Source organism: Limnohabitans sp. T6-20, assembly GCF_003063505.1.
Lineage (GTDB): Bacteria > Pseudomonadota > Gammaproteobacteria > Burkholderiales > Burkholderiaceae_C > Limnohabitans_A.
Window position 1 is genome coordinate 756542 of record NZ_NERW01000001.1, and the last position, 222822, is coordinate 979363.

Annotated in this window: 219 protein-coding genes, 1 tRNA gene, 2 pseudogenes and 1 riboswitch (2 of these 223 only partly in view); of the genes and pseudogenes, 143 read left to right on the forward strand and 79 right to left on the reverse strand. The window is 59.5% G+C overall.

The annotated features are described in order from the left end of the window. The 4 genes in view from B9Z33_RS03580 to B9Z33_RS03595 are tightly spaced (at most 28 nt apart) and all read right to left on the reverse strand, a layout consistent with a single transcriptional unit that may run on beyond the window. Nucleotides 1–188 carry the 5' portion of an OmpA family protein gene (locus B9Z33_RS03580; protein ID WP_199220276.1) on the reverse strand. Its footprint begins 304 nt before the window's first position, so only the first 188 of its 492 coding nucleotides appear in the window; it begins with the start codon at nt 186–188; its stop codon lies beyond the left edge, outside the window. Continuing rightward, nucleotides 185–1999, reverse strand: a complete 1815-nt coding sequence (locus B9Z33_RS03585; protein ID WP_108285607.1) for a caspase family protein — start codon at nt 1997–1999, stop codon at nt 185–187. The genes B9Z33_RS03580 and B9Z33_RS03585 overlap by 4 nt, the downstream gene beginning before the upstream one ends. Before the next feature lie 28 nt (nt 2000–2027). Continuing rightward, on the reverse strand, nt 2028–2858 hold the full coding sequence (locus tag B9Z33_RS03590; RefSeq protein ID WP_108285608.1) for a hypothetical protein: 831 nt from the start codon (nt 2856–2858) through the stop codon (nt 2028–2030). After that, the gene (locus B9Z33_RS03595; RefSeq protein WP_146183818.1) at nt 2855–3262 is read right to left on the reverse strand and encodes a hypothetical protein; all 408 of its coding nucleotides are present in this window, start codon (nt 3260–3262) and stop codon (nt 2855–2857) included. Before B9Z33_RS03595 ends, B9Z33_RS03590 begins: the two co-directional genes overlap by 4 nt. On the opposite strand from B9Z33_RS03595, the gene B9Z33_RS03600 reads away from it, so the two are divergent. Next, complete coding sequence (locus B9Z33_RS03600) at nt 3218–5419, forward strand: caspase family protein (protein ID WP_146183819.1); 2202 nt, start codon at nt 3218–3220, stop codon at nt 5417–5419. The two genes, B9Z33_RS03595 and B9Z33_RS03600, sit on opposite strands and share 45 nt — an antisense overlap. A 95-nt stretch (nt 5420–5514) precedes the next feature. Here the strand turns inward: B9Z33_RS03600 and B9Z33_RS03605 are convergent, their stop codons facing one another. Beyond that, nucleotides 5515–7395, reverse strand: a complete 1881-nt coding sequence (locus tag B9Z33_RS03605) for a phosphoenolpyruvate carboxykinase (GTP) (protein WP_108285611.1) — start codon at nt 7393–7395, stop codon at nt 5515–5517. Between the two features lie 278 nt (nt 7396–7673). Here B9Z33_RS03605 and modA point away from each other — a divergent pair, with 278 nt between their 5' ends. Genes modA through B9Z33_RS03620 form a run of 3 tightly spaced genes read left to right on the forward strand, consistent with a single transcriptional unit; the run spans nt 7674 to nt 10310 of the window. Beyond that, nucleotides 7674–8405 (forward strand): molybdate ABC transporter substrate-binding protein, encoded by a 732-nt coding sequence (modA, locus tag B9Z33_RS03610; protein ID WP_233252719.1) that lies wholly within the window; start codon nt 7674–7676, stop codon nt 8403–8405. Between the two features lie 46 nt (nt 8406–8451). Further along, nucleotides 8452–9129, forward strand: a complete 678-nt coding sequence (gene modB, locus B9Z33_RS03615) for a molybdate ABC transporter permease subunit (RefSeq protein ID WP_108285613.1) — start codon at nt 8452–8454, stop codon at nt 9127–9129. Further along, nucleotides 9129–10310, forward strand: coding sequence for an ABC transporter ATP-binding protein (locus tag B9Z33_RS03620; protein WP_108285614.1), 1182 nt, complete (start codon nt 9129–9131; stop codon nt 10308–10310). Before modB ends, B9Z33_RS03620 begins: the two co-directional genes overlap by 1 nt. 103 nt (nt 10311–10413) lie before the next feature. Here B9Z33_RS03620 and B9Z33_RS15780 read toward each other — a convergent pair whose 3' ends face one another. After that, nucleotides 10414–10548 carry a hypothetical protein gene (locus tag B9Z33_RS15780; RefSeq protein WP_255417455.1) on the reverse strand — a complete coding sequence of 45 codons (135 nt, stop codon included), beginning with the start codon at nt 10546–10548 and terminating at the stop codon, nt 10414–10416. A gap of 56 nt (nt 10549–10604) precedes the next feature. Further along, the gene (locus B9Z33_RS03625) at nt 10605–11009 is read right to left on the reverse strand and encodes a PaaI family thioesterase (RefSeq protein WP_108285615.1); all 405 of its coding nucleotides are present in this window, start codon (nt 11007–11009) and stop codon (nt 10605–10607) included. A 167-nt stretch (nt 11010–11176) separates the two neighbouring features. Between B9Z33_RS03625 and B9Z33_RS03630 the strand changes: the two genes are divergently transcribed. The 7 genes from B9Z33_RS03630 (at nt 11177) to B9Z33_RS03660 (ending at nt 18822) form a co-directional block, all read left to right on the forward strand. Then, nucleotides 11177–11857: a flavin reductase family protein gene (locus tag B9Z33_RS03630; RefSeq protein ID WP_108285616.1), complete on the forward strand. Its 681-nt coding sequence runs from the start codon at nt 11177–11179 to the stop codon at nt 11855–11857. Between the two features lie 117 nt (nt 11858–11974). After that, nucleotides 11975–12574, forward strand: a complete 600-nt coding sequence (locus tag B9Z33_RS03635; protein WP_158270169.1) for a TetR/AcrR family transcriptional regulator — start codon at nt 11975–11977, stop codon at nt 12572–12574. Nucleotide 12575: 1 nt separating this feature from the next. After that, nucleotides 12576–13532 (forward strand): tripartite tricarboxylate transporter substrate binding protein, encoded by a 957-nt coding sequence (locus tag B9Z33_RS03640; protein ID WP_108285618.1) that lies wholly within the window; start codon nt 12576–12578, stop codon nt 13530–13532. 5 nt (nt 13533–13537) lie between these two features. Continuing rightward, complete coding sequence (locus tag B9Z33_RS03645; RefSeq protein WP_108286139.1) at nt 13538–15049, forward strand: amidase; 1512 nt, start codon at nt 13538–13540, stop codon at nt 15047–15049. Nucleotides 15050–15055: 6 nt separating this feature from the next. After that, on the forward strand, nt 15056–16294 hold the full coding sequence (locus B9Z33_RS03650) for an FAD-binding oxidoreductase (protein WP_108285619.1): 1239 nt from the start codon (nt 15056–15058) through the stop codon (nt 16292–16294). A gap of 133 nt (nt 16295–16427) precedes the next feature. After that, nucleotides 16428–17639: an alanine--glyoxylate aminotransferase family protein gene (locus tag B9Z33_RS03655; RefSeq protein ID WP_108285620.1), complete on the forward strand. Its 1212-nt coding sequence runs from the start codon at nt 16428–16430 to the stop codon at nt 17637–17639. A gap of 109 nt (nt 17640–17748) precedes the next feature. Further along, entirely contained in the window at nt 17749–18822 is a 1074-nt protein-coding gene (locus tag B9Z33_RS03660) for a 3-deoxy-7-phosphoheptulonate synthase (protein ID WP_146183820.1), read from the forward strand. Between the two features lie 292 nt (nt 18823–19114). Here the strand turns inward: B9Z33_RS03660 and B9Z33_RS03665 are convergent, their stop codons facing one another. The 8 genes from B9Z33_RS03665 to B9Z33_RS03700 all read right to left on the reverse strand — a co-directional run bounded on the left by B9Z33_RS03665 (nt 19115) and on the right by B9Z33_RS03700 (nt 25086). Further along, entirely contained in the window at nt 19115–19618 is a 504-nt protein-coding gene (locus tag B9Z33_RS03665) for a CBS domain-containing protein (RefSeq protein WP_108285622.1), read from the reverse strand. Between the two features lie 73 nt (nt 19619–19691). Then, on the reverse strand, nt 19692–20462 hold the full coding sequence (locus B9Z33_RS03670) for an alpha/beta fold hydrolase (RefSeq protein ID WP_108285623.1): 771 nt from the start codon (nt 20460–20462) through the stop codon (nt 19692–19694). Nucleotides 20463–20496: 34 nt separating this feature from the next. Further along, on the reverse strand, nt 20497–21249 hold the full coding sequence (locus tag B9Z33_RS03675; protein ID WP_108285624.1) for an amino acid ABC transporter ATP-binding protein: 753 nt from the start codon (nt 21247–21249) through the stop codon (nt 20497–20499). Then, on the reverse strand, nt 21236–21886 hold the full coding sequence (locus B9Z33_RS03680; protein ID WP_108285625.1) for an amino acid ABC transporter permease: 651 nt from the start codon (nt 21884–21886) through the stop codon (nt 21236–21238). Before B9Z33_RS03680 ends, B9Z33_RS03675 begins: the two co-directional genes overlap by 14 nt. Then, nucleotides 21879–22550, reverse strand: a complete 672-nt coding sequence (locus tag B9Z33_RS03685; RefSeq protein ID WP_108285626.1) for an amino acid ABC transporter permease — start codon at nt 22548–22550, stop codon at nt 21879–21881. Before B9Z33_RS03685 ends, B9Z33_RS03680 begins: the two co-directional genes overlap by 8 nt. Before the next feature lie 20 nt (nt 22551–22570). Continuing rightward, entirely contained in the window at nt 22571–23365 is a 795-nt protein-coding gene (locus tag B9Z33_RS03690; RefSeq protein WP_108285627.1) for a transporter substrate-binding domain-containing protein, read from the reverse strand. Next, a complete protein-coding gene (locus B9Z33_RS03695; protein WP_369916510.1) occupies nt 23362–24084 on the reverse strand; it encodes a GntR family transcriptional regulator in 723 nt (240 codons plus the stop codon). Before B9Z33_RS03695 ends, B9Z33_RS03690 begins: the two co-directional genes overlap by 4 nt. 288 nt (nt 24085–24372) lie before the next feature. Then, on the reverse strand, nt 24373–25086 hold the full coding sequence (locus tag B9Z33_RS03700; protein WP_108285628.1) for a YebC/PmpR family DNA-binding transcriptional regulator: 714 nt from the start codon (nt 25084–25086) through the stop codon (nt 24373–24375). Between the two features lie 292 nt (nt 25087–25378). Between B9Z33_RS03700 and B9Z33_RS03705 the strand changes: the two genes are divergently transcribed. Then, nucleotides 25379–27616, forward strand: coding sequence for an NADP-dependent isocitrate dehydrogenase (locus B9Z33_RS03705; protein ID WP_108285629.1), 2238 nt, complete (start codon nt 25379–25381; stop codon nt 27614–27616). A 192-nt stretch (nt 27617–27808) separates the two neighbouring features. Here B9Z33_RS03705 and B9Z33_RS03710 read toward each other — a convergent pair whose 3' ends face one another. Next, entirely contained in the window at nt 27809–29062 is a 1254-nt protein-coding gene (locus B9Z33_RS03710; RefSeq protein ID WP_108285630.1) for an Hsp70 family protein, read from the reverse strand. A gap of 275 nt (nt 29063–29337) precedes the next feature. Between B9Z33_RS03710 and B9Z33_RS03715 the strand changes: the two genes are divergently transcribed. Beyond that, complete coding sequence (locus tag B9Z33_RS03715) at nt 29338–31110, forward strand: DUF1302 domain-containing protein (protein WP_108285631.1); 1773 nt, start codon at nt 29338–29340, stop codon at nt 31108–31110. A gap of 55 nt (nt 31111–31165) precedes the next feature. On the opposite strand, the gene B9Z33_RS03720 is transcribed toward B9Z33_RS03715, so the two are convergent. Further along, nucleotides 31166–31444 (reverse strand): hypothetical protein, encoded by a 279-nt coding sequence (locus B9Z33_RS03720; RefSeq protein WP_108285632.1) that lies wholly within the window; start codon nt 31442–31444, stop codon nt 31166–31168. 231 nt (nt 31445–31675) lie between these two features. Here B9Z33_RS03720 and B9Z33_RS03725 point away from each other — a divergent pair, with 231 nt between their 5' ends. The 3 genes from B9Z33_RS03725 to B9Z33_RS03735 all read left to right on the forward strand — a co-directional run bounded on the left by B9Z33_RS03725 (nt 31676) and on the right by B9Z33_RS03735 (nt 34645). Beyond that, a complete protein-coding gene (locus B9Z33_RS03725; RefSeq protein WP_108285633.1) occupies nt 31676–33559 on the forward strand; it encodes an ATP-binding protein in 1884 nt (627 codons plus the stop codon). Next, nucleotides 33556–34299 carry a response regulator transcription factor gene (locus tag B9Z33_RS03730; protein ID WP_233252720.1) on the forward strand — a complete coding sequence of 248 codons (744 nt, stop codon included), beginning with the start codon at nt 33556–33558 and terminating at the stop codon, nt 34297–34299. The genes B9Z33_RS03725 and B9Z33_RS03730 overlap by 4 nt, the downstream gene beginning before the upstream one ends. An 85-nt stretch (nt 34300–34384) precedes the next feature. After that, nucleotides 34385–34645 (forward strand): DUF3297 family protein, encoded by a 261-nt coding sequence (locus B9Z33_RS03735; protein ID WP_108285634.1) that lies wholly within the window; start codon nt 34385–34387, stop codon nt 34643–34645. Nucleotides 34646–34660: 15 nt separating this feature from the next. Here the strand turns inward: B9Z33_RS03735 and B9Z33_RS03740 are convergent, their stop codons facing one another. Next, a complete protein-coding gene (locus B9Z33_RS03740) occupies nt 34661–36763 on the reverse strand; it encodes an aconitase family protein (protein WP_108285635.1) in 2103 nt (700 codons plus the stop codon). After that, a complete protein-coding gene (locus B9Z33_RS03745; protein ID WP_108285636.1) occupies nt 36760–37671 on the reverse strand; it encodes a LysR family transcriptional regulator in 912 nt (303 codons plus the stop codon). Before B9Z33_RS03745 ends, B9Z33_RS03740 begins: the two co-directional genes overlap by 4 nt. A 99-nt stretch (nt 37672–37770) precedes the next feature. On the opposite strand from B9Z33_RS03745, the gene B9Z33_RS03750 reads away from it, so the two are divergent. The 4 genes from B9Z33_RS03750 (at nt 37771) to hppD (ending at nt 42287) form a co-directional block, all read left to right on the forward strand. Then, a complete protein-coding gene (locus tag B9Z33_RS03750; RefSeq protein WP_108285637.1) occupies nt 37771–38715 on the forward strand; it encodes a hydroxymethylglutaryl-CoA lyase in 945 nt (314 codons plus the stop codon). Continuing rightward, complete coding sequence (locus B9Z33_RS03755; protein WP_108285638.1) at nt 38712–39911, forward strand: CaiB/BaiF CoA-transferase family protein; 1200 nt, start codon at nt 38712–38714, stop codon at nt 39909–39911. Before B9Z33_RS03750 ends, B9Z33_RS03755 begins: the two co-directional genes overlap by 4 nt. Nucleotides 39912–39968: 57 nt before the next feature. Further along, a complete protein-coding gene (locus B9Z33_RS03760; protein ID WP_108285639.1) occupies nt 39969–40949 on the forward strand; it encodes a tripartite tricarboxylate transporter substrate binding protein in 981 nt (326 codons plus the stop codon). A gap of 255 nt (nt 40950–41204) precedes the next feature. Next, nucleotides 41205–42287, forward strand: coding sequence for a 4-hydroxyphenylpyruvate dioxygenase (gene hppD, locus B9Z33_RS03765; RefSeq protein WP_108286142.1), 1083 nt, complete (start codon nt 41205–41207; stop codon nt 42285–42287). 106 nt (nt 42288–42393) lie between these two features. On the opposite strand, the gene recQ is transcribed toward hppD, so the two are convergent. Next, nucleotides 42394–44289, reverse strand: a complete 1896-nt coding sequence (gene recQ, locus B9Z33_RS03770; protein WP_108285640.1) for a DNA helicase RecQ — start codon at nt 44287–44289, stop codon at nt 42394–42396. Nucleotides 44290–44446: 157 nt separating this feature from the next. Here recQ and queC point away from each other — a divergent pair, with 157 nt between their 5' ends. Beyond that, nucleotides 44447–45166 carry a 7-cyano-7-deazaguanine synthase QueC gene (queC, locus tag B9Z33_RS03775; RefSeq protein WP_108285641.1) on the forward strand — a complete coding sequence of 240 codons (720 nt, stop codon included), beginning with the start codon at nt 44447–44449 and terminating at the stop codon, nt 45164–45166. A gap of 18 nt (nt 45167–45184) precedes the next feature. Here queC and B9Z33_RS03780 read toward each other — a convergent pair whose 3' ends face one another. Continuing rightward, nucleotides 45185–46126, reverse strand: a complete 942-nt coding sequence (locus tag B9Z33_RS03780; protein WP_108285642.1) for a LysR substrate-binding domain-containing protein — start codon at nt 46124–46126, stop codon at nt 45185–45187. 122 nt (nt 46127–46248) lie between these two features. Here B9Z33_RS03780 and B9Z33_RS03785 point away from each other — a divergent pair, with 122 nt between their 5' ends. From B9Z33_RS03785 to B9Z33_RS03805, 6 genes and pseudogenes are all read left to right on the forward strand, one after another. Then, nucleotides 46249–46620, forward strand: a complete 372-nt coding sequence (locus tag B9Z33_RS03785) for a nuclear transport factor 2 family protein (protein WP_108285643.1) — start codon at nt 46249–46251, stop codon at nt 46618–46620. Between the two features lie 64 nt (nt 46621–46684). Further along, nucleotides 46685–46843: pseudogene (locus B9Z33_RS15685) on the forward strand (SAP domain-containing protein); the annotation flags it as partial. A 408-nt stretch (nt 46844–47251) separates the two neighbouring features. After that, entirely contained in the window at nt 47252–48298 is a 1047-nt protein-coding gene (locus B9Z33_RS03790) for a homocysteine S-methyltransferase family protein (protein WP_108286143.1), read from the forward strand. 198 nt (nt 48299–48496) lie between these two features. Continuing rightward, nucleotides 48497–49582, forward strand: a complete 1086-nt coding sequence (locus tag B9Z33_RS03795; protein WP_108285644.1) for a CaiB/BaiF CoA-transferase family protein — start codon at nt 48497–48499, stop codon at nt 49580–49582. 11 nt (nt 49583–49593) lie between these two features. Further along, nucleotides 49594–50385 (forward strand): enoyl-CoA hydratase/isomerase family protein, encoded by a 792-nt coding sequence (locus tag B9Z33_RS03800; RefSeq protein WP_108285645.1) that lies wholly within the window; start codon nt 49594–49596, stop codon nt 50383–50385. Nucleotides 50386–50402: 17 nt separating this feature from the next. Next, nucleotides 50403–51293 carry an SDR family oxidoreductase gene (locus tag B9Z33_RS03805; RefSeq protein WP_108285646.1) on the forward strand — a complete coding sequence of 297 codons (891 nt, stop codon included), beginning with the start codon at nt 50403–50405 and terminating at the stop codon, nt 51291–51293. A gap of 14 nt (nt 51294–51307) precedes the next feature. Here the strand turns inward: B9Z33_RS03805 and B9Z33_RS03810 are convergent, their stop codons facing one another. After that, entirely contained in the window at nt 51308–53995 is a 2688-nt protein-coding gene (locus tag B9Z33_RS03810) for a LuxR C-terminal-related transcriptional regulator (protein WP_108285647.1), read from the reverse strand. Between the two features lie 207 nt (nt 53996–54202). Between B9Z33_RS03810 and fadB the strand changes: the two genes are divergently transcribed. The 10 genes from fadB (at nt 54203) to B9Z33_RS03860 (ending at nt 65832) form a co-directional block, all read left to right on the forward strand. Continuing rightward, complete coding sequence (gene fadB, locus B9Z33_RS03815) at nt 54203–56356, forward strand: fatty acid oxidation complex subunit alpha FadB (protein ID WP_108285648.1); 2154 nt, start codon at nt 54203–54205, stop codon at nt 56354–56356. An 18-nt stretch (nt 56357–56374) separates the two neighbouring features. Continuing rightward, nucleotides 56375–57157, forward strand: coding sequence for an SDR family NAD(P)-dependent oxidoreductase (locus B9Z33_RS03820; protein ID WP_108285649.1), 783 nt, complete (start codon nt 56375–56377; stop codon nt 57155–57157). 118 nt (nt 57158–57275) lie between these two features. Then, on the forward strand, nt 57276–58454 hold the full coding sequence (locus tag B9Z33_RS03825; protein ID WP_108285650.1) for an acetyl-CoA C-acetyltransferase: 1179 nt from the start codon (nt 57276–57278) through the stop codon (nt 58452–58454). Continuing rightward, nucleotides 58454–59254: an ABC transporter ATP-binding protein gene (locus B9Z33_RS03830; protein WP_108285651.1), complete on the forward strand. Its 801-nt coding sequence runs from the start codon at nt 58454–58456 to the stop codon at nt 59252–59254. The genes B9Z33_RS03825 and B9Z33_RS03830 overlap by 1 nt, the downstream gene beginning before the upstream one ends. Before the next feature lie 82 nt (nt 59255–59336). Then, a complete protein-coding gene (locus B9Z33_RS03835) occupies nt 59337–60053 on the forward strand; it encodes an ABC transporter ATP-binding protein (RefSeq protein ID WP_108285652.1) in 717 nt (238 codons plus the stop codon). A gap of 11 nt (nt 60054–60064) precedes the next feature. Further along, nucleotides 60065–60937: a branched-chain amino acid ABC transporter permease gene (locus B9Z33_RS03840; protein WP_108285653.1), complete on the forward strand. Its 873-nt coding sequence runs from the start codon at nt 60065–60067 to the stop codon at nt 60935–60937. Nucleotides 60938–60940: 3 nt separating this feature from the next. After that, nucleotides 60941–61948 (forward strand): branched-chain amino acid ABC transporter permease, encoded by a 1008-nt coding sequence (locus B9Z33_RS03845; RefSeq protein WP_108285654.1) that lies wholly within the window; start codon nt 60941–60943, stop codon nt 61946–61948. Between the two features lie 15 nt (nt 61949–61963). Further along, a complete protein-coding gene (locus B9Z33_RS03850) occupies nt 61964–62764 on the forward strand; it encodes an enoyl-CoA hydratase-related protein (RefSeq protein WP_108285655.1) in 801 nt (266 codons plus the stop codon). Nucleotides 62765–62904: 140 nt separating this feature from the next. Beyond that, complete coding sequence (locus tag B9Z33_RS03855; RefSeq protein ID WP_108285656.1) at nt 62905–64131, forward strand: ABC transporter substrate-binding protein; 1227 nt, start codon at nt 62905–62907, stop codon at nt 64129–64131. 60 nt (nt 64132–64191) lie between these two features. Then, nucleotides 64192–65832: a 3-(methylthio)propionyl-CoA ligase gene (locus tag B9Z33_RS03860; protein ID WP_108285657.1), complete on the forward strand. Its 1641-nt coding sequence runs from the start codon at nt 64192–64194 to the stop codon at nt 65830–65832. 146 nt (nt 65833–65978) lie between these two features. Here B9Z33_RS03860 and B9Z33_RS03865 read toward each other — a convergent pair whose 3' ends face one another. Beyond that, a complete protein-coding gene (locus B9Z33_RS03865) occupies nt 65979–66722 on the reverse strand; it encodes a tyrosine-protein phosphatase (protein WP_108285658.1) in 744 nt (247 codons plus the stop codon). Between the two features lie 112 nt (nt 66723–66834). Next, a riboswitch (S-adenosyl-L-homocysteine riboswitch) is annotated at nt 66835–66922 on the forward strand. 55 nt (nt 66923–66977) lie between these two features. On the opposite strand from B9Z33_RS03865, the gene metH reads away from it, so the two are divergent. Genes metH through B9Z33_RS03895 form a run of 6 tightly spaced genes read left to right on the forward strand, consistent with a single transcriptional unit; the run spans nt 66978 to nt 75070 of the window. Further along, a complete protein-coding gene (gene metH, locus B9Z33_RS03870) occupies nt 66978–69689 on the forward strand; it encodes a methionine synthase (RefSeq protein ID WP_108285659.1) in 2712 nt (903 codons plus the stop codon). Between the two features lie 5 nt (nt 69690–69694). Next, complete coding sequence (locus B9Z33_RS03875; protein ID WP_108285660.1) at nt 69695–70765, forward strand: DUF6352 family protein; 1071 nt, start codon at nt 69695–69697, stop codon at nt 70763–70765. 38 nt (nt 70766–70803) lie between these two features. Then, entirely contained in the window at nt 70804–72009 is a 1206-nt protein-coding gene (locus tag B9Z33_RS03880; RefSeq protein WP_108285661.1) for an ABC transporter substrate-binding protein, read from the forward strand. Between the two features lies 1 nt (nt 72010). Continuing rightward, complete coding sequence (locus B9Z33_RS03885; RefSeq protein WP_108285662.1) at nt 72011–73729, forward strand: ABC transporter permease; 1719 nt, start codon at nt 72011–72013, stop codon at nt 73727–73729. After that, nucleotides 73726–74472 carry an ATP-binding cassette domain-containing protein gene (locus B9Z33_RS03890; protein WP_233252721.1) on the forward strand — a complete coding sequence of 249 codons (747 nt, stop codon included), beginning with the start codon at nt 73726–73728 and terminating at the stop codon, nt 74470–74472. The genes B9Z33_RS03885 and B9Z33_RS03890 overlap by 4 nt, the downstream gene beginning before the upstream one ends. Beyond that, entirely contained in the window at nt 74465–75070 is a 606-nt protein-coding gene (locus tag B9Z33_RS03895; RefSeq protein WP_108285663.1) for a CDP-alcohol phosphatidyltransferase family protein, read from the forward strand. The genes B9Z33_RS03890 and B9Z33_RS03895 overlap by 8 nt, the downstream gene beginning before the upstream one ends. A gap of 111 nt (nt 75071–75181) precedes the next feature. On the opposite strand, the gene B9Z33_RS03900 is transcribed toward B9Z33_RS03895, so the two are convergent. Continuing rightward, complete coding sequence (locus B9Z33_RS03900) at nt 75182–76006, reverse strand: hypothetical protein (RefSeq protein WP_108285664.1); 825 nt, start codon at nt 76004–76006, stop codon at nt 75182–75184. Between the two features lie 131 nt (nt 76007–76137). Next, a complete protein-coding gene (locus B9Z33_RS03905) occupies nt 76138–76533 on the reverse strand; it encodes a hypothetical protein (protein ID WP_108285665.1) in 396 nt (131 codons plus the stop codon). Nucleotides 76534–76984: 451 nt separating this feature from the next. Here B9Z33_RS03905 and B9Z33_RS03910 point away from each other — a divergent pair, with 451 nt between their 5' ends. Next, complete coding sequence (locus B9Z33_RS03910) at nt 76985–77296, forward strand: type I restriction-modification system subunit M N-terminal domain-containing protein (RefSeq protein WP_108285666.1); 312 nt, start codon at nt 76985–76987, stop codon at nt 77294–77296. Between the two features lie 39 nt (nt 77297–77335). Here B9Z33_RS03910 and B9Z33_RS03915 read toward each other — a convergent pair whose 3' ends face one another. Both B9Z33_RS03915 and B9Z33_RS03920 read right to left on the reverse strand, forming a co-directional pair. Then, nucleotides 77336–78484 carry a DNA cytosine methyltransferase gene (locus B9Z33_RS03915; RefSeq protein WP_108286145.1) on the reverse strand — a complete coding sequence of 383 codons (1149 nt, stop codon included), beginning with the start codon at nt 78482–78484 and terminating at the stop codon, nt 77336–77338. Between the two features lie 71 nt (nt 78485–78555). Beyond that, nucleotides 78556–79134 carry a GIY-YIG nuclease family protein gene (locus tag B9Z33_RS03920; protein ID WP_108285667.1) on the reverse strand — a complete coding sequence of 193 codons (579 nt, stop codon included), beginning with the start codon at nt 79132–79134 and terminating at the stop codon, nt 78556–78558. A 205-nt stretch (nt 79135–79339) separates the two neighbouring features. Between B9Z33_RS03920 and B9Z33_RS03925 the strand changes: the two genes are divergently transcribed. The 3 genes from B9Z33_RS03925 to B9Z33_RS03935 are packed head-to-tail and all read left to right on the forward strand — an operon-like array spanning nt 79340 to nt 83472. Continuing rightward, the gene (locus B9Z33_RS03925) at nt 79340–80467 is read left to right on the forward strand and encodes a Fic family protein (protein ID WP_108285668.1); all 1128 of its coding nucleotides are present in this window, start codon (nt 79340–79342) and stop codon (nt 80465–80467) included. Nucleotides 80468–80518: 51 nt separating this feature from the next. Next, nucleotides 80519–82684, forward strand: coding sequence for an FAD-dependent oxidoreductase (locus tag B9Z33_RS03930; protein ID WP_108285669.1), 2166 nt, complete (start codon nt 80519–80521; stop codon nt 82682–82684). Nucleotides 82685–82686: 2 nt separating this feature from the next. After that, nucleotides 82687–83472, forward strand: a complete 786-nt coding sequence (locus tag B9Z33_RS03935; protein ID WP_108285670.1) for a DUF3047 domain-containing protein — start codon at nt 82687–82689, stop codon at nt 83470–83472. On the opposite strand, the gene B9Z33_RS03940 is transcribed toward B9Z33_RS03935, so the two are convergent. Continuing rightward, nucleotides 83386–83667, reverse strand: a complete 282-nt coding sequence (locus tag B9Z33_RS03940) for a cupin domain-containing protein (RefSeq protein ID WP_233252722.1) — start codon at nt 83665–83667, stop codon at nt 83386–83388. The genes B9Z33_RS03935 and B9Z33_RS03940 overlap by 87 nt on opposite strands. A gap of 169 nt (nt 83668–83836) precedes the next feature. On the opposite strand from B9Z33_RS03940, the gene katG reads away from it, so the two are divergent. After that, on the forward strand, nt 83837–85987 hold the full coding sequence (gene katG / locus B9Z33_RS03945; RefSeq protein ID WP_108285671.1) for a catalase/peroxidase HPI: 2151 nt from the start codon (nt 83837–83839) through the stop codon (nt 85985–85987). Between the two features lie 80 nt (nt 85988–86067). On the opposite strand, the gene selD is transcribed toward katG, so the two are convergent. The 8 genes from selD to B9Z33_RS03980 all read right to left on the reverse strand — a co-directional run bounded on the left by selD (nt 86068) and on the right by B9Z33_RS03980 (nt 95131). Continuing rightward, nucleotides 86068–88422 (reverse strand): selenide, water dikinase SelD, encoded by a 2355-nt coding sequence (gene selD, locus B9Z33_RS03950; protein ID WP_108285672.1) that lies wholly within the window; start codon nt 88420–88422, stop codon nt 86068–86070. Further along, on the reverse strand, nt 88422–89402 hold the full coding sequence (gene senB, locus B9Z33_RS03955) for a selenoneine biosynthesis selenosugar synthase SenB (RefSeq protein WP_108285673.1): 981 nt from the start codon (nt 89400–89402) through the stop codon (nt 88422–88424). Before senB ends, selD begins: the two co-directional genes overlap by 1 nt. A gap of 107 nt (nt 89403–89509) precedes the next feature. After that, nucleotides 89510–89677 carry a hypothetical protein gene (locus B9Z33_RS15590; protein WP_199220278.1) on the reverse strand — a complete coding sequence of 56 codons (168 nt, stop codon included), beginning with the start codon at nt 89675–89677 and terminating at the stop codon, nt 89510–89512. Nucleotides 89678–89687: 10 nt separating this feature from the next. Further along, a complete protein-coding gene (locus B9Z33_RS03960) occupies nt 89688–90761 on the reverse strand; it encodes a YeeE/YedE thiosulfate transporter family protein (RefSeq protein WP_108285674.1) in 1074 nt (357 codons plus the stop codon). 16 nt (nt 90762–90777) lie between these two features. Beyond that, a complete protein-coding gene (locus B9Z33_RS03965; protein ID WP_108285675.1) occupies nt 90778–91722 on the reverse strand; it encodes a sulfurtransferase in 945 nt (314 codons plus the stop codon). Nucleotides 91723–91862: 140 nt separating this feature from the next. After that, complete coding sequence (locus tag B9Z33_RS03970) at nt 91863–93086, reverse strand: MFS transporter (RefSeq protein WP_108285676.1); 1224 nt, start codon at nt 93084–93086, stop codon at nt 91863–91865. A 46-nt stretch (nt 93087–93132) separates the two neighbouring features. Next, nucleotides 93133–93489, reverse strand: coding sequence for a hypothetical protein (locus B9Z33_RS15690; RefSeq protein WP_108285677.1), 357 nt, complete (start codon nt 93487–93489; stop codon nt 93133–93135). Nucleotides 93490–93598: 109 nt separating this feature from the next. Beyond that, complete coding sequence (locus B9Z33_RS03980; RefSeq protein ID WP_108285678.1) at nt 93599–95131, reverse strand: YifB family Mg chelatase-like AAA ATPase; 1533 nt, start codon at nt 95129–95131, stop codon at nt 93599–93601. A 198-nt stretch (nt 95132–95329) separates the two neighbouring features. Here B9Z33_RS03980 and B9Z33_RS03985 point away from each other — a divergent pair, with 198 nt between their 5' ends. The 3 genes from B9Z33_RS03985 to amt are packed head-to-tail and all read left to right on the forward strand — an operon-like array spanning nt 95330 to nt 97988. Continuing rightward, the gene (locus B9Z33_RS03985) at nt 95330–96061 is read left to right on the forward strand and encodes a TorF family putative porin (protein ID WP_108285679.1); all 732 of its coding nucleotides are present in this window, start codon (nt 95330–95332) and stop codon (nt 96059–96061) included. Nucleotides 96062–96090: 29 nt separating this feature from the next. Further along, nucleotides 96091–96429: a P-II family nitrogen regulator gene (glnK, locus tag B9Z33_RS03990; RefSeq protein WP_108285680.1), complete on the forward strand. Its 339-nt coding sequence runs from the start codon at nt 96091–96093 to the stop codon at nt 96427–96429. A 23-nt stretch (nt 96430–96452) separates the two neighbouring features. Then, nucleotides 96453–97988: an ammonium transporter gene (gene amt / locus B9Z33_RS03995; RefSeq protein WP_108285681.1), complete on the forward strand. Its 1536-nt coding sequence runs from the start codon at nt 96453–96455 to the stop codon at nt 97986–97988. Nucleotides 97989–98156: 168 nt separating this feature from the next. Here the strand turns inward: amt and B9Z33_RS04000 are convergent, their stop codons facing one another. The 4 genes from B9Z33_RS04000 to B9Z33_RS04015 are packed head-to-tail and all read right to left on the reverse strand — an operon-like array spanning nt 98157 to nt 102383. Further along, nucleotides 98157–98747, reverse strand: a complete 591-nt coding sequence (locus B9Z33_RS04000; protein WP_369916362.1) for an NTP transferase domain-containing protein — start codon at nt 98745–98747, stop codon at nt 98157–98159. After that, the gene (locus B9Z33_RS04005) at nt 98720–99742 is read right to left on the reverse strand and encodes an XdhC family protein (protein WP_108285683.1); all 1023 of its coding nucleotides are present in this window, start codon (nt 99740–99742) and stop codon (nt 98720–98722) included. Before B9Z33_RS04005 ends, B9Z33_RS04000 begins: the two co-directional genes overlap by 28 nt. Nucleotides 99743–99759: 17 nt before the next feature. Next, nucleotides 99760–101901 (reverse strand): molybdopterin cofactor-binding domain-containing protein, encoded by a 2142-nt coding sequence (locus tag B9Z33_RS04010; protein ID WP_108285684.1) that lies wholly within the window; start codon nt 101899–101901, stop codon nt 99760–99762. Between the two features lie 17 nt (nt 101902–101918). After that, nucleotides 101919–102383, reverse strand: coding sequence for a (2Fe-2S)-binding protein (locus B9Z33_RS04015; protein WP_108285685.1), 465 nt, complete (start codon nt 102381–102383; stop codon nt 101919–101921). A gap of 298 nt (nt 102384–102681) precedes the next feature. Here B9Z33_RS04015 and B9Z33_RS04020 point away from each other — a divergent pair, with 298 nt between their 5' ends. The 5 genes from B9Z33_RS04020 to B9Z33_RS04040 all read left to right on the forward strand — a co-directional run bounded on the left by B9Z33_RS04020 (nt 102682) and on the right by B9Z33_RS04040 (nt 107780). After that, entirely contained in the window at nt 102682–103629 is a 948-nt protein-coding gene (locus B9Z33_RS04020) for an SMP-30/gluconolactonase/LRE family protein (protein ID WP_108285686.1), read from the forward strand. 121 nt (nt 103630–103750) lie between these two features. Next, complete coding sequence (gene glcE / locus B9Z33_RS04025) at nt 103751–104908, forward strand: glycolate oxidase subunit GlcE (RefSeq protein WP_108285687.1); 1158 nt, start codon at nt 103751–103753, stop codon at nt 104906–104908. 11 nt (nt 104909–104919) lie between these two features. Continuing rightward, a complete protein-coding gene (glcF, locus tag B9Z33_RS04030; protein ID WP_108285688.1) occupies nt 104920–106170 on the forward strand; it encodes a glycolate oxidase subunit GlcF in 1251 nt (416 codons plus the stop codon). 45 nt (nt 106171–106215) lie between these two features. Beyond that, nucleotides 106216–106560, forward strand: coding sequence for a hypothetical protein (locus B9Z33_RS04035; RefSeq protein ID WP_108285689.1), 345 nt, complete (start codon nt 106216–106218; stop codon nt 106558–106560). Next, nucleotides 106557–107780 (forward strand): type II toxin-antitoxin system HipA family toxin, encoded by a 1224-nt coding sequence (locus B9Z33_RS04040; RefSeq protein ID WP_108285690.1) that lies wholly within the window; start codon nt 106557–106559, stop codon nt 107778–107780. Before B9Z33_RS04035 ends, B9Z33_RS04040 begins: the two co-directional genes overlap by 4 nt. Here the strand turns inward: B9Z33_RS04040 and B9Z33_RS04045 are convergent. From B9Z33_RS04045 to B9Z33_RS04060, 4 genes are read right to left on the reverse strand one after another with little or no spacing between them, the layout of a single operon-like run. Beyond that, complete coding sequence (locus B9Z33_RS04045) at nt 107775–108728, reverse strand: GlxA family transcriptional regulator (protein ID WP_108285691.1); 954 nt, start codon at nt 108726–108728, stop codon at nt 107775–107777. The genes B9Z33_RS04040 and B9Z33_RS04045 overlap by 6 nt on opposite strands. Then, on the reverse strand, nt 108716–109648 hold the full coding sequence (locus B9Z33_RS04050) for an EamA family transporter (RefSeq protein ID WP_233252723.1): 933 nt from the start codon (nt 109646–109648) through the stop codon (nt 108716–108718). Before B9Z33_RS04050 ends, B9Z33_RS04045 begins: the two co-directional genes overlap by 13 nt. Continuing rightward, the gene (locus B9Z33_RS04055) at nt 109645–109908 is read right to left on the reverse strand and encodes a DUF1272 domain-containing protein (RefSeq protein ID WP_108285693.1); all 264 of its coding nucleotides are present in this window, start codon (nt 109906–109908) and stop codon (nt 109645–109647) included. Before B9Z33_RS04055 ends, B9Z33_RS04050 begins: the two co-directional genes overlap by 4 nt. 19 nt (nt 109909–109927) lie before the next feature. Further along, complete coding sequence (locus B9Z33_RS04060) at nt 109928–110488, reverse strand: isochorismatase family protein (protein ID WP_108286147.1); 561 nt, start codon at nt 110486–110488, stop codon at nt 109928–109930. 186 nt (nt 110489–110674) lie between these two features. Between B9Z33_RS04060 and B9Z33_RS04065 the strand changes: the two genes are divergently transcribed. From B9Z33_RS04065 to B9Z33_RS04080, 4 genes are read left to right on the forward strand one after another with little or no spacing between them, the layout of a single operon-like run. Continuing rightward, complete coding sequence (locus tag B9Z33_RS04065) at nt 110675–111052, forward strand: VOC family protein (RefSeq protein ID WP_108285694.1); 378 nt, start codon at nt 110675–110677, stop codon at nt 111050–111052. A gap of 45 nt (nt 111053–111097) precedes the next feature. Next, nucleotides 111098–111802: a YafY family protein gene (locus tag B9Z33_RS04070; RefSeq protein ID WP_108285695.1), complete on the forward strand. Its 705-nt coding sequence runs from the start codon at nt 111098–111100 to the stop codon at nt 111800–111802. Between the two features lie 12 nt (nt 111803–111814). Continuing rightward, the gene (locus B9Z33_RS04075; protein ID WP_108285696.1) at nt 111815–112276 is read left to right on the forward strand and encodes a GyrI-like domain-containing protein; all 462 of its coding nucleotides are present in this window, start codon (nt 111815–111817) and stop codon (nt 112274–112276) included. Beyond that, on the forward strand, nt 112273–112776 hold the full coding sequence (locus B9Z33_RS04080) for an EVE domain-containing protein (protein WP_108285697.1): 504 nt from the start codon (nt 112273–112275) through the stop codon (nt 112774–112776). The genes B9Z33_RS04075 and B9Z33_RS04080 overlap by 4 nt, the downstream gene beginning before the upstream one ends. A 6-nt stretch (nt 112777–112782) precedes the next feature. On the opposite strand, the gene B9Z33_RS04085 is transcribed toward B9Z33_RS04080, so the two are convergent. From B9Z33_RS04085 to B9Z33_RS04100, 4 genes are all read right to left on the reverse strand, one after another. Continuing rightward, complete coding sequence (locus B9Z33_RS04085) at nt 112783–113265, reverse strand: glutathione peroxidase (RefSeq protein ID WP_108285698.1); 483 nt, start codon at nt 113263–113265, stop codon at nt 112783–112785. A 69-nt stretch (nt 113266–113334) separates the two neighbouring features. After that, nucleotides 113335–114123: a hypothetical protein gene (locus B9Z33_RS04090; RefSeq protein WP_108285699.1), complete on the reverse strand. Its 789-nt coding sequence runs from the start codon at nt 114121–114123 to the stop codon at nt 113335–113337. Nucleotides 114124–114174: 51 nt separating this feature from the next. Further along, nucleotides 114175–115071, reverse strand: coding sequence for a DMT family transporter (locus B9Z33_RS04095; RefSeq protein ID WP_108285700.1), 897 nt, complete (start codon nt 115069–115071; stop codon nt 114175–114177). A gap of 14 nt (nt 115072–115085) precedes the next feature. Next, the gene (locus tag B9Z33_RS04100) at nt 115086–115721 is read right to left on the reverse strand and encodes a DedA family protein (RefSeq protein WP_108285701.1); all 636 of its coding nucleotides are present in this window, start codon (nt 115719–115721) and stop codon (nt 115086–115088) included. Nucleotides 115722–116028: 307 nt separating this feature from the next. Here B9Z33_RS04100 and B9Z33_RS04105 point away from each other — a divergent pair, with 307 nt between their 5' ends. From B9Z33_RS04105 to B9Z33_RS04140, 8 genes are all read left to right on the forward strand, one after another. Continuing rightward, on the forward strand, nt 116029–117354 hold the full coding sequence (locus B9Z33_RS04105) for an esterase-like activity of phytase family protein (protein WP_108286148.1): 1326 nt from the start codon (nt 116029–116031) through the stop codon (nt 117352–117354). Between the two features lie 94 nt (nt 117355–117448). Further along, nucleotides 117449–118543 (forward strand): alanine racemase, encoded by a 1095-nt coding sequence (gene alr, locus B9Z33_RS04110; protein ID WP_108285702.1) that lies wholly within the window; start codon nt 117449–117451, stop codon nt 118541–118543. A 288-nt stretch (nt 118544–118831) separates the two neighbouring features. Continuing rightward, nucleotides 118832–119803, forward strand: coding sequence for a thiamine pyrophosphate-dependent dehydrogenase E1 component subunit alpha (locus B9Z33_RS04115; protein ID WP_199220299.1), 972 nt, complete (start codon nt 118832–118834; stop codon nt 119801–119803). Then, nucleotides 119794–120768: an alpha-ketoacid dehydrogenase subunit beta gene (locus B9Z33_RS04120; protein WP_108285703.1), complete on the forward strand. Its 975-nt coding sequence runs from the start codon at nt 119794–119796 to the stop codon at nt 120766–120768. The genes B9Z33_RS04115 and B9Z33_RS04120 overlap by 10 nt, the downstream gene beginning before the upstream one ends. A gap of 158 nt (nt 120769–120926) precedes the next feature. Then, nucleotides 120927–121445 carry a TRAP transporter small permease gene (locus tag B9Z33_RS04125; protein ID WP_108285704.1) on the forward strand — a complete coding sequence of 173 codons (519 nt, stop codon included), beginning with the start codon at nt 120927–120929 and terminating at the stop codon, nt 121443–121445. After that, a complete protein-coding gene (locus tag B9Z33_RS04130) occupies nt 121442–122740 on the forward strand; it encodes a TRAP transporter large permease (protein WP_108285705.1) in 1299 nt (432 codons plus the stop codon). The genes B9Z33_RS04125 and B9Z33_RS04130 overlap by 4 nt, the downstream gene beginning before the upstream one ends. 27 nt (nt 122741–122767) lie before the next feature. Continuing rightward, entirely contained in the window at nt 122768–123802 is a 1035-nt protein-coding gene (locus B9Z33_RS04135; RefSeq protein WP_108285706.1) for a DctP family TRAP transporter solute-binding subunit, read from the forward strand. Nucleotides 123803–123998: 196 nt separating this feature from the next. After that, complete coding sequence (locus tag B9Z33_RS04140) at nt 123999–124922, forward strand: DMT family transporter (protein ID WP_108286150.1); 924 nt, start codon at nt 123999–124001, stop codon at nt 124920–124922. 10 nt (nt 124923–124932) lie between these two features. Here the strand turns inward: B9Z33_RS04140 and B9Z33_RS04145 are convergent, their stop codons facing one another. The 3 genes from B9Z33_RS04145 to B9Z33_RS04155 form a co-directional block, all read right to left on the reverse strand. Further along, on the reverse strand, nt 124933–125694 hold the full coding sequence (locus B9Z33_RS04145; protein ID WP_108285707.1) for a TSUP family transporter: 762 nt from the start codon (nt 125692–125694) through the stop codon (nt 124933–124935). Between the two features lie 307 nt (nt 125695–126001). Continuing rightward, a complete protein-coding gene (locus B9Z33_RS04150) occupies nt 126002–127726 on the reverse strand; it encodes a GMC family oxidoreductase (RefSeq protein ID WP_108285708.1) in 1725 nt (574 codons plus the stop codon). Nucleotides 127727–127914: 188 nt separating this feature from the next. Then, nucleotides 127915–129426 (reverse strand): CoA-acylating methylmalonate-semialdehyde dehydrogenase, encoded by a 1512-nt coding sequence (locus B9Z33_RS04155; RefSeq protein ID WP_108285709.1) that lies wholly within the window; start codon nt 129424–129426, stop codon nt 127915–127917. A gap of 134 nt (nt 129427–129560) precedes the next feature. Here B9Z33_RS04155 and B9Z33_RS04160 point away from each other — a divergent pair, with 134 nt between their 5' ends. From B9Z33_RS04160 to B9Z33_RS04200, 9 genes are all read left to right on the forward strand, one after another. Next, on the forward strand, nt 129561–130496 hold the full coding sequence (locus B9Z33_RS04160) for a LysR family transcriptional regulator (protein WP_108285710.1): 936 nt from the start codon (nt 129561–129563) through the stop codon (nt 130494–130496). Between the two features lie 86 nt (nt 130497–130582). After that, nucleotides 130583–131086 (forward strand): GNAT family N-acetyltransferase, encoded by a 504-nt coding sequence (locus tag B9Z33_RS04165; protein WP_108285711.1) that lies wholly within the window; start codon nt 130583–130585, stop codon nt 131084–131086. 9 nt (nt 131087–131095) lie between these two features. Beyond that, entirely contained in the window at nt 131096–131656 is a 561-nt protein-coding gene (locus B9Z33_RS04170) for a GNAT family N-acetyltransferase (protein WP_108285712.1), read from the forward strand. A 35-nt stretch (nt 131657–131691) separates the two neighbouring features. After that, on the forward strand, nt 131692–132360 hold the full coding sequence (gene lepB, locus B9Z33_RS04175; protein WP_108285713.1) for a signal peptidase I: 669 nt from the start codon (nt 131692–131694) through the stop codon (nt 132358–132360). Nucleotides 132361–132541: 181 nt separating this feature from the next. After that, complete coding sequence (locus tag B9Z33_RS04180; protein ID WP_108285714.1) at nt 132542–133867, forward strand: ABC transporter substrate-binding protein; 1326 nt, start codon at nt 132542–132544, stop codon at nt 133865–133867. Nucleotides 133868–133893: 26 nt separating this feature from the next. Continuing rightward, nucleotides 133894–134781, forward strand: a complete 888-nt coding sequence (locus tag B9Z33_RS04185) for a branched-chain amino acid ABC transporter permease (RefSeq protein WP_108285715.1) — start codon at nt 133894–133896, stop codon at nt 134779–134781. A gap of 3 nt (nt 134782–134784) precedes the next feature. Then, a complete protein-coding gene (locus B9Z33_RS04190) occupies nt 134785–135759 on the forward strand; it encodes a branched-chain amino acid ABC transporter permease (RefSeq protein ID WP_108285716.1) in 975 nt (324 codons plus the stop codon). After that, nucleotides 135756–136511, forward strand: a complete 756-nt coding sequence (locus tag B9Z33_RS04195) for an ABC transporter ATP-binding protein (protein WP_108285717.1) — start codon at nt 135756–135758, stop codon at nt 136509–136511. The genes B9Z33_RS04190 and B9Z33_RS04195 overlap by 4 nt, the downstream gene beginning before the upstream one ends. Before the next feature lie 24 nt (nt 136512–136535). Continuing rightward, nucleotides 136536–137186, forward strand: a complete 651-nt coding sequence (locus B9Z33_RS04200) for an ABC transporter ATP-binding protein (RefSeq protein WP_108285718.1) — start codon at nt 136536–136538, stop codon at nt 137184–137186. A 26-nt stretch (nt 137187–137212) separates the two neighbouring features. Here the strand turns inward: B9Z33_RS04200 and B9Z33_RS04205 are convergent, their stop codons facing one another. The 3 genes from B9Z33_RS04205 to B9Z33_RS04215 form a co-directional block, all read right to left on the reverse strand. Further along, a complete protein-coding gene (locus B9Z33_RS04205) occupies nt 137213–137851 on the reverse strand; it encodes a MarC family protein (protein WP_108285719.1) in 639 nt (212 codons plus the stop codon). A gap of 150 nt (nt 137852–138001) precedes the next feature. Continuing rightward, nucleotides 138002–138469 (reverse strand): MaoC family dehydratase, encoded by a 468-nt coding sequence (locus B9Z33_RS04210; RefSeq protein WP_108285720.1) that lies wholly within the window; start codon nt 138467–138469, stop codon nt 138002–138004. Continuing rightward, on the reverse strand, nt 138469–139215 hold the full coding sequence (locus tag B9Z33_RS04215) for an SDR family oxidoreductase (RefSeq protein ID WP_108285721.1): 747 nt from the start codon (nt 139213–139215) through the stop codon (nt 138469–138471). The genes B9Z33_RS04210 and B9Z33_RS04215 overlap by 1 nt, the downstream gene beginning before the upstream one ends. 81 nt (nt 139216–139296) lie before the next feature. On the opposite strand from B9Z33_RS04215, the gene B9Z33_RS04220 reads away from it, so the two are divergent. After that, complete coding sequence (locus B9Z33_RS04220) at nt 139297–139899, forward strand: 2-hydroxychromene-2-carboxylate isomerase (protein WP_108285722.1); 603 nt, start codon at nt 139297–139299, stop codon at nt 139897–139899. Nucleotides 139900–139926: 27 nt separating this feature from the next. Next, on the forward strand, nt 139927–140616 hold the full coding sequence (locus B9Z33_RS04225; protein WP_108286151.1) for a dienelactone hydrolase family protein: 690 nt from the start codon (nt 139927–139929) through the stop codon (nt 140614–140616). Between the two features lie 21 nt (nt 140617–140637). On the opposite strand, the gene B9Z33_RS04230 is transcribed toward B9Z33_RS04225, so the two are convergent. Further along, nucleotides 140638–141762 carry a magnesium transporter CorA family protein gene (locus B9Z33_RS04230; protein WP_108285723.1) on the reverse strand — a complete coding sequence of 375 codons (1125 nt, stop codon included), beginning with the start codon at nt 141760–141762 and terminating at the stop codon, nt 140638–140640. 8 nt (nt 141763–141770) lie between these two features. Further along, nucleotides 141771–142799, reverse strand: coding sequence for a porphobilinogen synthase (hemB, locus tag B9Z33_RS04235; RefSeq protein WP_108285724.1), 1029 nt, complete (start codon nt 142797–142799; stop codon nt 141771–141773). A gap of 276 nt (nt 142800–143075) precedes the next feature. Here hemB and B9Z33_RS04240 point away from each other — a divergent pair, with 276 nt between their 5' ends. The 21 genes from B9Z33_RS04240 to B9Z33_RS04340 all read left to right on the forward strand — a co-directional run bounded on the left by B9Z33_RS04240 (nt 143076) and on the right by B9Z33_RS04340 (nt 157621). Beyond that, nucleotides 143076–143504 carry a CopD family protein gene (locus B9Z33_RS04240; protein WP_108286152.1) on the forward strand — a complete coding sequence of 143 codons (429 nt, stop codon included), beginning with the start codon at nt 143076–143078 and terminating at the stop codon, nt 143502–143504. 9 nt (nt 143505–143513) lie between these two features. Continuing rightward, a complete protein-coding gene (locus B9Z33_RS04245) occupies nt 143514–144629 on the forward strand; it encodes a VanZ family protein (protein ID WP_108285725.1) in 1116 nt (371 codons plus the stop codon). Between the two features lie 25 nt (nt 144630–144654). Further along, the gene (locus tag B9Z33_RS04250; RefSeq protein ID WP_108285726.1) at nt 144655–144999 is read left to right on the forward strand and encodes a ferredoxin; all 345 of its coding nucleotides are present in this window, start codon (nt 144655–144657) and stop codon (nt 144997–144999) included. After that, nucleotides 144999–145625 carry an alpha/beta hydrolase gene (locus tag B9Z33_RS04255; protein WP_108285727.1) on the forward strand — a complete coding sequence of 209 codons (627 nt, stop codon included), beginning with the start codon at nt 144999–145001 and terminating at the stop codon, nt 145623–145625. The genes B9Z33_RS04250 and B9Z33_RS04255 overlap by 1 nt, the downstream gene beginning before the upstream one ends. Nucleotides 145626–145758: 133 nt before the next feature. Continuing rightward, nucleotides 145759–146847 carry a D-alanyl-D-alanine carboxypeptidase family protein gene (locus B9Z33_RS04260; RefSeq protein WP_233252749.1) on the forward strand — a complete coding sequence of 363 codons (1089 nt, stop codon included), beginning with the start codon at nt 145759–145761 and terminating at the stop codon, nt 146845–146847. 137 nt (nt 146848–146984) lie between these two features. Continuing rightward, nucleotides 146985–147362 (forward strand): 30S ribosomal protein S12, encoded by a 378-nt coding sequence (gene rpsL, locus B9Z33_RS04265; RefSeq protein WP_066708835.1) that lies wholly within the window; start codon nt 146985–146987, stop codon nt 147360–147362. A gap of 163 nt (nt 147363–147525) precedes the next feature. Then, nucleotides 147526–147996, forward strand: a complete 471-nt coding sequence (rpsG, locus tag B9Z33_RS04270; protein ID WP_019426275.1) for a 30S ribosomal protein S7 — start codon at nt 147526–147528, stop codon at nt 147994–147996. A 99-nt stretch (nt 147997–148095) separates the two neighbouring features. Continuing rightward, nucleotides 148096–150198: an elongation factor G gene (gene fusA, locus B9Z33_RS04275; RefSeq protein ID WP_108285728.1), complete on the forward strand. Its 2103-nt coding sequence runs from the start codon at nt 148096–148098 to the stop codon at nt 150196–150198. Nucleotides 150199–150385: 187 nt separating this feature from the next. Further along, nucleotides 150386–151576, forward strand: a complete 1191-nt coding sequence (gene tuf / locus B9Z33_RS04280) for an elongation factor Tu (protein WP_100174243.1) — start codon at nt 150386–150388, stop codon at nt 151574–151576. A 76-nt stretch (nt 151577–151652) separates the two neighbouring features. Next, nucleotides 151653–151967, forward strand: a complete 315-nt coding sequence (rpsJ, locus tag B9Z33_RS04285) for a 30S ribosomal protein S10 (RefSeq protein WP_019426908.1) — start codon at nt 151653–151655, stop codon at nt 151965–151967. 182 nt (nt 151968–152149) lie between these two features. Then, nucleotides 152150–152815, forward strand: coding sequence for a 50S ribosomal protein L3 (gene rplC, locus B9Z33_RS04290; RefSeq protein WP_108285729.1), 666 nt, complete (start codon nt 152150–152152; stop codon nt 152813–152815). Then, nucleotides 152815–153435, forward strand: coding sequence for a 50S ribosomal protein L4 (rplD, locus tag B9Z33_RS04295; protein WP_019426906.1), 621 nt, complete (start codon nt 152815–152817; stop codon nt 153433–153435). Before rplC ends, rplD begins: the two co-directional genes overlap by 1 nt. Next, nucleotides 153432–153746, forward strand: coding sequence for a 50S ribosomal protein L23 (rplW, locus tag B9Z33_RS04300; protein WP_053172819.1), 315 nt, complete (start codon nt 153432–153434; stop codon nt 153744–153746). The genes rplD and rplW overlap by 4 nt, the downstream gene beginning before the upstream one ends. Before the next feature lie 2 nt (nt 153747–153748). Beyond that, a complete protein-coding gene (rplB, locus tag B9Z33_RS04305) occupies nt 153749–154573 on the forward strand; it encodes a 50S ribosomal protein L2 (RefSeq protein ID WP_100120207.1) in 825 nt (274 codons plus the stop codon). Between the two features lie 10 nt (nt 154574–154583). Further along, complete coding sequence (gene rpsS / locus B9Z33_RS04310) at nt 154584–154862, forward strand: 30S ribosomal protein S19 (RefSeq protein ID WP_007847809.1); 279 nt, start codon at nt 154584–154586, stop codon at nt 154860–154862. A 9-nt stretch (nt 154863–154871) separates the two neighbouring features. Beyond that, entirely contained in the window at nt 154872–155201 is a 330-nt protein-coding gene (gene rplV / locus B9Z33_RS04315; RefSeq protein WP_019426902.1) for a 50S ribosomal protein L22, read from the forward strand. A 12-nt stretch (nt 155202–155213) separates the two neighbouring features. Next, nucleotides 155214–156092: a 30S ribosomal protein S3 gene (rpsC, locus tag B9Z33_RS04320; protein WP_108285730.1), complete on the forward strand. Its 879-nt coding sequence runs from the start codon at nt 155214–155216 to the stop codon at nt 156090–156092. An 11-nt stretch (nt 156093–156103) separates the two neighbouring features. Beyond that, the gene (gene rplP / locus B9Z33_RS04325) at nt 156104–156520 is read left to right on the forward strand and encodes a 50S ribosomal protein L16 (protein ID WP_019426900.1); all 417 of its coding nucleotides are present in this window, start codon (nt 156104–156106) and stop codon (nt 156518–156520) included. A gap of 17 nt (nt 156521–156537) precedes the next feature. Continuing rightward, on the forward strand, nt 156538–156732 hold the full coding sequence (rpmC, locus tag B9Z33_RS04330; RefSeq protein ID WP_019429303.1) for a 50S ribosomal protein L29: 195 nt from the start codon (nt 156538–156540) through the stop codon (nt 156730–156732). 9 nt (nt 156733–156741) lie between these two features. Continuing rightward, entirely contained in the window at nt 156742–157011 is a 270-nt protein-coding gene (gene rpsQ, locus B9Z33_RS04335; RefSeq protein WP_100120205.1) for a 30S ribosomal protein S17, read from the forward strand. 103 nt (nt 157012–157114) lie between these two features. Then, nucleotides 157115–157621 carry a peroxiredoxin gene (locus tag B9Z33_RS04340; RefSeq protein ID WP_108286154.1) on the forward strand — a complete coding sequence of 169 codons (507 nt, stop codon included), beginning with the start codon at nt 157115–157117 and terminating at the stop codon, nt 157619–157621. Nucleotides 157622–157681: 60 nt separating this feature from the next. Here B9Z33_RS04340 and B9Z33_RS04345 read toward each other — a convergent pair whose 3' ends face one another. Then, the gene (locus tag B9Z33_RS04345) at nt 157682–158173 is read right to left on the reverse strand and encodes a GNAT family N-acetyltransferase (RefSeq protein WP_108285731.1); all 492 of its coding nucleotides are present in this window, start codon (nt 158171–158173) and stop codon (nt 157682–157684) included. Nucleotides 158174–158246: 73 nt separating this feature from the next. Then, nucleotides 158247–158921 (reverse strand): cytochrome b/b6 domain-containing protein, encoded by a 675-nt coding sequence (locus B9Z33_RS04350; protein WP_233252724.1) that lies wholly within the window; start codon nt 158919–158921, stop codon nt 158247–158249. A gap of 86 nt (nt 158922–159007) precedes the next feature. Here B9Z33_RS04350 and B9Z33_RS04355 point away from each other — a divergent pair, with 86 nt between their 5' ends. Beyond that, a complete protein-coding gene (locus tag B9Z33_RS04355) occupies nt 159008–159460 on the forward strand; it encodes a cytochrome c (protein ID WP_108285733.1) in 453 nt (150 codons plus the stop codon). Between the two features lie 32 nt (nt 159461–159492). Here B9Z33_RS04355 and B9Z33_RS04360 read toward each other — a convergent pair whose 3' ends face one another. Then, nucleotides 159493–160014, reverse strand: coding sequence for a TlpA disulfide reductase family protein (locus tag B9Z33_RS04360; RefSeq protein ID WP_108286155.1), 522 nt, complete (start codon nt 160012–160014; stop codon nt 159493–159495). A gap of 30 nt (nt 160015–160044) precedes the next feature. Here B9Z33_RS04360 and B9Z33_RS04365 point away from each other — a divergent pair, with 30 nt between their 5' ends. Next, nucleotides 160045–160707, forward strand: a complete 663-nt coding sequence (locus B9Z33_RS04365) for a DUF4197 domain-containing protein (protein ID WP_108285734.1) — start codon at nt 160045–160047, stop codon at nt 160705–160707. 6 nt (nt 160708–160713) lie between these two features. Here B9Z33_RS04365 and B9Z33_RS04370 read toward each other — a convergent pair whose 3' ends face one another. Beyond that, nucleotides 160714–161442: an alpha/beta fold hydrolase gene (locus B9Z33_RS04370; protein ID WP_108285735.1), complete on the reverse strand. Its 729-nt coding sequence runs from the start codon at nt 161440–161442 to the stop codon at nt 160714–160716. Then, the gene (locus B9Z33_RS04375) at nt 161442–162686 is read right to left on the reverse strand and encodes a CaiB/BaiF CoA-transferase family protein (protein ID WP_108286156.1); all 1245 of its coding nucleotides are present in this window, start codon (nt 162684–162686) and stop codon (nt 161442–161444) included. The genes B9Z33_RS04370 and B9Z33_RS04375 overlap by 1 nt, the downstream gene beginning before the upstream one ends. A gap of 54 nt (nt 162687–162740) precedes the next feature. Between B9Z33_RS04375 and B9Z33_RS04380 the strand changes: the two genes are divergently transcribed. The 6 genes from B9Z33_RS04380 (at nt 162741) to B9Z33_RS04405 (ending at nt 169003) form a co-directional block, all read left to right on the forward strand. After that, on the forward strand, nt 162741–163289 hold the full coding sequence (locus B9Z33_RS04380; RefSeq protein WP_108285736.1) for a hypothetical protein: 549 nt from the start codon (nt 162741–162743) through the stop codon (nt 163287–163289). Continuing rightward, nucleotides 163286–164551, forward strand: coding sequence for an MFS transporter (locus B9Z33_RS04385; protein ID WP_108285737.1), 1266 nt, complete (start codon nt 163286–163288; stop codon nt 164549–164551). Before B9Z33_RS04380 ends, B9Z33_RS04385 begins: the two co-directional genes overlap by 4 nt. A gap of 13 nt (nt 164552–164564) precedes the next feature. Further along, on the forward strand, nt 164565–165008 hold the full coding sequence (locus B9Z33_RS04390; RefSeq protein WP_108285738.1) for a PTS sugar transporter subunit IIA: 444 nt from the start codon (nt 164565–164567) through the stop codon (nt 165006–165008). Further along, nucleotides 164977–165246 carry an HPr family phosphocarrier protein gene (locus B9Z33_RS04395; RefSeq protein ID WP_108285739.1) on the forward strand — a complete coding sequence of 90 codons (270 nt, stop codon included), beginning with the start codon at nt 164977–164979 and terminating at the stop codon, nt 165244–165246. The genes B9Z33_RS04390 and B9Z33_RS04395 overlap by 32 nt, the downstream gene beginning before the upstream one ends. 3 nt (nt 165247–165249) lie before the next feature. Continuing rightward, on the forward strand, nt 165250–167001 hold the full coding sequence (gene ptsP / locus B9Z33_RS04400) for a phosphoenolpyruvate--protein phosphotransferase (RefSeq protein WP_108285740.1): 1752 nt from the start codon (nt 165250–165252) through the stop codon (nt 166999–167001). A 115-nt stretch (nt 167002–167116) separates the two neighbouring features. Continuing rightward, complete coding sequence (locus B9Z33_RS04405; protein ID WP_108285741.1) at nt 167117–169003, forward strand: tetratricopeptide repeat protein; 1887 nt, start codon at nt 167117–167119, stop codon at nt 169001–169003. A gap of 27 nt (nt 169004–169030) precedes the next feature. Here the strand turns inward: B9Z33_RS04405 and yghU are convergent, their stop codons facing one another. The 5 genes from yghU to B9Z33_RS04430 are packed head-to-tail and all read right to left on the reverse strand — an operon-like array spanning nt 169031 to nt 172381. Next, complete coding sequence (yghU, locus tag B9Z33_RS04410; protein ID WP_108285742.1) at nt 169031–169909, reverse strand: glutathione-dependent disulfide-bond oxidoreductase; 879 nt, start codon at nt 169907–169909, stop codon at nt 169031–169033. A 32-nt stretch (nt 169910–169941) separates the two neighbouring features. Then, entirely contained in the window at nt 169942–170955 is a 1014-nt protein-coding gene (gene lipA / locus B9Z33_RS04415; protein ID WP_108285743.1) for a lipoyl synthase, read from the reverse strand. A 46-nt stretch (nt 170956–171001) separates the two neighbouring features. Continuing rightward, nucleotides 171002–171664, reverse strand: coding sequence for a lipoyl(octanoyl) transferase LipB (lipB, locus tag B9Z33_RS04420; RefSeq protein ID WP_199220280.1), 663 nt, complete (start codon nt 171662–171664; stop codon nt 171002–171004). A gap of 2 nt (nt 171665–171666) precedes the next feature. Next, nucleotides 171667–171966, reverse strand: a complete 300-nt coding sequence (locus B9Z33_RS04425) for a DUF493 family protein (protein ID WP_108285745.1) — start codon at nt 171964–171966, stop codon at nt 171667–171669. 25 nt (nt 171967–171991) lie between these two features. Beyond that, on the reverse strand, nt 171992–172381 hold the full coding sequence (locus tag B9Z33_RS04430) for a CopD family protein (RefSeq protein WP_233252725.1): 390 nt from the start codon (nt 172379–172381) through the stop codon (nt 171992–171994). Between the two features lie 249 nt (nt 172382–172630). Between B9Z33_RS04430 and B9Z33_RS04435 the strand changes: the two genes are divergently transcribed. From B9Z33_RS04435 to B9Z33_RS04490, 12 genes are all read left to right on the forward strand, one after another. Continuing rightward, nucleotides 172631–173149, forward strand: coding sequence for an ATP synthase subunit I (locus B9Z33_RS04435; protein WP_108285747.1), 519 nt, complete (start codon nt 172631–172633; stop codon nt 173147–173149). Between the two features lie 15 nt (nt 173150–173164). After that, complete coding sequence (gene atpB, locus B9Z33_RS04440; RefSeq protein ID WP_108285748.1) at nt 173165–174043, forward strand: F0F1 ATP synthase subunit A; 879 nt, start codon at nt 173165–173167, stop codon at nt 174041–174043. Between the two features lie 57 nt (nt 174044–174100). After that, on the forward strand, nt 174101–174349 hold the full coding sequence (gene atpE, locus B9Z33_RS04445) for a F0F1 ATP synthase subunit C (RefSeq protein ID WP_019429175.1): 249 nt from the start codon (nt 174101–174103) through the stop codon (nt 174347–174349). A 36-nt stretch (nt 174350–174385) separates the two neighbouring features. Then, nucleotides 174386–174856: a F0F1 ATP synthase subunit B gene (locus B9Z33_RS04450; RefSeq protein WP_108285749.1), complete on the forward strand. Its 471-nt coding sequence runs from the start codon at nt 174386–174388 to the stop codon at nt 174854–174856. A gap of 22 nt (nt 174857–174878) precedes the next feature. Then, nucleotides 174879–175409, forward strand: a complete 531-nt coding sequence (locus B9Z33_RS04455) for a F0F1 ATP synthase subunit delta (protein ID WP_108285750.1) — start codon at nt 174879–174881, stop codon at nt 175407–175409. A gap of 44 nt (nt 175410–175453) precedes the next feature. Next, complete coding sequence (gene atpA, locus B9Z33_RS04460) at nt 175454–177007, forward strand: F0F1 ATP synthase subunit alpha (protein WP_108285751.1); 1554 nt, start codon at nt 175454–175456, stop codon at nt 177005–177007. Between the two features lie 27 nt (nt 177008–177034). Continuing rightward, a complete protein-coding gene (gene atpG, locus B9Z33_RS04465; RefSeq protein ID WP_108285752.1) occupies nt 177035–177922 on the forward strand; it encodes a F0F1 ATP synthase subunit gamma in 888 nt (295 codons plus the stop codon). A gap of 38 nt (nt 177923–177960) precedes the next feature. Then, entirely contained in the window at nt 177961–179364 is a 1404-nt protein-coding gene (gene atpD, locus B9Z33_RS04470; RefSeq protein ID WP_108285753.1) for a F0F1 ATP synthase subunit beta, read from the forward strand. A 70-nt stretch (nt 179365–179434) separates the two neighbouring features. Further along, nucleotides 179435–179848: a F0F1 ATP synthase subunit epsilon gene (locus tag B9Z33_RS04475; protein ID WP_108285754.1), complete on the forward strand. Its 414-nt coding sequence runs from the start codon at nt 179435–179437 to the stop codon at nt 179846–179848. A 115-nt stretch (nt 179849–179963) separates the two neighbouring features. Next, a complete protein-coding gene (locus tag B9Z33_RS04480) occupies nt 179964–180413 on the forward strand; it encodes a nuclear transport factor 2 family protein (RefSeq protein ID WP_108285755.1) in 450 nt (149 codons plus the stop codon). 4 nt (nt 180414–180417) lie between these two features. Further along, complete coding sequence (locus B9Z33_RS04485; protein ID WP_108285756.1) at nt 180418–181431, forward strand: YheT family hydrolase; 1014 nt, start codon at nt 180418–180420, stop codon at nt 181429–181431. Then, on the forward strand, nt 181424–181981 hold the full coding sequence (locus tag B9Z33_RS04490) for a DUF2946 family protein (RefSeq protein ID WP_108286157.1): 558 nt from the start codon (nt 181424–181426) through the stop codon (nt 181979–181981). The genes B9Z33_RS04485 and B9Z33_RS04490 overlap by 8 nt, the downstream gene beginning before the upstream one ends. Before the next feature lie 45 nt (nt 181982–182026). Here the strand turns inward: B9Z33_RS04490 and B9Z33_RS04495 are convergent, their stop codons facing one another. Beyond that, nucleotides 182027–182551: a cytochrome c5 family protein gene (locus B9Z33_RS04495; protein WP_108285757.1), complete on the reverse strand. Its 525-nt coding sequence runs from the start codon at nt 182549–182551 to the stop codon at nt 182027–182029. A gap of 138 nt (nt 182552–182689) precedes the next feature. Between B9Z33_RS04495 and B9Z33_RS04500 the strand changes: the two genes are divergently transcribed. Then, nucleotides 182690–182765 (forward strand) — tRNA-Arg (locus B9Z33_RS04500). A gap of 48 nt (nt 182766–182813) precedes the next feature. Here the strand turns inward: B9Z33_RS04500 and B9Z33_RS04505 are convergent. Next, nucleotides 182814–183422 (reverse strand): C40 family peptidase, encoded by a 609-nt coding sequence (locus tag B9Z33_RS04505; protein WP_233252750.1) that lies wholly within the window; start codon nt 183420–183422, stop codon nt 182814–182816. 90 nt (nt 183423–183512) lie between these two features. Next, nucleotides 183513–184217, reverse strand: a complete 705-nt coding sequence (pyrE, locus tag B9Z33_RS04510; protein ID WP_108285759.1) for an orotate phosphoribosyltransferase — start codon at nt 184215–184217, stop codon at nt 183513–183515. Between the two features lie 10 nt (nt 184218–184227). Here pyrE and B9Z33_RS04515 point away from each other — a divergent pair, with 10 nt between their 5' ends. From B9Z33_RS04515 to B9Z33_RS04525, 3 genes are all read left to right on the forward strand, one after another. After that, a complete protein-coding gene (locus B9Z33_RS04515) occupies nt 184228–185019 on the forward strand; it encodes an exodeoxyribonuclease III (protein WP_108286158.1) in 792 nt (263 codons plus the stop codon). 20 nt (nt 185020–185039) lie between these two features. Then, nucleotides 185040–186278 (forward strand): NADH:flavin oxidoreductase/NADH oxidase family protein, encoded by a 1239-nt coding sequence (locus B9Z33_RS04520; protein WP_108285760.1) that lies wholly within the window; start codon nt 185040–185042, stop codon nt 186276–186278. A gap of 104 nt (nt 186279–186382) precedes the next feature. Continuing rightward, the gene (locus B9Z33_RS04525) at nt 186383–187492 is read left to right on the forward strand and encodes an SMP-30/gluconolactonase/LRE family protein (protein ID WP_108285761.1); all 1110 of its coding nucleotides are present in this window, start codon (nt 186383–186385) and stop codon (nt 187490–187492) included. A 22-nt stretch (nt 187493–187514) separates the two neighbouring features. Here the strand turns inward: B9Z33_RS04525 and B9Z33_RS04530 are convergent, their stop codons facing one another. After that, a complete protein-coding gene (locus tag B9Z33_RS04530; RefSeq protein WP_108285762.1) occupies nt 187515–188231 on the reverse strand; it encodes a methyltransferase in 717 nt (238 codons plus the stop codon). 387 nt (nt 188232–188618) lie between these two features. Here B9Z33_RS04530 and istA point away from each other — a divergent pair, with 387 nt between their 5' ends. Next, nucleotides 188619–190127, forward strand: coding sequence for an IS21 family transposase (gene istA / locus B9Z33_RS04540; protein ID WP_108286159.1), 1509 nt, complete (start codon nt 188619–188621; stop codon nt 190125–190127). Then, nucleotides 190120–190923 carry an IS21-like element helper ATPase IstB gene (istB, locus tag B9Z33_RS04545; protein WP_369916391.1) on the forward strand — a complete coding sequence of 268 codons (804 nt, stop codon included), beginning with the start codon at nt 190120–190122 and terminating at the stop codon, nt 190921–190923. Before istA ends, istB begins: the two co-directional genes overlap by 8 nt. 127 nt (nt 190924–191050) lie before the next feature. Here istB and B9Z33_RS04550 read toward each other — a convergent pair whose 3' ends face one another. The 4 genes from B9Z33_RS04550 to B9Z33_RS04565 form a co-directional block, all read right to left on the reverse strand. Then, complete coding sequence (locus B9Z33_RS04550; protein ID WP_108285765.1) at nt 191051–191917, reverse strand: phytanoyl-CoA dioxygenase family protein; 867 nt, start codon at nt 191915–191917, stop codon at nt 191051–191053. Next, the gene (locus B9Z33_RS04555; RefSeq protein WP_108286160.1) at nt 191914–192732 is read right to left on the reverse strand and encodes a phytanoyl-CoA dioxygenase family protein; all 819 of its coding nucleotides are present in this window, start codon (nt 192730–192732) and stop codon (nt 191914–191916) included. Before B9Z33_RS04555 ends, B9Z33_RS04550 begins: the two co-directional genes overlap by 4 nt. Before the next feature lie 51 nt (nt 192733–192783). Then, entirely contained in the window at nt 192784–193422 is a 639-nt protein-coding gene (locus B9Z33_RS04560; RefSeq protein WP_158270171.1) for a GntR family transcriptional regulator, read from the reverse strand. 939 nt (nt 193423–194361) lie between these two features. Further along, nucleotides 194362–196395 (reverse strand): hypothetical protein, encoded by a 2034-nt coding sequence (locus tag B9Z33_RS04565; protein ID WP_108285767.1) that lies wholly within the window; start codon nt 196393–196395, stop codon nt 194362–194364. 304 nt (nt 196396–196699) lie between these two features. On the opposite strand from B9Z33_RS04565, the gene B9Z33_RS04570 reads away from it, so the two are divergent. The 3 genes from B9Z33_RS04570 to B9Z33_RS04580 all read left to right on the forward strand — a co-directional run bounded on the left by B9Z33_RS04570 (nt 196700) and on the right by B9Z33_RS04580 (nt 199128). Further along, a complete protein-coding gene (locus B9Z33_RS04570; protein ID WP_108285768.1) occupies nt 196700–197335 on the forward strand; it encodes an SOS response-associated peptidase in 636 nt (211 codons plus the stop codon). 71 nt (nt 197336–197406) lie between these two features. Then, nucleotides 197407–197847 (forward strand): LexA family transcriptional regulator, encoded by a 441-nt coding sequence (locus B9Z33_RS04575; RefSeq protein WP_233252726.1) that lies wholly within the window; start codon nt 197407–197409, stop codon nt 197845–197847. A gap of 21 nt (nt 197848–197868) precedes the next feature. Next, nucleotides 197869–199128 (forward strand): Y-family DNA polymerase, encoded by a 1260-nt coding sequence (locus tag B9Z33_RS04580; protein WP_108285769.1) that lies wholly within the window; start codon nt 197869–197871, stop codon nt 199126–199128. A 26-nt stretch (nt 199129–199154) separates the two neighbouring features. Here the strand turns inward: B9Z33_RS04580 and B9Z33_RS04585 are convergent, their stop codons facing one another. Further along, nucleotides 199155–200177 carry a TniQ family protein gene (locus tag B9Z33_RS04585; protein WP_108285770.1) on the reverse strand — a complete coding sequence of 341 codons (1023 nt, stop codon included), beginning with the start codon at nt 200175–200177 and terminating at the stop codon, nt 199155–199157. A gap of 24 nt (nt 200178–200201) precedes the next feature. Then, nucleotides 200202–201170, reverse strand: coding sequence for a hypothetical protein (locus B9Z33_RS04590; RefSeq protein ID WP_108285771.1), 969 nt, complete (start codon nt 201168–201170; stop codon nt 200202–200204). Nucleotides 201171–201357: 187 nt separating this feature from the next. Here B9Z33_RS04590 and B9Z33_RS04595 point away from each other — a divergent pair, with 187 nt between their 5' ends. The 10 genes and pseudogenes from B9Z33_RS04595 to B9Z33_RS04635 all read left to right on the forward strand — a co-directional run bounded on the left by B9Z33_RS04595 (nt 201358) and on the right by B9Z33_RS04635 (nt 215891). Beyond that, entirely contained in the window at nt 201358–201795 is a 438-nt protein-coding gene (locus B9Z33_RS04595; protein WP_108285772.1) for a helix-turn-helix transcriptional regulator, read from the forward strand. A 299-nt stretch (nt 201796–202094) separates the two neighbouring features. Beyond that, complete coding sequence (locus B9Z33_RS04600) at nt 202095–203093, forward strand: hypothetical protein (RefSeq protein WP_108285773.1); 999 nt, start codon at nt 202095–202097, stop codon at nt 203091–203093. Then, nucleotides 203090–205387, forward strand: a complete 2298-nt coding sequence (locus tag B9Z33_RS04605; RefSeq protein ID WP_108285774.1) for a hypothetical protein — start codon at nt 203090–203092, stop codon at nt 205385–205387. The genes B9Z33_RS04600 and B9Z33_RS04605 overlap by 4 nt, the downstream gene beginning before the upstream one ends. Next, nucleotides 205380–206831 (forward strand): ATP-binding protein, encoded by a 1452-nt coding sequence (locus tag B9Z33_RS04610; RefSeq protein ID WP_158270172.1) that lies wholly within the window; start codon nt 205380–205382, stop codon nt 206829–206831. Before B9Z33_RS04605 ends, B9Z33_RS04610 begins: the two co-directional genes overlap by 8 nt. Further along, a pseudogene (locus B9Z33_RS15810) lies at nt 206821–207291 on the forward strand (TniQ family protein); the annotation flags it as partial. The gene B9Z33_RS04610 and the pseudogene B9Z33_RS15810, both read left to right, overlap by 11 nt. Nucleotides 207292–207336: 45 nt before the next feature. After that, entirely contained in the window at nt 207337–208167 is an 831-nt protein-coding gene (locus tag B9Z33_RS04615; RefSeq protein ID WP_233252727.1) for a hypothetical protein, read from the forward strand. Nucleotides 208168–208752: 585 nt separating this feature from the next. After that, the gene (locus B9Z33_RS04620; RefSeq protein WP_146183821.1) at nt 208753–210009 is read left to right on the forward strand and encodes a hypothetical protein; all 1257 of its coding nucleotides are present in this window, start codon (nt 208753–208755) and stop codon (nt 210007–210009) included. Between the two features lie 738 nt (nt 210010–210747). Beyond that, nucleotides 210748–213012, forward strand: coding sequence for an AAA family ATPase (locus B9Z33_RS04625; RefSeq protein ID WP_108285778.1), 2265 nt, complete (start codon nt 210748–210750; stop codon nt 213010–213012). 4 nt (nt 213013–213016) lie between these two features. Beyond that, complete coding sequence (locus B9Z33_RS04630) at nt 213017–215254, forward strand: restriction endonuclease (protein WP_108285779.1); 2238 nt, start codon at nt 213017–213019, stop codon at nt 215252–215254. Between the two features lie 61 nt (nt 215255–215315). Continuing rightward, nucleotides 215316–215891 (forward strand): GIY-YIG nuclease family protein, encoded by a 576-nt coding sequence (locus B9Z33_RS04635; protein ID WP_108285780.1) that lies wholly within the window; start codon nt 215316–215318, stop codon nt 215889–215891. A gap of 222 nt (nt 215892–216113) precedes the next feature. Here the strand turns inward: B9Z33_RS04635 and B9Z33_RS04640 are convergent, their stop codons facing one another. Beyond that, complete coding sequence (locus B9Z33_RS04640; protein WP_108285781.1) at nt 216114–217124, reverse strand: restriction endonuclease; 1011 nt, start codon at nt 217122–217124, stop codon at nt 216114–216116. Nucleotides 217125–217627: 503 nt separating this feature from the next. Between B9Z33_RS04640 and B9Z33_RS04645 the strand changes: the two genes are divergently transcribed. After that, nucleotides 217628–218269, forward strand: coding sequence for an MBL fold metallo-hydrolase (locus B9Z33_RS04645; protein ID WP_108285782.1), 642 nt, complete (start codon nt 217628–217630; stop codon nt 218267–218269). Between the two features lie 12 nt (nt 218270–218281). Here B9Z33_RS04645 and B9Z33_RS04650 read toward each other — a convergent pair whose 3' ends face one another. Beyond that, nucleotides 218282–219154, reverse strand: a complete 873-nt coding sequence (locus B9Z33_RS04650; RefSeq protein WP_108286162.1) for a M48 family metallopeptidase — start codon at nt 219152–219154, stop codon at nt 218282–218284. A 116-nt stretch (nt 219155–219270) separates the two neighbouring features. Here B9Z33_RS04650 and B9Z33_RS04655 point away from each other — a divergent pair, with 116 nt between their 5' ends. The 3 genes from B9Z33_RS04655 to B9Z33_RS04665 all read left to right on the forward strand — a co-directional run bounded on the left by B9Z33_RS04655 (nt 219271) and on the right by B9Z33_RS04665 (nt 222684). Next, nucleotides 219271–220611: an MFS transporter gene (locus B9Z33_RS04655; RefSeq protein ID WP_108285783.1), complete on the forward strand. Its 1341-nt coding sequence runs from the start codon at nt 219271–219273 to the stop codon at nt 220609–220611. Nucleotides 220612–220677: 66 nt separating this feature from the next. Further along, on the forward strand, nt 220678–221379 hold the full coding sequence (locus tag B9Z33_RS04660; RefSeq protein ID WP_108285784.1) for a response regulator: 702 nt from the start codon (nt 220678–220680) through the stop codon (nt 221377–221379). A 3-nt stretch (nt 221380–221382) separates the two neighbouring features. Beyond that, on the forward strand, nt 221383–222684 hold the full coding sequence (locus B9Z33_RS04665; protein ID WP_108285785.1) for a HAMP domain-containing sensor histidine kinase: 1302 nt from the start codon (nt 221383–221385) through the stop codon (nt 222682–222684). 51 nt (nt 222685–222735) lie between these two features. On the opposite strand, the gene B9Z33_RS04670 is transcribed toward B9Z33_RS04665, so the two are convergent. Beyond that, nucleotides 222736–222822: the final stretch of a zinc-finger domain-containing protein gene (locus B9Z33_RS04670; protein WP_108285786.1), read on the reverse strand. 117 nt of this gene lie beyond the right edge of the window; 87 of the gene's 204 nt are visible here — the last part of the coding sequence; the start codon falls outside the window, past its right edge; the stop codon is at nt 222736–222738.

The following is a 222822-nucleotide window of genomic DNA, read 5'->3' on the forward strand; positions in this document are numbered from 1 at the left end:
AAATCAAAGTTGATGGACAGGTCCACGTTGACGGGTTTAGGCACCAGGTTGCGCAGGCTGCGAGTTGTGGGTGGTGCAGGCGGTGTGAGCTTTTCGATCAGGTCTTCTTTGGAGGCTTGTTGCACCAATTGTGCCGATGCAGACACAACGTACAAGATGAACGCCAATGCGAGTGTCAGCTGTTTCATAGAACTTCTTTCAAGGTCAGCAGTTTGGCGCCAAAGCGCTCGGAACCTTCACCGTCTTTGTTGTGAACGAGAAAATTGATCAAGGCTGCACGGCCACCGATTTCATTGAGCGCAAAGGTGAACGGGTTGGTGGCGCTGGGTTCGGTCATGGCCAAGCGGTCTATTTGTCGCGGACTGGAAGCCACCATCACCAACAGGTGGTCCGTGCCGGGAGGCCCAGCCGCTTCAAGTTGCCAGTCTGGTCGGGGCAGCTTGCGGGTTTGGCCTGCTTTGATGCGGTTGTCCTTGTCCAGTCCATTGGGGTAGAGCACATAGAAACTTTTGCGGTCACTGCCCAGCAAGACAAGATAGATGTACCCATCGTGACTGGATTTGATGCTCAGGTCTAAAGCATCTTTGCCAATCTTCAGGACAGGCTTGCTCAATTTCACATCCAGCACCATGCGTGGATCGCGTTGCTGCTCAATGTCGGTCAAGGTGGCCACCGATGCCAGCATGGGTTCGGGCACTGGGGCTGCAGGCGCGGGCGATGCCGTTGCCATGGCTTGTACAGGTGCCTCGGCAGGTGCTTGCGCTGGGCGCTGGGCCGCAGACGGTGGTTTGTTTGGTCGTTGTGTTGCCGATTCGGCAGGTGCAGCAACAGGCACCGCAACGGATGCAGTGCTAGTTGGGGCTGTAACAGGTGCCGTTGCAATGGCCGGCGGGGTCACCGGTGCGGCTGCTGCTGGTTGGGACGCAGCCGGTGGGCGTGATGGTGTCGGTGTGGTGGGCGCCACATGGGTTGATGCCGTGTTCTGGGTCATCGTCACGCTGGCCGGTGGTTTGGATGGCGCAGGTGTCGTTGCCATCGCGGGTGGTGCTACCGATGGGGTGCTTGGGGCCGTCGCCACCACTTGTACAGGACGCTGCTGTGCAACAGGGATCAAATTGCGATTGCCTGAAACCGAAACATGGTGTGGCGTCAGGTCTTTCACACCTTTGAGCCGTTGGTCAATGACGGCTTGGGCGCATTGTTGAATTTCTGCGAGCGATACAGCGCCAGAGCCATCCGTGTCAGCTGCCTTCCCCAATAAGCAGTCACGGATACCTTGTGTGGCCAGCCCACCCTTGCCAGGCTCGTCAAAACTCACTTCATCGGGGCGTGATGAGGTGATTTGGACCACGTTTTCCTGCAAGGCACCCAAACGCGTTGTTTCTCCCAACAGGCTGCGTGTTTTGAGGTTGGAGGGTTGGCTGCAAGCATCGGCGGCACCGCTGGCCTTGAAGGTGAATTTGGGTTTGAACTCGATCCCGCCAATAGATCGCGTCGCAGCCTTGTTCGATGCAACGCCGCCTGAGTGACAGGCATCGATCATGGTGATCACCTTGTCTGCGCCAGCGGTGACTTTTTGAGTGGCTTGTGCCAGCTCTGCGTTGGTGATGGCCTGGCCATCGTGCGTTAGAAGCCCCTCAACGCATCCATTGACCGATGGATCCCAATAGCGTGTGCCATGTCCGGAAAAGTAGATGAAACTGCGACCGCCCTCTCGGGTGCGTTCGCCCAGCTGCCGGATTTCCTTGAGGATATTTTCTTTGGTGGCGTCCTGGTCACGGACCAAGCGAATTTGGTTTGCAGGAATCCCCATGGCCATGGCAATCCGTTTGGCACTTTCGACGTCATGGGGCACGCCCTCCAGTGTCGCTGCGCCGGTGCTGGCACCATATTGGCTCAGTCCGATGACTAAGGCGGATCGCAAGGCTGGCGTTTGCGACTGTGCTGGCCAAGCCATGACGAGTGCAAGGGCCAAGAGGATCGAGGCATTTTTTTTCATGCGAAAACCATTCAGAAATGAAAGTGGCTCAATTGCCCGTGAAAGCCTTGAGTCCGGAATAAAGCGCTACGCTGGCAGAGACCAAAGGTGCGGTGGCTGTGATCAGGCTCTGCACTTGATTGGAAATTTCGGTGATTTTGAACTGCCCTTTTTCATCGCGTGCGAGCAAAATCCGCAGACTGATTTTGTTGCGTTGTTGCTGTTGCCAGCGGATGATCAGGCGATGGACCAAGTACCCCGTGAAAAATGCCAGTCCGATGGCTGCGGTGTATTCCAGGGTTTCGCGCCAATCCCTCGGGTTGTCCGGCCACAGGGGCACTGCATCGATTCGCGCCGTGATGGCCAGCATCAGGCCCACAGACAAAGCCGCAACCACTGTGGCTGTCATCAGGTGGACGAGCCATCCCAAGCCACTGCGGCGTGCACAAAGATACCCTGTCAATGCAGGCAGGGTAATCGTTAGCATCCTCAAAAACAAAGGCGCTGCGTCATAGACAAAAAGCAACATCCAGTGGCACAGACCGATGCTGCTGACGGTCAACAGGACCGTGCTGCAGAGCATCAGCCATGATTGATCCGGTGTGGCCATGGGTGCCAATGAAGACTGTTTTTGCAGTGTATCGTGCGTTTGCGCATAACTTTGCGCCACGGTTTGAATGTCCTGCGACTGCAGTTGCGCCAATGCCTGTGCTTGCTGCTGCGTCAACACTTTCAGTTGTTCGATTTCATCTGCCAGCGTTTGCACCCTGAGGGCCAGGGGCTTGAACAGCACCAAATCCCGGGTGCAGTGGCTGCACACCGATGCTTGGACAGGAACATCGCTCCAGCAATAGGGGCAGTTGAAGCTGGCGTGGCTCACTTGGCGCTCAAATGGATGATGGTGTTGCCTTCACGGCCTTCGCTGTCGCGCACGGAAACGCGTATCGGGTGAGTTCCGGCTGGCACGCTTGCCTGGGGCAATTCAAGCTGGTTCCCGTTCAAGCCTGTTTTGAATCGAGCCGTCAGGTCGACGATGGGTTGCTTTAAGTATTCAAATTTGATGCTGGAGGGGTCTATTTTGGCGCCACCACGGGGTTCAAACAGCATTTTGAACGCGAAAGATTTGGCAGGCACTTCCGCTGGAGACAGCAAGCTGATGCCTGGGCCGCGCGTGATGGCACGCGTGGCGGGCACTTGCAGATTGGGAGCCTGCGCCTCGGCTTCGGTGATCAATTTGGTTTGGGCGATAGCACCCCAGGGCAAAAGTGTCAGTGCCAAGGCCATGATCGGGGTCGAAAAAAAGGAGCGCATGTTGGGTGTTTCCCGCAATGGTGTGGTGTATACCGGATTATCAGTGTAACAATTGGAACAATTCTCAGTTTGACAGGGCCATGCCTACCGTTGCAGGCCGATGCACTCAGAGAGATTCCAGGAATATCCATCATGTCATTGACTGCATTCGCTCATCAAACCATTCACTTATTTTTGAGGTGGACGGGCACGATGCTGCGGCCCTTTTTTGCTACGGCTGTTTTGTTGATCACATGCCTTGTTGTGCCTGCCATGGCCCAGCCTGTCAAAGGTTCTTTGTACAAAGACTTTTTGCCCATGGGGTCAGGTGCGAGTGTGGCCTTGCCTGAGGGCTCGTGGGAAGCGACCCAAATCACCGCATTGAGTTTTCCAGGTGAGAGTTGGGATGCATACACCTTGAAAAACCGACTGCCTGGTGCAAAGGTGCCTTATTTGGTGGTTCGGCAAACTTCCACCGTTGGGCGGTGGGGCAATACGGGGTGCGTGTCTAAGAATCTTCACCAGTTCATGGTCAATGAGCACGGCACACGCATCAGCGAAACATTGAACAAATGCTCTCGTGTGTTTGCGCTTCCCGATTTTGAAAGTTGGAAAGCTTTGAGCTGGGCCTTAAATCAGCGTGACTTTCAATGGTGGTCAGATGTTTTGAATGGCATGAGCGAACCGGAAGGCGCAGACAGGAAGGGCGTTTTTCAAATGGAATTAACCGTCCAGCAATTCAATGGGAAAAAACTGCGAATTGATGCGTTTGTGTTGCCCCCAGTTGGCATGACAGTTAACAAATTCAGGAGTGATTTCAAATCTGGTCAGGAGTTGACCGAGCACCAGATCCTGTCGGGTTGGACGTCTATTTATATCGAGTCCATGCAGCAGAGTTACTTCAACAAGAAACCTCAGCCGATCATGGCGCTGGCTTACCCGGTCAATACAGGTGGGCAGACGCCAGGGGTATCTGCGGTAACCCAAATTGCAGCGGCCACGCCTGCTACCGAGAACGCAAACGTCGGCGCTATTGAAAAAGCGCGTGAACAGCGGACCCAGGAGCTTTTGCGTGAAGCGGAGACGTCAGGCAGCAATCGACCTGCAGCCAAGCCTCCCGTGCCGCCGACTGCGCCAGTTCTTGCTGCTGTCGATCCGGTCAGGCCCGCACCCGCACCTGCGTCAGCGGTGAAGCCTGCATCTGCAATGCCAGCTCCGGCTTCTGCCCCCGTCGTTGCAGACAATTCTGCGCAGCTGCGTCTTGAGCAAGAGCGCAGGGCCATGGAGGAAGACAAACGCAAAATGGCCCAGCAACTGGAGGCCATGACCCAGATGCTGGCCAAACTTCAGAAAGAAAATGCCGCTGCCGTTGCGGCCGCCAAGGTGAAAGAACAGGCCGCAGCAGCGCCCGCGCCTGAGCCTGTCGCTTTCAAAGAGCCCGTCACCTATGCCAACCGCAAGGCCTTGGTGATCGGTAACGATCTGTATACCCATGTGCCCAAGCTCAACAATGCGGGTGCCGACGCAGAAGCCATGGCCAAGTCACTGGAGGCTGTGGGTTACAAGGTCTTCAAACATCTGAATTTGAACGAGAAAAAATTCAAGCAAGCCGTGCGCGATTTCAAGCAAAACTTGACCGGTGGTGACGAAGTGTTGTTCTTTTATGCTGGCCATGGTGTGCAATTGGGCAATGCCAATTACTTGTTGCCGACCGATGTGCAAGGCGATCAAGAAGACCAGGTCAAAGACGACGCTATCTTGCTGCAAAAAGTACTGGATGACATGGAAGACAAAAAGACCAAGTTTGCGCTTGCCGTGATCGATGCTTGCCGTGACAACCCCTTCAAAAGCAAAGGCCGAGCCATCGGTGGCCGCGGACTTGCACCCACAACGGCAGCCACAGGCCAGATGATCATGTTCTCGGCAGGCGCGGGTCAGCAAGCCTTGGACAGGTTGGGTGACAACGACAAAGAAAAGAATGGTTTGTTCACCCGGATTTTTGTGAAAGAAATGACCAAGCCGGGCGTCTCTGTTGACCGGGTGCTGCGCAACGTGCGCAATGAAGTGGTTCGTCTCGCTCGATCGGTGGGGCATGAGCAAACGCCGTCCCTTTATGACCAAGCGATTGGTGAGTTCTACTTCAAACAGTAAGCCTCACCAGCTGGAGACGCGCAATAAAAAACCGCCCCGGATTGTGGCCGGGGCGGTTTGAACCTCAGGCGCCGCTTGGGCGCAGAACCCGATATTTACGCAGCCAAGCGCGCTTCCAGTGCAGCCTTGGTGTCCAGTAGCGCTTTGGGCAGATGGAACGCCAGTTGGGCAAAGTGCTCGTCGTGCAGCTTGAATTCGGCTTGCCAGGCGGCTTTGTCGATGCTGGTGACCGACTTGAACTGTTCGGCGCTGAAGTCCAGGCCGGTCCAGGTGATTTCGCCGTAAGTGGGGGCCACGCCGAACATGGTCTCTTCGCCCTTGGCGTTGCCTTCCAGGCGGTCGATCATCCACTTGAGCACGCGCATGTTGTCGCCGTAGCCGGGCCACACGAACGAGCCGCTGTCGTCTTTGCGGAACCAGTTCACGCAGTACATGGCGGGCAGCTTGTGGCCAGCGGCCTCAGCCTTGGCACCGGTGTTCAGCCAGTGCTGGAAGTAGTCGCTCATGTTGTAGCCGCAAAACGGCAGCATGGCGAACGGATCGCGGCGCACCACGCCCTGCGCGCCAAAGGCGGCAGCGGTGGTCTCGGAACCCATGGTCGCGGCCATGTAGACGCCTTCGGTCCAAGTGCGCGCTTCGGTGACGAGGGGCACGGTGGTCGAGCGGCGGCCACCGAACATGAACGCGTCGATCGGCACGCCCGCAGCGTCGTCCCATGCGGGGTCGAGCGCGGGGTTGTTGGCAGCGGCCACGGTGAAGCGGGCGTTGGGGTGAGCGGCTTTGGCGCCGGTCTCTTTGGCGATCTGGGGGGTCCAGTCCTTGCCTTGCCAGTCGATCAAATGGTCGGGCAGCTTGCCGGTGTCTTTTTCCATGCCTTCCCACCACACGTCGCCGTCGTCTGTCAGGGCCACGTTGGTGAAGATCACGTCCTTGTGCAGGCTCAGCATGCAGTTGGGGTTGGTCTTCATGTTGGTGCCGGGGGCGACGCCAAAGTAACCGGCTTCGGGGTTGATGGCGTACATCTTGCCGTCGGCGTGGGGTTTGACCCAGGCGATGTCGTCGCCAATGGTTGTGACGCTCCAGCCTTCAAAGGCTTTCGGCGGCACCAGCATCGAGAAGTTGGTTTTGCCGCAAGCGCTGGGGAAAGCGGCTGCAACGTGGTACTTTTTGCCTTCGGGGTTGGTCACGCCCAAGATGAGCATGTGCTCGGCCAACCAGCCTTGGTCGCGGCCCATATTGGAGGCGATGCGCAGGGCAAAGCACTTCTTGCCCAGCAGCGCGTTGCCGCCGTAGCCCGAACCGTAAGACCAGATTTCGCGGGTCTCGGGGAAGTGCACGATGTATTTGGTGCTGGGGTTGCAAGGCCAGCTGGTGGTGTCCTTTTGGCAAACACCGTCGATGGTGGCCAAAGGTGCGCCCACGGTGTGCATGCAGGGCACGAAGTCGCCGTTGGTGCCCAGCACGTCAAACACGGCCTTGCCCATGCGGGTCATGATTTTCTGGTTGACGGCCACGTAGGCGCTGTCGGTCAGCTCGATGCCGATGTGGCTGATGTGCGAACCCAGCGGGCCCATCGAGAAAGGCACCACGTACATCGTGCGGCCAGCCATGCAACCGTCAAACAGCGGGTTCAGGGTGGCGCGCATTTGCGCAGGTTCCATCCAGTTGTTGGTCGGGCCGGCATCTTCTTTTTGGGCCGAGCAGATGTAGGTGCGGTCCTCCACGCGGGCCACGTCCGAAGGGTCGGAGCAGGCCAGGAAGGAGTTGGGGCGCTTGGCGGGGTTGAGCTTTTTAAAGGTGCCGGCAGCGACCAGCTCGGCGCACAGGCGGTCGTATTCTTCTTGAGAGCCGTCACACCAGTAAATGTTGGCGGGCTTGCACAGGGCGGCCATTTCGGCGACCCAGGCGATCAGTTTCGCGTTCTTGACGTACGCGGGTGTGTTCAGGTTCAGGCCCTGCATCACGGGTGAGTTCATGACTAGCTCCAAGTTTAAAAATCGTTTTTTCAAAACCGCTGTTTGGGGGCTTTGAAAAAACGGCTCGTTGGCTGAGATACTGACGGTGTTGTCGGCATCAAGCTGTGTGCCGTAACCGCTTGGTAACTTGGGGTCTCGATTTTAGGGAGCCTGTCTGCTTTGTGCCTGTCATTTGCGCCCAAAACCCTTTTAAATCTATGCAAAAAAAGCATGACGTTATGCCGATTTTTAGGCTTCCTGTTTTGTCGTGGGGCCGCCGACAGTGGCTGATCGCGGTTTTGGCCCTGCCACAACTGGCCAAAGCGCAGACGCCACTGCGCATCAAGATTGCCGCCGCCAGCAATCTAAAGTTTGTGCTTGCTGACTTGGTGAGCCAGTACAGGCATCAAACAGGTGTGCAGGTCGAAGTCAGTTTGGGCGCTTCGGGCAACCTGGCGCGGCAGATTTTGCAAGGCCTGCCCGTTGAGCAATTCATCTCAGCGGACGAAGAATGGGTGGCTGAATTGGTCAAGGCGGGACGCACGCTGGATGCCGGGCAGCGTTATGCCACGGGGCGGTTGGCACTGATTCTGCCTAAAAATTCAGCACTGCCTTTGGCTCAGGGGCTTGCTGCTGTGGTGCGAGCCCTGAAACCTGGCGACAAATTGGCGATGGCCAACCCTGCTTTGGCCCCCTACGGTGTGGCGGCACAAGAGGCCTTGCTGCGTTCGGGCGTGGGTGCATTGCCTGCCGGGCAAAAAGTCTTGGGTGACAACATCGGGCAAGCGACGCAATTTGTGGCCACAGGGGCCGCACAAGCGGGCATCACGGCCCTGGCGCTGGCCACTGCGCCCGAGCTGGCCCCGGCTTTGCAGGTGTTGCCTTTGCCAGAGTCCTTGCATGGGCCATTGCACCAGCGCATGGTTTTGCTCAAAGGGGCCAGCCCAGCCGCAGTGGCGTGGCATCAATTTTTGCTCAGCCCACAAGCCCGGGCGGTCTTTTTGCGGCACGGCTACGCCTTGCCACAATAATCAAGGCCACACTGAACGATCAACGACCCCCTAGAAACAGACCCCCATGGATTGGCCCGCACTGACCGTATCGCTGACCCTGGCGACCTTGACCACCCTGGTCTTGTTGCCGCTGGGCTTGGCATTGGCCCGCTGGCTGGCGGTCACGACTTGGCTTGGCCGTCCTTTCGTCGAAGCCTTGTTGTTGTTGCCTTTGCTGTTGCCGCCCACCGTGATTGGTTTTTACTTTCTGGTGGCTTTGGGGCAAGGCAGCCCCTTGGGGGCTTGGCTGGCGGCATCTGGTGTTCGCTTGGTGTTCACGCTGGAGGGCTTGCTGCTGGTGAGCGTGTTGGTCAACCTGCCCTTCATGGTGCAACCCATACAGCGCGCATTTGCCGCCGTGCCCCACAGCCTGCGTGAGGCGGCTTGGGTCTCGGGGTTGTCTACTTGGCAAACCTTTTGGCGCATCGAGTTGCCGCTGGCCTGGCCCGGTTTGCTGGCGGGCATGGCGCTCACAGTGGCCCACACGCTGGGCGAGTTTGGCGTGGTGCTCATGGTGGGCGGCAACATCGAGGGTGAAACCCGCACTTTGTCGGTGTCGCTCTACGACAAGGTTCAGGGCATGGACTTGTCATCAGCCCATGTGATGGCGCTGGTGCTGGTGGGGGTGTCCCTGCTGGCGCTGACCCTGGTCTTGGCGTTTGACCGGGTGGGCCAGCGCGGGCGTGCCCTGCAGGAGCGTTGATGTCGGGCTTGCAAGTTCAACTCCATTCAAGCAGTCCGATTCGTTTGCAGGCGGAATTTGACTGTGGCGCAGGCGAACTGGTGGCCTTGGTCGGCCCATCGGGTAGCGGCAAGACCAGCATGTTGCGCGCCATTGCCGGTTTGTGGACGCCTGCCGATGTGCAGGGGCAGATTCGGGTGGACGGGCAAAGTTGGCTCGACACAGCAGCGGGCGTGCACCTGAGTCCGCAACAGCGCCGTGCGGGCCTGGTGTTTCAGCATTACGCCTTGTTTCCACACATGACAGCCCATGCCAATGTGGCGCTGGCCGCAGGTCCAGGCTGGTCGGCTGCCGATGTGCAGGCTTTGCTCAAACGCATGGGGCTGGATGCACTCACGCAGCGCAGACCGGCGCAACTTTCTGGTGGGCAACAGCAGCGTGTGGCCTTGGCGCGCGCCTTGGTGCGTGTCATGCCGACACCCTCTTCTGCAACGGCGGCATCGCCCACGCCACCCGCCTTACCGGGGGTGCTGTTGCTGGACGAACCCTTTTCTGCGGTGGATGCCCCCACACGCCAAACCCTTTACCGTGAACTGGCGGCGTTGCGGCAACAAGTGTCTGTGCCCATGGTTCTGGTCACGCACGATCTGGCCGAGGCCCGCCGTCTGGCTGACCGGGTGGTGATTGTGGACGCGGGGCAGACCCTGCAAACGGGCCAACCTTCCAGGGTGTTTGCCAGCCCCCGCAATGCCCGCGTGGCCGAGCTGGTGGGTATCCAGAACCACTTTGCGGGCTGTTTCTACAAAGACCAGCCAGGCTGGGCGCGCTTGCGCTGGACGCAAGCGGGGGATGCGCATGCCGCCATCGATTTGACGGTGGTGGACAAAAACAAGATCGACGATGGCACACCCGTGACCTGGGTGCTCAATGGGGAACAGGTCGATGTGTTGGCCGATGCCAGCGCCCCTGATCAGGCAGATGCGGGAGCCACACGGCTGCGCTGCCGTTTGGTCGAGGTGTTGGCTTTGGGTGAAATAAGTTTGTGCACACTCACGCCAGAAGCGTTGCCCGCTGAGACCATTACCCTGAACCTGACCACCCGATTGCTGGAGCGGCTTCAGGTCAATGCCGGGGGATGGGTTCAGTTGCTGATTGCCCCCGGCGCATTGCACATCATGCCGGTGCGCGAAACCTCAGCCTGAGCGCAGCCGGGGACCGCCCCAAAACAAAACCCGCAAAGCCAAAGCTGTTGCGGGTTGTGGTGAGTGCCGCCAGCAAAGGCAAGCACTTCGGGGCGTCAAAGCCTCAGGCCATGAACACGGCGATGAAGGCCAGCAAGAAAATCAGCACGGCACCAGCGGCCGGAATGACCACAGGAATGTGCTTGACCACGTTTTCCACGGGATCGTCAGATGTGTGTGTGTCGTTGTGAGCAGACATGGGGAACCTCAAAACAAGAATGGACGTATTGTAGCCACGCCCGGCCAGCGCTTGTCTTACATCAAGGCGTAGGTCGTGCTGGCCCGGAAAACGCTCTTTCCGTCATCGGCCCCGGCCAGGTCGATCTCGCCAAACGCCATCGCCTTGCCTGCCCGCAGCACGCGTGCGGTGATGAGGGCGTCTTGCCCCGACAGGGGCTTCATGAAGGTGCTCGACAATTGCACTGTGCTGCAAGGCCGGAACGTGCCGAAGTGGTTGATCAAGGCCAACACCATCGCCGTGTCGGCGGCCGCCATCATGGCTTGGCCGCACAACATGCCACCCACCCGCGAGAGCTGATCGCTCTGGGGCAGGCGCAAGGTCACGCTATCTGCGTCAAAGCCCTCGACTTTCAGATTCAGGGCCTGTACCCAGGGTGCGAACAGGTCGGACAAAGCGTGTTGGAGGGTTTGGGTGGTCATGGTGTAGCGGTCTGGTCAAAGACCGGTGAGCGCAAAACCCCTATTTTGCAGTCCAAAAACTGCGTGGGTAGTAAGTGAGCGCGCAGGCCAAACGCCTTTAGGATAGGTGCCGGGCGCGCAGCATTGCACGCGGTCTTGCACTTTTGTCTTGCCTCCAGGAACTCACCATGTACTACGAACCCGGCGTCACACCCCACGGTCTGCCACACGACCCTTTCAAATCCTGCGTGGTGCCGCGCCCCATTGGCTGGATTTCCACCGTGGACAGCCAGGGCCGTCACAACCTGGCGCCTTACAGCCAGTTTCAAAACGTCACGTTCAACCCGCCCATCGTCATGTTTTCGGCCAACCAGAACACGGGCGGACAGCGCAAGGACTCGGTGCGTAACGCCGAAGAGACCGGCGAATTCGTCTGGAACATGGCGACTTATGCGCTGCGTGATGCCGTCAACAGGTCGGCCGAAGAGCTGCCGCATGGCGTGGATGAATTCGAGCATGCCGGGCTCGTCAAGCTGCCCTCGCGCAAGGTCAAACCCATGCGGGTGGCGGGCTCACCCATTCAGTTTGAGTGCGTCTACCTCAACACGCTGCGCTTTCCGGGTGTGCCCCCCATGGGCACCGCCGATGTGGTGTTTGGCCGGGTGGTGGCCATCCACATCGACGACGAAGTGATCGACGGCCAAGGCATGCTCGACATCCTCAAGATCCAGCCGCTGGCGCGCATGGGTTACTTCGACTACACCTTTGTGGACAACAAATTCGAGATGGTGATTGGCGGCAACAACAGCGCCTTGCTGGCAGGGCTGGAAGGCTCACCCGACAAGGCCAAGGCCGCAACCCAACGCTAAGACGCCTAGCCGCCTTGGGCACGGGCAGGGTGCTGGCCTAGGGGTTTGCACGGTGAAAGGATCAATTGCATTACAACCATAATGCAATTTGATTGCTCACATCCTGACGCCCACACCATGACGCGCACCCTGCACCAAATCAAAAGCGAACAGACGCGTGAGCGCTTGCTGGACGCAGCTTTGGGCCTTATGCACACCAAGGGCCATGGCCAGGTGTCGGTGCACGAAGTTGCTCGTGCCGCAGGCATGACCGCTGGCGCTGTTCAGCACCACTTCACGTCCAAGGCCGCGCTGATGCTGGAGGTGATCACGCGCTTGATCGCGCAGCTCGAAGAGCACAGCGATTTCTGGCCCCCCGCGCATTGGCACCTGCAGCGGCGAGCAGCGCATTTTGTCCAGCAAGCCTGGGCCACTTTGTATGGCCAACCGCGTTTCACGGTGGCTTGGGCGGCGTATTTGGCGGCGCGTGAGGACGATCTCATGGTCGCCCACATCGTTGAAAGGCGTGGCGTGCTGACGGCCAGCCTGCACCAGCGCATGGCGCAAAGTTTTCCTGAAATGTGCCACGGCCCGCAGGCCGAGGCGCGTGTCCAGTTCGTGTTGTCAGCCCTGCGCGGCATGGGCCTGGTCGCACCGTTTTCCCCTGCAGCGGCCATGCCTGCGCAACTGCAGGTCTTGTCGCAATACCTTCAATCGTTCCCGTCCCTGGAGACATGACATGACAAAGACTCTTTTGGTCGCGCTCTTGTGCAGCGTCAATTTGCTGGCTCAAGCCGCTTATCCTGACAAAACCATCACCCTGGTGGTGCCCTATCCTCCGGGTGGTGCGACCGACATCCTGGCGCGCAAGCTGGCGGGGCCCTTGGGTCAGCGCTTGGGCCAGACGGTCATTGTTGACAACCGGGCCGGTGCCGGTACCGCCATCGGGGCCACGGCCGTGGCCAAGTCGGCACCCGACGGCTACACCTTGTTGATTTCGTCCAACACCACCTTCACCGTCAATGCCGCGTTGAAAAAGAACTTGCCTTATGACCCACAAAAAGACTTTGAGTCCATCGGCCTGATTGGCAGTTCACCGCTGGTGCTGTTGGCCCACCCCAAGCTGCCCGCCAACAACGTCAAGGAGCTGCTGGCGCTGGCCAAAGCCGACCCCAAGGGTTTGAATTTCGGCTCGTTTGGCGTGGGCACCTCGGCGCATCTGGCGGGCGAGATGTTCAAGGTCATGACCGGTGCCAACATGGTGCATGTGGCTTATCGAGGTAGTGCTCCGGCCATGACGGATTTGATCGGTGGACAAATTCCTTTGAGCTTTGACACCAGCGTGGCCGCCATGCCGCAGATGGCCACTGGCAAGGTCAAAGCCATTGCCGTGACCACACGCCAGCGTTCACCGCAGATGCCGCAAGTGCCCACGGTTGCCGAAGCGGGTTTTCCAGACTACGAGATGGTGCCCTGGATCGGTTTTGTCGGACGTCGTGGCATGCCGGCCGAGGTCAGCGGCAAATTGACCCAAGCCCTCAAAGACAGCCTGAGCGATCCTGCCGTCAAGGCCGAGCTGCAAAAAGTGGGTCTGGACGTGCTGTTCCAGCCCGGCAGCGTGTACGACACCAAGGTGGCGCAAGAGCTGCCCTTGTTGCGCGCCTATGTGCACCGCGCCAACATCCCGATGGAGTGAGCACCATGGCCTTGGTGGAACACAGCGCGGTTGAACTGCGCCGCCAGATCGCAGGCAAACACATCTCGCCCGTCGAGCTGATGCAGGCCTGCATCGACCAGATTGAAACCTACAACCCGGCTGTGAACGCGATCTGCGCGACCGACTACGAGCGCGCATTGGCCTCGGCCCGCGAAGCCGAAGCGCAGGTCATGCGCGGTGATGCGCTGCTCGCACTGCACGGCCTGCCGCTCGGCGTGAAAGACCTGCAGGCCACGGCCGGCCTGCTGACCACCAGCGGCAATGTGCGCTTGCGTGGCCATGTGCCCGAGCGCGATGTGTCTTATGTGGCGCGCCTGCGCGCAGCCGGCGCCATCGTCACCGCCAAGACCAACACGCCTGACATGGGCGCAGGTGCCAACAGCCGCAACCCGGTTTGGGGCGCGACGGGCAACCCGTTCAACCCGACACTCAACGCCGGCGGCTCATCGGGCGGTTCGGCCGCGGCGCTGGCCTGCGACATGCTGCCGCTGTGCACGGGTTCCGACACGGGCGGTTCGCTGCGCATCCCGTCGGCCCTGTGCGGTGTGGTGGGTTTGCGGCCATCGCCGGGGCTGATCGCCAACGACATGCGTCCCTTGGGCTGGTCGGCCATTTCGGTGCTGGGCCCCATGGGGCGTGACGTGGCCGACACCGCGTTCATGATGCAAGCCAGCCTGGGCTCGCATCCGATGGACCCGCTCAGCCTGGGCGTGCAACACGAAGCGTTCTGGCCTGTGCAAGCGGCTGATTTGCGCCAACTGCGCGTGGCCTACACCGAAGACTTTGGCGCCTGCGCGGTGGACCCGATGGTCCGCCGGGCGTTTCGTGAACGGGTGCAGGCCATCTCGCGCGAAGTGGCTGTGTGCGAGCCGCTGGACTGGAGTCTCAGCGACGGCCATCGCTGCTTTGACGTGATCCGCGCCGAGAGTTTTTATGCCGCCTTTGAAGAGGTCTACCGCACCCAGCCCGACACGCTCGGACCCAACGTGCGCGCCAATGTGGAGATGGCCGCCAGCATCACACTGGCCGATCGCGCCTGGTCACATCTGGCGCAGACCCGCATCAACCGGCAATTCCAGTCGGCGTTTGAGCACTACGACCTGATTTTGTCGCCGGTCACGCCGCTGTCGCCCTTCCCGTGGACCGAGCTGTACGCCGAGGTGGTGGATGGCCAGAAACAGCGCAACTATTACGAGTGGCTGAGCCTGACCTATCTGGTCACGCTGGCCACCAACCCGGCGCTGTCGCTGCCGCTGGGTTGCGACGAAGCGGGCATGCCGTTTGGCCTGCAGATGATTGGCCCGCTGCACCGCGACGCGCACCTGCTGCGCATGGCGGCGGCGCTGGAGCAATGGGGCAAAACGCAAACAGGTTTGCACAGACCCCGGCCCGACATGGCGGCTTTGCAGCAGCCCCGACCCGAACTCAAAAGCATCGTGACGCACCCGCCCATCCAGGCCGGGGGTGCTAAGGTGGACAGCCACAACGCTGTTTGAAATGCCATGACTTCCTCCATCCTTGTCCTGGGCGCCGGCATGGTCGGCACTTGCACCGCCTTGCATTTGCAGCAACGCGGCTTTGACGTGGTTCTTGTGGATCGCCGTGCGCCAGGCCAAGAAACGTCTTTTGGCAATGCGGGGTTGATCCAGCGCGAGGCGGTGGAGCCTTATGCTTTTCCGCGCGAGCCTGGTTTCTTGTTGAACGTGGCTTTGGGGCGGGGCGCCGAGGTCCATTGGCATGCGCGGGGTTTGTGGCAAATGGCCGGGTCGCTGTTGCGTTATCTGCGTCATTCACACCCCAAGCGCCATGCGCAAGCTACTCAAGCCTACAGCCGCCTGATTGCTCACGCCACCCATGAGCACGACCTGCTGATTGCTGCTGCGGGCGCGCAAGATCTGGTGGCGCGTGAAGGTTTTCGCTTTGTGTTCCGCACCGCACAGGCCTTCGATGAGGCGGCGCAGCGGGCGTCGGCTTTGCACGCCCGTTTTGGCGTGCGTTACCAAGCCGAAGACACCACCCAGCTGGCGCATGCCGAACCCGCTTTGCGCAAGTCGTTGGCGGGTGCCGTGCATTGGCTGGACCCTTGGGCGGTGAACAACCCCGGTGCCTTGGTGCAGCGTTATGCCGACTTGTTTGTGGCAAGGGGTGGGCGTGTGTTGACGGGCGATGCGGCCAGCTTGCAATCGCAAGGGGCCGGTTGGTCGGTGCAAACCACCGAAGGCCGAGTGGATGCCGAACAAGCGGTGCTGGCGCTGGGCCCCTGGGCCGACGGCCTGATTCGCACGCTGGGTTACCGCTTTCCCTTGTTCATCAAGCGCGGCTACCACCAGCATTACATATCGCCTGCTCAACTGCGCCAGCCCATTTTGGACGCCGAACGCGGCTATGTGCTGGCCCCCATGCAGCGCGGTTTGCGTTTGACCACTGGGGCTGAATTTGCGCCCATCGATGCGCCGCCCACCCCGGTGCAACTGGCCAAGGCCGAAGCGCTGGCGCGTGAACTGGTGGATCTGGGCGAGCCTTTGCCCGAGGCCCCATGGTTGGGCGCACGCCCCTGCACCGCCGACATGCTGCCCGTGACGGGGCCTGCGCCGCGTCATAAAGGCCTGTGGTTCAACTTCGGCCACGCGCACCAGGGCTTCACGCTGGGGCCGGTGGCCGGCCGCTTGCTGGCGGAGATGGTGCAGGGTGGTCCCACCTGGGTGGATGCCACGCCGTACCGCCCCGCGCGTTTTGTCTGACAGGCCCATAGCGGCCATGGGCCCTTGGCCGTGTGACCTCTTGTTCACCATCGCCTGCTATCGCGCAGGACACAGCTTTAGGACACGGACCCTCTTAAACTGAAATCCTGTTTCACCGATTTGCAGGCATGGCATGAACCGTTTTTCACCGTCGACACCCCGCATCCCCGGCATCCGTTTTGTGCATTCGCCAGGCCCGACCCATGTGCCCGACGAGGTCATGCACGCCATGCAGCGGCCCATGACCGATTTGTCGGACCCCCGGGTGGCGGCCATGATCGCCGAATGTGAAAGCGGCATGAAGCGCCTGCTGCACAGCCCACGTTCTGAGGTCTTCCTGTTTGCCAGCAACGGCCACGGCATGTGGGAGTCGGTGGCGGCCAACCTGGCTTCGCCCCGGCACACTTTGCTGCTGGCCGGCACGGGCCATTTTTCAGACCACTGGGCGATCCAGATCGAGGGCCTGGGCATCGCCTTGCAGCGCACGCCGCACCAGGAAGGGCACCCCTTTGATGTGGCCGCGATCGAACAAGCCCTGCGCGAGGACACGGCCCACCGCATCAGCGCGGTGATGGTGGTGCACACCGAAACCTCCAGTGGGGTGACCAGCGATCTGGCGGCGGTGCGGCGCGCCCTCGATGCAGCGGGGCACCCGGCGCTGTACGTGGTGGATGCGGTGGCTTCTTTGGCGGCCAGCCCTTTTGACATGGACGCCTTGGGCGTGGACGTGGCTTTGGGCAGCTCACAAAAAGGCTTGATGATGCCGCCCGGGCTCGGTTTTGTGGCGGTCAACGCCAAAGCCATGGCCTGGTCGGCCCGGCACGCCGAGCCGCGCTTTTACTGGGACTGGCAACGCCGCCAGACCGGCAACCAGTCGGCCAAGTTTTGCGGCACACCGCCGTTGGCGCACATCGCCGGGTTGGAGACCGCCATCGCCTTGCTCGAAGCCGAGGGCTTGCCCCAGGTGTGGGCGCGGCACCAGCGTTTGGCGGGCGCGGTGCACGCGGCGGTCAAGCGCTGGGCCGTGCCCGGAGCCTTGCGTTTTCATGCCCGCTTGCCCGAGACGCGTTCGGCCTCGGTCACGGCCATCGAGGTGGCACCCGGCATCGACCCCGAAGCTTTGCGCACCGTGGCCCGTGAACGCTTTCAGGTGGCCATGGCCGGGGGCCTGGGGCCTTTGGCGGGTCGGGTGTTTCGCATCGGCCATTTGGGTGACATGAACGAACCCATGATTTTGGGCGCCCTGGCCGGCATTGAAGCGGCCATGACGGTACAAAAAATTCCTTTTGGCACCGACGGCGTGGCGGCCGCGGTGGCCTATCTGGCCGCTCATGATGCGTTGTGAATTTTCCAGCGGGGCCACAGCCAAATCGCATACCTGCTCTCAATGGGGTGGGGACAGCGTCATGGGGCTTCCCTTTAAACTTGGTCTGAATCATCAGGTGACTTCAAACATGCTTTCCACCCAAGACAAAACCCGCATCGACGACACCCGCATTGCCTCGGTGCGCCCCCTCATGACGCCCGCGCTGCTCGAAGAGCGGCTGCCCGCATCGCCCGCGCACCTGGCGTTGGTCGAGCGCTCGCGCCAAGACATCTCGAACGTATTGCAAGGCCAGGACGACCGTTTGGTCGTGGTGGTCGGGCCTTGCTCGATCCATGACCACGACCAGGCCATCGCCTACGCCCATCTGCTTAAGGCCGAAGCCGACAAGCACGCCCAAGACCTGCAAATCGTCATGCGCGTGTATTTTGAAAAGCCGCGCACCACGGTGGGCTGGAAGGGCTACATCAACGACCCGCACCTGGACGGCAGCTTTGCCATGAACCAGGGTCTGGAGATGGCGCGCAAACTCTTGCTCGACATCATCGACCTGGGCCTGCCCGTGGCCACCGAGTTTCTGGATTTGCTCAGCCCGCAGTACATCAGCGATCTGGTGACCTGGGGCGCGATCGGTGCTCGCACCACCGAAAGCCAGAGCCACCGCCAACTGGCCAGCGGCCTGTCGCGCCCAGTGGGTTTCAAGAACGGCACCGATGGCGGCGTCAAGGTCGCGGCCGATGCGGTGGTGGCCTCTAAGGCCCCGCACGCTTTCATGGGCATGACCAAGATGGGCCAGGCTGCGATCTTCGAGACGCGTGGCAATCAGGACGTGCACATCATCCTGCGCGGTGGCAAGGCACCGAACTATTCGGCTGCCGATGTGGATGCCGCTTGCAAGGCGCTGGAGGCTTCGGGCATTGCCCCGCAAGTGATGGTGGACGTGTCGCACGCCAACAGCAGCAAGCAGCACGCCAAACAAATTGAGGTGGCGCACGATGTGGCCGCGCAGATCGCGGCAGGTGACCGCCGCATCATGGGCCTGATGATCGAGAGCCATTTGGAAGAAGGTCGACAAGACCAAAAGCCTGGTCAGCCATTGCAATACGGTGTGTCCATCACCGACGCCTGCATCAGCTTTGCGCAGACGGTGCCGGTGCTGCAGGCGCTGGCACAGGCAGTGCAAAAGCGCAGAGTTGGTGCCTGAGCTGCAAGTTATTTGTAACAGTGGCTTGACCGCACTTTATGGGCAGGCTTAAAGTGGCATCGCGGACGTCGGGCGACTGACCGAAGCATCCTCTGGGGCGCATTCATGTGCCCCGCCCATCAGAACGACAACTCTTCTTTTGGGCAAACTTTGGGACGATCCTCTCGTGACGCCCCATCAGCCCGGCCAGTTCACTGGCCGGGCTTGTTTTTTTAGATGGCTGGTTTCTTTACAGCCTGCTGTGGGCGTTACCTGACAAATTCACGCCAACGCCCCGTACGCCACCTTGGCATCAAGGCTCATGCTGCGCCAGGTACATGCCGCCTGGCAGCTCGCCCGGTGTGAACATGGGTGAGGTTCGGGTGCTTTCCATGTCGATGCCGATGCGCAAGGCTTCCGACAAGCCGCTCAGTTCATCGGCGATGCTGATCAGCAAATCGTCAACTGACAGCAGGCCCATAAGGCGCCCACCGGGTTCGGTCACGAAAACACGCCGCACGCCGTGTTGGTGCATGGCTTGCACGCCCTCGTAAACGCCGGAAGTTCCTGGCACCCGGATCAAATGCACGCTGCTGAAAGCCCCGACAGCGTGCTCTGCGGGTGAACGTCCTTGTGCCAGCAAATTGACCACCAGATCCCGGTCGGTCACCACACCCACCACCCGTGTCGGGTCTTCGGGGTCGGTCAGGGCCAGCGCCCCGACGTGGTGGACGCGCATCAGCTCGGCGGCTTTGTGCACCGAGGCTTGTGCGCTGACAGAGATGATTTCGCGCCGACACAGGCTGGCCAAATTCATGGATCGCTCCCCCCAAAAGACCCTCCTACCTTAGTCGGCGGGCCGGATCTTTTCTGTGCGCCAGTTCACCGCTTCAGTTTTGGGGTGACTGGATCCAGTTGCTGATCAACTCGACGGTTTCTTTTTCATGGTGGATGAAGCCGTGCCAGTGCAGTGCATCGCAGGGGTCTCCCACTGGGTCTGAGCCGCCTTCGACCATGATGAACTTCTTGATGGGTGCCGACTTCAGGCCGTCGGTGATGCGGGCCGCCTCTTGGGGCAAGCAGATCTTGCAGGCATCTTGCTTGTGATGCACGACCAGCGTGGGCACTGCCAATTTGCCAATGGCTTGTGTGGCAATGGCGCCGACCTTGTTGGATGTCACGCTGGAGGTGAGGACCAGACCTTGCACCGTGCCTGGGGGCCAGGCAATCGTGGCCGCCGTGCCGGACACGGTGCCGCGGCTGGTGCCCACCAGCCACACGGGCGCATCGCTCAGTTGTTTGGCATGGCGCACCACCGCGGCCAGCTCTTGCACATGCGTGGCGCTGACGCGGTAGTCGTAGTCCAGGCGTTGCAAATCAGAAGCTCTGAAGACCACGATCACGTTGAACCGCTGGGCCGCAAACAGCGCGCGACTGCGCACCAAAAAGTTTTTGCTGGTGGGCTGACCATCCACCACTTTGCCTGTACCGGCATCGCCACCGGGCAGCAACACCAAGGTGGCCGTTGCCTGCGGCTGCGTCATCACATAAATCGGCAAATGCGCATCGCCTCGACCGATGTCGAGTTTGACCATTTGTTCTTCGGCATAGACAGCCAAACCGCACATGCACAACAGCCAACCCAACAGCACACGTTTCATCAAATGACTCCGAAAGGATGTCCGCGATTTTGTCTCAGTGCAACGAAGACAGAAACTGCTGCAGTTCAGGCGTCTTCGGGTTGGCAAACAGCTCGGCCGGTGCGCCTTGTTCGTGCACCAGGCCTTGGTGCATGAAGATCACGCGGTCACTCACTTTGCGGGCAAAGTTCATCTCGTGCGTGACCATCAAGAGCGTCATGCCCTCTTGCGCCAGCGACTCCACCACGGCCAGCACTTCGCCCACCAGCTCGGGGTCGAGCGCCGAGGTGATTTCGTCGCACAGCAAGATGCCCGGTGACATGGCCAGTGCCCGGGCAATCGCCACGCGTTGCTGCTGCCCGCCCGAGAGTTGATCGGGAAAGGCGTCGAACTTTTCGGCCAAACCCACGCGGGCCAGAAGACGGCGCGCCGTGGCTTCGGTCTCGGCGGCGGGCAGCTGCTTGACCAGACCGGGCGCGAGCTGGATGTTCTTGCCCACCGTGAGGTGCGGAAACAGGTTGAACGATTGGAAGATCATGCCCACTTGTTGGCGCAGGCGGCGCATGGCGGCGGGGTCGGTGTAGACCAGCGCCTGCCCCTGCACGGTCAGACTGCCGTGTTGGAAGGTCTCCAACCCGTTGATGCAGCGCAGCAGCGTGCTTTTGCCCGAACCGCTTTTGCCGATGATGGCGATCACCTCACCCGGTTGCACGTTCAGGTCGATGCCTTTGAGGACTTCGTTGTTGCCGTAGGACTTGCGCAGCCCCGTGATGGCGACGGCGGCGGTAGATGCGTTAGCGTTGGACATGGAATCGACCTTCGAGAGAGCGTGCATACAGGCTGATCGGGTAGCAGATCAGGAAATACAAAACAGCCACACAGCTGTAGACCACAAACGGTTTGAAGGTGGCGTTGGTGATCATGGTGCCGGCCTTGGTCAGCTCGACAAAACCGATGACCGAAGCCAGCGCTGTGCCCTTGACCACCTGCACCAAAAAGCCCACGGTGGGTGCGACAGCAATGCGTGCGGCCTGCGGAAAGATGACGTAGCGCAGTTGCTCGCCAAAGTTCAGCGCCAGGCTTTGCGCCGCTTCCCACTGGCCTTTGCCAATGGATTTGACACAGCCGTGCCAGATCTCGGTGAGGAAGGCGCTGCTGTACAGCGTCAAGGCCACGGCCGCTGCCGTCCAGGCCGAGGTCTCCACGCCCAACATGGCCATGCCGAAATAAGCCAAGAACAGCTGCATCAGCAAAGGCGTGCCCTGAAAGAGCTGCACATAAAGGGCCACCGCTTTTTGCAAGCTGCGGTTGGGTGCGGTGCGGACCACCAGCAGGGCCAGGCCCACCAGGCCGCCGCCCACAAAAGCGATCAGCGACAGCACCAAGGTCCAGCGTGCGGCCAGCAAGAGGTTGCTGACGATGTCCCAGAGAGAAAATTCAACCACGGCGGCCTCCGAACAAGAAGCGTTGGCCGAACCAGTTCAGCGTGGCGCGGGTGGCGATCGACAGCAGCAGGTAAATGGCGGTGGCGACGATGAAGGCTTCGAAGGCGCGGAAGTTGCGGCTCTGGATCAGGTTGGCGGCAAAGCTCAACTCTTCGGTCGAGATTTGTCCGCACACCGCCGAGCCCAGCATCACGATGATGATCTGGCTCACCAGCGCAGGCCACACGCGCTGCAGTGCAGGCGGCAGCACCACATGGATGAAGGTCTGCATGCGCGAGAGCGCCAGGCTCATGGCCGCTTCGATCTGCCCGGCCGGTGTGGTCTGGATGCCTGCCCGCACGATCTCGGCCGAATAGGCCCCCAGGTTGATCACCATGGCGATCACCGACGACCACTCGGGGCTCAAGCGCACACCCATGGCCGGCAAGCCAAAGAACAGGAAAAAGAGCTGGACGATGAAAGGCGTGTTGCGGATCAGCTCCACATAGGCGGCCACGCCTGGGCGGCTCCAGCCAGGCCCCTGGGTGCGCACCCAGGCGCAGCCAATGCCCAACAAAACGCCCAGCACTGCCGACACGGCCGTGAGGCCGATCGTCCACGCCACACCCTTGACCAGCAAAGGCCACTCGGTCAAAACCGCCGCAAAGTCCAGCTCAATCGCCATGGCGTCAGCCTTTCAAGTGCTTATTCGGGCAGCTGGCCAGCAGGGCGGCCCAGCCACTTTTGCGCCATCTTGTCGATGTCGCCGGACTTCTTGGCGTCGGCAATGATGGCGTTGACCTTGGTGCGCAGCGCGTCTTCGCCCTTGCCCACACCGATGAAGTTGGGGCTGTCTTTGAGCAGCAGCTTGTATTCGGTGTTGAGTTGGGGGTTCTTTTGCATCATCACGCCTGCGACCGACACGCCCGTGGCCAGCAATTGGGTTTGGCCCGCGACGAAAGCGGACACGGTGGCGTTGTTGTCTTCAAAGCGTTTGATTTCTGTGCCCGCTGGGGCCACCTTGGTCAATTCTTGGTCTTCCAAAGCGCCACGGGTGGCCGCCACGGTTTTGCCTGCCAGGTCCGCCATCGTTTTGATGCTGATGCTTTTCGGGCCATAAATGCCCTGGAAGAAAGGCGAATAGGCCGATGTGAAGTCGATGACTTTTTCGCGTTCGGCGTTTTTACCCAAAGTGGAGATGACCAGGTCGGCCTTTTTGGTTTGCAGGTAAGCGATGCGGTTGGCGCTGGTCACGGGCATCAGCTCGATCTTCACGCCCATTTTGGCGGCGATGAAGTTGGCCATGTCGATGTCCAGGCCTTGGGGCTTGAGGTCGATGCCGACAAAGCCATAAGGTGGGAAGTCGGTCGGGATGGCGATCTTGATCAGCTTGGTTTTCTGGATGTTGTCCAGCGCGGTCTGGGCATGGCCGGTGCCTGCCAGGGTCAACAGGCTGGCGGCGATGGCAGCGGACAGCACAAGGCGTTTCGAGGTTTTCATAGCAAGGCTCCTAGGTAGGTGGAAGGTGAGGTGGATGAGGAAGAAGATGTGGATGAGGGAGAACAGCGTGCCGGCCGCAAGGTGGTTTTCTTGGTCGCCGCGCCGGGTGCGTTCATGGGGGCCAGTGCCAAACGCAACTCGGCCAGCGGGTCGGCAGGCGCGGCGTTGATCTGCAAGGCCGATTGCACCTGGCCGATGTGCTCGGCCATCAGCCGCTCGGCCGTTTCCTTGTCGCCGCGCTCGAGCGCCTGCACGATCTCGATGTGTTCCTGGCAGGACTTCACCGCGTCGTGGCTCGACTGGTAGAGCATGGCGATCAGGGTGGTGCGTGCGGTGAAGTCGCGCAGCGTGTCGGCCAGCAGCTGATTGCCCAGGCACTCGGCCAGGCACACATGAAAGTCGCCGAGCAAAAAGCTGCGGCGGCCCACGTCGTCTTGTTTGAGCGCGGTTTTCTCTTGCTGGATGTGTTGCTTCAGGCGCTTGAGCGTGGTCTTGTCCATGGCCCCGGCGCTGCGGATCAGGCCCGTCTCGATCACCCGGCGGGCTTCAAAGGCCTCGCGGGCTTCGGTCTTGGAGGGCTGCACCACAAACCAGCCCCGGCGCGAGCTGACTTGCACGATGCCGCGTGCGGCCAGTTGCATCAGCGCTTCGCGCACCAGGGTACGGCTGCAGTCAAACAGCATCGACAAAGCCTGCTCGCCCAAGCGTGCGCCGGGCATCAGCTTTTGGGCCAGGATCGCTTCAACGATCCGGTCGGCAATGTCTTTGGAGTTCACAACCAGGGCTTCCTTTGCTTGAACCTCTAGCGAATACCGTGCCACTTGTTTTGGCATCTTGTATGCAAGATTTGTGCATCATAGGTGTGCGCAAATCACTCGTGGCTCATGGATTTCCCTTGCCTGGTGCGTGCATTTGCACCAATTTGCGTTGCGCCCCCAAACTGTGGCTCAGCAAAAAGGGCCTGACAGGTGTCACCCTGTCAGGCCCTTGGCCGGAGAGCAGGTTGCTTAACCCGCCAGACCCACAAACACGTTCTGCACGTCGTCGTTGTTATCGATCGCACCCAAAAAGGCCTCAACTTCTTCAAGCTGTTCGGGGCTCAGGTTGGCCGGATCGACAGGGTTCTTGGGTTTGTAGCCCAGCTTGGCCGACACCACGGTGAAGCCGTGTTCGGGCAGGGCGCGGCTGACCAAGTCCAGATCGGTCGCTTCGGTGATGAACACGGTCACGCCGTCTTCGTCGGCGGGCTCAAAGTCTTGCGCACCGGCTTCGATGGCGGCCAGCTCGGGGTCGGCTCCGGCCTGGGTGGGCTCGGCTTCGATCATGCCCACATGGTCAAAATCCCAGGACACCGAACCCGATGTGCCTTGTTGGCCCTTGCGAAACAGCACGCGCATCTCGGACGCGGTGCGGTTCACGTTGTCGGTCAGCACCTCGATCATCACGGGCACCTGGTGCGGGGCAAAGCCTTCGTAAATCACGCGGTCAAAGCTGACGGCATCGCCTAAGAGGCCCGCGCCTTTCTTGATGGCGCGCTCCAGGGTTTCCTTGGGCATGGAGACCTTGCGGGCCTGCTCGACCACCAGACGCAGGCGCGAGTTGGCCGCAGGGTCGGCGCCGTTGCGGGCGGCGATCATGATGTCTTTGGCCAGGCGACCAAACAATTTGCCTCTGGCGTCTGCGGCTTGTGCTTTGCCTTTGGCTTTCCATTGCGCGCCCATGGGTGTGTTCCTAGGTTGGGGGCCGCGCTCAAGGGGCGCTGGCCGGGTAAGGGGGTGCCAAGTCGGGTGACTTGGCATGTGTCTGAAGGGGTATCAGTTTAATCGCCCGGCTGTTGGCCTCCCAAGTTGGACTGCGCGCAGGCGTTGGCCCTGGCATCACGTAAGCAAAACTGGGGGGCATTTGAGATAAAGTCATGGGTTAAACCACCTTAAAAGGGCGGTTTCCGAATCCGTCCGACGCACCGTCGGGCGATGTATTCCTTTTTCCACATCCCTGATAACGAGAGTACCCATGGCTGCAGACAAATCCAAGATCATTTACACCCTGACAGACGAAGCCCCTTTGCTGGCCACAGCCTCGTTCCTGCCGATCATCCGCACGTTTGCAGCGCCTGCCGGCATTGAAGTGGCCGAGAGCGACATTTCTGTGGCTGCCCGTATCTTGGGTGAATTTTCTGACTTGCTGCCCCCCGAACAACGTGCACCCAACAACCTGGCCGAGCTGGGCAAACTGACGCTGAACCCCTCCGCCAACATCATCAAGCTGCCCAACATCAGCGCCTCGGTGGGCCAATTGGTCGCCGCCATCAAGGAACTGCAGGGCAAGGGCTACGCATTGCCCGACTACCCTGAAAACGCCAAGACAGACGAAGAAAAGGCCTTGAAGGCCCGCTACAACAAGTGCACCGGCTCTGCCGTGAATCCCGTGCTGCGCGAAGGCAACTCGGACCGCCGCGCGCCCCGCGCCGTGAAAGAGTTTGCCCGCAAGAACCCGCACAGCATGGCCGAGTGGAGCCAAGCCTCGCGCTCGCACGTGTCGCACATGCACGCTGGCGACTTCTACCACGGCGAAAAGTCCATGACCCTGGACCGCGCTCGCGAAGTGAAGATGGAGCTGATCACCAAGAGTGGCAAAACGATCGTGCTCAAACCCAAAGTCGCGCTGCTTGATCGCGAGGTCATTGACAGCATGTTCATGAGCAAGAAAGCCTTGCTCGAGTTCTATGAAAAAGAAATCGAAGATGCACACAAAACCGGCGTGATGTTCTCGCTGCACGTCAAAGCCACCATGATGAAGGTCTCGCACCCCATCGTGTTCGGTCACTGCGTCAAGATTTTCTACAAAGAGGCGTTTGCCAAGCACGCCAAGCTGTTCGAAGAACTGGGTGTGAACGTGAATAACGGCATGGCCGATCTGTACAGCAAGATCGCAGCACTGCCCCAGTCCAAGCAAGACGAAATCAAGCGTGACCTGCACGCCTGCCACGAAGGCCGCCCAGAGTTGGCCATGGTGGACTCGGCCAAAGGCATCACCAACTTCCATTCGCCCAACGACGTGATCGTGGACGCTTCCATGCCCGCCATGATCCGCAACGGCGGCAAGATGTGGGGCGCCGATGGCCGCCTGAAAGACGTCAAGGCCGTGATGCCTGAGTCGACTTTTGCCCGCATCTACCAAGAAATGATCAACTTCTGCAAATGGCACGGTGCGTTCGATCCCAAGACCATGGGCACCGTGCCCAACGTCGGCCTGATGGCCCAGCAAGCCGAAGAGTACGGCTCGCACGATAAGACGTTTGAAATCTCCGAAGACGGCGTGGCCAACATCACTGACATCAATACCGGTGAAGTGCTCTTGTCTGAAAACGTGGAGGCCGGTGACATCTGGCGCATGTGCCAGGTCAAAGACGCGGCGATCCGCGACTGGGTCAAGCTGGCCGTGACCCGCGCCCGCAACTCCGGCATGCCCGTGGTGTTCTGGCTCGACCAGTACCGTCCACACGAAGCCCAGTTGATCACCAAAGTCAAGATGTACCTGCACGAGCACAACACGGCCGGTCTGGAAATCCAGATCATGAGCCAGGTGCGTGCCATGCGTTACACCCTGGAGCGCGTGGTGCGCGGTCTGGACACCATCAGCGCCACAGGCAACATCTTGCGTGACTACCTGACCGACTTGTTCCCGATCATGGAACTGGGCACCTCGGCCAAGATGCTGTCCATCGTGCCTTTGATGGCCGGTGGCGGCATGTACGAAACCGGTGCGGGTGGCTCGGCCCCCAAGCACGTGCAGCAACTGGTGGAAGAAAACCACCTGCGCTGGGATTCGCTGGGCGAGTTCTTGGCGCTGGCCGTCAGCTTTGAAGACCTGGGCCTGAAAACCAACAACGCTAAGGCCACCGTGTTGTCCAAGACCTTGGACGCGGCTACCGGCAAGCTCTTGGACAACAACAAGAACCCTTCGCCTAAAACAGGTCAGCTCGACAACCGTGGTAGCCAGTTCTACTTGGCCATGTACTGGGCTCAGGAGCTGGCAGCACAAACCGAAGACGCTGCGCTGGCTGCCCAGTTCGCGCCTTTGGCTAAGCAATTGACCGACAACGAAAAGAAAATCGTGGACGAGCTCAACGCGGTGCAAGGCAAGCCTGTCGACATCGGCGGTTACTACATGCCTGACCAAGCCAAGTTGGCCGCCATCATGCGTCCCAGCGCGACCTTCAATGCGGCACTGGCTGCGGTGAAGGGCTGAGCCAGAAGCCTTGTCCTGCAGGTCGACGCTTTAAACTGCGACGATGCAGGCTTTGGCCCAGGTGCCGAGTCTTTTGTGGGAGCGAGCCCCTGCTCGCGAATGTGCACCTGAGCTCCTGCAGCCCTTTGGCCGCAGGGGCGGCCTTCGACAGGGACCGTGGTTGGTGCTTCGGCTGAATGGCTTTTTTGGCGCTCAGCGGCTGTAAGCCAAGCCCAGTGCCACGCCGCCAAACAAATCACCTTCCACCAGCTTCACACCCGTGAACTCGGCCTGCAAGGCTTGTTGGAAAGTACGCAATGCCGATGAACCGCCGGTGAGGTAAATCGCGTCCAGCGACGCATCCGTCAGGCCCGCGCGCTGCACACATTCGCGCGCACAGGCCACGGTGCGGGCCAGCAAATCGTGCAAATGGGCTTGCATGTCGGCAACGCCCAAGGTGGCTTGCAAGTCGCGCTCAACCACGGCCAAGTCCATGTCGGCTTGGGCATTGTTCACAGAGCAGCCGATCTTGGCTTGTTCCACCTCGTGCGCGATGAGGTGGCCGTGCCGCTCGGTCAGCACTTGCATCAAGCGTTCGTGCAAACGCAGATCGCGGTAATTGCTGCGCAGTGTTTTGGCATGGGCAATGGCTTTGGGCTGGTATTGCCAATGGATCAAATGCCATGTGGCCAGATCAAAAAACACCCGGCTGGGTACTTCGCGTTGCTCGGGCCCCAGGTGTTTGTAGCCCAGCAGTGGCATGACCTGGGCCAAGTTGAGTTGGCGGTCGTAGTCGGTGCCGCCAATGTGCACGCCGGTGGTGGCCAGCACATCTTGGTTGCGGTCAGCGTTGTGCATGAGGTCGGGTCCCAGACGCACCACCGTGAAGTCCGATGTGCCGCCTCCGAGGTCCACCACCAGCACGGTGCTTTCTTTCGTGAGGCGCTGTTCGTAATCCAGCGCGGCGGCGATGGGCTCCAATTGAAAGGACACCTCGTCAAAACCCACCGATTGCACCGCTTGGCGCAACGAGGCTTCGGCTTGCGCATCCCGCTCGGGGTCGTCGTCTACAAAGTGCACGGGCCTGCCCATCACCACGCGTCGAGGCGCGGTGCCCAGGCTTTGGGTGGCGCGTTCGCGCAGGGTGGCCAAAAAGGTGCAAATGATGTCCTGAAAACTGATCTGCTGGTGGCCGATTTGGGTCGTTTCCATCAACAACGGACTGCCCAGCAGGCTCTTGAGCGAGCGCATCAGGCGGCCTTCGGTGCCTTCCAAATAGTGCTTGAGGGCATCCCGGCCGAAGTGGGTGCTGTTGTCTTCGCCGTTGTAGAACACGGCGGTGGGCATGGCCATGGCATCACCTTCCAGGGCGATCAGGCGCGCTGCACCCTGATCGCCAACCCAGGCCATGGCGGAGTTGGAGGTGCCGAAATCAATGCCGAGGGTGCCGGCGGCGGAAGACATCATGGGTGGGAACTTGTGCGCGAGAGGATCGAAGCCCGCTGGGGGCGTAGACATGCCAAACAGGGACATGTTTGAGGACCGGGCATTTTGCCACCAAGCGTGCCATGGTCAGTCCGTGCAGAACCATTCAGGAGTGATGTTCATGGGCAATCTAAAGCATCAAAGGTGATAATCGATAAAAATATTAAAAATGAAACACCTGGTAAGTATGCGTACGTTTCAAAACCCAGGGCGCTAACTTGGCCATCTTGATGTGGTGATACAGCAGGAAGCACAACGTGAAAAAAATACGGAAAACATTGTTTCTTTGCGCCACAAGTGCAGCCTGTTTTCAGACCCATGCCATTGATTTCAGCTTGGGTGAAGGGATTCGTGGCCAGCTCAATGGTGCGGTCACTCTGGGGGCACAATTTCGTGCGGAGTCTGCCAGTCCCGACGTTTATGCCGATTGGCCATCCAGGGCTCTACCCGGTCTTACCAGGGGGCAATTACAGGGGCAAACCGGCGGTTCCGATTTGAACTTTGGCAAGGGCGACCCAGTATCCAATGTCCTCAAAGCGGTGGTGGAGCTGGATCTCAAAAAAGACAATTTCGGCTTGTTCTTGCGAGGCAGCGCATGGAACGACTTTGCTTTGGGCCAGAAAAATGTGGCGTATGGCAACTACCCCAATGGCTTTCAGGCCAACCAGCCATTGAGTGACCGTGGGTTTGCGTCCAGTGCCCAATTCAGCAACGCCGAGTTGCGCGATGCCTTTTTCTACGGCCAGTTCAAGGGTGCAGATCAAACTGAGCTGGATATTCGCGTCGGTCGTCAGCTGCTTGACTGGGGTGGCTCGGTGCTGCACACGGGGGGTATCAATGCGGGCATCCATGCCAGCGACTACCCGTCACAGCAACGCCCCGGAGCACTGTCTTCAGAAGGTAAATTGCCGTTGGGCATGTTGAATGCCAAATGGGCGACTGGAAAGTTGTGGAGCCTGGAAGGGTTTGTGGCCTATGAGTCACGCAGTGCCGTTTTGCCGGGCTGCGGTACCTATTTTGATGTGAGCTCATTTGCGCCACAGGGTTGTGACTTTGCCGCATTGGCAGGGGCGTCAGAGCGCAGCTTTTTAAGCAGTGGCTCTTATTTGCACCGCAATACGGATGTGAAGGCCAGCCGTTCTGGCCAATACGGTGTGTCATTGGGCTACAAGGCGCAGCCGTGGGATGCAGACTTCAAGCTTTACGCGATGAACACGCACAGCACCCTACCCAGTTTGCGCATGACGATCAATACAACGACCCCTGGTCTTCGTTTGGTCAATTACAGCATGGTGTATCCCGAAGATGTGTCGTTGTTTGGTGTGAGTTTTCTCAAGAAATTTTCACAGACAAGTCGCGTTTTTGGCGAAGTGGCGTATCGGCCTGATCAGCCCATTCATTTGAATGCCTATGACGTGCTGTCTGGATTTGTCACTCGCAGCCCCACCTCGGTTCTTGCGCTCCACAAGGGCATTGGAACCATCCCTGCTGGGGGGACATTCGATGCGTACGACCGCTTTGGTGTGGTGACGGGCAGCTTGGGGGTGGACATGGTGTATCCGAAGTTCATGGGCGCGGACCGTGTTGTTTGGCTGGCCGAGGTGGGCTTCAGTCAGGTCAATGGCTTGCCAGACACTTCTGTGCTGCGCTATGGGCGGGCCTTGCCATACAACGGTGCAGCTTATGTGGGCGGTGCGGCCTGTCTAGATGCGGTGCCCGGCAAAACATGTACCAGCGATGGCTATATTTCTCAGCGTGCCTGGGGTTTGAAAATGCTGGTGACAGCTACTTATTCCCAGACCATCTTGGGCATCACACTGATCCCCTCGATTCTGTGGACCAAGGACGTCAAGGGGTACTCATACGATGGCGCATATTCGGAAGGCCGAACGCTGCTGCGTCCAGCTTTGCGCGCCGAAATAGGCCAAAATTATTTTGCCGAGATCCAGTACAGCCGCTTCAGTGGTGGTCGATACAACTTGCTTGTTGATCGCGATTTTGTCAGCGTCATGGTCGGTGTTCGCTTTTGACGGTCAATTGCATCTGTGATGTTTTTTAGGGCCAAGACTTCAGAAAAATCCGAGCTTACCGTCGATTGAAATATTGGCGCATCTCGGCCAGTGTTTTTGACTCTTTGGATTGAATAGGCACCACCTTGGATGGACTATCCGGAAAAAGATCTTCTTGGCTCAGGTTGTACCTTTCCATCAAGGCTTTGATTTGTGTTGTGCCTGTGTCAATTTCTTCTTGACGGATTTGAGCTTGCTCCAGCTCCAGCGCAATCCGTTTAGCCGATTCCATTGATTGGGCTATTTTCAAATCCAGGTCGGCCTTTTGTTGTTGCAATTGTTTGAGTGAAGACATGGCGCAATTCCAAAAGAAGATGAAGACACGATGGGCTGGAATCTAACAGTGCACTGTGTGGGTTTTCACATCAAACTTCATGGAAGCACACAGATCCTCACGGCGGGTTTGGCGGTTGTTGTTTTGTTGCGCTCAATGCTCACAATTGCTCTCACTTCGAAGGAGAAATGTCCTGTCAGTTTGGGCATTGCCGGTTTTTTTGATCTCAAGCTTCTATGATTTAACAAAACCATGAAGCACCTGTTTATTCTGCTGTCCTTGCTGTTTTTCCAGGTGTTTGTGCACGCTGGTGATACACGCTACCGGATCGATACCGCCTACCACCATGACGAAGCGCCAACGCGAAGCATAGAAGCTGCGCAATATCTGGCATTCAAACCTTATTCAGGTGATCTTCGATTGGGTTTTGCAAAGGGTGAAACCTGGATCCGGTTGCGGATACAAACTGATGCATTGTCAGAGGGGGCTCTTCCGACGATGCCGGCTGCGCCGTTGGTGCTCAGGGTGGGGCCTTACTACCTGGATGACGTGGTGTTTTATGCACCGCAAAAAGGCCATTGGTTTGTGCAGCAAGGCGGGGATCGCCATGTCAAGCAACGACAAAACTGTTCGGATGACTTGTACTGCTTTTCATTGGGGGCGTTGGAGGGCAACACGGTCACGGTGTATCTGAGAGTTCAGACGGACGGTGTCCGGGTGGTGCAGACCAGCGTCATGCCCGCAGAAGAGGTGATGACCGCTGCAATGACCCGAATCAATCGCATGACGGTATCTTTGACCTTGGCGATAGCGTTGCTGGTTTTGTCGCTGGCGTTCCTGTTTCTTGAGCGCTCGCTTTTGTTGCATGTCTTTTGTTGGTTTCAGTTGTCTGTGGTGTTTGCAATTGCTGCTACGACCGGTGTGTTGGCGCAGTGGTTGCCCTTTTTTACCGCCGAAACAGTCAACGACCTGAGCAATCTGGTGCAAGTGATCCGCGTGGCAATGACGGTTCTGCTTGGCTGGGCGGCATTGAAGTCATGCAGCCCTGCGCCAGCCTATCAATATGCTGTGGTAACCATGATGGGGGTCTGTGGCATCAACTTTTTTTGGTTGTTGACGGGGCATGCAGATTGGGCCTTGAAGACCAATTTCGGCGTGCTGTGGTTGAACTCTTTGGTGCAATTGATGGGTGTCTTATCAGGACGAAATTTCCCACCCAAATTACGAATGATCTTATTGACGGGTTGGTCGATATTCCTCTTTTTCTCCACTTTGGGCGTTTTTGCCAGCCTGGGATTTTTGGGGGGCCGTGACCACATGGGATTATTTCAATCCATTGGGGACTGGCGGCTCAACGGGGTGCCCATTGGCATCGTGGTGTTCTGGGTTGTAGCCACTGAGAAATCCAACCGAAAAATCCAGAAGTTGCAAGAATTACAGGGCTTGCAGATCGAGGCGGCTCAGTCCAAGGCCCATCAGGAAAAACTCCACGAGCGCAGAGAGCTGATTGACATGTTGACCCATGAGCTGAAGACACCCTTGGGCACCATCAAATTTGCATTGGCGTCGCTGAAAAGAGCCGCCAAATCACAAGGGGAATCTCTGGAGCGGGTTCAGCACATCGACGCTTCGGTGAACCGGATGGATGCCATGATCGAGCATGTGGCGTTGTCCAACAAAATTGAACGTCACGATGCCCACGACTCTGCAGAAACGATCTCCGCTCAGGAATTGATGAACGTCGTGATGCAGGAGTATCGGGATGTGCAACGCTTTGAGCTGAGCATCCAGGAGGGGACCTTTTTCCATGCCGATCCGCATTTCTTGGCCCTGATCGTGGAAAACCTCGTCAGCAACGCCGTCAAATACGCATCCGATGGAAAAATCAAAATCACCATTGAAAACCAAACGCCAGCCATGACCTGTTTCCGTATCAGTAACCGTGTGGCTGATGAGAGCTTGCCTGATGAAAATCGTTTATTTGAACGGTACTATCGGCACCCGAATTTTCAGAACCATCCGGGCATGGGCATTGGCTTGAGTCTGGTGCATTCGGCTGCCGCCAAAATGGGTGCGACTGTCAGCTACCAAAAAGCAGACCAGGAAGTGATTTTTGAAGTGAGGATACCCTGTTGAATTCGACGTTGCCTTTGCCGACCAGAGATGCACATTGGCCATTGGTGTTGGCACTGGTGGAGGACGATCGCCTGTTGCGCGAAGAAATTGAGGTGCACTTGACGGCCCATGGTTTTCAGGTGCACGCCGCCAACAGCGCGACGGGCTTGGATGACTTGAGCGCGCGCATTGCCTTTGATCTTTACCTGATTGACCTCAACTTGCCCGGAGAAAACGGTCTCAGTCTTTGTCGCCGGGTGCGGGCATCGCGGCCTGATGCGGGTATCGTGATCATGACCGCTCGGGTCGCGTTGAACGACCGGATCGCTGGGTACAAACAAGGCGGTGCAGACATCTATCTGACCAAGCCCGTGTCGCCCGATGAACTGGTGCTCGTTTTGTTGAGTCTGGGGCGTCGTTTGAAGCAGGCTCAAACGAGCAAGGAGTGGTCGCTCAGTTTGCGTGACCGCACTTTGCTGGGACCAGACCAGACGCAAAAACTGCGCTTGACCAGCAAGGAAAAAACCATTTTGCTGGCGCTGGTGCAGGCCAAAGACAACACCCTTGAATCAGGCGTGTTGTGTGATTTGTTCGCTGACGAGGACGAAGAGGCCTTGATGAGCAAACATGCGCTGGAAGAAATGATTGCCCGGCTGCGCAAGAAATTCAAAAGCGTTCAGACCGAAGGCGATGAGCCCGCCATCAAATCGGTTTGGGGTGTCGGTTACCAGCTGTGCGTCCGGATCAACTTTGTGCATTGAAGATGGTGCATGGACTGCAGAAGCCAGAAATTGGGAATATGACCTTGTTTTGGTATAGATTCAGTAGGTTTTAAAATCTACGCCCATGACCGATACCAACGCTGTTGCCACTCCCCGTCCCGAACTGCCCGATCATTTGTCCATCGATGCGCGCAGCCCGCACCATGTGCGCGCTGTGTTTGAGCATGACATCGGCGTCCGCTTCAATGGCAAAGAGCGCAATGATGTGGAGGAATACTGCATCAGCGAAGGCTGGGTCAAAGTCCCCGCTGGCAAGACGCTGGACCGCAAAGGCCAGCCCTTGCTGATCAAGCTCAAAGGCAAAGTCGAAGCGTTTTACCGCTGAGACTGGCGGTTGTGCTCAACCGCTGACGCGCCGCTGCAAATCCTCAAACGAGATCAACTCCCCCGCCAGCGCGCTGGCCATCACCGTGGGCGGGCTGGCCAGCCAGACCTGGCCCGGGCCGGAGCGCCCCGGAAAATTGCGGTTGATGGCGCTCACCGTGACCTGCGCTGCATCGGTGGATGAACCCGGCCCGCAGTTGGCGCAAGCCCCGCACGAGGGTTGCAAAATCCGGACGCCCATGGCTGCGAAGGTCTTGTCGTAGCCCTTGGCTGTGCAGTAATCGCGCACGGCGGTGGTGCCGTATTGCAAAAACACCTGCACACCTTCGGGCACCTTGATGCCCTGCGCGAGGCCCCAGGCCAGCACCGCGTGGTAGTGATCAAAGTCTTCGCGCTTGCCCGCCGTGCACGAACCGCCGTAGGCGATGTCGATGCGCACGCGCTCGTGCAAGTCGGACAGCGCCAGGCCCTGACCTGGGTCACCGGGCCGCGCCACCATGGGGCAAAGGGTGTTCAGATCGACGGCCATGTGATGGGCGCAGTGCGCACCCTCATCGCTGTGCATCCAGTCTTCCAGCAAGAAGTCCACGCCCCGGCGCTCTTTCAAAAAGCGCACCGTCTCGGCGTCAGGTGCCACGATGCCGGTGAGCCCGCCCAGCTCGGCGCACATGTTGGTGAGCGTGGCGCGTTCGTCGGTGCTCAGGTGGGCGATGCCCTCGCCCGCGAACTCGAACACTTTGCCCACCCCGTTGCCGCTGCGGATGAAAGGTGTGGCCAGCAGGTGCAGCATCAGGTCTTTGGCGGTCACCCCCGCAGGCATTTGGCCTTGCAGCTCAACGCGTACGCATTCGGGCAGCGTCACGCGCACCGCGCCGGTCACAAAGGCGTTGGCCATGTCGGTGGTGCCCACGCCAAAGGCCACGCAACCCAAAGCACCGCTGTGTGGCGTGTGTGAATCGGTGCCTACCACCACCTGGCCGGGCAGTGCGTAGTGCTCGGCCATCATGGCGTGCGAGATGCCGGCCACGTTGCGGCCGTCATCTTGCAGCACTTCGGCATCGGTCAGGGTGCGGTGCATGCGCAGGCCATGGTGCACGGCAAAGTCGCGCTGCGCCCGGCTCATGGCGTGCATGTTGGCGATCAGGCCACCGCGCACATGGGCGGGGCTTTCATCGACGTAAGACGTGTGGTCTTCAAACACCACAATCTGCTCAGGGCGTTGCAGTGTGAAGTGCTCGTCCAGTGCCCCGCGCAGCAGCGTGTCGGCCATGCCGGTGTAGTACTCGTGGATGAAGCGCCAGTCGGCCCGCACGAACAGCCCGTCGCCGGGTTGCGGCTGCACGGGGGTGTGGGGCGCAGTCAGGCGATGGCGCGAGAGGATTTTTTCAAACAGGGTTTGGGGGCCAGCATTCGCGAGCAGGGGCTCGCTCCCACAAGGTTGCAGCGGTTCCTTGTAGGAGGCCGCCCCTGCGGCCGAATCTGTGTTGTGGCTGTGGCTGGCATTCGCGAGCAGGGGCTCGCTCCCACAAGGCTGTAGCGGTTCCTTGTAGGAGGTCGCCCCTGCGGCCGAATCCACGCCCGCCAAAAACCGTTGTCCCCAGCGCAACAACCCTCCTGCGCTCAGCACCGAGGCCGCCAGTGCTTCGCGCCCCTGCACCAGATCGGCCAGCGTGAGGGCTTCTCCGCGTGCGATGCGGTCCAGCAAGTCCAAGTCGGTCGAGGTGAACAAGCCAATGTTGTCGGCGTTCTGGCGGTAAATGCGCTCAAAACTCTCGGCAATGACCAGCTGCACGCCCGCCAGCTTTTCGGCGGTGGGGCTGTGCTCACGCGACGACCCTTTGCCATAGCGGCGCCCGGCCACCAGGACCTGAAACCCTGCTTGCCTCAGCGTCTTGTGCCCGATGGGGTTGTCGCTGCCGCAGCGCAGCCCGGTGTGGGCAAAGTCGCCCAGGCGGTCGTCGTAATGGCTCAGGATGTGCACCGGCGTGATCTCGTCGGTTGAGACATCGTCGCGCAGCGGTCCGGCTTGTTCGCGGGTCAGGGTCTCGCCCGCCAGCTGGCGGCGGATCAGGTTCGGGTCCTGGCTGAGGTACAGGACGTTCCAGTGGGTGGGGTTCATGGCGGGGTTGGCGCGTGCGCGGCCGAGAGGAATTCAAGCAGCTTCAAGGCCGCGGGCGTGAGGACTTCTTCTCCTCGGTGGCAAAGGACAAAACGGCGCTTGGACCAAGGTTCTTGCAGCGGCAGCACCTCCAGGCCATAAGCCTCGGCATACAGGCCGGTCACTTCACGCGGCACCAGCGCAATCGCCAGGCCCGCCCGCACCACGCGCAGCGCGGCCTCAAAGTTGGTGACGATCACGCGGTGCTGCAAGCGCTTGCCCAGCAAGCCCGCTTCGCGTTGCAGCATCACCTCCACCGCCGAGTTGACCGGCATGATCACATGCTCAAAATCCAGCGTGTCGGCATAACGCACGGCGGCGAGGCCGCACAAGGGGTGGCCTTTGGGCACGGCCACGCTCAGGTGGTCGTGGCGGTAGGTGCGGGTGTGCAGCAAGCCGGTTTCGGCCGCATCCCAGCAGATGCCGATGGACGCCACACCTTCGCGTATGCCGCGCACCACCTCGGGGCTGATTCGCTCTTCCAGATCGATCTGGATGTTCTGGTGCTCGGGCATTTTGAGAAAACCCGCGATCTCGTCGGCCAGCGATTCAGCCATGACCGAGGCGGTGGCCAGCAGATTCACCCGGCCCTGGATACCGGCCGCGTGGCTGGCCATGTCGCGCTCGATGCGGCTGGCGCTCAGCAGCATGCTGCGGGCGTGCTCCAGCAAGGTTTCGCCCGCAGGGGTGGGCACCACGCCGTGCTTGCGCCGGGTCAGCAGGCTCGCGCCCACCGTGGCCTCCAGCTGGGCCAGCCGTTTGCTCACGGCAGAGGCCACCATATTGGCCTTTTCGGCGGCGCGGCTCATGTTGCCCGTGTCGCAGACGGTCACAAACAGGCGCAGCGAAGTCAGGTCGAGGTCACGCATTAAGTTATTCCCATGTGGAACAAATAGGCTTCCAAAATTGAATTTTATGATCGATTGGAAACATTAAACTCGCTGCACTTTCCACCAAGGACATTGGACATGAGCACATTTCATTGGCCCGAGCGCGTGACCATCCGCGAAGTGGGCCTGCGCGACGGGCTGCAAAGCATCGCCCGCACCTTGCCCACGGCGCAAAAGCTGCAGTGGATTCAGGGCGCTTACGACGCAGGCATCCGCGAGATCGAAGTCGGCTCCTTTGTGCCGCCCAAACTCCTGCCGCAGTTGGCCGATACGGCCGAGCTGGTGGCCTTTGCCAAAACCCTGCCGGGGCTCGTCGTGTCGGTGCTGGTGCCCAACCTCAAGGGGGCTGAGCGCGCCATGGACAGCGGCGCCGACTGGATGCTGCTGCCCCTGTCGGCCAGCCATGCGCACAGCCTGGCCAACCTGCGCAAAGCGCCCGACGACGTGGTGGCCGAGATCGCGGCCATCGTGGAGGCCCGTCGGTCACGGGGTTCCGCCATCCGCATCGAAGTCGGTATGAGCACCGCGTTCGGTTGCACGATTCAAGGCCGGGTCGAGGAGGGTGAAGTGTTGCGCCTTTTGAACGCTGTTTTGGCGCTGGGCGTGGACCGCGTCGGTTTGGCCGACACGGTGGGCTACGCCGATCCGCGTCAGGTGGGCGAGCTGTTTGCCAAAGCGCGTGAGGTGGCGGGTGAGCAGCTGGGCTGCGGCCACTTTCACGACACACGCGGTTTGGGCATGGCCAACGTCATGGCCGCGCTGCAAGCGGGCGAGACCCGTTTTGACGCTTGCCTGGCGGGCATTGGCGGCTGCCCGCATGCGCCCGGGGCCAGTGGCAATGTGGCCACCGAAGATGTGGCCTATCTGATGGCCAGCATGGGCATGGAGACCGGCATCGATTTCGGTAAGCTCATGGCTTTGCGCGCCCAGGTGGCGCAGTGGCTCGCAGGCGAATGCCTGCATGGTTCGATCGCGCAGGCGGGTTTGCCCAAAATCCTGCGCACCGCAGAAGTGATCGCATGAACAATTCCGACAAGAAACTCCCGCTCGAAGGCCTGCGCGTCGTCGAGTTCACCCACATGGTCATGGGCCCCACCTGCGGCATGGTGCTGGCCGACATGGGGGCCGAAGTCATCAAGGTTGAACCCATCGAGGGCGATCGCACGCGTCACCTGCTGGGCTCGGGTGCGGGCTTTTTCCCGATGTTCAACCGCAACAAGAAGAGCATCAAGATCAACCTGCAAAGCCCCGAGGGTGCTGAGATGGCGCGCCGCCTGTGCGCTACGGCCGATGTGGTGGCCGAGAACTTCAAGCCCGGCTCCATGGTCAAGTACGGCTTGGACTACGCCAGCTTGTCGGCCACCAACCCCAGGCTGATTTACGCCAGCCTCAAAGGCTTTTTGCCCGGCCCGTACGACCACCGCACCGCGCTCGACGAAGTGGTGCAGATGATGGGGGGCTTGGCCTACATGACCGGGCGTCCTGGTGACCCGCTGCGCGCAGGCACCAGCGTGAACGACATCATGGGCGGCATGTTTGGCGCGATTGGCGTGCTGGGCGCACTCATCCAGCGCGGCATCACTGGGCGCGGGCAAGAGATCCAGTCGGCGCTGTTCGAAAATAACGTCTTCCTGGTGGGCCAGCACATGCTGCAGTACGCCATCACGGGCAAGGCGGCCGAGCCCATGCCCAACCGCATCTCGGCTTGGGCGGTGTACGACGTGTTCACCGTCAAGAACGGCGAGCAGATTTTCTTGGCAGCGGTGAGCGACGCGCAATGGGCCACCTTCTGCGATGTGCTGGGCTTTGCCGACCTCAAGGCCGATCCGCGCTATGTGGACAACAACGCCCGCGTGTCTTTGCGTGACGAACTGTTGCCCGAATTGCGCCGCCGCTTGGAGGCCTTCACCGCCGCCGAGCTGACCGCCATTTTTGAGAAAGCCGGGCTGCCCTTTGCGCCCATCGTCAAACCCGAAGAGCTGTTTGACGATCCACACCTGAACGCGACCGGGGCCTTGGCCGATGTGCGCCTGACCGATGGCCCCAAAGCCGGTCAGACCGCCCGCGCGGCGCTGTTCCCCTTCACCATGGATGGGCAGCGCCTGGGCGTGCGGCACCAGCCACCCAAACAAGGTGAAAATACCGACGAATTGTTGCAAGGCCTGGGGCTGAGCGAAGCAGAGATAGCACGCCTGCGCTCACTCAAGGCGGTGGCCTGAGTCAGCGCAACCCCGTGCTGTAAATTACGCATCCATCTGAAAAGAAAGAGACAAACCATGAAAAACCACATCACACGCCGCGCCGCCTTGGCCGCTTTGACCTCGGCTGCCGCAGTCGCTTTGCCCGGCCTGTCGTTCGCGCAAGCGGACCGCCCTGTCAAGTTCATCCTGCCCAACGCCACAGGCTCGGGTGTGGACGCGATCACGCGCGCTGCCGCCCCGGCCCTGGGCAAAGCCTTGGGCACCAACGTGGTGGTCGAAAACCAGTCCGGTGCCAGTGGTGTGATCGGTTTGCAGGCCCTGGCCAAGAACCCGCCCGATGGCTTCACCCTGTCGGTGGTGTCCAACAACGTGGTGATCTTCCCCAGTGTCATCAAAAATTTGCCTTTCGACATGCCCGGCGACTTCACGCCGGTCGCCGTGGTGGGCAGCACCCCCATGGTGCTGGTCGTCAACCCGCAAAAAGTGACCGCCACCAACAGCCGTGAATTCATTGCGGCACTCAAAGCCAAGCCCGATGGCTACAACTTCGGCTCCGGCGGCAACGGCACGATCTTGCATCTGGCAGGTGAGATGTTCCTCGATGAAGCCAACGCCAAAGCGCGCCACATCCCCTACAAAGGCGTGGGCCCCATGGTGACGGATTTGCTGGGTGGCCAAATTGACTTCGGCGTGGTGGCCTTGCCCAGCGTGGCGCAGCACATCAAGTCCGGCGCACTGCGCGCCATTGGCATGTGTGCCGACAAGCGCACGCAAGCAGCCCCCGACATTCCCACCTTCATTGAGCAAGGCTTGACGGGCTACAACATGGAAGCCTGGTTCGCGGTGATCGGCCCCAAAGGCATGTCTGCTGCGCAAGTCAAGAAGGTGCACGACGCCGTGGCCGCCGCATTCAACGATGCGACCGTGAAGGAAACCATGGCCAAGCAAGGCAACACCATCAGCGTCAGCAGCACCGAGCAGGCCCAAAAAGCCTTCCGCAGCGAGTTGGCGCGCTACGCCGCGCTGGTCAAAAAAGCCGGCATCGAGCCGCAATGAGGCTTGCGGTTGTCGCTTGACACACGCAGCGCAAGCGACGACCATCAGCCCCCATGTCCATCCAGGTTTTGATTTTCGGTATCCACCTCGCGCGCAGCACGCGGGGCAAGCCCTGCGCACCGCCGCAGGCTTTGTGACTCTCTTGTAGGTCGGAGGCTTCAGCCCCGACCTACAAAGATCCCTTTTCGTTTGACCGATTTCGATTCGGGCTTCGCTCACTTTGCAGCGTGGCCCCGTTCACTGCTGGAGATTTTCATGACCGATTTGTTTGACAACCCCATGGGCCTGTGCGGCTTCGAGTTCGTCGAGTTTGCTTCCCCTATCGCCAACACCCTGGAGCCTCTGTTTGAAAAAATGGGTTTTACGCTGGTGGCCAAGCACCGTTCCAAAGACGTGGTGCTTTACCGCCAGGGCGACATCAACTTCATCGTCAACCGCGAGCCCAAAAGCCTGGCCGGTTACTTTGCCGCCGAGCACGGCCCTTGCGCTTGCGCGTTGGCATTTCGGGTGAAGGACTCGCACAAGGCCTATGAACGTGCATTGGAGATGGGCGCGCAACCGGTGGAGATTCCGACCGGTCCGATGGAGCTGCGCTTGCCCGCCATCAAGGGCATCGGTGGTGCACCGTTGTATTTGATTGACCGTTTTGAAGACGGCAAAAGCATCTACGACATCGACTTTGAATTCATCGACGGTGTGGACCGCCACCCGCCCGGCCACGGCTTCAAGATCATCGACCACCTCACGCACAACGTTTACAAAGGCCGCATGGCCTTCTGGAGTGGTTTCTACGAGAAGATTTTCAACTTCCGCGAGATCCGTTACTTCGACATCAAGGGCACGCACACGGGCCTCACCAGCCGCGCCATGACTGCACCCGATGGCATGATCCGCATCCCGCTCAACGAAGAGTCGGGCAAAACCGGCGGCCAGATCGAAGAATTTTTGATGCAGTTCAACGGTGAAGGCATCCAGCACATTGCGCTGCTGACCGACGACATTTTGAAAAGCGTGGACGCGCTGCAGATGGCGGGCATCTCGCTCATGACCGCACCCAACGACATTTATTACGAGATGCTCGAAGAACGCCTGAAAGGCCACGGCGAGCCCGTGCCTGAATTGCAGGCGCGCGGCATCTTGATGGACGGCTCCACCGCCAACGGCGAGAAACGTCTGCTGTTGCAAATCTTCAGCCAGACGTTGCTGGGCCCGGTGTTCTTCGAGTTCATCCAGCGCAAGGCCGACGAAGGCTTTGGCGAGGGCAACTTCAAGGCACTGTTTGAATCGCTCGAGCGCGACCAGATTCGGCGTGGGGCGATTCAGGTAGACGCAGCCTGATCAGTATTTCTGCTGTGAATTTGTGGGAGGCCGCCCCTGCGGCCGAATGCGTGCAGTGGCTTGACCGCCATTCCTGAGCAGGGGCTCGCTCCCAGAAGGCAAGCGGTCAGCTGCCGTTGCAAACTTTCAGCACCTGCTCACCATAAGCCTCGAGCTTTTTCACACCCAGCCCGCTGATGCCTTGCAGGTCGCTCAGGCTTTGTGGGGCGCTTTCGGCAATCGCGGCCAGGGTCGCGTCGTGGAAGATGACGTAAGCGGGCAGGTTGTGTTCTTTGGCCACTTCGGCGCGCCACGCCTTGAGGTTGATGTAGCGCACCATCGCGTCCTGGTCCAGATTGGCCGCTGCCGGGCTGGGCGCGCTGCGTGAGCGACTTTTCTTGTCGCTGCGTTGGCTGGTGCTCTCGCGCAGCTGCACCGGCACATCGCCCTTGAGCACGGCGCGTGAGGCTTCGGTCAGGTGCAAGGTGCTGAAGCCGTCTTCGGTGTGCACATGCAGCGCGCCAATGGCGATCAGCTGGCGCATCACGGCGCGCAGTTGTTGTTCGCTGTAGTCCGCGCCCAGCCCAAAAGTGCTGATGCTCTCGTGGCCGCGTTGCACCACTTTCTCGGTCTTTTTGCCGCGCACAATGTCCATGGTGTGGCCCGCACCAAAGTTGTGACCACTGCTTTGCTGTGTGCGGTACACGGTGGACAGCAGCTTGCGCGCCGCGTCGGTGCCGTCCCACACCTCGGGCGGGTTCAGGCAGTTGTCGCAGTTGCCGCAAAACGGCATGTACACGCCTTGCGTGCTTTCGCCTTTCGTGCTTTCGGATTGCCCTTTGTAGCTCTCGCCAAAATAGCTGAGCAGCCGCACGCGTCGGCAGTCGGTCGCTTCGGCCAAACCCAGCAGCGCATCGAGTTTGCCGCGCATGACTTGCTTGAACTCTTCGCCCGCTGGGCTTTCGTCGATCATGCGGCGCTGGTTCACCACGTCTTGCAGGCCATAGGCCATCCACGCGTCCGACGCCAGGCCATCGCGCCCGGCGCGGCCGGTCTCCTGGTAATAGCCTTCGATGTTTTTGGGCATGTCCAGGTGCGCCACAAAGCGCACATCGGGTTTGTCGATGCCCATGCCAAAAGCCACGGTGGCCACCATCACCACGCCGTCTTCGCGCAGGAATTCGTTCTGGTGGCGTTGGCGCATGCCCGCGTCCAGACCCGCGTGGTAAGGCAAAGCATGGATGCCCGATTCGACTAACATGGCTGCGATCTCTTCCACCCGTTTGCGTGACTGGCAATAGACCACGCCCGCTTCTTCGGGGTGCTCGCGCTCGATGAAGCGCAGCAGTTGGGTGCTGGCGTCTTTTTTCTCGACGATGGTGTAGCGGATGTTGGGCCGGTCAAAGCTGCTGATGAACAGCTCGGCGCTTTCCAGTTGCAGCCGCTCGACGATGTCGGCGCGCGTCAGCGCATCGGCCGTGGCGGTGAGCGCCACACGCGGCACGCTGGGGTAGCGCTCATGCAGGACCGTGAGGCCCCGGTATTCGGGTCTGAAGTCGTGCCCCCACTGGCTCACGCAATGTGCTTCGTCGATGGCAAACAGGCTCAGCAGCCCGCGTTCGAGCAGCGAATCCATCTGGGCCAAAAATCGCCCATTGGTCACGCGCTCAGGGGCGGCGTACAGCAGGGTGATCTCGCCGCGCAGCAAGCGGCGCTCGATGTCGCTGGCTTCTTCGCTGGTCAGGGTTGAGTTGAGAAACGCGGCGCTCACACCCGCTTCATGCAGCGCGCCCACCTGGTCGTGCATCAGCGCAATCAGCGGCGAGACCACCACCGTGATGCCGTGGCCCGCACGCTGGCGCGCAATGGCCGGGATCTGGTAACACAGCGACTTGCCCCCGCCCGTGGGCATGAGCACCAGCGCATCGCCCCCGGCCGCCACATGGTCAATGATGGCTTGCTGCGGGCCGCGAAAGGCGTCGTAGCCAAAAACTTCGCGCAGGATGGGGAGGTGGGGGGACAAAAGTGGGGTGGGTGAGGGCAAAACAGCCGATATTGTGCCTCCTCTATGTGGGAGCGAGCCCCTGCTCGCGAATGCTTGCTTTGGCGCAGCATGCATTCGGCCGCAGGGGCGGCCTCCCACATGGAAAGCCTCACGCGCATGCACGACAATTCATCCCATGCACACCTCTGCCCTCGTCCTGTTTTCTGGTGGCCAAGACTCCACCACCTGCCTGGCCCAAGCTTTGTCCAAGTACCAGCGCGTCGAAACCCTGGCTTTTGACTATGGCCAGCGCCACAAAGTCGAGCTGGACGCCCGGTTGAACGTGCTGGCTGCGATCAAGGCGCGCTTTCCGCAATGGGCCCCCAAGATGGGCGAGGACCATTTCCTGGACGCTGGCATCCTGGGCCAAATCAGCGAAACGTCCCTGACCCGCGACACCGCCATCGAGATGGAAAGTTCGGGCCTGCCCAACACCTTTGTGCCCGGGCGCAACCTGCTGTTCCTGACGCTCGCCGCTGCTTTGGCCTACCGCCGGGGCTTGCAAGTCATCGTCACCGGCGTGTGCGAGACCGATTTTTCGGGCTACCCCGACTGCCGCGACGACACCATGAAGGCCATGCAGGTCGCCTTGTCGCTGGGCATGGACCGCAAGCTGTTGATCGAAACCCCGCTCATGTGGATCGACAAGGCGCAGACCTGGCAACTGGCGCACGATCTGGGCCAAAAGGCCGATCCGGCACAAGGCGGGCAGGCCTTGGTGGATTTGATCGTGGAGCACACCCACACCTGCTACTTGGGCGAGCGCACCCAGCGGCACGACTGGGGTTATGGTTGCGGACAGTGCCCGGCGTGCCAGCTCAGGGCGGCGGGGTTTGCGCGTTACGTTCAGGCCTGAAGGCTGGGCACACAGGCCTCATCGGCCTGTGTTTGTGTTCCCCGTGCCCAGTGCATGCCGTTGCGCAAAACGTGCGCATGCGCCTTGCAACCAGTCGGCAAAGGCCTCGCGTGCGGGGTGTTTGGCGCTGCCCGGGGGCAGCAGCAGGTAATAGGCCGAGGCATGCGCACATTCGTGCGCATGGGCGGGCACCAGTTCGTGGCGCTGCAACAGGTTGTCAGCGATTGATCGGCGGCTGAGCGCCACCCCCAGGCCCTGACGCGCAGCTTCGAGCAGGTGCGTCGAATCGGTGAAGGTCATCTGCGCGGGTGGCCGCTGCACCCCGCTGTGGGCCTCAGACAGGTCGGCCAGCCAGCTGGCCCAGTTTTCGCTGGCGTGCAGCAAAGGCAGTTGCAGCAGCTGTTGCAGGGTTTGCGGGGGCTCGGGCCCCAGCAGCGATGGCGCGCCCAGCAGCACCAGGCTGTCGCCCATCAGGGGCCGCACCTCGACCTCTGGCCAGCGGCCATGGCCAAAGCGGATGGCGCAGTCCACCTGGCCCTCGTTCAAATCGACATAGTCCATGGAGCCATGCAATTGCAGCCGCACATGCGGGTGCCAGCGGGTGAAGTCTGCCAGTCGGGGCAACAACCAGCCGTTGGCAAAGGAGGGCAACACCGCCACACGCAGGTCCTGAGTTTGCTGAATCGGTCGGTGGCTGCGCACGCGCTCGGTCACGTCCACGATGTCTTGCAGCGCTTGGCGCACCTGGTAGCCGTAAATGCGGCCGGTATCGGTCAGCGTCCAGCGGCGGCCGTTGCGCTCGATCAGCGGGGCCTTCAAAAATTCTTCCAGCGCCCGGATCTGGTGACTGACCGCGCCGGGCGTGAGTTTGAGTTCTTCGGCCGCAGCATTCACCGAGCCCAGCCGCACCCAGGCGGCAAAGGCGCGCAAAGCGGGCAGGGGCGGGGCGCGGCCGGTCATGTCAATGGAATTCGCTGAGTGCTCGAAAAAAATGAAGCCAAGCAGCGCATGGCACTGCCTAGACTGAACAGCGTTGGGCCTTCTCGGGCACAGCGCTTTCAAAGTTTATCAAGGAACCTTTCATGCTCATCGACGATCTGCGCGCCTTTTTGGCCGACTATTTTGACGTCCTGCAAACCCAGGACATGGCCCTGTTTGACCGGGTGTTTCACAAAGACTGCGTGCTGTATTCGCAGCAAGACGGCCAGTTGGTCGTGCGCCCTTATGCGGTCTACCGCGAGATGGTGCAGGGCCGCCAGTCGCCCGCATCGGGGGGCTACCCGCGCGATGAACAAGTCCTGCTGCTGGATGTGCTGTCGCCCACCATGGCGCTGGTCAAAGTGCGGCTGCGCCTGTTTGACAACATCATGGAAGACCACCTGAATCTGATGCACCACGAAGGCCGCTGGATGATTTATGCCAAGCATTTTTCCCGTGTTGGCAGCGCGGTCTGACCCGAAGCCCGCAGGCGCTCTGGCGGCAGTCGGGCTGTGCTTTGGGCGTCTTTAAAATCAGCGCATGAACCGCCCCTTGCTGACCTCCGCGCTGTCGCCTGAAGATTTCAGGGCCTGGTACTGGCTCAAAAAAGAATTGCAGGCCTTTTGCGGTGCTCAGGCCCTGCCCACAGCGGGCAGCAAAGAAGACCTGAGTGGGCGGGTGCTGGCGCATTTGTCGGGCGAGCCATCTTCGACGCGCCTCACGACCACTTCCACGGCCAGCTATTCAGCCCGGCGCAGCGCCATGCCGCAGACCCTGACGCCAGACACGGTCATCGGCCCGGGCTGGCGGCTCAATGAAGACTTGCGGGCCTTTTTTGTGGCCCACACCTCCCCCGCTTTCCGGTTCAATCAGGCCCTACGCGACCTGTTCAAAAACCCCGATGGCTGCACGCTGGGACACGCTTTGGCCGTTTACCGAAGCAGCCTTGAGCAAGGTCCAGCCCCGATTCAGCGACAATTCCAGTTCAACCAGCACATCCGCGACTATTTTGCGCAGCACCCGGGGGGCCACCCGCGCCCAGGCGCTGCAAGCCTGGCAAGCCAAACGCCAGACCGCGCAAGCCCTTGTTTTTTCTGCCGACACCGAATGAAATCCCTGACCTACACCCGCGCCCAGGCGCTGCCCGAGATCCTGAAAACCCGCATCGCCATCCTCGACGGGGCCATGGGCACCATGATCCAGCGCTTCAAGCTGACCGAAGCCGATTACCGGGGTGAGCGTTTCAAGGACTTCCCCAAAGACGTCAAAGGCAACAACGAGCTGCTGAGCCTGACCCGCCCCGATGTGATCCGCGACATCCACGAAGGCTATCTGGCCGCCGGGGCCGACCTGATCGAGACCAACACCTTTGGCGCCACCACCGTGGCCCAGGCCGACTACGACATGCAGCACCTGGCCCGCGAGATGAACTTGCAGTCCGCCAAATTGGCCCGCGCCGCCTGCGACAAGTTCTCCACCCCCGACAAGCCCCGCTTTGTGGTCGGCGCTTTGGGCCCCACACCCAAGACCGCCAGCATCAGCCCCGATGTGAACGACGCGGGTGCCCGTAATGTGACCTTTGAAGAGCTGCGCGTCGCCTATTACGCGCAGGTCGAAGCCCTGGTCGAAGGCGGCTCGGATGTGCTGTTGGTCGAAACGATTTTTGACACGCTCAATGCCAAGGCCGCGCTGTTCGCCATCGAAGAATTCTTTGAAGCCAGTGGCGAGCGCCTGCCCCTGATCATCAGCGGCACGGTGACAGACGCTTCGGGCCGCATCTTGAGCGGCCAGACCGTGACCGCGTTTTGGCACAGCGTGCGCCACGCACAGCCCTTGGCCATTGGCCTGAACTGCGCCTTGGGGGCCACGCTGATGCGTCCTTACATTCAAGAGCTCAACAAAGTTGCGGCTGACACCTTCATCAGCTGCTACCCCAACGCCGGTCTGCCCAACCCCATGAGCGACACCGGCTTTGACGAAACGCCCGAAGTCACCAGTCGCCTCATCCACGAATTTGCCGCCGAAGGCTTGGTCAACATCGTGGGCGGCTGCTGCGGCACCACGCCCGACCACATCGGCGCGATCAGCAAGGCCGTAGGCCCGCTGGCCCCGCGCAACGTGCATGGCGGGTTCTTCTACAAAGAAGCGGCCTGAACTGACCCTGTGGGAGCGGCACCCTCGCCGCGAAAGACCACTGCTGGACCCAAGCCATCGCCCGGGGGCGGGCTCACACAGCACACCATTGACCGACCTGCCTGCGCACGACATCGTCTGAACAGACGATGTGCAGCCGCTGGCGCTGCGGCACCATGACCCTCAAAACGCGCCCTCTGGCGCACATGAGGTGGATGCATGGCGGGACCGCTGACAGGCATGAAGGTGATCGAGATGGCCGGAATCGGCCCAGGGCCGTTTTGCGCCATGGTGCTGGCCGACCTGGGGGCCGATGTGGTGCGCGTGGCCAGGCCGGGCGTGGCACCCGACCCCCTGGACGTGCTGGCCCGCAGCCGCATGGTGCTCAACCTGGACCTGCGCGAGCCACAAGCCGTGCAAGAGGTGCTGAGCCTGGTGGCCCAAGCCGATGTGCTCATCGAAGGTTTTCGCCCGGGCGTGATGGAGCGTCTGGGCTTGGGGCCAGACGTCTGCCTGGCCCGCCAGCCCCGGCTGGTGTACGGGCGCATGACTGGCTGGGGTCAGCACGGGCCGCTGGCGCATGCGGCCGGGCACGACATCAACTACATCGCCATCAGCGGGGCACTGCACGCGATTGGCCGCGAGGGCGAGGCCCCGGTGCCCCCACTCAACTATGTGGGCGACTTTGGTGGCGGGGCCATGTTGCTGGCCGTTGGCATTTTGGCTGCGCTGCATGAAACCCGGCAATCGGGCCGGGGGCAGGTGGTCGATGCCGCCATGACCGATGGCGCGGCCCTGCTGTCGTCCATGATGTACGGCTTCAAAGCGGCAGGTCAGTGGAGCAACCACCGGGGCGACAACATGCTCGACGGTGGCGCTTTCTTCTACGACACCTATGCCTGCGCCGATGGCCGCCATGTGGCCGTGGGCGCCATCGAGCCGCAGTTTTATGCCCTGCTGCGCGAGAAGTGCGGCATCGCCAACGACCCGGTGTTCGACGCGCAGATGGACCGCCAGGCCTGGCCCGTGCTGAAGCTGCGGTTGGCCGAGGTGTTTCGCACCCGCACCCGCGACGAGTGGTGCGCTTTGCTGGAAGGCACCGACGCCTGCTTTGCCCCTGTGCTCGATTGGGACGAAGCGCCAGAACACCCCCACAACCGCGCCCGACAAACCTTCACGCATCTGCAAGGTGTCCTGCAGCCTGCGCCTGCGCCCCGCTTTGACCGCACGCCTGCCGATGCGCCGCACGCCAGTGCGGTGTCCACCCCTGACGCAGTGCGCGCGCGTTGGCAAACAGCCATTTGAAAGTCCTCACCATGCAAGACGTCCTTGACATCCAGGAAAGTGGCGGCGTTCTGCGCCTGACCATGAACCGTCCCGAGCGGCTCAACGCTTTGAACCCAGCCTTGGCCACGGCCCTGCGTGAGTGCTTTCAGAGCCTGTACCGGCGCACCGATATCCGTGTGATCATCCTGCAGGGCGCTGGGGCCAGCTTTTGCGCGGGCTTGGACCTCAAGGAGCAGCAGCCCGGTAAGGATGTCGGCGCCAGCGACATGTTGGCGGTGCAGTACAGCATCCGCGACATCATGCTGGCCATGCGGCGCTGCCCGCAGCCCATCATCAGCATCGTGCAAGGTGCAGCCAGTGGAGGTGGTTTTGCGCTCGCGCTGGCCTCGGACATTCGGTTGGCCACACCCGAATCGCGCATGAATGCGTCGTTCTTGCGCATTGGCCTCACCGGCTGCGACATGGGTGTGAGTTATTTCTTGCCACGCATGGTGGGCAGTTCGGTGGCGGCGCAGTTCCTGCTGACCGGGCGTTTCATGGACGCAGCGCGTGCCCATGCGCTGGGCCTGGTGAGCATGGTGGCGCCCTTGCCCGATTTGCGTCAAGAGGCGCAAGCCTTGGCCGAAGACATGCTGCGGACCACACCGCTGGGTTTGCGTTTGAGCAAAGAGGCGCTGGGCCTGAGTCTGGACATGGGCAGCCTGGAAGCTGTCATGGCCATGGAAGACCGACAACAAATCCTGTGCACCCAGACCGAAGATTTTCAGGAAGGCTTGCAGGCTTTTTTGCAAAAACGTCCACCGCACTACACCGGCCATTGAACACAAGAGGACATGCCATGACGCTTGAAGACTTGATTTATAAACCCGGCTTGCTCACAGGTCAGCGCGTGTTGGTCACCGGCGGCGGCACGGGCCTGGGTCGCGTGATGAGCGAAGCCTTGTTGTTGCTGGGGGCCGAGATCCACATCTGCGGGCGCCGCGGTGCAGTGGTCGAGCAAACCGCGAGCGAGCTGATGGCCCAGCACGGCGGGCGCGTGGTGCCCTGGGTGTGTGACGTTCGCAGCGACGAAGCCATCCAGGCCATGCTCGACAGCATCTGGCAAACCCACGGGCCGCTGGACGGGCTCATCAACAATGCTGCGGGCAACTTTGTGAGCCGCACCGAAGACCTTTCTTCGCGCGCTTTCGATGCGATTGCGAACATCGTGTTTCGCGGCAGCTTCTACATGACGCTCGAATGCGGCAAGCGTTGGCTGGCCGAGGGCCGCAAGGCATCGGTGATCTCCATCCTCACCACCTGGGTGTGGAACGGCTCGGCCTTCACCGTGCCCTCGGCCATGGCCAAGGCGGGGCTCAACGCCATGACCCAGTCGCTGGCGGTGGAGTGGGGCGGGCGCGGCATCCGCCTGAACGCCATCGCGCCGGGCCTGTTCCCGACCGAGGGCATGAGCGCCCGCCTGAACCCGGGCGGCGGGGAGCACAAAGCCGTGGGCAACCCCATGGGCCGCACGGGCCGCATGTCCGAGCTGGCCAATTTGGCGGTGTTTTTGATGGGGCCAGGCTCGGATTACCTGAACGGCCAGACGATTGCCATCGACGGCGCGCAGTACCAGGCCACGGGCGGCAACTTTGCGCACCTGGCCAGCTGGACCGACGCCGACTGGCAAAACGCCCGCGACAGCATCGCGAAAAAGAACGCGACGGACCGTCAGCAGCGCCAAGGCTGATCAGCCGCAGGCACTTAACCGATCAAGCCCAAACGCCGCGCAATCGCCACGGCCTGGGTGCGGCTGTGGGCGTCGAGCTTCATGTTGATGTTGCGCAGGTGCGTGCGCACCGTGCTGTCCGAGACGTATAGTTTTTCGGCCATGGCGCTGTTGGAGTAGCCCTCCACCAGCAACTGCAGCACCCGGATTTCCTTGCGGGTTAGGGGCTCCAGCGGGCCTTGGGTGGGCGTGGGCAGTTTTTCCACATCCACGGGCAGCGGGCCAAAGGCTTGCAACAGCCGCTGCAGGTAGTCGCCCATGAGCGGGTCACGCACCGCGCTGTGGTTGTGCTGCGCTTGGTAACGCTGCACCAACGCACCCAGGGCCGGGCCTTCGTCGAGGATTTGCCGCATGAAGCCTTCCTGGCAGGCCCATTGCAGTGCTGTGCCCAGGGTCGAAAAGGCGGCAGGTGTGTCGCCCACGCGGTACAACGCCATGGCACGCAGCAAGCGCAGGCTCAGTATGCGCCGATGGCGCGCGGCGGCAACGGCGGTGTCCAGTTCGGCATCGGCCAGTCGCAGCGCTCGAGTGGCATCGCCAAAAGCGGTTTCCCAGCGGATGCGGGCCAAGGCCATGTATTCGATGTCGTTGGCCAAGAGGCGCTGGCCTTGTTCACGCTGCCACACGGCGGGGTCATTGGCCCTTTCCAGCTCGTCATGGGCGGCGAGGCCGTGGCCTTGCAAAAGCAGCAAATGGGCACGTTCGAGCTTGGCGCTCACCACCACGCGGGGCAGCTTGCGCTGGTGCCCCAGGTATTCGAGTTCGGTGATGGCTTGCCAGGCGGCATCCACATCTCCCTGAATGAAGGCGATGCGCGAGCGCATGGCGTGGCTCAAAATCATGTGGTCGGGCAGACCCACATCGCGGGCCACAGGCAAGTACACGTTGAGCAGGTGGTCGGCTTCGTCGAGCGCGTTGGCTTCGTAGACGATGCTGGCGTACAGCACGCCCGCCCAGGCGTTGCCGTGGGTGTGCAGCAGGTTCACCGCATGCGTGGCGTCCACTGCCAGTCGAAAACGCGCACTGGCCTGGCGCAGGCGGCCTTGTTGCAAATCGAGCAAGCCTTCGGTCGATTCGCTGTACATGCGGTTGAAGGTGCTGTTGTCGCTGTGCTGCTTTTTGGCGGCGTCCAGCAGCTGTTGCGCTTGCCGGGGTTGCCCTGCCATGGCCGTGGTGTGCGCCATGGCGTTGAGCAAGGTGGTGTCTGCAAAGTGGTTGCCGGTGGGCAGCCGCTCCAGCGCCTGGCGTCCAGCGGCCAGGGCTTCTTCGTTGCGGTCCTGCATGGCCAGCAGCAGCGGGCGCACGCACATCGCGTCGCTTTGAAAGCGCGTGTCCAGCAGGCCAGTGGCTTCTTGCTGTTCAAGCATGTCCATGGCGCTCCAGGGGCCACGCGTGAAACCGGTCGCCCACACCGCGGCCATCACCAGTCGCGGGCGCTGCCGCAGCTCGGCGGCAGGCAGGCTGCTGCACCAGCGGTACAGCATGCGCATGCGGCCTTGTTCCAGAAAGTCTTCGGCGTGCTGCTCCAGCAATTGCATGGCCAGCGGAAAGTCACCGCCCTCGATGGCGTGCTCGATCGCGGGCACCGGTCGGCCTTGTGACTCGTACCAGCCGGAGGCCGCCAAGTGCAGCCGGGCCACATCATCCGGATGTTCATGCTGCAGTTGCTGGCGCAGGTGGTCGGCAAACAGGCTGTGGTAGCGCCAGGTGGGCAGTTCGCTGGCCACCGGGGTCAAAAACAGGTGGTCGGCGTCCAGCTGCTGCAAGAGGGCCGCGCAGTCGACATGCGGGTTGAGGGCGGCGCACACCGAGGCGTCGAGCTGCCTCAAGATGCTGGTGCGCAGCAAAAATCGCCGCGTGGTGGCCGGTTGCCTGGCCAGCACGTCTTCGGCCAGGTAGTCGGCCACGGCCCGGTTCGAGCCCGAAAACCGGGTCACAAAATCTTCCGGGTTCACCGCGCCATCCAGCGCCATCGCGGCCAGCCACAAGGCGGCCACCCAGCCTTCGGTTTTTTCGTGCAAGCGAAACAGCTGGTCACTGCTGAGCTTGTGGGGGTGTGGGCGCTGCTCAAAAAAACGGGCGGTGTCTTGCAGGCTGAAGCGCAGACGCTCGGCGTCGATCTCGATCAGCTGGCCGCGCACCCGCAGGCGCGCCAGGCCAATTTGCGGCAGACTGCGCGAGCCGATCACCAGCAAGCCCTGGCGCGGCAGGTGGTGCGCAATCTCACGCACGATGCTCAGCAGCGACGCTTCGTGGATGGCCTCGAACTCGTCCAGAAACAACGCAAACGGCGTGTCGATGCGCGACAAGGCCTGCACCGTGTCGTTGCCCGGCAGGCCCAGCTGCCGCACGGCGGTGTCCAGGCAGTTCAGAAAACGCGAAACGTCGTTGTCGGCCCGGTCCAGGGTCAGCCAGGCGGTGGCCACGCCAGCATCTTCCAGACGCACGCGCGCCTGCATCATGGCGGTGGTCTTGCCAAAACCGGCCGGGGCCCGCACCAGCACCAGTTGCCCGGCGCCCCGGCAGATCGTCTCGCACAGGCCAGCGCGCGCCACCTGCGAGGCGTCATGGGCGGGGGGGTTGAACTTGCTTTCAAGACCCAACGTGATGGCGCTGGATGCTGTCAGGCTGGTCAGGGCGGCGGGTTCGCTGGGGGACGGCATGTGGCGGTGAAGTAGATGGTTTTCATTATCACCTTGGGCTTGTGGCTGACAGGTCACCGGTTTGTCATGTGGCAAGTGCCTGCGCCGGAGGCTGCAAGGTCATAACCAAGACCAGCCCTGATTTCGTCGCTTCAGACGATGCGACGCAAGGGGCAGCTTTTTAGACTGAATCGAAGGCGGTACCGTGCCGCCATCAGGAGAGTTTCAGTGTTTCAAGGCCAAAGTATCCGAGTTGTTCCGCTGGCCGAGGCCGGGGTGTTTGAGCTGCTGTTTGACCGCCAAGGCGAGTCGATCAACAAGCTCGACGACCGCACCGTGAACGAGTTGCGCCAGGCGACCCAGGCGCTGGCGGCCCAGCCGGGCCTCAAGGGCGTGCTGGTCACCAGCACCAAAGACGTGTTCATCGTGGGCGCTGACATCACCGAGTTCGGTGCCAAGTTCAGCCAGTCAGCGGCGCAGATCACCGCCGGTGTGGCCCACAGCAACGAGGTGTTTGTCGCGTTTGAAGACCTGCCCGTGCCCACCGTGGTGGCGATCAATGGCTTTGCGCTGGGCGGCGGGTTGGAGATGGCGGTGTCGGGGAGCCTGCGCGTCATGTCCACCACGGCGCAGGTGGGTGTGCCCGAGGTCAAGCTGGGCTTGTTCCCGGGCTTTGGCGGCACGGTGCGTTTGTCGCGCCTGGCGGGCGTGGCTTCGGCCATGGACTGGGTGGCCAGCGGCAAACCCCAAAAGGCCCCCGCTGCGCTGGCCGCCGGGGTGGTGGACGACACGGCCCCACCCGAACAACTGCGCGAACGCGCCCTGGACTGGCTGCGCCGCGCCATGCAAGGCGAGGTGGACTGGTCAGCGCGCCAGCAGCGCAAGCGAGAGCCCGTGGCCATGGCTGCGAGCGAGGTGCAGGCGGTGAGCGCCGCCCAGTTGGACAGCTTGGCACGCACCGACGCGCCGCACCAACCTGCGGCCCGCATGGCGGTGGAGATGATGGCCGAGGCTGCTTTGCGTGACCGCGCAGGGGCGCTGGCGCTGGAGGCTAAAGCCTTTGGCGAGGTGGCACGCACTCAGGCGGCGGTGGCCATGGTGCAGACCTTTTTGAACGACCAGGCCATCAAGAAAATCGCCAAGCGCCATGCCAAAGCAGGCCGCCCCGTGAAGCATGCGGCCGTGCTGGGCGCGGGCATCATGGGCGGTGGCATCGCCTACACCAGCGCACTCAAAGGCGTGCCCGTGCGCATGAAAGACATCCAGCAAAGCGGGCTCGATCAAGGCATGAATGAAGCGGGCAAGCTGCTGCAACGCCAGGTCAAGGCGGGCCGCATGGACGCGGCCAAGGCCGACAAGGTGCTGGCCTCGATCACCCCGCAGCTGGGCTTGGAAGGGTTTGACCAAGTTGACTGCGTCGTCGAAGCCATTGTCGAGAACCTGGCCGTCAAGAAAACCGTGCTGGCCGATCTGGAAGGGCACCTGGCCGTAGACACCGTGATCGCGTCCAACACCTCCAGCCTGCGCATCGACGACATGGCCGCGGCCCTGAAGCACCCCGGGCGATTTGTGGGCATGCACTTTTTCAACCCGGTGCATGTGATGCCGCTGGTCGAAGTGGTGCAGGGCAGCCACACGCAGCCCGAGGCCTTGTCTACCGCCGTGGGCTACGCGGCCGCCATGGGCAAGGTGCCCATCGTGGTCAAGGACTGCCCGGGCTTTTTGGTCAACCGCATCCTGACGGCCTACATGCGCGGCTTTTTGGAACTGGTGCGTGACGGCGCGGACTTTGTGAAGGTCGATCAGGTGATGGAAGCCTTTGGCTGGCCCATGGGTCCGGCCTACCTCGAAGACGTGGTGGGCATGGACACGGGCAGCCATGTGAGCGATGTGATCTCGGCCGGTTACCCCGAGCGCATGCCGCGCCTGGAACACGACGCCTTGCGCCTGATGGCCAGCCAGGGTCGCTTTGGCCAGAAAAACGGCATCGGCTTTTACCGCTACGAAGTCGACCCCACCGGCAAACCCCGCCGCAGCCCCGCACCCGACAGCCACGCGCTGCTGGCGTCCATCCAGCCGCAGGGCGTCAAAGACTTCAGCGCGCAAGACATCCAGGACCGCATGATGCTGCCGCTGCTCGTCGAAGCCGCGCACGCGCTCGAAGACGGCGTGGTCGGCAGCGCCGCCGAGCTGGACATGGCCATGCTGCTGGGCATCGGCTTTCCGGCCTACGCGGGCGGCCCACTCAAATACGCCGACTGGCTGGGCCTGCCAGAAGTGGTGGCCCGCTGCGAACGCTGGCAACACCTGGGCGCGGCTTACGCCCCCACCGCCCGCATGCGCGAGATGGCCGCCACAGGCCAGCGTTATTACCCCGTTTGAACATCAGGAGACACATCCATGAAACTCGATTCACAAGTGACAGCCGTCATCACCGGCGGAGCCTCGGGCCTGGGCGCCGCCACAGCCCGGCAACTGGCCAGCCATGGCGTCAAGGTGGCCTTGTTTGACCTGAACGAGGTGCAGGGCGAAGCCCTGGCACAAGAGTTGGGGGGTGTCTTCTGCAAAGTCGATGTGACCTCCGAAGAGCAGGTCGATGCCGGGTTTGCCAAAGCGCGTGCGGCGCTGGGCCAGGAGCGCATCCTGGTCAACTGCGCAGGCACGGGCAACGCCATCAAGACCGCCAGCCGCGACAAGGCCACGGGCGAAATCCGGTCCTTCCCCACCGCCAACTTTGACCGCATTATCCAGATCAACCTGGTGGGCACATTCCGCTGCATCGCCAAGTCGGCCGCAGGCATGCTGACCCTCACGCCGCAAGAAGACGGCGAGCGCGGCGTGATCATCAACACCGCCTCGGTCGCGGCGCAAGACGGGCAGATGGGCCAAGCCAGCTACTCGGCCAGCAAGGCGGGTATCGTGGGCATGACGCTGCCCATTGCCCGCGACCTGATGGGCGACGGCATCCGCGTCAACACCATCTTGCCCGGCATCTTCAACACCCCGTTGCTGCAAGCCGCGCCCGACAACGTCAAGGCCGCGCTCGCCGCGACGGTGCCTTTCCCCAAACGCTTGGGCGAGCCCCACGAATACGCCCACCTTGCAGAAACCCTGATCACCAACCGCTACCTCAACGGCGAATGCATCCGCATCGACGGGGCCATCCGCATGGCACCGCGCTGAGCCGAGCACCGCGCTTTCTGTTACCCCGCTTCGCCCAAAATCGTCTGTTCTGACGATGTGGGTGGGCGGGGGTGGACACCAGAATGACCTTCATTGGCTAACTTTCGGGGAACACAACATGTCTGAAGCATTCATCGTCGCCGCCACCCGCACCGCAGGCGGGCGTCGGGGCGGGCGCCTGTCCGGCTGGCACCCGGTGGATCTGGCGGCGCAGGTTCTGAACGACTTGGTGGACCGCACCGGGGCCGATCCGGCGCTGATCGAGGACGTGTTCATGGGTTGCGTGAGCCAGGTGGGCGAGCAATCCACCAACGTGGCGCGCAATGCGGTGCTGGCCTCGCGCCTGCCCGAGTCGGTGCCCGGCACCTCGATTGACCGGCAGTGCGGCTCGTCGCAACAGGCGGTGCACTTTGCGGCGCAGGCCGTCATGTCGGGTGCGATGGACATCGTGATCGCAGCGGGCGTCGAGTCCATGACGCGGGTGCCCATGTTCAGTCCCTCGTCGCTGGCCTCCAAGGCGGGCATGGGTTCTTACCAAAGTGATTTGGTCAACCAGCGTTACAACAACGTGGCCTTCAGCCAGTTTGTGGGCGCCGAGATGATGGCCCGCAAATACGGTCTGAGCAAAGACGAGCTGGACCGTTACGCCTTACTGAGCCACCAGCGCGCCTTGGCCGCGACCCAGGCGGGCGCATTCAAGAACGAAATTTTGCCCGTGGCGGTGCGCACCGCAGACGGCGGCGCAACGGGTGAGATGCACAGCGCTGACGAGGGCATCCGCGCCGAAGCGTCGCTGGAGAGCATCCAGAGTGTCAAGCTGCTGCAAGAAGGCGGTGTCATTACTGCCGCCAATGCCAGCCAGATTTGCGACGGCGCTACAGGCGTGATGATCGTCAACGAGCGCGGCCTGAAAGCCCTGGGCGTGCAGCCCCTGGCCCGCATCCACCACATGACCATGATCGGCCACGACCCGGTCATCATGCTCGAAGCCCCCATCCCCGCCACCGAACGGGCCCTGAAAAAAGCGGGCATGAAGATCGACGACATCGACCTCTACGAAGTCAACGAAGCCTTTGCCTCGGTGCCGCTGGCTTGGCTCAAGGCGCTGGGGGCCGACCCGGCGCGCCTGAACGTCAACGGCGGCGCGATCGCGCTGGGCCACCCGCTGGGTGCTTCGGGCACCAAGCTCATGACCACCCTCGTGCACGCGCTGGCTCAGCGGGGCAAGCGCTACGGCCTGCAAACCATGTGCGAAGGCGGCGGCATGGCCAATGTGACCATCATCGAGCGTCTGTGATGCACAGCAGCGCGCCTGAATCCGGCCAGCCCCTGCTCAGCATCTCAGGTGTCACAGTCCGCTTTGGCGGCATCGTGGCCCTGGACGGGGTGTCGTTCGACGTGAATCGGGGTGAGATTTGTGCCCTGATCGGCCCCAACGGCGCGGGCAAAAGCACCTTGTTCAATTGCCTTTCGCGCCTGTATGTGTGCGACAGCGGCACCATCGCCTGGAACGGTCAAGCGCTCAACCAGTTGCCGCGTCACCGCATGGCCGGTCTGGGCATCGGACGCACCTTCCAGAACTTGGCGCTGTTCAAAACCATGACGGTGCGTGAAAACGTGCTCGTTGGCAGCCACAGCCAGCACCATGCGGGCTTTTTGCGCAATGCGTTTCGCCTGCCCGGTGTGGCGCAAGTGGAAGCGCAAGCGGCGGCCAAGGCCGATGAGCTGATCGAATTTTTGGGCCTGCAGGCCGAGGCCCACCGTGTGGTGGGCGACTTGCCTTTTGGCACGCAAAAGCGGGTGGAGTTGGCACGTGCCCTGGCCTCGCAGCCGCAGTTGTTGCTGCTCGACGAGCCCGCTTGCGGCTTGAACCACGAAGAACTGCACAGCCTGGGCGAGATGATCCGCGACATCCGTGACCGCCTGAAGGTCACGGTGCTGCTGGTGGAGCACCACATGGGCCTGGTCATGGGCATTTCGGACCGGGTGGTGGCGCTCAACTTTGGCAAGAAGATCGCCGAGGGCACGCCTGCGCAGGTGCGCCAGCACCCCGAGGTGATCCGTGCCTACTTGGGCGAATCAGAGGAAGAACAATGAACCCCCACGTTCGTCACTGCGTGTACGCACTGCCCCCCGAGGGGGCCCTGTCCACCTTGGGACGGCCCGGCGGAGGACAGCCATGAGCACGCTGCTGGAAGTGCGCGACCTGCATGCGCGTTATGGCAACACCCAAGTGCTGCACGGGCTGAACCTGGACGTGGCCGAGGGCCAGGTCACGGCCTTGCTGGGTGCCAACGGCGCGGGCAAGACCACCACCTTGCGGGCGCTGTGCCAGTTGATGGTGCAGACCACCGGCAGCATCACCCTCGACGGCGTGGCCTTGAACAGCCGCAACACCGAACAGATTGCCCGCCTGGGTGTGGGCCATGTGCCCGATGGGCGCGGCACCTTCATGGCGCTGACCACCGAAGAAAACCTGCGCCTGGGCGCGTTCAGCCGCGCCAGCCGAGAGGGGCAAGCCGAAGACATGGACAAGGTCTACGGCTACTTTCCTCGCCTGCGTGAACGGGCCAGCCAGCAGGCGGGCACCTTGTCGGGCGGCGAGCAACAGATGCTGGCGATTGGCCGCGCTCTGATGGGTCGGCCTCGCTTGCTGTTGCTCGACGAACCCTCGTTTGGTTTGGCACCGCTCGTGGTCAAGGACATCTTTGCCATCATGCGGCGCATCAACCAAGAGCAAAAGGTGTCCATCTTGTTGGTGGAACAAAACGCCAAGCTGGCGCTGGACATTGCAGACACCGCCTACCTGTTGGAGACCGGCCGCGTGGTGCTGCACGGCCCGTCGAGTGACATGCGCAGCAACGATGCGGTGCGCCGCGCCTATCTGGGCGAATAAGGGATTGACCGATGAATGAATTGCTGCACCAAACACTCTCCGGTCTGGCCACGGGCGGTATTTATGCCAGTGTGGCGCTGGCCCTGGTGATGATTTACCAGGCGACGCACCACATCAACTTCGCGCAAGGCGAGATGGCCATGTTCTCCACCTTTCTGGCCTGGATGCTGCTGGACGCGGGGCTGCCGTATTGGGGGGCTTTTGCGCTGACGGTGGTGCTGTCTTTTGTGCTGGCCGCGGCCATCGAGTTTGCCGTGATCCGGCCCATGCACAGCGCGCCCGAGTTGTCGGTGGTGGTGGTCTTCATCGGTTTGCTGGTGATCTTCCACAGCCTGGCGGGCTGGCTGTTTGGCTACACCATCAAGACCTTCCCCAGTCCTTTTCCGGCGGGGGCTTGGTATGGCTCGCAGCTCATGTCGGCACACGAGGTGGGGGCCATTTTTGTGGCGCTGGTCATGGTGGCTCTGTTGTTCTCATTTTTCCGCTTCACGCCCCTGGGCTTGGCCATGCGGGCGGCAGCGCAAAACGCCAACTCGTCGCGCCTGGTGGGCATCTCGGTCGGGCGCATGCTGATGCTGGGCTGGGGCCTGGCCGGCGCCATTGGTGCCGTGGCCGGGATGATGGTGGCCCCGGTGGTGTTTCTGGACCCCAACATGATGACCGGCGTCTTGCTCTACGCGTTTGCGGGCGCCTTGATCGGCGGCATCGACAACCCGGTGGGCGCGGTGCTGGGCGGCTTCATTGTGGGCGTGCTGGAAAACCTGATGGGCAGCTATGTGGTGGGCACCGAGCTCAAACTGACGGTGGCGCTGGTGCTGATCGTTGGGGTGCTGATCGTGCGGCCCTCGGGCCTGCTGGGCAAAAAAATTGTGACGAGGGTCTGAACCATGAAACCGAGTGCGACCCTGAACGCCTCTTTGCCGACGGCCGTTGCCGGTTTGTCGGAGCGCACCGTCAAAGCCGGTTTGCTGGTGCTGCTGATTCTGGCCGTGGGCCTGGCCTTTGTGGCCAAGGGCTACCAGCTGTTTCAGGCCACCATGGTGGTGGCCTATGCGATCGCGCTGGTGGGCCTGAACATGCTGACCGGCTACAACGGTCAGATTTCGCTGGGTCACGGGGCCTTCTTTGCGCTGGGGGCCTATGTCACCGGCATCCTGATGGAACATGCCGATGTGCCCTACTGGGCCACGGTGCCTGCCGCAGCGGTGGTGTGCCTGTTGATCGGTTATCTGTTTGGCCGACCTGCGCTCAAGCTCGAAGGCCTGTACCTGGCACTGGCCACTTTTGCGCTCGGTGTGGCCATGCCGCAATTGCTTAAATACAAACACCTTGAGGCCTGGACCGGCGGTGTGCAAGGCATTGTGCTGATGAAGCCCGATGCGCCTTGGGGCCTACCGCTCACGCAAGACCAATGGTTGTACTTGTTTGCCTTGGCGGTGGCGGTGGTGATGTTCTGGATCGCGCACAACCTGCTGCAAAGCGGCACGGGCCGGGCCATGCGGGCCATCCGCGACCACGCCATGGCGGCCGAAGCCATGGGCGTGGACAACCGGCATTACAAGTCCATGACCTTTGGCGTGTCGGCAGCCTACACCGGCGTTGGCGGTGCCTTGTCGGCGATTGCGGTGCAGTTTGTCTCGCCCGACTCGTTCACCCTGTTCCTGTCGATCTCTTTGCTGGTGGGCATTGTGGTGGGCGGTGTGGGCACGCTCTGGGGCGCTTTGTATGGGGCGATCTTCATCATGTTCGTGCCCAACCTGGCCGAAAAAGTGTCCAAGGCCGCGCCTTGGGCGGTGTATGGCGTGGTGCTGATCTTGCTGATGTTTGTTATGCCCGGCGGCGTGGTGGGTCTGCTGCGCAAGTTGCAGGCCTGCCGATCTGCCCGAAGCCACTGATTTGTTGGAGACACCATGACCTATGACAACCCTATCCTGCTGGAGCGCCAAGGAGATGTGGCTTGGCTGCGCCTGAATATTCCGCAGCGGCTGAACCCCTTGGCGCAGCAGCTGCAAGTGGCGATGCGCGAGCAATTGGCAGCCCTGCGTGAAGACCGCTCGGTGCGGGCACTGGTCATCACCGGCGTGGGCAAGGCCTTTTGCGTGGGGGCCGATTTGGGCAGCATGCGCCCACCTTCTGACCAAAGCCTGGGCGAGCAAACGGCCGACGCCATGGAGGCGCTGTCCAACCGCCTGATCGAAGACATCCGCAGTCTGCCGTTTCCGGTGGTGAGCGCGGTCAATGGCCCCTGTGCAGGTGCAGGTGTGGGCGTGGCGCTGGCGGCAGACATTGTGGTGGCGGCTCAGTCGGCTTACTTTTATTTCCCCTTCATGCCGCGCTTGGGCATCGTGCCGGACCTGGGCAGCACCTGGTTTTTGCAGCGCTCAGCAGGGCGTGCCCGCGCCGTGGGCCTGAGCTTGCTGGGAGAGCGACTGTCTGCGAAGCAGGCCCTCGACTGGGGCTTGATCTGGGCTTGCGTGGAAGACGCAGAGTTGGCTGATCAAGCCCAGTCGTTGGCGCAGCGTCTGGCACAACTGCCCGCCCATGCAGCGCATGAAATCCGGCGCACCTACGACCACGCCGAGAGTGCCAGCTTGCAAGCGCAGCTGCACTATGAGGCCTCGCGCCAGCGCGAGCTGATCGACCGGCCTGAATTTGCCGAAGGCGTGCGCGCCTTCCTCGAGAAACGCGAGCCCAAGTTCCCTCCGCGCTGAAGCCTTTGCAATATCGTCAGTTCCGACGATGCCCCCGAGTGGTCAGGTTTCTACGATGCAAGTGACGCACAAAGCACGAGGCCTTCGGCGGCGGTGTTTCAGCGCCTGATTAAGTTCTTTCATAACGACCAGGAGACAACATGTCCAAATCTTTTGATGCCGGTCTGCGCCGGTCCCTCAAACTCGGTGCCGGCATGTTGCTGGCCAGCGCTTTCCCCTTGGTGTCGCATGCCCAGAAAAAATACGACCCCGGTGCCAGCGACACCGAAATCAAGCTGGGCAACCTGAACCCGTATTCCGGCCCCGCTTCTGCTTACGGCACGGTGGGCAAAGCCATGCAGGCCTACTTTGACAAGGTTAATGCCACAGGCGGCATCAATGGCCGCAAGATCAACTTCATGACACTCGACGATGCCTACAACCCGGCCAAGTCGGTGGAGCAGACTCGCAAGCTGGTCGAGCAAGACGAAGTGTTGCTCATGTTTGGTTCGCTGGGCACAGCACAAAACATCGCAGTGCAGCGTTACCTCAATGCCAAAAAAATCCCCCAGTTGTTCATCAACACCGGTGCCACCCGTTTTGGCGACCCCAAGGCCAACCCCTGGACCATGGGCTGGCAGCCTACTTACCAGGCCGAAGGCCGCTTGTATGCCAAGCACATTTTGCAGACCAAGCCCAATGCCAAAATCGGTGTGCTGATGCAAAACGACGACTTCGGCAAGGACTACTACAAGGGCTTGGTGGATGGTCTGGGCGACAAGGCCAAGACCATGATCACCCACCACCTGACCTACGAGGTCAGCGACCCCACCATTGACAGCCAGATGGTCACCCTCAAGTCCGCAGGCTGCGATGTGTTCGTGAGCATCACGACGCCCAAGTTCGCGGCTCAGGCGATCCGCAAGGCCGCAGAGATTGGCTTCAAGCCCACCCAGTACCTTGTGAGCGTGTCGCAGTCGGCCAGTTCCGTGCTTAAGCCCGCCGGGCTTGAGAACGCCGTGGGCATCATCTCTTCCACCTACTTGCTGACGCCCATGGACCCTGCGGCTGCGGGCAACAAGGACGCGGCCGAATACGCCGCCACCATGAAGCAGTATTACCCCTCCGGCGACCCGGAAGACACCCTGAATGCCAACGGCTATTCGACGGCCGCGACCATGGTGCAAGTGCTGCGCATGGCCGGCGACAACCTCACCCGTGAAAACATCATGAAGCAGGCGGCCAACATGAGCTTCATACCACCCATGCTTTACCCAGGCATCGACATCAAAACCGCACCCGACGATTTCTTCCCGATCCAGAAGAAGGCACTGCAACGCTTCAACGGTAAAACCTACGAAACCATCTTGCAGGCCACCGCCGGTTGATCTGTCAAAAGCGGGAAGCCCGAATGGGCTTCCCCTTGTTCACCCTTCCAGGAGACCTTTATGTTGCAAGGCCTGATGCAAGACCGCCCTTTGCTCATTTCTTCATTGATTGAGCACGCGGCCCGATTCCACCCTGACACTGAAATCGTGTCGCGCTTGCCCGAAGGGCATGTGCACCGCACCACCTGGAAGGGTGTCGGCCAGATGTCCCGGCAAGTCGCCCAGGCCATGCAGGTGCTGGGGGTCAAGCAGGGGGACCGTGTCGGGACCTTGGCCTGGAACTCTTACCGCCACCTGGCGCTGTACTACGGCGTGTCGGGCTGCGGCGCGGTGTTGCACACGGTCAACCCGCGCTTGTTTCCTGAGCAGGTGGACTACATCGTCAACCATGCCGAAGACCAGGTGCTGTTTTTTGACCTGACCTTTGCGCCACTGGTAGCGCAGCTGGCACCCTCGCTCAAGACCGTCAAGACTTTTGTGGCCATGACCGACAAGGCGCACATGCCCGACATCGGCGTGCCCAATGTGCTGTGCTTTGACGACTTGCTGGCCGCGCAAAGCAGCGAGTACACCTGGCCCGAGTTCGACGAGCGCAGTGCGTCTTCGCTGTGCTATACCTCGGGCACCACGGGTAACCCCAAGGGCGTTTTGTATTCGCACCGCTCCACACTGCTGCACACGCTGATGGAACTGGCCCCCGACACTTTTGGCGTTAGCTCGACGGAAACCTTGCTCTTGATCGTGCCGATGTTCCATGCCAATGCCTGGGGCATGCCGTATGCCGCGGCCATGGTAGGAGCCAAGTTGGTGCTGCCTGGCCCGCACTTGGACGGTGAGAGCGTTTACAACTTGATGAAGCAGGAGCGGGTGACGTTCTCGCAAGGCGTGCCCACGGTGTGGATGATGCTGTTCCAGTACCTGGACGCGAACCCGCACTTGGACCCTAAATCGCTCGGCGTCAAGCGCGTGGGCATTGGTGGCGCAGCGGTGGCGCGTGGCATGCTCGAACGCTTTGAAAACCAGTTCGGTGCTGAGGTGGTGCAAGGCTGGGGAATGACCGAGACCAGCCCGATTGGCGTGGTCAGCAAGCTGCTGCTCAAGCACGCGAATGTGCCTGCCGAAGAATTGATCAAGACCAAGCTCAAACAAGGCCGAGGCGTCTGGGGTGTGGACCTGAAAATCGTCGATGAAAACGGCCAGGCCCTGCCCTGGGACGGCGTGGCGTTTGGGCACCTGCATGTGCGCGGCCCGTGGATTGCCAGTGGGTATTACCGACGCGAAGGCGGTGAGGTGCTTGACGAGGAGGGCTACTTCCCCACGGGTGACGTTGCCACCATCGACCCCGACGGTTATCTGCAACTCGTGGACCGGGCCAAGGATGTGATCAAGTCAGGCGGCGAATGGATTTCATCGATCGATGTCGAAAACACCACCAACTCGCACCCGGGCGTGGCCGAATCGGCCGTGATCGGTGTGGCGCATCCCAAGTGGCAAGAGCGCCCGCTCTTGCTGGTGGTGCGCCGTGCGGGCGCGCAGGTCGAGGCCAAAGAGTTGCTGGACTATTTGTCTTCTCGCATTGCCAAATGGTGGCTGCCCGATGACATCGTCTTTGTGGACGCCTTGCCGCACACGGCCACTGGCAAACTGCTCAAGACCAAGCTGCGCGAACAGTACCGGGATCACCGCTTGCCTACGGCTTGATTTTTTTTAGAACTGGCGATAAAGACGGGGCTTGACAAGCAAGAGGGCACAAAGCCCTGTCTTTTTACAGGAGGCCGCCCCTGCGGCCGAATGTGTGCTGTGGCGGGGTGGTCATTCGCGAGCAGACGCTCGCTCCCACCAAAGAATCAATCTTCCAGCAGCATGCGCTGCAATTCGTCCACTTCCTGTGGTGACAGCCCAATCGCCCCGTGCAAATAGTCCGTCATGCCCCCGTGCTGCGCGTCCACCGCTTCAAACGCCGCCTGCAAAAACTCGGGCTGCACCTGCCAGAGCACCTTCATCACATGCGGATGGCCCTTGCCTTCCAGGCTCGGGTCGCGGCGGTAGAGTTGGTTGGTCAACAGATAGTCATGCTCAATGGTGGCACGGTCCACACCCAGCGCTGACAGCACCAGCGCCGCCGCAAAACCCGTGCGGTCTTTGCCCGCTGTGCAGTGAAACACCTGCGGTGTGGGCTGCTCCAGCAAGTGCTTCATGAACCGCCCATACGTGCCCGCGTTGTGGTTCACAAAATCCCGGTAGGTTTCGCGCATCAGCTCCACCGTTTCTTCGGTGGTGGGCACAATACCTTGCGCCACCAGCGCTTGCATGCGGGCGATCACCGTGGGCTCGATCGTCAGGGCCACGCGCTCAACGCCCGGAATGTCATAAGGCGTGACCGTGTATTCCGCCACCCCCCGAAAGTCCAGACTGTGGCTCACCCCCAAGGCCTGCAAACGCGCCACATCGGCATCGCTCAGCCCCGCCAGATGGTCCGAGCGAAACACCTGCCCACGCCGCACGCGCCGACCGTCTGCGGTCAGGTAACCGCCCAGATCGCGGAAGTTGGAAGCGCCTTGGAGGGCGAATGGGTTGGATGCGAGGGTCATGGTGTCTTCAATGTCGATGCCTCATTGTGCGGTTTTCAAACCTTCAAACCTGTCATCTTGGTGCAAATAGGGTTTCGGGGCTCCCTTTCAGGCGTCCGGTTAAAATCCACCCTTCCCCAAGGAGCGTTGCAGCCCGCCGCCTTACAGGCGCAGCAGGTCAGGCTTGGGGCTTGTCCATTGCACAACGACGCTCACCTGTAAGCCCAAGGTGAGCCTGTGTCTGTTGTCGCGCCCGAAATCGTGTCTGTTCCCCCTATGAAGTTGTCCGGTCTGGAGCCTGTCTCCATCGGCACGGGGTCGCTGTTTGTCAACGTGGGTGAGCGCACCAACGTGACCGGCTCCAAAGCCTTTGCCCGCATGATTTTGAACGGCGAGTACGAGCAGGCTTTGGCGGTGGCGCGTCAGCAGGTCGAGAACGGCGCGCAGGTGATCGACGTGAACATGGACGAAGCCATGCTCGACAGCCAGGCGGCCATGGTGCGGTTTTTGAACCTGATGGCGGGCGAGCCCGACATCGCCCGCGTGCCGGTGATGGTGGATTCGAGCAAATGGACGGTGATCGAGGCCGGTCTGCGCTGCATCCAGGGCAAGGGCATCGTCAATTCGATCAGCATGAAAGAAGGTCTTGACGAGTTCAAGCGCCAAGCCAAGCTGGTCAAGCGCTACGGCGCTGCCGCCGTGGTCATGGCGTTTGATGAAAAAGGCCAGGCCGACACCTACGAGCGCAAGATCGAGATTTGCGAACGCGCTTACCGCGTGTTGGTGGACGAGGTGGGCTTCCCGCCCGAAGACATCATTTTTGATCCGAACATTTTTGCGATCGCCACCGGCATTGAAGAGCACAACAACTACGCGGTGGACTTCATCGAAGCCACGCGCTGGATCAAGCAGAACCTGCCGGGCGCCAAGGTGTCGGGCGGTGTGTCCAACGTGTCCTTCAGCTTCCGAGGCAACGACCCGGTGCGCGAGGCCATCCACACCGTGTTCTTGTACCACGCGATCAAAGCCGGCATGGACATGGGCATCGTGAACGCGGGCATGGTCGGCGTGTACGACGACTTGGAGCCCACGCTGCGCGAACGGGTCGAAGACGTGGTGCTGAACCGCCGCCCCGATGCGGGCGAGCGTTTGGTTGAAGTGGCTGACAGCGCCAAGGGCGCGGCCAAAGACGAGAGCACCAAGTTGGCCTGGCGCGGCACACCCGATGCGCCCGTGAGCGTGGCGCAGCGCTTGAGCCACTCGCTGGTGCACGGTATCACCGACTTCATCAGCGACGATACCGAAGAGGCGTATCGCGAGATTCTGGCCAAAGACGGTCGCCCTTTGCATGTGATCGAAGGCCCGCTGATGGACGGCATGAACGTGGTCGGTGACCTGTTCGGCCAGGGCAAGATGTTTTTGCCGCAGGTGGTCAAAAGCGCCCGCGTGATGAAGCAGGCCGTGGCGCATTTGTTGCCCTACATTGAGGCCGAAAAACTCGCACAAGAGGCGGCAGGCGAAGACGTGAAAGCCAAGGGCAAGATCGTGATCGCTACCGTCAAGGGCGATGTGCATGACATCGGCAAAAACATCGTCACAGTGGTCTTGCAGTGCAACAACTTTGAAGTGGTCAACATGGGCGTGATGGTGCCCTGCCACGAAATTTTGGCCAAGGCCAAGGAAGAAAACGCCGACATCATCGGTCTGTCGGGGCTGATCACGCCCAGCCTCGAAGAGATGCAGTACGTGGCGGCCGAGATGGAAAAAGACCCTTACTTCCGTGAGCGTCAAATGCCGCTGCTGATTGGCGGTGCCACCTGCAGCCGCGTGCACACCGCCGTCAAGATCGCGCCCAACTACAGTGGCCCCGTGGTCTATGTGCCCGATGCCTCGCGCAGCGTGGGTGTGGCGCAGGGCTTGCTGTCCGAGCAAGCGGCCAAATTCATCGCCGACTTGAACACCGATTACGTCAAGGTGCGCGAGCAGCACGCCAACAAAAAACAAACGCCCATGTGGACGCTGGCGCAAGCCCGCGCCAACAAGACGCCGATCGACTGGTCACAAGGTGTGCCCGCCGCGCCCAAGTTCATTGGCCGCCGTGTGTTCAAGAACTACGACCTGGCCGAGATCGCGCAATACATCGACTGGGGCCCGTTCTTCCAGACTTGGGACTTGGCCGGGCCATTCCCAGCGATCCTCGATGACGAAGTGGTCGGCGAGCAGGCCCGCAAGGTCTATGCCGACGGCCAGGCCATGCTGCAAAAAATCATCGACGGCCGCTGGGTCACGGCCAACGCGGTGCTGGGCCTGTACCCTGCCAACAGCGTGAATGACGACGACATCGCGCTGTACGCCGACGCCTCGCGCAGCCAAGTCGCCATGACCTGGCGCGGCATGCGTCAGCAAACCGAGAAACACCTGATCGATGGTGTCATGCGCCCCAGCCGTTGCCTGGCCGACTTCGTCGCGCCGCAAGGCACGGCGTCAGACCATGTGGGCCTGTTCGCCGTCACCGCAGGCATTGGCGCTGACAAGCGCGCCGCCGCTTTTGAAGCCGCGCACGACGACTACAGCGCCATCATGCTCAAGTCACTGGCCGACCGCCTGGCCGAAGCCTTGGCCGAGTGCCTGCACAAAAAAGTGCGCACCGACCTGTGGGGCTATGCCGCTGGCGAGGCCCTGAGCAACGCAGACCTGATTGCCGAAAAATACCAAGGCATCCGCCCCGCACCCGGCTACCCCGCCTGCCCCGACCACAGTGCCAAACAAGCCATGTTCGACTTGCTGCAATGCCAAGACATCGGCATGGGCCTGACCGAGAGCCTGGCCATGACGCCTGCAGCCAGCGTGAGCGGTTTTTACATCGCGCACCCCGAAGCGCAGTATTTCAACGTCGGCAAAGTGGGCGACGACCAAGTGCAAGACCTCGCGCAGCGCAGCGGCGTGGAAGTCAAAGACTTGCAGCGCTTGTTGGCCCCCAACCTCTAAACACCATGCACACCTTCTGGACGGCTTGTGGCCATCAACACCTGACGCGCAATGAGCGCGGTTGGCTGGTGCCCAGTCCAGACTACTGGCGGCTGTGGCTGCAGCGCCCCGAAATCGCGCTGGTGCCCGAGTCGTGCAAGGCCGAAAAGCGTTTGCATGCCGCCCTGACCGATGCGCCCAACATGCAGGTCACCCCTGCCGACTACAAACATTTCAAGGACGACGATGTCCGTGAAAATTACAAACTGTTTTTGCGTTTTCGCGATGAAGTGGAAAGCGCGGGCTCACTCGAAGCGGCCTACATGGGCTGGATTCAGAGCGGCAACATCCAGCTACCACCCCTGTTCATTGATCTGGTGGTGCAGGCCATCGTGTGCAATGTGCTGACCGGTGAGGATGACGCTTGGGTCTGGCGTGCCGCTGAGCTGCTGTTCAGACGCCAACGCATCACCGTGCGCGATGGCCGTGTGCTGTCGGGTGACAGCGACACGCTCGACACCTTGCAAGCCACAGGCGGCTTGGGTGAGATGGGCCGCTTGTTGATGGAGGGCGGCGCGCCGCTCAAGGCGGTCGATGTGAAAGTGCTCCACAAGGACAATGAAGACCGTTACCTGTCGCAGCGCGAAGGCCTGGGCCGCTACGCCTTCTTGCTCGACATGACGCACGAAATCCAGAACGAATTGCCGCACGGCTTGATCTTGAAAATGGTCAATGCCCGCTCGGGCCTCAAAGCGCTGGCGGTCGTGCTGACCCGCTGGGTTCAACACTTTTTGGGCGTGTCGGTGCAGATCGAGCCCGTGCAAAAGGTGGACGACCCGGCCTGGCGCTGGCATGTGGGGCTGGACGTCACGGCCACGGCTTTGCTCAATGATTTGTACCAAGGCACCGAGCTGGACGCCAAGCGTCAGCAGCAACTCATCAGCTTGTTCAAGCTGCGTTTTGACAACCCGCAAGACATGCGCGCCGACGTGCAGGGCAAGCCGGTCTATTTGGGCTTGGCCATGAACGAGCAGGGCTTGCTCAAGCTCAAGCCGCAAAACCTGCTGCTCAATTTGCCTTTGGCTGGTGCCATCTGAGCCTTGTTGGATCGGGTGGTATCTCACATGAATTTCACATGACACTTTCGCTATCCATCACGCGCCGCCACGCTTTGGGCTTCTTGGCCACAGCGGCGGTTTGCCCCATCCAGGCCGCGACACCGTGGACCGACACGCTGCGCGCCGCACGCGGCCAAACTGTCTACTTCAACGCCTGGGCGGGCAGCGAGCGCATCAACACTTACCTGCAATGGGTGGCGAGTGAGGTGCAGCGCGACTTTGGCGTCAAGTTGCAGCACGTCAAGATCAGCGACGCGGCCGATGTGGTCAAGCGCGTGCGCGCCGAAAAGCAAGCGGGCCGCCAAGACACCGAAGGCACGGTCGACCTGATCTGGATCAACGGTGAAAACTTCGCCGCCATGAAGCAGGGCGGTTTGCTGTCGGCACCTTTCGCTGCCAACCTCCCCAACTTCCAGTGGGTGGACACAGCAGGCAAGCCCACCACGCTGGTGGATTTTTCGGTGCCCACCGATGGCCTGGAGTCGCCCTGGGGCATGGCGCAGCTCACGTTTTTTGCAGATACCAAACGCCTGCCCCAACTGCCGCAAAACATGGCCGAGCTGCTGGCCCTGGCCCGCAGTCAGCCCGGGCGCATCACCTACCCGCGCCCGCCCGAGTTTCATGGCACCACCTTCGTCAAGCAGGCGCTGATCGAGCATGCGCCGGGTGTGAAAGCGCTGGCCCAGCCCGTGACGCCCGCCGCATTGGAAGCGCAAGCCGCACCGCTGTGGCGCTTTCTGGATGCGCTGCACCCGCACCTGTGGCGCGGTGGCAAACAGTTCCCGCAAAACTCGGCCGCGCAGCGCCAGATGATGGCCGACGGTGAGCTGCTGCTGGCCCTCACGTTCAACCCCAACGAAGCAGCCAACGAGATCGCCGCTAAGCGCTTGCCCGCCACCGTGCAAAGCTGGCAGTTCGCCAAGGGCACCATTGGCAACACGCACTTTGTGGCCATCCCCTACAACGCGCCCAGCAAAGCCGCAGCCCAAGTGGTGGCCAACTTTTTGCTATCGCCCGCCGCGCAAGCGCGCAAGGCCGACATCGACGTGTGGGGCGACCCCACCGTGCTGGATGTGGCGCGTTTGCCCGCCGCAGAGCGCGCACGCTTTCAGTCTGCGCCCCACGCCGGGCAAGTGCGCCAAAGCGCTCCGGCCCTGCCCGAGCCGCATGCCTCGTGGGTCGACGCGCTCGAAAAAGAATGGACCCGCCGCTACGGCGTGTGACATGCCGACCGTGAAGGTGCTTGGGCCTTTGCTGCTGGCCACGTTGGTTGGCCTGCCCATGTTGTGGGCGCTGTCGGTCGCGCTGGTGCAATTGCTGGACGCGCAAGCTTGGCAAGCCTTGTGGGCCGATCCGCAAACTCTGCGGGCTTGGGGCCTCACCTTGTGGACGGGTCTTGCTTCAACCGTTTTGGTCTGGTTAACGGTGGCACGCTTGTTGGCCAGTGGCTTCATCCGCCAACAACTGGGCCGCTGGCTGTTGCATGTGCCCGCCTTGTTGGCCACGCCGCACGCGGCCATGGCCATCGGGCTGGTGCTGTGGCTCTCGCCCAGCGGCTGGGCGCTGCGGCTGGTGTCGCCGGGTATCACTGGCTTTGACGCACCGCCGCCCTGGTTCACCACGCAAGACCCTTGGGGCCTGGGGCTCATCCTGGCGCTGTGGCTCAAAGAGGTGCCGTTTTTGCTGTGGGTGGCCGCCACCCAAATGCAGCGCGAAGACCTGCGCCGCCGCTGGCAAGCCGAATACGCCCTGGCCCAAACCCTGGGCCGCACCCCCGCGCAAGCCTTTGCGCAAATCATCTGGCCGCAACTGGCCCCGCGCTTGCGCTGGCCGCTGCTGGCGGTGCTGGCCTATGGCCTCACGGTGGTCGATATGGCGCTCATCATCGGCCCCGCCACGCCGCCCACTTTGGCGGTGCTGGCCTGGCAATGGCTGAGCGATGCCGACCTGCTCACGCAATCACAAGGCGTGGCGGCGGCGGGGTGGTTGACGGGCACGGTGTTGGTGGCGGGCGTGGTCACGGTGGTGGCTTTGCATACGCTCGCGGCCATGCGCCCATTCGCGAGCAGGGGCTCGCTCCCACTGAGTCAGCCGACTGATCGGGAGGGCTCGTTCCCACAGAAAAGCCCGACATGGGCTTTGCATTTTTGTAGGAGGCTGCCCCTGCAGCCGAATGTCATGTGGACCACCCTCCTCACCACTTACGCCGCCATCTGGTTCGCCCTGACCGTGGGCAGTGTCTCAGGTGTATGGCCTTTCCCCCAAGTGTGGCCCGATCTGTGGACGCTGGGCGCCTGGCAACAAGTGGCCAGCAGCGCGCACACGGTGTGGACCACCTTGGGCCTGGGCGTGGCGTCGGCCAGTGTGTCTTTGTTGTGGTCGGTGGCTTGGCTGGAGCTGGCCCCGCGCCGTTGGCAGCAGGCCTTGCAACCCTGGTTCTTGTTGCCGCTGGTCTTGCCTTCGGTGCTGTGGGTGGTGGGCTTGTACAGCCTGGCGCTGCACACCCGCTTGGAGGGCCAATGGCTGGGCCTGAGCCTGGCGCACGCGGTCATGGTCTTGCCCTATGTGCTGCTGGCGCTGGTGCCCGCCTACCAAGCTGTTGACCCGCGCCAAGCCGCGCTGGTGGCCAGCTTGGGCCACGGCCGATGGGTGTATCTGTGGCGTGTGAAGTGGCCCTTGCTGAAACGCGCCATCGCCTCGGCTTGGGCCGTGGGCTTTGCGGTCAGCGTGGCGCAATACCTGCCCACGCTTTATGTGGGCGCGGGCCGCTTTGCCACCGTCACCACCGAAGCCGTCACCTTGGCTGCGGGCGCGCAGCGCTCGCTCATGAGCGCCTACGCCGCGCTGCAAATGCTCTTGCCCATCGCCGCCTTTGCGCTGGCCGCGTGGCTGGGCAGGCCCCGCCGATTTGAGAAGATCGCCCCCATGAAAGCCACACCATGACCGACACCCCACAAGATGGCCTCTATCACGGAATGAACGACGGCATGAACGACGGCCTGCACGTTCACATCGAACGCTTGGGCAGCGCGCTTCATGCGCTGGTGAGCGGCCTGCGCCTAGACGTGCCGTCCGGCGAAATCCTCACGCTCATGGGCCCCAGCGGCTGTGGCAAAAGTTCGGTGCTCGCGGCCATAGCAGGCACGCTGGCCAGCGTGTCCGAAGGGCTGCAGCCCCTGCAATTGCAAGGCTCGGTGCAACTCAATGGGCGCGAACTCTCGCACCTGCCTACCCATCAACGCGGCGTGGGCCTGGTGTTTCAAGACGCCTTGCTTTTCCCGCACATGACGGTGGCCGAGAATCTGCTGTTTGCCGTGCCCGCCATTTCGACAAACGGCACCCGCAGCACCAACGCGCAGCGCCAAGCCCGCGTGCAACAAGCGCTGCAAGAAGCCGAGCTGATTGGCATGGGCAATCGCGACCCGTCCACGCTCTCGGGCGGGCAGCGTGCGCGTGTGGCGCTCATGCGCGCTTTGTTGGCCGAGCCGCAAGCGCTGCTGCTCGACGAGCCGTTTTCCAAACTCGACGCCGCCTTGCGCGCCCAGCTGCGCCCGTGGGTGTTTGCGCATGTGCGCGAGCGGCGCATCCCGGTGGTGCTGGTCACGCACGACGAACAAGACGTGGCCGACCCGCAGCGTGTGGTGCACTTGCGTGCCGCCACCGAAGAAAGTATCCACCATGTTTGACCGCCACGCCCAAACCCTCTTGCGCCCCGCGCTGAACGCCGCCGCACGCGGCTTGGTTCGCGCAGGCTTCAGCGCCGACGCGTTGACCTGGCTGGGCTTTGCCATCGGCATGGCCGCCGCCGTGGCCATTGCGCTGCAAGCGTGGTGGTGGGGCTTGGCGCTGCTGCTGGCATCGCGCCTGCTCGACGGCCTGGACGGCAGCGTGGCCCGCCTGACCCAACCCACCGACGCAGGCGGCTTCCTGGACATTGCGCTCGACTTCGTGTTTTACGCCGCCATCCCCCTGGCCTTTGCGGTAGCCAACCCCGCCACCAACGCCCTGCCCGCCGCAGCCCTGCTGGCCAGCTTCATCGGCACCGGCAGCAGCTTTTTGGCGTTCGCCGCACTGGCCGAAAAACGCGGGCTTACGGACACCGCCTTGCCCGGCAAAAGCTTTTACTTCTTAGGCGGCCTGACCGAAGCCAGCGAGACCATCGCGGTGTTTGCTGCCATGTGCGTGTGGCCTGAACACTTTGGGGTGTTGGCTTATGGGTTTGCTGCGCTGTGCATGGTGACGACGGGGATGCGGATTGGTTGGGGGTATTGGAGGTTGGTGTGAAGTTAGGCCTCCATGTGATCATCTTGGATGAGACAAATAGGCAAGGACATTTAACGTTTTACATTTGAGGTTTTGCGCAGCTTGTAGGGCAGCGTCCTCTCGATGGAAGGGTTAGACCACATGCTCAACATGACCATCTCCGTATTCGACTCTGTGTAGTCCATATGCGGCTTTCCCTTCGTCGTAGAAGATGACTATTCGCTTGACCCCTACGCTGTTTGCTTTGACGTCCGCTTGCAGGAACTCAACGACCTTCTGCAATCCCGAATGAACGATTTCGGTTTTAAGGCATGTGACTTGATCGCCCTTCGTCGGGACGATTCGAACCTCTACCTCTGCATCTTTGAAAAGAACAATCTGTACCAACTCAATCTTTACGCCTTTTGCGTTCAGTGGCTCGCGATAATTTTTGATGAGTGCGTCGAGTCTGGGAGCGATCTTCCGCTTGTATATGTCATCCCAAATGGGAGTGACGGCAAAAGCAATGACGCTCCCGAGCACAGCCCACGCGATTGGCTCAGCCCCCTTTTTGATCCACTTCCCGACGGTTAAATCAGCGTCGGAGCAGAGTTCGGCCACAAGTTGCTCGTCGTTGTAGTGAGGGAACGGAAGGTAGATGAGCGCCGTTGCTGTGGAAGATTTTCGAAGCTCTTCCATTCCCGAAATGCTGAAACCTCCCAGCACATCTTCGACATCCCCTTCTTCAACGGATACGTCACCTATTAGGCGCCACTCGCCATGTATTTCCGTATCGGGGATAAGGCGAACGTTCTCAATGAAACCAGCAGTCTTCCTTGACATGTCGTGCTGCTGATGCAGTGGAGTGCGCTTGTCTCCCACATAGTCGCAGTAGCGCTGGAGGAACTCTCTCGTCAGCTTCTCCCCCTGAATATCAACACGCGTCCCTCCGATGATTTGGTTTTCATACTTGCGCACTTTGGCTCCTCCTCATGTGGTCTAACGTTTGATCTAACCGGACCGTTGCGGCATGTGGCTAAAGGCCCAGAATGAAATAGCGGGCCTTTAGCCACATGCCGCAACGGTCCGGTTGAGCGAATGGTTAGGCCTCATTCAAAATGACGATAGAACCTGCGCACACTGAACTTCGCGCCGTTAGGGCCTAAGGCCTCGACTTTCTCGCTCTGGATCTGGCGTTCTGCGATTAGCTCATCGACTGCCAAATTGGTGACTTCAAAGTTCGGGTAGTACATGTTGTCGTAGATTTGATCGAAGGTCATTCCCTTTTCGTTCTTGGTAAGCAATGTCCAAATCTCTTCCTTGGACTTCTTTATTGCCCGGATCTCCGAAACTTCCTTGTAGGCCTGATACGAGCCGATAAGGACCATGAGAGATAGTGCGCCGGCAGTTACCGTCCAAAATCTAACCCGAGTTGCCGGAAATAGAATCGGTACAAGTGCGGCGATTGCAAGCGCCAAGCCTGCGATTGAAAGATAGCTATCCATTGAACTGGTCTATTTGAGTTTTATTCGTCGATTGCAAATGCTGCTGACCTTTGCGGCCTAACGTGCTGTAGACCGCAAAACCCGGTTGATACACCCGGTCCGTATCGATACATCTTTTTGTTGAAATCGTTACAAGCGACTTGTGCCATGGGTTTCAGGCCAAGAGCTGTACGTGCATGCAGGTATAAATTTCAAGACCAAAACCGGCACCAATTCATTGCAACTTCCCTCTCGCACCATCCAGCGCAGCAGGCATGAAGCGCCCAACTATACCCAAATAAATACAAAAAATTAGCTACAAAACGCCTTTACGCGTAAACCCCATAAGCACCGCAAACCCACCTCTCAAGCTCAAACTAAAGCTGGGCTTAATCATTAACGCCCCCGCTGACCACTCCGCCCAAACGCCCCTCCGGCGAACCGCCAAAAACAACAATCAGCCCCCGCACAGATGACCGCCAACGCCTTCCACAACATCGCGCAAATTGAAACCAGCCTGTGGGAAGCCGCCGATCAGCTCCGTGCCAACTCCAACCTCACGGCCACCGAATATTCCATGCCGGTGTTGGGCGTGATTTTTTTGCGGCACGCCACCAACCGTTATCAGACCGCGCTGCAAGCCATTGAGGCCGCGCAGGCGGCGGGCATCATGCCCAAGCGCCCGCAGGTCAAGAGCGACTTCATCAAGCGCCGCGCATTGATGCTGCCCGAGGCCGCACACTATGACGCTGTGCTTGACCCCCCGGGGATGGGGGCGTTGTAGTTTTGAGGAATCTTGCGCCATCCAAGGCGCAGCAAGGCATCAAGCCCTGCGTGCCTGCCGCGTGTTTTGTTGGCTTGACGAGTGGTTCAGTTCGGCAATGGGCAATAAAAGATGCCGGCTCAAATGTGTGACGACGGGCACCACCACCCCATCGCCCAAGAGGTGATAAGCCTCGTTGTACTTTTCGGGCAGTTTGTAGTCGTCGGGCAGGCCCATCAAACGAGCTGCTTCGCGAGATGAAATCAAGCGACTTTTGATGCTGTTGCCGTGAACCACCATGATGGTCTGCCTGCTGGAGCCACCACCTGGTGTGCGCAAACATCCGGCAATGCCGTCAAAGCGAACCTCTGCTCTTTGAACGCCGTCGCGTGTGCGTTTGTAAATGGTGCCCACGCGAGGCGAAGGCGATGCTTGAGCTGCAAGAACTTTTCTGCGGTGCAGAGGAGCCATCATGTCAAGCAGTTGCCGCGTTTCTTGCTCTGAATGCCATTGCACGCTTTGCGGATGGGTTTCAATCAAACTCTCAAGTGTGAGCAGGGGTTTCTCGTTTTGCGGGACCGACCACCAACGCCATGCAGCTTTGGCCTCACCCGTCAAACGGTTGTGTGCTCGGATCATGGCGGCAGGGTGCCATGCGGGGTTGGGTGTGTTGGTGTGCGAGAACTCGGGCAATTTCAGATCGGCATCGACCCCCACGATGAACAAGCGTGGCCTGGATTGGGGCAAAAAGTGAATGGCATCGATCAGCATGGCACCCACCAGGTAGCCTTGTGATGCGATGGCTTTGGCAATCAGTTCAAAGTCTTTCCCATCCCGCGAAGTGAGTGCGCCGAATACGTTTTCCAATACAACCATCTTGGGTTTCCGGCCTTCGGTCTGAAGGTCGCAGATCAGCTTCCAAAACCCCCAAAATGCACCTGAGCGTTCACCTTCAAGTCCGGCCCCATCACCCGCCAGTGAAAGGTCTTGGCAGGGAAATGAGCCCCATGCCATGGCGGCATTGGACGGAAGATCTTTGGCCTGCACGTCGTAAATGTCTTTGACTGAAAGATGTTCGCCACCCCAATTTGCTCGGTATGAATTCCCTTTGGTGGCACTGATGTCGTTGGCAAACAAGCACTGCCAATCCGAACCCAGGCCAGCCCGTGCCATACCGCCGCCAGCAAAAAATTCGTAAAAACTGTGCATGTTGATCACCTGATGCTGTCTATTTGTACAGTTATTTTAATTGCTACCGAGCTGCTTGTGTTGCGTGACTTTCAGCTCTCAGCACCGTCGTCCGAATAAGACACTGCCGATTTAACCAGCAAAGAGTGGTACTTGTTCAGGCGCTGAAAGTGTGCGTCCATAGCCCCGGCAATTTGCGTCGAGTTTTTCACAGCCAAAAAGTGACCCACGATTTGGGCGTAGTGGTTGGCTTGCCGTGGCAGGCGTTGCTCTGGTGTTTTTCGTTCAGAAATTTCTTTGTCTGACATCACTTGAACCTTGACGGCAGCCTTGGGAATGGGGGCTTTCTCTGGTGCGCGCGGCACCGTGCCGTTCATCAATTTCGACTTTTTATTGAAGTGGTGATAAAGGCGGTTTTCAGTGGGTGTGATGTCCTGAACATCGGCAATGGGATAGGCCCAAACATAGGCAATTTCCCACACATCAATTTGGCGGTTTGCAATGATGTCCGACCTGGCTGAAGTCAAGTGCCGCGATACGCGTGATCGGATGCCATCTTTGGATTGGCCGACATAAATCGGCACTTCATCCAAATCGCACAGTACATAGACGCCGGTGCTGGTTGGCAGTTCCTTCATCGCTTTTTTGCGAAAGGCAAAGTCTGTTGCCATGGGAAAGCCTCCTGAAAATTTCTGATTTTTATGAGATGGCATGGGTTATTTCCCCATGTTCATCCAAGTATCGCACTGTGTACATCGACTGACTTTGGCTGAAAGCGGGTTGTAGAACTGCCCCGCCACAGCATGCATTCTGGTGCGGTGAATCACTTCATAATTCACCGCAATATATGCGGTGAATAAGGCGCATAATCACCGCATGTTCGCCGACAAGACTCCCCGCAAACGCACTTACCTCTGGCAGCGCCCCGACTGGCCGCAGTGGCGTTATGACGCGGCTGCACTGGCCGGGCCGTTGGCACAGTTGCACCGTGCGCAAGGCGAATTGGTGGGGCGGATGGCGCACTTGGGGTTGGCGCAGCGCGATCTGGCGACTTTGCAGGTTTTGACGCAAGAGGTCATCACCACCAGCGCCATTGAGGGCGAAACGCTCAACCTGGAGGCTGTGCGCTCGTCCATTGCCCGCAAGTTGGGAGTGGACATTGGCGCGCTCGCGCCCGCTGACCGCCATGTGGATGGCGTGGTGGACATGGTGCTGGACGCCACCCAGCAACACGCTCAGCCGCTCACGGCCGAGCGCTTGTTTGGTTGGCATGCAGCGTTGTTTCCCACCGGCTTCAGCGGCCGTCTGCGGATTCAGGTGGGCAATTGGCGCAACGATGCAGCGGGTCCGATGCAAGTGGTCTCGGGACCGGTGGGTCGAGAAAAGGTGCACTTTGAGGCACCACCCGCCCACACCTTGCCAGCACAAACCGCTGCGTTTTTGGAATGGTTCAACGCCGGGCCGGTGGGTGATGCGCTGGTGCACGCGGGGCTGGCGCATTTGTGGCTGGTGACCTTGCACCCGTTTGACGATGGCAACGGCCGCGTCAGCCGTGCGGTGGGCGACATGGCCTTGGCCCGAGCAGAAGGCTCTGCGCAACGGTTTTACAGCCTGAGTGCGCAAATTCAGCGCGAGCGCAAACAGTATTACGAGCAACTCGAAATGACCCAACGCGGCACGTTGGATGTGACCCCGTGGCTGGACTGGTTTTTGGGCTGCTTGCTGCGTGCGGTGCAGGGTGCTGATGGTTTGTTGGTGGGCGTGCTGGACAAGGCGCAGTTTTGGCAAAGGTGGGCAGACACGCCGATGAATGCTCGGCAGACGCTGGTGCTCAACCGCGTGCTCGATGGCATGGACGGAAAGCTGACCAACGCCAAGTGGGCCACCATCGGAAAGTGCTCGGCCGACACGGCGCTGCGAGACATCAATGACTTGTTGGCGCGTGGCGTGTTGCAGCGGCTCGAAGGTGGCGGGCGCAATACGGCTTATGGTTTGGTCAAGTAGAAAAGCACGCTGCGCTGGAGATGAAGGCGCCAATCTATGGGGAGTTGTGTGATGCGTTTTCGTCAGATTCTGTTGTTGCTCTTGCTGGCGCTGGCCATCGGTGCGTTTGTGGCGCTGGACCTGGGGCGCTTCTTGAGCTTTGAGCAACTTAAAGCCAGTCAGGCCAGTTTTGCGCAGCTGCATGCCGAGCAGCCGTTCACGGTGGCGGTGGTGTATTTCTTGGTTTATGTGCTGGCCACGGCGTTGTCGTTTCCGGGCGCGACCATCATCACGCTGGCGGGGGGCGCGGTGTTTGGGCTGTGGCAGGGTTTGTTGATCGTGTCGTTTGCATCCACCCTGGGCGCAACACTGGCGTTTTTGGTGTCGCGCTTTTTGTTGCGCGACTGGGTGGAGGCGCGTTTTGGTCAGCGCCTGGCCGACATCAACGCGGGGGTGAACCGCGAGGGCGGTTTTTACCTCTTCACTTTGCGCCTGATTCCGGTCGTGCCGTTTTTTTTGATCAACCTGCTCATGGGCCTCACGCGCATGAAGGTGTGGACGTATTACTGGGTCAGCCAGCTCGGCATGTTGGCGGGCACGGCGGTGTATGTGAACGCGGGCACGCAATTGGGTCAACTCGACTCGGTGCGGGGCATTTTGAGTCCGGCGATTTTGGGCAGTTTTGTGCTGCTGGGCATCTTCCCGCTGATCGCGCGCCGCATCGTGGCGGCTGTGCAAAAACGCAAGGTTTACGCCCGCTGGGCCAGCGTGCGCCCCAAGATCTTTGACCGCAACCTGATCGTCATCGGCGGCGGCGCGGCGGGGCTGGTGTCGGCCTACATCGCGGCGGCGGTCAAAGCCAAGGTCACGCTGATCGAGGCGCACAAGATGGGCGGCGACTGCCTGAACTACGGCTGTGTGCCCAGCAAGGCATTGATCAAGAGCGCCAAAGTGGCCCACCAGATGCGACACGCTTCCCGATACGGCCTGAGCGATGTCGTGCCCACGTTCAGCTTCAAAGCGGTCATGCAGCGCGTGCGTGATGTCATTCAAGCGATCGAGCCGCACGACAGCATCGAGCGCTACACCGGACTCGGTGTGGAGGTGTTGCAGGGCTACGGCAAGCTGGTCAACCCGTGGACGGTGGAGGTGGCGCTGAACGATGGCAAGGTGCAGCGCCTGACCGCCCGCAGCATCGTGATTGCCGCAGGCGCGCGGCCCGTTGTGCCAGACCTGCCGGGCCTGGTCGATGTGGGCTATCTGACCAGCGACACGCTGTGGGACGCTTTTGCGCAACTCGATGAAATTCCCCGGCGCATCGTGGTGTTGGGTGGCGGGCCGATTGGGTGCGAGTTGTCGCAAAGTTTGGCGCGTTTGGGCGCACAAGTAACGCAGGTTGAAATGGGCGAGCGCCTCATGGTGCGTGAAGACGAAGACGTTTCGCAATGCGTGCGCGAGGCCTTGGCGGCCGACGGCGTGCAGGTGCTCACGGGCCACACGGCACTGCGTTGTGAACAGCAGGGCATCGAAAAGACACTGCTGCTGGAACATCAAGGCCAAACCCTCTCTGTGCCCTTCGATGCTTTGATTTGCGCCGTGGGCCGCCAGGCGCGCTTGCAAGGCTATGGCCTGGAAGACATTGGCGTGCCCACGCACCGCACGGTAGACACCAACGAGTATCTGCAAACGCTGTACCCCAACATCTATGCCGCAGGCGATGTGGCCGGGCCCTGGCAGTTCACCCACACCGCTGCGCACCAGGCCTGGTATGCGGCCGTGAACGCTTTGTTTGGCGATTTCAAACTGTTCAAGGTGGATCAGCGCGTGATTCCGAGCGCCACCTTCGTGGACCCCGAAGTGGCGCGCGTGGGCCTGAACGAGCAAGAGGCCAAGGCGCAAGGCATCGCCTACGAAGTGACGCGCTACGGCATCGACGATCTGGACCGTGCCCTGGCCGACAGCGAGGCGCGGGGCTGGGTGAAGGTGCTCACCGTGCCGGGCAAAGACCGCATTTTGGGCGTGACCATCGTGGGCACACACGCGGCAGACTTGTTGGCCGAGTACGTGCTGGCTATGAAGCATGGCCTGGGTCTGAATAAAATTCTGGGCACCATCCACACCTACCCCACATGGTCCGAGGCCAACAAATACGCGGCGGGCGAATGGAAGCGGGCGCATGCGCCGCAGCGCTTGCTGGCTTGGGTCAAGAAGTACCACGACTTCAAACGCGGAGCCTGAGCATGGCACGACACCGGAGTGCATTTGCTGCCGCAGGGCTCCTGGCCTTGAGTGCCCACGCCACATCGCCACTGCCCTTGTCAGGGACTGTGTCTGGACCTTTGTTGCCTTTTACCAGCCAGCACAGCACCAGTGCCTCAGCAGCAGCGCCAGGCTGGCGCTTTGTGGGCTTGCCCAACAAACCCGAGATCGCCGCCACGCGTTTTGAGTTGGGGCAAGTCGATGGCGTGGCCGGTGTGCAGGTGCGCACCGACAAGTCGTATGGCACCTGGGCGCATGACTGGCGCGGCACCGCAGGCACGCTGCAATGGCGCTGGCGTCTGGACCAAGCCTTGAGCGGTGGCCTGCGGCCTGCCGATTTGCGGCGCAAAGACGGCGATGATGCGGCGCTCAAAGTGTGTGTGATGTTTGACCATGCGCTCGATCGCGTGCCCTTTGGCGAACGCACGCTGCTGCGCGTGGCGCGCTCGGTGAGCGGCGAAAACCTGCCCGCCGCCACCGTGTGTTATCTCTGGGACCCACTGCAAGCCAGTGGCACCACCGCCGCCAACACCTACAGCCGCCGCGTGCGCTACGTGGTGGTGCAGGGCACTGGCGCAACGCTGCAGCAGTGGCTCGGCGAATCACGCGACGTGGCGCAAGACTTCCTCACGCTGTTTGGCGATGAACTGCCTGTGGGCAGTACCAAAACCGCGGTGCCTTCAGTCAGCGCGGTGGTGATCGGCGCGGACAGCGACAACACACAAGCGCGCAGCAGCGGCTGGGTCGCGCAGCTTCAGTGGCGCTGAAACGTGTGCGTGCGCGTCAAAAGCCGATCCCTGCGCGTAGCTAACCACCGAGGTCGCACGCGCCACCTCACCGCCATCGCGCTCCAGCAGGCGGCGTGACACGCCTGCCGCAGGTGAAGCGACCCAGTCCAGCGTGTGGCTGTTGACCACGCAGCGTTGACTGAGGTCAGAGTTGAGGGCCATCTTGTCGTTCATGTTTGAGCGTAGTCATAGTGTGTCGCTGCCCACTGTGCCCCAATGGCTGGGGTGGCTTGAGGGTGCGGCCAATTCAAATGATGGAGTTAGCCAAAAGCAATTGGATTAAACCAGCCAATCAACATAACCTATCAACCTGTTCATCTATTCATCCCAAAAGGAGTACGTCATGTCCAACGACAGCAAATGCCCCGTGATGCACGGTGGCAACACCACCACAGGCAACACCCCCATGGCCTGGTGGCCCAAAGCCCTGAACCTGGACATCCTGCACCAGCACGACACCCAAACCAACCCGCTCGGGCCTGACTTCAACTACCGCGAAGAAGTCAAAAAACTGGATGTGCCAGCGCTCAAAAAAGACCTCACCGCCCTGATGACCGACAGCCAGGACTGGTGGCCTGCCGACTGGGGCCACTACGGTGGCTTGATGATCCGCATGGCCTGGCACTCGGCGGGCACGTACCGCATTGCCGACGGCCGGGGTGGTGCGGGCACTGGCAACCAGCGATTTGCACCGCTCAACTCCTGGCCTGACAACGGCAACCTGGACAAAGCACGCCGCTTGCTCTGGCCCATCAAGAAGAAATATGGCAACCGCATCAGCTGGGCCGATTTGATGATCCTGGCGGGCAACGTGGCTTATGAATCGATGGGCCTCAAGACCTACGGCTTTGCCTTTGGCCGCGAAGACATCTGGCACCCTGAAAAGGACATTTACTGGGGATCAGAAAAAGAATGGATGGGTGCCAGCCGCTACGAAAGCGACAAGCGCGAGTCGCTGGAAAACCCGCTGGCTGCGGTGCAAATGGGCTTGATCTATGTGAACCCCGAAGGGGTCAATGGCCAACCCGACCCCTTGCGCACCGCACAAGATGTGCGATTGACTTTTGCGCGCATGGCCATGAACGACGAAGAGACCGTGGCGCTGACGGCGGGCGGCCACACGGTGGGCAAGGCCCACGGCAACGGCAGCGCGCAAAAGCTGGGCCCAGCGCCCGAGGGTGCTGACTTGCAAGAGCAGGGCTTGGGCTGGATGAACCACAGCAGCCGGGGTGTGGGCCGCGACACCGTGACCAGCGGCATTGAAGGTGCCTGGACCACCCACCCCACGCAATGGGACAACGGCTACTTCCATATGTTGCTGAACTACGACTGGGAGTTGACCAAGAGCCCGGCAGGTGCCCACCAGTGGAAGCCGGTCAACATCAAGCCCGAAGACATGCCGGTCGATGTGGAGGACCCGTCGATCCGTTTGCAACCCATGATGACCGATGCCGACATGGCCATGAAGATGGACCCGGCGTACCGCGTGATTTCTGAGCGCTTTTACAAAGACCCGGCGTATTTCTCCAAGGTGTTTGCGCGTGCGTGGTTCAAGCTCACCCACCGCGACATGGGCCCGAAGGTGCGCTACATCGGCCCCGAAGTGCCCACCGAAGACCTGATCTGGCAAGACCCTGTGCCGGCAGGCAACGCCGCTTACGACGTGGCCGCCGTCAAAGCGCAAATTGCAGCCAGTGGCCTGAGCGTGAGCGACATGGTCGCCACCGCTTGGGACAGTGCCCGCACCTACCGTGGCTCAGACATGCGCGGCGGTGCCAACGGAGCGCGCATTCGCCTGGCCCCTCAAAAAGATTGGGCAGGCAACGAGTCTGCACGTTTGGCCAAGGTGCTGGCTGTGCTCGAAGGTATTGCCAAAGACAGCGGTGCCAGCGTGGCCGATGTGATTGTGTTGGCTGGCAATGTGGGCTTGGAGAAAGCCATTCAAGCCGCAGGCTTGAAGGTGGATGTACCGTTCATGCCAGGCCGGGGCGATGCCACGCAAGAGATGACCGATGTGGAGTCGTTTGCCGTGCTGGAGCCCATTCACGATGGGTTTCGCAACTGGGTGCAAAAGAGTTATGCGGTCAGCCCTGAAGAATTGCTGCTCGACCGCGCCCAACTCATGGGCCTCACGGCGAGCGAGATGACCGTGTTGGTGGGCGGCATGCGTGTGCTGGGCACCAACCACGGCGGCTCCAGGCAGGGCGTGTTCACCGACCGCGTGGGCGTGTTGAGCAACGACTTCTTTGTGGCCCTGACCGACATGGCTTACCAGTGGAAGCCCACGGGCCGCAACTCTTACGACATCTGTGATCGCCAAACAGGGCAGGCCAAGTGGACGGCTTCACGCGTGGACTTGGTGTTTGGCTCCAACTCGGTTTTGCGTGCTTACGCCGAGGTGTATGCCCAGGACGACAACCGCGAAAAGTTTGTCCGCGACTTTGTGGCCGCATGGACCAAGGTCATGAACGCTGACCGGTTTGACCTGAGCTGATCCTTGTGTGCTCTGGCGGGGTGGCTTTTGAGCCACCCCGTTTTTTTTGCGACGGGCATCGATATGCCCAGTGCATTGACTCAGGTTTTGAGCACGACCGGCTCCAGAGCCTCGCCTTGCGCTGTGATGCGGCCAATGATGGCCGTGTGTGCATAGCCTGCCGCTTGCAGGGCCTGAACGCACGCCGCAGCTTGTGCGGCGGGCACGCTGGCCAGCAGGCCACCTGCGGTTTGCGGGTCAAACAACAGCGGGTAGCGCGGGTCGTTCACAAATTCATCGGCGTTGCGCAGGGCGCGGCGCAGGCGCACATTGGCCGGTTGCAATGAACTGACGATGCCTGCCTTGATGCAGTCAACCGCGCCATCGAGCAGGGGCAGGGTGCTCAGCTGCAGTTCGGCGTCCACGCCCGAGGGGCGTGTCATTTCGATCAGGTGGCCGAGCAAACCAAAACCGGTCAGGTCGGTGCAGGCGGTGGCGCCGTGCGTTTGCAAAATGTGGGCGCCGGTTTGGTTGGACTGCAGCATCGATTGCAGCGCGGCATCGATCCAGCGGCCCTTGGCCGCATGCCGCGCGTGCGCAGCAAACAGGGTGCCCGTGCCGATGGGTTTGGTCAGCAGCAGCACGTCGCCTGCTTGCATGCCGCCCTTGCGCATGACGCTGTTCATCTTTTCATCGATCAGGCCATTGATGGCAAAGCCCAAGGCCAGCTCTGCGCCTTCGCCGGTGTGGCCGCCCACCAGGGCGCAGCCAGCGGCGTTCAGCACTTCAATCGCCCCACCCATCATTTGGGTCAGCAGGTCTTCGACTTTGCTTTCCAGCCCCGGCGGCACGGTGACCACGGCGGTGGCCGTTTGTGGCTCGGCGCCCATGGCAAAAATATCGCCCAGCGCATGGTTGGCAGCCACTTTGCCAAACAGATAAGGGTCGTCGATGAAGGCCCGGAAAAAGTCCACGGTCTGAACCACGGCCATGCCCGGTGGCACGCGCACCACGGCGGCATCGTCGGGCGAGTGCAGGCCGATCAGCACATCGGGGCGCTGGACCGGTTGCAGCTGGCCCAGGGCGCGCGACAAGATGTTCGCCCCCACCTTGGCACCGCAGCCACCGCAGCGCATGGCGATGGCCGAGATGGCTTGCAGCGACTCTTCGGCGCTCAAGGACAAGTGCGTCGTGGGTGCCTTGCCTTGGGCCCGGATGTCTTTCAGCAACTGGCCCATCGACTGGATCGCGGTTCTGACATGGGCACCCGGGTGGCTGGGGTCCATCGCTGGCAAGGCGGTGAAGCGGCGCATGAAGTTGCGGTCAATGCGGTCTTTCCAGTGCCAGACCCAATCGCCTGCAAAGCCCAGGGCACCGCGCGATGCCACGGCGTAGCGGTTGCCCGTCGAAATCAAAGCCAGCCAATCGCGTTGCGGCTTGTAAGCCACCAAGGACTGGCCACGCAAGCTGCGGCGCAAATTGTCGGCCAGGGGTTTGCCCATGCGCACGGCAAACACACCGGCTTTTTCGAGCGGGCGGTCCACAAAAGATGCGATGTCTCCGGCCGCAAACACCAGCGGGTCGTTGACCGTTTGCAGCTGTGCATTGACCTGGATGAAGCCTTGCGCGTCCAGCGCCAGGCCGGTGCTTTGCAGCCACGCGGGGCCGCCCGCTTGCGTGACCCACATGGTTTCGTCGGCGTCGTGCGTTCGGCCGTTTTTGGTGTGCAGACAACCGGGCGAGACTTGCACCACTTCGGCTTGGGTGTGCACCTCGATGTTGCGATCACTCAGCACCTTGGCAAAGCGCGCACGCACGCCCGGGTTGTGTGTCGGCAAGATCGTGTCAGCGGCCGTGAGCAGCACAAACTTCAGGTCTTCCGGGTTGCGCCCGAGGGCTTTGAGTTCGTTGCGCAAGCGGTATTGCATGGACAGCAGCAACTCCACACCTCCGGCACCGCCGCCCACCACGGCAATCGTCATGCGGCCCCGGTGCGATGGCCATTGCCGCGCTTTGTCGAGCAGGGCCAGCCAGCGCTGGTTGAACTGCGCAATCGGCTTGACGGGCACGGCCAGGCTTTGCGCGCCCTCGACTTGCTGCATCTGTGGGGTGGAGCCGATGTTGATCGACAGCACGTCATAAGCGACCGCCGGGCGGTTGCGACAAATGACCTGTTTGTTTTGTCGGTCGATGCCGACCACCGCATCGTGGTACAGCCGGGCACCGGCAAAGGCGCACAGGCGGCCCAGGTCGATGTGCACTTCGTCAAAGCTGTAGTGACCCGAGATGTAGCCGGGCAGCATGCCCGAATAGGGCGTGTCGATGTCGGTGCAAATGACGGTGATGCGCACGCCGGGTTCGGGCTTCATGGCGAACATGCGCAGCACGCCCACATGGCTGTGGCCGCCGCCGACCAGCACCAGGTCGCGCAGCACGGGTTGATTGGAAGATTGCATCAAGGTGTCCAGAGGTCTTGCACCCAACGGTGCAAGGCAGCGCGTTCGGCCTGCGGTTCAAACAAGGGTGCGCGCAAAGCGCACTGATGGCCCAAGTGTGCCACCAGGGCGTTCTGATTTTGGGGTGCACGGCAGCGCAGCAGCAAATCGACCAGGCCTTGTGCGTCACCTGCTTCAAAAAGACCTGCGTAATCCGCGCCCAACAGACCCAGGTTGCCATCGATGCGCGAGGCCAGCACTGGAGTGCCGCTGCAAATCGCTTCCATCAGCACATGCGCGCCGCCTTCGAGGCGGCTGGTGTGCACCAGCAGGTGCGCGCGCTGGATGCGTTGCAAGGTTTGCCGATGCGACAAGGCACCCAACCAGCGGTAATGCGGGCATTGCACTTGTGTGGCTTGTGCGGCATCGCCCAGCCTTGCATCGAGTGGCGCGCCAATGTGGTCGATCAGGATGTCGCTGTCCGGTGGCAACAAACGTGCTGCCGCCATCAGGGTGAGCGGGTCTTTTTCTTCGCGCAGATGCCCCACCATCACCACGCGCAAGTGACGGGTGGTTTTGGCCAAGGTCTGGCGCGTGCCGGTGGATTGGTAGATCACCCGGGTTTTGCTTTGGTGTTGGGGAGGCAAGGCGTTTGCCCCCAGCCCTTGCAGCACCACCAGCGACTTGGCCAGGTCCAGAGACCGTTGGGCTTGTGGGTCGCGTGCAATGTCGCGGTACAGATCCGTGCCGGTCAGGGCCAACCCCAGTCCGTGCTGGCCGTGTTGTGCGTGCCATGCTTGCACCGAGTCTGCCGAGCGCCGGGCGTGCAGCGCCAGCATCACCTCGTCTTGTGTGTCTCGGGCATCGGCATCGGGCCATTGCCGCACAATGCGCACGGCATGCGAGGCCAGCAAGTGCTGCCAGCGGCGTGCCGTTTGCCAGTTGCCGTTGTTGGCATCGGCCAAGGCGGGGCTGACGATGACCACACGGCGTTTTTGCATGCTCGGGTTATACCTGAACGGTCCAACCCGAGTGGTGTGCAGGGCAGCACTCTGGGCTGGCAGGCTGGGCACCTTGGTGCATGCGCGAACGCCCGCAGGTCACGCCCTCATTTGGCCATCGAGCAATGCCCACCGCTCGTGGCCTGGCCCGAACCTGCTGCGATCAACGGCGGCTCGTTGCGCAGGTCGACTGGGGCAGAGGTCTTGTAGTCCCAGGTCAGAAAGGCGGCCAGGCTGAGCCAGAAAACCGCTTGCAGTTTGTGAGTGTTGCTCATGCGGTCTCCTTCAGAACTGGTAGTGACGTCGTACACGCACGCCGATCAGCGTGCCGGCAAAAGCCATGGGCACCCAAATCCAGCCGTGCAGGCTGCCGGTGGAGATGCCGCTGAGCATGGCGCCGATGTTGCAGCCAAAGGCCAGGCGTGAGCTGTAACCCATGACGAAGCCAGCCACCAAGCCAATCACCCATTGCTGCGTGCTCAGGGGTTGGCTGTCGGCAGGTGCCTTGGCCGACACCCACAGTGCCCCGCCCAGGATGCCGATGTTGGTGATGGTGGTCACGTCCATCAGCACGGTTTGGGTCAGGCGCTGCGCGTTGCCCGCTTGACCCCAGAAGCCGTTGGCGGTGGGGTCAAACAGGCCGAGTGCGACGGCCCCTTTGGCCGCCCACAGGCCAAAGCCATAGACCACGCCCCAGGGTTGCCCCGCCAGCAGCAAGTTGAGGGTGGCCAGCACGGCCAGCACCACCGCGCCCACGATCCAGCGTTGGTTGAACCAGGTCTGGCCTGCGCCCACCCACAGGCGGGTGGCCGCCAGCACGGCGGCCAAGAGGGCCAGCGTCAGGCCCAATGCGCCGTTGGTGCCCAGTTGGTCGGTCAGGCTGATGGGGGCCATTTGGCCCAGCGACAGCCAGCTGTCCAAGTGCACCGAGCCCAGAAAACTGCCCAGCGCAAACAGCGGCAAGATGCCCATGTTGAGCGGCACGCCCAAGCCTGCTTTGTACAAAGTGCCCGAGCCGCAACCGTCGGCAATTTGCATGGTCAGCCCAAACACGAAGGCGCCTACCAGCAAGCTCACGCTGGGTGGCCCCAAAGCGGCATGCAGTTCAGAAAACTGACCTAGCAACGGCAGCGCGGCCAGGCTGGCCAGGGCCAGCAGCAGCACTTGCCCGGCAACGCCTTGCGGGTTGCGCTGCTCAATCAGCTGACGCCAGCCGGTGGTGAAGCCAAAACGGGCCCCGGCCAAAGCCGCGCCCATGCCCACCCCGACCAGCAGCAGCACCGATTGGCGCACCGAGACTTCGAGGATCAGGAAGATGAAAAAAGCGGCCAGGATGGCCGCTAAAGGGAGTCGTTTCATAGACCGTATTGAACCATTATTTGCTGAAGGTTTTGGCACCCCAAGCCTTAGCGTCTTGCAAGAGCTGGGTGGTGCGGCCCGGCACGTTGGCCATGGGCAGGCCGTTGGGGTCTTGTGACCATTCGACCATGGAGCCCGCGTAGAGTTTCACGTTTTTCTGGCCCAGCACCTCGGACATGGCAAACCAGTTGGTGGCCGCCCAGTGGCCGGTGTTGCAAAAGGACACGGTTTCCTTGGCGGGATCGATCGGGCTGGCGGCGGCGATCTTTTTGGCCTGGTCAGCGGGCACAAAGGCCGAGCTGCCGGGGGCAAACCACTTGTCGTGTTGCAGGTTCACTGCGCCGTCCAGGGTACCGGCCACTTTGGCGGCAGGCGCTTTGGTTTCGCCGTTGAAGAAGGCGGCAGGGCGGGCGTCGATCAGGGTGGCGTCACCTGTCTTGACGCGTTGGATCAGTTCTTCCTTGGTCGCAACCTGGCTGTTGTCCAGCTTGGGCTGGAAGTTGCTGGCGGCGATTTTGACCGCGTCGGCGTTTTGTGTCAGACCGGCTTCGCTCCAGGCCTTGAGGCCCCCGTTGAGCACCGACAGCTCTTTGAGGCCCAGCACTTTGAGCGTCCAGTAGACACGGGCCGTGGCACCAAAGTCGGTGGCGTCAGCGCCGCTGGAGACCACCACCGCATGGGTGGCGGGTGTCAGGCCCAGGCTTTGCACCAGCGCGGTCAATTTGGGCAACTCAGGCAGTTCGCCCGGGTTGTGCGCGGGGCCGCGCCAGCTGCCATAAGGCGCGTTGACGGCACCGGCAATGTGACCGGTGGCATAGGCTTTGGCGTCGCGGATGTCGATCACGCGCACTTGCGGGTTGCTCAGTTTGGTCTGCAGTTCGGCAGGGCTCAGCAGGGGTTGGGCGGCAGAAGCGGCAGCACCGAAGGCCAAGCTCAACAAAAGGGTGGAGATTTTTTTCATAAGAGGATTCAAATATGCTGGTTCAAGATGTGCGGATTGTGAGCAAAGCGATCAGATCAGTGAACGATTATTTAGTTGGTTGTATATAACCAGATGCGTATAAAAGGACCCAACAGATGGGGCGGTCGGCCCAAGTGTTGTCAGCGGCGAAGTTTTTGGGCCTTGTTTTGGGCAGTCCATAGCGCTGCGGTGCCGAGCACGCTGGCCACCAGCAACCACCACAGTGCCAAGGTGTAACCATGCTGGGGTGACCAGAGCAGGCCCAGCGTGAGAGGCGCTGCTGCCCGAGCCAGCGCAATCGGCAGACCCAGCAGGCCATTGAGCTGCCCGACATGGGTGCGGCTGACGTATTGCGCCATGGCGGTACCTTTGACGATGGTGTTCAAGCCATTGCCCAAACCGTAAAGCACCACAAACACCAGCGAGGCGAGGGGGTTCAGGCCACCGACCAACAACACCAAGATGCCCGCCGGGATCAGGGTTGGAATCCAGCGGTTGGCGGCGTGCACATCCCAATAGCGCTCAAACACAAACAACAACAGCCGACCCACGACCTGGATCACACCGATTGCAGCGGGGATGGCGATGACCCAAACAGGCGACAAGCCGGACTCTTGCAACAGCGCAATCATGTGCGCGGGCAGCGCCGAAGTGACCGACATCATGAGCACCATGAACAAGGCCAGCAACCAAAATGGCGACTGGCGCAGGTGTTCACGCACCGACAGGGGTTGGCGTTTTGATTCGCTTGACGCTGGGTTGGCATGGCTTTCGCTGTGCGCAGCACCGTGCAGCAACCAGCCGTGCAAGGGGGCGCAAACCAGCAGTTGCAAAGCTGCCAAGGCCCAAAGGGCATGCCGCCAACCCCACAGGTCCATCCACCAGGCAAACAGCGGAATGAACACCGTGCTGGCCAGTCCACCTAAAAAGGTCAACGTGATGATGGCGCGCCGAAAGTCTTGCGGGAAGCGCCGGGTGACGACCGCAAAGGCCGGGGTGTACAGCGTGGCGGCCAAGCCCAAGCCCAGCCAAATCCAGGTGCCGTAAAAGCCCACCTTCGAGCTGACAAAGCTGTGGGCCAGCAACCCCAGGCCAACCCAGACCGAGCCCAGCGTCATCACCACACGCTCGCGCCCGGCGTCGATCCAGCGGCCCACCAGGTAAGCCATCAAGCCTTCGGCCAGCAAGGCCAGGCTGAATGCGAGTGAGGATTCAGCGCGCGTCATGCCCAGCTCGGCTTCGAGCGGGGTCATGAGCAAAGAGAAGGTGTAAAAAACACTGCCCCAGGTGATGAGCTGGGGCAGGGAAAGCCAGAAGCTGAAAGAGGTCAGGGAAGGCAGAACCCGGGGAGAAGCCTGTTGCATGAGCCCATTATCGGGGCCATGCCACAGGCAGGAAGTCGCGCGTTGTTCAGCGCACCGTGACCAATTGCCAGCCTTCAGGGCAATAGGATGTGTTCGGATAAAACTGCCCAACAGAGCTGCAGTAATAGCTGGCGCTGGCAGCCGGCGGCGGTGGCACATAGGTCACCGCAGGCGATACGTAGGTCACTTGGGGTGGCGGTGTGTAGCTGGGTTGGTTGGCCGCAGCGCTGATGGCTGCGCCTGCAATGCCCAACACAATCAGCGGGCCCAACCAGTCAGAAGAGCGGTGTTGGTGGCCTGTGAACTGCCGCTGTTGGTAGCCATGTGGACCGTCTGCCAAAGCGTGGGTGCTGACAGCGCCAGCAGACAGCGCGATGACCAAAGTGGCGAGAATTTTCTTCATGGGAAGCCTCAGGGTGGACCGTGTTCAACCATAACGTGATCCCGAACAAGTCGTTGACAGCCTGTCGACACCGGTTTCGGTCAGTTGTAAGCAGCTGTGACGGCCGTAGTCAGTGCTCTTTGAGGACGCGTCGGTACTGCAGCGCTTCGGCCACATGTGCGGCTTCAATGGTGTCGCTGCCTGCCAGGTCGGCGATGGTGCGGGCCACTTTCAGGCTGCGGTGGATGCTGCGGCCACTCCAGCCCAATTTGGCAGCGGCTTTTTGCAAGAGCGCTGTGGCCTTGTCATCCAGCCGAGCTTGAGTGTCGATGGCCTGACCTTGCAGCGCTGCGTTGGCGCAGCCTTGGCGTTCCAGTGCGCGGTTGCGTGCCGCCAAACTGCGTGCGGCAATGGCCTGGGTGTTTTCGCCAGGGGCTGAGTTCAGCAGGTCTTGTGCTGGCAGACTGGGCACTTCGATGTGCAAATCGATCCGGTCGAGCAGTGGGCCGCTGAGTTTGCCTTGGTAGCGGCTGACCTGGTCGGGCGAGCAGCGGCAGGCTCGGGTCGCGCTGCCCAGATAACCGCAAGGGCAGGGGTTCATGGCCGCAATCAACTGAAAGCGCGCCGGAAACTCGGCCCGCCGTGCGGCCCGGGCGATGGTGATGGTGCCAGTCTCCAGGGGCTCGCGCAGGGCCTCCAGGGCGGCCCTTGGGAATTCGGGCAGCTCGTCAAGGAAGAGCACGCCGTGGTGCGCGAGTGAAATTTCTCCAGGGCGCGGTGGCGATCCACCACCCACCAGCGCCACCGCACTGGCCGAGTGGTGCGGCTGACCTGTGGGGCGCTGCGCCCAGCGCGCCAAGTCAAAGCGCCCGGCCAGGCTGGCAATCGCCGCCGACTCCAGCGCATCTTCTACTGACATGGGCGGCAACAAACCCGCAAAGCGTTGAGCCAACATGGACTTGCCCGAGCCGGGTGGGCCAACCATCAAGAGCGAATGCCCCCCGGCGGCGGCGATCTCCAGCACGCGCTTCACGCCCGCCTGGCCTTTGACATCGGCCAGATCGGCATACAGCGCAGGTGCCGAGGGGGTGGTGGGTGCCATCCGTGCCCAGCCGTCGCTGGGCTCGGGTGGGGGCTCGTTCGATGGCGGTAAAAACTGCTGCACCACATCCAGCAAGTGCCTGGCCCTGAAAACTTCGGCATCGGGCACCAACGCCGCTTCTTCGGCGCTGCCCGGCGGCAACACCAAGCGGGTGCGCACCTGTTGCTGGCGCAGCACCAGGCTCATGGCCAGTGCGCCGCGGACTGGCCGCAATTCACCCGACAAAGACAACTCGCCTGCAAACTCGTAATGAGCCAGTTGGCTGGCGTCAATTTGGCCGCTCGCCGCCAAAATGCCCAGTGCGATGGGCAAGTCCAGCCGCCCCGAGTCTTTGGGTAGGTCGGCCGGGGCCAGGTTGACGGTGATGCGTTTGTTGTGCGGAAAGTCCAGACCACTGTTTTGCAGGGCAGAGCGAACGCGCTCACGGGCTTCCTTGACTTCGACATCGGCCAAGCCCACCAAGGTGAAACTGGGCAAGCCATTGGCCAGATGCACCTCAACGGTGACGGCGGGCGCTTGCAAGCCAACCAACGCTCGGCTGCGCACCAAACTGAGACTCATATTTTCTCCCTGCCCCATGCTGGTGCATGATGTGTGTTCGTGCACGCAGACTTCACGCACCGAACTTGTTTGAATGCTATTCAATCACGCACAGAGTGAGAGCGCACTGGTAAATGCCCTTGGAAGGGGTCATTGGAGAGGGTTGGCACGCTCCCTGCATAAGGTGTTTGTCCTTTCTTCACTTTATTGGAGTTCCTCATGAAAAAAATCCTCGTTCCTTCCCTGATCGCCCTTGCAATCGGTTCTTTGACTTCTGTGGCCCAGGCCCAAACTGCTCCTGAGAGCAGCCTGTCCTTCAACGTGGGCGCTACCACCGACTACCGTTACCGTGGCATTTCCCAGTCGCGCCTGAAGCCAGCCTTGCAAGGCGGTGTGGACTACGCTGACAAGAGTGGCTTTTATGTAGGTGCTTGGGGCTCATCGATCAAGTGGATCAAAGATGCTGGCGGTGATGCCAATGTCGAAGTCGACTTGTATGGTGGCTACAAAGGTGCTGTGGGAGATGTGGCCTATGACGTGGGTTTCTTGCGCTATGAATACCCCAGCAACAAGCTGTCTGTGAGCGCCAATACCAATGAGATTTATGGCGCAGCCACATTTGGCCCTGCAACACTGAAGTACTCGCATGCCGTGTCCAACCTGTTTGGTTTTGCAGACAGCAAGAACAGCTACTACGTGGATTTGAGCGGAACGTTCGATCTGGGCAGCGGCTTCAGCTTGGTCCCACATGTGGGATACCAGTCGGTCAAAAATAACGCCCCATATTCATACACAGACTACTCACTGACCCTGGGTAAAGACTTGGGCAACGGTCTCTCTGCGACAGCTGCCGTCGTAGGCACAGATGCTGACAAGGCTTTGTACTACACACCTGCAGGCAAGTTCACAGGCAAAACCGGTCTGGTCCTCGGCCTGAAATACGCCTTCTGATCTCCCACATAAACACTTAAGGAGCCATCATGAAACTGGTGACCGCCATCATCAAACCCTTCAAGCTGGACGAAGTGCGTGAAGCACTTTCGGGCATCGGCGTTCAGGGCATCACCGTGACCGAAGTCAAAGGCTTTGGTCGTCAAAAAGGCCACACCGAGCTGTACCGTGGCGCGGAATACGTGGTCGACTTCTTGCCCAAAGTAAAGATCGAAGCTGCCGTGTCCGACGAACTGGTCGAGCGCGTGATCGAAGCCATCGAGTCCGGTGCACGCACCGGCAAGATCGGCGACGGCAAGATTTTCGTGTACGACCTTGAACAAGTGGTTCGCATTCGCACCGGCGAAACCGGCGGCGAAGCCCTCTGATCGACCAGAAAGAGAGTCATGAAATGAAAAAACTACTCGCTACCCTGGCCTTGGGCCTGAGTTTGGGTTTCGGTGTGTTCGGCGCGGCTTCGGTCGCCACCGCGCAAACCGCCCCTGCTGCCGTGACGGCCCCTGCGGCTGAGGCCAAACCGGCCGATGCAGCCCCCGCACCTACAGCGCCAGCAGCCGCAGCTCCCGCTGCAGCCGAAGCCGCGCCAGCCCCTGTGCCCAACAAGGCCGACACCGGCTGGATGATGCTGTCCACCATTTTGGTGATCTTGATGGTCATTCCTGGCTTGGCGCTGTTTTACGGCGGCTTGGTGCGCAGCAAAAACATGCTGTCCGTGCTGATGCAAGTCGTGGTCACCTTCTCGCTGATCACCGTTTTGTGGTTTGTGTATGGCTACAGCTTGGCGTTCACCGAAGGCAATGCGTTCATTGGTGGTTTTGACCGCCTGTTCATGAAGGGCATTTGGGACAACGTTGCAGGCACTTTTGCCAACGCCGCCACCTTCAGCAAGGGTGTTTACATCCCCGAGATCTCGTTCGCAGCCTTCCAGGCCACGTTCGCAGGCATCACTTGCGCCCTGATCGTCGGTGCCTTTGCCGAGCGCATCAAGTTCTCCGCCGTGCTGGCCTTCATGGTGCTGTGGTTCACCTTCAGCTACCTGCCTGTGGCCCACATGGTCTGGTTCTGGATGGGTCCTGACGCTTACGCTTCGGCTGAAGTGGTCGACGAAATGACCAGCAAAGCCGGTTTGCTGTGGCAGTGGGGCGCGCTGGACTTCGCTGGCGGTACTGTGGTGCACATCAACGCCGCTGTCGCAGGCTTGGTCGGTGCTTTCATGGTCGGCAAGCGCGTGGGTTATGGCCGCGAATCGATGGCCCCTCACAGCCTGACGTTGACCATGGTCGGTGCCTCTTTGCTGTGGGTGGGTTGGTTCGGCTTCAACGCTGGCTCCGCTCTGGAAGCCAATGGCTTCGCAGCCCTGGCCTTCATCAACACCTTGATCGCGACAGCGGGTGCCGTTTTGGCCTGGTGTGTGGGTGAAGCGCTGATGCGCGGCAAAGCCTCCATGTTGGGTGCCGCTTCGGGTGCCGTGGCCGGTTTGGTGGCCATCACGCCAGCAGCGGGCAACGTCGGTCTGGGTGGCGCTTTGATCATCGGCTTCATCGGCGGCTTCGCTTGCCTGTGGGGTGTGAACGGTCTGAAGAAGTTGTTGGGTGCGGACGACTCGCTGGATGTGTTCGGTGTGCATGGTGTGGGCGGTATCGTCGGCGCCTTGTTGACCGGTGTGTTCAACTCCCCCAGCCTGGGCGGCCCCAGCGCTGTGGGCGACTGGGTCACTGTGGCCATGGTCACACCTGACGCTTATTCCATCGCTGCACAAGTCTGGATCCAGGCCAAAGCCGTGATGTTGACCATCGTCTGGTCGGGCGTGGTCTCGGTGGTCGCCTTCAAGATCGTTGACCTGACCATTGGTCTGCGTGTCACTGAAGAAGAAGAGCGCGAAGGTCTGGACATTTCTTCACACGGCGAGTCGGCTTACCACGGCTGATCTCTGGTGCCCATCAAGAGGCCGCTGGCCGACCTCTTGCCAAGCCCACAACACTTCGGTGTTGTGGGCTTTCTTATCTCGTCAACACAAAGCCCCTTTTCAAGGGCTTTGTCTTTGGCGTCGCCAGCGGTGGCCTGCAGGGCAAGACCACGCCGTGCCGCGCCACATTCAATCAGGGTGGCGGCTGTGCCAGATGTGTGCCGCGTGGGCCAGGGTCTGCGGTGTGTCCACATCCAGAATGCAGCCCATGTCTTCCAATTCCAGCGTTTGTGCAGCGTGGCGCTGCATGACACTTTTGGCGCCTTGATCGCCAGACAAAGCCAGCAATTCATCACGGCAGACCTTGCCAAAACCCACTGGGTGGCCGCGCTGCCCATTGACCAATGGCACGACCACGGTGTGGGTCTGCAAGGCCTGTGCAACGCACCGCAGTGTGTCGGCCTGGATCAAGGGCAAGTCCGCTGGCAGGATGAGCCAGCCATGCGCGTTGGCCGTGGCCGCCACGCCGATGGCAATGCTGGTGCCCATGCCCTGTTCATGCAAGTGCGCGGTGTGCTCGGGCTCCACAACATGCCAAGGCAGGTCGCACGCTTGCACGGCAGACATGACATGTTGCTTCACGGTCTTCGGTCCCATCGGGGCATCAAGCTTGTGCTGCAGGCCCCCGGCAGCGCGAAAACGCGCGCCCAGGCCTGCGGCCAGAACGATGACAACGGGCAGGCTTGGCAAACTCAAACGGCGCAAACAGGGCTGCGCCAATCGGTGCGCGCATGGGCCTCTGCTGACAAGGTGAGCATGGCGTCAGAGGCACCTTTGTTTTTGACTTGCACGATCTCTGCAATGATCGACACCGCAATTTCTGCAGGCGTTTTGGCGTCCAGGCGCAAACCCACCGGCCCATGCAAACGAGCCAATGCTGGTTCCCTCAGGTCAAAGTGTTCTGCCAAGCGTTGCTTGCGCGCTTGCTGGTTGCGTCGGGAACCGAGTGCACCGACATAAAACGCACTGGAGTTGAGCGCGGTCAAGAGCGCCATATCGTCCAGTTTGGGGTCGTGGGTCAGCGCCACGATGGCGGTATGCGCATCCGGTTGAATGGCCAACACTTCGTCGTCCGGCATGCCCGCCAAATGGGTCACGCCGGGCAGACTCCAGCCCGCGGTGTATTCCTTGCGGGGCTCGCACACCAGCACGTCAAAGTCGAGCATCTGCGCCATTTGCGCGACCGATTGGCTCAACTGTCCAGCACCGATCAACAGCAGCCGCCAGCGTGGGCCAAACAAGGTGGTCAAGGTGCTGCCATCAAATGCCAAGGCTTCGCTGCGTTGGGCATCGCGCAATTGAACGCTGCCGTCGCGAAGCGTCAGCGTACGAGCCACCAGCTGGTGCGCGCTGGTGCGTTGCAAAACCTGCTCGATCCAGTGGGTGTCAAAAACAGGCTCCTGCACCAGTCGCAATGTACCGCCGCAAGGCAAGCCAAAGCGCGTGGCTTCTTCTTTGGTCACGCCATAAGCCACCATCGACGGGTGTTTCAAATTGGCGTATTCGCCAGCCCGGATGCGTGCAATCAGATCGTCTTCCACGCACCCCCCCGAGACCGAGCCACTGACACCACCATCGTCCCGCACGGCCAACAAGGCACCGGGTGGCCTGGGGGCGCTGCCCCAGGTTTCCACCACAGTGACCAGGGTCACGCCGTGACCGGCCTGTTTCCAGGCCAGCACGTCGGACAGGACACGAAGATCCAGGCTTTCCATGCGATCTCCAGTGGTCTTCAGGCTGTGCGCAACGCGTCTGCCGTGATGGGCAGACGGCGAACACGCTTGCCCGTCAACGCAGCGACTGCGTTCGCAATCGCGGGTGCGGCCACCGCAGTACCCGGCTCGCCAATGCCGCCTGGCTTTTCGGTGCTCTTGACCAGCACGATGTCGATCTGGGGCGACTCGTACATGCGCACAGGCTCGTAGCTGTTGTAGTTGGTCTCTTGCACGCGGCCATTCGTCATGGTGATCTGGTGCTTGAGCACCGCACCCACACCGAACACGATGCTCGACTGCAACTGTGCTTCCACCGTGTCGGGGTTGACCATGTGGCCTACGTCGGCGGCCACGGTGACCTTGTGCACGCGCACGCTGCCGTCCTTGTTCAGACTGACTTCCGCGACTTCGGCCAAGTAGCTGTCATAGCCTTCCATCAAGGCGATACCGCGTGCGCGGCCCTTGGGCAATGCCTTGCCCCAACCGGCTTTTTCGGCGGCGAGTTTCAGCACATTGGCGAAACGCGGTTTGCCAGCCAGCATTTTCATGCGGTAGGCATAGGGGTCTTGTCCTGCCGCCTTGGCCATCTCGTCCACGAAACTTTCGTTGGCGAAAGCGTTCATGCTGTGGCTCACGGCGCGCCAGTAACCCACACGCACACCGGTGTCGTGGATCACCAGATCGTGCTGGCTGTTGGGGATGTTGTAGCCCGTCACGGCGGCTTCGGCCATGAACGGGTCCAGCGTGTCCTTGGGCAGGCCGAATGCACGTTGCGTGACCGACTGTGAGGCCACCTTGAAGTGCATGGCGACCGGCATGCCGTTGGCATCCAGACCGGCCTTGAGCTGGTTCACACCAACAGGACGGTAGTAGTCATGCATCATGTCTTCTTCGCGGGTCCACAAGAGCTTGACGGGCTTGCCCACCGCTTTGGAAATCTCAGCCGCTTGCACGATGAAGTCCAACTCCAGTCGGCGACCGAAGCCACCACCCAAGTAGGTGGTTTTCAGTGTGATGTCTTCGGGCTTGACCTTCAGGGCGGCAGCCACAGCACCTTGCGCACCTTGCTGGAACTGGGTGGGGCCAATCAACAGCACCTTGTCGCCTTGCACATGGGCCGTGAAGTTCATCGGCTCCAGCGGCGAATGCGACTGCATGGGCGAGACATATTCGGCTTCGAGCACTTTGGCTGCACCTTTGAGGGCAGCGGCCACGTCGCCTTGCGGTTTGGTGATCTCGATCACTTTGCCGGACTTGGCGGCCTGGCGTGTGCCCTCAATGATCGATGCATCGCTCAAGGCTGCACCAGCACCTTCGTCCCACTGCACCTTGACGGTTTCAGAGGCTTTCTTGGCGCGCCACCAGGAGTCGGCCACCACGGCCACGCCGTCGCTGATCTGCACCACGGCCTGCACGCCGGGCATGCCTTTGGCTTGCGTGGCATCAAAGCTCTTGACCTTGCCACCGATCACGGGGCACTGCTGCACGGTGGCGTACACCATGCCGGGCAATTTCACGTCAATGCCGAATTCGGCTGTGCCATTGGTTTTGGCGGGTGTATCCACACGCGGGGTGCGCTTGCCGACCAAGCGGAAATCTTTCGGGTCTTTGATGGGTGGTTTTTCCGGTACCGGGAGTTTGGCTGCGGCAGCCGCCAAAGAACCGTATGTGGCTGTTTTGCCATTGGGTCCATGCACCAAGCCTTTGTCGGCTTTGATTTGGCTGCGGTCCACATTCCACTCGGCGGCGGCGGCCGAGATCAGCATTTCGCGCACTTGGGCACCTGCCACGCGCAGCTTTTCCCAGCTGCCACGCACAGAGGTCGAGCCACCCGTGATCTGGGCGCCCAGCAAAGCGTTCACATAAGCGGCACCGGGCGGCGCATCGACCACCTTGATCTGGCTCAGCTCCACGTTGAGCTCTTCAGCTACCAGCATGGGCATGGAGGTGTGCACACCTTGGCCCATTTCGGAGTGGGCAACCAGGATGGAGATGGTGTTGTCGTCTGCAATGTGCACCCAAGCATTGGGCGTGCTGACGGTGCCAGCGGCCATGGCTTGGCCCAAAGTGCCAGGCAGATGCAAGGCCATCAGCAAGCCGCCGGAAGCAGCGGCACCGGCTTTCAGGAACGAACGGCGGGAAGTTTTTGTATCGATCATGTGGGGTCTCCGGCTCTTCAGGCTTTGCGCATCGTGGCGGCTGCATCCTTGATGGCAGCGCGGATACGGGGGTAGGTGCCGCAGCGGCAGATGTTGCCGCTCATCGCGTTGTCGATGTCGGCATCGCTCGGATTCTTGTTCTTGGCCAGCAAGGCAGAGGCACTCATCAGCTGGCCCGACTGGCAATAACCGCACTGGGGCACATCGTGCTTGATCCAGGCCACTTGCAGTGGGTGGGTGTTGTTCTTGGACAGGCCTTCAACGGTGGCGACCTTTTTGCCAGCGACCGTGCTCAGAGGGGTTTGGCAAGAGCGCACGGCTTGACCGTCCACATGGACCGTGCAAGCACCACACAAAGCAGCACCGCAGCCAAATTTGGTGCCGGTCATGCCCAGCTCATCGCGCAGCACCCACAGCAGCGGGGTGTCGGTTTCGGCGTTGGCCTGTGCAGGCTTGCCATTGACTTGGAAATTCACGCTCATCAAGGTCTCCTCAAAAATCGGGTTGTTATGAACCATCGGCAGGCTACACCTTCCACCAAATGCGTCCGATATGTCCCCCACACAAACCCTGAGCACCGTCGTTTTTCTTCTCTTATTTGCAAAATGAGACACCTTCTGTGTCTTTTTTGTCCTATGCAGGCATTTGCATAGTGGGCGACGCCTGCTTCCATGAGGCCGCGGGTTCTTTTGGGGTACACCGCTGGCGCGCGTGGCCATTTGCCGGTTGGCGCATGCAAAATCGTTGCACTTCCAAGATTTATACAGACATCCTGCCCTTATGACCCTCAGCTCTGCGCCGCATTGGACCGCCATCACGACCGAACCCGACGGGCTGAGCGAATCGCCGTTTTGGCACCCGCAAGAGCAGCGCCTGTATTGGGTGGACATTCCCGGGCGTCGTGTGGCGCGTGTGACGGTCGATGGTTTGCAGGCCCAAGGTGCGGTGGATTATTGGCCGCTTCAAGAAGAACCCGGTTGCATTGCCCCCGTGCAAAGTGGCGGCTTGGTGCTGGCGTTGCGCAGTGGCATTTACCTGGCGCGGGAATGGGGCGGCCCTTTGCAACTGCTGGCCCCAGCGCCTTATGACGCCACGCGCTTGCGCTTCAACGACGGCAAATGCGACGCGCAAGGACGCTTCTGGGCGGGCAGCATGTACGAACCCAAAGACCAGGCACTGGGCGTGCTGTATGCACTGAATGGCAAGGCTTTGCACGACAAAGCCTGCGGCGCGACCACAGCCAATGGCCTGGCTTGGTCGCCCGATGGCCAAACGCTGTATTGGTCGGATACCGCATCGCACCGCGTACGCGCCTGGGACTTCGACCCGGTCACGGCCAGCTTGTCCAATGAGCGCGTGTTTCACCAGTTTCCGATCAAACCCACCGGCTGGGTGTGGGGTGATGCGAACGCCCCTGGATCCACCCCCGTCTATGGCGGGCGGCCCGACGGGGCCACGGTGGACAGTGAGGGTGCCTACTGGTCTGCCCAATACGAAGGCAAACGCCTGGTGCGCCTGTCGCCAGCTGGCCAAGTGTTAGCGGTGTTCGAAACGCCCGTGCAATGCCCGACCATGCCCTGTTTTGGTGGCCCAGATCTCAAAACTTTGTTCATCACCAGTTCGCGCCAAGGCCGCAGTGCGGCTGAACTGGCGCTGTACCCGGGGTCCGGCTGCATCTTTGCCGTACGGGTGGATGTGGCGGGTTTGCCGGTGAACTTTTACCGCTGATCGCGCGCACCACAGAGGCTGGGGTGCATCGCTTGGCGATGACTGTTCACGAATTTCCCACAACCCACCCGTTAAAAATCTTCACGCACCCGCCAGAGGCCGGGGGTTACCATCCTTGCCCATGGAAGCTCAACTCAATTCCCTCATCGACGCCGTGCGCCAGGCGGGTGCGGATGGCCACGTGCTGCGTTTGCGTGGTGGTGGCAGCAAGGATTTTTGGGGCCAAAGCCTCACGGGCGAGGTGCTGGGCACCCGCGCTTACCGGGGCATCGTCAGTTACGAGCCCAGCGAGTTGGTGGTCACGGTGCGTTGCGGCACGCCGCTGGCCGAGCTGGAAGCTGCTTTGGCCGAAAAAGGCCAGTGTTTGGCGTTCGAGCCGCCTCATTTTGGCCCCGGCGCAACCGTCGGCGGCATGGTCGCTGCCGGACTGAGCGGCCCGGCCCGCGCCACGGCGGGCGCTGTCCGCGACTACGTGTTAGGTGCCCGCTTTATCAACGGTTTGGGCGAGCACCTGACTTTTGGCGGTCAGGTCATGAAAAACGTGGCCGGCTACGACGTGAGCCGCCTCATGGCCGGCAGTTGGGGCACGCTGGGCCTGATCACCGAGGTCAGCCTGAAGGTTTTGCCCGTGGCCCCGGCCGAGGCCACGCTCATGTGCGCGGGCTTGCCGCAAAAAGCAGCGCTCGATTTGCTGCACCGTTGGGGTGGGCAACCCTTGCCCTTGAACTCCAGCGCCTGGGTGCGCGACACCACGGCCCAGCCGGTGGCCGATTATTTGTTTGTGCGTTTGCGTGGCGCGGTGGCGGCGGTGCAGTCGGCCACGGCCCGAATGGGTGCCGACGCCCAGGCTTTGGGTGCGCAAGTGACCTTGATGGACAAGGCCGAAGCCACGCAAGACTGGCGTGCCAGCGGTGAGCAAACCCTGCAGTTTTTTGAGGCTCCTGCGCCCGACGCTTGCTTGTGGCGCCTGTCGGTGCCGCAAACCGCACCTGTGCTGGATGTGCCTGGCTTGGACCATCCTTCCCAATACATCGAGTGGCAAGGCGCGCAGCGCTGGTTGTGGGCCCCGGCCTCTGCGGCCGTGGCTTTGCGTGAACTGGCGCAATCGGTGGGTGGTCATGCCACCTTGTTCCGAGCCAGCTCCGCCCATGCAGAGGTCGACAAAATTGCGGGGGTGAACACCCCGCTCGACGCCGTGCAGCAACGCGTTCAGCAGCAACTGCAAAAACAGCTCGACCCGAAAGGCGTGTTCGCCACCGGTCGCTTGCACCCCCTCTGAGGCGAATCGTCATGCAAACCAACCTCGCCCCCGAATACCAAAACACCCCCGACGGCCTTGAGGCCGAAGCCATTCTGCGCAAGTGCGTGCACTGCGGCTTTTGCACCGCCACTTGCCCCACCTACCAACTGCTGGGCGACGAGCTGGACGGCCCGCGTGGCCGCATCTATTTGATGAAGCAGGTGCTGGAAGGTGAAACGCCCACCCGCAAAACCCAGATGCACCTGGACCGGTGCCTGACCTGCCGCAACTGCGAAAGCACATGCCCCAGCGGCGTGCAATACGGCCACTTGGTGGACATCGGCCGCAAGCTGGTGGACGCCAAAGTCGAACGCCCCGTTGGCGAAAAACTGCTCCGCTGGGCGCTCAAAGAAGGCCTGCCTTCGCCCCTGTTTGCGCCCGCCATGAAGATGGGCCAAATGGTGCGCGGCCTGTTGCCCGAGAGCCTCAAGGCCAAAGTGCCCGCGCCGCAAAACGCCGGTGCCTGGCCCACCCGCACGCATGCGCGCAAGGTGCTGATGCTGGCCGGTTGCGTGCAGCCGAGCATGAGCCCCAACATCAACACCGCCACCGCCCGCGTGCTCGATGCCGCTGGTATCCAGACCGTGACGGCTGACAAAGCGGGTTGCTGCGGCGCTGTGAAGTTCCACCTCAACGACCACGACGGCGGCAAAGACCACATGCGCGCCAACATCGACGCCTGGTGGCCTCTGGTGGAGAGCGGCGACGTCGAAGCCATCGTCATGAACGCTTCGGGCTGCGGCGTGATGGTCAAGGACTACGGCCATGTGCTCAAAGACGACCCGCAGTACGCCGACAAAGCCGCCCGCATCGGCGCGCTGACGCGCGACCTGAGCGAACTGCTGCCCGAGCTGGTGCCACTGCTCAAATACAAGCTCAAACCCGAAGCGCTGCAAGCCGCAGGCCTGCAGGCCTACCACCCGCCCTGCACGCTGCAACACGGCCAGCAACTCAAAGGCGGCGTGGAAAAGCACTTGGGCGATTTGGGTTTCCAGATCAAGGTCACCGCCAATGAATCGCACCTGTGCTGCGGCTCAGCCGGCACCTACAGCGTGCTCAACCCGGATCTGTCCAAGCAGTTGCGCGACCGCAAGCTGGGCCATCTGAATGCGCTGGAACCCCAAGGCGTGCTGAGCGCCAACATCGGCTGCATCACCCACCTGCAAAGCGGCAGCGGCAGCGGCCTGCCGGTCAGGCATTGGGTGGAGTTGGTGGATGAGGCGCTGAATAAGACTTCTTGAAAAATCAAAACAACACAAAAATTAACTTCTGTTAAAGTTTGTGTTATGCCAAAGCCATCTCTAGCTGCCGACCAACTGCCCGCATCCGCAGCCAAAGCGCTGCGGGATTTGGGTGAAAACCTCGCGCTGGCACGTCAGCGCCGCAAGGAAAGTCTGCGCGCTTGGGCCAGTCGCATGGCGGTGTCGGTGCCCACACTCATCCGCATGGAAAAGGGCGACCCGTCGGTGGGCATGGGGGTGTACGCCACGGCGCTGTGGCTCATGGGCCGCCACGCGGCCCTGCCTGAAGTAGCCGCTCCGGCGCAAGACCTGAACGCGTTGGAGCAAGACATCGAGGCGGTACGCCAGCGCGGTCGGCGCATGTCGCGCAAGCCGGAGGAACTCACATGAGCTATGAGCCCCAGGACAGCATGAGCTTGTGGTGGTTGGGTGATGCGGCATCGCCCCAGCGGATTGGCACATTGAGTTTGCAAGACCAGCGCCGCAAAGTGGCCCTGAGTTATGAGCCCGAATGGATGGCATCCCCGCAAGGCTTTGCTTTGAGCGAAGACTTGCCTTTGCAGAGGGGCTTGTACATCCCAGCAGAGCGCGACACGGCTGCCGGAGCTGTGGACGATGCCCGCCCCGACCAGTGGGGTGAACGCGTCATCCGTTTGATCGAGCGGCCTGCACGCTTGTCCTTGCTGGAATATTTGTACTTTGCTGGCGATGACCGCTTTGGGGCTTTGGGTATTTCCTTGAAAGCCGATGTCTATGTGCCTGCGATCACCGCTGCCTTACCCACATTTGCGGGGCTGGGTGAGATGCATCAGGCCGTTCAGCGGGTGATGGCCGGTGATGCGGTCAACGAGCAGCAGCGCCGGTTGCTGCAACCCGGCGTGAGCATGGGCGGGGCACGGCCCAAGTCCTTGATGCAAATCGATGGCGCGTCCTGGGTGGTCAAGTTTTCTGAGGGCGGTGAACTGGATTCGCCTTTGATCGAACACGCCAGCATGCAGCTGGCCCGCCGTTGTGGCATCCAGACAGTCGATACGCTGGCCTTGCCTTTGCCGAAAGGCCACGCAGTGGCGGTCAAACGTTTTGACCGTGAGGGCACCATGCGCTTGCATGTGATGTCTGCCCATGTTGCCCTGCGGGCCGCTGGCGAGGCCATGGGCTATCCCGAGTTGGCTCAGCTCATTCGCCGCCTCGCGCACCCCGATCAGGTGCGTGCGCAGCAGCAAGAGTTGTTCAGGCGCATGGTCTTCAACATCCTGATCGACAACACCGACGACCACGAAAAGAACCACGTACTGTTGCGGGGTGCGGATGGCTTCTATGGCTTGTCACCAGCCTTCGATGTATTGCCTGCCGTGCAAGGCTTGGGTTATCAGCAAATGCGTGTGGGCGTGCGGGGCCACGAATCCAGCGTGGTCAATGCGCTGTCAGAGGCGCGGGCATTTGGCCTGACGGACGCTCAGGCCCGGCACATGGTGGCTGAAATGGCTGGGCATGTGACGACATGGAAGGCGCTGTTCAAAAGCTTGAATGTGTGCCCTGCGGACATGGATGTGTTGGCGCAGTATCTGGACGGGCCGCATTTGAGTGAACAGCGGCGCGCGACTTTATGAAATGCGCGATGTCCACCTCTGCCAAACCCGCCTGAAATCCCGAGCCGAAGAAAAACCGCAGGCTTCGGCCAGTTGTTCTTGTGTCAGGGCCGGATGGTGTGCCAACAGCTCTTGCGCCCGTGCCATGCGCAGTTGTTGCTGGTAGTCCACCACGCTGATGCCGGTGTGTTGCATGAACAGGCGCGACAAATGGCGGGGACTCACGCAGGCCGTGTCGGCCAGCTCGGCCAATGACCAGCGGCGGGCCGGGTCCTGACTCAGGCGGTGAGCGATGGCGTCTTGCGCCTGGTGGACGGCCGGGTGCATGTGGTTGCGGTGCGCCAGCCAAGGTGACAGCTGTGGATCATTCGGACCACGTCGGGTGTACATCACCAGCCTGCGCGCCACTTGGGCGGCCAGTGCAGCGCCGGCCACCTGTTCGACGATGTAGAGCGCCAAATCAATGCCGGTGGTGATGCCCGCGCTGGTCAGCACCTGCCCGTCATCCACAAAAATCCGGTCGGCTTGCACTTGCGCAGTGGGGGCCAGGGTTTGCAGGTCGGCGATCAGGCTGTGGTGGGTGGTGCAGCGCAGGCCATCCAGTCGGCCCGCCATGGCCAGCAGCAAAGCACCTGAACAAATGCTGGCCAGACGCGTGTCGGACTGTGGTGCCGTTTGCAACCAGCGCACCACTTGCCGGGCTGCTGGGGTGGCGTAGTCTTCGCGCTCGTGGCTGTTGCCGGTGATCAGCACCAGGCTGTTTGGCGGCAGCTGTGCGGGCAGGGGTGCCAGCCCACCCAGCTGTGTGCCCAGCGATGTGGGCACATCGGCCAGCGGCCCGCAGGTGTGCAGCGTGAGCGGCGCGCCCATGTCACGTGCCATGCGCAGTGCCTCGGCCGGGCCGGCGTAGTCGAGCATCAACACGCCGGGCGTGATGACCAGATAAACCGACAGATTCAGGTTTTGCATGCCCAGCGCTTCAGCAAAGCTTGGAGCAGGGGCTGTCCAAACACGTTCATCAGCAGGCCCAGCATGAGCAAAGCGCCACCGGCCCAATGCAGTGGGCCCAGCGCCTCGCCAAACACCAGCCAACCGGTGCTTAGGCCCACCAGGGGCACCAGAAGGGTGAAGGGGGCCACGCGGTGCGTGGGGTAGCGGCTCATCAAATAGGTCCAGAGGCCGTAGCCCAGCAAGGTGGCCATGCCGGCCAGATAAGCGACAGCGGCCAGCGTGCCCGCCGTCAAATGGGTGAGCGATTGCACGATGGCCTCGGGCCCCTCCAGCCACAGCGACAAACCCAGAAACGGCAGTGGCGGCACCAGGCTAGCCCACACCACAAACGCCAATTGGTTCATGGGGCCGTATTGGCTAACCAGCCGCGTGACGATGTTGCCGCAGGCCCAAGACAGTGCCGCCAACAGCGTGAGCCCAAAGCCCAGTAGCGGCAAGCTGGCCCCTGAGGCCAGCGTCCCATGCGCCACGCCAATCAGCACCAAACCGGCCAAGGCCAGCAAGAGGCCCGCCATCTGGTGTGCTTGCCATTGCTCGCGCAGCCACCAGCTGGCCAGCAGCAAGGTGAAAAACGATTGCGACTGCAACACCAGTGACGCCAGCCCCGAGGGCATGCCCACATGGATGGCGCTGAACAAAAACGCAAACTGCCCCAGCGAAATCGTCAGGCCATAAGCCAGGTACCAGCGCAATGGCACACGTGGGGCCTTGAAAAACAACACAGCCGGAAACGCCGCCAACATGAAGCGCAGCGCCCCCAGCAGCATGGGCGGTACACCGACCACGCCGACTTTGATGACCGCAAAATTCACGCCCCAAACCACGATCACTAGCAAGGCCAGTGCCAAGTCTTTGGGGCGCATGGGCAGAGCGCTCATGCTTTGTGCTCGGTGCTGACTGCTGGGCAGCCTTGGGGCTTGAACACCCGTTCGGTAGAGGCTGGGTTCTTGGTCAGCTTGGACGCAGGCCGCACCGGACGGCGCACCAGCTCACCTCCGCAGTTGGGGCAGTGGCCTTGCAAGCGCGTGTCAGTGCAATCAGCACAAAACGTGCATTCAAAGGAGCAGATGCGTGCATCGAGCGCCGCAGGCGGCAGGTCGCGGTTGCAGCATTCACAGTTGGGGCGCAGTTGGAGCATGGTGGTGTCGTGCAGAGTTTCAGAGGCTGGACAGACAAGTATCCACTGTGACGATGCGCGCAAAGCGATCGGCCAAGACCAGCTCGGTGCGCGTGGTGATGTCTTGGGCGCTGAAAGTCTGGTCTGTGCCCGCGTGCGTCATGGGAAAAGTCAGGGTCGCCTCGGACACAAAGTCCACCGCATAGCCCACGTCCGAGCCGACCCGTGCTGTTGTTTCGCAGCACTGCTCGGTACGGATGCCGCTGATGATGAGGCGCTGCACGCCGTGCCTGCGCAACCACAAATCGAGCCCGGTGTCGGTGAAGGCGTTGTGCGTGTGTTTGGTCAGGGTGACGGCGGGATCGCCGGGCAGCCAGTCAAAGGGCCGGACAAGACCAGACGCCACTTGGAACGGTGCATCGTCGTCTACATGCAGAATGTGAACCACAGGCACCTGGGCCTTGCGGCACCCGGCTTCCAGCCGGAGCAACGACTGCTGAAACGGCGTCACATGGCCCAAAGACCAGTAGGGCATGTGCATGAACGATTGCTGCACGTCGATGACAAGCAGGGCGGATTGGGGTGTTGAGGTGTGGGTCATGGCAGGCATGTGCAGTGGATGGACATGCAGCCATTGTGCGAACAGGGCCAGACATTGGACAGGGCTAGGCCAGACCAAGATGGGACAAAAAAGGACAAGCCTCCTGACACCCCGTTGTCAGTACCCCTCAGGCAAAGTCCTTCCCAGTGCACAGACGGTCTGCGCACATTCAGGGAAAAAGAAAAAATGAAAAAAGTGATCGACTGGTTTGAAATTCCGGTGAGCGATGTGCCGCGTGCGCAGGCGTTTTACGAAGCGGTGTTGCAAACCACCTTGCACCGTGAGCGCTATGCCGGGCCGGGCATGCAGATGGCGGTGTTTCCGGGTGAAGGCGATGCCGTCAAAGGCGCGCTGATGTCGGGGCATCCGGCTTTGCAGGTGGGGGGGTGTGGCAGCTTGGTGTACTTGCATGCGGGGCCATCGCTCGATGCGACCTTGCAGCGCGTTGAGGCGGCGGGTGGGCGGGTGCTCATGGGCCGCGTGGCCTTGCCCGAGGGGCTGGGTTTCATGGCGCACATGCGCGATGTGGATGGCAACCGCGTGGGGCTGCATGCCTATGCGTGATCAGCCTAAACTGCCGACCTTTGCCTGCCCTTGGATGGATTGACCATGCGCCGCGCTGACCGCCTTTTCCAGATCGTTCAACTCATCCGTGGACGCCGCCTGACCACGGCCCAATGGTTGGCCCGGCGGCTGGAGGTGTCCGAGCGCACGGTTTACCGCGATGTGGCCGACCTGCAATACCAAGGCGTGCCCATTGAGGGTGAGGCCGGTGTGGGTTACCGCCTGGGTGAAGGGTTTGACTTGCCACCGCTGATCTTCACCCCGCAAGAGGCACAGGCCCTGGTGGTGATGACGCGGGTGGCGCAGCAGTGGCTGGACCCGGCACTGGCCCGCGCCAGCGAGTCGGCTTTGTCACGCGTGCTGAGTGTGTTGCCCCCAGACCAGCGTCATGCCGCGCAACACACGCCGGTGTATTCACCCCCGTGGGGCCTCACGGCCGAGCAGCAGCCGCACTTGCAACTTTGGCGCGAAGCCACACAGGGCCTGCACAAGCTGGCGCTGGTATACAACGATGCGCAAGCGCGCACGAGCGAGCGCACGGTGTGGCCCTTGGGCAGTTTTTTCTGGGGCGCAGTCTGGACTTTGGTGGCCTGGTGCGAAAAGCGTCAGGCTTTTCGCAGTTTTCGCCTGGACCGCATCCAGTCGGTGACGGCATTGGCGGACACGTTCAAGTTGTCTGCTGGGCAACGGTTGATGGACTATCTGCGCCAGCAAGGCGTGGACCCACAAGCCTTGGCGGATGGACGATGACAAGGAGTTTTCATGAAAGTGATTGAGATCAATGGGTTGACAGTGCAAGGTCTGGTCGTGCGTACGCGCAACGCAGACGAAGCGCAGCCTTCTACCGCACGCATCGGCTCTCTCTGGGCCGAATTCGGTCAGCAGATTACCCCTCGCCTGGCACCTGGGGCGCTGGCGTATGGCGTTTATCACCACTACGAATCGAACGCCGATGGCTTTTTTGATGTGCTGGCAGGAGTCGATGCACAGTCGCCCCCCTTGGGGGATGCGCCTGAGCTGACTCGTGTGGACATCGCGAATGGCCCGTATCTGGTGTTTGAATCGCACGGTGCCATGCCCCAGGCGGTGATCGAGGCCTGGGGGTGTATCTGGCGCTACTTTGCTGATCCCCACTGTTTGTATCAACGGGCGTACACCACGGATTTTGAGCGTTACCAGGCCGATGGGCAGATCGACATTTGCATCGCTGTGCTGCCGTCATGAACTACTGGATCGGTGTGGTCAGCCGTTCGCATGTCCTGTGCGGGGTGGCCGGCGGTTTTGCGCAGATGAACCACGGCAAGCAGGCCCCGCTCAAGCGCATGAATGCGGGCGATGGCCTGGTTTATTACTCACCGCGTGAGGCGTATCCCGATGGTGCGCCTTTGCAGGCGTTCACCGCCTTGGGTTTCATCCGCACGGGCGATGTGTATGCGCACGACATGACGCCCGATGGCGTGCCGGGGTTTGTGCCTTGGCGCATCGATGTGGACTACCAGACGGTGCAAACTGCCCCCATCAAGCCGCTGATTACGCAACTGGACTTCATCACCGATAAGACACACTGGTGTGCCGCATTTCGCTTCGGACAGGTCAAGACCAGTGAGGCTGATTTCAGGCGAATTGCTGAGGCCATGGGTTGTGGCGAGGTGCCAGCAGCCGTTTCTGCGTCGTCGACATGGGAGATTGAACGGAGTCTACCAGTGCAGGCAAAGCTGTTTTAAGCCGCCTTAGCCCGCCAGCGCCGCCTCAATGTCCTTGGCGATCTTTTCGGGTGCGTCCTGCGGTGCGTAGCGCTTGATCACGCGCCCGTCTTTGCTCACCAGGAACTTGGTGAAGTTCCATTTGATGGCCTTGCTGCCCAGAATGCCGGGCGCTTCCGCCGTGAGCCATTGGTAAAGCGGGTGGGCACCGTCGCCATTGACCTTGATTTTGCTCATCATCTGGAAGCTCACGCCGTAGTTCTTTTGGCAGAAGTTGGCGATCTGCGCATCGTCGCCAGGGTCCTGGCTGGCGAACTGGTTGCACGGGAAGCCCAGCACCACCAGGCCTTTGTCGCCATAAGTTTTGTGCAGTTTTTCCAGTCCGGTGAACTGGGGCGTGAAACCGCAGGCGCTGGCGGTGTTGACGATCAACATCACCTGGCCTTTGTATTGGCTCAGGGGGACGGGCTGGTTCTCGATGCTCTGGGCTTCAAAATCGTAGAGGCTCATGAAATTCTCCGTCTGAGTGGGTGGCAAAAGAGCTGGTGCGAAACTTGGGGCCATGAACGACCGAACGGATCAGTTCTGTGATCCAAAAACAAACTGGTCAATGGCCGTATAGGCCTCTTCAGCTGCGCCGTAAAACATGTGAAAGCCTGAACCGCAAGGGTTGAGTGGCTGTGATTCACCACCCTTGATCAAGACGTAGGCGGTCTTCAATGGGTTGGATTTTTGCTGTTGGTCGAAGACGGCTTTTGCTCTGGCTGGCATGGACTTGGGGCATTGTTCTTTTTCGTGAGCCAAAAAGAGTATGGGTAATTTGGTTTTTTCGTTAAAGTCTGCGCCACTGCGACCCGAGCTAAAAATCGCACCGGCAATCAGATCTTCCCTCTGATTTTTTTGCAGCATCTTGTAAAACTCCGTGATGCTGACGGCGCCGTTGCTGTGCCCCATGATCCAAACGGGCAAGGCGTATTGCTCCTTGAAGTGGCGCACAACGCTCTCGATGCGGAGCAAGTGCTCGCTGCTTTGACGTGCAGTGGGGTAGTCTATTCCGGGCAGGTTGACCGGGGAATCAAATACCACCACATTGAACGCGCCGCGGGTTAACTTGGGGTCACTTAACGGCTTGAGTGTGTTGCCGTAAAAGCCTCCCAAATTGGTACGGTCGGGGGTGATTCCCAGTCGCCCTTCACCACCGGGAATAAAAATCAATGTGGCTTTGGCTTGTTTGGCTGGCCATAAAAAATTGAGCGTTGGCGCATCACTGAACTGAATGCTCTTTTCTTTGAACTCGACGCTCACCACCTCTGATTGAGCCGATGTGTGCGCCATGAACACGATCCAAAAAGCCAAAATTTTCAGCATAGATTTCCAATCAAGCGATGGGGCTGACAACAACCATTTGACTGCGGGTCCTCAGTCAGACCGATGACCCGGTATGCCCACGGAAAGCAGGGCTGCCAGCAAGATCAGTGACCCACCCCACAACGTCCGGCTTTCCCAGTCCGACGCGCCGAGCATGACCGATGACACGCTGGCAAACAGCACCTCGGACAGCATGACCAGCGCCGTGGTGTGTGCTGCCAGGCGGGCCGCACCGTATTGCAGTGCCAGGTTGCCCAGCAAGAACGACAGGCCCAGCAAGGCGACATAGGGCAGCCAAGCCCAAACGGGGGCTTGGCCGGGATGAACGACCCCAGTGGCCAGACCGATCAGGGCCGCCAGCGTGGCCATGACCGCCCCACCGCCAAACATGGCCAGTGTGCGCGATGCGCTGGGGGTGTCTTTGAGCTTGAGCAGCAAGGCATTGGTCACGGCAAAAGTGAAGCCGCTCACCAGTGCCAGCACATCGGCCAGGCTTTCTGGCACAGGCCAGGGTGTTTCGGGCGTTTTGAGCACGATGAACAAACCTGTCAGCGCCAGCGCCAAGCGCACAAGCGCCATGCGGCTGGGTTTTTCATCCAGGAGCCACCAGGCGATGAGCACCGACCAAGCGGGCATCAGGTAAAAAAGCAAGACCACGCGCACCACGTCGCCCACCGTGACCGCCCAGTTGAAGCCGACGTTGGTCAGCCCGGAAGCCAACAAGAGAACCCACAAGCCAGGATGCTGCCGCCAGCTGATCCGTTGGCCTGTTTTCCAGAGCCACAAGGCGATGGACACAAACACAAAGGCGTAAACCAAAGCCGTGGCCCACAGCGGGTGCAGACCTTGGGCTTCGAGCTGTTTGAAGGGCCACCAGCACACGCCCCAGGCAAAAGCGTTGAACAGCAGTCCGGCTACAGCCAGACTTTTGGGGGAGGTTTGGCCCATGCGGGAAGGGCGTGTCAGGACAGATCGTTGGGCGTGTCTGTGGCTGCAGCGCTTTGGCGCTTGCGCCACCAGCGCCAGCCCAGCCAAGCTACACCCAAGCCCAGCAAGGCAAAAATGCCGTGTTGGAACTGGCGCAGAACGGCGAACATCCAGTCCCAGTTTTGTGCGCCAAAGTAACCCAGGTACACCCAGATCGGCACGCTGATCAGGGCGGCAAAGCCGTCCATCAGAAACCAGGTCGGGAAAGTCACTCGGTGGCTCATGCCGGCGGAAAAGAAAACCGGGGTGCGCAGGCCGGGCAGGAAGCGGGCCACGAACATGACCCATTTGCCGTATTTGTGGAAGGCGTCTTGCGCGCTGGCAAAGCGCTCGGGGGTCAGAATTTTGCGAAAACCAGGCAAGCGCGAGATGCGCTGGCCGTACAGGCGGCCCAGGGTGAACATCATGCCGTCACCAATCATCACACCCGCCATGCCCACGGCAAACATGGTGTGCACGTCGGCGTGGCCCAGCCCGGCGATGACGCCGCCGGTGACCAAAGTCACGTCTTCGGGCACAGGAATACCAAAGCCACAAATCAAGAGCATCACGAAGACAGCCCAGTAGCCGTACTCGGTGAAGATGGGCATCAAAAACTGAAAAACTTCCATGGATTACAAGGTTCAGCCAGCGCCTGAACGGTTCAGGCGGAATGCTCGGGGTTAACAGGCAGCGGGCCAGTGTAAAGCATTTGCAAGCCCCTTCCTGCGTGGGGAAAGGGTGTGTTTACCCGATGGTTTTTGGGTTTTTATGCCGTGTGGCCATCTCTGTTGCTGTGCAGGGTGTGACTTGGTTTTGTCATGGCTGCGTCATGGTGCTGACACGGCCTGTTTTTAAGCTTGGCGGTATCACTTTTCCATGGAGATGACCTTGACCACCCTCTTGCCTCAACGTTTCAACACCACCATCGCGGCCATCATGCTCGTGACCGCAGTGGCCTGGTCTGTGCAAGCGGCGGCTCAAACGTCTTTCCCCGCCACTCTGGCCGGGCATGCCGTGCTGCCTGCCATGAGCCTGATCCCCGCGCCCAAGGATGCCCCGGCCGATTTGCAGGTCAGCGGCAAATTCACCACGGGCCAGCGGGTTGAGAAAATCGGCAGCGTTGAAGGCTTGTCCGCTGGTCGCCCAACTGGCGTGTTTTTGCCCTTCAAGGGCCAGCCCGCACAAGGCCATTCAGGCATCAAACGCATGGCCGACGGCAGCTACTGGCTGCTGACCGACAACGGCGCGGGTGCCAAACCCAACTCGCCGGATTTCATGCTGTACCTGAACCAGTACACGGTGGATTTCAAGTCGGGCCAATTCAAGCGTCTGCGCACGGTGTTTTTGCACGATCCGGACAAAAAAGTGCCGTTTCGCATCGTCCACGAAGGCACAAGAGAGCGTTACTTGACCGGATCAGACTTGGACACCGAGAGCTTCCAGTTTGCCAGTGGCGCGCTGTGGATCGGTGACGAGTTTGGTCCTTTTCTGGTCAAGGCCGATCTGAACGGCAAAGTGCTGGCGGTGTTTGAGACGCAAGTGGACGGCAAAGTGGTGCGCTCGCCAGACCACCCGGCCGTCAACACGCCGTCAGCGCCGGACCAGGCAGTGAAATTCCAAGTTCGCCGCTCCAAGGGCTTTGAAGGCATGGCCGCTTCCAAAGACGGCAGCAAGTTGTATGCACTGCTTGAAGGTGCTTTGTGGGATGAAGCCGCCAAAGCCCCCGAAACCCAAGACGGCAAGCAGTACCTGCGCGTGCTCGAATTTGATGTGAAAGCCGAGAAATGGACTGGCCGCCATTGGAAATATGTGATGGAAGCCAACCACCACGCGATTGGTGACTTCAACATGATCGACGAGACCACGGGCCTGATCATCGAGCGTGACAACGGTGAAGGCACGCCCGACAAGGCGTGCCCTGCAGGAGTCAAACGCACCGATTGCTTCCACGATTTGCCCCAGTTCAAGCGGGTCTACAAAGTCGAGCTGACCGAGGCCAACGTGGGCGGCCCACTGCGCAAGATCGGCTACATCGACCTGATGAACATGCAGGACCCGAATAAGCTCGCTCGTAAGCCGCTGGTGAATGGGGCTTTGAGCTTCCCCTTCTTCACCATTGAGAACGTGGACGTGGTGGACGCCACCCACATCGTGGTGGGCAATGACAACAACCTGCCGTTTTCCAGCAGCCGCGACCCCAACAAGGCCGACGACAACGAGCTGGTGTTGCTGGAAGTGGGTGACTTTTTGAAAGCCCGCTGATCCGGGGCGGTGCAAGGTGGGTCCGCTGAGGACACCACACTTTCAGGACCGGTGAAGCTGGCATACTTCACCGGCTCTTTTCACGTTTGCTCCCATGCCCCGTCCGATACAAGCCACCATCCACACCGCTGCGCTGCGCCACAACCTTGGTGTCGCGCGCCAAGCCGCGCCCGACGCCCAAGCGTGGGCGGTGGTCAAGGCCAATGCCTATGGTCACGGCATCGAGCGGGTATTTGAAGGCTTGCGCGGCGCGGATGGCTTTGCCTTGCTCGACTTGAACGAGGCCGAGCGGGTGCGTGCGCTGGGCTGGCGCGGCCCTATTTTGTTGCTCGAAGGCGCTTTTGAGGCTCGCGACCTGGAGTTGTGCTCGCGTTTGCACCTGTGGCACACCGTGCATTGCGACGAGCAGATCGACATGCTGGCGCTGCACAAGACGCACGAGCCGCACCGTGTTTTCCTCAAAATGAATTCGGGCATGAACCGGCTGGGTTTTACGCCGCAGCGTTACCGCTCGGCCTGGACGCGGCTGAACGCCTTGCCGCAGGTGGACGAAATTTCGCTCATGACGCACTTCAGCGATGCCGATGGCCCCAAGGGCATCGCCGCGCAGATGGCCCGCTTTGAAGAAGCCACCCGCGACCTGCCCGGCGAGCGCAGTGTGAGCAACAGCGCAGCCACCTTGCGGCATGCCCAAGAGCCGGCAGTGAAAGCCGACTGGATTCGCCCCGGCATCGCCGTGTATGGCAGCGCGCCCGACTTTCCCGAGCACAGCGCCGCGCATTGGGGGCTGCAGCCTGCCATGAGCCTGAACGCCCGGGTCATCGCCGTGCAGCATTTGCAAGTGGGTGACAGCGTGGGCTATGGCTCCAGTTTTGTTGCAGATCAGCCCATGCGCATCGGCGTGGTGGCCTGTGGCTATGCCGACGGCTACCCGCGCATTTGCCCAACCGGCACGCCTGTGCTGGTCGATGGCCTGCGGGGCCGCACCGTCGGCCGGGTCAGCATGGACATGCTGACGGTGGACCTGACGGACTTCCCTGATGCGGGTGTGGGCAGCACGGTCACCCTCTGGGGCAAGGCAATCAACGGTACCGTGCTGGGTATTGACAAAGTGGCCAAGGCTGCGAGCACGGTGGGTTATGAGCTGATGTGCGCGCTGGCGCAACGTGTGCCGGTGGTCGTGGACTGAGACGAAATCAAAATGCCAGATGGGCGTGTCATGTCGCCATCCATGGTTTGGACATGGATCCGTGCTTGCGCGGTGTCAATGGCCCATGCTTCGATGGCCAGTGGTTCAGACGCCCGGGCAGACGTGGTCTGTTCAGCTGACCTGTCACCTGCGTGCAAGCATCCATGCTGAATGCCATTAGAGTGGACATTGCCTTGAGAGATCCTGTTTCCGGGGCATTCGCATCACAGGAGACATCGATTGCCCCACATCGCCAAAAAAGACGCATTGGCCAGTTTGTATCTGTGCATGGCCCGCATCCGGGCGTTTGAAAATGCCGCAGAAATCCTGAGCCAGGGCGGCGTCAGCGCCTACAACAAAACCGCCGACGGCAGCGCCAAAGTGCGCGGCCCCTTGCACCTGTCCACCGGGCAAGAAGGCGTGGCCGCTGGCGTGTGCGCCCACCTCACCCCGCGTGACTACCTGACCTCCACCCACCGAGGCCATGGCCACACCCTGGCCAAGGGGGCAGACCTGAGCCGCATGATGTGCGAGCTGTACGGCAAGGCCACAGGGTTTAACGGTGGCAAGGGCGGCTCCATGCACATTGCTGATTTTTCGGTTGGCATGCTGGGGGCCAACGGTGTGGTGGCGGCGGGCCTGCCCATTGCCGTGGGCGCCGCGCACGCCCAGAAATTGCAAAAGCGCAGCGACATCACTGTGTGCTTCTTTGGCGACGGCGCCACCAACCGGGGGCCGTTTCTCGAAGCCCTCAATTGGGCGCAGGTGCACCAGTTGCCGGTGCTCTTTGTGTGCGAAGACAACCGCTGGAGCGCCACCACCGCCAGCGGCCCGATGATCGCGGGCCCCGGCGCCTCGGCGCGCAGCGAGAGCCTGGGCATCGCTGCACACCAGGTCGATGGCAACGATGTGTGGGCCGTTTACGGCAAAGCGGCCGAACTGGTGCAAGAAGTCCGTGCAGGCCAGGGGCCACGCCTTTTGCATGCGCTGACCTACCGGGTCAAAGGCCATGTGTCTGTGGACCTGGCGGCTTACCGCGACCCCCGGGAAGTCGAAAAAGCGCTGAAAAACGACCCGATTCAGAACGCCCGCCGCGCGCTGCTGGCGCTGGGCAGCACCGATGCCGCTTGCGACCAAATGGACCAGCAAGCCCAGGCAGAAGTGCAAGCGGCCATGCAGACCGCAGCCCAAGCGCCCTGGCCCGATGTGACTGCCGCTTACACCGACATCCAGACCACAGGAGAAGGGCAATGGTTTTGAACACGATGAGTTACAGCCAGGCCGCCGTGCTCGCCGTGCAGCGCGAAATGGAAGCCGACGAGCGCGTGGTGGTCATGGGCGAAGACGTGGGCCGCGGCGGCATCTTTGGCCAATACAAAGGCCTGCAACAGACCTTTGGTACGCACCGCATCATCGACACCCCGATCAGCGAAGCGGCCATCATGGGCGGCGGGGTGGGCATGGCGCTGGCGGGCATGCGCCCGGTGGTGGAGATGCGCGTGGTCGACTTTGCCCTGTGCGGCATGGACGAAATCATCAACCAGGCCGCCAAAAACCGCTACATGTTTGGCGGCCAGGGCCGTGTGCCCCTGGTGGCCCGCATGCCCATTGGCATCTGGGATGCCTCGGCAGCGCAGCATTCTCAGTCACTCGAAGCCTGGTTTGCCCACATGCCCGGCCTGGTGGTGGTGTGCCCGGGTTCGGTGCAAGACAACTATTCCTTGCTGCGCGCGGCCATGCAGTGCGGCGACCCGGTGGTCTACATGGAGCACAAGACCCTGTGGGGCCTTGAAGGCGCGGTAGACGAAAGCGTGCAGGTGCCTTTGGGCCAAGCAGCTGTGCTGCGCCAGGGCGATCACCTGACGATGGTCAGCTGGAGCCGTCAGGTGCAGGTATGCCATGCGGCTTGCGATCAACTGGCGGCTTTGGGCGTTCAGGTCGAGCTGATCGATTTGCGAACCCTCTGGCCCTGGGACCGGGACACGGTGCTCAAGTCTGCTGCCAAAACTGGCCATCTGCTGGTGGTGCACGAGGCGATTCAGGCCGCAGGCTTTGGCGCCGAAATCGCCGCCACCGTGGCCGAAACTTTGGGCGTGCGCGTCAAGCGCTTGGGCGCACCGCGCATCCCGGTGGGTTACGCCCCCGTGCTGGAAACGGTGGCCCGCGTGTCAGCCGGGCAGATCGTGGCAGCGGCGCAGGAATGCCTGAAGCCCGTCACACGCTGAGGGTGTTGCCCACTTGTTTGCGATCAGCTTTCGCCTGCACTCTGCCCGCTTTTCCATGGGGTAATCCCTGTGTCCCCGGCGCGCTTTAGGGCTTGTTCGAGAGGCTTGTGAATGGAAGGGCCATGGTAAAGTGAATTTCCAAATTTTGGTTGATTGATATGACCCATTTGCACGAGCAACCGCCCGCCGAGGCGGCTTCTGAAGAACCTGATGAGGCCACTCGTGTGCCTCTGAAAATCGAAGACTGGCTCACGGTGATTGTGATGGGGCTGCTCTCGCTCATCACTTTTGCCAATGTGCTGGTGCGCTATTTCACGGACCAATCCTTTGCTTGGACGGAGGAGTTCTCGGTCTTCCTGATGATCGTGCTGGCGCTGGTGGCGGGCTCGGCCTCGGTGGCCCGCAACCGGCAAATCCGCATCGAATACTTTGCCGACAGTGGCTCGGAAAAACGCCAGCGTGCGCTGGCCCGCTTTGGTGCGTTGATGGTATTTTTGCTGTTTGCCCTGATCGCGGTGCTCAGTGTGCGTGTGGTCTGGGACGACTTCCGCTTTGGTGAAACTTCGCCAGGCATTGGCGTACCGCAGTGGTGGTACACCATCTGGTTGCCGGTCTTGTCGGTGGCCATTTCCGGTCGCGCCTTGGGGCTGTTCATCCGCCGGGGGCGTCAGCCATGATCCCGACCCTCCTGTTTGTTGCCTTCGTGGTCATGATGCTGATGGGCGTGCCCATTGGTGCCGCTTTGGGTTTGGCCGGTGCCGCTTGCATTGCCCTGGCCAACTCGGACGCGCAGTGGTTTGGCCTGCTGGCTGTGCCGCAAAATTTTTATGCTGGTCTGGGCAAATACCCGCTGCTGGCCATTCCCATGTTTGTGCTGGTGGGCTCCATTTTTGACCGCTCGGGCGTGGCCCTGCGCTTGGTCAACTTTGCTGTCGCCATCGTCGGGCGTGGCCCCGGCATGCTGCCTTTGGTGGCGATTGTGGTGGCCATGTTCTTGGGCGGCATTTCGGGTTCTGGCCCGGCCAACGCGGCAGCGGTGGGCGCGGTCATGATCGCCGCCATGTCACGTGCCGGTTACCCGGCAGCGTTTTCGGCCAGCGTGGTCGGGGCAGCGGCAGCCACCGACATTTTGATTCCGCCTTCGGTGGCCTTCATCGTGTATTCGGTGCTGGTGCCCGGCGCCTCGGTGCCTGCGCTGTTTGCAGCGGGCATGATCCCTGGCGTTTTGGCGGGCATTGCCCTGATCGTGCCCACCGTCTGGATGGCACGCAAACACAAGATGGGCGCTCATGAGGCGAGCTTGCCACGCCCTGAATTGTGGAAAAGCTTTGTCGAAGCCACCTGGGGCCTGGCTGCGCCGATCTTGATTTTGGGCGGGATGCGTGCTGGTTGGTTCACGCCCACAGAGGCGGCGGTGGTGGCGGTGTTTTACGGCTTGTTCGTGGGCATGGTCATTTACCGCACCATCAAGATGCGTGACCTGTTTGTCATCCTGAGGGAGTCGGGCGAGCTGTCGGCTGTGATCTTGCTGGTGGTGTCGCTGGCGGGTATTTTTGCCTTCTCGCTGTCCACGCTGGGGGTCATTGACCCGATCACGAACGCCATCGTCAATTCAGGCCTTGGCGAGTATGGCGTGCTGGCACTGCTTATCCTCATGCTCATCACCGTGGGCATGTTCCTCGACGGCGTGTCGATTTTCCTGATTTTTGTGCCGCTCTTGTGGCCCATTGTGCAGTTCTACAAATGGGACCCGGTCTGGTTTGGGGTCATCCTAACGCTCAAAGTGGCACTGGGCCAGTTCACCCCGCCTTTGGCCGTGAACCTGATGGTGTCTTGCCGCATTGCCGGTGTACGCATGGAAGAGACTGTGCGCTGGGTCGGCTGGATGCTGTTTTCGATGTTCCTGGTCATGCTGGCCGTGATTGCCTGGCCCGAGCTGGCTTTGTGGCTGCCACGTTACCTGGGTTACTGATTTTCATTTTTCAACAAGGAGACAACCATGAAACTTCGTCGTCATTTGCTCAGCTTGCTGGCCGTTGCTGCTGGCCTCGGTGCCTTCACCGCACCGGCCGTGGCCGCTGATTACAAAGCCGAGTACCGCATGTCGCTGGTGTTGGGCCCTCCCACACCCTGGGGCCAAGCGGGCAAGATGTGGGCCGACATGGTCAAGGAACGCACCCAGGGCCGCATCAACATCAAGTTGTACCCCGGCGTGTCCTTGATTCAGGGCGACCAGACCCGCGAATTCAGCGCACTGCGTCAAGGCGTGATCGACATGGCCGTGGGATCGACCATCAACTGGTCACCTCAAGTCAAGGAACTGAACCTGTTCTCGCTGCCCTTTTTGATGCCCGACTACGCCGCCATTGACGCGCTGACGCAAGGCGGCGTGGGTCAGAAGATTTTCCAAACCTTGGACAAATCGGGCGTGGTGCCTCTGGCTTGGGGCGAAAACGGCTTCCGCGAACTGACCAACTCCAAGCGGCCCATCAAGTCGCCTGCCGACCTGAAGGGCATGAAAATCCGCGTGGTCGGCTCGCCCATTTACTCGGACATGTTCTCGGCCATGGGTGCCAACCCCACCCAAATGAGCTGGGCGGATGCACAACCTGCGTTGTCCAGCGGCGCTGTGGATGGCCAGGAAAATCCATTGTTCCTGTTCACCGTGCTGAAAATGCACACCGTGGGCCAGAAGTTCGTGACCACTTGGGGCTATGTGGCCGATCCGCTGATCTTTGTGGTCAACAAGGACATCTGGTCATCGTGGACACCGGCTGACCAGGCCATCGTGCGCCAGGCCGCTGTGGATGCAGGTAAAGCCGAAATCGCCATCGCCCGCAAAGGCCTGGTCGAGGCCGACAAGCCCGTGCTCAAGGACATCGCTGCCATGGGCGTGACGGTGACATCGCTCAGCGCCGAAGAGCGCGAAGCCTTCGTCAAAGCCACCCGCCCGGTGTACGACAAGTGGAAAAACACCGTGGGCCCTGCCCTGGTGAAAGACGCCGAAGCCGCCGTTGCTGCCCGCAAGAAGTGATGTCTGACGTGGCCAGCGCCTTGCTGGCCACGCGTCTCCTGTTCGGGGTCTATGCCACCGATTGACGGGTAAGGCCTAGAGGGGCTTCATCCAGTCCGTTTGGTGTGGGTGATGCAGTGCGCATTCAACCAAGGCTGTGGGTTTCTTGCTGCGAGGGCGACATGGCGTTGAGCTTTGTGGACCCACAATGGACGCCATGTTCCATAGCGCCCCTCTGCACCGCCACGACCAGCGTGCCCTGATCATCGCCTTGATCCTGATCGTGATTTGGGGTGGCAACTTCACCCTCCAAAAACACCTCCTTGTTTTGCTTTCCCCTGGGGGCTTTTTGTGGGCACGCTACCTGATCATGCCAGTGTGCGCACTTTTGCTGATGCGCTGGCGCTTTGGACGTTGGTTCCCCCCGCTGCCGCGCAAAGACTGGCTGCACATGGCTTGGCTCGGCCTCATTGGCCACTCGCTGCACGTGGGCTTGGTCACTTACGGCATCCACTGGTCCACAGCGTTTTCGAGTTCGGTGATTTTGGCTTGCGGCCCGATCTTCACGCTGCTGATTTTGCGGTTTCATGGGCTGGAGCGCTTGACCGCGCCACAAATAGGCGGAGTGTCGTTGGCGTTTGGCGGTGTTTTGCTGTTCCTGTCCGACAAATTGCTGGGCGGAAACTGGCGTGCGGGCGGGGGTGATCTGGTTTTGTTGATCGCGGCCGGGTTTTTCTCGTATTACACGGTCGCGGTCAAACCTGTGATGGAGAAGCATGGCCCTGTGTTGACCATGGGCTATGTCACTTTGCTCGGGGGCTTGCCTTTGATGCTGTGGTCTGCGCCTGCAGGCCTGGCGTCACCTTGGGCTTCACTGGATGTGTGGGCGTGGGTGGGTTTGTTCTGGTCGATTCTGGTGTCGGCCTTTATCGGCTGGTTGGCTTGGGGCTGGATCAACACGGTTCGAGGTGTGGCCCGCACGGCACCGCTCATGTACCTGATGCCCCCGATGGCTGGCTTGTTTGCTTGGGCTTTTTCGGGAGAGCACTACACCTGGATCAAGATTGCTGGCGCAGGCGTGACCTTGTTGGGGGTTGCGCTGGCGCAGTACGCCGGACAAATGAAATGGCGTTTGCGCTGATCTGTTGCGATCAGGCTTTGAGCCAGGTGTCGTAGGCGGTTTTGCAGATCAGCGCCAGCACCACCAGAATGAAGACGTGGCGCACAAAACCTGCGCCGTGCTTGAGCGCCAGCCGGGTGCCAATGAGGCTGCCCACAATATTGGCCGCGCCCATGGCCAGTGCCAGATGCCACCAGACATGGCCCTTGAAAGTGAACAGGGTCAATGCCGCCAGGTTGGTGGCCACATTGATCATCTTGGCCGCGGCCGAGGCGTTCAAAAAGTCGTAGCCCAGCACCCGCACATAGGCAAACACCAGAAAACTGCCGGTGCCCGGTCCAAAAAAGCCGTCATAAAAGCCAATCACCAAACCAATGCCTGCAGCGATCCAGGCCTCTTGAGCGCCGGCAAAGCGGGGTGCGTGGCTGCGGCCCAGGTCTTTTTTGACCAAGGTGTAGAGCAGCAGCGCGGCCAGCAGCACGGGCAGCAATTTGCGAAACAGGCTGGGGTCTACTTGCGTGACCACCCAAGCCCCCCCCAGCGAACCCAGCAAGCCAGCGCCTGCTGCCGGGAGCAGGGAGCGCCAGGGCATGACCACCTTGCGGCTGTACTCCACCGTGGCAAAGGCGGTGCCCCAGATCGATGCACTTTTGTTGGTGCCAAACAAGGTGGCGGGTGCTGCCCCGGGGAAAGTGGCAAACAGGGCGGGCAGCAAGATCAAGCCGCCGCCGCCCACGATCGCGTCCACCAAGCCAGCCAGCAGCGAGGCCAGCGAAACAATCAGTAATTCCATACGGGGGATTGTGGCATCAGGCCTATGAACGTCTTCTCACCGTGTGGTGGGCAACAGGCAAAAAAAAGCGCCGCTTGCGCGACGCTTAGGAAAATCACACCTCGTTCGGATGTTGGTTCGGTTCTTGGTCTTAGGCTTGAGTTGTCTCCTCGGCCCTCGGGATGCAGATACTGCTTTGCATCGAGTGATTGAAATGTAAGTGAACAAGCACTGCCTTTTCCTCAGGGATTTCCCGATTCTGGGGAAATCCCTGCCTCGAACTGACCTTGAACTGACGAAAAAGAATGATTTCGGGTGCTTGGAATGCTCAAGACGCCTTGTAGGCGGCGGCATCCTCGGCGATCCACTGCGCCGCTTTCTCTGCAATCATCAAGGTCGGGCTGTTGGTGTTGCCACTGGTGATGGTGGGCATGACACCCGCATCGACCACGCGCAAGCCCGAGATGCCGCGCACCTGCAAGCGCCCATTGACCACCGCCATCGGGTCGTCGTCGCGCCCCATGCGGGTGGTGCCTACCGGGTGGAAGATGGTGCTGGCGATGTCCCCCGCCAGTTTGGCCAGTTCTTCGTCGGTTTGGTATTGCACGCCGGGCTTGAACTCTTCGGGCGCAAAAGGTTTCATCGCGTCTTGCGCCATGATGCGGCGTGTCACGCGCAGGCTGTCAGCCGCCACTTTGCGGTCCTCGTCGGTGGCCAGGTAGTTGGGGGCAATGGCGGGGGCGTCTTCAAAGCGGGGGCTGGTGATGTTCACAGTGCCGCGGCTGGTCGGGTTCAGGTTGCACACGCTGGCCGTGATGGCGGGGAAGCTGTGCAGCGGTTCACCAAACGCGTCCAGGCTCAGCGGCTGCACGTGGTATTCCAGATTGGCATGCGGCTGAGATGGGTCACTCTTGGTGAAAGCGCCCAATTGGCTGGGAGCCATGCTCATGGGCCCGGACCGCTTGAAGGCGTATTCCATGCCGATCATGGCCTTGCCCCACCAGTTGTTCGCCAGGGTGTTGAGCGTTTTGGCTCCCGTGACCTTGTAGACCGAACGGATCTGCAAATGGTCTTGCAAGTTGGCTCCAACGCCCGCCAGATCGTGCTGTACTTCGATGCCCTTGTCTTGGAGCAATGCCGTCGGGCCAATGCCCGAGAGTTGCAGAATTTGCGCCGAGCCAATGCTGCCTGCGCTCAAGATCACTTCGCCTGTGGCCTTGACTTCGACCATCTCCACGCCCGTCCATACCTGGGCACCGGTGCAACGCTTTTCGCCATTGGCCTGGGTTTCAATCGTCAGCTTGGCCACCTGCGCCTTGTTCCACAGCTCAAAGTTGGGACGCGAATAGCAGGTGGGGCGCAAAAAAGCCTTGGCCGTGTTCCAGCGCCAGCCCTTGCGCTGGTTCACATCAAAGTAAGCCACGCCTTCGTTGTTGCCTCGGTTGAAGTCATCGGTGGCCGGGATGCCGGCTTGCTGTGCGGCCTGCGAAAAAGCATCCAGCACATCCCAGCGCAGGCGCTGCTTTTCGATGCGCCATTCGCCGCCCGTGTTGCGCCCACGCAGCGTGTGCAGGTAGCTGCCCTTGGGCAAATCGGTGGGGGCCAGCAGTTCGGATTTGGCACCCTTGGCCCCGTGAAATGCGTTGGCCCCGTTGTAGTGGTCTTCGTGCAGCTTGAAGTAAGGCAGCGCCTGGTCCCAACGCCATTCGTCGTTGCCCGTGATCTGCGCCCATTGGTCATAGTCACGCGACTGGCCGCGCATGTAAATCATGCCGTTGATGCTGGAGCAACCGCCCAACACCTTGCCCCGTGGGTAGCGCAGACTGCGGCCATTCAGACCTGCCGCAGGTTCTGTCTGGTAGAGCCAGTCGGTGCGCGGGTTGCCAATGCAATACAAATAGCCGACCGGGATGTGAATCCAGTGGTAATCGTCTTTTTTGCCCGCCTCGATCAGCAGCACGCGCTTGCTGGCGTCGGCCGAAAGGCGGTTGGCGAGCAAGCAGCCTGCAGTGCCGCCGCCAATAATGATGTAGTCGAAGGTGTTGTCGTTCATGTTCTACCGGGTCTCCATAGCGGGCGATTGTGCCTGTGGATTGCAAGTCAACCGGACAAGAGATGTAGCGTCCGTGATCCGGGCTGGCCCGTTGGGCCGATTTGCTGGCGCGAAGCGACTGATGAGGCCCGGCGGGCCAGCCCGGAGCGCGGATGCGGCACCGAAGCTGTCCCTCAGACCAGAAGTCCTTACTTGGCCGTAGGCATCACAAACTCAGCGCCCTTGCCGATGCTCTCGGGCCAGCGCTGCATGATGGACTTTTGCTTCGTATAGAAACGCACACCCTCTTCGCCATAGGCGTGCATGTCGCCAAACAGCGAACGCTTCCAGCCGCCAAAGCCGTGCCAGGCCATGGGCACCGGGATCGGCACGTTGATGCCGACCATGCCCACCTGAATGCGGCGCGAGAATTCTCGAGCCACGTTGCCGTCGCGGGTAAAGCAGCTCACGCCGTTGCCGAATTCGTGGTCGTTGATGATTTGCACCGCCGTGCCAAAGTCGGGCACGCGCACGCACGACAGCACCGGGCCAAAGATTTCTTCTTTGTAGATCTTCATGTCGGTGGTCACGTTGTCAAACAGCGTGCCGCCCAACCAGAAGCCTTGCTCGCAACCAGCACCGGCTTTCGCACCGTCAAACTCGCGGCCGTCGACCAAGAGCTTGGCGCCTTCGGCCACACCGGCGTCGATGTAACCCTTGATGCGTTGACGCGCCGCGTCGGTCACGATGGGGCCCATCTCGGCGGCCAAGTTTTCACCGTTGAGCACTTGCAGGGCTTTGGTGCGCTCGATCAGCTTGGGCAAGATCTTGTCGGCCACATCGCCCACCAATACGGCGACCGAGATCGCCATGCAGCGCTCACCGGCCGAGCCGTAGCCTGCGCCAATCAGCGCGTCCACGGTCTGGTCGATGTCGGCGTCGGGCATGACCACCAGGTGGTTCTTCGCGCCACCCAAGGCCTGCACGCGCTTGCCATGGTGCGCGCCGGTTTCGTAGATGTAGTTGGCGATCGGTGTGGAGCCCACAAAGCTGATGGCTTTCACATCGGGGTGTTCCAGCAGCGCGTCCACGGCTTCTTTGTCGCCTTGCACCACGTTGAACACGCCATCGGGCAAACCTGCCTTTTTCAGCAGCTCGGCCATGAACAGCGACGGTGTTGGGTCGGTCGGGCTGGGTTTCAGGATGAAGGTGTTGCCTGCGGCAATGGCCACCGGGAACATCCACATGGGCACCATGACCGGGAAGTTGAAAGGCGTGATGCCCGCGACCACGCCCAGCGGCTGGCGAAGGGTCCAGTTGTCGATGCCAGTTGACACCTGGTCGGTGAAGTCGCCCTTGAGCAGCTGCGGGATGCCGGTGGCAAATTCCACGATGTCGATGCCGCGCGAGACTTCGCCTTGCGCGTCGGTGAAGACCTTGCCGTGCTCGGCGGTGATCATGTGGGCCAGTTCGTCTTTGTGAGTGTTCAGCAGTTCGAGGAACTTGAACATCACGCGGGCGCGGCGCAGCGGTGGCGTGTCGGCCCAAGCGGGGAAAGCGGCTTGCGCAGCGGCCACGGCCTTGGCGACCTCGGCGCTGTTGGCCAGTGCTACGTTGCCTGTCACAGCACCCGTGGCGGGGTTGGTCACGCTTTGACTGCGGTCTGATGTGCCTGCGGCGACTTGGCCGTTGATGTAATGGCCGATGGGGGCGATGCTCATGGGGATCTCCTGAATTGGGATGGACGTCCTGCCGCAGGGCAAGCCGTGTGATGCTGGCCAGTGTAGGCAGCGCTTCACCCCCTCACAAGACCAAAAATCTGAATTGATTGTTCAAAATAGTGAACAATGTAGGTATGGAAACCGAAAAAATCAGCGCCCTCTGGACGCATTTGCACTGGCTGAGTGTGCTGGCGCAGCAGGGCAGCTACACGGCCGCTGCCGCACGCTTGGGCGTGAGCAAGGCTGCCATGAGCCAGCGCATTGCCGAGCTCGAGCGGGCCGCCAAAGTCACCCTGGTGCAGCGCACCACCCGCAGTGTGCGCCTGACCGAAGCCGGGCAGCGGCTGGTGGACGACACCCGCGCCTCTTTTGAGCAGATTGAGCAGAGCTTTGCCCAAGTGCGGGATTTGGCCGAGCAACCGGGTGGCTTGGTCCGGGTGACGGCCCCGGTGGCTTTTGCGCGTCAGCAGCTGGTGCCCTTGCTGGCCGAGTTCCTCAAAAATTACCCGGATGTGCGCATTGAGCTCGACCTGTCGGATCGCTTGAGTGCCCTGACCACCGAGGGGTTTGACCTGGCCATCCGACACACCGCCCGACCGCCCGACACCCATGTGGCCTGGGCGCTGTGCCCCACCGAGTCGGTGTTGGTGGCCACCCGCGCTTATTTGCGCAAACAAGGTGAGCCGCAAACCCCCGCCGACCTGCAAAGCCACAACTGTCTGCACTACCCCCGTTCGCAAGACACCCCAGCCTGGACCTTCGAGCCCCGCGATCCGCAAGGCGGCGAGCGCATCACCGTGCCCGTGTCCGGCCATTTGGCCGCCAACAACAGCGAGGCCCTGCGCGAAGCTGCGCTCACGGGCGCGGGCATCGCCCTCATGCCCGACTTCAGCGCCCAAGCCGTATTGCGGCAAGGCAAGCTGGTGCGCGTGCTGCCCAATTGGCGACCTGTTGGCGCATTTGCAGAAGCCATTTACGCCATTCGGCCGTACGCACCCCATGTGCCTCGGGCGGTGACGGCGCTGGTGGCGCACTTGCGTCAAGGTTTGGCGGGTGGGTTTGGGCTTTGAAGCCCGCATTGACGCCTGCCAGCGTGACCCATTCGCAGAAACTATGTAACACTTAAGAATCTTTTTTTGAAGGGTCTTCATTCAGCATGCTGATCAGAGCACTTGAACCTGCCGATTTGGATGAATACCGTGCATTGATGCTGGAGGCCTTCGAGGTCGATGCGGATGCTTTCACTTCCACGCGTCAAGAGCGGGAGCAGAAGGCCTCGGCCTGGTGGCTGGCGCGTATGGACCATCCGCACGATTTGGGCCGTGCATTTGGCGCCTTTCAGGCTGGGCAAATGGTGGGCACGGTGGCCATTGAGTATTCGGACAGGCTCAAGACCCGGCACAAAGGGCATGTGGTGGGCATGTATGTGCGCAGTGCCCATCGTGGCCAGGGTCTTGCGCAGGCCTTGCTGGCCGCCGTGGTGGCTGATGCGCGTGCGCGCCCGTCCATCTCGGTGCTGACCCTCACCTGCACCCAGGGCAACGAGCGCGCACAGCACTTGTATGCCTCAGCCGGTTTTGAGGTGTTTGGCGTCGAGCCCCGCGCCATCTTCAATGGCCACGAATACAAATCCAAGGTGCACATGCACCTGCCCTGGTGAGGTGCCCCAGTGAACCCTCTTGACCTTCAGTTTCCGGACCATTTCGAGTCGCACCGCTTGTTGATCCGTTGCCCTCGCCCGGGCGATGGCCGTGCGGTTCATGAGGCAGTCTGTGAAACATTGACCGAGCTGCGCGCTTGGCCCGCCTCTCTGCCTTGGGCGGTGTTCGAGCCCTCGGTAGAAGCTTCTGAAAACTATTGCCAGCAAGGCCACGAAGCCTTTGCCGCACGGCGTGACTTGCCGTTGCTGCTGTTTCACAAGGACTCGGGTGCTCTGGTGGGGGCGAGCGGCTTGCACCGAATGGACTGGGCGCAGCGCAGGTTCGAGGTGGGCTATTGGTGCCGACGCTCGATGCAGGGTCAAGGCTACATCACCGAAGCGGTACAGGCGATTGCGGCCTTTGCCGAAAACACGCTGGCAGCCCAGCGTGTCGAGTGTTTCACCGATGTGCGCAATGTGGCCAGCCGCAGAGTGGCCGAAAGCGCTGGTTTCGTGCTGGAGTCGATCCAGACACGGCTGTCGCCGCAAGGGGGCGAAATCCAAGCATGTGTCTACGTACGGGTGCGGTGATGCGGTAGGCGTTCTGTTTTTTAAAGGGAGAAATCATGAAAAATTGGCTCAAAAACAACCGTGGCTTCATCTTGTTTGTCTTTTGCTTTGGCTTTTTCCGTTTGGCCATTGCCGACTGGAATCCGATCCCGTCGGGTTCGATGCGACCCACCTTGCTGGAAGGGGACGTTGTGCTGGTCAATCGGGTGGCTTATGACTTCAAGCTGCCACTGACCCACCAAGTGTTGGCCGAGTTGGGCTCACCTGAGCGCGGTGATGTGGTCACGTTCAAGTCCCCCAAAGACGGCGTGCAATTGATCAAACGCCTGATCGCTGTGCCTGGCGATGTGGTGGAACTGCGCGATGAAGTGCTCTACCTCAATGGTGTGGCTTCGCAGTACCAGTCACCCGTGCAGGTGAAAGAGCCCGTGGGCGGTGGACTGACCATGCCCGCCATTCAGGCGCAGGAAATCTTGTCAGGGCACGCGCACACCGTGCAGGTCCTGCCGCAGGTGAATGCGATGCGCAACTTTGGTCCGGTGCAAGTGCCAGAGGGGCAGTATTTCTTCTTGGGGGACAACCGCGACAACAGCGCCGACTCCCGTTACATCGGCATGGTGCCGCGCCACCTGCTGATTGGCCGCGCCCATCGGGTGCTGGTCTCGGCCGACATCAAAGGCAACTGGTTGCCACGTTGGGACCGGTTGGTGCAGGCTATTCAGTAAGAGGACATTGACTTGCGAACATGCGTGAGTCGACTGCAAGGTCACGAGCGTGACATTTTCGAGCCCTTTCCTGGAGTGGGCAGGGGTTTGCACTGATGAGTCGTTCCAGTTTCTCCGCACAAGATGGCATTGGCGTTGTTTTCGATGTCGTCCTGTTTCGGACTAACAAGTGGAGAGACTCATGGCTATTCAAGGTATTCGCAAAGCGACTTGGTCGCGCAAGGCGGTTGGCACGGCGGTGACTTTGGCCGCTGCGCTGTGCGCGTCTGGGGCAGCTCATTCCCAAGAGACCTTCAAGGTCGGCATTGTGAGCTTTTTGTCTGGCCAGGCGGCGGAGAGCTTCGGCATTCCTGCGGTCAATGGCGCCAAGGTGTTGGTGGACGCTTTCAACAAAGGCGCAGCACCTGCGCCTTACAACAAGACCGGCTTTGGGGGCATGAAGCTCGAAGCGGTCTATGTCGATGAAAACGGTGGTGCCACCAAGCAAGTGCAAGAGTTGCGCAACCTGTATGACCGCGAAAAAGTCGATGCGGTGGTGGGCTATGTGGGCTCAGGCGACTGTCTGGCCGTGGCCCCGGTGGCCGAGGAAATGAAGAAGTTCCTCATTCTTTACGATTGCGGCACGCCCCGTATTTTTGAAGACGGCAAGTACAACTACGTGTTCCGCACCGCGTCTCACGCTGCCATGGACAACGTGGCCCTGGCCCGTTACCTGAAGGGCAAGGACATCAAGGTCGGCACCTTCAACATGATCAACCAAGACTACGCTTGGGGCCAAGACTCCAAGAAAGACTTTGTCTGGTCCATGGAAAAGCTCTACCCCAATGCCAAGGCGGGTGAGGACCAGTTGCCCAAATTTGGCGCAGGCCAGTACGGCACAGAAATTTCAGCCCTGATGTCCAAGCAAGCAGACATCACCCACAGCAGCTTGTGGGGCGGCGATTTGCAGGCTTTCATTTTGCAGGCCGGACCCCGCGGTTTGTTCAAGCGCTCGCAAGTGATCCTCTCCGCGGGTGACCATGTGTTGCCTGGCCTGGGTGAGAAGATGCCCGACGGCGTGATTTTGGGTGCGCGGGGTGCTTACGGCCTGATGGCGCCCAAGTCGGCCTTGAACGACTGGTGGTGGGACATTTACAGCAAGGCAAACAACGTGTACCCGGTGCAGGCCCCCTACCGAATGGTGCAGTCGCTGCTGGGCTTGAAGTTGGCGGTTGAAAAAGCCATGGCTGCCAACGGCGGCAAGAAGCCCAACTCCGAGCAATTGGCTGCGGCCTTGCGCAATTCCGAGTGGGACTCGCCTGCAGGCAAGATCCGCATGAACTTGGGTGGCGGTCATCAGGCCACACAAGAAACCGCCATTGGCCGCACACGCTACGACGCAGCCAAAAAGATGGTGGTGCTGGACGACATCATGCGTTTCCCTGCGGAGTGTGTGAACCCTCCCGCCAACATGAAGTCCGAAGACTGGATCAAGTCTGGCTTCGCTGGCGCCAAGGGTTGCCCATAAGCTGCTGTAAATAAGGTTCTCAAGGCATGCTGACCATATTGATTGACGGACTGACCTACGCCTCGTGGCTGTTCATCGTGGCGCTGGGGCTGACGCTGGTGTTCGGCGTGCTCAAGATCCTCAACATCGCGCACGGCAGTTTCTACGCACTGGGGGCCTATGCGGCCGCCAGTTTCGTGGGCTGGGCCAGCGCCATGAAGTGGGCACCCGGCTACACGCTGGTGGCCATGCTTTTGGCGGCGGTGGCGGTGGCGGCGCTCGTGGCGCCCCTGACAGAGCGCGGCTTGCTGCGTTTCTTTTATGGGCGCGACGAGGTGCTGCTGGTGCTGGTCACGTATGCCATGTTCCTGATCATGGAGGACGGCACCAAGTTGTTGTGGGGTGCCAATCCTTACTACGTGTCGGAGCCTTATGGGTTGTTTGGCAACATCGACATTGGCACACAAACCTATGTGGGCTATGACTTTGCGTTGGTGGCTTTGGCGGTGGTGGTGGGGCTGGCTGTTTGGTGGTGGCTCAACCGCACCCAGCAGGGCAAGATCATGATCGCTGTGATCCACAGCTCGGAGATTGCTTCGAGCATGGGCGTGAACGTCTCGCGTGTGTACATGCTGGCGTTTTCGGTGGGCATCTTTCTGGCCGCTTTGGGCGGGGCCTTCACCGCGCCCATGATTTCGGTGCAGCCGGGGGTGTCTGTTGGCGTGATCATCGTGTCGTTCGCGGTGGTGATCATCGGTGGGTTGGGCAGCATCGAAGGCGCAGCCATCGGCGCTTTGATTGTGGGTCTGGCCAGGGCCATGGCCGTGCACTTGGCGCCCGTGGCCGAACTGTTCTCAATTTATGTGGTGATGGCTGTGGTGCTGATGTTCCGTCCGGAAGGGTTGTTCCAGCGCATTCAGGCCCGAAAGATCTGAACCATGGCGAAAAATCCAGGCACAGTGCTGCCTTCTCAAGAGACGCCCGTGGGGCAAACGGTGCTGTGGGCTGCAGGCATTTGCCTGGCGCTGACATTGGCGGGCACCGTCATGCCCAAGTGGCTCACCTTCCTGATCACCATGGCGGCGGCCAATGGCCTGGTTTCGCTCGGCATCGTGGTGCTGATGCGCGGCGGCGTGGTGCCTTTTGGCCAAGGCATGGTGTTTGCCGTTGGCGGTTACGCAGCCGCCTTGCTGTTCAACAAGCTGGGCATCACCGATGCGCTGCTGCTGACCCTGTGCGGTGGTGTGGCGGCTGCGTTGGTGGCTGCACCCTTCGCGCCGCTGTTGTCGCGCTACCGTGGCATCTTCTTTGCCATGTTGACCCTGGCTTTGTCGATGGTGACCTACGGCCTCCTGATGAAGCTGGAAGTGCTGGGTGGCTCAGACGGTTTCAACCTGGGGCGGCCCACGTTGCTCGGGCAGAAACTGCCCGACGAGCAGGTGGGGTACATCATGTACGTGCTCACCTTGGTGGTGTCGACGGTCATGGCCTTGCTGGCCCGGATTTACTTTGACAGCACGCGGGGCCTGATCACCGTGGCGGCCAAAGAAAACGAATTGCGCGTGGAATATTTGGGCGGCTCTGTGCACCAAGCCATGGCCATCAACTTCATCTTGGCGGCCTTTTGCGGCGGCTTAGGCGGCGCTTTGGCCGTGATGGCTTTGGGGCACATCGAACCGAACTTCAGTTTCTGGACGACGTCGGGTGAGTTCGTGTTTGTCGCCATTCTGGGCGGCTGGCAAAGCGTGATTGCCCTGTTCCTGGCCAGCACGGTGCTGGAAGTGGTGCGCTCGTTCTCAAGTGCCTATTTCCCCAACACCTGGCAAATGGCCTTGGGTATTTTCTTGTTGATCGTGATCCGGTTCTTGCCTCGTGGCATTGGGTCCCTTTGGGTCAAAGGGGGCACGCGATGAAGGCCATGCTGCAGGCCCGCGATGTGGGTAAAAAATTCGGTGCCGTGGTGGCGGCATCGAACCTGAACATCGACATCTTTGCTGGTGAGCGTGTGAGCCTGATCGGCTCCAACGGCGCAGGCAAGACCACGTTCGTGAACATGATCACCGGCTACCTCAAGCCCGACCATGGGCAGATACTGCTCGATGGTCAGGACATCACGCCTTTGTTTCCGCGCGCCATCACGCACTTGGGTGTGGCGCGGTCGTTTCAGATTCCGCAGCTCTATGGCGAGTTGACCGTTCTGGACAACATGCTCGTGGCCAACGCGTGTCATGACCAAAAGCTGAGTTTTTGGCAGCCTGCGCGGCGACGCGATGCCATCGAACGCGCCGATGCCTTGCTTGAGCGCTTTGCTTTGACCGAGCACCGCTCGCGCCGTGTGGCCGAGTTGCCCGGTGGTGTGCGCAAATTGCTGGACATTGCGATGGCGCTGACGAGTTCACCCAAGCTGCTTTTGCTGGATGAGCCGACCAGTGGCGTGTCAGCCGAAGAAAAATTCCCGATGATGGAAACCATCATGGCCGGGCTGGGACAGGACCAGTCCACCACGGTCTTGTTTGTGGAGCACGACATGGACATCGTCAACCGCTATGCCAGCCGGGTGGTGGCTTTCTACAGCGGTCGCATCATTGCCGACGACACACCCGAAGTGGCTTTGGCCACCGACGATGTGCGGCGCTATGTCACTGGCGAACTGCTGAGTGAATAAGACACCGCCCCCAAAGGAACACGCATGCTCAAGGTAGAAGGCCTCCATGTGGCCATCCAGTCGGTCGTCGCTCTGCGCGGTTTGTCGCTTGCCGTCGAAGACGGCACCATGGTGGGCTTAATCGGCCGAAACGGCGCAGGCAAAACCACCTTGCTGCGCTCGGTGATGGGCCATCTGACGCCCACGCAAGGCACCATCACTTTCAATGGGCAGGATCTGTCCGCCTTGCCCCCACACGCACGGGCGGGTCTGGGCATCGGGTACATGCCTGAGGACCGCGGACTGGTGCCTGAGTTGACGGTGGAAGAAAACATTTTGATTCCCGTTTGGGTGAGCCCGACGCTGGACCCTCAGGAGCGGTTGGCGCTGGTCTACAAAGTGTTGCCCGAATTGCTGGACATGAAAGACCGCCGCGCCTTGCTGTTGTCGGGTGGTCAACAAAAGCTGGTGGCGCTGGCGCGTGCCCTGGCGGTGGGAACTCGCTTGTTGTTGCTTGACGAACCCTTCGAGGGGGTAGCACCCGCTTTGTCCAAGCGGCTGGGCGAGGTCATCGCGGGACTCAAAGGCACCGAGGTGTCGGTGTTGATCGCACAAAGCGATTTGAACCACTCACGCAAGCTGGTGGACTGCGAGTTTGTGATCGAGCGTGGTGCCAACCTGCAGGCCGTGAGCTGACATTTGCGGCTTTGACGCGTGGGGCCTCAGATGCCCCGCGCCAGCACCGGAAACAGTTTGTGCAGCCCGTCGGTCATGACTTCGACTGCGAGCGCTGCCAGGATCAAGCCCATCAGCCGTGTCATGACGTTGATGCCGGTTTTCCCAAGGATGCGGGCAATCGGTGTGGCAAGCGAAAAGCACAGCGCGGTGGCCAGCGCAATGACCACGCCGTAGCCCACCAAGGTGCCCAGTTGGGCGAAGTTCTTGGCTTTTTCGGCGTAAATCACCACCGTGGACATGGTGGCGGGACCTGTGAGCAGGGGAATGGTCAGGGGCACCACAGCGATGCTGGCACCCACTGCCGCTTTGGCTTCGGCATCGTGCACTTCTTCGGCATTGGCCCGTGCTTCGGCAGGTTGTGCATTCAGCATCGACAAGGCCGAGGTGAGCAGCAACATGCCGCCACCCACCTGAAAGCTGGCCAGCGAGATGCCAAAAAATTCCAAAATTTGCAGGCCCAGCAAAGCGCTGGCCGCAATCACAATGAAGGCGGTCAGTGACGAGACCAAAATTGTGCGTTTGCGCTGGGCGCGGCTGAAGCCCTGGGTGTAGTGGATGAAAAACGGAACGATGGCCAAAGGGTTGACGATGGCCAGCAGGGTGATGAGCGGTTTGAAGTCCATCGCCGCATTGTGCCTTGGCCGGTTGTTTTGGGGGCCACAAAATGTGCCCGCCACGCTTGAGGGATGCAGCCCCTGCGGCCGAATGCAGGCAGTGGCACATCAGGTATTCGCGCGCAGGGGCTCGCTCCCACACAGGTGCGCTGGTAGGACTTATGTCGTTGTGGCGGGTGTGCGGCGGCGGAACATGCCCCAGCCTTCCATGTGCAGCACCTTGTCGCCGTGCTGGTTGAACATTTCCCACATGTTGCGCGTCATGCCCACATCGGGGCGTTTGCCCATGGGTTTGCTTTCCAGCATGGTGCTTTGCAGGCGCAAGGTGTCACCGGGGTACACCGGCTTGAGCCATTTGATGCCTTCCAGCCCTGGGGAGCCGAGGCTGGAAGTTTCGTGCAGAAAATTGGTCACCATCAGGCGCATCGCCATGGCACAGGTGTGCCAGCCGCTGGCTGACAGAGCGCCAAACACCGAGGCTTTGGCCGCTTCGTCGTTCAGGTGAAAGGGTTGTGGGTCGAACTGGGTGGCAAAAGCGATGATTTCTTCGCGGGTGGGTGTGATGGTGCCCAGGTCGCGCACCTGGCCTGGCGCAAAGTCTTCCCAGTAATACTTGATTTTTGACATCAGCGTCCTCCTGAAACGTCCAGAAAACTCATGGTTGTGTAGCTGGCGCGGTCACTCAGCAGCCAGACGATGGCCTCGGCCACCTCTTCAGCGGTTCCGCCGCGCTGCGCGGGCACCAGGTGTTGCAGGTCTTTCACGCGGTTGGGCAGGCCGCCCGAGGCGTGGATTTCGGTGTCGATCAGGCCCGGGCGCACGGCGTTGACGCGGATGCCCTCGGCCGCTACTTCTTTGGACAAGCCGATGGTGAAAGCGTCGATCGCGCCTTTGGCGGCGGCGTAGTCCACATACTGACCAGGCGCGCCCAAACGTGCGGCGGCACTCGACACGTTCACGATGCTGCCCCCTTCGCCGCCGTAGCGTGTGCTCATGCGGCGCACGGCTTCACGGGCGCAAATCAGGCTGCCGATCACGTTGATGTCGAACATGCGCCTCCAGCGGGCCACGCTCATCTGGTCCACGCGGGCTGCGACATCGACCACCCCTGCGTTGTTGACCAAGCCCGACAGGCGGCCCAGCTTGGCGTCGATGTGTTCGAACATGCGCAGCACTTGGGCCTCCTGAGCCACATCGGCCTGGACCGACATGGCTTGCCCGCCCGCGGCCCGAATCTGGCGCACGACTTCATCGGCAGCCAATGAGTTGGCGGTGTAGTTCACTGCCACGGCCCAACCCTGCTGTGCTGCCAACAGGGCTGTGGCCGCCCCGATGCCCCGACTGCCGCCGGTCACCAACAAGACCTTGTTCATCGCATGTCTCCTGCAAAAATTCGTGAGGGCGGTTACAACCGCTGTTCCGTTCAAAGATTACACAACAGACAAGGAGACACCATGGGTCGCACAGTGGACTATTACTTCGCACCGCAAAGCCCCTGGGCTTATCTGGGTCACCGGCGGCTGACCGAGATCGCGGCCCGGACCGGTGCCACGGTGCGTGTGATGCCGATCGATTTGGGGGGGAAGGTGTTCCCGATCTCGGGCGGCTTGCCCTTGGGGCAGCGTGCGCCCCAGCGCCAGGCTTACCGATTGGTGGAGCTGCAGCGCTTTAGCCAGCTGCTGAATGCGCCACTGAACCTCAAGCCCAAATACTTTCCCGTCGGTGGTGACGATGCTGCGCGTTTGATCATTGCCGCCGATCTGGCTTTGGGCAGTGCCTCCGCCATGCAGATCGCAGGCGCGATCCTGGCGGCTTGCTGGGCGCAAGAGCGCAACATGGCCGATGACAAAGTGTTGGCCGAATTGTTGCAAGAACAAGATTTGCCTGCCACTTTGCTGGAGCAGTCGCACAGCCAGGCCGTCCAGGTGCGCTATGAAACCTATACCCAAGCCGCTATTGACGCAGGCGTCTTTGGGGCGCCCAGTTATGTGGTCGATGGCGAGATTTTCTGGGGTCAGGACCGACTTGATTTTGTCGAGCGGGCCTTGAGCCGTTGATGTGTTGAACCGAACCAAGGAATGAACATGGGAAAGATGATTGAACTCAAAGCCGCAGACGGCACCGTGGTACCCGCGTATGAGGCGCGTCCTGCGGGGACACCCAAAGGTGCCGTGGTGGTGATCCAGGAAATTTTTGGCGTGAACAGCCACATCCGCAACGTGGCGGATGGCTACGCGGCCGAGGGTTATGTCGCCGTGGCCCCGGCGGCCTTTCACCGCGTCAAGCCAGGTGTTGAGCTGGGCTACACGGATGCCGACATGGGCGAAGGCTTTGGCTACAAAACGGCGGTCGAGGCTTTGCCTGCGCCCGGCGTGATGCAGGACATCCAGGCGGCCATTGACCACGCGGCCCAAACCTCGGGCGGCAAGGTCGGCATCGTGGGTTATTGCTGGGGTGGCTTGCTGACCTGGCGCGCCGCTTGCACCTTGAAGGGCCTGAGCGCTGCGGTGCCTTATTACGGCGGCGGCATGACGACCGATGCTGAAATTTCCCGTCAGCCACGGGTGCCCGTGTTGGCGCATTTTGCTGAGGAAGATAAGTGGATTCCGCTCGATTCCGTTGAGGCTTTCAAGAAAGCGCATCCCGCAGTGCAGGTGTTCACCTATGCGGCGCACCACGGCTTCAATTGTGATCAGCGCGGCGCGTGGCATGCGCCTTCGGCCCAGTTGGCCCGCGAGCGCACGTTGGCATTTTTTGCCCAGCACTTGGGCTGAAACGGGGTCTTTTCAGAGGGCTCAATCGCCCGTGCGTGCCAGGTAGCGTTTGCGCCAAAACACCAGCCCCATGACCAAGGCGATGCTGCCCATGCTGCCCAGCGTCCACCAAAAGGCCGAGGCCTGATGCAGCCAAGGCATGAACTCGAAGTTCATGCCAAAAATGCCTGCGATCAGGTTCAGTGGCAAAAAGATGGCCGTCAACGCGGTCAGGGTGCGCATGATGTCGTTGGTGCGGTTGCCCTGCACATTGAAGTGCATTTGCACCGCCGTTTCGGTGTTGTGCTCCAGGCGGCGCACGTGTTGCACCACTCGGTCGATGTGTTCGAGCACGTCGCGGCTGCGAATTTTGAGCAGCTCGTGTTCCCGCTGGGCGGCGCTGTCTGCGCCAACGCGCCAGCTGTCCAGTGATTCGGTCCAACTTTGCATGGCGGTGTGCTGGTCATCGCACAGGGCTTCGAGCTGGTGCAGCGCCATGCGGGCGTGTAGCAGGGCGTCCCAACGGTTAAAGCGCGTGCGCGGGTGCAGCAGTTCGGCTTGCCAGTGGTCGAGTTGGCGGCTCAGTTCGCGGCGCAAGTCCAAGTAGCCGTCGACCATGTGGCTGACGATGCGCAGCATCATGTCGGCTGGGCTGTGCGGCACGCCACGTGCGCCGGTTGAGCGCGGGTCGGTGGCGTCGTGGGCCTGCGTGCTGGCCAGCAGACGGCTGGCATAGGCTTCGCGTACCGCGCAGTCGGCCGGGTGCACGCTGACCAGTACCCGGTCAAACACGGCAAACCCCACCGGGCTGGTGTCGATGCGGTGCAGCACGGGCGGGCCGGGGCGTTTGCCGCTCTGCAGGTCCAGGCTGTTCTCTGGTCGTGCCTCAGTGCCGCCCGGGCGCTGGGCCAATCGTCGGAACACCATCAGGTCGTAATGCGAGCTGTAGTCAAAACGCGACGGCAGTTGCGCATTCAGCAGGTCCGAGACGTGCAAATCCACCAAGGTCTGACCTGTCAGCCGTTCAAGGCTGTTTTGGATGGACGTCAGCTCTGCCTGAAACTGTTCACGCGAACAGGCAATCCAGACATAACCGTGCTCGGGGAGATGCTGGGGCAAGGCCAGCCCGGCGTGGACTTGTGTGCCTGCGACGGTGAAGACCCGCATGACTTGGCTCAGGCTTGACGAATCAAGCGTGCGGCATCGCGTGCAAAGTAAGTCAGCACCCCGTCGGCGCCAGCGCGTTTGAAGGCCAGCAGGCTTTCCATCATGACCAAGTCATGGTCCAGCCAGCCGTTTTGCGCAGCGGCCTTGAGCATGGCGTACTCGCCCGACACCTGGTAGGCGAAAGTGGGCACTTTGAATTCGTCTTTGACGCGGCGCACGATGTCCAGGTACGGCATGCCGGGTTTGACCATGACCATGTCGGCGCCTTCGGCCAGGTCCATGGCGACTTCGCGCAGCGCTTCGTCGCTGTTGCCGGGGTCCATCTGGTAGACCTTTTTGTTGCTCTTGCCCAGATTGCCCGCCGAGCCGACTGCATCGCGGAAGGGGCCATAAAAGGCGCTGGCGTACTTGGCGCTGTAGGCCATGATGCGGGTGTGGATCAGGCCACGCGCTTCGAGCGCCTGGCGGATCGCGCCGATGCGGCCGTCCATCATGTCGCTGGGGGCCACCATGTCCACGCCGGCTTCGGCTTGCGTGAGGGCTTGCTGCACCAGCACGGCGGTGGTTTCGTCGTTGAGGATGTAGCCTGTGTCGTCGAGCAAACCGTCCTGGCCGTGGCTGGTGAAGGGGTCGAGCGCCACGTCGGTCATCACGCCCAGTTCAGGAAAGCGCTTTTTCAGCTCGCGCACCACGCGGGGCACCAAGCCGTTGGGGTTCATGGCTTCGCTGCCTGTGGGGTCCTTGAGGCTGGCGTCGATCACGGGGAACAAGGCCATGACCGGGATGCCCAGCTTGACGCAGTCTTCGGCCACCGGCAGCAGCAGGTCGAGCGACAGGCGCTCGACACCGGGCATGGAGCCCACGGCTTGGCGCTGGTTCTGGCCGTCCAGCACGAACACCGGGTAGATCAGGTCGTGTGGCGTGACCTGGTGCTCGCGCACCAGATTGCGGGTGAATTCGTCACGGCGCAAGCGGCGTGGGCGGCTGGAGGGGAAGGGTGCGACGGGGTTCATGTTGAAAATTGTGCCTGAAGTCATGCCTGGTCGCCAAAGTCCGGGACTTCCGGTCAACTTGCCCAGGCCTGAATCCCGCAACCAACAAAAACATCATAAAAACTTAAATTGAACTTGTTAATGGTTTTGTTATTTGATAAATTCACTCCGGGCAGCTTGCTGCCTCCCGCTTTTCCTCCCTGAGCGGGGCCTTGATGCGGTAACGCTAAAGGGCTTCCCACCCTCGGCCTTGGCCGGGGGTTTTTTTTGCCCATGCACACCCTGTGTGCCGGTCCAGCCATCTCTGACTACACTTGCACCATGCTCTGGATCAAAGCCCTTCACATCGTTTTCATCGCCAGCTGGTTTGCCGGCCTGTTTTATTTGCCGCGCATTTTCGTCAATCTGGCCATGGTGGAGCCGGGGTCTGTGGCCGAGCGGGAGCGCTTGCTGCTGATGGCGCGCAAGTTGTACCGTTTCATGACGATTTTGGCGATTCCCGCGCTGGCCTTGGGCTTGTGGCTGTGGCTGGTGGTTGGCATTGGTCGCGGCCCGGGGCAGGGGTGGATGCATGCCAAGCTGGCCATCGTGGTGGCCTTGATCGGCTACCACCACGCTTGTGGCGTCATCCTTCGCAAATTCGCCCAAGGGCAGATGCAACGCAGCCACATCTGGTTTCGCTGGTTCAACGAGGCACCGGTCCTCATGATGCTGGCGGCGGTGATCTTGGTGGTTGTCAAACCGTTTTAAGGGCCAGGCATGCGCACCCCCCACCTGCGCAAAACGGCCGCTTGGCCTCTGGTGTGGATTTACGCCATCCTGATCGTTTACGCGAGCCTGTATCCCTTTGACAACTGGCGCATCCAGGGCATTGCCCCCTGGGCTTTTTTGACAGCCCCTTTGCCGCGCTACTGGACGGGCTTTGATGTGCTGTCCAACGTGGTGGGTTATGCGCCTTTTGGTTTCTTGCTGGCATTGGCGCTGCACAGGACGCGGCGCCATTGGCCTGCCATCGTTTTGACCACTTTGGTGGCTGCTGCGCTGTCCCTGACGATGGAGTCCTTGCAAATGTTTTTACCGGTGCGGGTGCCCTCCAATGTGGACGCTGCGCTGAATATTTCGGGTGCTTTTGCCGGTGCCGTGCTTGCACGCGCCTTGGAGTGGGTGGGTTTGCTGGACCGCTGGAGCCGGTTTCGTGACCGCTGGTTTGTGCCCGATGCCAGCGGTGCGATGGCATTGCTGGCCGTTTGGCCTCTTGCGCTGTTGTTCCCGGCCCCCGTGACCTTTGGTCTGGGGCAGGTGCTGGAGAGGGTGGAAGCCGCATTCGCCCATGTGCTGGAAGACTCGCTTTTGCTCGAATGGTTGCCTTTGCGTGAAGTGGAGTTGCAGCCCTTGTTGCCCATCAGTGAAATCCTGTGCGTGGCCATTGGTTTGTTGTTGCCATGCCTGTTGGCTTTTGGGGTGTTGCGTGAATGGCGTCAACGCATCGTTGTGGCGGTGTTGTTGGTGTGGGTGGGGTTCATGACCAGCGCCTTGTCGGCAGCGCTCACGTATGGGCCTGCCCACGCTTGGGATTGGGTCAGCACCGAGGTGCTGGCGGGCCTGGCGGTCGCCATGGTGGGCATGGCGGTGCTGTCGTTCAGTGCGGCGCGGGTGTGCTGGGTGCTGGCGCTGGCTGCCTTGGTGTGGCAGCTCAGCTTGCTCAACAATGCTTCGGCAGACGCATACTTTGCCTTGACCTTGCAAACTTGGGAGCAGGGGCAGTTCATCCGCTTTCATGGCCTCATCCAGTGGTTGGGATGGTTGTGGCCTTATGCCTTGCTGCTGTATTTGGTGAGTCGCCTGTCTTCGTCTGCCCGCACGAGCGATCAGTGATTGGGCATCCGCCTAAAATTCGGATATGACCTCAGAAAACGCCACGCCTTATTTCAAGCGCCACATCTTTTTTTGCCTGAACGAGCGCAAAAACAACGAGGCCTGCTGCGCCCAACAAGGTGCGCAAGCCGCTTTTGACCACTGCAAAAACCGCATCAAAGCCCTGGGCTTGGCTGGGCCAGGCCAGGTGCGCGTCAATAAGGCGGGTTGCCTTGACCGTTGTTCCGGTGGTCCGGTGGCGGTGGTTTACCCGGAAGGCGTCTGGTATTCCTATGTCGACCAGGCCGACATCGACGAGATCGTTGAATCGCATCTGAAAAATGGCCAGATCGTTGAGCGTTTGGTCACACCAGCGCATCTGGGCCGCTGATGAATTCCGCCACCCAATCCCTGACATTGCAAGGGCAGTCCGGGGTCATTGAGGCCTTGCGCGACGTCCCTGCAGACGGCGTTGTCCGAGGGACGGCGGTCATTGCGCACCCGCACCCCTTGTTTGGCGGCACCATGCAAAACAAAGTGGTGCAGACCCTGGCCAGGGCATTTGTGCAGTGCGGCTGGCAGGCTGTGCGCTTTAATTTTCGAGGGGTGGGTGCCAGCGCTGGCACTTACGACGAAGGCCGAGGCGAAGCGGCAGACATGCTGGCCCTGATTGAACAAGTGGCACCGGAAGGCCCTTTGGCTTTGGCCGGGTTTTCGTTTGGGGCCTTCGTCACCAGCCACGTGGCCCAGTCTGTGGCGTCTGTGCGCCCTCTGGAAAAACTGGTGCTGGTGGGCACGGCGGCCTCACGCTTTGTCGTGGCGCCCGTGGCCCCCGAGTTGCATGACAAAACCCTGGTGCTGCATGGCGAGCAAGACGACACGGTGCCGCTGGCCAGCGTGATGGATTGGGCGCGTCCCCAATCCTTGCCCGTCATGGTCATTCCCGGGGTTGAGCATTTCTTCCACGGACAATTGCCCCTTCTCAGAAGTCTGGTGGCGCGCCACCTTCGTGCCTGATGTCGGACGCACCGCTTCACAGCGGTGCGCCATGACGGAAAGACTGAAATTCATGCCCACATTTTTTAAAAACCTGGCAGCGACTACCCTGGCCGCTTTCATTTTGGCTTTCACCTTGGGTGCGCAGGCGCAAATGCCCCAGCCCCCCGAAGTGGCGGCCAAAGCGTATTTGCTGATCGATGTCACAGCCAACCAGGTGTTGGCGACCAAAGACCCTGACATGGCGGTCGAGCCCGCCTCCTTGACCAAGTTGATGACGGCTTATCTGGTGTTTGATGCCCTGAAGTCACGCAAGATCGATCTCAAACAGACCCTGCCGGTCTCCGAACGGGCCTGGAAGATGCCCGGTTCGCGCATGTTCATTGACCCCAAAATGCGGGTGCCTGTCGAGGACTTGATCAAAGGCATGATTGTTCAGTCGGGCAACGACGCCACGGTGGCACTGGCCGAGGGTGTGGGTGGCAGCGTCGAGCACTTTGTGCAACTGATGAACGATCAGGCCAAGGTCTTGGGCATGAAGAACACCAGTTACCGCAATCCGGAGGGCTTGACCGAGGTGGGTCACACCACCACGGCCCGCGATCTGGCCACTTTGGCCAGCCGCTTGATGCGTGACTTCCCGGACTACGTCCCTTATTACGCGATCAAAAAATACCGTTATGCGGGAACGCCTGCAGCCAATGACAGCAACCGCAATTTGCTGTTGTTTCGTGATCCTTCGGTCGATGGCTTGAAAACGGGGCACACCAACGCAGCCGGTTATTGCCAGGTGGCCACGGCCAAACGGGATTTCCCCAACGTGGGCTCGCGCCGCCTTTTGTCCATCGTCTTGGGGGCGGACAGCGAAAATGCCCGTGCCAATGAAAGCCAAAAGCTGCTGAACTGGGGTTACACCGCCTTTGATGCCGTCAAACTCTTCGACGCTGGACAGCCCGTGCTGAGCCCTGCGGTCTGGAAGGGCAAGACGCCTGTCTTGAAGCTGGGCTCTTTTCAGCCACTGATCGTGGCCGTACCTGCCGGGACCGCCGCCCAAATCAAAACCCAGGCGGCCCGCCCGGACCCGCTGGTCGCGCCTTACACCAAAGGGCAGGCCGTGGGCACCTTGAAGGTGATGCGCGGCGACCAGGCCTTGTTTGACGTGCCTTTGGTGGCTTTGGAGGCGGTGGAGCAAGCGGGTGTGCTGGGCCGGGCATGGGATGCCGTGCGCCTGTGGATCAAGTGAAATCCGGTCGACTCCCCGCGCTGACCGGCAGATAATTTGCCACCAGCCCGCCAGGCGGTTATACTGGCGGGCTTTTCCGCTTTTGGGGCGGAGAAGTTTCTTTTGTCAATTCCAAACGTTTAGGGACGTTTTAAACAATGCCAACCATCAATCAATTGGTGCGTCAGGGGCGCGAGGTCGAAACGACCAAGTCCAAAAGCCCTGCGATGCAAAACTCTCCACAGCGTCGTGGTGTCTGCACCCGTGTGTACACCACAACGCCTAAAAAGCCTAACTCCGCTCTGCGTAAAGTTGCCAAAGTGCGCTTGACCAACGGTTTTGAGGTCATCTCTTACATCGGCGGTGAAGGCCACAACCTGCAGGAACACTCTGTTGTTCTGGTGCGCGGTGGTCGTGTCAAAGACTTGCCAGGTGTGCGTTACCACATCGTCCGCGGTTCTTTGGACCTGCAAGGCGTGAAAGACCGCAAGCAGTCTCGCTCCAAGTACGGCGCGAAGAAGCCAAAGGCCAAGTAAGCCCTTACGGGTTGAAATTTTCGGTGCTGTTTCCCGCGTGGCGCGGTGATCCAGCGAAGTGACCCGAAGCCCGGAATTGTCCAGGTGGGTCGAGTAAGTGAGTGTTTTGAATAACGCTCGCGGTGTCTGAAAAGACGCCAACTGAAGCAATATGAGGTGAAATATGCCACGTCGTCGCGAAGTCCCTAAACGTGAAATCCTGCCGGATCCCAAGTTCGGTAATGTCGAATTGTCCAAGTTCATGAACGTGATCATGGAAGGCGGCAAAAAAGCTGTTGCCGAGCGCATCATTTACGGTGCCCTCGAAAACATGGAAAAGAAAACAGGCAAAGACCCTGTGGAACTCTTCTCCATCGCCATCAACAACGTCAAGCCCATGGTGGAAGTGAAATCCCGCCGCGTGGGTGGTGCGAACTACCAGGTGCCTGTTGAAGTGCGCCCTGTTCGTCGCCTGGCCCTGTCGATGCGCTGGATCAAGGAAGCCGCTCGCAAGCGCGGTGAGAAGTCCATGGCCCTGCGCTTGGCCAACGAACTGCTCGAGGCCAACGAAGGCCGCGGCGGTGCCATGAAAAAGCGTGACGAAGTTCACCGCATGGCCGAAGCCAACAAGGCGTTCTCGCACTTCCGCTTCTGATGCACAAGGGCTTCCCAAGGAAGCCCGACACTGCCAGAAGCCAGCCCGCTGGCCCCATCAGGGGTGGCGGGCTTTAGTACATCATCATCGGAGAAATTTATGGCTCGCACTACCCCCATCGAGCGCTATCGCAACATTGGTATCTCGGCTCACATCGACGCCGGCAAAACCACAACGACTGAGCGTATTCTTTTTTATACCGGCGTGAACCACAAGATTGGTGAAGTGCACGACGGCGCTGCCACCATGGACTGGATGGAGCAAGAGCAAGAGCGTGGCATCACGATCACCTCGGCTGCTACCACCTGCTTCTGGAAGGGCATGGACGGTTCTTTCGAAGACCACCGCATCAACATCATCGACACCCCCGGCCACGTGGACTTCACCATTGAAGTTGAGCGTTCGATGCGTGTTCTGGACGGTGCTTGCATGGTTTACTGCGCTGTGGGCGGCGTGCAGCCCCAGTCTGAAACCGTGTGGCGTCAGGCCAACAAGTACAAAGTGCCACGTTTGGCCTTTGTGAACAAGATGGACCGCACCGGTGCCAACTTCTTCAAAGTTGTGGAGCAGATGAAGTTGCGCCTGAAGGCCAACCCTGTGCCAATCGTGATCCCAATCGGCGCTGAAGAAAACTTCACCGGCGTGGTCGATCTGCGCAAGATGAAAGCCATCATCTGGGACGAAGCTTCCCAGGGCATGAAGTTCACTTTCGAAGAAATTCCGGCCGAATTGCTCGAGACCGCCAAAGAGTGGCGCGAGAAAATGGTGGAAGCGGCTGCAGAAGCCTCTGAAGAGCTGATGAACAAGTACCTTGAAGAAGGCGACTTGACCGAAGAAGAAATCACACACGGCCTGCGCGTTCGCACCATCAACAGCGAAATCCAGCCCATGTTGTGCGGTACAGCGTTCAAGAACAAAGGCGTTCAGCGCATGCTGGATGCGGTTCTTGAGTTGATGCCTTCGCCTTTGGACGTGAAAGCCATCAAGGGCTACGACGAAGAAGAGCAGGAAATCACCCGCAAGGCCGACGACGAAGAGAAATTCTCCGCATTGGCTTTCAAGCTGATGACCGATCCGTTTGTGGGTCAGTTGACTTTCGTGCGCGTGTATTCTGGCGTTCTGAAAAAGGGCGACACCGTTTACAACGCGGTGCGCGGCAAGAAAGAGCGTATCGGTCGTATCGTGCAGATGCACGCCAACAACCGTGAAGAAGTTGACGAAATCCGTGCCGGCGACATCGCCGCTTGCGTGGGCTTGAAAGACGTCACCACCGGTGAAACCTTGTGCGATCCAAACGCCGTGATCACGCTGGAACGCATGGTGTTCCCTGACTCCGTGATTCGCCAAGCTGTGGAACCCAAGACCAAGGCTGACCAGGAAAAAATGGGCATCGCTTTGTCCCGTTTGGCCGCTGAAGATCCATCTTTCCGCGTGCAAACCGACGAAGAATCGGGCCAGACCATCATTGGTGGTCAGGGCGAATTGCACCTGGAAATCATCGTGGACCGCATGAAGCGTGAATTCGGTGTGGAAGCCAACGTCGGCAAGCCTCAAGTGGCTTACCGCGAAACCATCCGCAAGACCGTCGAAGAAGCCGAAGGCAAGTTCGTGCGTCAGTCCGGTGGTAAGGGTCAATACGGCCACGTGGTTCTGAAGGTTGAGCCCCAAGAACCTGGCAAGGGCTTTGAATTCGTTGACGCCATCAAGGGCGGTGTGGTTCCTCGCGAATACATCCCTGCGGTCGAAAAGGGCGTGATCGAAGCTTTGGGCCAAGGCGTGTTGGCGGGCTACCCCGTTGTGGACGTCAAGGTCACGCTGCACTTCGGTTCGTACCACGATGTGGACTCGAACGAAATGGCCTTCAAGATGGCCGCCATCTTTGGTTTCAAAGAAGGTTGCCGCAAAGCCCAGCCGGTCATTCTGGAGCCCATGATGGCTGTGGAAGTCGAGACCCCTGAAGACTACGCCGGTAACGTGATGGGCGACTTGTCCTCACGCCGTGGCATGGTCCAAGGCATGGACGACATGGTCGGTGGCGGCAAGGCCATCAAGGCCGAAGTGCCTTTGTCCGAAATGTTCGGTTACTCGACTACCCTGCGCTCGATGTCGCAAGGTCGCGCAACCTACACAATGGAATTCAAGCACTACGCTGAAGCCCCTCGCAACGTTGCTGAAGCCATTGTGGCTTCGCGCGCAAAATAACGACAAGCGTGCCTGACCAAATTCGCCTGCGAATTTGCTCGGGCACCTCTGACTAGAAACAGTCAGAACTGAAAGTTCAGAAACTGTCTGCGATCAAGTGCCACTCTGTGCCCGTGCGGAGTGATCAAGCAACCTGATGCAAACATTAAACCAACACACGGGCATTGCTCTTTTTAAGGATTGAAAAATGGCTAAAGAAAAATTCGAACGGACCAAACCCCACGTGAACGTGGGCACCATCGGTCACGTTGACCATGGCAAAACCACCCTGACTGCCGCCATCACCACCGTGCTGGCGGCCAAGTTCGGCGGTGCAGCCAAAGCGTACGACCAGATCGACGCAGCGCCCGAAGAAAAAGCCCGTGGTATCACGATCAACACCGCCCACGTGGAGTACGAGACTGAAAACCGTCACTACGCTCACGTTGACTGCCCAGGCCACGCTGACTATGTGAAAAACATGATCACCGGTGCTGCCCAGATGGACGGCGCGATCCTGGTTTGCTCCGCTGCTGACGGCCCTATGCCTCAGACCCGCGAGCACATCTTGTTGGCCCGTCAAGTTGGCGTGCCTTACATCATCGTGTTCCTGAACAAGTGCGACATGGTTGACGACGCTGAGTTGTTGGAACTGGTCGAGATGGAAGTGCGCGAGTTGTTGTCCAAGTACGACTTCCCAGGCGACGACACACCGATCATCCAGGGTTCTGCCAAGCTGGCCCTCGAAGGCGACAAAGGCCCATTGGGCGAAGAAGCCATCATGAAGCTGGCTGCAGCTTTGGACACTTACATCCCTACGCCTGACCGCGCAGTGGACGGTGCTTTCTTGATGCCAGTGGAAGACGTGTTCTCCATCTCGGGTCGCGGCACTGTGGTGACTGGCCGTATCGAGCGCGGTATCGTTAAAGTCGGCGAAGAAATCGAAATCGTGGGTATCAAAGACACCGTCAAGACCACTTGCACAGGCGTTGAGATGTTCCGCAAGCTGCTGGACCAAGGTCAAGCTGGTGACAACGTCGGTATCTTGCTGCGCGGCACCAAGCGCGAAGACGTCGAGCGCGGCCAAGTGCTGTGCAAGCCCGGCTCGATCAAGCCCCACACCCACTTCACGGGCGAGATCTATGTCTTGTCCAAAGACGAAGGTGGCCGTCACACGCCTTTCTTCAACAACTACCGTCCACAGTTTTACTTCCGTACGACTGACGTGACAGGCGCGATCGAATTGCCAGAAGGCAAAGAGATGGTGATGCCTGGTGACAACGTGTCGATCACTGTGAAGTTGATCAACCCCATCGCGATGGAAGAAGGCTTGCGCTTCGCCATCCGCGAAGGTGGCCGCACCGTTGGCGCTGGCGTCGTTGCCAAGATCATCGCTTAATTCTTTTGTGGCGCAGCAGCGCAAAGGCTCGTCCTTTGCGCTGTAGCAAGCAGAACACTCACCACAAGGAATTGACATGTCATCCAAGCAAAAAATCCGAATTCGCCTGAAGGCGTTTGACTACAAACTGATCGACCAGTCCGCTGCCGAGATCGTTGACACAGCCAAGCGCACCGGCGCGATTGTCAAGGGCCCAGTGCCTTTGCCAACACGCATGAAGCGTTTTGACATCCTGCGTTCGCCGCACGTCAACAAGACCAGCCGTGACCAGTTGGAAATCCGTACGCACCAGCGTTTGATGGACATCGTGGACCCTACAGACAAAACTGTGGACGCCTTGATGAAACTCGATCTGCCCGCTGGCGTGGACGTCGAAATCAAGCTGCAGTAATGCGGTTTGGGGTGGCTGAAAGGCCATCCAAAAACTTGAAAAATGGCCCGATTTGCCAGGAATGGCCTGTCGGGCTATAATTTCAGGCTCACCTCTTTTGGGGTGAGATTTATTAACAGTCTTTCACATACCAAACGAGGCTGCCAATTGAAGTGGCCTCGGTGGAAGTTTTGGAGAAAACAATGAGTCTGAGCAACTCCCTCGGGTTGCTGGGTCGCAAGGTGGGCATGATGCGTCTGTTCACTGATGATGGGGATTCCGTTCCTGTCACAGTGCTGGATGTGTCCAACAACCGTGTATCCCAGGTCAAAACCCAAGAGAACGATGGCTATGTCGCTTTGCAAGTGACATTTGGTGCCCGCAAGGCATCGCGCGTGACCAAGCCTATCGCTGGTCACTTGGCCAAAGCCGGTGTTGAAGCCGGTGAAATCATTCAAGAATTCCGCGTGACCGCCGACACGGCCGCCCAGTACGCCGCTGGCGCAACTGTGCCCGTGGCTGCTGTGTTTGCTGTGGGCCAGAAAGTGGACGTGCAAGGCACTTCCATTGGTAAAGGCTTCACCGGCACGATCAAGCGTCATAACTTCAAATCGCAGCGCGCATCGCACGGTAACAGCCGTTCGCACAACGTGCCCGGTTCGATTTCGATGGCCCAAGATCCAGGTCGCGTGTTCCCAGGCAAAAAAATGTCTGGCCACCGCGGTGATGTGACTTGCACCACGCAGAACCTGGCCGTCATCCGCGTTGACGAAGCCCGTGGCCTGTTGATGGTCAAGGGTGCCATTCCTGGTTCCAAAGGTGGTTTTGTGACCGTGCGTCCCGCCATCAAAGCTAAAGGAGCGATCTGATGCAGCTCGAACTCCTGAACGACCAAGGTCAAGCCGCTTCCAAAGTGGATGCGCCTGAAACTGTGTTCGGTCGTGAATACAACGAAGCCCTGATCCACCAAATCGTGGTGGCTTATCAGGCCAATGCCCGTCAAGGCACCCGCGCCCAAAAGGACCGTGAACAAGTTCACCACTCCACCAAGAAGCCTTTTAAACAAAAAGGCACTGGTCGCGCTCGTGCTGGTATGACTTCCTCGCCTTTGTGGCGTGGCGGTGGTCGGATTTTCCCGAACATGCCCGACGAAAACTTCACACAGAAGATCAACAAGAAGATGTACCGCGCTGGTATGGCTTCGATCTTCTCGCAGTTGGCCCGCGAAGGCCGTCTGGCTGTGGTGGATTCCTTCAAAGTCGAAACGCCAAAAACAAAGCAGCTCGCTGCCAAGTTCAAGGCCATGAGTCTCGACAACGTGCTGGTGATCGCTGACGAAGTCGACGAAAACCTGTACCTGGCATCGCGCAACCTGATCAACATCCTGATTGTTGAGCCACGTTACGCTGATCCCGTGTCTTTGGTGAACTTCAAGAAAGTCCTCGTGACCAAAGGTGCCATGGACAAACTCAAGGAGATGTTTGCATGAGCGCCGTGAAGTTTGACGAAGGTCGTCTGATGTCCGTGCTGGTTGCCCCCATCGTGTCCGAAAAGGCCACCATGGTTGCAGAAAAATCCAACGCTGTGACATTCAAAGTGCTGCAGGACGCTACCAAGCCTGAAATCAAAGCCGCTGTGGAATTGATGTTCAAGGTCGAGGTCAAAGGCGTGTCTGTGGTGAATACCAAGGGCAAGACCAAGCGTTTTGGCAAAACCATTGGCCGTCGCGACAACGTTCGCAAGGCTTATGTCACGCTGCAACCAGGTCAAGAGCTGAACCTGTCCGGGGAGGCTGCGTAATCATGGCTGTCATCAAGATCAAACCAACCTCCCCAGGCCGTCGTGGCGTGGTGAAGGTCACACGTGACCACCTGCACAAAGGTGAAGGCTACGCTCCGTTGCTGGAACCCCAGCACCAGAAGTCTGGCCGTAACAACAACGGTCACATTACAACTCGCCACAAAGGCGGTGGTCACAAGCACCACTACCGCGTGGTCGATTTCAAGCGCAACAAAGATGCTATCCCGGCGAAAGTCGAGCGCATTGAGTACGACCCAAACCGTACTGCGCACATTGCTTTGCTGTGCTACGCCGATGGCGAGCGCCGTTACATCATTGCCCCACGTGGCATTGAAACCGGTGCAACCCTGTTGTCGGGCCCAGAGGCGCCAATCCGCGCTGGCAACACTTTGCCTATCCGCAACATCCCAGTGGGTTCGACCATCCATTGCATCGAGCTCAAGCCCGGTGCTGGTGCTCAGATCGCCCGCTCGGCTGGTGCTTCGGCAACCTTGCTGGCTCGTGAAGGCATCTACGCTCAAGTGCGTATGCGCTCCGGTGAAGTTCGCAAGATCCACATCGAGTGCCGCGCAACCATTGGTGAAGTCGCCAACGAAGAACACAGCCTGCGCCAATTGGGCAAGGCCGGTGTCAAGCGCTGGATGGGTATCCGCCCAACCGTTCGTGGCGTTGCCATGAACCCTGTGGATCACCCGCACGGTGGTGGCGAAGGCCGTACCGGCGAAGGCCGTCATGCAGTAGACCCGTGGGGCAACCTCACCAAGGGCTACCGTACCCGTAACAACAAGCGCACACAGGTCATGATCGTGTCGCGTCGCAAGAAGTAAGGGTTAGACAATGACACGCTCTCTCAAAAAGGGTCCATTCGTTGACCACCATTTGCTGGCCAAGGTTGAAAAAGCCGTTGCCACCAAAGATAAAAAGCCCGTCAAGACATGGTCGCGTCGCTCCATGGTTCTGCCCGATTTCATCGGTCTGACCATCGCCGTTCACAACGGCAAGCAACACGTTCCTGTTTATGTGACCGACCAAATGGTTGGCCACAAATTGGGCGAATTCGCACTGACCCGGACATTCAAGGGTCACCCTGCGGACAAAAAAGTCCAGAAGAAATAAGGAAAGACCATGGAAACACGTGCAGTCCTCCGGGGCGTCCGTTTGTCGGTCGATAAAGGCCGCTTGGTCGCCGATTTGATTCGCGGTAAAAAAGTGGATCAAGCTCTGAACATTTTGACTTTCACGCAGAAAAAAGCTGCTGGCATCGTCAAGAAAGTTCTCGAGTCCGCCATCGCCAACGCTGAGCACAACGACGGCGCCGACATCGACGAGTTGAAGGTGAAAACCATCTACGTCGAACAAGGCACCACGCTCAAGCGTTTCACAGCCCGCGCCAAAGGCCGTGGCAACCGTATCAGCAAGCCCACATGCCATGTGTATGTGACGGTCGGCAATTAATCAGGAAGAACTATGGGACAGAAAATCCATCCTACCGGTTTCCGCCTGGCTGTTAGCCGTAACTGGGCAAGCCGCTGGTACGCCAACAACCGTGACTTCGCCGGCATGCTGGCCGAAGACATCAAGGTGCGTGAGTACCTCAAGGCCAAGCTCAAGAACGCCGCGGTTTCCCGCGTGCTGATCGAGCGTCCAGCCAAGAGCGCCCGCATCACCATCTTCTCGGCTCGTCCAGGTGTGGTGATCGGTAAAAAAGGCGAAGACATCGAGTTGCTCAAGAAAGAACTCGCTGCTCGTCTGGGCGTGCCCGTCGCCGTCAACATCGAAGAAGTGCGCAAGCCCGAAATCGATGCCCAACTGATCGCTGACAGCATCACCCAACAGCTCGAAAAGCGGATCATGTTCCGCCGCGCCATGAAGCGTGCCATGCAAAACGCCATGCGTCTGGGTGCCCAAGGCATCAAGATCATGTCGGCTGGCCGCTTGAACGGTATCGAAATTGCGCGTACCGAGTGGTATCGCGAAGGTCGTGTGCCATTGCACACCCTGCGCGCTGACATCGACTACGCCACTTCCGAAGCCAAGACCACCTACGGCATCATTGGTGTCAAGGTCTGGGTCTACAAAGGTGACACCTTGGGTCGCAACGATGCTCCTGCACTGGCTGAGCCACGTGCCGAAGAAGAGCGCCGCCCACGTGGTCCACGCCGTGACGCCCGTCCTGGCGACCGCCCAACAGGCGATCGTCGCGGTGGCCCACGTCGTCCCGCTGGCACCAACACAGCCCCCACCGACGGTAGCGACAAGCCCGCCGGTGCAGGTGGTGATGCCAAACCCGCCGTTAAGCGCGTACGCACAGTCGCCGCGCCAGCTGCAGCAGCTGACGGTCAATAAGGAGTAACAACATGCTGCAACCTGCTCGCAGAAAGTTCCGCAAGGAACAGAAAGGCCGCAACACCGGCGTCGCTACCCGTGGTAACACGGTGGCGTTTGGTGACTTCGGCCTGAAGTCCACAGACCGTGGCCGTTTGACGGCCCGTCAGATCGAAGCCGCACGTCGTGCGATTTCCCGTCACGTCAAACGTGGTGGTCGTATCTGGATTCGCGTGTTCCCTGACAAGCCGATTTCCACCAAGCCTGCTGAAGTGCGTATGGGTAACGGTAAAGGTAACCCCGAGTACTACGTGGCCGAGATCCAACCCGGTAAGGTGCTCTACGAAATCGTAGGCGTGCCAGAAGAGTTGGCCCGCGAAGCCTTCAAATTGGCCGCTGCCAAGTTGCCTCTGCGTACCACTTTTGTGGCACGCATGATCGGCCAGTAATTCAGGAGAAACAAGAAATGAAAGCTGCTGAACTGCGCCAAAAAGACGTTGCTGGTGTGAAAGACGAGATCAAAGCGCTGCAAAAAGCCCACTTTGGTCTGCGTATGCAAAAAGCCACGCAACAACTCGGCAACACCGGAACGTTGAGCGAAACCCGTCGTTCCATCGCTCGTGCCAAAACCATCCTTGCCCAAAAGCAAGCCGCCAAGTAAGGAGTGACCATGACGGAAGCTAAAACATCCCTCAAGCGCACCTTGATTGGCAAGGTGGTCAGCGACAAGCGCGCCAAAACCGTGACCGTGCTGGTCGAGCGTCGTGTGAAACACGCGCTCTACGGCAAGATCGTGGCCAAGTCGAGCAAGTACCACGCGCACGACGAAACAGGTCAATACCACCTGGGCGATACCATCGAAATCACGGAAAGCCGTCCGATTTCGAAGACCAAAAACTGGGTGGCTACTCGCCTGGTTCAGAAAGCTGCAGCCGTCTAAGCCCAAAAGCCTGACTTCTGCACACTTTCAAAAAACGACCCACAATGGTGGGTCGTTTTTTTTTACCTCGGCGTTTTCGCCCTACATACAAATGGAGCACAACATGATCAAAGTCGGTGACACCTTGCCCGCAGCCACCCTGATGGAATACGTTGAAGTCGAAGGCAATGGCTGCAGCATTGGCCCCAACCCTGTCGACGTCGCCAAAGCCACAGCAGGCAAAACCATTGCCCTGTTTGCTTTGCCTGGCGCCTACACACCCACTTGCTCGGCCAAACATGTGCCCGGTTATGTGGAGCATTTCGATGCATTCAAAGCTGCAGGCGTTGACGAAATTTGGTGCGTGAGCGTGAACGACGCCTTTGTGATGGGCGCATGGGCCCGTGACCAGAAAACCGATGCCAAGGTGCGCATGCTGGGCGATGGCAGTGCCGATTTCAGCAAAGCCACCGGCTTGACTCTGGACTTGACCAGCCGTGGCATGGGTGTGCGCAGCAACCGTTACTCGATGCTCGTCAAAGACGGCAAAGTGGCCACCCTGAACGTGGAAGGCCCTGGCAAATTTGAAGTCAGCGACGCTGCGACATTGTTGGCACAAGCCAAAAGCTGAAGTTTAGTTGGATAACAAAAAGGGACCGAAGGTCCCTTTTTTTATGTCCAATGTTAACAATCAATCAATGTTCACTTTCAGGTAGTGAGCGCCTGCGTGTGGGTTGTGATAGTAAGGTGGTATCTCTTCAAAACCCAAGTCTTCATACAATGCACGGGCAGACTCCATGTCATCCAGGGTGTCCAGCAAGACGCAGCTGTAGCCCGCTTTGCGTGCAGCATCGAGAATGCCTTCGGTCAGCTGTCTGCCCAAACCCAAACCGCGAAACGCTTGGCGCACATACAGGCGCTTCATCTCGGCGGCGTTGGTGTAATCAGAGGCGTCCAGAGGTCTCAAGGCACAGCAGCCAGCCACAACGCCATCCACCCTTGCAAGCAACAGCGTACCGCGTGGTTCGGCGTAATCGCCCGGCAAACCCGCCAGTTCGTCTTGAAAGCCTTGAAAGCACAAATCGACTTTGAGGCTGGATGCGTATTCCTGGAAGATGGAACGAGTCTCCGTCCAGTCTTCATCACTGACCGGATGCAGCAGTTGAACAAATGGCTTGTGCAAGGTGAAAATCAGAAAGCAAAATCAGAACAACAGTGTAGCGGCAGTTCAGACTGGCTCTGGTGGCTACGCGTTTTCAGTTGCCCAAGGACACCAGTGTCGCGACAGCCAGGGCCGCCAGAGTCAACAAAAGCAAAGCCAAAGCACGGCTGACGAGGTTGTCGCGGGACGCGCGAGTGGACTCTGGCAACACCTTGTTGCCGTGCCACATGGCAGGCACCAGCGAGGTCTGTTTTTGCCAACGGTACCAAGCCAGCGCCAGCAGATGGATCGTCACCAGCATGATCAGAATGAGTTTGCCCCAACCCTTGTGCCAGCTGGTCGCCCAGCTGACCACCGCACCCGATACCCAGGAAGACAAGGGTCCCATGGTGGCAATTTCATCGTCACTGACCAAGCCAGTGGCCACTTGAAACCCCAGAACAAAGAGCAAGGCCACCACGGACCATGAGCCCAATGGGTTGTGTCCGACAAGATGTGAAGGTGCGGCGCGGCCTTTGAGGTAAGCCCAGACGCTGGATGGGCTGAGCGGCAGTTGAGCCCAGCGGGACCAATGGCCCCCCCAAAAGCCCCAAACGAGTCGAAACAACAAAAGTGTCAGGACGGTGTATCCGAAACGGAAATGCCAAACCATGGCCTCACCGCCCACATTCCCCGTGGTGACCAGGCCAAGCACGCTGCCAGCCAAAATCCAGTGAAACAGGCGAGTGGGCAAATCCCAAATGCGAACGGTGAACATAGGCGCTTTCATGGATGCGTGCGTAAGAAAAATATGCGAGACTGATCCAGTGTAAAAGCAGATGACTTTTACCGGTGTTTCAAACGATTGGAGTTCACATGAAAATGATTTTGAGCCTGCTCAGCGCAGCCATGGCCATCACCCTCGCTTTGCCAGCCCAGGCCCAGTTTGCCAAACCTGAAGACGCCGTCAAATACCGCAAGGCCAGTTATACCGTGATGGCGACACATTTTGGGCGCCTCGGTGCCATGGCCAGTGGCCGTGCACCTTATGACGCGAAATTGGCTGCCGAAAATGCGGAAGTAGTGGCCACCCTCGCCAAGTTGCCATGGGCCGCATTTGGTGAGGGAACAGACAAAGGTGAGACGCGCGCCAAGCCTGAAATCTGGAAGGAGTCGGCCAAATTCAAAGAAGCTTCAGACAAGATGCAAGCCGAAATCACCAAGTTGAATACCGCGGCCAAGGCAGGCAATTTGGATGCATTGAAAACCGCATTTGCGCCAGCAGCAGCTTCGTGCAAAGCATGTCACGACAGCTTCCGCAAAGACTGATCAGACAAGGTCTTGAGCAGCGACGGTGCTGCTCAAGACTCGGCCAGCAGTTTTTCGATCAGTTGGTGCAGCTCGGCAAAATTGGGCGCACCCACATAGCGTTTCACAATCTCGCCGCGCTTGTTCAGTAAAAAGGTGGTGGGTGTGAGCTGCACCTCGCCCCATGCACGGGCAACAGAACCGGTGTTGTCGATCGCCACCTTGAAGGGCAGTTGACGTGTTTGCGCGAAGTTGACCACGTAACTGGGGGGGTCGTAGCTCATGGCCACCGCCATGGTCTCGTAGCCCCGGTCTTTGTATTTGTTGTACGTGGTGACAATTTCGGGCATTTCGGCCACACAGGTGGTGCAGCTGGTGGCCCAAAAATTCACCAAAGATACTTTTCCTTGCAATTGCGTGGAGGTCATGGTGGAGCCGTCCAGCAAAACAAAGGAAGATTCAGGTGCGCGCTCGGCAGAACAGCCCGCAAGGGTCAAAAACAGCGCAAGTGCGCAGACCCCATTCAATACAAAGCGGCCAACAGGCAGCAGATTCCAGGGAGTTTTCAAATGCATCTTCATCGTCGAAAGTTTAATACGTTCGTGATGTCCGCGGGTTGCTTGGTGATTGCACCAGCGCACGCCATCGACTTGGCCGATCTGACCGCAGGAGATGCGTCCAAGGGGCTCAAACTGGCCCTGGAAAAAGGCAGTGAGATCGCGGTGCAGTTGCTCGGGGCGCAAGACGGTTTTTGGGGCAATGACAAGGTGCGCATTGGCCTGCCCGACGTGGTCAGCAAAAGTGCCAAGCTGCTCAAGACTTTGGGGCTGGGCAAGCAACTGGACGACTTGAACTTGCAGATGAACCGCGCGGCAGAAGCGGCAGTGCCTTTGTCCAAAAAATTGTTGACGCAATCGATCCAAAACATCTCTGTGCAGGACGCCAAGGGCATCTTGCAAGGCGGGGAGAATTCGGTCACGCAATTTTTTGCCAGCAAGACACGCACGCCTTTGGCGGTCGAGTTCATGCCATCGGTCAGACAATCGCTTGAGAAGCTTGGCGTGGTGGATCAGTTCAACGCAGTGGCGGTCAAATTGTCGGGCATGGGTTTGCTGGACAAGGACAAAGCCAAACTGGAGTCGTATGTGACGGGCAAAACCCTTGACGGCCTGTATTTCATGATCGGCGAAGAGGAAAAGAAGATTCGCCAAAACCCGGCGCAAGCTGGCAGCGCCTTGTTGAGCAAGGTGTTCGGGGCCCTGCGCTGATTCGCGTCAAGCCAGATTCAGCAACAAGGCCAAAAGCCCTTGCGGGTCACTGACCATGGGGTCATGGCCGGTTTTCATCTCCACCACCTGTGAGCCGGGCAACCAGGCCCCATCCCAGAATTTGGGGTCCACCATGCGCAAGCGGCTGATGTCGATGGTGCCCAGCGGTGGCGCGGTGCAGTTGATGAAAGTGCGCGGCACGCTGGCCACCCGTTGTGGGTCAAAGTCGAGCACGTGGGTGTAGGGGCCACCGGGGTGGGGTGTCTGACGCCGCTTGACCCAGGCGTGGTCGGCATCGCTCAAGCCAAACACCGACGGGTCGGGTGCGGGAAAGCTGTGCAGAGGGTCGGCTTGCGCGGCCGCGATGCGGGCATTGCGGGTGGCGCTGGCGTGGGTGCTGCTCCAGCTTTCGCCGGGCTTGGGCAACACGGCATCCAGATAAACCAGATGGCGCAAGCGCGTGGGTCTGCGGTTGGCCACGGCGGTGCCCAGCATGCCGGCATAAGAGTGCACCACCAGAATCACATCGTCCATTTCTTCGGCGTCCATCGCGGCCATGACATCCTGAATGTGGGTTTCCAGGTCGATGCCAGGGTTCAGCAAATGGGCGCGTTCACCCACGCCGGTGAGCGTGACCGCATGGGCCCGGTGACCCGCCTGGATCAGGCCCGGTAAAACACGCTGCCAGCACCAGGCGCCGTGCCAAGCACCATGCACCAATAAATAGTTCGCCATCAGATCACCCCTTTGCCGCGCAAGGGGCCTTGCTGCTCAGCGGTCCAACCCAGCACCTCGGCCAAGACCTCGGCGGTGTGCTGTCCCAGCATGGGCGGCGGCAAATCCTGGCGAACCGGTGTGCGGCTCATCTTGATCGGGCTGGCCACCAACTTGAGACCTGGTTGGATGGGGTGTGCCCAGGTGCTCACCATGCCGCGCTCTTGCACTTGCGGATCGACGAAGACCTCACCCAAGGTGTTGATGGCCCCACAGGGCACTTTGGCCGCTTCCAATGCCCCCAGCCAGTCGGCCTTGGTGCGGGTTTTGAGGATTTTTTCGAGCAAGGGCACCAGTTCGGCGCGGTGGCGCACGCGGTCAGCGTTCAAGGCATAGCGTGGGTCTTTGGCCAGCTCAGGGTGACCCGCCACGGCGCAAAATTTGGCAAATTGCCCATCGTTGCCAACCGCCAAAATCAGGTGGTCCCGGCTGCCCGGGGCCGAGCCAAGGGGTGCCATGACCTCAAACACCTGGTAGGGGACGATGTTCTGGTGGGCATTGCCCGCCCGGCCCGGCACTTTGCCGCTGACCAGGTAGTTGGAGCCCAGATTGGCCAACATGGCCACTTGCGTGTCCAGCAAAGCCATGTCCACTTGCTGGCCTTCGCCCGTGCGTTCGGCATGGCGCAGTGCCGCCAAAATGGCCACGGTGGCGTACATGCCGGTGAACAAATCGGCCACGGCCACGCCCACTTTTTGGGGCCCACCGCCTAGGTCGTCCCGTTCGCCGGTCACACTCATCAGCCCACCGATGCCTTGTACGGCGTAGTCGTAACCCGCACGTTCGCGGTAAGGGCCGGTCTGGCCAAAACCAGTCACGCTGCAATAGACCAGTTGGGGGTTGATGGCGCTCAGGCTGGCGTAATCCAGGCCATAGCGGGCCATGTCACCCACCTTGAAGTTTTCAACGAACACCTGGCAATGCTTGACCAATTCGCGAATCAACGCCTGACCCTCAGGCTGGGCGATGTCGCAGGTGACGGACCGTTTGTTGCGGTTGGCCCCCAGGTAATACGCCGCTTCGGCCGTGTCCTGGCCTTGGGCATCTTTCAAAAAGGGTGGCCCCCAGGTGCGTGTGTCGTCGCCCGTGCCGGGGCGCTCGATCTTGATGACGTCGGCCCCCAAGTCGGCCAAAGTCTGGGTGCACCAGGGGCCCGCCAGAACGCGGGAGAGGTCGAGAACGCGGATGCCGTCGAGTGAATTCATGCCTTCATTGTCGTCAAAACCGGAAGCCATCGCTGATCAGGATAATCACCCCCCATGCGAACCCATTACACGGCCATCATGGCCAGCCTGACCTTTGCCCTGACCTTGAGCGCGTGCAGCCCCAGCCAGAACTGGCGTGAAGTCACATTGGAGGGCACCTCCCTCAAAGCCCAATTGCCGTGCAAGCCCGACCGCACCACGCGCGCCGTCCCGCTGGGCGGGGTGCCTGTGGACCTGCAGGTGGTGGGTTGCGAAAGCGGCAGCGCCATCGTGGCCGTGATGACGGCGTCTTTACAAGCCGGTGCCGATGCCAATGCCTTGCTGGCGGGTTGGCAAAAAGCCACCTTGGACAACGCACGCGTGCCCCGGCCCTTGGCGGCAGAACAGCAGCAAAACTGGCATCGCCCGGGGCACCTGCCCTTGGCCGCTTCCCAGCGGATTCAGGCCAAGGGCCTGCGCCCCGATGGCGAGGCCGTGATGATGGACGCCGTCTGGGGCGCTGTCGCAGAGGGTGACCATGTGAGGCTCGTGCACGCAGTGGTGTATGACCGTCAAATACCGCCAGAGATGGCCAACACCTTGTTTGAGGGGCTCAAGCCATGACCGTTTCTCCCCGAGAGCATCCTGAGCATCTGCCGCGCCGCTTGGCCGTGGTGGTCTTTTTGGCGTTTGCGCTGGCTTATTTTTTCTCGGCCCTGGTGCGGGCCATCACCGCGACTTTGTCGCCCACCCTCACCCGTGAGTTTGCGCTGAGCGCGCAAGACCTGGGTTTGTTGGCCGGCGGGTATTTTTTGGGGTTTTCACTCACCCAATTGCCCTTGGGGCGTTTGCTGGACAAGCATGGCCCCAAAAGAGTGATCCTCGCTTTTTTGACTTTTGCCGTGTTGGGGTGTCTGGCGTTTGCTTGGGCTGACAGTTTTCATGGCTTGCTGGCTGCCCGCGTGCTGTGCGGCATGGGGGTCAGCGCTTGCCTGATGGCCCCCTTGACCGGTTATCGGCGCTGGTTTGACGCCAGCACCCAATTGCGCACCAACTCGTGGATGCTGATGACGGGCTCTTTGGGCATGTTGGCGGCCACGTTGCCGGTGCAATGGCTCATGCCCATTTGGGGCTGGCGTGCGCTGTTTGTTGTGTTGGGCGCGATGATCGCCTTGGCCATGCTGCTGATTGCGCTGGTGGTGCCGCGCTGGCAAAAAGCCATGACTGTGGCCGGGGCCACGCAGATGCCGCCAAGCGATGACGATGGCAGTTACCGTGAAATCTGGCGCAGTCGGTATTTTTGGCGGATGACGCCAATTGGCTTCTTCAGCTACGGCGGCATGGTCGCCATCCAAACGCTGTGGGCGGGCCCCTGGATGACGCAGGTGGCGGGGTGGACGGCTGGCGAAGCGGCCACGGGCTTGTTTTTCATCAACCTCAGCATGTTGGTGGCCTTTTGGGTTTGGGGCTTGGTCACCCCGCGCTTGGCGCGCAGAGGCATTCCGGTGGAGCGTTTGATCGCCTGGGGTTTGCCTTTGACGTTTGTGGCTTTGGCGGTGCTGATCGGGCTGGGCAACGCCATTCAGGGGGCTGCGGCAACGGGCCTGGCTCTGTTTTGCGTGTGCAGCACTTTCGTGGCGCTGGCCCAACCGGCTGTGGGCATGGCCTTTCCAGCCCATTTGGCTGGACGCGCCCTGTCGGCCTACAACCTGGTCATCTTTGCTGGCATCTTCGTGGTGCAGTGGGGCATTGGTTTGGCCGTCGACGCCGGACGCACCTTGGGCTTGACCTCTGTCATGGCCTATCAGGTGGCTCTGGCGGGCTTTGCCGTTTGTTCGTGCTTGTCGTGGGTGTATTTCCTGCTGAGCAAGCCGGATCAGACCTGATAATGAGGTCATCATGATCGGCATCCTCATCATCGCCCACGCGCCTCTGGCCAACGCCCTGCGTGAATGCGCCTTGCACGTGTTCCCGGACTGTGCCTCGGGCGTGTTGGCGCTGGATGTGCTGCCCAACGAGTCCCCCGAGGACAGCCTGGCCAAAGCACGCGCAGCCATGCAGGCCTTGGGCACTGAAGAAGTCTTGTTGCTCAGCGATGTGTTTGGTGCCACACCTTGCAACGTGGCTCAGCAGCTCAATGATGGACTGCACACCCGCCTGGTGGCCGGGACCAATTTGCCCATGTTGCTGCGCAGCGTGTGCTACCGACATGAAAGCCTGGAGGCGCTGGCAGCGCGCGCGCAGGCAGGCGGCACCCAGGGCGTGATGCCCGTGGGCAGCACCGCACCACAAAATCAAACAGGAAAGAGACATGCCCCAAACCACCACGACCATCAGCAATAAGCTGGGGCTGCACGCTCGCGCCTCTGCCAAGCTCACCAAGTTGGCAGGCAGCTTCCCGTGCGAAGTCTGGCTCAGCAAGGGCGAGCGTCGCATCAACGCCAAAAGCATCATGGGCGTGATGATGCTGGCCGCAGGCTTGGGCAGTGAAGTCGTGCTCGAAACCATCGGTGAGCGCGAAGACGAAGCCATGTCCGCCTTGCTGGCCCTGATCAGCGACAAGTTCGGCGAAGGCGAGTAAGCCATGGCTTTCAGCATCCATGGCTTGGCGGTGGCCCGGGGCATCGCCATCGGGCGTGCTGTGCTGGTGGCTTCCAGTCGGGTGGATGTCGCGCACTATTTCATTGGGCCAGACGAAATCGCCTCAGAAATTGAGCGTTTGCGCGTGGCCCGTGATGCCGTGGTGGACGAGTTGCAGCGACTGCAAAAAGACATGCCCAAAGATGCACCGCATGAGCTGGTCGCTTTGCTCGACGTGCACCTGATGCTGTTGCTGGACGAAGAGCTCACGGCCGGGGTCATGCAATGGATCAAGGACCGCCTCTACAACGCCGAATGGGCCCTGACCAGTCAGCTCGAAATCATCGGTCGCCAGTTCGATGAAATGGACGATCCCTACCTGCGAGAGCGCAAAGCCGACGTGGAGCAGGTGGCTGAGCGCGTATTGCACAGCCTCAAAGGCACAGGCGCTTTGGTGGCGCAGGCGCGCCGTCCCGCTCGGCCACAGCAAGAGCTGCAACTGGGCGACACCATGGATGTGCCGCTGGTGCTGGTGGCGCACGACCTGTCGCCTGCGGACATGCTGCAGTTCAAGCAGAGTGTTTTTGCAGGTTTTGTCACCGATGTGGGGGGCAAGACATCGCACACCGCCATCGTGGCGCGCAGCCTGGATATTCCGGCGGTGGTGGGCGCGCGCAGTGCCAGCCAGCTGGTCAAGCAAGACGACTGGGTGATCATCGACGGCGATGCCGGTGTGGTGATCGTGGACCCTTCGCCCATCATCCTGGCCGACTACGGCTTCAAGCAGCGCCAGGGCGATCTGGAGCGGGAGCGCTTGGCCCGCTTGCGGCACACACCAGCGGTGACCCTCGATGGGCAAAAGATCGAGCTGATTGCCAACATTGAAATGCCCGAAGACACCGTTGCGGCCATCACCGCAGGGGCTGTGGGTGTGGGCCTGTTTCGCAGTGAATTTTTGTTCATGGGCCGTCAAGGCAACTTGCCGGGTGAAGACGAGCAATACGAGGCTTATCGCCGTGCCGTGGACGGCATGAATGGCCTGCCCGTGACCATCCGCACGGTGGACGTGGGGGCCGACAAACCGCTGGATGAAACGCGCCATGACGCGGCCCACCTGAACCCGGCGCTGGGCCTGCGGGCCATCCGCTGGAGCTTGGCCGACCCGTCGATGTTCCTGACCCAGCTGCGCGCCATCTTGCGTGCCGCAGCGCACGGCAAGGTCAACTTGCTGATTCCCATGCTCGCGCACGGCAGCGAAATCCGGCAGACCCTGGCCCTGATCGATCAGGCCAGGCACGAGCTGGACCGCCGGGGCATGGCGCATGGCCCCGTCCGCTTGGGTGCCATGATCGAGATCCCGGCGGCCGCCTTGTCGGTGCGCATGTTCCTCAAATACTTCGACTTTTTGTCGATCGGCACCAACGATTTGATCCAGTACACCCTGGCCATCGACCGGGCCGACGAATCGGTGGCGCACCTGTACGACCCGTTGCACCCCGCCGTGCTCAAGCTGGTGGCCGACACCATTGCCGAATGCCGAGCCCAGGGCAAAGGTGTCTCGGTGTGCGGCGAGATGGCCGGCGATGTGACCATGACCCGCTTGTTGCTGGGATTGGGCTTGCGCAGCTTTTCCATGCACCCTTCGCAAATCCTGTCGGTCAAGCACCAGGTGCTGCGCTCGGACACGGCCAAGTTGGCGCTGTGGGCCGAGCAAGTCTTGGCTTCGGACGATCCTGCCAGCCTGATGCCGCGCTGAGGGCGCGCGTCAGCGCCACCGGTCTGGTCCGCTGCCTCGGTCCGGCAGTGGCATCTTTGAGAACTAAAATCTGCTCCCCAAAGACATTCCTTGCGGCATCTGGCCTTGTGATCCCATGAAAAAACCACCGGCCAAAGGCCGAACTGCACAGCCTTCGGGCATGCTGGCCAAAATGCTGGGGCAAGCCGTGCCCCAGCCAGTCCGTTCAACCTCGACCGTAGAGCAAGCGCAGGCTTTGTATGAAGCCGCCGTGGCCTTGTACCACCGGGCCGAATGGGATCAGGCCGAGCAGCAAGCCGATGCTTTGCTGGCCCTGCCGGGCCTGCATGCCACGCATGAAGTGGCGGCGCTCAACCTCAAGGCCACGCTGGCCGCCCGCACGCACCGGTTGGAGCTCGCGGTGACGCTGTACCAGGCCATCCTGAAGCGACAGCCCGCGCATGTGGAGGCTTTGTCCAACCTGGGGCTGGCGCTGCAAAAACTCAAGCGCCACGAAGAAGCGCTGGGCTTTTTGAAACAAGCGGTTCAACACCGCCCCGGCCATGCCAATTCACAGCTCAATCTGGGCCTGACGCTCCAGTCGCTGGGCCAATGGGCAGAAGCACGCGCTGCCTACCAGCGCACGCTGGCCATCGAACCCGGCAATGTGCAGGCCCGGTTCAACATCGCCAAGATGCTGCAAGACGCGTTTGATTTCGAAGCCGCCAGCAAGGCGTATCAGGCCGCACTCGATGTGGACCCGCGCCATGCCGACTCGCTGGCCAATCTGATTTTTGTGCAGCATTACCGTTACCCGCCCGACGAAGCGGCCCAGCAAGCCCTGATTCGGCGTGTGGGTGAACTGAACCCGGCGCGCCCCGAGTGGCCGCGCCGTGCGGCGGGCAAAAAACCTTTGCGCGTGGGCTTCGTGTCAGCCGACCTGCGCAAGCACCCGGTGGGTTACTTTTTGCGCGATGTGCTGCTGGCGCTGGCGTCCACCGCCGTGGCCTCGGGCGAGCTGACGCTGCTGGCCTATGCCAACCACGCGCTGGCCGACGAACTCACGCAGGACATCCGGCCCACCTTTGCCGCTTGGCACACGGTGGACCTGTGGAGTGATGCCCGGCTGGAGGCCCAGATCCGCAGCGATGAGATCGACATCCTGGTGGATTTGTCGGGCCGCACGGCGGGCAACCGCCTGCCGGTGTTTGCGGCCAAACCCGCGCCGCTGCAGGTCAGCTGGCTGGGTTACTTTGCCACCACGGGCCTGCCGCAAATGGACGCCATCCTGGCCGATCCGGTGTGCGTGCCCACAGGCGAAGAGTCGCTTTATGTGGAGAACGTGGTGCGCCTGTCGCACACCCGTTTGTGCATGAGCCCGCCCGGGGTGACCGAGCCGCCCGCAGCGCCGCCCGTGTTGACCAACGGCTTCATCACCTTTGGCTGTTTTCAGACGCTGCCCAAGATCAATGCGGGCGTGCTGGCCGCGTGGGCGCAAATTTTGAACGCTTGCCGGCAGGCCCGCCTGCGCTTGCAAGCGCCGCAGTTGAATGACGAAGGGCAACGCGCAAGCTTCACAGGGCGCTTGCAGGCGGCGGGCATCGACGCTGACCGCGTGGACCTGCTGGGGCCCGTCAGCCGCGAGCTGTATTTCGCAGCTCATAACGCCGTGGACATTCTGCTCGACACCTTCCCCTATCCCGGTGGCACCACCACCGCCGAAGCCCTGTGGATGGGCGTGCCCACCCTCACGCTGGCGCTGCCCGGCATGCTGGGGCGGCAAGGTCAGTCCATGCTGGAAAACGTGGGCTTGCGCGATTGGGTGACGCACAACGAAGCCGACTATGTGCAGCAAGCCGTGGCCTGGGGGCAGGGCGGGAAAGAGGTGTGCGAGAAGCTGCAGGGCCTGCGCGGCACGCTGCGCTCACAGGCAGCGCAATCGCCGTTGTTTGACAGCGCACGATTTGCCCGCGACTGGTGGGCGGCCCTGCAGGGCCTTTGGCGCGAAAAAATGACCGGATGAGCGACCGGGCTGCGATGCCCGGTGCATTCAGGCTGAGGTTGGGGCGATTTTGTCTTGCGTGCGGGTGTCGAAATCGCTGGCGTCGTGCCGTTCGTGCAACTGGGTTTCCAAAGGCCCAATGACCCGGTTGACCATGCGGCCCCGTTGCACGGCAGGGCGCTTGGCCAGCTCATCGGCCCAGCGGTTGACATGCTCGTATTCATGCACCTGCAGGAATTCACCAGCCTCGTACATCGTGCCCTTGGCCATGCCGCCGTACCAGGGCCAGATGGCGATGTCGGCGATGGTGTAGTCGTCGCCCGCGATGAAGCGGCTTTCGGCCAGGCGGCGGTTCAGCACATCCATCTCGCGTTTGACTTCCATCGCAAAGCGGTCAATCGCGTACTCGATCTTGACGGGCGCGTAGGCATAAAAATGCCCAAAACCGCCACCCAAATAGGGGGCGCTGCCCATTTGCCAGAACAGCCACGACAGGCATTCGGCACGTTGGGCCGGATCGGTGGGCACCAAAGCCCCAAACTTTTCGGCCAGATACAACAAGATGGCCCCCGACTCGAACACCCGCACCGGTTCGGGGCCACTGCAGTCCAGCAGCGCCGGGATTTTGGAGTTCGGGTTGACGCCGACAAAACCGCTGCTGAACTGCTGCCCCTCCTGGATGCGGATCAGCCATGCATCGTACTCGGCACCCGTGTGGCCCAGGGCCAGCAGCTCTTCGAGCATCACGGTGACTTTGACGCCATTGGGTGTGCCCAGCGAATACAGCTGCAGCGGGTGTTTGCCGCGTGGCAGTTCCTGCTCGTGCGTGGCCCCCGCGACGGGGCGGTTGATGTTGGCGAAGCGCCCGCCGTTGGCCTTGTTCCAGGTCCAGATTTTGGGCGGTGTGTAAGGGCTGGAGTCGGTCATGGTGGGTTCGATGTTGATGGCGGTGAAAGGCTTTAAGCGCGGCTGTCGGCCAGATTCTGGTGGGCCGAATGCGCTTGCTGGTCAGCGTGGTAGCTGCTGCGCACCATCGCGCCCACCGCTGCGTGCGAAAAGCCCATTTCGTAGGCCTTGGCTTCGAACATTTTGAAGGTGTCGGGGTGCACGTAGCGGCGCACCGGCAGGTGGCTGTTGCTTGGGGCCAGGTACTGACCAATGGTCAGCATTTCGATGTTGTGCGCGCGCATGTCGCGCATGACGTCCAGGATTTCTTCGTCGGTTTCGCCCAGGCCGACCATCAGGCCGCTCTTGGTGGGCACGTTCGGGAACAGTGCCTTGAATTTCTTCAGCAGGTTCAGCGAGAACTGGTAGTCCGAGCCAGGGCGCGCTTCTTTGTAGAGGCGCGGCACGGTTTCCATGTTGTGGTTCATCACGTCAGGCGGGGCAGCCTTCAGGATCTCGAGGGCACGGTCATCGCGGCCGCGGAAGTCGGGCACCAGCACCTCGATCTGGGTGGTGGGTGACAGCTCACGCGTTTTGCGGATGCACTCCACAAAGTGGCCCGCGCCGCCGTCGCGAAGGTCATCACGGTCCACGCTGGTGATGACGACGTATTGGAGCTTCAGCTGCGCAATGGTTTTGGCCAAGTTGTCGGGTTCGTTCACATCCAGCGGGTCGGGGCGGCCATGGCCCACGTCGCAAAACGGGCAACGGCGCGTGCATTTGTCGCCCATGATCATGAAGGTGGCGGTGCCCTTGCCAAAGCATTCGCCGATGTTGGGGCAGCTGGCTTCTTCGCACACGGTCACCAGCTTGTTGGCGCGCAGCACGTCCTTGATTTCGTAAAAGCGGGTGGTGGGTGAGCCCGCTTTCACACGGATCCATTCGGGCTTTTTGAGCACTTCACCTGCTTCGACTTTGACCGGAATGCGAGAGAGCTTGGCCGCCGCTTTTTGCTTGGCCATGGGGTCGTAGTTTTCAACGCTTTGCGCTTCGCGGACCACGTTGCGTTCGGTGGGGGTGTTGCTCATTCGGGTCTTTCGGTCTCTGCTGCTGCGAGGGTGCGCAGGCAGGGGTTCATAAACGGGTGGCCAATTGGTGGGCCAGCACCTGGGCGGCTTCGTCCCAAGTGGTTTCTACACCGATTGTAGAAAGGTCCACGGTTTTCAGGCCGGCATAACCACACGGGTTGATGCGCTCAAAGGGCTCCAGGTCCATCGCCACGTTGAGCGCCGCGCCGTGGTAGGTGCAATGCCGGCTGACCTTGATGCCCAAAGCGCTGATCTTGCCCAGACCTTTGAACGGGTCATGGGCCGGGGTGGGCCCCACCAGCGCGGCGTGGCTGAACGGGTCGTCCAGCCGCACATAAATGCCGGGCGCGCCGGCCACGCGGTGCCCCGTGACGCCAAAATGCGCCAGGGTGCGGATGACCGATTCTTCGAGCTTGTAGACGTATTCCTTGACGTAGTAACCGGCGCGCTGCAGGTTGACCAGAGGGTAGGCCATGACTTGGCCGGGGCCATGAAAAGTCACCTGTCCGCCCCGGTTGGTCTGCACCACCGGAATGTCGCCGGGCATCAACAGGTGTGCGGCTTGCCCCGCCAGACCCTGCGTGAACACGGGGGGGTGTTCACAAATCCAGAGTTCATCGGCCGTGTCGGGGGTGCGCTCGGCGGTGAAGGCCTGCATGGCCTCGTAGGTCGGCAGGTAGTCCACCCGCCCGAGCAGCCGGATGTCCATGTTCAAAGGACGATTTTGACCATCGGGTGCGAGGTCAGGGCGCGGTACAGGTCGTCGAGTTGTTCGCGGCTGGTGGCGGTGATGTGCAGGGTCACACCGAGGTAGTTGCCGCCCTTGCTGGGCCGCAGCTCCAGGGTGCTGGCGTCAAACGCGGGGTCAAATTGCAAGGCCACTTGACACAAAGCTTCGGCAAAACCGTCGGCCATGGCACCCATGACCTTGATCGGAAAGATCGAAGGGTATTCGATCAGGGTGTCTTTGCGCGGGTCAATGCCGGCAGGAGGTGTGATGGAAGCGCTCATGAAATATTCCGGTGGGATCGCAAGCTTAACGCCAGGTCACGACGGCCAAAACTGCCAACCAGCCCAGCACGAAATTGGCGATGACCATGGGGTGGATTTGCCCGAGGGCTTTGGCGGCCATAGGCCAATCGGCTGCAAGCACGGCGGCCTTCAGGCGGCGAAATGGCGCAAACCAGATGTGCGCAAAAATGAGGCACATCAACATGCCCAGCCCCGACATGGCATGCCAGCCTTTGGGGGCGAGCTTCATGTCCGCCACGGACAGCATCCAGAAGCCCGACAGCAGCAGCAGGGCAATGGATACCCAGACCATGACAAAAAAGCGGGACAGCACGGCGCACATCAAGGCCAAGCGCTCGGGTGGCGCCATGTGGGCAATGACCACCGGGCGCAAAGCCAGAAGGAGCAAGGCCATGCCACCGAGCCAGACAACGCCTGCGCCGAGGTGAAAAAATTTAATCCATTCGTACATACAACGGGCCAATCAAGTCGATTTGAGGTGAGTCCGAAGGCCGGACTGGGTGTGCAATTGTCGCTGTTAGCCCCCGACTTGTTGGGGTTGTAGGGCTTTGTTGTGGATAACAAGCTTCGCACGCACGGGTTTCTACGTATAATCGAAGGCTTTGCAGGATTTGCTGTGTACGTAACTTCGGTGTAATTTGAGATGGTCAAAATCGCCTCATCCCCGGAAACGGGTAACGCCGTGATTGCGTCAGATGCTGCAGATGAAGGTCTGGAGCCCGAATTCAAGCCCCTCACAGCCGAACAAGCGCAGGCTTGGCGGCAGCACAACACCATGGCATCCCCTTGGCGTGTGCTGTTTTTGCAGGTCGCAGTGGGTGCTTTGCTCGCCATATTGACGGGCCTCGTCAGTGGTCAAGCGCGACTGGCTGCATCGGTGGCTTGGGGTGCTGTGGCGGTGGTGATTCCTGCCGTGGTGTTTGTCAGGGCTTTGAGCCGACAAATGCGGCGAACCCAGCCCGGCTCTGCCTTGGTGGGTTTGTTTGTGTGGGAGTTGGTCAAGATCATCTTGACCGTGGCGTTGCTTCTGGTGGCGCCCAAAGTGATTTCTGAGCTGAGCTGGTTTGCCTTGGTGGCTGGCTTTGTGGTGACGATGAAGGTGTACTGGCTGGCCATGGCGCTGGGCTGGATGCAACGCAAATCGAAGCCGACTATTTTTTGAACTGATTGGTGATTTATGTCTGCTGAAAACGCTGGCGCGCATGCCCCAACGGCTGGAGAGTACATCCAGCACCACTTGCAACACCTGCAAATGAATTTTTCATTTGAAGGCGTCAAGCAAACAAGCATTGTTGACTTCAGTTTGTTCAACCTCGATTCGGTTGTCTTCTCGCTCGTTTTGGGTGTGATTGGCTGCATCGTCTTGTGGGCAGCAGCCCGCAAAGCCACTTCGGGCGTTCCCGGCCGCTTCCAGGCTGCCGTTGAAATCCTGTCCGAAATGGTCGAAAACCAGGCCAAAGGCGTGATCCACAACGCCAAGAGCCGCAAACTCATCTCCCCTCTGGCTCTCACGGTTTTCGTCTGGATTTTCCTGATGAACGCCATGGACATGCTGCCCGTGGATCTGATTCCTGGTGCTTGGCACGCTGCTGGTCCGGCTTTGGGTTTCAAGGATTATTTGCGCGTCGTGCCAACAGCCGACTTGTCTTCCACCTTGGGCTTGTCGTGCTCGGTATTGTTCATCTGCTTGGTCTACAACATCAAGATCAAAGGTTTGGGCGGCTGGGCGCATGAATTGATTGCGGCACCTTTTGGTGACCATTGGGCTCTGTATCCGATTAACTTCCTGATGCAGATGATTGAATATTTGGCCAAGACGGTTTCGCATGGCATGCGACTGTTTGGCAACATGTTTGCGGGTGAGTTGGTGTTCATGTTGATTGCCCTCATGGGTGGCGGCTGGGCATTGTCGGCAACTGGCGTGGGTTTGGCCATCGGTCACATCCTTGCCGGTACCGTGTGGACTCTGTTCCACATCCTGGTCATCACCTTGCAAGCCTTCATCTTTATGATGTTGACGCTGATCTACACAGGTCAAGCGCACGACGCACATTGATGACACTTTTCCTCTCGTTTCTTGTTTCTTTTTTCCACTAACTTTTAGGAGCTTCTCATGGAAAACATTCTCGGCCTGGTGGCATTGGCATGTGGTTTGATCGTTGGTCTGGGTGCTATCGGCGCTTCCATCGGTATCGCTTTGATGGGCGGCAAATTCCTCGAGTCTTCTGCTCGTCAACCTGAGTTGATGAACGAACTCCAAACCAAGATGTTCATCTTGGCTGGTCTGATCGACGCTGCGTTCCTGATTGGTGTGGCTATCGCTTTGCTGTTCGCCTTCGCCAACCCCTTCGTTCTGAAGTAATCCACGTACCTCTTCCAACAGAAGAAGGACTGAACCGTGAACATTAACGCTACTCTGTTCATTCAGATGATCGTTTTTGCGATTCTGGTGTGGTTCACGATGAAATTCGTGTGGCCCCCGATCACAAAAGCGCTCGACGAACGGGCACAGAAAATCGCTGACGGCCTCGCTGCCGCAGACAAAGCCAAAGCCGAACTCTCCAACGCCAATGCGCGTGTTGAGTCCGAGTTGGCTCAGTCGCGCAACGAGACGGCTTCGCGCCTGGCTGATGCCGAGCGCCGTGCAAATGGCATCGTTGACGAAGCCAAAGCACGTGCCACCGAAGAAGGCAACAAGATCATCGCCGCTGCAAAAGCTGAAGCTGAGCAGCAGGCTGTCAAAGCCCGCGAGGTTCTGCGTGAGCAGGTCGCAGCTTTGGCCGTCAAAGGCGCCGAGCAGATTCTCCGCAAGGAAGTCAACGCTGGCGTCCACGCTGATCTGCTGAGCCGCCTCAAGACCGAGCTGTAAGAAGCTCCAGCCAGAGAAGACCATGGCAGAACTTGCTACCATCGCCCGCCCTTATGCCGATGCGCTTTTCAAAGCGCAGGCATCCGATCTTGCTGGCACGGCCGCTTGGCTGGATGAACTGGCTGCAATTGCCGAGAACGCGCAATTGCAACAGTTCGTCGACAGCCCCAAAGTGTCCGACGAGCAGGCGTTTGACCTGATCTCCGGTGTGGTGCGCACAGCACTCCCCGAGGCTGGCAAGAACTTCCTGCGCCTGGTGATCGAAAACCGCCGTCTCAGTGCGCTGCCTGTTGTTGCACAGCAGTACCGGGCCCTCATGAATGCGCAAGGTGGCACCGCTGACGCGGTGGTCTACAGCGCATTTCCCATCGACGCTTCGGCTTTGGCCGACTTGTCGTCCACGCTCGAAAAACGCTTTGCGCGCAAGCTCAATGTGAGCGTCGAGCTGGATGCTGCCCTGATCGGTGGCATTCGTGTGGTGGTGGGCGACGAGGTGCTCGACACCTCTGTCAAGGCCCGACTGGAACAAATGAAATCGGCCCTCACCGCTTGATGCGGATTGAGACCGGACATATTTAAAGAAAGAAGGAAAGAGTCATGCAACTCAATCCCGCAGAAATTTCTGAACTGATCAAGAGCCGCATTGAAGGGCTGTCCGCCAGCGCCGATATCCGCAACCAAGGCACCGTGGTGTCTGTGACCGACGGTATCGTTCGCGTCCACGGTTTGTCTGATGTGATGCAGGGCGAAATGCTCGAATTCCCATCCACAGCCGATGGCACTGCCACATTCGGTCTGGCACTGAACCTCGAGCGTGACTCGGTCGGTGCCGTGATCTTGGGCGAGTACGAGCACATCTCCGAAGGCGACACTGTCAAGTGCACAGGCCGCATTCTGGAAGTGCCCGTGGGCCCTGAACTGATTGGCCGCGTGGTGAACGCTCTGGGTCAGCCGATTGACGGCAAAGGCCCCATCAACGCCAAGATGACCGACGTGATCGAAAAAGTCGCCCCTGGCGTGATCGCACGTAAATCGGTTGACCAGCCTATGCAAACCGGCCTGAAGTCGATCGACTCCATGGTTCCCGTGGGCCGTGGTCAGCGCGAATTGATCATTGGCGACCGTCAGACTGGTAAGACAGCTGTCGCGATCGACGCCATCATCAACCAAAAAGGTCAGAACATGACCTGCGTTTACGTCGCGATTGGCCAAAAAGCCTCGTCGATCAAGAACGTGGTGCGCGCTCTGGAACAAGCTGGTGCGATGGAATACACCATCGTCGTGGCCGCTTCCGCCTCTGAATCTGCTGCGATGCAGTACGTGTCGGCCTACTCTGGCTGCACCATGGGCGAATACTTCCGTGACCGTGGTGAAGATGCTTTGATCGTTTATGACGATCTGTCCAAGCAAGCCGTGGCTTACCGTCAGGTGTCTTTGCTGTTGCGTCGCCCACCAGGCCGCGAAGCTTACCCTGGCGACGTGTTCTATCTCCACAGTCGTCTGCTCGAGCGTGCAGCCCGCGTGAACGCCGACTACGTCGAAGCCTTCACCAAGGGTGCCGTCAAAGGCAAAACAGGTTCCTTGACTGCATTGCCAATCATCGAAACCCAAGCCGGTGACGTGTCTGCCTTCGTGCCAACCAACGTGATTTCGATCACCGACGGTCAGATCTTCTTGGAAACTTCGTTGTTCAACGCCGGTATCCGTCCTGCGATCAACGCCGGTATCTCGGTGTCGCGCGTCGGTAGCTCGGCCCAGACCAAGATCATCAAAGGCCAGTCCGGCGGTATCCGTACCGACTTGGCTCAGTACCGTGAATTGGCAGCTTTCGCCCAGTTCGCTTCCGATCTGGACGAGTCCACTCGCAAGCAGTTGGACCGTGGCGCTCGCGTGACTGAATTGCTCAAGCAAGCCCAGTACAGCCCTCTGTCGATCAGCTTGATGGGCGCCAGCCTGTTCGCTGTGAACAAAGGCTTCATGGACGACATCGAGGTCAAGAAAGTCCTGGCTTTCGAACACGGTTTGCACGCTTACCTCAAAGACAAGAGCGCAGCCCTGTTGGCCAAGATGGAAAGCTCACAAGCTTTGGACAAAGAAGCCGAGGCTGAATTGACCGCTGCCGTGGCCGCTTTCAAGAAAAGCTTTGCTTAATTTCTACCTGATCAAAAGGAGCCGCTGATGGCATCGGGCAAGGAACTACGCACCAAGATCAAATCGGTGGAAAACACCAAGAAGATCACCAAGGCCATGGAGATGATTTCCGTCTCCAAAATGCGCAAAGCGCAGGAGCGTATGCGCACGGCCCGGCCTTACAGCGAGAAGATTCGCACCATTGCGACTCATCTCGGGCAGGCCAACCCTGAGTACGTGCACGCCTTCATGAAGCAAAACGACGGCAAGTCCGTCGGCTTCATTGTGGTGACCACAGACAAAGGTTTGTGCGGTGGCTTGAACACCAACCTGCTGCGCGCTGTGACAGGTAAATTGCGTGAAACGCAGGCTGAAGGCAAGACGCCTCTGGCCGTGGCCATTGGCGGCAAAGGTTTGGGTTTCCTGAACCGCGTCAATGCCAAAGTGGTGGCGCACGTGACCCATTTGGGCGACAAGCCGCATCTGGAAAAGCTGATTGGCCCCGTCAAGGTGCTGCTCGATGCTTATGCCGCAGGTGAGGTGAGCGCTGTGTACCTGTGCTACAACAAGTTTGTCAGCACCATGGCACAAGTGCCCACCATCGACCAGTTGCTGCCTCTGTCCTCTTCCAAGATGGAAGCAGACACCAAGGCAGCAGGTGCTGTGGCCCATGGATGGGATTACATCTATGAGCCCGATGCCCAGTCGGTCATTGACGATTTGTTGATCCGTTATGCAGAAGCCCTGGCTTACCAAGCCGTGGCCGAAAACATGGCCTCAGAGCACGCTGCGCGCATGGTGGCCATGAAGGCCGCCACGGACAACGCTGGCAATGTGATTGGCGAGCTCAAGCTCGTTTACAACAAGACCCGTCAAGCAGCCATCACCAAAGAACTGTCGGAAATCGTCTCTGGCGCAGCTGCGATCAGCGGCTGATCCCCAGTTCAGCAAATTCAAATTATTTGGAGCGAAAAATGCAAGCCCAAGGAAAAATTGTTCAGTGTATTGGCGCTGTGGTCGACGTGGAATTTCCACGCAACCAGATGCCCAAGGTTTATGACGCACTCAAAATGGAAGGCTCCGCGCTGACCCTGGAAGTGCAGCAGCAACTCGGCGACGGCATCGTGCGCACCATTGCGCTCGGTTCTTCCGACGGTTTGCGTCGTGGCCTGATCGTGTCCAACACCGGTAAAGCCATCACCGTTCCAGTGGGCAAAGCCACACTGGGCCGCATCATGGACGTGTTGGGTGCCCCCATCGACGAACGTGGTCCTGTCAGCCAGGAACTCACAGCTTCCATTCACCGTAAAGCCCCTGCTTACGACGAACTGAGCCCTTCGCAAGAACTGCTGGAAACCGGCATCAAGGTGATTGACTTGGTTTGCCCGTTCGCCAAAGGCGGTAAGGTTGGCCTGTTCGGTGGTGCCGGTGTGGGCAAGACCGTGAACATGATGGAACTCATCAACAACATCGCCAAGGCGCACAGCGGCTTGTCCGTGTTCGCTGGTGTGGGTGAGCGTACCCGTGAAGGTAACGACTTCTATCACGAGATGGCCGATTCCGGCGTCGTGAACCTCGAGAACCTGCCTGAGTCCAAAGTGGCCATGGTGTACGGTCAGATGAACGAGCCACCAGGCAACCGTCTGCGCGTCGCCCTGACCGGTCTGACCATCGCCGAATCCTTCCGTGACGAAGGCAAAGACGTGCTGTTCTTCGTGGACAACATCTACCGCTACACCTTGGCCGGTACCGAAGTGTCCGCCTTGTTGGGCCGTATGCCTTCCGCTGTGGGTTACCAGCCTACGCTGGCCGAAGAAATGGGCCGTTTGCAAGAACGTATCACGTCGACCAAAGTCGGCTCGATCACCTCCATCCAGGCCGTTTACGTGCCAGCCGATGACTTGACCGACCCATCGCCAGCGACCACCTTCGCTCACTTGGACTCCACCGTGGTGTTGAGCCGTGACATCGCATCCTTGGGTATCTACCCAGCGGTCGATCCACTGGACTCCACCAGCCGTCAGCTGGACCCCTTGGTTGTGGGCCAAGACCACTACGAAACAGCGCGCGCTGTGCAAGGCACTTTGCAGCGTTACCGTGAGCTGCGCGACATCATCGCCATCATGGGTATGGACGACTTGGCGCCTGAAGACAAGTTGGCCGTGGCCCGTGCCCGCAAGATCCAGCGTTTCCTGTCGCAGCCTTTCCACGTCGCTGAAGTGTTTACCGGCTCCCCCGGCAAGTACGTCACATTGGCCGAAACCATCCGTGGTTTCAAGATGATTGTGGCTGGCGAGTGCGATCACCTGCCAGAGCAAGCTTTCTACATGGTCGGTACCATCGACGAAGCTTTCGAAAAGGCCAAAAAGGCAGCTTAAAGCAGCGCTCCGGGGTGGCTGATCCAGTTGCCCCGTAGCCCGCTTGAACGCACCTTTTTAAGGAGTAATCATGAACACCATCCACGTTGATGTGGTCAGTGCCGAAGAGTCCATCTACTCGGGTGAAGCCCGGTTTGTGGCCTTGCCCGGTGAGTCTGGCGAGCTGGGCATTTACCCCCGCCACACCCCGCTGATCACCCGCATCAAGGCCGGTTCCGTTCGCATCGAGACGGCAGACGGCGGCGAGGAATTTGTTTTCGTTGCTGGCGGCATTCTGGAAGTGCAACCTGACTGCGTGACCGTGCTGTCTGACACCGCGATTCGCGGCAAAGACCTCGACGAAGAGAAAGCCCATGCGGCCAAAGCAGCAGCTGAAGAAGCACTGCGCAATGCCAAAAGCGAAATCGACTTGGCCCGTGCCCAGTCCGAATTGGCGGTCTTGGCGGCCCAGTTGTCTGCCTTGCGCAAGTACCGCAAAAAATAACTCGCTTTTCAAAAGCGGTGACTGCACCACAGCAGCCACATTCAAAACCCGGCGCAGCGATGTGACCGGGTTTTTTGTTGTCCAACACACTGAATGGCCGTGTAGACTTCGCGCTATGAAACGCGCCAAACTGCAAGCCGCCATCGTGGGTGGCACACCAGACGATATTGAACAAAGCTTTTACGAGGCACTTCACAACGCCGACATTGAGCAGCTCATGGCGTGTTGGGCAGAAGAAGACGACATTGTTTGCGTGCACCCGGGCGGTCCGCGAATCATCGGGCCTGGCGCTATTCGCGCTGCGTTTGAAGGCATGTTTGCCAATGGCAGCGTGCAAGCCCATCCAGAAAGAACGCACAAAGTGGTGTCGCTGGCCTGTGCTGTGCATCACTTGGTCGAGCGCGTGGAAGTGATCACGCCGCAAGGGGCCAAACAAGCCTTTGTGATTGCGACCAATGTGTACCAGAAGATGCCACAAGGCTGGCGGATGGTGGCGCACCATGCCAGTCCAGGCACACCCAAAGATTCGGCCGATGTGGGTGTCAAACCCACGGTGCTGCACTGAGTCGATGCAGTACCGCGCGCCAGCATGGTTGCCAGGCGGCCATGCCCAAACCATCTGGCCGGCGCTCTATGCGCGCAGGCGTTGGGGGCCTGCATTGCCCAAGCAGCGCGAACGGTGGCTGACGCCGGATGGCGACTTCATCGATGTCGACCGACAAGCTGCCAGCCGCCAAGACCGACCCATGGTGGTGCTGTTTCATGGCCTCGAAGGCTCATCGGACAGCCATTACGCACAGGCCTTCGCCGATTGGGCCGTTGCCCATGACCTTCATTTTGCGTTGCCTCATTTTCGAGGGTGCAGCGGTGAGATCAACCACGCACCACGCGCCTACCATTCAGGTGACCACCAGGAGATTGACTGGGTGTTGCGACGTTTGCGCTTGCAACATCAGCAGGGCGGAGGACAAACCTTGGTGGCCGCCGGCGTGTCACTGGGCGGAAATGCCTTGATGCGCTGGGCTGCTGAGCATGGGGCTGCAGCTGCCCAATGTGCCGATGCCGTGGCCTCGATTTGCTCGCCGCTGGATTTGGTGCAAAGTGGTCAAGCCATCGGGCAAGGCCTGAACCGGCAGATCTACACCCGCATGTTTTTGCGAAGCATGAGACCCAAGGCCCTTGCCAAATTGGCGCAATATCCAGGGCTTTTTGATCGGCAGAAACTCATGGCTGCGCGTGATCTGTACGAGTTTGACAATGTCTTTACCGCACCCTTGCATGGGTTTAAAAGCACGGACGATTATTGGTCCAAGGCATCTGCCAAGCCCTTGATGGCGGACATCCGCATTCCTGCCTTGGCATTGAACGCACGCAACGATCCTTTTGTGCCCGCGAGCAGTTTGCCGCAGCAGGCCGACGTTTCAGCGTCGGTCACGCTGTGGCAGCCCGAACAAGGCGGCCACGTTGGGTTCGCCGAAGGCCGATGGCCCAGCCATGTGCGTGGTCTACCCGACAGCGTCGGCGGTTGGCTTTTGGCGGCTGCGGGACACCCCTTGTTTGAATCGGATGAACAGCATGGATGACATTGTTCGGCAAGCCATGGTCAAGTGGCCCCATGTGCCCGATTGTTTTGGTTGGTTGGGTTTGGACAGTCGCGGACAGTGGCACATGCGCGACGACCGGGTGCAACTTTTGGGGGCCTTTCAAAGTGGCCATGCGGGAGCCAAAGGCTCGGTGTTGCGGCATGAAAAACTGATTGATTTCATTCACCGCAACTACGATGCCGATGCCCAAGGTCGCTGGTTTTTTCAGAATGGCCCGCAACGGGTCTACATCGAGCTGGAAGTTACGCCCTACATCTGGCGGCTGAGCGAAAGCTTCGAGGCGACTGCGCACACAGGCCAAACCACACAGGTACTCGCATGCCTGGTGGATGAGGATGGGCGCGTTTACCTGCACACCACAGGCGGTTTTGGCTTGGTTCACACCCTCGATGTGGGGTGGGTTGCTGAAGCCATAGAAAAAGGTCTTTGGGTCCCTGAAGACTGTTTGTCGCAGGAGTTGCCCAAGCGTTTTGGTTTTGTCATCAGCCCACAACAAGGCGATGACGGTAAAGGTCTGGATCGGGCATAAAAAAACCGACCACAAGGATCGGTTTTTTGAGAAGCAGGGATGGCTTTACTTCTTTTCACCTTCGGCAGCGGGTGCTTTGGGTTCGTCAAACTTGCCACCAGCATTGTTGGCCATGTAGACCACAGCGCGGGCAATCTCAGTGTCGTTGAAATCGCCACCACCCTGTGCGCCCATGGCATTTTTGCCTTTGAGCGCTGAAGTGACCAAGGTCTCAAGGCCTTGCTTGATGCGGGGGCCCCATGCGCCAGCATCACCAAACTTGGGTGAGCCTGCAGCACCAATGGCATGGCAAGCAGCGCACTGGGCTTTGTAAACTTCTTCACCCGCCTTCAAAGGGCGGTTGGCATCGCGGACTTCCACCGCGCCAATTTTCTGGATGCGCTGGGCCACCGAGCGTTCTGAATCGCTTGCGCCAGGAGCCGTTTTGTTGGCCGATGTGACATAAGAAACCAGACCGATGATGATGAACACCGGAATGATGAAAGAAGCCAGACTCAGCAAAAGCATTTGCTTGGGAGTTTTCACCGGGCCGGTGTGTGCTTCGTGTTGATCGTGGCTGTTGTCGCTCATGAGATCCTCTTGTTGGGCTCGGCCTTAGGGCCTGGGATTGACCGGAATCAACCCAATATTATAGCGGCCCACCCTTCACCGAGCTTGCAATGGTCAGGAAGAAAGACAAGCCGTGAGATAATCCGTTCAGCATGCAGTGCGGCTGTAGCTCAGTGGATAGAGTATTGGCCTCCGAAGCCAAGGGTCGTGGGTTCGATCCCCGCCAGCCGCACCAAACTCAAGTTCGCCACCCTTCGCGGTGGCGTTTTTGTGGGCGCTTTGTTCAGCGGTTGGTGTTGTCAGCAGGTGGAGTTTCTTGAACCCGGCGTGCGCCTGTGAAACGCTTGGTCCAGTAGGCGGCGCGCAAGTCGTCTACACGCACCGATTTGCCGGAACTGGGCGAATGGATGAACTTGCCATCGCCGATGTAGATGCCTACATGGCTGAATGTACGGCGCATGGTGTTGAAAAAAACCAGATCACCAGGGTGGAGATCATTGCGGTCAATTTTGTCTGTCACCGCAGCTTGTTCTTCTGCACGCCTTGGCAGCAAACGACCAATCGATGTTTCGTACATGTGGCGCACGAAGCCGCTGCAATCAAAGCCTGTTTCAACCGTATTACCGCCCCGCTTGTAGGGAACACCCAGCAAGGTCATGGCTTGACCCAGCATTTGGTTGGTTTTTTCACCTACGCTGTTCTTCATCTGGTCGCCCAATTGCATCAGGTTGACCAATTCCGAGCCGCGCTTGATCCCGCCCGCCTGATCGTCTTCAGGCGCTGCATGAACCAAGGCGGCGGCCATCAGCAAACAGATTGCGATGGAAAGAAACTTAAATTTCACAATATAAAAATGATGACTTAACTCACCATAATACCTGCTCCACCGCATCAAGCCAATAACCTTTTAGGTCTTGTTACACCTTCGTGTTAGGTCGGTTCGCAAGTCTTGAGGGCCAGTCAATCAGATTTTGGGACCGTGTCAAACGCCGTAGCGGACGCGGTAAGCCTGCACTTTGGGCAGATGCTGGCCCAGTTCGCTGCCGCTTTGGGTGGACAGGTAAGCCAGCAAATCCGACAGTTCAGCAATGCAGCACACGCTCATACCCAGTGAGCCGCGCACATATTGCACAGCGCTGTGGGCCACATCCTGCACCGAGCCGTCGGCTTGTTTTTCGGTGGCCATTTCCTGGCGGTCCAGCGCAATGGCAATGGCGTGGGGTGTAGCCCCTGCGGCCTTGATCAGCGCAATGGACTCGCGGGCGGCGGTGCCTGCGCTCATCACGTCGTCCACGATCAGCACGCGGCCCTGGAGAGGCGCGCCGACCAGGCTGCCGCCTTCGCCGTGGTCCTTGGCTTCTTTGCGGTTGTAGGCAAAGGGCACGTTCTTGCCCAGGCGGGCCAGTTCGATGGCCACGGCCGCGCCCAGCGGGATGCCCTTGTAGGCGGGGCCAAAAATCATGTCGAATTCGATGCCGCTGGCGATCAGGGCTTTTGCATAGAATTGCGCCAGTCGGCCGAGCTTGGCGCCATCGTCAAACAGACCGGCGTTGAAGAAGTAAGGGCTCATGCGCCCGGCTTTGGTTTTGAATTCACCAAAGCGCAACACGCCCGAGTCGACCGCAAATTGCACAAATTCCTGAGCGAGCGCCTGTGTGTCGGCGCCGCTTGCTTGTCCTGTCACCATGGGGAAATCCTTGTTCAAACTCACCAGCCTCAACCTCAACGGCATCCGCTCGGCCACGACCAAAGGGGTCGAAGCCTGGCTGGCGCAAGAGAAACCCGATTGTATTTGCGTGCAAGAGGTCAAAGCCCAGGCCCCCGATGTGGCGGGCAAGTTCGAAGAACTTGCGGGCTTGAAGGGCCACTTTCACTTTGCCGAAAAAAAGGGCTATTCGGGCGTGGGCGTCTACACCCGCCACGAGCCCAGCGATGTGGTGGTCGGCTTTGACGGCGGGGAGTTCGACGCCGAAGGCCGTTATGTCGAAACGCGCTTTGACACGCCCAGCCGCAAGCTGTCGATCATCAGCGTGTACTTCCCGAGTGGTTCGTCCGGCCCTGAGCGGCAAGAAGCCAAGTTCCGCTTTTTGAACAAGATGTACCCGCACCTGATGGCCCTCAAGGCCGAGCGCGACTTCATTGTCTGCAGCGACGTCAACATCGCCCACCAACAAGCCGACCTCAAGAACTGGAAGGGCAACCTGAAAAACAGCGGTTTCTTGCCCGAAGAGCGCCAGTGGATGACCCAGCTCACCACCGAGGGCGGTGTGGTCGACGTGTACCGCCGCTTGAAACCCGAGACCACCGACGAGTGCTACACCTGGTGGAGCAACCGCGGCCAGGCCTACGCCAAGAACGTGGGTTGGCGTCTGGACTACCACCTGGCCACGCCCGCCGTGGCCGAGAAGGCGCGCTCCGAGCACATCTATAAGGGCGAAAAGTTTTCGGACCACGCGCCGATCACGATTGGCTACGACTTCTCGATCTGAATTTTCTGGAGCCTACCTTCATGCCGCTGTTCACGCCCCTGTTGCTGCCCAACGGCGCCACCATTCCCAACCGCATCGCCAAGGCCGCGATGGAAGAAAACATGGCCGACAGCGACCATGCGCCTTCCGCCGCCTTGCTGCGCCTGTACCAAGCTTGGGCCGACGGGGAAGCGGGCCTGATCTTGACGGGCAACGTGATGGTGGACGCCCGCGCCATGACCGGACCCGGTGGTGTGGTGCTCGAAGAAGAGACTCATCTGGACCGTTTCAAGGCCTGGGCCCAGGTTGGCCGCTCGCGGGGCGCACAGGTGTGGATGCAAATCAACCACCCGGGGCGGCAAATGCCCGCCGCCTTGGGGCAACAAACGGTGGCTCCATCGGCCGTGGCGTTGAACCTGGGTGCGCAATCGAATCGATTTGCCATGCCCAAGGCCATGAGCGCAGACGACATTGAAGACGTCAAAAACCGGTTTGTGGCCACCGCCCTGCTTGCTGAACGGGCCGGATTCACAGGGGTGCAGATCCATGCTGCGCACGGCTATTTGCTGAGTCAGTTTCTGTCGCCACTGTCCAACCACCGCGAGGATGCGTGGGGCGGCAGCCTGCACAACCGGGCCCGCTTGCTGCTCGACATTGTGCAGGCGGTGCGTGCCGCCGTGGCGCCAGGCTTTGCGGTTTCCGTGAAGCTGAATTCGGCTGATTTTCAGCGTGGCGGTTTTTCGCCCGAAGATGCGCGTGCGGTCGTTCAGATGCTGGCACCGCTGGGTGTGGATCTGGTCGAGTTGTCAGGCGGCAGCTACGAAGCCCCGGCCATGATGGGCACGTCCAGGGACGAGCGCACACTGGCGCGTGAAGCCTATTTCCTCGAGTTCGCACGCGACATCGTGGCCGTGGCGGCCATGCCCTTGATGGTCACAGGCGGTATCCGCAGGGCCGAGGTGGCGCAGCAAGTGCTGGACAGCGGTGTGGCGATGGTCGGCATCGCCACGGCCTTGGCACTGGAGCCCGCCTTGCCCAGTCACTGGCGTGCGGGTCAAACCACGGCGCCCATGTTGCTCAAACCGATCACCTGGAAAAACAAAGGCTTAGCTGCGGCTGCGCACATGGGGGCGGTCAAGTACCAGTTGACCCGCCTGAGCCAACAACGCCCACCCCGGCCCGGGGTGTCTCCGGTCTGGGCCTTGCTGGTGTCGCAAGTCAGTGCCATGTGGGGCGCGCGTGTTTACAGGCAATGGATGCAGGGGCGAAACGCCCGCTGATGCGCTAGGTGCCAGACGCGCACAAGGGTTTGCTCTGAGGCCATAAGGGCCTGAAGCTGTTTCAATGGCTTGTTCGGCCCCTTGTAGGGTTAGGCGGAGACACGATGAAAAAGCTGTTCGGTGTTTTGGGGGTGCTGGTGCTGTCTGGGCTGGCGTATTTCTGTCTGTGGCCCATCCCGATCGAGCCGGTCAGCTGGGACGCGCCCAAAGCACCCGGCTATGCGGGGCCCCATGCGGTCAACGACAAGCTGGCCAAACTCAACATGATTGACCTGGGCGCCGAGGCGGGGCCAGAGCACATCGCCATTGGGCCAGACGGCAAGCTCTACACCACGGTGGAGAGCGGTCGCATCTTGCGCATGCAGCCCGATGGCTCGCAGCAAGAGGTCTTTGCCCAGACGGGTGGCCGTGTTCTGGGTTTTGACTTTGACGCCAAAGGCCACTTGATTGCTGCTGACGCGGTCAAAGGCCTGCTGTCCATCGCGCCTGACAAATCGATCAAGCTGCTCACCGACCAAGTGAGCGTGAACGGCAAGGCCGATCCGATCCGATACGCCGACGCGGTCGTGGTTGCCAAAAACGGCAAGATGTACCTGAGCGACGCGTCCACCCGATTTGCTCCCAAGGACTGGGGTGGCACTTTCGAAGCCAGCGTGCTCGACATCCTGGAGCAGGCGGCCACGGGCCGTGTGCTGGAGTACGACCCCGCCAACGGCCAAACCCGCGTCGTGGCACAGGGCCTGAGCTTTGCCAACGGCGTGACGCTGAGCCAGGACGAAAAGTACCTCTTTGTGAACGAGACCGGCAAATACCGCGTCTGGAAGATCGACGTCAACGCGCAAGGTGTAGACGTTACAAAAGGGGGTGACCAGGCCCGCGTGCTGTTCGACAACCTGCCCGGCTACCCCGACAACCTGATGCGCGGGCGCGACGGCAAGATCTGGCTGGGCTTTGCCAAGCCGCGCAACCCGACCATCGACGATCTGGCGCAAAAACCGTTCATGCGCAAAGTCACGCTGCGCCTGCCCCGCGCGCTGTGGCCCATCCCCAAGGCCTACGGCCATGTGATGGCCTTCACCGAAGACGGCAAGGTGGTCAACGACTTGCAGGACCCCAGCGGCCAGTACCCCGAGAGCACGGGGGTGACTGAGACGGCAGACCGGCTTTACATCCAGAGTCTGCACGCTAAGGGCTTGGGCTGGCTGCCGCGATGATTCGCTGCTGTCTGCGGCGTTGTCAGCCGCGTGTGTACGTGAGCATGCGCCCTTTGTAGGCCGCTTCGTCATCGTGGGCTGCTTGGTCCAAAACCAGCTCGTGCATGACAAAGCCCACGCGTGCCATGTGTTTGTGAAATGCGGCCCGGTTGCCTCGGTTCGGGTCCACCACCCAGATCTCTGACACCAGCGCTGCATGGGTGTTGATGAAGCTGGCCAGTGTGCCTTCGTCATCGCGCTCGTACAGGATGTCGCTGCCCACAATCAGATCAAACAACCCGCTCACGCCATCGTCCTGAGCCGAAGTCAGCACAGGCATGCCGTCTTCGCGCAAGGCTGCCGTGCCCCACAAGCCATGTCGGTAAGCCATCGGGGGCAAACCGTTCAAACGGGTGTTTGCATCCAGAAAGGCGTGGGTCAGCGGATGGCAGTCGCTGGCCGTGACGTTGGCACCGCGTCGATGCGCCACCAGGCTGGACAGCCCCAGCCCACAGCCGATTTCGAGAATGCGTTCGCTGGTCACGGGCCGTTGCGCCATGCGCTCGGCCATGCGTTGGCCCGATGGCCACAACAAACCAAACAAAGGCCAGGTGGCCGAAGAGATGCCCAAATTCAGGGCCTCGTCCAAAGGGTCGTGAAACTGGTTTTTGTCGAGCAGGGAACGGATGAGCAAGTCATCCACGCCCAAAACCGCGATGCTTTCCTGTTTGGTCAGGTAGCCGGGAGATGAAGAGTGCAAAAGGACAATCGTTGCAGCGCAAGTGCTCAAGTCGGAAAAGGCGCTGGGTGATACCACTGTACACCGCTCCTTGTGTGGGCGTGCCCGGCTTTCTTGCCAAGAGTGTGCAACAGCGCACCGACATGACAGGTGCTTCGATGGAACATGCACTCGGACTTGCCGATCAATGGTTTCAACTGAAAGCACACATGACGAAAAAAATCTGGCTACCTTGTTTGTTCATGATGGTGACACAAGGGGCCACGGCTCAATCGACACCGATTGCAGGTGGATGTTGATTCGCTTTAAAAACTGAGCCACTATGACGGGAATTTGCATCCAAATTTGAGCCACTTCATTGGCCTATCCTGCTTATTTTTTGAGCAAGGGTGGCCTGGGGTGATCAACGTGGGAACTTTGAGTAAATTACGCCGCCTCGTCATCCGAGACGGCATGTCAGTGCGCCAAGCCAGTCGCAGGCTTGGGATTTCCAGAAACACGGCCACCAAATGGCTCAGCGAGCCTGAGATGGTTGAGCCCCAATATCCTGTGAGGCAGTCACCACCCAGCGTGCTGGACCCGTTCAAGGATCAGCTTGTCACTTGGCTCAGGGCGGACAGCCACCGCAACAAGCGCGAGCGACGTGGAATCAAGGCCTTGTTTGAGGCATTGCGCGCCATGGGCTACGGCGGCAGTTCCACTGTCGTGTACCGGTTTGCCAAGCGCTGGAAGCTTGAGCAAAGCAATGCGCCAAAGAACGTGGGGTTTGTGCCGCTGCACTTTGAGCTGGGAGAAGCCTTCCAGTTTGACTGGAGCTGCGAATACGCATTCATTGGCGGGTTACGCCGCCGATTGGAGGTAGCACACATCAAACTGGCGGCCAGCCGAGCGTTCTTGCTGGTGGCGTACTTCACGCAAACCCATGAAATGCTGTTTGATGCCCATGCCAGAGGCTTTGCCGTGTTTGGCGGTGTGCCTGCGCGGGGCATTTACGACAACATGAAGACGGCGGTGGACAAGATTGGCAAGGGCAAGCAACGCAGCGTCAACGCGCGGTTTGAGGCGATGACAGGGCATTACTTGTTTGATCACGAGTTTTGCAACCGTGCGGCCGGGTGGGAGAAAGGCATTGTCGAGAAGAACGTGCAAGACCGCAGGCGAGGTGTGATGCGCGAAGCCACGGAACGGCGCTGGAGCAGTCTGGCCGAACTCAATGAATGGCTTCAGCGTGCCTGCCAGGAGGCTTGGGAACAACTGAGCCACCCCGAATGGTCGGAGCTGAGCATTGCCGATGTTTGGCAAGATGAGGCGAGCCGCTTGATGCCGTGCCCCAAGCCCTTTGATGGGTATGTGGAGCATCCGGTTCGGGTCTCATCCACATCGCTGATTCAATACCAACGCAACCGCTACAGCGTGCCCTGCGAATGGGTGCATGCGGTGGTGAGTTTGCGCGTTTACCCCGAGTACCTGCTGGTGGTGGGGCCCGATGGGCAGGCCGCCCGGCTGGAGCGCCACTTTGGGCGGGACCAAACCATTTACGACTGGCAGCACTACATCGCTTTGGTCGAGCGCAAGCCTGGGGCGTTGCGCAATGGTGCCCCCTTCAGAGACATGCCCGAGTCCTTGGTGGAGTTGCAGCGTCAGTTGCTCAAACACCCAGGGGGCGATCGGGTGATGGCGCAGGTGCTGTCGGCAGTGAATTTGCATGGGCTGGAATCTGTGTTGGTGGCCACCGAGTTGGCGCTGCAAACAGGTCGTGTGAGTGCAGACCATGTGCTCAATGTGATTGCCCGGCTTAAAGAGCCTATATCAGCGCGCGTGGAGATCAGTACGCCCCTGCAACTGAGCACGCCCGCGCTTGCCAACTTGGAGCGCTACGATGCTTTGAGAGATGAGCAGGAGGCCAGCCATGAGTGATGTAGTCAATGGGCTCAAATCATTGAGTCTGCATGGGATGGCCAGCGCTTGGCCTGAGGTTCTGGGAACCGCCAGGATTAAAGCGCTGGACCATGAGGTAGTGCTGCACCAACTGATCAAGTCAGAGGCTGCGCAGCGCGAGGTACGTTCGATGGCCTATCAAATGAGAATTGCCCGGTTCCCCGCGCACCGGGATTTGACGGGGTTTGACTTTACGCAGGCGCATGTGGACGCGAATCTGGTCAAACAGTTGCATGAATTGCAGTTCGTGGACTCGGCACACAACGTGGTGTTTGTGGGTGGGCCGGGCACGGGCAAGACGCACTTGGCCACCAGCCTTGGGGTGCAAGCCATTCGGGTCAAAGGCAAACGGGTGCGTTTCTTCTCTACGGTGGAGTTGGTCAATGCCTTGGAGCTAGAGAAGTCCCAGAACAAGCACGGGCAGCTGGCCAACCGATTGATGTATGTTGACCTGGTGATCTTGGATGAGATGGGCTATTTGCCATTCACCCAGTCAGGCGGCGCGTTGCTGTTTCATTTGCTCTCCAAACTGTATGAGCGCACCAGCATAGTGATCACGACCAATCTGAACTTCTCAGAATGGGCCAACGTGTTTGGCGATGCCAAGATGACCACGGCATTGCTGGACCGGCTCACGCACCATTGCCACATCGTGGAGACGGGCAACGAGAGTTGGCGCTTCAAGCACTCTCAGGCGGCCAGCCAGAGGGGCAAACAATCCAAAATGAAAGGAGTCAAAAGCACCGAACAGCTAAACTTATCCACAACCGAATAAGCCAATTCTTTAAAAACCAGTGGCTCAATATTCGATGCAAACACTGGCTCAGTTTGTCTGGCTAATCAACATCGGGTGCTTCAATCATTGCTGGAAGTGGCTCCACCGATGTACTTATCGAAAAGCCCTAGTTCTTCCCGGCCGTCTGCAAAGCGTATATGCCTGAATATCCCGCCGAGAAATCCGGCGGTAATTCAATGATTCCAGTTTCCACGCGTGCATGAGTAGCCGGCTCGCCCCTGACCATCTGGTTGCGATGGATGCTGTCTACAACGGGTGCGGTATAGGCGAATGAGTCAGCAGCGGCGTACTGAATGATGTAGGTCGTGCGCAAGGTGTCCGAGCGATTTTGACTGGAGCCGTGCACTGCGAGGCCGTGATGTGCCACCACATCTCCCACATCCAGCTCATTGTCGACTACGTTCTCAAAGTCTTCCCGCGTCATCGTGTGGTTGCAATTGAGTTTATAGATGCCGTTTTCCCAATGACTGCGCGGCCCCAACTTGTGGCTGCCGGGGATCGTCTGAAGGCAGCCATTGATGGCGCGGGACGGATTCAAAGGTACGCTCAGAGCGACAAGATTGGTGTTGGTGTGAGGAAACACCGGCCAGTCCTGATGCCAGCCAATCTCTGCACCTCCATGAGGCAGTTTGAAATTGATCTTCGAGTGGTAAAACTTGACCGCTCCACCAAGCAGGTCTGCGGCGATGTCACCCAGGATCGAATCGAAAGCGGCTTCAACATACACCGAATCTAGTTCGGTTGGGCTGGAGATACGCCTGATACGTGGCGCAAGGGCGGTATGCGCAGGCTCTAGGTCGTAATGTTTTGACTTTTGCTGGAGTGATCGGCCCTCATCGTACAGTCGCTCAGTGGTCGCGATCAGCCTCGCAAGCAATTTGGGATCAAGTACCTGACGGAGATTGAGATAACCCGTATCGCGGTAGTCCCCGATCTGCTCAAGGGAAAGGATGCGTTGATGGCGGGTATTCATCTGGCTTCCTGCGTCGAGCTTGTAAGCGGGAAAATATGGTCGCTTCCCTTGATGAGTGGTTTTGTATTGGTTGACCGTACGTAGTCAGGACGTGGGTTGGGAACGTCGTTGCACCGGTTTGATACCGGGTTGTAGACCACATAAATCGCCCAACGATTGTGCTGGGACAAGTTATGCCCCGAGGCGTGCAGAATATTGCAGTCAAAGAACACCACGGTGCCGGGCTTGCCAGTGATCGCCACCGGTGCGGGGCTGCGAGCCATGATTTCTAGCAGCTTGTCCTTCGGCGTCACATAAAACTTGTAGCCCGTAGCGTCGTTGAATTCTGGCTCTAGATTGCCCTCTTTGTGGCTGCCCGGAATGAAGTACAAGCACCCGTTCATTTCTGTTGGCTCGTCCAGCATGACCAACGCTGTAGTTGGACGTGCCTCAGGCATGCCATCTCGCTTCCAAGTTCCGTAGTCCTGGTGCCACGCCCACACCGAACCGTCAATGGCGGTCTTCAAATTGCATTTGGTGTGATGGATGTAGAGCTCCTGCTCGGAAAGCAGATCCTGTGCGGGCTCGAGCATACGTGAAGTACGCGAGACGGCATGAAACACCGGTGAACCTGTAGGGCCGTCTTGCTCGTGGACCTGATAGATAGTTTTGGCAATATTGCTTCCCTTTTCCCGCACCAAGTGATCGGTGTCGATCACTTGAATTCGCTCAAGCTCGGCCCTCATGGCCGCTACTTCAGGGGCAGAAAAAAGGCCATCAAGGGTGAGAAATCCATCACGGCGGTAGGTTTCGATCTGCAGATGGGTGAGGCGCACTGGCAAACTCCTTAAACAGGAGTTCATGGTATGTGACTGGTATGCCAGTTGTCAAGTGCGGGTAATCAGGGTCCTGTAGGCGAAACCGAAAAGATCATCAATCAACCGATCACTTGCCTCGGCAGCTTTGTCAGATTTGCCGGAGGCCATCGCACATGCAAGGGCCACGTGCAGACGCAGTGTCGCGTTGACTTGATCATGGTGATGGTAGAACCAGAAACGCCGTGAGGCCGAGTGCAGAGCGGACACGGCCGCAGCAGCCACAATGTTCCGAGCGCTGTGTGCTGACTGCCTGTTCATTTCGTTGTCCCATTTCAGGAATGCTACAAGGTCGTCAGACTTCACAGCAGTCTCCATGTTCTGAGCAATGGCAGCCATGGTCTCGCGCTCTGCCAGAGTGGCACGCGTAGCTGCAGATCGAGCAATAAGGCGGTCGAGTTCGCGCCGTGTCTCTAGGATTTGGAGTTGATGACCCACGTCGATGGCGGTGACCACCACACCGCGACGGGGCAAGATCTGAACAAGATGTTCGCGCGCCAGACGCTGCAAGGCTTCACGGATCGGCGTATGCCCAATGCCGATGCGTTCGCTGAGCATGGCCTCAGACACCACGCTGCCCGGCGCGAGTTCAAGAGTCACGATCATCTCTTCAATGAGGCGATAAGCTTCCTCGTTGAGTGAGGGCGGCACCTGGCTAGGAGTAGGCGATTTCGAGAGTACGCGAGGTCGACTGGTCATAATCAATATGGTGCCACAAGAAAATCCCCGACACTACAACTCACGAGGCATTTAGGATGGTGGCACGACTCGCTTTGAGTCAGTATTAGCCATCTCGCCAATATAAAAGGATCGTCATCACCTCGAAGCGATCCAGAGCTTTGCAACTGTCAGCTGATCAGATTAAACCGGTCAGCGGACGAAGCAGTGACTACTGAGTTCGAGTGCCTGCTTCTGAGTTGAAGCCAAGAAGTTACTGTCGGATACGACCGACCGCTATCGCTGCATGGCCGTCCCTCGCTAGCTAATAGTAATAGCGAAGAGCTGCGGCCAATTTCAAGCCTTTTCCCAGTTTGGGGGAAGTTCATACTCAAAATCGCAAGCTGGGATGCCCCAAATTCGAGTTCTAAACTTTGTTATCGGAGTTTGGGGGTAACCGATCACCTAAGTGCTGTATTGAAAAATCGCTTGCAAATCAATCCTGTTTAACACTTTGACATTGACGCTCCAGCAAGAGATTTGCGCGAGTTTCAAACTATGGCCGCAAGTTCTAAACATTGTTATCACGCTCCATATAAAGGGACCTGATAACAAAGTTTAGAACTCTGTTTCCTCTGAGAAGAGGCAAAATTAGACCGAAAATTCTTTGTCAAAGTGTCAATTTAAGTGCCGAAAATTGGCCGACTAAAAATCTCTTTGAGGGCATTGTTTAGAACAGTGTTGATTTACAAAGCGTGTTGCTTGCAAAAAAAGCTGGCCTGTGTCATTCAGAATTTATGACAGTTTCAGGCTGATTGCAGCCGGAGCCACTCAGTTTTGTCTTATCACATGCCTATGCTTCGTTACATCCAGCCAAGAAGTGACTTGGGCAACGACCACTTCCACTGTAACGAAGTCAAGTTAGGTAGTCGGTCAGCTGAGAGGGGCCAGCGACACGTATAGGTTTCCATCCTCAGTTGGCCACGGAAACATGCCCATCGTCCATAGCAGTCGCTCAACGTGTCGTGACAGCGCGAAGATGTTTTCGGTGTTGAATTGCTCTTCTGCATCGTAAAGCCGCTGTAAGTCCCGTCCGAAAAGTTCGAACCAATTGCTGAGACCTTGAGTCTTTATTTGCTCAGGAAGCGATGACCCTGGGAATGGCTCCTGTGCTGGAACTCCATCCCGATGCCCGAGCCATTCGGCTGCATGAGCAAGAACGAAAGAGACGTGCAAAAGAGCTACATCAAGCAGGCGATCCATATCGTGGTCGGCGAGGTAGGCCTGCCTCGCGACTCTGATCTCTCGCTGTGCGGAGAGCAGGCTATCCGAAAACAAGGTGGCGAATCGCTCACCTGCCTTGGTGTCGGCAAACGCACTGGTCCGCGCTGAGAAGTACCTACCTGGTGACGTGGAAGACGCAGTGTGAAATCGACTTGTGATGCTGTCGAGGGGGGGATCCTGAATCGCAGGCAGACGTTGATTAAATAGCCGACTATGTGCCACGTTGGCAAGCATGCTGACGATGAGGTGTAGGGCCCAGGATCTGTTTTCATCGGCAGCATCGAACAGGTTCACAGCAATGCATGCGTCAAAAATCAGATGCTCCTTGCGCTCTCCATTGCGGATGACATGAACGCATTTTGCGACGGCTTGACCATAGGCTCGCGGATTCGTTTTCTCCGAACTTAGCGTCGGATCGCCTCTGTCCAGCCCCTCAAGTGCGGCCGCATAGTCAGCCGCGAACGTCATGCCATCTAGCTCTGAAAGTGGCAGCTCGCGGTTTATTTCACGAACAACAACCTGCATAATTTCGCCGAGTTTTTCCACCGCTTCCACATCGAAAAAACCTTGGCACGTTAGAGAAAAACTGAAGTTCTCCACTCTGCTGTCTGATACCACCCGCGTCATGCCGGCCATGTCGATTGAGCGCAATTTGCGGCTAGGGTGCATCTCTGCCATAGCCTCACTCACAACTCTTTTAATCGCAAGCGAACATCGCTGCCCAATCAAGCTCGAGAGGTCGGTGGAACTGTGGGCAATGAAAAAGCTATCGCTGCAGGCAGCGCTTGCGGCATTGACTGTGTCGATGTCTAGCTGAATCGGCTCGTCTCTTGATCCCACTAGCAAAAGGTTGTGAGCAATGGGCAAGATGAGCAAGTCGGGTATCTGTTGCTCTTTCAGAATAAAAGGGGTAAGTGGGTCAGCGCCGATCTGTGCCAATGCAATGCAGTCTGGAAGAATTGCACCGATTACGCTGTGCGTTCGCCAAGATAGCTGTGCGAGGTCGGCCTCCCACTGTTTCGGGTTCGTAGTCCTCAAGGCTTTGTTGTGGCTATCACGCATCATGGAGGGCAGTTCTTTGATGAGCTTGGACAACGCTTCTTCAAACATAGCCGCATTAGATGCGTAGACATCATTGAACGACTCGCGAAGCCAGAAGGCTACGAACCTCTTTGCGAAAGGACGCGGCAGCAGGTCCCCAAGGGGAGACGAGGTCAACTCTTCTTCAATGGCAGCAAGTACTCTACTCATTCCGACATTGTCAACACCGATCAATTCGCGCAGTTGGTCCGAGTCAGCGGACAGTGCTGAGATCTGATCTAGGAATTCCGCCATACCCTGTTGTAATACCGATCGCAGATGCGCAGTTCTCAATGTGAGGTGTGTAGTGATGCGAGCTGCCACGATTGGTTCAATGACATTTCCCGGTGGCGTCTTCTGAATTGCTCTGAGATCGGCTTGAATTTCACATTCAAATGCTGTGATCAGGTCGTCGAGCGTTTTTTCACCAGCGATAGCGAGTTTTGAGTAGAAATATTCGCCTACTCCAACGTCTTTTGTAACGACTAGTCGCGGGGATGTGTCTCGTCGATGCAGCCAAGTCCGATCCGCATTATCAGTATGGTCCGCAAGAAAGCCGCACTGAAGAAATCGGGGAATGTAGTGTTGTCGTTTGCCGGCCATATTACTTGGGTGGCATTCCCGCAAATTTAGTAGGAATGAGTGGCACTTTGATCAGTGCGATTCCGAGAGCAGAAACGCTAACTAGTAAGCGCCGCTCTTTGCGGGACATAAAGGAAACTTTGATGAAGCCCTAGGATATCACTTCAGCCCAAAAAAGCCCCAGTATGAGCTGGGGCGACAAGCCAATCGCGTTTGCACGAACAGCACCCGCTCAGGAAGGAAAAAGCGGGGCAGCCGAAGCCTCAACTGAATTATGTACCGGCTCCCACTGAGTGCGCTGGCAGCCCGTATGTAAACTCGCTTTGTGTGCACCAATTTCACGCCAACTCAACGCGCCCAATGTGTCAAGGAAAAGCTGGGCGTTGATCTGCCAGCTGGCTACCCAGACGAGTCCTACCCAGGGTTTGCTGCACCTGTCGTTGTCAAAAGCCACCTGACCGGTCGGGTCGCGTGCGGCTTAGCTCGGTTTGGCCTAATCCCGGCATGGGCCAAGGACGACAAGATCAGTCGCCACACCTACAACGCCCGCAGTGAGACCGTAGCAGAAAAGCCCAGTTACCGCACTGCATGGCGTCAGCGCCAATACGGCTTGGTGCTGGTCGATAACTTCTACGAGCCCAGCTACGAGTCAGGTAAGGCCGTGCGCTGGAAAATTGAGCTGGCCAGCGGTGATCCGTTTGGCATTGCCTGCCTTTGGGACCGCTGGACCGACCCCGCCTCGGGCGAGAGGGTGGTGAGCTTTTCAATGCTGACGGTGAATGCCGATGAGCACCCCGTGATGAAGCAGTTTCACAAACCTGGCGATGAAAAAAGAACCCCCGTCATCATCGCTCCCGAGCTGCACGATACGTGGCTCAGTGCCGATGTTACGCAGGCCACGGCACTGATGAACTGGCAGCACATGCCTAAGTTGGTGGCATTTCCGGCACCAAGGACCTGATCCCAAAGTTCTCTTGCTGAGGTAGAAATGGGCACTTGAAATGCTGGATATTTGTACAGTATATTCAAGACATGCCCACTCTCAATGAATCGTCGCTTTCTCCCGTGTGCGTACCCGACACCAAAGTATGGCTGGATGTTTGCGCTTGGAAGGTAGCAGCTGGTTTTCCATCGCCTGCTGCAGACCACACGCGCAAGCGCATTGACCTGAACGAACACCTGATTCGGAACAAGGAAGCCACCTTCATCTTTCGGGTCAAGGGCGACTCGATGAACGGCATCGGCATCTATGAGGGCGATGAGTTGCTGGTGGACCGCTCCATCGAGGCCAAGCACGGCAACATTGTCTTGGCAGTGCTGAATAACGACTACACGGTCAAACGCCTGTACCGCCGGGGCGGCGTGGTCAAGCTGATCGCAGAAAACCCGCTGTACCCACCCATCGTGGTCAAGGATGGCGAGGAACTGGTCATCTGGGGCGTGGTGACGCGCAACCTGCACAAGTTGTACTAAGGTTACCCGGTGAACAGGCCTGTGCAGCAGTTGGCCTTGGTCGACTGCAACAACTTCTATGTGAGCTGCGAACGGGTCTTCCGGCCGGACCTGGCAAAGGTTCCTATTGTGGTGCTCTCCAACAACGATGGCTGCGTGGTCTCCCGATCGAACGAAGCCAAGGCAATTGGGATCAGGATGGGCCAGCCGTGGTTCGAGTGCAAAGAGTTGGCTGAAGAGCACGGGATTCTGGCGATGAGCAGCAACTACGCGCTGTATGCCGACCTGTCAAACCGGGTCATGAACATCCTTAGCGACTATGGCCCCCAGCATGAGGTTTATTCGATCGACGAAAGCTTTGTGGACTTGACTGGTATCCCCAATCTACGTGAACTGAGTTATGCCATGCGCCAAAGGGTGACGATGTGGACGGGCATTCCCGTGTGCGTTGGCATTGGCCCGACCAAGACACTGGCCAAGCTGGCGAACCATGTGGCCAAGAAGCATCCGCGCTCTCGCGGAGTCTTTAACTACAACGCACTGACCGATGAACAGAAAACACGACTGCTGCAGCACATACCTGCCGAAGAAGTCTGGGGCGTGGGGCGTAAGCTGACTGAGAAACTGGCAAGGCATGGCGTATACAACGTTGACGACCTACGGCGGGCCCATGTGCCCACACTGCGGGCAGAGTTTGGTGTGGTGATGGAGAAGACCCAACGTGAGCTGCAAGAAATTCCGTGCATTGAGTTACAGGAAATCCAGCCCGACCGACAACAAATCATCTCCAGCAGATCATTCGGCAAGATGGTTACGGAGTTGCCTGTGCTGCAGGATGCACTGTCCACCTTTGTGGCCAACGCCAGTGCCAAGTTGCGGGCACAAAACAGCCATGCGTCGGTGATCCAGGTTTTCCTGCAGACCAACCGCTTCAGGAAAGACTTGCCACAGTACATGCCCAGCTTGGCAGTACCGTTGCCGAATCCGACCAACGACAGCTTGGAGGTCAACCGATGGGCTAGCTACCTTTGCGAACGCATGTTCAAAACGGAGTACCAATACAAGAAAGCCGGAATCATGCTCAGCGAAATCAGCCCTGTTACTCACAGGCAGGGGGATTTGTTGGAGCCTGAGACCACCAGTAACGCCAACCTGATGCAAGCCCTCGACAAGCTGAACCAGCGCTATGGGCGCGGCACCGTGAAGGTGTCAACGCAGTGGGCGTTCAAGGACTGGCAGATGCGGCAGGAGAGAAAGTCGCCGAATTACACGACATGTTGGGCAGAAGTTCCTGTGGTGTGACGCTTAGATGTGTTCTCTGAAAATCGCTAGGAAGCCATCATGTTCGTTAAATCGTTTCGATGGCGAAGAAAATTTTGAAGTGCTCTGTCGAAATCCTTAATTAGAACGCCATGTTTCCTGCATGCAGACGTAATGGATGCACCACGAAGAACATCTTCTAGGGCATCTTTGGCGGCCGAACTGCAGTAGCTGTCTTCATTGCAATTTAGTTTCGAAATGCATTCGTTGAGTGCTTCATCGGGGTTCTCCCAAAGCATGGCCATGATCAGCAGATATTGCTGTGTTCGGTACGGCGCTTGAGCGGAATTGATTAGCCTTACAAGTGAGCCAAGCATCGCGTCATAACTTGTCGTTCTTTTTGAAAGATGAAGACGCCAGCTTGTCGGTAAATTTTCAAGACTATCACTGGTAAAGATGTTGAAATCGCCCGTAGATATTTGCTTGTATCGTGCGTGAAAAACAGCGGTAATATTATCTTGCTTGATTGATGTGGTTTGATCTAATGCGGTCTCACTGAGGGTGGTGAATCGTTGAATTAGTTTTGAATTGAAATAGATATCCCTTTCCGAAAGAGGTATCGCATGCCTGCGACCGCTAAATTTTTTTGTCTGTGACGGTTGGCACCTAATGAGGCATTCAGGATCGACCATGTAAAGTGATACAGAGTGTTTTGAGCAATGATTGACACCAGGGAGTTGATGTGATCTTCGCCAATAGCTGAGACCATGGAAATCACAATCTTCTTCAATGCATTTTGGGCAATAGTTTGCTGTTCTAGAAGGCGTTAACCCTGCGTTGATCATTCTGTTTGTATGCAAATCAGGATGGCGTGAAATTTCTTGATCGAAATATTTTTCACTAACAAATCTGAAGTAGCCAAGATGGGTATGGTGCCTCACAAGGTGATCGATACTCAGTCTGGACGCCCGATGCAAATCTTGAAGCAAGTTTCGGGTCATCTTGATTGGGCGCTTGTTCTCTTCAAAAACCCGATATCCATAACTTCTGAGGCATTCGTCAGGTAGCGGCGCAGGAACGTTGGTGAACATAGAAATAAGTCTGTATTGAAAAATTTATCCGGCCGTGTGCCTTTTCAGGCAGCTCGCAAAATGACTGAACTCAGGATCCTGCTTGAGCCAGTTCCATGCCCATTGCCAGACGAACTGGGCATAAGGGTCATGTCCGAAAAAAATCGAGCTAAAGTGACTGGAAACTGGGCCTTCTTTGACAAAGGCTGAGGTTGAGATGGCATAGCGTTCGTCGGGGCTGTCGCCTAAACAATTGGCAAGAAATCTGATTTTTTTCATCTGCGAATTCAAGGCTCTGGGTCGATTGAGTGTGTGGCGCAACAGGAGAACACGTTGCATTGCCATGGCCTGCACCAGACGGTCTTTAGGAAAGCAAATAAAACCGAAATGTTCACCACTTAACCAGAGCGACCGAACGATGGCATGAAGGGTTGCTTTTTTCTGTGAAGCATCTTGCAAAGTCCAAAGAGGGTCGTCGATGTAAACAAGTGGAAGCGCCAAGATGATGAACGTCAAATTCTCTGCTTTTCCGCCACGCTCATTGAACGCATTTCTGCGTGCTAACTCAAGCAGCAGGAAGGCATCTAGGTAGCCCATTTCAGTAAGGCTGTATTTGGTGACCAGATCTAAATTGATACGGCGGAAATCGAAGGTGTCGCTGTTGAGCGTTTTCAATGCTTGACGCCAAAGGAGGGGCATCTTTTCGACGAGACGCTCAATCGTCTTCTGAGAGGGTGCAGGCTTGCGAAGCAATGTCCATGTGGGGTGATGAATGTCAAATGACAGGGCAGGAAGGGCTGCGGTGACCTTGCTTGTGAGTGGTTTCGAAGGAATTGCTTGACCGGCGTCATAGCGGTACCACTTGGATTGATGAGGGATCCCTTCGCCATCTTTCCATGTTGACTCGGGATCAAATTGAGCCGCAAGTGCATGGATGGCTTGCAAGCCACTCAGTGAACGTATTTCAGCGAGCCAAACCCGTGTTCGGATTTGGTCAATGACTTTGGTGTGCATCCTAAACCGTAACTTTCTGACAAAACAGTACGGGTTTTAGCAGATCGTTTCCACTCTTAAAAGCGGTTTTTTTGAGCCCATCATTAACACGCTCGAGAAAGGGTTTTCTGGCACAAGGCTACGTGTGGTTAACCAGGCTGGAAATTTGTAGGATTGCTTCACCGGTTGACGAAAAAATGCCAAGACAATGAATCAGGATCGTTCCCTTCTGTTGTTCCCATTGCTGTTCACACGGCTGCGCAAGAGTCGCGGCGTGTTGCAGAAAACGGCTGCATTGGATTTCGGGGTGGATCCGACCGTGCTTTGCGCTGTCGAAAAAGGGACTCGTGTCCCATTTGATGATGAACAGATCAAGCGGGCGAGTGAAGTATTTCGGCTATCAGAGGAGGAGGTGGCGCATCTTCATTGGGCGGCGCACCATGACCGATTGATTGTCCACTTAGGGAATAAGGGGGCCAGCGAGACCGAAGTAGCCTTTATCTCCACAGGGCTGCATGCGCTTCGTCATCTGCAACCTCAACAGATCAGCGGGCTGATGGCAAGCCTGCAGCAAATCAATAAAAGTGCCAGCTTGGTCGCCTCGCTGGCTAAGTCCAACCCTCTGTTGGAGGTTGCTATGACTTAAAAAAAAACGGCGGGCACAAGGCCCGCCGGGGTTGATTTGGTCAGAGAACCAAACCTAAGCACTTTCATTCTCTGGCCAGTTCAATCCCCTGTCAATGGGGCACGGGCTGCGTCTTTCGATGCTCCTCCGGAAATTTGCATTCGACTGCCAAGAAATTTGGCATGCGAGGGGGGAACTCTTTCGCGCATTTCTGAGGAATCCATCAAATCCCTGACCCGTGCTCCTTCGCCATGCACGGCAACAGCCGTTGCATTAGGACAACGAATGACCGAACGCATTGGCGCTCGGAGGGGTAACGCATGTCAGATATTGGAGAGCAGAGGTATTTGGGGCTGATGGATTCATCAAGCCATTACCTCTATGAGTACCGTTTGTTGGATCGCATCACGCGGATGGATCGCAGCAAGCTCAAAAAATCCTACACAGAGAGAAAACTGAAGCAGGTTCTCGGTTGGATCAAGGCAGGCCGAGGGCAAGGCAGGGGAGAGTTCTATAGCCCATGGATTCCGATCACGAGTGGATTCTCAAGCCCTGTGAGCCATCAGATGTTCTCCTCCTTGAGCATCCACAAGCGCAATCACCATTTCCTGAGCAAGCTGGAGCATCACACGGCCCTGCAGCTGGCGTATTTGGGGGCTGTGGAGTTGCGGGAGTGCCTGCCGTTGTGGCCGACAGAGCATCAGCACCCCATCGAAACAGATCATCGGGCTAGAACTGTTGGGCTGCTGGATATCGCACGCGATGTTGGAATCGGGCACGGGAATTTTGTGGGCAGTGATGTCCCGTACATCGCATCCCTGGACATGATGGCCACGGTCCAATGGCAAGGGAAGACGCACCACCTCGGGGTGAGCTGCAAGCCTGAAGAGATCCTGTTGAGTAGTACACGAGCGCAGGAGCGGACTACGTTAGACGAGATCTATTGCCGCACGGTCGGGGCAAAGCATCTCAAGGAAGGGGGATCACAGTTCAATCCGGTTTTGCTCAAGAACCTGCAGGCTTACCAGCCCGCTCGGCATGAGATTTTGAAGTGGGTAGGTACGGGGCAGCTTCAGCAGTTCTGTGATCACCTCAATCACTCCTTTCAAGAAGTACCCCTGCACTTGTCCATTTCTCAAGCGGCCAAAGCAGCTCAGGTGGAGGAGCAACAAGCCTCTACCTTGTGGCGTGTAGGAGTCTGGCTTCATCTCATCGACATAGATATGGGCCAGCGTATTTCTATGCTCAAACCGAGCAGGCGTGGCAAAGACCGCTGCCTTGGACAGTTGGCCTCGCATTTTTTAGGAGATGCAGTATGAGCCAGAGCTGGGTAGGGAAATGCATCGTTCAGAAGTCTCCGACGGGCAAGATGATTCAGACCTCTAGGATCATTTACGTGAATCTGGCACACGAGTTGGTGATCCATGTGCCATTCCCAAAATCAAAGGAAAAAAGACTGGCCAACTATGTGCCAGCTCCTCGAGCTCTTTCGGCGATTGCGTTAGCAAAGGCTTTGGAAGATCCGGAAAAATGCAATCTTGTGGATTTCAAGACACCCGAACATTGGTTGTGGACCGAGTCGCAGATTGAATCGGAACTTAAAAACAACCCTTTGCGGCGGTACAGGCGAAAACTTGCCAAGTGGAAAGAGGTCCGCGATCAATCCTATGAATTGATCAGACCGTTTGTGGAGGAGTGCACGGTCAGAGAAATCCTCGAACATCCCGATTTGAAGACCTGGCCTGCGTATCGAGCCCAAGAGCTGGGCTTGAAATCTGCCGTCAAGATTCGTCGAGCACTTCACGCCTATCTTCTGGGATTGGGTGACAAAAGAGCACTCATGCCAGGATATGGCAACTGCGGTGCGCCGGGGCAGCAGAAGTTCAGCATCAAAGACACCGGGCGTCCGAACATTGCAGCCCGAAGGCTTGGGGATAAGAAACATAGGCCGAGTCTTTCGACAGATACCAGGACCAAGTTGGCATTAGGATGGAAGCGACACAAAGCAAAAGGAGTTTCTGATCGCGTGGCATTAGTCAGGACGTGCAACGACTACTTCGTGAAGTCAGTCACGGCTTCTGCACAAAGTGTCAAAGTTGAGCTCAAGCCTGAGGCGTTCGACATCAGTCCAGAAATGTTCAGATATTGGGGGTTGCGAAGCCACAAAACACTGCGATCGATTGAGCTGAACCGAGGGATGTCACCTTCACGCGATGAAACTTTGCGGCGCATGAACAAGGCTCGTGATCGGTATGACACGCTCAATGGTGTCGCATACATCGACAGCACATCTACCGACCAGACGCTGATTTCTTCGATCCATCCACTCAAGCGACTGAAATCGCCTTGGCGAACGGAAGTGTTGGGGGCATCGATTGATTACATCTTTGGAATTTATGTCGGATTTGAGGCGGCCAGCGCCACCACGGCATTGCTGGCGATACTGAATGCTGCCTCTGACAAAGTGGCTATGTGCGCACGATTCGGCCACACCATTGAGCCTCGAGATTGGTATGGCACCACCTTCAACATGTTTGAGGCAGACAACGGGGAAGCCAAGAACAAGCTAACCATGTACACCTTGCAGGAGCTGAGCACATCAGTCAGCTATGGCAAGGTGTACGACGCCATCAACAAGGCACCCAATGAGTCTGGCCATAACCAACGACAAAAAACAAATGATCATTTGTTGCCGGGAAGCACGATGGGGCGTACAAAGAAGCGGGGAGAAGCCGACCGGATTGATGCAGCAGGATTGCGATTTGATGACTACATGCATCTGTTGATTGGAGAGGTCCTGCACCACAACAATATCGAATACATCGATCCTCCTCGGCTGGAGATGTATCCGGGCATAAAAGAGCGGACGCGAAGAGGTGTTGTCGAATGGATGATCGAGCACCACTATTTGTCGTCATCGCCAATGGATATTGATGTGCTCAGGGTTACCTGTCTGCCTCGTTTTGACGCCTCCATGCATGCCGATGGCATCCATCTATTTGTGCCCGGCGCTGGTGGAGAAAGGTTGATTCGCAAGTTGGTCTATCGCAGTGAGTACCTGTTGACACAAGGACTATTGAACCAAAGCCAACGCAAGGTGAGGCGGCTGGTGGTTCACATGAATCCAATAGACCTGACTCACATTTGGGCAAACATTGACGGGCTCAAGCGCTTTGATCTGGCGACAGGTGATCAGGATTTTGAAGGGGTGACGTTGATGGACTGGCTCGCCATCAGTGAAGACGACAAGCTTGCTAAATTCCTGTCAAAGAAGTTCGAAACGCAGCATCTGGCTGACAAGCTGGCCAATACGAAAAACCGTTACAAGGCGGGGAAAAAAGTTCAGCACGAAGCCATCAAGACACACGGAAAACCTACAAAAACAGAAATGAAGCGTGACGTTCGGGCAATGACCGAAATGGAAAAAGCGATCCAGACGGGCATGCCCTCAAAGCAGCTGCTGCCATGGGAGTCAGAAAAGGCGGACAGAGCGGTAGAACTTACACCTGAGCTTCAGATGGTTCCGCAATCACAGCCAAGTACATCGAATGATTTGTGGCTCGATATCGCAGGTCAGATCTACGAAAACCGCCGTGGAGGCGCAAATGGATAACCCCATTCAGAACCCATTGCTGCAGGCACCGGGACTTTCATCCATCTCCGGATGGCTTGCTGATCCAAAATTGCTGGTTCAAGCGCTGATCCATTCGCCCGTTCCGTTTGCAGGAGAGTGTGACTTACCCCTTGCGCAGCGACGAAGATTGACGGATCAGTACCAAAAGATCTTTGTACCCACCCACCAGGCCATGCGCATTGCAGACCGCATTTTGAGCGCATTGCTTCAAGGGCTGGAGCGTCGCAATCCAACCTGGCCTGAGGTGCAGCGATGGATCAACTCCACCCAGCAGTGGTACCGGCGCAGTGTTGATGAAATTCCGTGGAATCCTGTGCAGGCCAAGGGCATGATTCTTGAAGGGATGACCGGTATCGGTAAGTCACACATCGTTGAGCGAGTGTTGGGCCTGTTGCCTCAGGTGGTCGACCATGAGCCCAAAGGTGACTGGGGCATGCTCAAGCTCAGGCAGCTGGTTTGGCTCAAGGTACCTATGCCTGCCGACCATTCGCGGCGTGGACTGTTGGCGTCCATCTTGGCTGAGATGGATCGGGTGTTGGAGACCGAATATTACAAGTCCTTGATTCGATCTTCCAACAAGATCGAGACCTTGATCGTCGGGGTGATGCAGCTGCTGGTACAGCACCGTTGCGGCATGCTGATCATTGAAGAGGCTCAAGAAGCCAATTTGGGCTCCAAGGTGTTCTCACGAGATTTCCTGAACTTCTTTCTGAGGATTTTGAACTGGGGAATCCCAACGATGATCGTGGGAAATCCTCTCTCTTTCATAGAGCTGCGAACGCATGCTCAGGACGTGGATCGGTTTTCGGAAGGGGGGTGGTTCACCATGTTTCCTGAATGGGGACCACAAAGCGATACATGGACCAAGTCGTGGCTACCTGGGCTGTGGCAACCCTGTTTGCTCGATTTGGCGGATTCGCCCTTCAAAACACTGGATGCCATGGGTGAGGCAACGGACTGGCCGTCACTCCTGTGGCAAATGACAGGAGGCTTGCCAAGACAGTTGGCCAGATTGAGGGCCGAAGTCATGGATTGGGCACTGATCAACAACGTGTCGCAAGTGACGACTGATTTGGTCTTTCAGGTGTTCGTTCAGTCGCCGAAGTTTTCTATCGTGAGGGCGAGAAACCGTGCATTGGCTAACCATGACATCAACACGTTGATGGATTATCGGGATCTGCCGCACAATCAGTTGCGTGACTACTGGTTGAAGGATTTGCCAGGCCCGGCCCGAAAAAAGCCAAAGTCTGGTGAGACATTTGATTCACAGCTTACCGTTGCGAGCACCGACAAGGAGGAGGAATCTAACGCCGCCGCAGAGCAAAAGCGATTGATGGCTGGACTGAAATTCTTGACCGATGAGGCTGGCAGAGAGCGCCGCGCCAGGCAGTCCGGTAAGCGCGGCAAGAAAGATGTCGAGTAAGCCACTGCATCTCATCCCTGACTGGCGCGGGGATGAGACGCTTTACTCTTGGTCTGCGCGGATGCATCGACTTTTGGGCGGTGCGACCAAGGAGACTGGGAAAAGGCTCTTTGGTGCTTCTCATGCCTACAAAGAGTGGGCTGTCAGCACCCGCTTAGATTATTTGGAACTTGTCACGGGTGGATCGCTGGGGAACATCAGAAGCATCTTGCTGCAGAGAACTGTTCTTGCGGCTTACTACCCCTTTCTGAGGGCAGAGCAACGCCAAGACTTTGATGAACGTGCCGCAATTGCCCAGAGAACCCCATGGCTGACTCGGTTTGGCATGCGTGCCAGCACCCTAGATGGGTCTGAAATGCGTTGGTGTCCGTGCTGCGCCGAGAAAGATGTAGGAGATTGGGGTGCGGCTAGGTGGCGTCTGCCTCACCAGATGCCAGGGGCATGGTGGTGTGTGGAGCACGGCATGCCTCTCAACAGGCTGACACCAGGTCGAGCGGAGTGGATCTTGCCTGGTGTTTCAGAATCAAGTGCACAGTTGATGCTGACTGTTGGACAGCAACAAACATTGCTCATCTTGTCGGCATTGGCGGGCAGTTTGGTTGGGCAAGAGCAAATCAATCTGGTCTCAATCAAGCGCGCGCTTCTTGCGCGGTTGAGAGACATGGGTGTCGTAACCTCCATGAAACCGGTTTCTCCTGTCGACTTGCAAGATTGGTTTGTCAAAACGGATTTGGCTGCAGCGGTTGAACAGGTGCAGCCGAGCATTCAAACCATTCTTGCGCGCCCCTGGATCTACGAAACACTTCTCAAGCGCCGCTCAAACCACCCCCTGCTGTGGATGATGCTTTGGGTGGCCGCGTTTGAAGGAACTTCCCAGCAAGAAGTGGTTCGAGGATTTCATGAGCCTGATGCAACGCTCATCTGGCAAGAGGATGGACAAGGAATGCTCTGGGTAGAGGGGAATTTTCAAGGCGATGACCGGGTTCAAGCCATTGTTCGCAGTGCAGAGACGATTCGTGATGCTGCTCGGCAGCTGAATGTCTCAATCATCACGGTCAGGCGTTACATGCGCGGGGCGCAATGCTCACCGAAGCTTGTACGAGCGGAGGATCGGCGGCAGAGCAGGAAAGAAGAAGCGCTGGCTGAAATTGAATCATTGATTCAAGTTAACCCGGGCGTCTCGAGAACAGATATCCATCAGAAGTGCAAAGTCGCTGTGAGCTGGTTGTCAAAGTGGGAGCCTGAGCTTTTGGCCTCTCTGTTGGCTCAGAAACCTGAGGTGCGAGAACGGCAGCTTGAACTTGAGATGAGTAATTACACACAGACGGGCGAATAAACGTTGTTGCCAGTTGACGGTTATGCAGCGGGAGCAGAAATCGGCTCACAGCGAGGGGGCTGCTACCGGCCAAATGAGGGCATGGCATTTATTTAGTATTTAAGGCTTTTTTTGATGAACCTGCGAAAGTTGTCACAGCAACGATCAGTCCTGTCATGACCAAAAGCGGACGTTCAATCTGATTTCTCAACACTGAGATACTTACTTGATTGAAAAGCTGTTTTGTTCCGGCAAGTCCCCTGCCCACTTACTCCACGGTGTGAGCGAATACGTTTATGCGGATGCCAAAGACCTATAGTAGTCGCTGAATATCGTAGCCGAGCCGACGCGCCCATTCTTGGCGCGGGGGGGGGGGCGAGCAGCACAACCGGCTTCTGCTGGCCGACATCGCGCAAGCCACGCCAGATCCGCAGTAACGCCAGCTGCTGCAGGCCATGTTGTTCGAGCAGCTGAAGATGTCGGTGAAAATGATCATGTTTCTACAGCAGTTGCGCGCCAATGAAGGCCTGACCGGCGCTGGCGAGTCGGCCAACTCAAGTCCTTTATCCAACCGAAGCAGGGTCAACCCTAGGGAATCACTAAGCCATGAATCAAGCACAAGCAATGGACCACCTGCTCTGGGGGCTAGCAGAGCCGATCGCCAACTGGAACAATCATTTCGCCGGTGCCTGGGAACTGGACTATGTGCGTGCGCTGCACGAACCGCCCGGCTTGCAGCAGCTATCCACCTGGCTCGGCCAGCAAAGCGGCCAGACGATCCGGATGCATTCCATCTGGCTCGATAAACATGCCTGGGTACAGTGGGACGACCCCGTCAATACCACGCAGCGGGTTGGCCCATGCGAACTGGCCGATCTGGCTGTGGTCATTCGCAAGAATCTGAATGGCGTTGTTTACCACTGGCTCTGGGTTTTGCAGGCCAAGCGTGCGTCCACTGCCTTTGCGAAATACTCTGGAACCAGCTCGGCTCATGAAATCGAATTACTGCAGCAGATGCCGCCATTTGATCTAGATAAATGCCTGTCCGGCACCTTCGATTTGAAGCCGGAATTCACGAGCCGCGTCCAACTGCAGGCCGGTTCTCCCTGGCTGAAGCCCCAGATCCCCTGGACTTTCCTGGACTTCGACCGGTTTCCTGCCAAGCGATCTTCTGCGGCGTCGCAGATGGGAAGTCCGGTCGCGGCCCGCTGGCCGGCGGTCGTCGCCGATCCTGCATCATGGGCCGGGACCCACCCCCAGGTGAATCCGGCGCTGGGCTCGTACGCCGGTTGCCTGCTGGACCTGGTCAATGCAGGTCAGACGGTGGGCTGGAAAGAAAAATCTGGTGCATCGGGCCATGGGATATTACCGGGTGGCCCGGTGGGCGACCCAGGTTACAAGGAATGGACACGGCTATATGTCGAGTTGATGGGCCTGCCTCCCCAGAATGGCCACGCAGCAAGTCCCAATAATGTCGCGGGCACCGTACATGCTTTCTCTCAAGATGTTCTGTCGACTTTTTCGATTTTGAATCAGAAGCAATCTTTCGAGTATTTTGATGCACCCTGGTCAGTTGGTAATTCCCATCGCACTTGGCGTTTCGACGGCAGACATTTCATTTCCGCCGCATTATCGGAACCCTATACCGAACGGAATGGCCAGAGAATGTCCGAATTCGACAATCTGGAGAAAGCTGCGGCGAGGCGCTTCAGTGGCGGCGAAGTAGGGGAGCTTAACGGTGGCGGGCGCGATGGTGGAAGCGATCCGGCGAGCCCTGACGACCGGCCTGGCGGCCCGGCTGTCACGCTGTTCATCGATGTGCTCGGTCCTTCCGACTGGATCGCTTCCGAGCAGGAGGATTGATCCTTCCGGCCCGCCGCCCCGCTGGTCAGTCCATCCACACTAGACTCAGCGCCACCAGGCCCTGAGCCTGTTGATTTCCACGCAGAACTACCTCCCTTAATGGGGTCAGGATTGCATGGATCTCGACATCGCAAGGCAGAGCGCCAGCCCCGCCAGAAGTCGTATACGCCGCCAGTTTGTGTTTTATCAAACTGCGGAACGCCACTGAACTTATCATGGCCGCTACGTAAGTCCTTGCTACGCATTGGAGCGGGTGTATGTGCGCAAATAGACATGGGTACTATCGAGCCGTTTAACTTGAGTTAATGCCGATTCGCGCCATACAAATTGTGTAAATTCGGACATGCTGGCCGCGTGGGAGCTTGTTTTGTGTACGCGAAACGCGTGCTCGCTGCATACAACTCGTACCAGCAAGAGATCGCTTTAGGCACGTTGCCGAATTCCATGAACGGCTTCTGAAGGGCGATGGACCGGACCACCAGATATTCCTGTCGTGTAGAACGGCTTTCCATATAGGTACTTCAAAGCAGTGATTGAGCGCATGCTGTATGCCAAGTCGCAAACCGACTTGGAAGCGCTTCTGCGGTGGGTTCTGAATCAAAAATTTGAAGAAGAAGCTGCCGCAGTCAAGTTGGCCGCTTAATGTTGCTCGACGGGTCTGACACATACGTGCCAAACCTGAACGTGCGGGCCTCCAGGCGCATACGGTAAGCTTGCGTCAAAAAACAGGGAGGCGACATGCTGAAGAGCATCGAGAAGATTAAGGGACTGGGCGTCTATCAAAGCTACAGCAAGCCTACAGGCACTCAAGACTTTGGGATCAAGAATCTCATCTACGGCTGGAACTATTCTGGTAAGACTACCCTCTCCCGCCTGTTCGCTCAGCTTGAGACCAAATCGACCAATCCTGATTTGTCCGGCTGCGAATTCACATTTGGAGCTGACGGTGATTCGATCACCGAAAAGAACTTCAGTCGGTGCAGTCTGTCGGTTCGGGTCTTCAATTCGGATTTCGTCCGCACCAATCTGCACTTCGATGGCGGGAGCTTCAACCCCATCCTGCTGCTCGGCAAGGAATCCGAGGAGGCGCAACGAAGGATCGATGGGCTAAGCCAGCGGATCAAGCGTTCGGAGGAGATTCAACACAAACTGGACGGTAAGTTTGAAGAGCTGAAGGCGCGCATCGCGCAGGCAAAAACCGACACCGCGAAGTTCATCCGCCAACACCTAAAAATTGACCCCTATACGGCCACGCATCTCGCCCAGGATCTCGTCGCAGTCGGCGTTCTTGATTCCCAGCTCCTGGCGGAGAAGGAACTCGCTGATGCCATCGAACTTGCGCTAACGCCTGACTCTAAAAAGCCGAGCACGGTCGATGAACTGCACGTCACTCCCTCGATCGAGGATCTCCACAAGGAGGCCATAGCAATTCTCGCCGCGACGCCGAGCTTCTCCAATACGATCAAGCATCTTGATGACAACCCTGCTGTTGAACGCTGGGTCCAAGGCGGCCTGGCCCTGCACCCTAGCGCGGGAACGTGCGAGTTTTGCGGGAACGAATTTCCTCAGGATCGCCTCGAAGCCTTTCGCGCGCATTTTTCGAAGGATTTAGCGGATCACAAGAAGCAGGTCGATGGACTTCTTGCGCGAGTGAAGGCGGCCGTCTACAGCCTGAGATGGCCCAAAGCCTCTGAACTCAATGCTCAGTTTCACGAAAGCTATACCGCCGCCGCCGAAACGCTACCCACAGCCATAGACGCATTTAACCAAGCGGTTAGAAAACTCGCAGACGAAGTGCAACGCAAGGCTGACGACTCGCGCAAGGCCATGGCGCCTACTCCCTTGGCCGCTGGTCTGGAAAAAGGGATAAAGGACGCGGCTGCCGCAGTCAACATCGTCATCAAGAAAAATAATGGGTTAGCCTCGAACTTCACGAAGGCCAAAGCCGATGCCTTGAAGCAGGCTCGATACCACTACGCCCAGCAATTCGTGGACGACCAAGCTGCCACTGGCATGGAGCAACAAAAAGTGCGTCTCGCCAATCGGTCAGACCGTTTGAAGGCCTATGCCGAAAGGCTGCGGCCGGAGATCAGCAATCTCCAGGCGCAGATCAGTCAAGCACAACAAGGCCGGGAAAAAATCAACGAACGCCTGGCTTCCATGCTTGGCAGCGAGGCTGTCCAGATCCAGGTCGTCAAGGATGCGGTTGGCCAGGACCGCTTTCAATTGATCCGGAAGACAGGGGCAGTTGCCAAGAACATGAGCGACGGCGAGCGAACCGCCGTTGCCTTCTCGTACTTCCTGACCAAGCTGCAGGAGATCAAGCTCGCGGAATTCAAGGAGACCATCGTCTACATCGACGATCCCATTTCGAGCCTCGACGCCAATCACATCTTTCAAGTAACTGCCGCCATCCGGGCACTGTTCTTCAAGCAGCAGGATAAGAACTCGCCTTGGCAGACTACCTGCAAGCAACTGTTTATCTCCACGCACAACTTCGAGTTCTTCAACCTGCTCAGAGAAATCAAGCCGGTGGCTAGCAACAAGGGAGCGCGGCTATACCTGATCAGAAGGATCGCTGAGAAGTCCTCAACGCTGGAGGACATGCCGCCCTCGCTCGCACGCTATCAGTCTGAATATCACTTCCTGTTTGAGGTCATTCATCGTTACCATGGGGCTCCGGACAAGACGGTCCACGAAGTGCTGATGCTGCTGCCAAACGCCATGAGGCGCTTCATCGAGCTCTACACTTACTCTAGGCTTCCTGGGCCGAAAGACTCGGAACAAGTCGACGAGCGAGCCGAAATTCTGTTCGGGGTCGAGCGAGCGAAGCGGATTCTCAAGATATTCCACTACTTCAGTCATGGCAACACGCTGGACCGGCTCGCTGGAAATGCCGAGCTGATTTTCGATCTCGAGCATGCGGTCAAAGACCTGATTGATGCCATCACCGAGACTGACAAGCCCCATATGGACGCCTTAATCGCGGCCACTCAGGGGTGACGGCATGTACGATTTTCGCACCCTGTCGCCGATCGATTTCGAACTGCTCGTTCGTGACCTGCTGCAAGCAGAGTTGGGCATCACGATGGAGAGCTTTGGCCCTGGCAAGGATGGTGGGATCGACTTCCGCTTTGCTACGGCGGACCAAGATGTCGTAGTGCAGGCCAAGCACTACGTGGAAGGTGGATCAAGAAGCATTCTTCGAGCAGCAGTGAAGGAGGACAGTAAAGTTCTGAAACTGGTTCCGAGTCGGTACATCTTTGTCACGTCCTTGTCCCTTACCCCGGAACTAAAGCGCAAAATTATTCAAGCGATGCCGTCCACGCCAGTCAGTGCTGGAGACGTCATTGGCCGCGAGGATCTGAACAATTATTTGGGCCGCCATCCACACGTACTACGCCAGCACTTCAAGCTTTGGTTGACTAGCACGGTAGTCCTTGAACGAATCTTGCACAGCGCGGTCTACAACCGGACCGATGCCGAGTTGGACCGTATAAGGCAACTTGTTCCCAAATTTGTACACAACGCCAGTGTGGCCGAGGCGGAGACAATCCTGAAGGACCGTGGCGCGCTGATCATTGCGGGCGAGCCGGGTGTCGGAAAGACCACCCTTGGCCGAATGCTGCTTTGGCTCCATATGGAGCAGAACTGGAAGGTCTTTGTCGTGGACGACCTGCAGGATGCGATGGCCGTAAGCACAGCCAGCGAGAAGCGGCTTATCTTCCTCGATGATTTCCTGGGTCAGATCAGCCTGACCAACGAACTGCTAGGCAAGGTGGATCAGCGTCTGCCTGTTTTTCTGGATCGACTCCGAAACAACAAGGATCTTCGATTCATCCTGACGACGAGGCTGTACCTTCTCAACCAGGCGCAGATCCAATCGGACAAGCTCTCGTCGCCACAAATGGCGGCGAGTGAAATGATCCTGAACGTAGGGGTCTATACGCGGATCATCAAAGCCAAGGTCGTTTTCAACCACATTTACTTCTCGGATCTGGTCGATGAGGAAAAGGCCAAGCTCCTTGACGGTGACTTCTTTCTCAAGATGATCGACCACCGCAACTTCAGTCCTCGCTTGATCGAGTTGCTGACTTCCGCGGACTACTACTCGGTGGAGGACGAATCAATTCAGGCGACTGTCCTGCGTGTTTTAGACAACCCTTCGGAACTCTGGGATCGACCGTATCGGTACCACTTGAGCGCTGATGCAAGATGTCTGTTGTGGGCAGTCTTCTTTACTGGTCTCTACATAGGAAAGGATCTCTGCTTGCAACTGTTCAAGCGGATTGCCGCCAATGCGGGTCAACAGGTGGCGTTGGTCGATGCAGTTTCGCGGTTCCGCACAGGGTTAAAGGAACTGAGCGGGTCTTTTGTGGAGGTAGGAGACAAAGAATTATCGTTCGCAAACCCTGGAATTCGCGATTTTCTGAGCAAGGTTTTTATTAATGACCACTTGCTGCCGGTTGTTGTGCGATCCGTTTCGACGTTCTACGAGTTCCGAAGCGTTTGGAACTTCTTCAAAATAAACATCACGTTTTGTCGCATGCAATTCGATGGCCCTGATCTATGGATAGCGGCCATGGATCGCGTTCAAAGCCACTGGAGTACGACCGCGATTGAATCGCTGCGATTCATCCTTGAAATGATCGAGCACTTACCAGGTCTGCCTATCAAGGCTCTCCTCGACAAGGTAGTCAGCGATTTAATGTCGCAAGGGATTGACCCCAAAGATCATTACGAATGTCTTTTCTCCCTGTGGCAGTTGAAGCGACTTCCGTTTCGGACGGACACCCTTCTTGTTCCGGTCCACGAAACCCTGACCAATGCTGCAGCAAACATGCTTGCAAAGGCTGGCGCGGACTTGGCGCTCGACGACATTAAAAGCATAGCCAACGCACTTGAGCCGCTGACAGAACGCGGCTTGGTCCACAGTGCTGCAAGCGACGCGCTGCGGGGTTTCATTTTGGAAATCGAGGGCAAGCTTTCCGATGTCGCCTCTAGTCAAGAACTTGACACATTTCATGACGACCTTGTATCTATAGCAGAGACCTATGACGTCCTGATTGACAGGGTACTGAGGCACGACATTCAAAGTCGCCGTGAGGTTCTTGAAGCGCGGGAGGGCGAAGAAGACCCCGATCCTTATCAGCAGGCCGAACCGCAGGCTGCGTCTGCCGGAATCTCAGACGCCGAGATCAAGTCGATGTTCTCGCTTATGGCCACCGGCCCCGTCAGTGGATAGGGCCTCTACACTAGCAATCTGTATTCGTGTATCCCAACTCAAACGTTAAATTTGTTCGTTCATGGCTCTTGATCAAGTCGCTGTCAATCCAGGAGTTGTCTACATCCTGAGAAATAACTCGTATCGAGAGACAATCGTGAAAGTCGGTAGGACAACGCGGGCGTCCGCGCTACGGGCATCTGAGCTATCGCGACCGACTGGTATTGCAACCCCATTCGAGGTGCTGTATGAAGAAGCAGTTGCCGACTGTGAACGTGCCGAGCAGATTGTCCACGGCCGCCTTTCTAAATGGCGCGTGAACGAGTCACGCGAGTTCTTTGATGTTCCCCTGAAGGATGCGGTTCGTGCGGTGTTCGAAGCATGCTTGGAAGTGAATGAACCATTTTTGCGCGAGCGAAGCCGTCTAGCCATTTGGACTGAGCCCGGAGTACCACTTGGAAACGGACTCGCTGAGATACTTAATTCGGCGACACCAGGAACGACGGCCGTACGTCTGGTTCTGAATAGTCCTAATGCTGTAGCAGAACTCCACTTGAGCAATACGTTGCTGGTTGCCTGTACACCAGAGTTTCTCGCCAATCTACAGCGACAGAAGTGGGTCAAGTATGTCCAAGTCTATGTACCAGCACATATTTAACAGTCCGTCAGCGCAGATGTCCTTGGGTGCCGGTTACGCCGAACGTTGAAGGACTGCTCTTCTGATCGCTGAGCGACCGCTATGCGACAACAATCAGACGGTAAGGATCCCCAAGCGACAGGCGGTAATCGTCGCTAAGTGACCAGTCGTCCCCACACGGCGCAACAAGGGGGAGAAATTGGCGCTTACGGTCATCTCACTATATGATCCGACCGTTTAATGCTATCGGACGATACCGGTTCCAGGCGTTCGAAGTTTCGTCAACCAGCCTTTGATGCCGTCTCGCTCAACGGTTAGGATGTCATAGCCACGTGCCGATATCGTCGTCTTCGCTCCAGGGCTTAGCTCTGACGTTGTGACGATGACGCCGTACTCAGCCCGCTCGAATTGAACGTCTGCGTGAAGGCCCTTTACGACGACTTTTTCTATCTTGTTCTTCTGCCTCTTGCATTGAACAATACACAGTGGGCTATCCTCCGGATTCGCATCTTGCTTCCACACACGGGCATCGACGCCGTCATCGTTGCTGCCAGGGCCAAGATCGACTTTATAACCATCACGCTCGTAAAACTCGGCAGTCAGTTTTTCAAATTGCCGCCAGTGCATTTCGCCAATGCGATCATGGTTGTTCGACAAGTAATCGATGTATCGCTGGTCAATGAACCGCCCCTTCTCAGGTTGTTGGTCTGTTCCTTTGAACAGCCCCTTCAGCTTGAGAGGATTGATCCATTCGTTGCCGATGCCGCAATGAGGATTCATTCGAATTCCACGATTGATGATCTCGTACATCTCAATTGCGATCTTGACGCCAGCGACCCCGAATACCCTATTCACCTCAGCCAAGATCGCGCTGGGGTCTGTCGTCTTTGACTCGCCGCTTGGAGTTCCGATCCTCATAAAGTGATTCATCGTCGTACTGACCTGCATGAAGAAGTCGAGTTCAGCCGCGTTAGCTTCGAAGCGATGAAATAATCTCGCCTGCTCAAAGCTGGGCCCTAGATACAGCTCTCTCGTGTACCCGATCCGGTGTAGTAGGTTGTAGTAAAGATCTTCGTACTCTTCTGACCTCAACCGAACGCCCGATGTCTCACCATCACGGACGACGTCTGGGAACGAAGTGCCCGCCAAATGGTCGCAGATCTCCTCAATCGACATAGCGAGGCCACCCTTATAGCCGGCGATCTCGGTTAGGTTGTCTGGCAAAACTTTCGGTCCAAAGACAATACTACCCATTTTCACTTTCTGTGCTTATAGTTTTAAGAGAATACTGTTATTACAACGCAAAATCTAGGTGTGTGAGGTTAGCCTGATGAAGTAGCGTATGAAGGCGCACACCTGTTGTATTACTTTTTTCGAATCGGCGAAGACGATGAGCGCGATGTGTAAGTTGGCCCCTTGGTGTAGACAGACGAAGCGCAATCGACCGCATTCGCTGCCTCGCCTTATCTCGCTACCAAATAGTAAGTGCGAGGAACTGAACTAAATTTCAAGCCTTTGCCCAGTTTGAGGGAAGTTCATACTAAAAATCTCAAGCCGAAATGCCTCAAATCCGAGTTCTAAACTTTGTTATCAGAGTTTGGGTGGTGACCGATCACCTAAGTGTGGTTCTGAAAAATCGCCTGCAAATCAATCCTGTTTAACACTTTGACTTTGGCGCGCCAACAAGAGATTTGCGCGAGTTTCAAACTATGACCGCAAGTTCTAAACATTGTTATCACGCTCCATATAATTTGCGGATGCTGCAATACCAAACCATCCCCGTCACGCCCTTTCAGCAAAATTGTTCCCTGATCTGGGACGATCAGACCCGCCAAGCGGCGGTGGTCGACCCGGGTGGAGACCTCGATTTGATTTTGGGTGCTGTCAAGGCGCTGGGCCTTCAGCTGGAGCAGATCTGGATCACCCATGGCCATGTGGACCATGCCTCTGGCACGGCCGACCTGGCTGAACAATTGGGCGGCGTGCCAATCATCGGCCCACACCCGGCCGACCAGTTCTGGATCGATGGTTTGCCTGCCGCCGCAGCGGCCTATGGTTTCCCCCCTGCACGTGTTTTCAAGCCCACGCGCTGGTTGGCCGATGGCGACACCGTCACGCTGGGGGCGCACACTTTGCAAGTGCGCCACTGTCCGGGGCACACGCCGGGCCATGTGGTGTTTTATTCGCCCGAGATCCAGCGGGCCTTTGTGGGCGATGTGCTGTTTGCGGGCAGCATTGGCCGCACCGATTTCCCACAAGGCAACCACGAGGACCTGATTGCCAGCATCACCGGACGCCTGTGGCCCATGGGCAACGACACGGTGTTCATTCCCGGTCACGGCCCCGAAAGCACGTTTGGCCGTGAGCGCCAGAGCAACCCTTACGTGGGCGGGACCTGATGCGGGTCAAACTCAGCCTTTGAGGGCTTGCTCATACAGGTGCTGCACCTTGGGCAAGTTGGCTTCGAGTTCCTGGATGCGGTTGGCCCCACTGGGGTGGGTGGACAGGAAGGAGGGGCCCCCATTGCCACTGGCTGCCTGCATTTTTTGCCACAAGCTCACGCTGGCTTCGGGCTTGTAGCCGCCGCGTGCGGCGATTTCCAGACCCACCAAGTCCGATTCGGTTTCGTCGTCACGGCTGTACTTCAGGGTCAACAGTTGGGTGCCCAGGTTGGCCGCCACATCGCCCAAAGAGCCCAGCCCCAAAAGTTGGGAGGCAATGGACAGGCCGAAGCTGGTGGCTTGGCTTTTGGCCAGCCGTTCGCGCGCATGTTCGCGCAGGGCATGGGCCATTTCGTGCCCCATGATCATGGCGGCTTCGTCGTCCGTCAGCTTCAACTGGTCCAGGATGCCCGTGTAAAAAGCGATCTTGCCGCCGGGCATGCACCAGGCGTTGATCTGCTTGCTGCCGATCAGGTTGACTTGCCATTTCCATTCGCGTGAGCGGCTGTTCCACTGCGCGGTGTGGGGAATGAGTTTTTGGGCAATGGCGTGCAGGCGTTGCAATTGGGGGTGGCCATCTTGGGCCAAAGCACCTTTGGATCGGGCCTCGGCCAAAACCTGCGAGTACTGTTGCCGAGCCGAGGTTTCCAGGGTTTCGGCGGGCACCAGTTTGCGCAAGCTTGACGAGGAACCGACATCGACTTGCGCCAAAACCGACCCCGCTGCCGTGGCTCCGGAGGCCAACAAGAAAGCCCTGCGTGCTTGCCAGCGGGGCGATTGAGGGCGCTGCACGCTCGGAGCGGCATCGGCAGAAGGTGTTTTGAGGTTGCAAATAAAGCACATGGTTTGCAAATGATAGCGAACGAAAGCCATTGACGGGCGACCCTGTAAAGCCTTTGCCAGGGTAAGAGGGGGGATGCGAAGGCGCGGTTTCCTGTGGACGACCCGATAATCCTGTCATGTCAGAAGCTCCATCCCACACCGCAGCCCCCGCGCAGGCCCCTGCCCGCACCTGGCGTGAGGCCTTGCGCCTGTATCTGCAGCCTGCCAGTTTGCGCATGCTGGCGCTGGGCTTTGCGGCGGGTTTGCCGCTGCTGTTGGTGCTGGGGACGCTGAGCTTCAGGCTGCGCGAGGCGGGCATTGACCGCAGCACGATTGGCTACCTCAGTTGGGTGGGCCTGGCTTATGGGGTCAAGTGGATGTGGGCACCGCTGGTCGACCGCATGCCCATTCCTTGGCTCACGCGCCGCTTGGGCCGCCGCCGCAGCTGGTTGTTGTTGTCGCAAACGGTCGTTGCGGGCGGTTTGGTGGGCATGGCGTTCAACGACCCTTCGCAGTTGTTGGGGCCTTTGGTGGCCTGTGCTTTGGCGGTGGCGGTGGCCTCGGCCACACAAGACATCGCGCTCGATGCCTACCGGATTGAATCGGCCGAGGTGGACGCCCAAGCGGCCCTCGCGGCCAGCTACCAGACGGGTTATCGCCTGGCCATGATCTGGGCGGGGGCCGGTGTGCTGTGGATCGCCGCATGGGCTCAAGGTGAACAAGCCACGGGCTATGCCCAAGCGGCATGGCAAGTGGCTTATCTGGTCATGGCGGCCAGCATGCTGCCGGGCATGCTGATGGTGCTGGGCTCGCCCGAGCCGGTGCCTGTGCCCATGAAGCCAGCACGCAATCTGGCCGAGTGGCTGCAAGGTGCATTGATCGACCCATTTGCCGATTTTTGGCGTCGCTACCGGTGGCAAGCCTTGCTGGTGCTGGCGCTGATCGCGGTGTACCGCATCAGTGATGTGGTGATGGGCATCATGGCCAATCCGTTTTATGTGGACATGGGCTTCACCAAAACCGAGGTGGCCAGCGTGACCAAGGTGTATGGCGTGGTCATGACGCTGGTGGGGGCTTTTGTGGGCGGCGTGCTGTCGGCGCGCTGGGGGGTCATGCGCATCCTGATGCTGGGTGCGGTGCTGAGTGCCGCCAGCAACATGCTGTTTGTTTGGCTGAGCGGGGTGGGGCACGACGTGACCGCCTTGATTTGGGTGATTTCTGCCGACAACCTGGCCAGCGGCATCGCCTCGGCGGCTTTCATTGCCTATTTGTCATCGCTCACCAACATCAGTTATTCGGCCACGCAATACGCGCTGCTCAGCTCCATGATGCTGTTGTTGCCCAAGTTCATTGCCGGTTTTTCAGGTGACTATGTCGATGCCTACGGCTATGCCAGTTTCTTCACCGCCACGGCCTGGTTGGGGGGGCCGGTGCTGCTGCTGGTGGCGCTTGCATCACGGGTGCATGCCAGGGCCTGAGGCCAGATTTACCGATCTTTACCCGAGCGACACGATGGACCTTCAAACGCAGGCGATGATGATCTGATGCAACACATTTTGATGATCGAAGACGATGCCCGCCTGGCGGCCATGGTGTCTGACTATCTGGGTCAAAACGGCTTTGACGTGGCCCCTGCGCCCGATGCCCAAAGCGGCTTGGCTCGGCTGCAAACCGCAGGCGTTGATTTGGTCATTCTGGATTTGATGCTGCCCGACATGGACGGTTTGCAAGTCTGTCAGCGCATCCGCGCATTGCCGGGTGCGCTTGGGCAGGTGCCGGTGCTCATGTTGACGGCCAAAGGCGACCCGATGGACCGCATCATCGGGCTGGAAATGGGGGCCGATGATTACCTGCCCAAACCTTTTGAGCCCCGAGAGTTGCTGGCCCGCATCAAGGCCATCTTGCGCCGCAAAGGCAGCCCGCCCGAAGCCACCGCGCAGGTGATGCAATTCGGCTCCCTCGAAATCGACCGGGACGCCCGCCGTGTCTCGGTGGCTGGGCAGCCCTGCGATTTGACCTCTTACCAATACGATGTGCTGGTGGCACTGGCCGAGCGTGCTGGCCGTGTGCTCACACGCGACCAGATCATGGAAGCCGTGCGCGGACGTGAACTGGAGGCATTTGACCGCTCCATCGACGTGCACATGGGGCGCATCCGTGCCGCCATCGAGTCCGACCCCAAAGCGCCGCAACGCATCCTGACTGTGCGTGGCGTGGGCTATGTGTTTGCGCGGCAGCAGGACTGAAGCATGACCCTTCAAGCTTTGTTCCGGCACTGGTCACGCCATTTGTATTTGCGCATATGGCTGGCGGTGGTGGCGGGCGTGGCGGTGCTCATGTTGGTGGTGGGCTGGGCGTGGCGCGCCAGTGTGGAGCACAACACCCCGTCGGTGCCGCGCGAATGGGTGGTGCTCAACGCCGAGGGGGAGGTGCTGGCAACCACTTCCCGGGCCGGGCCGGGTGCCCCTTTGGCCTTTGACCTGACTTTGCCCGACGGGCAGCGGATTGGGTTGCGGGTGCAGCGCCACGGAGAGCCCCAGGATGGGCCTGGCATGGACCCGCGACGTGGTGAACGCATGCCGCCCCATATGTCGCCTCATGGCCCGCCCCATGCACGCAATGAACCACCTTGGTGGGCCAAACCGCCTTATGGATTTTTCTGGATGTTGGGCCTGATAGGCCTGGCCGTGGCGCTGGGTTTGTACCCGGTGGTGCGGCGGCTGACTCAGCGGCTGGAAGGTTTGCAGCGTGGCGTGCAGCGCTGGGGCGATGGCGATTTGTCGGTGCGTGTGCCGGTGCAAGGCGACGATGAGGTGGCTGACTTGTCGCAGCGATTCAACGCCGCGGCTGAACGCATCGAAGGCTTGATGGCTTCGCAAAAATCCTTGCTGGCCAATGCCTCGCATGAGTTGCGCTCGCCTTTGGCCCGCATACGCATGGGCCTGGAGTTGATGGCGGCACCCACCGCTGACGCAACCGTGCAGCAGCGCGCCCGTACAGAAATTTTGCGCAACATGACCGAGCTGGATCAACTGATCGATGAAATCTTGCTGGCCAGCCGTCTGGATGCCAAGGAGGTTGACATTGGCAAGGTCGAGGCGGTGGACCTGGTGGGCCTGTGTGCGGAAGAGTGTGCCCGCGTGGGGGCCATGCTCGACGTGCCGCAAGGCCTGGCGCAACTCGAAGTTCGGGGCGTGGCCAAGTTGCTGCGGCGCATGGTCCGTAACCTGCTGGAGAACGCCAGGCGCTACGGTGCCACGGGTTCAGACGGCGGTGACGTGGTGTTGTCTTTGTCGCAGCAAGGCCAGCAGGTCCACATTCAGGTGTGCGACCAAGGGCCAGGGGTTCCAGTGGCTTGGCGGGAACGGATTTTTGAGCCCTTTTTCCGCCTGCCGGGTGCGAGCGAGCGTGTCGGAGGGGTGGGCTTGGGTCTCTCTCTCGTCAAGTCGATTGCCGAGCGCCATGGGGGACAGGTGCGGTGCGCAGACCGTCTTGGCGGTGGGGCCTGTTTTGAGGTGGATTTGCCCCAAAGCAAAACGGCGAACACCTGAGTGTTCGCCGTGGGTTGGTCGTGCCATCGAAGGGATGGCAACGCTTGAGCCTCAGTGGTGGTGGCCCACCACTTCGCCGGCTTTCAGTTTGTAAACCGTGCCGCAATAAGGGCACTTGGCTTCGCCAGACTTGGCCAC

What these genes read in the sequence shown, in the direction of transcription:
- B9Z33_RS03585 (WP_108285607.1), bottom strand. Translation starts at nt 1,999, where the DNA reads ATGAAAAAAAATGCCTCGATCCTCTTGGCCCTTGCACTCGTCATGGCT.
- B9Z33_RS03595 (WP_146183818.1), bottom strand. Translation starts at nt 3,262, where the DNA reads ATGGCCTTGGCACTGACACTTTTGCCCTGGGGTGCTATCGCCCAAACC.
- B9Z33_RS03605 (WP_108285611.1), bottom strand. Translation starts at nt 7,395, where the DNA reads ATGAACTCACCCGTGATGCAGGGCCTGAACCTGAACACACCCGCGTAC.
- modB (WP_108285613.1), top strand. Translation starts at nt 8,452, where the DNA reads ATGGATTGGCCCGCACTGACCGTATCGCTGACCCTGGCGACCTTGACC.
- B9Z33_RS03620 (WP_108285614.1), top strand. Translation starts at nt 9,129, where the DNA reads ATGTCGGGCTTGCAAGTTCAACTCCATTCAAGCAGTCCGATTCGTTTG.
- B9Z33_RS15780 (WP_255417455.1), bottom strand. Translation starts at nt 10,548, where the DNA reads ATGTCTGCTCACAACGACACACACACATCTGACGATCCCGTGGAAAAC.
- B9Z33_RS03625 (WP_108285615.1), bottom strand. Translation starts at nt 11,009, where the DNA reads ATGACCACCCAAACCCTCCAACACGCTTTGTCCGACCTGTTCGCACCC.
- B9Z33_RS03630 (WP_108285616.1), top strand. Translation starts at nt 11,177, where the DNA reads ATGTACTACGAACCCGGCGTCACACCCCACGGTCTGCCACACGACCCT.
- B9Z33_RS03635 (WP_158270169.1), top strand. Translation starts at nt 11,975, where the DNA reads ATGACGCGCACCCTGCACCAAATCAAAAGCGAACAGACGCGTGAGCGC.
- B9Z33_RS03640 (WP_108285618.1), top strand. Translation starts at nt 12,576, where the DNA reads ATGACAAAGACTCTTTTGGTCGCGCTCTTGTGCAGCGTCAATTTGCTG.
- B9Z33_RS03645 (WP_108286139.1), top strand. Translation starts at nt 13,538, where the DNA reads ATGGCCTTGGTGGAACACAGCGCGGTTGAACTGCGCCGCCAGATCGCA.
- B9Z33_RS03650 (WP_108285619.1), top strand. Translation starts at nt 15,056, where the DNA reads ATGACTTCCTCCATCCTTGTCCTGGGCGCCGGCATGGTCGGCACTTGC.
- B9Z33_RS03655 (WP_108285620.1), top strand. Translation starts at nt 16,428, where the DNA reads ATGAACCGTTTTTCACCGTCGACACCCCGCATCCCCGGCATCCGTTTT.
- B9Z33_RS03660 (WP_146183820.1), top strand. Translation starts at nt 17,749, where the DNA reads ATGCTTTCCACCCAAGACAAAACCCGCATCGACGACACCCGCATTGCC.
- B9Z33_RS03665 (WP_108285622.1), bottom strand. Translation starts at nt 19,618, where the DNA reads ATGAATTTGGCCAGCCTGTGTCGGCGCGAAATCATCTCTGTCAGCGCA.
- B9Z33_RS03670 (WP_108285623.1), bottom strand. Translation starts at nt 20,462, where the DNA reads ATGAAACGTGTGCTGTTGGGTTGGCTGTTGTGCATGTGCGGTTTGGCT.
- B9Z33_RS03675 (WP_108285624.1), bottom strand. Translation starts at nt 21,249, where the DNA reads ATGTCCAACGCTAACGCATCTACCGCCGCCGTCGCCATCACGGGGCTG.
- B9Z33_RS03685 (WP_108285626.1), bottom strand. Translation starts at nt 22,550, where the DNA reads ATGGCGATTGAGCTGGACTTTGCGGCGGTTTTGACCGAGTGGCCTTTG.
- B9Z33_RS03690 (WP_108285627.1), bottom strand. Translation starts at nt 23,365, where the DNA reads ATGAAAACCTCGAAACGCCTTGTGCTGTCCGCTGCCATCGCCGCCAGC.
- B9Z33_RS03695 (WP_369916510.1), bottom strand. Translation starts at nt 24,084, where the DNA reads ATGCCCGGCGCACGCTTGGGCGAGCAGGCTTTGTCGATGCTGTTTGAC.
- B9Z33_RS03700 (WP_108285628.1), bottom strand. Translation starts at nt 25,086, where the DNA reads ATGGGCGCGCAATGGAAAGCCAAAGGCAAAGCACAAGCCGCAGACGCC.
- B9Z33_RS03705 (WP_108285629.1), top strand. Translation starts at nt 25,379, where the DNA reads ATGGCTGCAGACAAATCCAAGATCATTTACACCCTGACAGACGAAGCC.
- B9Z33_RS03710 (WP_108285630.1), bottom strand. Translation starts at nt 29,062, where the DNA reads ATGATGTCTTCCGCCGCCGGCACCCTCGGCATTGATTTCGGCACCTCC.
- B9Z33_RS03720 (WP_108285632.1), bottom strand. Translation starts at nt 31,444, where the DNA reads ATGTCTTCACTCAAACAATTGCAACAACAAAAGGCCGACCTGGATTTG.
- B9Z33_RS03725 (WP_108285633.1), top strand. Translation starts at nt 31,676, where the DNA reads ATGAAGCACCTGTTTATTCTGCTGTCCTTGCTGTTTTTCCAGGTGTTT.
- B9Z33_RS03735 (WP_108285634.1), top strand. Translation starts at nt 34,385, where the DNA reads ATGACCGATACCAACGCTGTTGCCACTCCCCGTCCCGAACTGCCCGAT.
- B9Z33_RS03740 (WP_108285635.1), bottom strand. Translation starts at nt 36,763, where the DNA reads ATGAACCCCACCCACTGGAACGTCCTGTACCTCAGCCAGGACCCGAAC.
- B9Z33_RS03745 (WP_108285636.1), bottom strand. Translation starts at nt 37,671, where the DNA reads ATGCGTGACCTCGACCTGACTTCGCTGCGCCTGTTTGTGACCGTCTGC.
- B9Z33_RS03750 (WP_108285637.1), top strand. Translation starts at nt 37,771, where the DNA reads ATGAGCACATTTCATTGGCCCGAGCGCGTGACCATCCGCGAAGTGGGC.
- B9Z33_RS03755 (WP_108285638.1), top strand. Translation starts at nt 38,712, where the DNA reads ATGAACAATTCCGACAAGAAACTCCCGCTCGAAGGCCTGCGCGTCGTC.
- B9Z33_RS03760 (WP_108285639.1), top strand. Translation starts at nt 39,969, where the DNA reads ATGAAAAACCACATCACACGCCGCGCCGCCTTGGCCGCTTTGACCTCG.
- hppD (WP_108286142.1), top strand. Translation starts at nt 41,205, where the DNA reads ATGACCGATTTGTTTGACAACCCCATGGGCCTGTGCGGCTTCGAGTTC.
- queC (WP_108285641.1), top strand. Translation starts at nt 44,447, where the DNA reads ATGCACACCTCTGCCCTCGTCCTGTTTTCTGGTGGCCAAGACTCCACC.
- B9Z33_RS03780 (WP_108285642.1), bottom strand. Translation starts at nt 46,126, where the DNA reads ATGACCGGCCGCGCCCCGCCCCTGCCCGCTTTGCGCGCCTTTGCCGCC.
- B9Z33_RS03785 (WP_108285643.1), top strand. Translation starts at nt 46,249, where the DNA reads ATGCTCATCGACGATCTGCGCGCCTTTTTGGCCGACTATTTTGACGTC.
- B9Z33_RS03790 (WP_108286143.1), top strand. Translation starts at nt 47,252, where the DNA reads ATGAAATCCCTGACCTACACCCGCGCCCAGGCGCTGCCCGAGATCCTG.
- B9Z33_RS03795 (WP_108285644.1), top strand. Translation starts at nt 48,497, where the DNA reads ATGGCGGGACCGCTGACAGGCATGAAGGTGATCGAGATGGCCGGAATC.
- B9Z33_RS03800 (WP_108285645.1), top strand. Translation starts at nt 49,594, where the DNA reads ATGCAAGACGTCCTTGACATCCAGGAAAGTGGCGGCGTTCTGCGCCTG.
- B9Z33_RS03805 (WP_108285646.1), top strand. Translation starts at nt 50,403, where the DNA reads ATGACGCTTGAAGACTTGATTTATAAACCCGGCTTGCTCACAGGTCAG.
- B9Z33_RS03810 (WP_108285647.1), bottom strand. Translation starts at nt 53,995, where the DNA reads ATGCCGTCCCCCAGCGAACCCGCCGCCCTGACCAGCCTGACAGCATCC.
- B9Z33_RS03820 (WP_108285649.1), top strand. Translation starts at nt 56,375, where the DNA reads ATGAAACTCGATTCACAAGTGACAGCCGTCATCACCGGCGGAGCCTCG.
- B9Z33_RS03825 (WP_108285650.1), top strand. Translation starts at nt 57,276, where the DNA reads ATGTCTGAAGCATTCATCGTCGCCGCCACCCGCACCGCAGGCGGGCGT.
- B9Z33_RS03830 (WP_108285651.1), top strand. Translation starts at nt 58,454, where the DNA reads ATGCACAGCAGCGCGCCTGAATCCGGCCAGCCCCTGCTCAGCATCTCA.
- B9Z33_RS03835 (WP_108285652.1), top strand. Translation starts at nt 59,337, where the DNA reads ATGAGCACGCTGCTGGAAGTGCGCGACCTGCATGCGCGTTATGGCAAC.
- B9Z33_RS03840 (WP_108285653.1), top strand. Translation starts at nt 60,065, where the DNA reads ATGAATGAATTGCTGCACCAAACACTCTCCGGTCTGGCCACGGGCGGT.
- B9Z33_RS03845 (WP_108285654.1), top strand. Translation starts at nt 60,941, where the DNA reads ATGAAACCGAGTGCGACCCTGAACGCCTCTTTGCCGACGGCCGTTGCC.
- B9Z33_RS03850 (WP_108285655.1), top strand. Translation starts at nt 61,964, where the DNA reads ATGACCTATGACAACCCTATCCTGCTGGAGCGCCAAGGAGATGTGGCT.
- B9Z33_RS03855 (WP_108285656.1), top strand. Translation starts at nt 62,905, where the DNA reads ATGTCCAAATCTTTTGATGCCGGTCTGCGCCGGTCCCTCAAACTCGGT.
- B9Z33_RS03860 (WP_108285657.1), top strand. Translation starts at nt 64,192, where the DNA reads ATGTTGCAAGGCCTGATGCAAGACCGCCCTTTGCTCATTTCTTCATTG.
- B9Z33_RS03865 (WP_108285658.1), bottom strand. Translation starts at nt 66,722, where the DNA reads ATGACCCTCGCATCCAACCCATTCGCCCTCCAAGGCGCTTCCAACTTC.
- metH (WP_108285659.1), top strand. Translation starts at nt 66,978, where the DNA reads ATGAAGTTGTCCGGTCTGGAGCCTGTCTCCATCGGCACGGGGTCGCTG.
- B9Z33_RS03875 (WP_108285660.1), top strand. Translation starts at nt 69,695, where the DNA reads ATGCACACCTTCTGGACGGCTTGTGGCCATCAACACCTGACGCGCAAT.
- B9Z33_RS03880 (WP_108285661.1), top strand. Translation starts at nt 70,804, where the DNA reads ATGACACTTTCGCTATCCATCACGCGCCGCCACGCTTTGGGCTTCTTG.
- B9Z33_RS03885 (WP_108285662.1), top strand. Translation starts at nt 72,011, where the DNA reads ATGCCGACCGTGAAGGTGCTTGGGCCTTTGCTGCTGGCCACGTTGGTT.
- B9Z33_RS03890 (WP_233252721.1), top strand. Translation starts at nt 73,726, where the DNA reads ATGACCGACACCCCACAAGATGGCCTCTATCACGGAATGAACGACGGC.
- B9Z33_RS03895 (WP_108285663.1), top strand. Translation starts at nt 74,465, where the DNA reads ATGTTTGACCGCCACGCCCAAACCCTCTTGCGCCCCGCGCTGAACGCC.
- B9Z33_RS03905 (WP_108285665.1), bottom strand. Translation starts at nt 76,533, where the DNA reads ATGGATAGCTATCTTTCAATCGCAGGCTTGGCGCTTGCAATCGCCGCA.
- B9Z33_RS03910 (WP_108285666.1), top strand. Translation starts at nt 76,985, where the DNA reads ATGACCGCCAACGCCTTCCACAACATCGCGCAAATTGAAACCAGCCTG.
- B9Z33_RS03915 (WP_108286145.1), bottom strand. Translation starts at nt 78,484, where the DNA reads ATGCACAGTTTTTACGAATTTTTTGCTGGCGGCGGTATGGCACGGGCT.
- B9Z33_RS03920 (WP_108285667.1), bottom strand. Translation starts at nt 79,134, where the DNA reads ATGGCAACAGACTTTGCCTTTCGCAAAAAAGCGATGAAGGAACTGCCA.
- B9Z33_RS03925 (WP_108285668.1), top strand. Translation starts at nt 79,340, where the DNA reads ATGTTCGCCGACAAGACTCCCCGCAAACGCACTTACCTCTGGCAGCGC.
- B9Z33_RS03930 (WP_108285669.1), top strand. Translation starts at nt 80,519, where the DNA reads ATGCGTTTTCGTCAGATTCTGTTGTTGCTCTTGCTGGCGCTGGCCATC.
- B9Z33_RS03935 (WP_108285670.1), top strand. Translation starts at nt 82,687, where the DNA reads ATGGCACGACACCGGAGTGCATTTGCTGCCGCAGGGCTCCTGGCCTTG.
- B9Z33_RS03940 (WP_233252722.1), bottom strand. Translation starts at nt 83,667, where the DNA reads ATGAACGACAAGATGGCCCTCAACTCTGACCTCAGTCAACGCTGCGTG.
- katG (WP_108285671.1), top strand. Translation starts at nt 83,837, where the DNA reads ATGTCCAACGACAGCAAATGCCCCGTGATGCACGGTGGCAACACCACC.
- selD (WP_108285672.1), bottom strand. Translation starts at nt 88,422, where the DNA reads ATGCAATCTTCCAATCAACCCGTGCTGCGCGACCTGGTGCTGGTCGGC.
- senB (WP_108285673.1), bottom strand. Translation starts at nt 89,402, where the DNA reads ATGCAAAAACGCCGTGTGGTCATCGTCAGCCCCGCCTTGGCCGATGCC.
- B9Z33_RS15590 (WP_199220278.1), bottom strand. Translation starts at nt 89,677, where the DNA reads ATGAGCAACACTCACAAACTGCAAGCGGTTTTCTGGCTCAGCCTGGCC.
- B9Z33_RS03960 (WP_108285674.1), bottom strand. Translation starts at nt 90,761, where the DNA reads ATGAAACGACTCCCTTTAGCGGCCATCCTGGCCGCTTTTTTCATCTTC.
- B9Z33_RS03965 (WP_108285675.1), bottom strand. Translation starts at nt 91,722, where the DNA reads ATGAAAAAAATCTCCACCCTTTTGTTGAGCTTGGCCTTCGGTGCTGCC.
- B9Z33_RS03970 (WP_108285676.1), bottom strand. Translation starts at nt 93,086, where the DNA reads ATGCAACAGGCTTCTCCCCGGGTTCTGCCTTCCCTGACCTCTTTCAGC.
- B9Z33_RS15690 (WP_108285677.1), bottom strand. Translation starts at nt 93,489, where the DNA reads ATGAAGAAAATTCTCGCCACTTTGGTCATCGCGCTGTCTGCTGGCGCT.
- B9Z33_RS03980 (WP_108285678.1), bottom strand. Translation starts at nt 95,131, where the DNA reads ATGAGTCTCAGTTTGGTGCGCAGCCGAGCGTTGGTTGGCTTGCAAGCG.
- B9Z33_RS03985 (WP_108285679.1), top strand. Translation starts at nt 95,330, where the DNA reads ATGAAAAAAATCCTCGTTCCTTCCCTGATCGCCCTTGCAATCGGTTCT.
- glnK (WP_108285680.1), top strand. Translation starts at nt 96,091, where the DNA reads ATGAAACTGGTGACCGCCATCATCAAACCCTTCAAGCTGGACGAAGTG.
- amt (WP_108285681.1), top strand. Translation starts at nt 96,453, where the DNA reads ATGAAAAAACTACTCGCTACCCTGGCCTTGGGCCTGAGTTTGGGTTTC.
- B9Z33_RS04005 (WP_108285683.1), bottom strand. Translation starts at nt 99,742, where the DNA reads ATGGAAAGCCTGGATCTTCGTGTCCTGTCCGACGTGCTGGCCTGGAAA.
- B9Z33_RS04010 (WP_108285684.1), bottom strand. Translation starts at nt 101,901, where the DNA reads ATGATCGATACAAAAACTTCCCGCCGTTCGTTCCTGAAAGCCGGTGCC.
- B9Z33_RS04015 (WP_108285685.1), bottom strand. Translation starts at nt 102,383, where the DNA reads ATGAGCGTGAATTTCCAAGTCAATGGCAAGCCTGCACAGGCCAACGCC.
- B9Z33_RS04020 (WP_108285686.1), top strand. Translation starts at nt 102,682, where the DNA reads ATGACCCTCAGCTCTGCGCCGCATTGGACCGCCATCACGACCGAACCC.
- glcE (WP_108285687.1), top strand. Translation starts at nt 103,751, where the DNA reads ATGGAAGCTCAACTCAATTCCCTCATCGACGCCGTGCGCCAGGCGGGT.
- glcF (WP_108285688.1), top strand. Translation starts at nt 104,920, where the DNA reads ATGCAAACCAACCTCGCCCCCGAATACCAAAACACCCCCGACGGCCTT.
- B9Z33_RS04035 (WP_108285689.1), top strand. Translation starts at nt 106,216, where the DNA reads ATGCCAAAGCCATCTCTAGCTGCCGACCAACTGCCCGCATCCGCAGCC.
- B9Z33_RS04040 (WP_108285690.1), top strand. Translation starts at nt 106,557, where the DNA reads ATGAGCTATGAGCCCCAGGACAGCATGAGCTTGTGGTGGTTGGGTGAT.
- B9Z33_RS04045 (WP_108285691.1), bottom strand. Translation starts at nt 108,728, where the DNA reads ATGCAAAACCTGAATCTGTCGGTTTATCTGGTCATCACGCCCGGCGTG.
- B9Z33_RS04050 (WP_233252723.1), bottom strand. Translation starts at nt 109,648, where the DNA reads ATGAGCGCTCTGCCCATGCGCCCCAAAGACTTGGCACTGGCCTTGCTA.
- B9Z33_RS04055 (WP_108285693.1), bottom strand. Translation starts at nt 109,908, where the DNA reads ATGCTCCAACTGCGCCCCAACTGTGAATGCTGCAACCGCGACCTGCCG.
- B9Z33_RS04060 (WP_108286147.1), bottom strand. Translation starts at nt 110,488, where the DNA reads ATGACCCACACCTCAACACCCCAATCCGCCCTGCTTGTCATCGACGTG.
- B9Z33_RS04065 (WP_108285694.1), top strand. Translation starts at nt 110,675, where the DNA reads ATGAAAAAAGTGATCGACTGGTTTGAAATTCCGGTGAGCGATGTGCCG.
- B9Z33_RS04070 (WP_108285695.1), top strand. Translation starts at nt 111,098, where the DNA reads ATGCGCCGCGCTGACCGCCTTTTCCAGATCGTTCAACTCATCCGTGGA.
- B9Z33_RS04075 (WP_108285696.1), top strand. Translation starts at nt 111,815, where the DNA reads ATGAAAGTGATTGAGATCAATGGGTTGACAGTGCAAGGTCTGGTCGTG.
- B9Z33_RS04080 (WP_108285697.1), top strand. Translation starts at nt 112,273, where the DNA reads ATGAACTACTGGATCGGTGTGGTCAGCCGTTCGCATGTCCTGTGCGGG.
- B9Z33_RS04085 (WP_108285698.1), bottom strand. Translation starts at nt 113,265, where the DNA reads ATGAGCCTCTACGATTTTGAAGCCCAGAGCATCGAGAACCAGCCCGTC.
- B9Z33_RS04090 (WP_108285699.1), bottom strand. Translation starts at nt 114,123, where the DNA reads ATGCTGAAAATTTTGGCTTTTTGGATCGTGTTCATGGCGCACACATCG.
- B9Z33_RS04095 (WP_108285700.1), bottom strand. Translation starts at nt 115,071, where the DNA reads ATGGGCCAAACCTCCCCCAAAAGTCTGGCTGTAGCCGGACTGCTGTTC.
- B9Z33_RS04100 (WP_108285701.1), bottom strand. Translation starts at nt 115,721, where the DNA reads ATGGAAGTTTTTCAGTTTTTGATGCCCATCTTCACCGAGTACGGCTAC.
- B9Z33_RS04105 (WP_108286148.1), top strand. Translation starts at nt 116,029, where the DNA reads ATGCTCGTGACCGCAGTGGCCTGGTCTGTGCAAGCGGCGGCTCAAACG.
- alr (WP_108285702.1), top strand. Translation starts at nt 117,449, where the DNA reads ATGCCCCGTCCGATACAAGCCACCATCCACACCGCTGCGCTGCGCCAC.
- B9Z33_RS04115 (WP_199220299.1), top strand. Translation starts at nt 118,832, where the DNA reads ATGGCCCGCATCCGGGCGTTTGAAAATGCCGCAGAAATCCTGAGCCAG.
- B9Z33_RS04120 (WP_108285703.1), top strand. Translation starts at nt 119,794, where the DNA reads ATGGTTTTGAACACGATGAGTTACAGCCAGGCCGCCGTGCTCGCCGTG.
- B9Z33_RS04125 (WP_108285704.1), top strand. Translation starts at nt 120,927, where the DNA reads ATGACCCATTTGCACGAGCAACCGCCCGCCGAGGCGGCTTCTGAAGAA.
- B9Z33_RS04130 (WP_108285705.1), top strand. Translation starts at nt 121,442, where the DNA reads ATGATCCCGACCCTCCTGTTTGTTGCCTTCGTGGTCATGATGCTGATG.
- B9Z33_RS04135 (WP_108285706.1), top strand. Translation starts at nt 122,768, where the DNA reads ATGAAACTTCGTCGTCATTTGCTCAGCTTGCTGGCCGTTGCTGCTGGC.
- B9Z33_RS04140 (WP_108286150.1), top strand. Translation starts at nt 123,999, where the DNA reads ATGTTCCATAGCGCCCCTCTGCACCGCCACGACCAGCGTGCCCTGATC.
- B9Z33_RS04145 (WP_108285707.1), bottom strand. Translation starts at nt 125,694, where the DNA reads ATGGAATTACTGATTGTTTCGCTGGCCTCGCTGCTGGCTGGCTTGGTG.
- B9Z33_RS04150 (WP_108285708.1), bottom strand. Translation starts at nt 127,726, where the DNA reads ATGAACGACAACACCTTCGACTACATCATTATTGGCGGCGGCACTGCA.
- B9Z33_RS04155 (WP_108285709.1), bottom strand. Translation starts at nt 129,426, where the DNA reads ATGAGCATCGCCCCCATCGGCCATTACATCAACGGCCAAGTCGCCGCA.
- B9Z33_RS04160 (WP_108285710.1), top strand. Translation starts at nt 129,561, where the DNA reads ATGGAAACCGAAAAAATCAGCGCCCTCTGGACGCATTTGCACTGGCTG.
- B9Z33_RS04165 (WP_108285711.1), top strand. Translation starts at nt 130,583, where the DNA reads ATGCTGATCAGAGCACTTGAACCTGCCGATTTGGATGAATACCGTGCA.
- lepB (WP_108285713.1), top strand. Translation starts at nt 131,692, where the DNA reads ATGAAAAATTGGCTCAAAAACAACCGTGGCTTCATCTTGTTTGTCTTT.
- B9Z33_RS04180 (WP_108285714.1), top strand. Translation starts at nt 132,542, where the DNA reads ATGGCTATTCAAGGTATTCGCAAAGCGACTTGGTCGCGCAAGGCGGTT.
- B9Z33_RS04185 (WP_108285715.1), top strand. Translation starts at nt 133,894, where the DNA reads ATGCTGACCATATTGATTGACGGACTGACCTACGCCTCGTGGCTGTTC.
- B9Z33_RS04190 (WP_108285716.1), top strand. Translation starts at nt 134,785, where the DNA reads ATGGCGAAAAATCCAGGCACAGTGCTGCCTTCTCAAGAGACGCCCGTG.
- B9Z33_RS04195 (WP_108285717.1), top strand. Translation starts at nt 135,756, where the DNA reads ATGAAGGCCATGCTGCAGGCCCGCGATGTGGGTAAAAAATTCGGTGCC.
- B9Z33_RS04200 (WP_108285718.1), top strand. Translation starts at nt 136,536, where the DNA reads ATGCTCAAGGTAGAAGGCCTCCATGTGGCCATCCAGTCGGTCGTCGCT.
- B9Z33_RS04205 (WP_108285719.1), bottom strand. Translation starts at nt 137,851, where the DNA reads ATGGACTTCAAACCGCTCATCACCCTGCTGGCCATCGTCAACCCTTTG.
- B9Z33_RS04210 (WP_108285720.1), bottom strand. Translation starts at nt 138,469, where the DNA reads ATGTCAAAAATCAAGTATTACTGGGAAGACTTTGCGCCAGGCCAGGTG.
- B9Z33_RS04215 (WP_108285721.1), bottom strand. Translation starts at nt 139,215, where the DNA reads ATGAACAAGGTCTTGTTGGTGACCGGCGGCAGTCGGGGCATCGGGGCG.
- B9Z33_RS04220 (WP_108285722.1), top strand. Translation starts at nt 139,297, where the DNA reads ATGGGTCGCACAGTGGACTATTACTTCGCACCGCAAAGCCCCTGGGCT.
- B9Z33_RS04225 (WP_108286151.1), top strand. Translation starts at nt 139,927, where the DNA reads ATGGGAAAGATGATTGAACTCAAAGCCGCAGACGGCACCGTGGTACCC.
- B9Z33_RS04230 (WP_108285723.1), bottom strand. Translation starts at nt 141,762, where the DNA reads ATGCGGGTCTTCACCGTCGCAGGCACACAAGTCCACGCCGGGCTGGCC.
- hemB (WP_108285724.1), bottom strand. Translation starts at nt 142,799, where the DNA reads ATGACTTCAGGCACAATTTTCAACATGAACCCCGTCGCACCCTTCCCC.
- B9Z33_RS04240 (WP_108286152.1), top strand. Translation starts at nt 143,076, where the DNA reads ATGCTCTGGATCAAAGCCCTTCACATCGTTTTCATCGCCAGCTGGTTT.
- B9Z33_RS04245 (WP_108285725.1), top strand. Translation starts at nt 143,514, where the DNA reads ATGCGCACCCCCCACCTGCGCAAAACGGCCGCTTGGCCTCTGGTGTGG.
- B9Z33_RS04250 (WP_108285726.1), top strand. Translation starts at nt 144,655, where the DNA reads ATGACCTCAGAAAACGCCACGCCTTATTTCAAGCGCCACATCTTTTTT.
- B9Z33_RS04255 (WP_108285727.1), top strand. Translation starts at nt 144,999, where the DNA reads ATGAATTCCGCCACCCAATCCCTGACATTGCAAGGGCAGTCCGGGGTC.
- B9Z33_RS04260 (WP_233252749.1), top strand. Translation starts at nt 145,759, where the DNA reads ATGCCCCAGCCCCCCGAAGTGGCGGCCAAAGCGTATTTGCTGATCGAT.
- rpsL (WP_066708835.1), top strand. Translation starts at nt 146,985, where the DNA reads ATGCCAACCATCAATCAATTGGTGCGTCAGGGGCGCGAGGTCGAAACG.
- rpsG (WP_019426275.1), top strand. Translation starts at nt 147,526, where the DNA reads ATGCCACGTCGTCGCGAAGTCCCTAAACGTGAAATCCTGCCGGATCCC.
- fusA (WP_108285728.1), top strand. Translation starts at nt 148,096, where the DNA reads ATGGCTCGCACTACCCCCATCGAGCGCTATCGCAACATTGGTATCTCG.
- tuf (WP_100174243.1), top strand. Translation starts at nt 150,386, where the DNA reads ATGGCTAAAGAAAAATTCGAACGGACCAAACCCCACGTGAACGTGGGC.
- rpsJ (WP_019426908.1), top strand. Translation starts at nt 151,653, where the DNA reads ATGTCATCCAAGCAAAAAATCCGAATTCGCCTGAAGGCGTTTGACTAC.
- rplC (WP_108285729.1), top strand. Translation starts at nt 152,150, where the DNA reads ATGAGTCTGAGCAACTCCCTCGGGTTGCTGGGTCGCAAGGTGGGCATG.
- rplD (WP_019426906.1), top strand. Translation starts at nt 152,815, where the DNA reads ATGCAGCTCGAACTCCTGAACGACCAAGGTCAAGCCGCTTCCAAAGTG.
- rplW (WP_053172819.1), top strand. Translation starts at nt 153,432, where the DNA reads ATGAGCGCCGTGAAGTTTGACGAAGGTCGTCTGATGTCCGTGCTGGTT.
- rplB (WP_100120207.1), top strand. Translation starts at nt 153,749, where the DNA reads ATGGCTGTCATCAAGATCAAACCAACCTCCCCAGGCCGTCGTGGCGTG.
- rpsS (WP_007847809.1), top strand. Translation starts at nt 154,584, where the DNA reads ATGACACGCTCTCTCAAAAAGGGTCCATTCGTTGACCACCATTTGCTG.
- rplV (WP_019426902.1), top strand. Translation starts at nt 154,872, where the DNA reads ATGGAAACACGTGCAGTCCTCCGGGGCGTCCGTTTGTCGGTCGATAAA.
- rpsC (WP_108285730.1), top strand. Translation starts at nt 155,214, where the DNA reads ATGGGACAGAAAATCCATCCTACCGGTTTCCGCCTGGCTGTTAGCCGT.
- rplP (WP_019426900.1), top strand. Translation starts at nt 156,104, where the DNA reads ATGCTGCAACCTGCTCGCAGAAAGTTCCGCAAGGAACAGAAAGGCCGC.
- rpmC (WP_019429303.1), top strand. Translation starts at nt 156,538, where the DNA reads ATGAAAGCTGCTGAACTGCGCCAAAAAGACGTTGCTGGTGTGAAAGAC.
- rpsQ (WP_100120205.1), top strand. Translation starts at nt 156,742, where the DNA reads ATGACGGAAGCTAAAACATCCCTCAAGCGCACCTTGATTGGCAAGGTG.
- B9Z33_RS04340 (WP_108286154.1), top strand. Translation starts at nt 157,115, where the DNA reads ATGATCAAAGTCGGTGACACCTTGCCCGCAGCCACCCTGATGGAATAC.
- B9Z33_RS04350 (WP_233252724.1), bottom strand. Translation starts at nt 158,921, where the DNA reads ATGAAAGCGCCTATGTTCACCGTTCGCATTTGGGATTTGCCCACTCGC.
- B9Z33_RS04355 (WP_108285733.1), top strand. Translation starts at nt 159,008, where the DNA reads ATGAAAATGATTTTGAGCCTGCTCAGCGCAGCCATGGCCATCACCCTC.
- B9Z33_RS04360 (WP_108286155.1), bottom strand. Translation starts at nt 160,014, where the DNA reads ATGCATTTGAAAACTCCCTGGAATCTGCTGCCTGTTGGCCGCTTTGTA.
- B9Z33_RS04365 (WP_108285734.1), top strand. Translation starts at nt 160,045, where the DNA reads ATGTCCGCGGGTTGCTTGGTGATTGCACCAGCGCACGCCATCGACTTG.
- B9Z33_RS04370 (WP_108285735.1), bottom strand. Translation starts at nt 161,442, where the DNA reads ATGGCGAACTATTTATTGGTGCATGGTGCTTGGCACGGCGCCTGGTGC.
- B9Z33_RS04375 (WP_108286156.1), bottom strand. Translation starts at nt 162,686, where the DNA reads ATGAATTCACTCGACGGCATCCGCGTTCTCGACCTCTCCCGCGTTCTG.
- B9Z33_RS04380 (WP_108285736.1), top strand. Translation starts at nt 162,741, where the DNA reads ATGCGAACCCATTACACGGCCATCATGGCCAGCCTGACCTTTGCCCTG.
- B9Z33_RS04385 (WP_108285737.1), top strand. Translation starts at nt 163,286, where the DNA reads ATGACCGTTTCTCCCCGAGAGCATCCTGAGCATCTGCCGCGCCGCTTG.
- B9Z33_RS04390 (WP_108285738.1), top strand. Translation starts at nt 164,565, where the DNA reads ATGATCGGCATCCTCATCATCGCCCACGCGCCTCTGGCCAACGCCCTG.
- B9Z33_RS04395 (WP_108285739.1), top strand. Translation starts at nt 164,977, where the DNA reads ATGCCCCAAACCACCACGACCATCAGCAATAAGCTGGGGCTGCACGCT.
- ptsP (WP_108285740.1), top strand. Translation starts at nt 165,250, where the DNA reads ATGGCTTTCAGCATCCATGGCTTGGCGGTGGCCCGGGGCATCGCCATC.
- B9Z33_RS04405 (WP_108285741.1), top strand. Translation starts at nt 167,117, where the DNA reads ATGAAAAAACCACCGGCCAAAGGCCGAACTGCACAGCCTTCGGGCATG.
- yghU (WP_108285742.1), bottom strand. Translation starts at nt 169,909, where the DNA reads ATGACCGACTCCAGCCCTTACACACCGCCCAAAATCTGGACCTGGAAC.
- lipA (WP_108285743.1), bottom strand. Translation starts at nt 170,955, where the DNA reads ATGAGCAACACCCCCACCGAACGCAACGTGGTCCGCGAAGCGCAAAGC.
- lipB (WP_199220280.1), bottom strand. Translation starts at nt 171,664, where the DNA reads ATGGACATCCGGCTGCTCGGGCGGGTGGACTACCTGCCGACCTACGAG.
- B9Z33_RS04425 (WP_108285745.1), bottom strand. Translation starts at nt 171,966, where the DNA reads ATGAGCGCTTCCATCACACCTCCTGCCGGCATTGACCCGCGCAAAGAC.
- B9Z33_RS04430 (WP_233252725.1), bottom strand. Translation starts at nt 172,381, where the DNA reads ATGGCCTTGCTCCTTCTGGCTTTGCGCCCGGTGGTCATTGCCCACATG.
- B9Z33_RS04435 (WP_108285747.1), top strand. Translation starts at nt 172,631, where the DNA reads ATGGTCAAAATCGCCTCATCCCCGGAAACGGGTAACGCCGTGATTGCG.
- atpB (WP_108285748.1), top strand. Translation starts at nt 173,165, where the DNA reads ATGTCTGCTGAAAACGCTGGCGCGCATGCCCCAACGGCTGGAGAGTAC.
- atpE (WP_019429175.1), top strand. Translation starts at nt 174,101, where the DNA reads ATGGAAAACATTCTCGGCCTGGTGGCATTGGCATGTGGTTTGATCGTT.
- B9Z33_RS04455 (WP_108285750.1), top strand. Translation starts at nt 174,879, where the DNA reads ATGGCAGAACTTGCTACCATCGCCCGCCCTTATGCCGATGCGCTTTTC.
- atpA (WP_108285751.1), top strand. Translation starts at nt 175,454, where the DNA reads ATGCAACTCAATCCCGCAGAAATTTCTGAACTGATCAAGAGCCGCATT.
- atpG (WP_108285752.1), top strand. Translation starts at nt 177,035, where the DNA reads ATGGCATCGGGCAAGGAACTACGCACCAAGATCAAATCGGTGGAAAAC.
- atpD (WP_108285753.1), top strand. Translation starts at nt 177,961, where the DNA reads ATGCAAGCCCAAGGAAAAATTGTTCAGTGTATTGGCGCTGTGGTCGAC.
- B9Z33_RS04475 (WP_108285754.1), top strand. Translation starts at nt 179,435, where the DNA reads ATGAACACCATCCACGTTGATGTGGTCAGTGCCGAAGAGTCCATCTAC.
- B9Z33_RS04480 (WP_108285755.1), top strand. Translation starts at nt 179,964, where the DNA reads ATGAAACGCGCCAAACTGCAAGCCGCCATCGTGGGTGGCACACCAGAC.
- B9Z33_RS04485 (WP_108285756.1), top strand. Translation starts at nt 180,418, where the DNA reads ATGCAGTACCGCGCGCCAGCATGGTTGCCAGGCGGCCATGCCCAAACC.
- B9Z33_RS04490 (WP_108286157.1), top strand. Translation starts at nt 181,424, where the DNA reads ATGGATGACATTGTTCGGCAAGCCATGGTCAAGTGGCCCCATGTGCCC.
- B9Z33_RS04495 (WP_108285757.1), bottom strand. Translation starts at nt 182,551, where the DNA reads ATGAGCGACAACAGCCACGATCAACACGAAGCACACACCGGCCCGGTG.
- B9Z33_RS04505 (WP_233252750.1), bottom strand. Translation starts at nt 183,422, where the DNA reads ATGCGGTGGAGCAGGTATTATGGTGAGTTAAGTCATCATTTTTATATT.
- pyrE (WP_108285759.1), bottom strand. Translation starts at nt 184,217, where the DNA reads ATGGTGACAGGACAAGCAAGCGGCGCCGACACACAGGCGCTCGCTCAG.
- B9Z33_RS04520 (WP_108285760.1), top strand. Translation starts at nt 185,040, where the DNA reads ATGCCGCTGTTCACGCCCCTGTTGCTGCCCAACGGCGCCACCATTCCC.
- B9Z33_RS04525 (WP_108285761.1), top strand. Translation starts at nt 186,383, where the DNA reads ATGAAAAAGCTGTTCGGTGTTTTGGGGGTGCTGGTGCTGTCTGGGCTG.
- istB (WP_369916391.1), top strand. Translation starts at nt 190,120, where the DNA reads ATGAGTGATGTAGTCAATGGGCTCAAATCATTGAGTCTGCATGGGATG.
- B9Z33_RS04550 (WP_108285765.1), bottom strand. Translation starts at nt 191,917, where the DNA reads ATGAATACCCGCCATCAACGCATCCTTTCCCTTGAGCAGATCGGGGAC.
- B9Z33_RS04565 (WP_108285767.1), bottom strand. Translation starts at nt 196,395, where the DNA reads ATGGCCGGCAAACGACAACACTACATTCCCCGATTTCTTCAGTGCGGC.
- B9Z33_RS04575 (WP_233252726.1), top strand. Translation starts at nt 197,407, where the DNA reads ATGCCCACTCTCAATGAATCGTCGCTTTCTCCCGTGTGCGTACCCGAC.
- B9Z33_RS04585 (WP_108285770.1), bottom strand. Translation starts at nt 200,177, where the DNA reads ATGTTCACCAACGTTCCTGCGCCGCTACCTGACGAATGCCTCAGAAGT.
- B9Z33_RS04590 (WP_108285771.1), bottom strand. Translation starts at nt 201,170, where the DNA reads ATGCACACCAAAGTCATTGACCAAATCCGAACACGGGTTTGGCTCGCT.
- B9Z33_RS04595 (WP_108285772.1), top strand. Translation starts at nt 201,358, where the DNA reads ATGAATCAGGATCGTTCCCTTCTGTTGTTCCCATTGCTGTTCACACGG.
- B9Z33_RS04600 (WP_108285773.1), top strand. Translation starts at nt 202,095, where the DNA reads ATGTCAGATATTGGAGAGCAGAGGTATTTGGGGCTGATGGATTCATCA.
- B9Z33_RS04605 (WP_108285774.1), top strand. Translation starts at nt 203,090, where the DNA reads ATGAGCCAGAGCTGGGTAGGGAAATGCATCGTTCAGAAGTCTCCGACG.
- B9Z33_RS04610 (WP_158270172.1), top strand. Translation starts at nt 205,380, where the DNA reads ATGGATAACCCCATTCAGAACCCATTGCTGCAGGCACCGGGACTTTCA.
- B9Z33_RS04620 (WP_146183821.1), top strand. Translation starts at nt 208,753, where the DNA reads ATGAATCAAGCACAAGCAATGGACCACCTGCTCTGGGGGCTAGCAGAG.
- B9Z33_RS04625 (WP_108285778.1), top strand. Translation starts at nt 210,748, where the DNA reads ATGCTGAAGAGCATCGAGAAGATTAAGGGACTGGGCGTCTATCAAAGC.
- B9Z33_RS04630 (WP_108285779.1), top strand. Translation starts at nt 213,017, where the DNA reads ATGTACGATTTTCGCACCCTGTCGCCGATCGATTTCGAACTGCTCGTT.
- B9Z33_RS04635 (WP_108285780.1), top strand. Translation starts at nt 215,316, where the DNA reads ATGGCTCTTGATCAAGTCGCTGTCAATCCAGGAGTTGTCTACATCCTG.
- B9Z33_RS04640 (WP_108285781.1), bottom strand. Translation starts at nt 217,124, where the DNA reads ATGGGTAGTATTGTCTTTGGACCGAAAGTTTTGCCAGACAACCTAACC.
- B9Z33_RS04645 (WP_108285782.1), top strand. Translation starts at nt 217,628, where the DNA reads ATGCTGCAATACCAAACCATCCCCGTCACGCCCTTTCAGCAAAATTGT.
- B9Z33_RS04650 (WP_108286162.1), bottom strand. Translation starts at nt 219,154, where the DNA reads ATGTGCTTTATTTGCAACCTCAAAACACCTTCTGCCGATGCCGCTCCG.
- B9Z33_RS04655 (WP_108285783.1), top strand. Translation starts at nt 219,271, where the DNA reads ATGTCAGAAGCTCCATCCCACACCGCAGCCCCCGCGCAGGCCCCTGCC.
- B9Z33_RS04660 (WP_108285784.1), top strand. Translation starts at nt 220,678, where the DNA reads ATGCAACACATTTTGATGATCGAAGACGATGCCCGCCTGGCGGCCATG.
- B9Z33_RS04665 (WP_108285785.1), top strand. Translation starts at nt 221,383, where the DNA reads ATGACCCTTCAAGCTTTGTTCCGGCACTGGTCACGCCATTTGTATTTG.